Genomic DNA, 230686 nt, shown 5'->3' with positions numbered 1-230686 from the left:
ACAGGAACCATCGAGAGATAGCACGATAAGCTAAATTATAACGCAGGAAATCGGGGTATATGAGACCTGTGTCGCATAGTTTTTGCAGGGTCTGTGTTATGCGCGTTATGCCGACCTTAGCAGACTGGGGGGGCTCCCGCTGCGAATTGACCGACCTCGAACTATCCGACATCGACCCGCTATGCTTTAATGTATTGCCGCGTCGTAGGGTTATTTACCACCAAGGATGCGGCACCCTATCAGCTTAAATTTTTCCTGATTGTTCTTTTCTTCTACCTGCACAGAGCGGGTTTTCTATTTTCCTGGGAGTGTATGAAATGCCTGTTTCATTACTGGCGTTGGCGCTGAGTGCTTTTGCTATCGGCACCACCGAATTTGTCATTATGGGGCTGTTGCCGGAAGTGGCGAACGATCTTCAGGTATCACTACCCTCAGCGGGCTGGCTGATTAGCGGCTACGCGCTCGGCGTGGCCATCGGTGCGCCAATTATGGCACTGCTGACCGCCAGACTGCCGCGTAAGGGCACGCTGATGCTATTGATGGCGATCTTTATCGTCGGCAATATCTTCTGTGCGCTGGCCTACAACTATAACCTGCTGATGCTGGCCCGCGTGGTGACGGCACTGTGCCACGGCGCATTTTTCGGTATCGGCGCAGTGGTGGCGGCCAGCCTGGTGGCGCCGGGCAGGCAGGCATCGGCGGTGGCGCTGATGTTTACCGGCTTAACCCTGGCCAACGTGCTCGGGGTACCGCTGGGTACCTGGTTTGGCCAGATGTTTGGATGGCGTGCCACTTTCTGGGGCGTGGCGGCGATTGGCGTGCTGGCGATTATCGGCCTGATTGCCAGCCTGCCGACCAATCGCAATGAAAAGCCGATTCATCTTGCCTCCGAAGTCGGCGCGCTGAATAACGGCAGGCTGTGGCTGTCGCTGCTGATGACGGTCTTTTTTGCCGCAGCGATGTTCGCCCTGTTCAGCTATATCGCGCCTCTGCTGTTGGAGGTTACCGGGATCAGCAAGCGAGGTGTCAGCTGGACGCTATTTCTGATCGGCGCGGGCCTGACCGTTGGCAATATTCTCGGCGGCAGGCTGGCGGACTGGAAGGTATCGTTCAGCCTGATCCTCTGCTTCTCGCTGATTGCGCTGTTCTCGCTGCTGTTCAGCTGGACCAGCCATTCGCTGTGGCTGGCGGAGATCACCCTGTTCCTGTGGGCAATGGCCACCTTTGCGATGGTGCCGGCGCTGCAAATTAACGTGGTACGCCACGGTAAAGAGGCACCGAATCTGGTCTCTACGCTGAATATTTCGGCATTTAATCTCGGCAATGCTCTGGGTGCCTGGGTTGGCGGCGCGGCGATCGGCGCTGGATATGGCCTGACGGCCGTACCGATATCCGCGGCGTTACTGGCGCTAATCGGTCTGCTGGTCTGTCTGTATACCTTCCGCCGCTCACGCGCACAGCCGCAGACGGTCAATGCCTAATTAAGATGCCGTTGCAGGCGCTGGTTGAACAGGCCGATCTGCTGATGCAGATGCTGGCTGAAAGCATCAACCAGCGCCGATGCCGGCCGGTGGCGCGGTCGGATTAAACTGACGGTGAACGGCACCGCGATGCTGAAACGTCTTATCACCACTCCGCCGTTGGCGTAATCGAGCGCCGTCAGCGGGTTGACAATCGACACGCCGACCCCAGCCCTGACCATCGCGCAGACCGACGCTGCGCTGTGCGTTTCCATCACCATGCGCCGCTGTATTCCCCGTTCATGAAACATCGCGTCCAGCAGCTGCCGGTAGCTGTCGCTACGTGACAGGCTGATATAGTTTTGGCTGGCGAAGTCCTGCGGCGTCAGACAGTCGCGCCCGGCTAACGGATGGCCCTGGGGCAGCACGCAGACTTCATCGCCGGTAAACAGCGCGCAGCGCTCGGTGCCTGCCGGCGTATGCGTAGTTTCAGTCAATCCCATATCATAGCGCTGTGCCGACAGCCACTCTTCCAACAGCGGCGACTCCTGCGGAATAATATTCAGGCTCAGATCGGGATAACGTTGCATAAATGGCTGGCAAAGCAGCGGCAGCAGCGACTGCGCAAAGACAGGCAGACAGGCTATCGACAGCTCCCCTTGGCGAAACTGACGCAATCCTTCGGCCGCGCTGAGAATACGATCCAGCCCGTACCAGGATCGCTGAACCTCTTCAAATAGGTGTAATCCCTGCACCGTTGGCTGCAAACGGCCGCGTATGCGTTCAAATAGCCGCAGGCCGACCAGCTTTTCAAAGCGGGCCAGCTCGCGACTGACGGTAGGCTGTGAGGTATGCAGCAGCGCCGCCGCTTCGGTCAAATTACCCGCGGTGACCACCGCATGAAAAATTTCTATATGGCGTAGCGAAACTCCGGCCATCATTCACTCTCGCTGTTGCGAATTTGTCAGGCTATATCATGGATGAATAGAATTCGATAAAACAGATATTTTTATCCCGGATATTGCTGTGGCGTAATAGCGTCATCAACCTATGGAGAATGTTTATGCCGCGCCTGCTCACCGATACATCCACCGCCCTGACCGGGGAAAATCTGCTGCCGCTGGCACGCCAATATGGCGGCCCGGTATGGGCCTATGACGCCAGCATTATCGGCGAACGCATCAGCCAGCTACAGCAGTTCGACGTCGTGCGTTTCGCGCAGAAAGCCTGTTCGAACATTCATATCCTGCGCCTGATGCAGTCAGCGGGCGTGAAGGTTGATTCGGTATCGCTGGGTGAAGTAGAGCGGGCGCTGGCGGCCGGGTATCAGGCGGGGGGCGATGACATTGTCTTTACCGCCGATCTGCTTGATGAGCCAACGCTTGCCAGGATCGTCGGGCTGAAAGTACCGGTCAACGCCGGTTCTGTCGATATGCTGCATCAGCTGGGCAAGGCTTCTGCCGGGCATCCTGTCTGGCTGCGCGTCAATCCCGGTTTTGGTCACGGCCACAGTCAAAAAACCAACACCGGCGGCGAGAACAGTAAGCACGGGATCTGGCATGGCGACATGGCGCTGGCGCTGGAAGCGATACAGAAATATCAGCTGAAGCTGGTGGGCATTCATATGCATATCGGTTCCGGCGTGGACTACGCGCACTTGGAGCAGGTTTGTGATGCGATGGTGAGCCAGGTCATTGATTTTGGTCAGGACCTGCAGGCGATTTCGGCCGGTGGCGGCCTGTCGATCCCTTATCATTTTGGTGAAGAAACCATTGATACCCAGCACTATTTTGGCCTGTGGGACGCCGCACGTCAGCGTGTGGCACAGCATCTCGGCCACGCGGTGAAGCTGGAAATAGAGCCGGGCCGTTTCCTGGTGGCAGAGTCCGGCGTGCTGGTAAGCCAGGTCAGGGCGGTCAAAAATATGGGAAGTCGTCACTTTGTGTTAGTCGACGCCGGATTTAACGATCTGATGCGCCCGTCAATGTACGGCAGCTACCACCATATTTCTGCGATAGCGGGCGATGGCCGCGCGCTGGATGAGGTGAATACCGTGGAAAGCGTGGTGGCAGGGCCTTTGTGTGAATCCGGCGATGTCTTTACCCAGCGCGAAGGCGGCAAGGTGGAAACACGGGCGCTGCCGGCGGTGCAGGTGGGGGATTATCTGGTATTCCATGATACCGGCGCTTATGGTGCCTCAATGTCGTCCAACTACAACAGCCGCCCGCTGCTGCCGGAAGTCCTGTTTGAAAACGGGCAGCCACGACAGATCCGCCGTGCACAAACCGTGGCGGAACTGCTGGCGCTGGAGCTTTAAGCGCCGCACGGCCGCACCGGAGGTGGCTGGCCCCTTGCGCGCGATTCAGCCCGCCGGCGCGGCCACCGAATGGCGGCGTACCAATGTTGGGCTGAACAGGTTCGTCACTTCCGGCAGCGGCTGGCCGTGGGCCAGCGCCAGCGCTAATGTGGCCGCCTGCTGGGCCATATTGACCAGAGGATAGCGAATGGTGGTCAGGCGCGGGCGGACATAGCGGGAAACCAGCACATCATCAAAGCCCGTTAGCGACATCTCTTCCGGCACCCGCAGGCCGTTATCGCTTAATACCGCCAGCGCCCCGGCCGCCATTGAGTCGTTATAACAGGCCACGGCGCTAAAGGTTTTGCCGTGGCCGAGCAGTTCGGTCATCGCCTGCTCGCCGCCGACTTCATCCGGCTCACCAAAGGCGACCAGCCGATCGTTACACGGCAGGTTGTGCTGCCTGAGCGCATCGTGGTAGCCCTGCAGGCGGTCGCTGGCGTCGGAGATGGCGTGATTTGAACAGATAAAGGCAATATTTTTGTGCCCCTGTTGGATAAGGTAGCGCGTTGCCAGCCAGCCGCCGTAGCGGTCATCCAGCGCAATACAGCGTGTTTCAAACCCCGGCAGCACCCGATTGAGTAGCACCATGCCGGGGATCTGATCCATCAGCGGCTGAAGTTCGCGGTCGGGGATCTTTTTAGCATGAACCACCAGCGCCGCGCAGCGGTGGCGGATCAGCTGTTCTATCGCCTGACGCTCCTTCTGCTCATCGTGGTAGCCATTACCAATCAACAGAAAGTTGCCGGTCTGCCAGGCTATCTCGTCCACCGACTTCACCATCGCGCCAAAAAAGGGATCGGAGACATCACCGACCACCAGCCCGATGGTCTCGGTGGACTGCTGGGCAAGCGCGCGTGCATTAGCGTTGGGGTGATACTGCAAAGATGTCATCGCGCGGGTGACCGCCAGGCGCGAAGTTTCACTGGCTTTAGGCGAGTGATTGATCACGCGGGACACGGTGGCTACCGAAACGCCTGCGAGTCTGGCAACATCCTTTATCGTGGCCATCGGCTAAAAACCTTCCTGGGTAAACGTTTACATTCCACCTAGTGTTGCGGAAAGCACCGGTGACTGCAAGCCTGCAAACACTGCCCCCATCGCAAATCGAGAAGATAAACGGCGCGTGCCGCGACGGCGTTAAAAATGCTACTCTGCCTTCGCCAACAGCCTGTTGAACGGAGCCCGCTATGACGATTAAAAAAGTGCCACATCTCGCCCACTGGGGAGCTTTCAGCGCCGTTGTTGAACACGGAAAACTGCTGCGATGTGAGCCTTTCTTTGCCGACCGCGACCCGTCACCCATGCTTGATTCCATTCCCGAACTGGTCTACTCGGATAAGCGTATCCGTCAGCCGATGGTGCGCCGCTCGTGGCTTAAGTCACGCGAAAAAAGTGACAGAACCCTGCGCGGGCGTGAGGATTTTGTCGCAGTAGACTGGGAAACGGCGCTCGACCTGGTGGCGGATGAAAACAGGCGAGTGCGCGAGCGCTATGGTGCCAGCGGTATCTTCAACGGCTCCTACGGCTGGTCTTCTGCCGGGCGTGTTAATCATGCCCGCACGCTGGTCAGGCGCTTTTATCATCTCGGCGGCGGCGGCATTGACCAGCAGGGCAACTACAGCTGGGGGGCCGCGCAGTTCTTTCTGCCCTATGTGATCGGCACCTATATGCCGCTGACCGGGCGCGTCACCGACTGGCCCAGCGTGGTGGCACACTGTGAGCTGTTTATCGCCTTTGGCGGGCTGGCGCTAAAAAATGGTCAGGTCGCGTCCGGCGGGGCGGGAGAACACAGCCTGAAGCCCGCCTTGCTACAGCTGGCGGCAAAAGGCACGCCGGTGATCAATATCAGCCCGATGCGTGACGACTGCCCGGAATTCGTTAACGCCGAGTGGATCCCCATTCGCCCGAATACCGACGTGGCGCTGATGCTGGCGCTTGGCTACGAAATTGAACGCCTCGGCGCGGTTGATAACGCTTTCCTGCAAACCCACTGCGTAGGGTATCCGCAGCTGCGCGGCTACCTGCTGGGCGAAAGCGACGGTCAGGCGAAAACTCCGCAGTGGGCCAGCCACATTACCGGTATTCCGGCGGCGCGTATTGCCCTGCTGGCGCGCCAGCTGTGCGGCAAACGCAGCTTTATTACCTGCTCCTATGCGGTACAGCGCGCTCACCGTGGCGAGCAGCCTTACTGGATGATGATTGCGCTCTCATCTATGCTCGGGCAGCCGGGCCTGCCGGGTGCAGGCTTCTCCTTTGGCCACGGTTCAATGAACAGCGTGGGTAATCCACGCACCGAAGGCCCGTCCCCGCTGATGTCAGCCGGAGTCAACCCGATTGCTGACCGGGCGATCCCGGTGGCGCGCATCAGCGATATGCTGCTCAATCCCGGCACGGAATATACCTTTCGGGGGGAGAGCCATACCTACCCGGATATCCATCTTATTCACTGGGCTGGCGGCAATCCTTTCCACCATCATCAGCAGCTCAACCGTCTGGTTGCGGGCTGGCAGCGCCCCGATACGGTGGTGGTGCAGGATATTGTCTGGACGCCCGCCGCGCAGATGGCGGATATCGTTCTGCCTGTGACCACGTCGCTGGAGCGCAATGACATTGGCGGCTCGTCGAAGGACCGTTTTGTGCTGGCGATGCACCAGGCGATTGCTCCCCAGCACCAGGCGCGTAACGACTTTGATATTTTTGCCGATCTGGCGGAGCGCCTGGGCTACCGCGATCTCTTCACTGAAAAGCGTGATGAAATGGCGTGGATAGCGCATCTTTACCAGCAGTGTGCGCAGGCACATTCCGGCAAAGGGATTGATTTTCCGGCGTTTGAAACCTTCTGGCAGCAGGGGCACGTTGAGATCCCGCAGCCGGATAAGCCGTGGGTGTTTATGGCGGATTTCCGTCAGGATCCGCTCCAGCACCCGATTAATACCGCCAGCGGTAAAATTGAGCTGTTCAGTGAAACCATCGCCGGATATCAGCTGCCCGATTTCGCGCCGCACCCGGAGTGGCGGCCGCCGCAGGAGTGGCTGGGGGCGGAAATTGGGCAGCGCTTCCCGCTGCATATGATCTCAATTCAGCCGCATGACCGCCTGCACAGTCAGATGGACGCCACGCCCAGCGTGCAGGCTAACAAAACCGCTGGACGTGAAACCCTGTGGATGCATCCGCAGGATGCGGCGCTACGTGGCATCAACGATGGCGATGTGATTGACGTCAGCAACGATCGCGGGCGGATGCAGGCCGGCGTGCGCATTACCGATGGCGTCAGCCCACGGGTGGTGCTGATTGCCACCGGTGCCTGGTTTGACCCCGGCTTTGGCAAAGCGTGGCAGCCTTATGACCGCGCCGGTAACCCCAACGTGCTGACGCTGGATATTGGCACCTCGTCACTCACCCAGGGGCCGAATGCCATGAGCTGCCTGGTAGAGGTCGAAAAGGCGGCATGCGATAGGGGCTGATGCCGCCAGTCGGCGCTATCGGCCAGAAAATATGACCGCCTGGGGGAAAACGGAAACCCTACAGTTCTCATAGCTGGTTACATTTTGCGGGGATATGTTGCGATTAGCGTGTAGCGGCTTAAGGCCGCAGATTGCTACAGTGCATATCCCAGAGGTATTGATGGGTGAACATCAAAAGTATTCACGCTTTATTTCACCAACCTGCGCAGATGCGCAGGTTTTTTTTGCCTGTTATTATCAGGATCAAATTATTTTCAATAGATTAATCCGTCATCAGACTGGGCATAAACCGTTGCCACACACGATCTGAAACACTGTTTACCTGTTAACCTTTTGTCATTTTTTGTATAACTAGCAGCAAGTTATTCTGTCATCTGCAACGGACCCCCATGCCACCGTTAAGAAAATCCCTGGACAAATCCCAGCCTGCTCCTACCTTCAATCCCTTGCGATTCCGGCTAGTTTGTCTGGGCGTGTTGACCTGTCTGGTTTTTTTACTGTTGCGGGTGGCGGATTTACAGCTGATTAATCATCCGATGCTGGAAAAAGAGGCTGACCAGCGATCGCTGCGCACCGTTACTCTCCCCACCAATCGCGGAACCTTGCTGGATCGCAACGGCGAAGCGCTGGCCCTTAGCGTACCGTCGCGCGATATTATCGCCGACCCGCAGCGCGTACTGGAGGCACATCCGGACTTCACCAGCGCCAAATGGCAGTACCTTGCCAATGCGCTGGAGCTGCGCCCGGAACAGATTGCTGCTCAAATAGGCGCCAACCCGGACCGCCGCTTTCTCTATCTCGGCCATAAAATCGAGCTGGGGATCGCGAAAGATATCGCCAAACTGCATCTTGCCGGTATCAGCACCCAGTATAACGACAGCCGTTTTTATCCAATGAGCGAAGCCACCGCACCGCTCATCGGTATTGTTGGTGCGGAGAACGCGGGTCTTAGCGGGTTAGAAAAAGGCTTTGATAAGCTGCTGCGCGGTACGCCGGGCGTGGAAAAATATCGCCAGGATGCCAGCGGCAATATTGTCGCGATGATCAATTATGAGCCACCGCAGCAGCCGCCCACGGTGCAGCTCAGCATCGATAAATTCGACCAGTACACCATGTACAGCAAACTGCGTGACGGCGTGCTGCTTAATAAAGCCGATTCCGGCGCGGCGGTGCTGATCAAGATTGATACCGGCGAGATCCTCGGCATGGCTTCCTATCCGTCATTTAATCCCAATCATTTTGTCGATGTCTCGCCGGCGCAGATGCGCAATGTGGCCATTAACGACAGCTATGAGCCGGGGTCAACGGTCAAACCGCTGGTGGTGATGGAGGGCCTGGTGCGCAAGCTGGTGCGCCCGGATTCCGTACTGGATACCACACCGTACCGGGTCAACGGCCATTTGATCCGGGATGTAGGCCACTGGTCGCGTCTGACCATGACCGGCATCCTGCAAAAATCCAGTGATATCGGCGTATCGCACATTGCGCTGGCGATGCCAGCCGAAGTGCTGGTGAACACCTATCAGGCCTTCGGGCTGGGCAAGCCGACCGGGCTGGGCCTGACCGGAGAGAGCGTTGGCTACTTCCCGCTGCATCGCCAGCGCTGGGCCGATATTGAACGCGCCACCTTCTCTTTTGGCTATGGACTGCGCGTGACGCCGCTACAGATCGCACGCGAATATGCCACGCTCGGTGCCTTTGGCGTTTATCGCCCGCTGTCAATTACCAAAGTCACGCCGCCGGTACTGGGCAATCGCGTGGCCGATGAAGAGACCGTGCGGGCAGTGGTGCGTATGATGGAGAGCGATGCGCTGCCGGGCGGCAGCGGCGTGCGCGCCGCCGTACCGGGCTACCGTCTGGCAATTAAAACCGGTACTGCCGAAAAGATGGGCGACAGTGGTAAATATGACGGTGGCTATATCAACTACACCGCCGGAGTCGCCCCGGCCAGTCATCCGCAGGTGGCGCTGGTGATTATGATTAATCATCCAACGGCGGGCGATCACTTCGGCGGCTCGGTGGCGGCACCGGTATTTGGCAATATTATCGGCCCGGTGTTGAAGCACATGAATATTCCCCCGGACGCGCTCTACGGCCACGGCTGAAAAACGGCATCGCCCTGTTTATCGTCAGCAGGATGTTAAAAGCCACGCGAATGCGTGGTTTTTTTTCAATTTTTTCGGCGAGGACCTCAATGAAATCTCGCATTTCTTACGGAATTCTTACGCTGCAAGAATAGAAAGCCGGCAGACAAGTGAAGATAATATCCGTTTCTACCCACACCTTTGTATGGGTAAAGGGATCAGGCTATGCTCTTTACGCTAAGTTCTTGCGCGCCGGGGAGACTCTGCCTGGTGTTATTTATCACCGCATTCAATTAACCGGGCCTCATGAGCGAAATCTCCCCAAAGAAGCCGTACTCACGGCGTAAGATCATTCTCTGCATTATTGTGCTGGTGCTGGTTGCCGGTTTGGCCTGGCGCTTCTGGCCACATGGCCATACCGCCGTCGGGGGATCCGACGCGATGGGCGGCCCGGGTGGGCATGGCGGCCCTGGGCAATCGGCGGGAATGACCACGCCGGTGCACGGCGGGGAAGTGCGGCTGGCCGATGTTCCCGTTTATCTGACCGCGCTGGGTACGGTTATTCCCAACGCCACCGTGACCGTCACGAGCCAGGTGAGCGGTACGCTGACCCACGTTTATTTCAAAGAGGGGGAAAAGGTGGCCGCCGGGCAGCTGCTGGCGCAGATCGATCCGCGCAGCTATCAGGCCACGCTGGCGCAGTATCAGGGCGATCTGAGTCAGAACCAGGCGCTGCTGAAAAGCGCGCGGCTGACGTTGGCGCGTTATCAAAAACTCTATGCCCAGGACTCGCTGGCGCGTCAGGATCTTGAAACCCAGACTGCCGCCGTAGGACAGTATCTCGGCACGGTCAAAGCCGATGAGGCGCAGGTTGCCGCGGCGAAGCTGAATATTGAATTTGCCCGTATCACCGCGCCGATCTCCGGTCGGGTTGGTCTGCGGCTGGTGGACGCCGGTAACAGGATCCAAAGCTCGGATACCACCGGCTTAGTGGTGATCACCCAGACGCAGCCGGCGGCGGTCACCTTTAGCGTGCCGCAGAGCAATATTCCCACGCTGCTCAAGGCGCTGCACAACGGTCAGGCGCTGCCCGCCACCGCCTTTGATCAGGCAGGCAGTAGCCCACTGGCCGAGGGCGAAGTGCAGTTTATCAGTAATCAGATAGACACCAGCACCGGCAGCGTTGCGCTGAAGGCGCTGTTCGCCAATCGGGACGAAGCCCTGTATGCCAACCAGTTTGTGAATCTGCGGCTGCAAACCGGCACCCTGAAACAGGCCACGGTGATCCCCGCCCAGGCGGTACAGCTGAGCAGCGACGGCAGTTTTGTTTATGTGATTAATCAAGATAATACCGTAACGCGCAGGGCCGTCACTCCCGGCCCGGCGTTTGGCAGCCATCAGCAGGCCATTCTGTCCGGCGTCAGCGCGGGCGAGCAGGTGGTGACTGAAGGTATCGATCGTCTGAGCGACGGCAGCAAAGTGTCGCGGGTGAGTGCAGAAGAAACCCGCGCCGCCGCGGGCAAGAAAGCGCCATGAATCCGTCACGCATTTTTATTCAACGCCCGGTCGCCACGATCCTGCTGATGCTGGCGGTGCTTGCCTCCGGGATTATCGCTTACCGCATGCTTGCCACCTCGGCGCTGCCGCAGGTGGATTATCCGACGATACAGGTCACCACGCTCTATCCCGGCGCCAGCCCGGATGTGATGGCCTCCTCGGTGACCGCGCCGCTTGAGCGCCAGCTGGGGCAGATGTCCGGTCTTAGCCAGATGACCTCCAGCAGTTCCGGCGGATCTTCGGTGATAACGCTTCAGTTCTCGCTGTCGCTGTCGCTGGACGTGGCCGAACAGGAAGTGCAGGCGGCGATAAACGCGGCTAACAGCCTGCTGCCGACCGATCTGCCCAACCCGCCAACCTATAAGAAGGTGAACCCGGCGGACAGTGCCGTTATCACCCTTGCCGCCAGTTCCGCTAAGCAGCCTCTGACCAACGTGCAGGATCTGGTTAATACCCGTATCGCGCTCAAACTGTCACAAATTTCAGGGGTGGGTATGGTGACGCTGGCAGGGGGGCATCAGCCGGCGATCCGCATACGCATCGACCCCAAAGCGCTGGCCGCGCACGGTCTGACGCTGGAAGACGTGAACACCCTGGTCAGTAACAGTAACGTCAATGGATCAAAGGGCGGATTTGACGGGCAGTACCACTCGGTCACCATTGATGCCAACGACCAGCTGCGCAGCGCCGCACAGTATGGCAACCTGATCCTCACTTATCAGAACGGGGCCGCGCTGCGCCTGCATGATATTGCGCAAATTGATGAGGCGGCGGAAAACAGCTATCAGTCGGCATGGGCCAACAGCAGCCCGGCGATTGTTATCAGCGTGCAGCGCCAGCCGGGGGCTAACGTCATCGCGGTGGTGGATGCGATTAAGGCCCAGCTGCCCACGTTGCAGGCCGCCTTACCGGACGGGGTGAAATTAACCGTGCTCTCCGACCGTACCCAGACCATCCGTGCCTCCATCAGCGACGTGCAGTTTGAGCTGATGCTGTCGATTGCGCTGGTGGTGATGGTCACCTTCCTGTTTCTGCGCAACGTGGCGGCCACGCTGATCCCCAGCGTGGCCGTGCCGCTGTCGCTGGTCGGCACCTTTGGCGTGATGTATCTGGCCGGATTCAGCCTGAATAACCTGTCATTGATGGCGCTGACCATCGCCACCGGCTTTGTTATCGATGATGCTATCGTGGTGGTGGAGAATATTTCGCGCCGCCTGGAGCAGGGGGAAACGCCGATGGAAGCGGCGCTGAAGGGATCGGCGCAGATTGGCTTTACCATTATCTCGCTCACCTTTTCCCTGATCGCCGTGCTGATCCCGCTGCTGTTTATGGGCGATGTGGTCGGACGGCTGTTCCGCGAATTTGCCATTACCCTGGCGGTGTCGATTCTGGTCTCGATGCTGATATCTCTGACCCTGACGCCGATGCTGTGCGCATATTTATTGCATCATATTCCGCCGGAACGCCAGTCGCGTTTCTACCGCAAAGGCGGCGCGTTTTTCGACCGTCTGATTGCCGGCTACGACCGCCTGCTGACCATTGTTCTGAATCACCAGCGTTTGACCCTGCTGGTGGCGCTGGCCACGCTGGCGTTGACCGCGTTGCTTTACCTGATGGTGCCGAAAGGCTTCTTTCCGGCGCAGGATACCGGCCTGATCCAGGGGGTGACCGTCGCCTCACAGGACGTTTCTTTCAGCGAGATGTCGCGGCGGCAACGGCAGCTGGCGGCGATAATTCTGCAAAACCCGGCGGTGGAGAACCTCTCCTCCACCGTAGGGATTGATGGCGCTAACACCAGCCTGAACAGCGGGCGTATGCAGATTAACCTGAAGCCCTTCGGCGAGCGCTCCGCGCGGGCCGACGCGGTGATTAGCCAACTGCAACAGGCCACCGCCGCGGTGCCGGGTATTCAGCTCTATCTGCAATCGGCACAGGATCTGACGGTCAACGATCGGGTCAGCCCGGATCGCTACCAGTTCACGCTGGACGATGTGGACAGTGAAAACCTGGTGGCGTGGTCGCCGCAGCTGGTGGCGGCGTTACGGGCGCGGCCGGAATTCAGCTCGGTAGTCAGTGATTTGCAGGATCGGGGGCAGGTGGCCTACGTCGAGCTCAACCGCGACGCGGCGGCGCGCTACGGTATCACCGCCGCCGATGTCGATACCGTGCTGTATAACGCCTTTGGTCAGCGCCTGATCTCGACCATCTTCACCCAGTCGAATCAGTATCGCGTGGTGCTGGAAGTGGCTCCACGGTTCCAGCAGTCACCGGCCTCCTTCGACGATATCTGGCTGGCCAGCTCATCCACAAGCAGTTCTGGCAGCAGCTCGGCCACCACCAGCGGCATGGTGAAACTGACCTCGGTTGCCAGCATCCATCTGCGCACCGGTTCGCTGGTGCATATGCGCCTGAACCAGTTCCCGGCGGTCACCGTCTCATTCAATCTTCATGACGGCTACTCGCTGGAGCAGGCGCAGCGGGCGATCGGTGAAGTCAGCAGCGCGCTGGCCCAGCCTGCGGGTATGACGCTGCGCTGGCAGGGCGAAACGGCGGCGTTCCGGAGTGCCACCGGCAACACCCTGTGGCTGATCCTGGCGGCGCTGCTCACCATGTACGTGGTGCTCGGCATTCTCTATGAAAGTTTTATTCACCCGGTGACCATTCTTTCCACGCTGCCATCGGCGGCGGTCGGGGCGCTGCTGACCCTGCTGCTGTCGAATACCGAGTTTAGCCTGATTGCGCTGATTGGCGTGATCCTGCTGATCGGCATCGTAAAAAAGAATGCGATCATGATGATCGATTTTGCCCTGGAGGCGGAAAACACACAGCATCTTAGCCCGCGTGACGCCATTCACCAGGCCTGCCTGCTGCGCTTCCGCCCGATCCTGATGACCACCATGGCGGCGCTGCTCGGCGCGCTGCCGCTAATGCTGGCCTCTGGATCCGGGGCTGAACTGCGGCAGCCGCTGGGGCTGGTGATCGTCGGCGGGCTGATCTTCAGCCAGCTGCTGACGCTGTTTTCTACGCCGGTCATCTACCTGTGGTTCGATCGCCTGGCACAGCGTTTTAAACGCAACCCACGTCAGTCCGCCGTGCGGGAAGCCGAATGAATATCACCCGGCTATTTATCTTCCGCCCGGTGGCCACGCTGCTGCTGATGCTGGCCCTGCTGCTGTCAGGGGCGCTGGGTTACCGGCTACTGCCGGTCGCCCCGCTGCCGCAGGTGGATTTTCCCACCATCCTGGTGACTGCCAGCCTGCCCGGCGCCAGCCCGGAAACGATGGCGGCAACGGTAGCTACCCCGCTGGAGCGCTCGCTGGGGCAAATTGCCGGTATCAGCGAAATGACCTCGCAGAGTTCGCAAAGCTCCAGCACCATCATTCTGCAATTCTCGCTGGACAGGGATATCAACGGTGCGGCGCGTGACGTCCAGGCGGGGATCAACGCCGCGCGCAGCCTGTTGCCCAGCAGCATGCCGTCACTGCCCACTTACCGTAAGGCTAACCCTTCGGATGCGCCCATCGTGATGCTGGCGCTTTCCAGCAGCACCCGCACCAGCGCCGAGCTGTACGATGTAGCCGAGAGCCAAATCCAGCAGCGTATCTCTCAGGTGAGCGGCGTTGGGCAGGTCTCACTGCGCGGCAGCGCGCTGCCGGGGATACGCATCGACCTGCAGCCGCAGCAGCTGTCTCAGTACGGCGTGGCGCTGGATACGGTGCGCGAGGCGGTGGCTAACAGCACCACCAACAGGCCAAAGGGGATGCTGGAAGGGGATCGCCAGTCGTGGATGGTGGACGGCAACGGGCAGCTGGATCAGGCAAAACAGTATCGCGATCTGGTGGTCAGTTACCAGGATGGCCGGGCGATCCGGCTCAGCGATGTGGCTACGGTGTATGATGCGGTCGAGGATAAGTACAACGTCGGCTATTACAACGGCGTGCCGTCGGTGACGATCGGCGTTACCCGCTCTGCCGGGGCAAACATGCTGGCAACCATCGACGGCATTAAGGCGCAATTGCCGCTGCTTGAAAAAGCCCTGCCCGCCGATATGAAGCTGGCAATCGTGGTTGACCGCGCGCCGAACGTGCGGGCTTCGCTGTACGATACTGAAGAGACGTTACTGATCGCCACGCTGCTGGTGATTGGCGTGGTGTTTATCTTTCTGCGCGATATCAGGGCGGTGGCGATCCCCGCGCTGGCGCTGCCGCTGTCGTTAATCGGCACCTGTGCGGTGATGTATCTCCTGGATTACAGCCTCGATAATCTGTCGCTGATGGCGCTGATTATCGCCACCGGTTTTGTGGTGGATGATGCCATCGTGGTGCTGGAAAATATCACCCGCCACATCGAGGCGGGGTTAAGCCCGGTACGCGCGTCTATTAAAGGGGCGAAGGAAGTCAGCTTTACCGTGCTGTCGATGACCCTGTCGCTGGTGGCGGTGTTTATCCCGATCCTGCTGATGGGCAGCATCGTTGGCCGCCTGTTCCGTGAGTTTGCCGTCACGCTGACCGTATCACTGATTATTTCGATGCTGGTGTCGCTTAGCCTGACGCCGATGCTCTGTGCACGGCTGTTAAAACGCCGATCGCCGACGGAACGCCGCCCGCATCCGCTTAGCCGCTGGATTGAACAGGGCTTAAATCGTCTGCTGACAGGGTACGCGGCGGCGCTGGGCTGGGTGATGCGCCATCAGCGCCTGACGCTGTTCAGCCTGATCCTGACCGTGCTGCTGAATATCTTCCTTTATTCGGTGGTGCAGAAAGGGTTCTTCCCCAATCAGGATACCGGACTGCTGATGGGGATGATGCGCGCCGATCAGAATGTTTCATTCCAGGCGATGGAGCCGAAGATGAAGCAGTTTGCCAGCCTGATCGCGGCCGATCCGGCGGTGGACGGCGTGCTGTCGTCGATGGGCAGCGGGGCGTTCGGATCGCGTAATACCGCGATGTTCTTTGTGCATCTGAAAGACAATAAGCAGCGCAAGGCTAACGCCAGCGAGGTGGCAAACCGCCTGAGTGGAAAAACCCGCAATATCCCCGGCGTGCAGCTGTTTCTGATGGCGGCGCAGGATATCCATATTGGCGGCCGCAGCGCCAACGCCAGTTATCAGTACAGCCTGCAGGCCGACGATCTGGACACGCTGCGTATCTGGACGCCGAAGGTGAAGGCGGCGCTGGAACAAATCCCGCTGCTGACCAGCGTGGACTCTGACGCGGAAACCGGCGGTCAGGAGGTGATGATCGCTATCGATCGTGACCGGGCGACCCGGCTCGGCGTCAATGTGAAAATGCTTGATGAGATGCTGAATAACGCCTTCAGCCAGCGGCAAATCGCCACCCTGTACAAAACCCTTAATCAGTACCATGTGGTGATGTCGGTCAATGATGGATGGACGCGCGATCCCGCCGTGTTGTCACAGATGTTTGTTATTAACGACAGCGGCGATCGCATCCCGATCTCTGCCTTTGCCAGCTTCAGCGGTGCGAATGCTCCGTTAGCGGTCAACCACCAGAGCCAGTCAGCCACCAGCACGGTGGCCTTTAACCTACAGGATGGCGTGTCGCTGGAGCAGGCGCAGGCGGCGGTGAAAAGCGCGATGGTGAAAATCGGCCTGCCGGATAGCGTGCAGGCCGGATTCCAGGGAACGGCGAAGGCATTCAGCGAATTGAGTGCGTCGATGCCGTGGCTGATCCTCGCGGCGCTGCTGGCGGTCTATATCGTGCTGGGAATGCTGTACGAAAGCTATATTCATCCGTTGACCATTTTGTCCACGCTGCCCTCTGCCGGGGTTGGGGCGCTTCTGCTGCTGCTGCTGACCGATACCCAGCTCACGGTGATCGCGCTGATCGGCATCCTGCTGCTGATCGGCATCGTCAAAAAGAACGCCATTATGATGATCGACTTTGCGCTTGCCGCCGAGCGTAAGCAGGGCATGACGCCGCAGCAGGCGATTACCCAGGCCTGTCTGCTGCGTTTTCGCCCGATTATGATGACCACCCTGGCGGCCTTCTTCGGCGCGTTACCGCTGGCGTTGGGCAGCGGCGGCGATGCCGATTTGCGCAGCCCGCTGGGGCTGGCGATTGTCGGCGGCCTGATGCTCAGCCAGCTGTTAACCCTGTTCACTACCCCGGTAGTGTACCTTTATCTTGACCGCGTCAGCCGCGCCACTCAACGTCAGTGGCGGCGTCTGCGCTATGCTGAATAATATGATGAAACTGACCAGGCTCACTCCTCTCGCCCTCGCCCTGCTGCTTAGCGGCTGCGCGGTGGGCCCCGACTACCAGCGCCCTGACGCGCCGATGTCTTTGCACTACAAACAGGCTAAAGGCTGGCATGAAGCGCGGCCGCAGGACGATGTCCTTAAGGGCGAATGGTGGGTGCGATACCAGGATGCCACGCTAAGCGGGCTGCTGCGCCAGGTACAAATCTCTAACCAGAACGTGGCGCAGTATCAGGCGCTGTATCGCCAGGCACTGGCGCTGGCCGCCGCGTCGCGCAGCGATCTGTATCCCTCTGTCAGCGCGACCGGTAGCGCAACGCGCAGCGCGACCGCTGGCAGCGGCCAGGGCGGCATCAGCAACGGCCACCAGTTGCAGGCCAGCGCCAGCTGGGAGCTGGATATCTGGGGCAAGCTGCGCCGGACGCTTGAGGAGGATCGCGCCAGCGCCGATGCCAGCGCCGCCGAGCTGGCAAATATCACCCTTAGCGCCCAGTCGACGCTGGCGCAGAACTATTTCCAGCTACGCATTCTCGATCGGCGTATTGGGCTTTATCAGCGCAGTATTGATGCCTATCAGCGCTACGTAACGGTGATCGATAACCAGTACCATGCGGGCAGCGAATCTCGTGCCGCGCTGGCACAGGCGCAAAACCTGCTGGAAAGCGCCCGCGCCTCGGCGCTGGATCTCAACTGGCAGCGGGCGCAGCTGGAGCACGCGATTGCGGTGCTTATCGGTAAAACGCCGGCGGAATTCAGCCTGGCGGCAGCGCCTCTTAAGGCAACCCTGCCGGACATTCCGTCAGCGCTGCCGGCTGACCTGCTACAGCGCCGTCCGGATATTGCCCAGGCGGAGCGGACCGTGGCGGCAGCCAATGCCGCCGTGGGCGTGGCGATTGCCGGGTACTATCCCGATCTGACCCTCAGCGCCAGCGGCGGCTTTTCAAGTTCGGTGCTGCACAATTTGATCTCACTGCCCAACCGCGTCTGGTCGCTGGGGCCGTCCCTGAGCGGCACGCTGCTGGACTTTGGTGCCACCTCGGCAAAAGTTGAACAGGCGCGTGCCGCCTACGATGCCGACGTCGCCAGCTATCGCCAGACGGTGCTGACCGGCTTGCAGGAGGTGGAGAATTATCTGGTGGAGCTGCATACCTTACGGGATGAAATGCTGGCGCAGCAGCGTGCTACCGCAGCGGCGCAGGAGTCGGCGCGCGTTACCCGCAATCAGTATCAGGCGGGAATGATCGATTATCTTGACGTCGCCACCACCGAAAATACCAGCCTCAGCCAGCAGCAAAACCTGCTACAGCTGCAAAGCACGCAGTGGGTCACCAGCGTTAAGCTGATCGTGGCGCTGGGCGGTGACTGGGGCTCTTGATGCAATGGAATAACCAATGTCACGATCCCCCGGAGGAAGTAAAACCGGGGGGGGGGATGCTGTTAAATATGATGATATGACGTAGAGTGAAAGAGCACGGAAGACTTATTTATCGACAACAGTTTTTAAGAAAAAACTTAGATCCTGTCGTAAATAGTGCTTCAACTCCTTCTTTATCATACCCACGTTTTTTAACGTTATATTTCGAGCGTCATCCGTTCCTTGCTGATATGGACCGGCATTCCACATTAGTAATTTTTCACTCATTCTTTTGTATTTTTCAGTCAGGTCAAATTTTATTTTTCCCCACACTTGTTTATCACTGAGTGGATACTTATTTTTTTTATTCCCGTTAAACTCACGATATATTTTTTCGAACAACCTCCACTCATACTCAATGATTTTTTGAGAGTAAGTAAAACTTCCATCATTAATCATATAAGCAAGAGAGGTCGATTCGTAAACAAAGCTATCTATTTCATGTATTGGTATGCCTGATGATTCTTGTTGTGTTGAGAAAAATGGAATTTCAGATGTAGCTGAAGGCGTATTGTTGACATCTTTCCCCATTAATTTTACTCGGGCACGCTCAGCGAATAAATCTCTGGCTGTTGAAGTTGCGGGGATTTTGAATTTCGATCCTCTCTTTATATTATGACTTTCAACGGCAACGGCAGCCTCTGCCAGTAGTCGTAAGTCCTTTTCAAGGTCTGATGTTGATGTTAATTTTATACTGTTTTCATGAGTTGGAGAATGTGGTCTTTTACTTGCTTTCCTGGTCATTGTGTTTTGAGAATTACTGACATCTATAGCCAACCTGGTCACACTTTCTCGGGAGCGATGGGAGTAGACGTTAACGGTTTTTCCACCGATAGTCTCGTAAGTAGTGGCGATGTGGGGTTGGTGGTCTGAAGTAATACTATTGGGCACTTTTTTTTCCTTATGGGATTGGTTTTATTTTATATTTTTCAATTTTATTACAAGAGAAATAAAAAAATGATGCCTCTTTTTTGTTGCCGTAATTTTTAAAATTTTATTTATTCTTCACTGTGTTAGTTCGGAGTTAGCTAGAGGGTGTCATTTAGAGCGGATTTGTTATTATTTCCAATAGAAAAATTAGTCTTAGTTAATGCTCTGTTTCCTCTATAAATATTGGAATATACCATTATATGGCGCATGTTTATTTACCTTAACATTGGCACCCACCGGTTAGAGTAAATCTGAGACAATGAAAGGCCATGAGATATCAGTGGTAGGGTGATGTTGAAATAATGTAAAAATGTTTATCACATTGAATATCTGAGTTTTTTAGAAATGAATTTTATTTAATCTGTTGATAGTATATTAGCTTGTCTTTTGCAAAATTTATCGACCTTAGGCCTGTGTTCAGAAAATTGGTCTTTTCTTGATTGATGGGATGAATCGTATTTATAATCATCTTATGAAAATTTTTATAGTTGATATTTAGCTCATGAAATTTTTCTCCAGGAGGATTTCTTTATCTGATGTCTGTGACGAGGTTTCATTTGACTTAATTTAGCCTCGTAATCTCACACTACAGGAATTATAAAAATCATCAAGTGCAGCGCGATAACTGGCCCGTTTTTTTTCATGTAAACAGAATAAAGCACTTTGATGAGGAGGAAGTCTATTTTACCTGCTAATTTTGTTAAACACTATTTTTGTGAGGCCGGGCCGTTACAGGCGTAGATGGAGATAATACGCTAAATTTACTATCCTGAACTACGGATGTGGGAGGTCGAGGTGAATGACAGGGCGATACCCCTGATATCAAACTTAGCGTTACATTTTGTACATTGATGGCAACATCTGCCAGCATATGTAAATTGTAGAATCGACATTCTGATTTCAACACCCCTTCTGAATAGTCTGCGTTAGTGGCAACGTCTGCCAACAGATATAAATTATCGTACAATGATGACGTTAATTTTTTTTTACTTTCTGATTTTAAGTCGGTTGCACGTTTGGTTTTTTGTTGAGTTATTTCCGTGCGGGAATTGCTACTGTTTCCAATTTTCTTGATAACACTTTCTCGAATCTGGGAAGGGGCTGACCCCGTGTTTTCGACGCTGAGGGTGTACTCATGGGTACGTAAAGGGATTGGATTGTCTTTCGTGATGTTATTTGGCATTTTATCCTGGTGAGTTTTTTGCGGAAGGTTTTTTTATCAAAAAAGAACAGTTTTATATATCAATAATCGCTCGGTTTAGGGTTTGGATTTTGTATCATTATTAATGAATGTTATATTTTTAAGGAATGAATAAGGTTATATCTGGGAGGTCTCCTTTTCAGTCAATCTGACAGCCTGTTAACGCAGCTGAAGTTTTATAAAGTCACTTTATTATCCTTCTGTAATTATTGAATTATCTCGCTATATCGTGCATCTTTAATAGCAATTTTTAGCTGCGAAGGAGCAGGCAGGCTATGGTCTTAACTTTTCTACGTGCGCTGTTGCGTCTGGCGTTCCGCACCCGTTTAACCGGGGACCTTGCCAGTTTAAACAAGCGGCGTGTGTTGATCACCCCGAATCATATGTCATTTCTCGATGGGATACTGCTGGCGGTATTTCTTCCCGTGAAGCCAGTGTTTGCCGTCTACTCCTCCATCAGCAGCCAGTGGTATATGCGCGCGCTGCGTTCGCTGATCGATTTCGTTCCGCTCGATCCCACCAAACCGATGTCGGTTAAACATTTAGTGAAGCTGATTGGCCAGGGACGTCCGGTGGTGATCTTCCCTGAAGGGCGTATCACCGTGACCGGCTCGTTGATGAAAATATACGATGGCGCGGGGTTCGTCGCGGCAAAATCACAGGCAACCGTGGTGCCACTGCGTATCGAAGGGGCGGAGTACACGCCTTTCGGCCGCCTGGGGGGCGTGGTTAAGCGCCGCCTGTTCCCGCGCATTACGCTAACCGTTTTGCCTGCCACCACTATCCCCATGCCGCAGGCTCCGCGCGCGCGCGACCGTCGTCGCCTCGCCGGGGAGCACCTCCACCATATTATGATGGAGGCGCGTATGGCGGTGCGCCCGCGTGAAACCCTGTACCAGGCATTTCTCGCCGCTCGTACCCGTTACGGCCTGTTTAAGCCCTGTATCGAAGACGTTAATTTTAAGCCAGACAGCTACAGCGGGCTGCTGAAAAAATCGCTTGGCGTTGGGCGTATTCTGGAACGTTACAGCCAGCCCGGTGAATATGTCGGCCTGCTGTTGCCAAACGCTACCGTGACGGCTGCGGCGATCCTTGGCGCTTCAATGCGCGGGCGCGTTCCGGCAATGCTGAACTACACCGCCGGAGTTAAAGGTCTCACCAGTGCCCTGACCGCCGGTGAAATCAAAACCGTATTTACCTCACGCCAGTTTCTCGACAAAGGCAAGCTGTGGCATCTGCCGCAGGGCATCACTCAGGTTAAGTGGATCTACCTGGAAGATTTGAAAGATACCCTGACCACTCAGGATAAACTTTGGATACTGGGCCATCTGCTGCTGCCACGGCGGGCGATGGTGGCCCAGCAGCCGGAAGACGCGGCGATGGTGCTGTTTACCTCCGGTTCTGAAGGTCACCCCAAAGGCGTGGTGCATTCTCATAAGAGCCTGCTGGCAAACGTCGAACAGATCCGCACCGTGGCAGACTTTACCCCGTGCGATCGCTTTATGTCAGCGCTGCCGCTGTTCCACGCATTTGGTCTGACCGTGGGCCTGTTTACCCCGCTAATGACCGGGGCACGGGTGTTCCTGTATCCCAGCCCGCTCCATTACCGCATTGTTCCTGAACTGGTATATGACCGTAACTGTACCGTGCTGTTCGGTACCTCGACTTTTCTCGGTAACTATGCCCGCTTTGCCAATCCGTATGATTTTGCCCGGTTGCGCTACGTGGTTGCCGGGGCGGAAAAACTCCAGGATCACACGCGTGAACTATGGATGGAGAAATACGGCATTCGTATTCTTGAAGGCTACGGCGTGACGGAATGTGCGCCGGTGGTGGCGATCAATGTGCCGATGGCCGCTAAATCTCATACCGTGGGACGCATTCTGCCTGGCATGGATTCACGTCTGGTATCGGTGCCGGGCATTGAGCAGGGCGGCAGATTGCAGCTGCGCGGCCCCAACATCATGAAAGGCTATCTGCGCGTGGAGCATCCGGGCAGGCTTGAGGCACCGCAGGCCGATAACGGCGAAGGGCAGATGGAGCCGGGCTGGTATGACACCGGCGATATCGTCAGCTTCGACGAAGGCGGCTTCTGCCAGATCCAGGGGCGCGTGAAGCGCTTTGCTAAAATTGCTGGCGAGATGGTGTCGCTGGAGATCGTGGAACAGATCGCCCGCAACGCTTCTGACGACAAGCAGCACGCCGCGACGATCAAACCGGACGGCAATCGCGGCGAGGCGCTGGTGCTGTTTACCACCGACGCGCAGCTGACGCGTGAACAATTGATGCACAGCGCCCGTGAGCTGGGCAGCCCGGAACTGGCCGTGCCGCGAGATATCCGCCTGTTATCACAGCTGCCGCTGCTGGGCAGCGGTAAGCCTGACTTTGTTACCCTGCGGGAGATGGCAGAGCAGCCGGAGGATCGCCGTGAATAGTGCACAGACTGACTCAAAGCCGCTGTTGTCAAAGGGGATGATGGCGGTAATTGCAGCTCAATTCTTTTCGGCATTTGGCGACAATGCGCTGCTGTTCGCCACCCTGGCGGTGCTGAAGCAGCTGGTCTACCCGGACTGGAGCCAGCCCGTATTACAGATGGTGTTTGTCGCCACCTATATCATCCTGGCGCCGTTTGTTGGCCAGCTGGCGGACAGCTTCGCCAAAGGGCGGGTAATGATGTTTGCCAACTCGCTTAAGCTGCTGGGCGCGCTGACCATCTGCGTGGGGTTCGATCCCTTCCTCGGCTATAGCCTGGTGGGGATTGGCGCAGCGGCTTATTCCCCGGCGAAGTACGGAATTCTCGGTGAACTTACCGGCGGCGATACGTTGGTGAAAGCCAACGGACTAATGGAGTCATCGACCATTGCCGCTATCCTCCTCGGTTCGGTAGCCGGAGGCTTTCTCGCCGACTGGGATCTGACGGGGGCGCTCCTGACCTGTGTGTTGGTCTACGGACTGGCGGTGGCAGCCAACCTGTTGATACCCACGCTTGCCGTCGCGCGCGCTGGCCTCTCCTGGCATCCTAAGCAGGTCTCTGCCAGCTTTTTCCAGGCCTGCGCTATCCTGTGGCGCGACGGACAAACCCGATTTTCTCTGGTGGGAACCAGCATGTTTTGGGGGGCGGGCGTCACGCTGCGCTTCCTGCTGGTGCTGTGGGTGCCGGTGGCGCTGGGGATCGTCGATAACAAAACGCCAACGCTGCTGAATGGGATGGTGGCGATTGGTATTGTGTTCGGCGCGGTGGCCGCCGCGAAACTGGTGACGTTAAAAACCGTGGCGCGCTGTATGCCCGCCGGCGTGCTAATTGGCGTGGCGGTGCTGCTGTTCTCATTACAGCATCATGCGGTAAATGCTTATATCCTGCTGGTTTGCATCGGCATGCTCGGCGGCTTTTTTGTGGTGCCGCTCAACGCCCTGTTGCAAATGCGTGGTAAAGAGAGCGTTGGGGCCGGTAACGCCATAGCGGTACAGAATCTCGGTGAAAATACCGCGATGCTGCTGATGTTGGGGCTTTACTCGCTGGCGATCAAACTTGGCGTATCGCCGGTGGCCACGGGCGCAGGTTTCGGGGCGCTGTTCGCGCTGGCGATCGCCCTACTGTGGGGCTGGCAAGGTGTACAGATACGCAATAAGCGATGATCCGTGGCAGACCGGGCCAGTCGCGGCCCGGTTTTAAGCGTGACGTTACGCCGGATGGCGGTAAGTATCAGGGGGCTGGGTAGGTATAGCGGCGATGAATCGCTTCCAGCCCGGCAAGAACTTCTTCATTCAGGGTGACATCGTAGCTGTCGATGTTGGTTTTTAGCTGTTCCAGCGTGGTCGCACCCAGCAGGGTGCTGGCGACGAACGGCTGTTGACGCACGAATGCCAGCGCCATTTGCGATGGGTCCAGCCCGTGTTTGCGGGCAAGTTCCACATATTCGGCTATAGCCTGCTGCGACTGCTCGCCGCTGTAGCGGGTAAAGCGGCTGAACAGCGTGTTGCGCGCCCCGGCCGGTTGCGCGCCGTTCAGGTATTTACCGCTCAGCGTGCCGAATGCCAGGCTGGAATAAGCCAGCAGCTCGACGCCTTCATGATGGCTGATTTCTGCCAGGCCCACTTCAAAGCTGCGGTTCAGCAGGCTGTAGGGGTTTTGGATACTAACGATGCGCGGCAGCTCATGTTTTTCGGCCAGCTGCAGATAGCGCATCACCCCCCATGCCGTTTCGTTCGACACGCCGATATAGCGGATTTTACCCGCACGCACCTGTTCGGTCAGGGCTTCCAGCGTTTCCAGCAGCGTAACGGTCGCGGTATCTTCGCTGTACTGATAGTTCAGCTTGCCGAAGAAATTGGTCTGGCGCTGTGGCCAGTGCAGCTGATAGAGATCGAGATAGTCGGTGTTCAGGCGCTTCAGGCTGGCATCCAGCGCGGCGCGAATATTTTTGCGATCGAGGGCCTGATTTGGGCGGATTGCGGCATCCGTACCGCGTATTGGCCCCGCCACTTTTGAGGCCAGCACTATCTTGTCGCGGTTGCCCCGGGCTTTCAGCCAGCTGCCAATATACTGTTCGGTCAGCCCCTGTGTTTCGGGGCGTGGCGGCACCGGGTACATTTCAGCAGTATCAATCAGGTTGATACCGCGACTCACGGCCATGTCCAGCTGGGCATGGGCGTCAGCTTCACTGTTTTGTTCACCAAACGTCATGGTACCCAGCCCTAAAGAACTGACTTCCAGGGTACTGTGGGGAATACGGTGATAATGCATCGCGGGCTTCCTTTTTTCATTAGGCAAGGTCAGGGACTTAAGCTACGTCCGCAACAGGGGGAAATTACCAGAAATTGACGGGTCACGCTGCCAAAACCCCGGAGGCGGATTTTACCGCGCTAAGCGGGTGAGAAAGAAGCGATTGAGCGGGAAGGTCGGTAGCAGCCACCTGTTATCGTGCGGCACCAGGTGGCAAGAAGCAGATTAACGTTCAACCATAGAAGAAACTTCATCACCGTTAATTTGTCGTTCATGACCAGATTCATCAGTATACTTCACCAGCCCGGTCTCTTTGTCAATCTGAGGCTTTCCCTCGGTCATGATCATCTTACCGTCTTTAGTCGCCATCACATAGTCACTGCTACAACCGCTAATCATCATTGCCATGCCCAGCACCGCTGCGCTAAAAATCCACTTCATCCTTATCCCCTGCGTTTTCATCAGCTCGTCTAAGTGTAGTAATAAACGTTTTTTTATGTTGAGTTAACCGTATGATTCCGAAAATAAGCTTAGCAGAACCTGTCATTGGCAGGGCTTTTAACACGGTTCGCGTTACCCCGGCAGAAATCCAGGGTAACGCGATGATATTAAGTATGTTTATTTTTGTTCCGTAGCAGATTCAGGCTTTCCACCGCCATAGAGAAGAACATGGCAAAATAGATGTAGCCCTTCGGAATGTGAATGCGGAAGCTTTCGAGAATTAAGGTGAAGCCGACGAGAATAAGAAACGCCAGAGCCAGCATTTTTACCGACGGATGCCGGTCGACAAAATCACCGATAGCCCGCGCGGCGAACATCATTACCATCACCGCAATGACCACGGCTGCCATCATAATAATCAGGTGATCGGACAGGCCTACCGCCGTTATAACCGAGTCCAGGCTGAAAATGATATCCAACAGCATGATCTGAACGATAGCGCCGGCAAAGGAGTGCACGTTAGTTTTGTGCTCGCTGGCGCCGCCCTCTATGCTTTCATGGATCTCCATGCCTGATTTCCACAGCAGGAATAATCCACCGCCCAGAAGTATCAGGTCGCGCAGGGAGAAGTCGTGCTCCATCAGGGTAAACAGCGGATCGGTCAGGCGAATAACCCAGGCTATCGAAGCAAGCAGACCCAGGCGCATTAGCATCGCGCCGGCCAGACCCAGGCGGCGGGCGGTATTCTGCTGGTGTTTTGGTAACTTAGCTACCACCAACGACAGGAAGATAATATTATCAATACCGAGGACGATTTCGAGGACTGTCAAGGTTCCGAGGGCCAACCAGGCGTTGGGATCGGCTATCCATTCAAACATTATTTCATCACACCCTAAACTTAAACAAAATATAAACGGTGATTATACGCAGGGTTGACCGTAGCGTGAAAAACTTTACCGCATCTTTTTAATGTGTGTTTGATAGCGGCGCTGTTTACAACAAAAAATGGCGTGCCAGCAGTGGGGCGGTAAAGGTTTTCTTCAGATAAAAACCGCGCGGTAAGGTCATAACGGGCTGCCCGTTGCGGCCGATGGCTTCGGTCAGCGCTTTACTGTTGGCGGCCTTAGGGCGTATTTGCAGTACCTCACCGTGACGGGCGGTGATCCGATCTACCTGGCCTAGTACGATCATATCCATCAGCTCCTCCCAGTCGTTCTGCAGCTGCCGCTCTTCGTCTGCATTCGGACTCCATAACAATGCTGCGCCGACACGTCGCTGTTCCAGCGCAATGCTGCGCTCGCCTTCAACCGGTACCCACAGCACTCGTGCCAGCTTATGGCGAACATGGCTGTTAAGCCAGGTGACTCCGCTGTTGCCGGTGAGTGGCGCAACGCAGACAAAGGTGGTTTCCAGCGGACGGCCTGCGGCATCGACCGGGATCGTTTTCAGCTCTACGCCAATTTCGGCAAAGTCCTGCTCCGGTTTGCTGCCAGCGCTGGCGCCGAGATAACGTTCCAGCAGCATGCCGACCCAGCCTTTATCCCGCTGCAAATTACGCGGGACCGGTAAGCCGATACGTAATGCCAGCTCGCCCAGGGTGTACCCTGCCAGGGCGGTAGCGCGAGCCAGCAGTTCAGCTTCATTTTGCGGTGGAGGGACTCGATCGATTACATCATTCATCATCGCTTCCGTATTTGTTCAAAAAATAGACGCAATATTTTTGCGCCGCCACTTTCCGCATTCGCTTTGGGGGTAACGCTAATAATAGCATGATATATCGTGTTTTTTTATGGCGTTTGTGGCGAGTAAACCGGGGATGTACTTTGGTTTTACCCGGCTTGTCACCGACAATGAACAGGTTCACCGGGGTAGTTATCCACAGAAATATGGGATAACTCGCAGGTTAACCGAATACTGTTTCCATTTACAGCCTTGACGTGGGCATGTTTATCAAGTTTTACCCTGATCGAGCCTAACTAATCGACATATTCTGTGGATAACGTGATAAGCGTTCGATCTTTCACCAGTTGTGCATCCGGCTTTTGTGACAGCAGTATGTCAGCGGGTATAAAACCGATCTTTTACGAGGAAGCCCTATGATTTATATAGGCTTAATCTTTTTTTGTGAAATCACTCTTTACGCGACGGGTAAAGTTTTCCCCACCTGTCAACAGAGTTCTGCACAAAGCTATCCACAGAAATCGTGAATAAGATCGCCCTAATATCCGCTTTTCTGTTTATAACTTTACTATTTACCGGCAGTTATCCCAGCCTCATCCGTAGAGTTCACGCAAAAGCAGTGGTTTACCGTCTGTGAGGAGTATGAAACAATCAGAACATCCAGTTTTAGTTTGAGGTAGTCCGGTGATCGATGATGATGGCTACCGCCCGAATGTTGGTATCGTAATCTGTAACAGGCAGGGGCAGGTTTTGTGGGCCAGACGTTTTGGTCAGCACTCCTGGCAGTTTCCTCAGGGGGGCATAAATCCCGGCGAAACCGCAGAGCAGGCCATGTACCGCGAACTTTTCGAGGAAGTCGGCCTGAATCGCAAGGATGTACGCATCCTTGCCGCTACCCGTAACTGGTTACGATATAAGTTGCCGAAACGTTTGGTGCGTTGGGACACAAAGCCGGTTTGTATCGGCCAAAAACAGAAGTGGTATCTTCTGCAGCTGATGTGCAATGACGCTGATATCAATATGCAAACCAGCAGTACGCCAGAGTTCGACGGCTGGCGCTGGGTGAGCTACTGGTATCCGGTGCGCCAGGTGGTCTCGTTTAAACGTGATGTCTATCGTCGCGTCATGAAGGAGTTTGCCAGCGTGGTTATGCCCCTGCAGGAGAGCACCACGCAGAGAAATACGCCAGGTTATCGACGAAAGAGAGGTTAAGCCACGTAGATTATGCTCACACAGCTGCGCGAAATAGTTGAAAAAGTGGCAGCAGCGCCCCGGCTTACCGAGGCGCTGGATATCTTGGTTAACGAAATTTGTCTGGCAATGCAAACTGAGGTCTGCTCGGTTTATCTTGCCGACCACGATCGCCGCTGCTACTACCTGATGGCAACGCGCGGGCTGAAGAAGCCGCGCGGGCGAACGGTGGCTTTGGCTTTTGATGAAGGTATCGTCGGGTTGGTTGGTCGTCTGGCAGAGCCAATTAACCTTGCCGATGCGCAGAAACATCCCAGCTATAAATACATACCCTCCGTAAAAGAAGAGCGTTTTCGTTCTTTTCTCGGCGTGCCGATCATTAGTCGCCGGCAGCTGCTGGGCGTGCTGGTCGTTCAGCAACGTGAGCACCGGCAGTTTGATGAAAGCGAAGAGTCATTTTTGGTGACTTTAGCGACCCAGATGGCCGGCATCCTTTCACAGTCACAGCTTAATACGCTATTTGGTCAGTACCGGCAAACCCGCATCCGTGCGCTGGCGGCGGCTCCCGGCGTGGCTGTCGCCCAGGGCTGGGTAGATTCCAGCCAGCCTTCGCTGGAGAACGTCTTTTCCGCTTCGACGCTGGACACGGTGCGTGAGCGTGAGCGCCTGGCGCTGGCGCTGGCCGAAGCCTCTAATGAATTCCGCCGCTACAGCAAGCGTTTCACCGCCAGCATGCATAAAGAAAGTGCGGCAATTTTCGATCTCTACTCTCATCTTTTAAGCGATGCGCGGCTAAAGCAGGATCTCCAGGCCGAGATCGACGCCGGATCGGTTGCCGAATGGGCGGTAAAAAAAGTCGTAGAGAAGTTTGCCGCCCAGTTTGCCAGCCTGCAGGACAGCTATCTGCGTGAAAGGGCTGGCGATCTGCGCGTACTTGGCCAGCGCCTGCTATTCCACCTTGATGACACCATGCAGGGCACCAACACCTGGCCCGAACGTTTTGTGCTGGTGGCCGATGAGCTGACCGCCACTACGTTAGCCGAATTGCCACACGACCGGCTCGTGGGCGTAGTGGTACGCGACGGGGCTGCAAACTCACACGCGGCAATTATGGTGCGCGCGATGGGCATTCCGACGGTGATGGGGGCCGACATTCAGCCTGAGCTGCTGGATGGGCGGCTGCTGATCGTCGATGGTTATCGCGGAGAGCTGCTGGTCGATCCTGAACCGGTGCTGGTACAGGAGTACCAGCAGCTGATCAGCGAAGAAAACGAACTGAGCCAGCTGGCAGAAGATAACGTCTTTCTGCCCGGCGCGCTGAAAAGCGGCGAGCCGGTCAAAGTGATGCTCAATGCCGGACTGAGCGCAGAGCACGAGCAGGTTTTAGGAAATCGGGTGGACGGCGTGGGGCTGTACCGCACGGAAATTCCGTTTATGCTGCAAAGCGGCTTTCCGTCAGAAGAAGAGCAGGTAGCGCAGTATCAGGGCATGCTACAGCTGTTTCTTGATAAGCCGGTGACGCTGCGTACGCTGGACGTCGGCGCGGACAAGCAGCTGCCCTATATGCCGATCAGTGAGGAAAACCCGTGTCTTGGCTGGCGCGGCATCCGCCTGACGCTCGATCAGCCAGAGATCTTCCTGGTTCAGCTACGTGCAATGCTGCGAGCCAATGTTGCCAGCGACAATCTTAATATTCTGTTGCCGATGGTCAGCAGCCTTGAAGAGATTGACGAAGCCCGCAGGCTGCTTGACCGCGCCGCGCGCGAAGTGGAAGAGATGCTGGGGTACACCATTCCGCTACCTCGCCTCGGTATCATGATTGAAGTGCCGTCGATGATCTTTATGATCGACCAACTCAGGCAGCGGGTTGATTTTGTCTCTGTCGGCACCAACGACCTGACGCAGTATCTGCTGGCCGTCGACCGCAATAACACACACGTAGCAAACCTGTACGACAGCCTGCACCCTGCCATGCTGCGCGCGCTGAAAGCGATAGCCGACGCCACCGGAAATGCGGGTCTTCAGCTCTGCCTGTGTGGTGAAATGGCCGGCGACCCGATGTGCGTGGCGCTGCTGGTCGGCCTGGGTTATCACCATCTCAGCATGAACGGACGCAACGTGGCGCGCGTGAAGTATCTGCTGCGCCATATTGAGCTGGAAGAAGCGAAAGCGTTGGCCCAAAGCGGGCTGCAAGCGCAGCTGGCCAGTGAGGTGCGTCATCAGGTGATCGGCTTTATGGAGCAGCGCGGACTGGGCGGTCTGATCAGGGGAGGGCGTTAAGATGATGCTGCGCAGTGGTAATGCCCGACAAAGTTTACAGTTCCCTGGGCCTGAATAATGTCCTTTATGCTATCATCCGCGCTTTCCTGATATAGCCTTTGGCGCACGATCGATCGTCAAGACTGACTTTAATAATGGTGAAAGATGAATAACGGCTACCTGGCTTTTCCTCAATTTGATCCGGTGATCTTCTCCATCGGACCGGTTTCACTACACTGGTACGGGCTGATGTACCTGGTAGGTTTTGTCTTCGCCATGTGGCTGGCCGTACGCCGTGCCAATAAGCCCGGCAGCGGGTGGAAAAAGGAAGAGGTGGAAAACCTGCTGTACGCGGGCTTCCTGGGGGTTTTCCTTGGCGGACGTATTGGCTACGTGCTGTTTTACAATATGCCGCTGTTTCTCGAAAACCCACTGTATCTGTTCAAAGTTTGGGATGGCGGCATGTCATTCCATGGCGGTTTGATTGGCGTGATCGTGGTGATGCTGGTATTTGCTCACCGTACCAAGCGTCATTTCTTCCAGGTGGCTGATTTTATCGCGCCGCTGATCCCGTTTGGCCTCGGCGCTGGCCGCCTCGGCAACTTTATCAACGGCGAGCTCTGGGGGCGTGTCGATCCTAACCTGCCGTGGGCGATGCTCTTCCCCGGCTCGCGCAGTGAAGATATCGCGCTGGTCGCAGCGCACCCGCAGTGGCAGCAGCTTTTGTCAACCTATGGCGTACTGCCGCGCCATCCTTCGCAGCTGTACGAGCTGATCCTCGAAGGCGTGGTGCTGTTTATCATTCTTAATCTGTTTATCCGTAAATCTCGTCCGATGGGCGCGGTCTCCGGGCTGTTCCTGATTGGCTACGGCGCGTTCCGTATTATCGTCGAGTTCTTCCGTCAGCCCGATCAGCAGCTTGGCCTGTTTGGTGGCATCAGCATGGGGCAAATTCTGTCACTGCCGATGATCCTGGCCGGAGTAATTATGATGATTTGGGCGTATCGTCGCCGCCCGCAGCAACGAATTCGTGAGGCAAAATGAAACAGTATCTGGCGTTAATGCAGCATGTGCTTGAACAGGGCACGCCGAAAGACGATCGTACCGGCACCGGCACGCTGTCCGTTTTTGGTCACCAGATGCGTTTCAATCTGCAACAGGGTTTCCCGCTGGTCACCACCAAAAAGTGCCATCTGCGCTCGATTATTCATGAGCTGCTGTGGTTCCTGAAAGGGGAGACCAATATCGCCTACCTGAAAGAAAACAAGGTGTCGATTTGGGACGAATGGGCAGACGAAAACGGCGATCTCGGCCCGGTGTACGGCAAGCAGTGGCGCAGCTGGGGAGCCGCAGACGGGCATCAGATTGACCAGCTTAGCAAGGTGATTGAGCAGCTAAAAAGCGATCCTGACTCGCGGCGTATTATTGTCTCGGCCTGGAACGTGGGGGAACTGGATCAGATGGCGCTGGCTCCGTGCCACGCCTTTTTCCAGTTCTATGTGGCGCAGGGGAAACTATCCTGCCAGCTTTATCAGCGTTCTTGCGATATTTTCCTCGGCCTGCCTTTCAACATCGCCAGCTATGCTTTGCTGGTGCATATGATCGCCCAGCAGTGCGACCTTGAAGTCGGTGATTTTGTCTGGACCGGCGGTGATACCCACCTTTACAGCAATCACCTCGAACAGGCGCGGCTACAGCTGCAGCGTGAACCGCGGGCGTTGCCAAAACTGGTGATTAAGCGCAAGCCGGACTCGTTGTTCGACTATCGTTTCGACGATTTCGAGATAGAAGGTTACGACCCGCACCCGGCGATTAAAGCCCCGGTGGCTATCTGACGTTACCCCCCCGATGCCGGGGGGTAGCAGTCAAATTGTTCAGGCAGTAGCGCATAGCTCGCCGCCTGAGGCAGCTCAAAGTGCCACCATTCGGTGGCAATGCCACAGAATCCCCCACCAAACATGATCCCATTCAGCAACAGGCGATGACGTTGAGCCTGAGCTGACACGGCCGGATGATACGCATGAGAATGCGGAGCCATCTCGTCAAACCCGGTTCCCATATCAACAATCTGATTTTCATGGTCCACCAGCGTGACATCCACCGCCGTACCGCGACAATGGTTGGAACCCAGGCCAGGCGGCATAACATAGTCCGGGTCCGAACAGGACAGCCATAAATTTTGCTGAGCCTGCTGTGGACGATATGCATCGTAAATCAGCAGGGTAAAACCAGCCAGCTGCGCAATGTGCACGCTACGCGCCAGCGCAGCGGCGGCATCTGGATGTAACAGGCAGCGATCTTCACAATAGATAGCCTGTCCGGTGATATTGTCAGCCGTGGCATACTTCAGATCGATCCCCACCTGTGGCAGCGCAACGCGGATATTCACCAGCGGTGTAAAAGGCATCATTCATTCTCCCTTATGGAAAGGGCATCTTAACGTTAATGAACGCTGATGCAACATCACAATTACGCTGGAAGATAGCTCGCATTCTAATCTGAGTAGGCTGGTAACCGCCGGAGAAAAGCGCAGACTGCCCGCTATGAAAACGAGGGGGATGTACGGCTTTACGCTGCTGGAAATGATGTTGGTCATCACTATTGTCAGCCTGCTTAGCCTGGGGGGATGGCGTAGCTGGCATAGCTGGCAGCAGCGCCAGCAGCTGAATGACAGCGCGCAGCAGATCCAGCGGCTGCTGCAACGACTACGTAGCGATGCGAACTGGCATAACGCGGTGCGGCTACTGTGGCTTAAACCCGGCGCGCGCTGGTGCCTGGGAAGCGGAAACGTTCCTGCACGCTGTGTTAGCGGAATGCGGCATGCTTTGCTGGCACCGTATCCGGGAGTTCGGCTGCGGGAAATCACCAGCGGAATGGGATTTTATGGCAAAAGGAATGTGGCTCACGCGGGGAGGATCGTAATTACCAGTCCGGTGGGTGAGCGACGCGTGATCCTCTCGTCCCGTGGGCGGGTGCGTATCTGTGTGCAGTCGGAGGAGCAATGTCGCTGAACGCAAAGGGATTCACGCTGCTTGAAATAATGGTTGCTATGGCTATTGGCAGCCTGCTGTTAATTGGCGCTGCACGAACGCTGCCGCTACTACAAACACAAAATCTGCGCTTACTGATGCAGGCGCAACTGCACGAAGAGCTACAGCAGATGATGCAAACCTTGGAGAAAGCCTTACGGCGCGCCGGTTACTGTAACGGCAGGTGTCAGGGAAAAGGGCTGCGCATGGGCCGTGCCGATGGCAGCTGTGTGCTGGTGCGTTGGGATGAAAACAGCAACGGTCGCTGGGAGGGCGTGGGGCGCGACGACAGCGATCTTTACGGCTACCGACTGCGGGCAAAAAGCCTTGAGATGCAGCGTGGCGTGGACGGCTGCGAAGGCGGCGGCTGGGAACGGCTTAACGACCCCCGGCTGATCACGATCGGTGTTTTTCAGCTGGAAATTCATCAGCGGCTGATTAAGGTCACGCTCGGCGGGTCTGCTAAAGCCTGGCCTGACATCTCGCTCACCGTTGAGCACTGGCTGAAAGCGGAAAACCTGTGATGCGCCCGGCCTCCCAGCGCGGCGGCAGTACGCTCCTCATGGTCATCATTCTTCTGCTAATGGGAACGCTGATGCTGAACGCCACGCGGCGACAGCTCGGGGATGCCATCAACCTGGTCGGTGATGAGCGGATTTACCTGCAACAATATACCGCCGCAACGTCGGCGCTCGCCTGGGGGCAGCGTCTGCCCTGGAAAGCAGGCGAAGGCTGGCGATGCCAGCAGTTGGGTGAGTACCGCTGGCGTGCCTGTCTGCACGTTGCGCGCATGCTGCTGCGCGCCGATAGCGGGCCAGACACCCTGACGCTGTATCACTGGATGAATAAATCTCGTTCGGATAGATGGAAGTTTCGGCCGCACGGCTGGCTGGACTACTGCCCACTGACGGAAAAAGGAGGCTGCGATGTGGATTAATCTCTCTAATCAGCAGGGGTTCAGTCTGATAGAAACGTTATTTTCCCTGCTGCTATTTAGTCTGAGCCTCTCCGCGCTGATGAAATATCAGCAGGCGCTGGGGCTGGGTTTTCAGCAGCAGTGGCAGCAGCGTGAAGTCTGGCGCCAGGCTTTTCAGCGCCTGCACGGGAATGAGAGCATGGGATGGCCCAGCCAGCTTAGCTCTCACAGTGGACCGGCGGGTTGCCGGCTGCTCCGTGCGCAGGTTACCAGCCCGGCGGGGCGGCAGGCGACGCTCACCCAGCTGAACTGCCATCAGGACGCCAGATAGCATGGCGGCGTTTTCAAGCCGCGCTGAACGGGTTACAGTATCCTTCGCGAGATCATTAAGGGGCAGGGCCGTATGTTTACCGTTTACCACTCAAATCAGCTGGATATACTGAAAACGCTGGCCTGCTGGCAGATAGAAAACCAGCCGCTACGCGATCCGCTGCGTTCTGAAGTGGTGCTGGTGCAAAGCCCCGGTATGGCGCAATGGCTGCAAATGTCGCTGGCAGAAGAGTTTGGCATTGCGGCTAATATAGACTTTCCGCTGCCCGCCAGCTTTATCTGGGACATGTTTGTACGCGTGCTGCCTGAAATCCCTAAAGAGAGCGCGTTTAACAAATCCAGCATGAGCTGGAAGCTGATGGCTATTTTGCCCGATATGCTGCCGGGTGAAGCCTTTACCCCGCTGCGGCACTACCTTAGCGATGACGACGACAAGCGTAAGCTGTTCCAGCTGGCGTCACGCGTGGCGGATCTGTTTGATCAGTATCTCGTTTACCGCCCGCAGTGGCTGAACGGTTGGGAAAAGGGCCAGCTGGCAGATGGGCTGGGAGATGCTCAGCTATGGCAGGCCCCGCTATGGGCGGCGCTGGTGGAATACACCCGGCGGCTGGAGCAGCCGGGATGGCATCGTGCGAATCTTTATCAGCGATTTATCGCCCTGCTGGAGAACAGCAGCACGCGTCCGGAAAATCTGCCCGATCGGGTGTTTATCTGCGGTATTTCTGCGCTGCCACCGGTCTATCTGCAGGCGCTAAGGGCGCTGGGAAAACATATCGATATCCATCTGCTGTTTACCAATCCTTGCCGTCACTACTGGGGGGATATCCAGGACTACGGTTTCCTCGCCAGGCTGCAAAGCCGACACCGCCGCCACTACCAGGATAACCGACAGATCCCGCAGTTTCGCGATGCCGACAACGCCTCCTCGCTGTTTAATGACGCGGGCGAGCAGCAGCTAAGCAACCCGCTGCTGGCTTCCTGGGGGAAGCTGGGGCGCGATAACCTTTATCTGCTGGCGCAGATGGAGCCAAATGAAGTCTTTGCCTTTGTCGATATTGAACCCACCGACCTGCTGCAAACGCTCAAACGCGACCTGCTGGAGCTGGAAGATCACGCGGTCATCGGCCTGAAAACCAGCGAGTGGGAGAACAGCCGCAGCAAGCGCATTCTGGCCGCGGAGGATCGTTCGATAGCGATCCACCAGTGCCACAGCCCACAGCGCGAAGTGGAGGTGCTGCAGGACAGGCTGCTGGCGATGATGGCCGACGATCCAACGCTGACCGCACGCGATATCATCGTCATGGTGGCTGATATCGATGCCTACACGCCGTTTATTCAGGCGGTGTTCGGCAATGCACCTGCCGATCGCGCTCTGCCGTTTGCCATTTCTGACCGGCGAGCCAGCCAGGCGCACCCGGTACTGCAGGCCTTTATCTCCCTGCTCGGCCTGCCGGACAGCCGCTTCACCGCAGAGGACGTGCTTGCCCTGCTGGAGGTGCCCGCCGTCGCCAGCCGCTTTGCCATAGACGAAGAGGGGCTACGCCTGCTGCGTTACTGGGTCGCAGAGTCGGGGATACGCTGGGGGCTGGATGATGATGGCGTGCGCGATCTCGATCTGCCCGCCACCGGCCAGCATACCTGGCACTTTGGCCTGACGCGCATGCTGCTGGGCTATGCAATGAACAGTGAAGCGGGCGACTGGCAGGGAATACTGCCCTTCGACGAGTCCAGCGGGCTGATTGCCGAACTGGCGGGTAACCTGGCCGAGCTGCTGATGCAGCTCAACCGCTGGCAGCGGTGGCTGAGTGAACCGCGTGAGCTACAGAACTGGCTACCGCTGTGTCGCCAGATGCTGGATGACTTTTTTATCAGCGATGCCGACACCGAAGCTGCGCTAACGCTGATCGAAGAGCAGTGGCAGCAGGTGATTAGCTATGGCGTGCAGGCCTCATACCAGCAGGCGGTGCCGCTAACCTTGCTGCGCGATGAACTGTCATCACGCCTTGACCAGCAGCGTATCAGCCAGCGTTTTCTCGCCGGCCCGATCAACTTCTGTACCCTGATGCCAATGCGCTCTATCCCGTTCAAAGTGGTGTGTCTGTTGGGTATGAATGACGGGGTTTATCCACGAACCTTGCCGCCGCTGGGCTTTGACTTAATGAGCCAGCAGATGCAGAAGGGTGACCGCAGCCGTCGTGACGATGACCGCTATCTGTTCCTGGAAGCACTGAACTCGGCGCAGCAGCAGCTGTATATCAGCTATATTGCCCGCTCGATTCAGGATAATACGGAGCGTTACCCCTCGGTGCTGGTCAGTGAGCTGGTGGAATATATCAGCCAGAGCTTCTGCCTGGCCGACGACAGCGGCAGTGATGTTGACAGCAGCGCCAAAGCGGTAGTGAAACACCTGCATCATCTGCACAGCCGCATGCCGTTTGCCGCAGAGAATTTTAGCGCCAGTGCAGAGTTTCGTAGCTTTGCCGCGGAATGGCTCCCCGCTGCCAGCGGGCAGGGAACTGCTCATCCGCCGTTTATGCGGGCGTTGCCGGAAGAGAGCGAAACGGTAATCGCTTTTGACAAGCTGATCCGTTTCTGGCGTCACCCGGTTCGCGCATTTTTCAGTTTGCGGCTCGGCGTCAGCTTTCAGCTGGAGGAGACCGGATTACCGGATGCGGAACCGTTTTCCCTTGATGGGCTGAGCCGCTACCAGGTTAACAGCCTGCTGCTTAACAGCCTGATCGACGGCAAGGAGGGTGACCAGCTGTATGCCCGGCAGCGTGCTGCCGGAGTGCTGCCTTACGGCGCATTCGGTGAACTGTTCTGGCTGGAGCAGGAGTCAGAAATGAGAGAGCTGGCCGGGCGGGTGCGCGAGCAGCGTGCGGCGGCGGAAAGCTGGGAGATTTCTCTTACGCTTGGAGAGACAACACTTAGCGGCTGGCTTCCCCAGGTTCAGGACAGCGGGCTGCTGCGCTGGCGGCCGGGGATACTGAACTTTCACGATGGTCTGACGCTATGGCTGGAACATTTGGTGTACTGCACAATAGGCGGCACCGGCAGCAGCCTGATGCTGGGGCGTAAAGAAAGCCTGTGGTGCTTCCCGGCGCTGGAGGCAGATGCCGCGCAGCAGCAGCTGGCTCACTATATTGATGGCTACCGCCTGGGCATGCGCTCCCCTCTGCTGTTAACCGCTTCCGGCGGCGCGTGGCTGAAAGCGTGCTTTGATGAAAAAGCGGGCGTATTACGGCTTGATGATGCCACGCAGAAACAGGCGCGCGGCAAGTTGTTACAGTGCTGGCAGGGAAATTATCAGGTTGAAGGCGAGGGCAGCGATCCCTATCTGCAAAGATTGCTACGTCGGCTGGATGATGACAGCGTGCAGGAGATGAGCGCTCAGGCAGAACGCTGGCTGTTTCCGCTGCTGCTGAACCATCAGCCCGGCCAGATAGACTGTCTACGGTAAAAAATAATGGCAATGATGCACAGACTATCGCGTTGGCGCAGTGACAACCAAAGAGATCATTTTCCCACCAGAAAGTCCCGAACAGTAAGATATTCAGAACGATGAACGATCTTAGTTCTGGTTTAAGAGGGTTCAGGATGTATATGAACCCTTTTTACACCAGCTATCGGCTTACCCCACCGAACCTTCACTAAATCAGTGATCCTGATATCGCTACGCTTTTACCAGCCCGTATTTGCCACCCGGAAACGGACTGACGGTTTTCATAAAGTGATGCACCTTTTTCAGTAACTGCCACATTGTCCGGCGCTGATGACCCCGGATGATGGTTTCGTGCCGCGCCAGCCACAGCCTTTCAAAACGCGTTTGAGCATCAGTACGGTAGAAATAGCTAGCTCAGAACAACGTTGAGGACGACCACGTGAAGACGTGTTGGGCTTGTCATACCAGGCCTGGATGGTCGACTCATCAGGCCAGAATGTCAGTGTGCCCGATGGATGAGCGACTTGTTGTAGGTAGCCCAGTTGGTGATTTTGAACTTTTGTTTTGCCACGTGATATCGCAGCAGGATCAGGAGTGTGGTGATCTGATCATGGTTACGGCAAAAAGTTAGATTTATTAAACAATGACACGTTAACGTATAATCATTCGTGCGCACTCGCTTTGATAACCAACTTCAATATCCTTGCGTAATTACGCGTCAAAATCGTTTAAACTATTGATATTTAATTATAAATAATTAAATCGCAATCAATGTGGAAATAAGCTTATGCAATAAAATTATATAAATATTATTGTTTGTTCATAGATCAACTGACGAAAAGCTTATTCTTCTTATGGCGTTTAATGCGGTTCGTTCAACTGTAATTTCCCCAAATTAAAACATTAAATTTTTTTAAGCAAATGATTACATTATTGTAAACAATTGACTTAAATTGACATTTTTTGGTAACAATGTTTTCACTTAATTAATCACGGAGTCAATTTATGCAGGTGAAAATCATTTGTTCACAAGGACGCGTTGGGGATAAAACAGACGCTACGCTTAGGGGGGCAAAGCTTACCGCCGATACACTTGGAAGAAAATTTAAAAGAAAAATCAGCTATATAGGTAAGTTCTCGCCCTGTAAGAATGATCAATGGAAGGACTCTCTTCCCGAAGCTGCTCCAACATTAGCTCTCCTGCAAGGAGAACTGCAGCAATGTCTGGAACAAGATAATACCCCTATTCTGGCCTTAAACACTTGTTCAGCTAGCCTGGCCACATTACCCATTGCGGCCGCAAAGTATCCAGACATGAAACTGTTGTGGATAGATGCCCACGGAGATTTTAATACTCCACATACGACTTCAACCGGTTATCTGGGTGGAATGGCCTTAGCTGGCGCCTGTGGCTTATGGGATAGTGGTTATGGTCATGGTATCAGGCCTGAGCAGGTCATTCTGATTGGTGCACATGATATAGATGAAGCAGAGCTTTTATCGCTGAAACAACATTCAGTACGAAATATTATTCCAGAAAAAGTGAATCCAGAAAATGTTATTAAAAATATAGAAGGATCTAAAGTCTGGATACATATTGACTGGGACGTTCTCGACCCCGGCCAGATTAATGCTGATTACAAAGTTAAAGGCGGCCTGCCTCTTTCCACACTGATTGATACACTTAAGGCAATTCCAGCCAGTCAGGTTCTGGGGCTTGAGATTGCAGAGTTTAGTCCTGACGAAAACAGGCCTGAGCAGAATGAAAAAGATTTAATCAATATCTGCGATGTCGTAGATGCTTTGTTCTTAACGTAGAAAACTTATCTGGATAACGATGATGACTAAAATGTTGTCAGAATTTTTGTTCTACAAAGATAGACAGGTGATTTTTTCTCATGCTGAAGTCATTGAGTCATTACATAATTTTAGTGAATGGAAAAGAAAAGCCTGGAGACAATTCAGTATCAAACTTCATGATTCTGAATTCCCTTGTATTTTTAGCAAAAGTGCATGGAAAGCAAAATCAATTAAGTTTGTCTTTTGCGAAAAAAGAAAAGACTCTGAGTATTTGGATTTTTTACATGGTTTAGTTTCTTATAGTGATTATATAAATGATACACCATTAAGTAAACGACTACTGTCTCCTTTGGTCGTATTTTTCTCTCCAGAATATTACATAAATAAAAATCAGCACGAGACTGGATGGGAAGCACTTAACTGGGCACATGCCAGAGATAGTAAACCATGGCCAGAGAATATATCAGTCAGCCCGGAGGATGCAGAATGGACATTTTATTTTAATGGCATTCAATTTTTCATAAATATGAGCACACAGAATCATCGAATTCTCCGTAACAGGAATTTGGGGGCACACTTAACATTTGTCATTAATGCCAGAGAAAATTTTGATGCTGTTGCTAACGGGAATACAAAGGCTGGACGCCAGCTTCGGGAACATATCCGGGAACGGGTCAGAGAGTATAACGGCGGCGTTTTCCCTTCTGAGCTCGGTTTTTATGGTGACGATGCCAATCTGGAATGGAAGCAGTATCAATTAGAGGAAAGTGGGACTGAACGCCCACAACAATGCCCGTTCAGACATAGAAAGACAACCTGAAAACGTTTGAGGAATGAATAATGAATAAGTCAGAAGAAAAAATAGGTATATTACAGCTATTTTGCGCTATGGTCATGATGGGGACAGTAGGACTGTTTGTTATTGAATCAGGACAAAGCGCCTATAATGTGGTGTTTTATCGATGTTTGCTTGGGGTGGTTTTTCTTGTTGCATACTGTTTATATAGTGGGCATTTAAAAGATCATCACCTGACGTTAAAGAGCTTATTGATTATAGTAATAAGTGGGATCTTCCTTGTTTTTAACTGGGTTATGCTTTTTGAATCCTTTAAGATTGCATCAATTTCAACGTCGACAGTTGTATATCATGCTCAACCATTTTTCTTTATGCTCATCTGGGCTGCCAGCTACAAAGAACGAGTTTCCCTGAATAAAATATTATGGATGGTCGTATCTTTTGTCGGTGTAAGTTTAGTTGCAAATATTGATTTTGCTAATTTTACATTATCATCATCATATTTAAAGGGAATAGCTCTTGCTTTATCTGCTGCTGTTTTCTGGGCCATATCGGCTGTCATTGTAAAAGGGTTGAAAGGTATATCTGCTTATATAATAACCTTGGTTCAATTAGGTGTAGGTGTCATCGTTCTGTATCCTTTCAGCGAATTGTCAGGCATTGCTGATATAACAGTAAAGCAATGGGGGTGCTTGTTTATTCTTGGCGCAGTTCATTCATGTTTAACTTATATTATAATGTATTCTGCCTATAAAAAACTTTCAGCCCCTATTATTGCGGTAATGACATTTATTTACCCTGCCGTAGCTATTTTTGTAGATTATTATTTTTACGACGTTGCTTTAAATCACGTCCAAATGATCGGCGTTGTTTTGATAATGTTCAGCAGCTATGCCGTAAGTCAGAATTTCAATTTTTTCTGGCGGAAAAGAGTTGTTAATTTGAATTAATATATATAATTGGGGATGGAATTATGGCACTTTTTAATAATATTTTAGAGACTGTGGGAAGGACTCCCATCGTTAGGCTCAATACTCTTTCACCTGGTAACGTGGAAGTTTATGTAAAAGTTGAGTCCTTCAATCCCGGAGGTTCAGTCAAAGACCGGCTTGCACTTTCCGTCGTCCTGGATGCAGAAAGGCGCGGAGAGCTAAAAAAAGGCGACACTATAATTGAATGCACTTCGGGTAACGTCGGAATTGCTTTTGCTATGGTAGCAGCAGTAAGAGGATATCAGTTTATTGCCGTGATGGGAGAGGGCTATTCTATTGAGCGTAGAAAACTGATCCGTGCTTATGGAGGAAAAGTCATCTTATTTCCTGGCGAGCTTGGTAGCAGCGGCGGTAACAAAATAGCTGACCAGCTAGCCCGGGAGAATGGCTGGTTCAGGCCTCGCCAGTTTGATAATCCAGCAAACCCCAGTTACCACCGTATGACCACAGCATCCGAGATCCTGAGTGATTTTGCAGGTAAACGCCTGGATTATTTTGTCTCTGGATTCGGAACTAGCGGGACGCTGACAGGAACAGGGCAGATGCTAAAAGTGGCGCGTCCGGATGTAAAAATTGTCGTAGCAGAACCAGAAGGTGCACAAATTCTGGCGAAAAATGAATGGAAAGTACATGCAATTCAGGGCTGGACTCCTGACTTTGTTCCTGGTCTTCTGGATCAAAGTATCATTGACTCACTGGTTACCATTGATGAGTATTCAGCACTCGACACTGCACGACAGCTGGCAAAATCAGAGGGCATACTGGTTGGCATTTCTGCAGGAGCCACTATTGCAACAGCATTAGACGTCGCGCGAAATTCTCCCGACGGGACAGTCATTTTAGCGATGGCCCCTGATACTGGAGAACGGTATTTATCTACAGAACTTTTTAATGATCTTGGCACAGAAGATAAAGACTCTGGTATTACCACATGGGTTGATAGTGTTCTTGAGGAAATATAAATTATACTAATTTGTGTTTTTCTTATAACCATATTCATTAAGGTGGTGAGACTCAATGAAATTAGAATTAAATCACAATTCCATTATGGCTATCAGGAAAAATCGTTTCTGGGATTCCATTATGGAAATGGCAAAAATTGGCCCAGGAAAATCTGGTGGCTCAAATCGCCAGGCGCTAACAGATGAAGATAATCAGGGGCGAGAGCTATTTTGCAGATGGTGCAAAGAGGCAGGTTTAGCAATAAGTGTCGATCAAATGGGGACTATTTTTGCTACCCGGGAAGGAACAGAGCCAGATCTCCCCGGCGTTTATATAGGTTCACACCTTGATACACAACCTACCGGCGGTAAATTTGATGGTGTATTAGGTGTAGTAGCCGCTCTCGAGGTAGTCAGAACGCTTAACGAATACCAGGTCAAGACTAAGCGTTCCATCATTGTAACCAACTGGACGAATGAAGAAGGTTCTCGCTTTGTACCCTCTATGTTGGCTTCTGCCGTATTCTCAGGTGTTTACTCACTAGAATATGCCTATGGACTAAAAGACAGAGAAGGTATAACACTACATCATGAACTTAAGCGTACCGGCTGGTTAGGTACGGAGCCAGTAGGGGCACGAAAAATTCATTCATATGTTGAATATCATATTGAGCAAGGCCCAATTCTGGAATCAAAACATAAAAGTGTCGGTGTTGTGACACACTGTCAGGGCCAGTCCTGGCTGGAGGTTACTTTGACTGGCCGATCGGCTCATACGGGATCAACGCCGATGAACATGCGTAAAAATGCTTGCCTGGCAATGGCTCGTATAATTAATATCGTTGACGACATAGCTATGAAGCTCCAGCCAAATGTAGCAGGTTCAGTGGGGCAAATTAATATGCTTCCTAATTCCAGAAATGCTTTACCTGAAACAGCCATATTCACCATCGATTTGCGTGCTGTCGATAAGGATAAATTTATTACACTTTGTGAACTGGTCGAAACAGAAGTACAAAAAATAGCACAAGAACATAATGTATTATGTTCTATCGAAAGAATCGGTCACTATGAACCCATTGAATTCGACAAACAAATCACGGAGGTTGTTAAAAACTCAGCCATTCAGCTAGGTTATGACTTTATGGAAATAACATCTGGTGCAGGACATGATGCTACATGGATTTCAGGAGTAGCGCCGACATCAATGATATTTTGCCCTTGTGTTGACGGGATTTCCCATCACGAGTCAGAGGATATAACTCAAGAATGGGCAGAGTCCGGCGCTAACGTATTACTGCATACGGCAATAACGTTAAGTAACGCTTGATTTAAAACGTCATACTACTTAATTTGATTATTTAGTAATGTATCTACTTAGCATTAAATATATTTCATATGATTCTACTGCACGCGAATAAAATAATATTTTAGATCATATATATCACGGTTAACTTCCTGATTATGGCCTCGTAGGAGTTAATGGAAATTAACTCGGCTACGAGGCTTTCTTCGTAAGCGTACAGCAAGAACCGTATTGACGGGGATGTGTTACTCAGTTGGCAGGGTTACGCGCCAGGGTAAGGGATTCGAAGGCCAGCCGGCCTTGTTGATTAAATCGGGTTTAGATAAAAGCGCCTTCCGTCACTGACTTCCTCAGGCAATCCGCACACTTTCTGGTATCCCTACACACCTCATACGCTGAAAAGACGGCTAAAAGCTAGTGCTCAATCTTTGAGCCAGATCGTATCGGCTAATTTAAAATGTTGATTTGGTTGAAGATTACAGCCTGAATTATCCCTCTTTGCCTGGCGAAGAGTATCAAATTTGCGGACATTGCACGTGACTTACTGTAGTGTTTTTACCTGATAATTGATTACGTTAGCATGCACCATTAGGCTATGCCGATATGTGTAAGCCGATATTCATCTGGCAGGAAGTCAGGTGGTAAACCGTTAGATTGAGGAGTGTCAATGCGTCGTTGTGCAGTCTGGTTAGCTTGTTTTGTTACCGTCACGTTGTTCAGTCCGCTGACCCATGCTCAGGCAGGCTGGCAGCCCCTGACTGAAACCATTCGCAAAAGTGAGAAAGACCCGCGCCAGTATCAGGCGATTAAGCTGGATAACGGCATGACGGTGCTGCTGGTATCCGATGCGAAGGCGACAAAATCGCTGGCGGCGCTGACGCTCCCGGTCGGATCGCTGGAAAACCCTCACGATCAGCTCGGCCTTGCACACTATCTGGAACATATGGTGCTGATGGGATCAAAACGCTACCCGCAGCCGGACAATCTGGCAGAGTTCCTGAAAAAAAATGGCGGTAGTCATAACGCCAGTACCGCGTCTTACCGCACCGCTTTCTATCTGGAGGTCGAAAACAACGCGTTACGGCCGGCGGCAGACAGGCTTGCCGATGCGATTGCCGAGCCGCTGCTCGATCCGGTCAATGCCGATCGTGAACGCCACGCGGTAAACGCTGAACTGACGATGGCGCGTTCGCGGGACGGTTTGCGTATGGCGCAGGTCGATGCGGAAACGCTTAACCCGCTTCATCCCAGCTCCCGGTTTTCCGGTGGGAATCTGGAAACCCTGCGCGATAAGCCCCACAGCAAACTGCATGATGCGCTGAAGGCGTTCTATCATCGCTATTATTCGGCAAATCTGATGAAGGCCGTGATCTACGGTAACCAGCCGCTAAGCGAACTGGAGAATATTGCGGCGGACACTTTTGGTCGTGTCGAAAACCATCACGCAGCCGTGCCGGATATCACCACTCCGGTAGTGACTGAACGGCAGAAAGGCATCATTATTCACTACGTGCCGGCCCAGCCGCGTAAACAGCTGAAAATAGAGTTTCGCATTGATAACAACAGTGACCGGTTCCGTAGCAAAACCGACACGCTTATTGGTTATCTGATCGGTAACCGCAGCAAAAATACCCTCTCTGACTGGTTACAAAATCAGGGTCTGGCAGACTCGATCAATGCCGGGGCAGACCCGATGATCGATCGCAACGGGGGCATATTCACCATCTCGGTGTCCCTGACCGACAAAGGTCAGGCAAAGCGCGATGAAGTGATTGCCGCGGTGTTCAGCTATATCAATACGCTGCGCGCTCAGGGCATCGATAAACGCTACTTTGATGAAGTATCGCATGTGCTGGATCTTGATTTCCGTTACCCCTCCATCACCCGCGATATGGATTACATCGAATGGCTGGCCGATACCATGCTGCGCGTACCGGTAGCCGATACGCTGGTGGCTCCCTATATCGCGGACCGCTACGATCCGCAGGCGATCAAAGCACGGCTGGATGATTTGACGCCGCAAAATGCGCGCATTTGGTTTATCAGCCCGCAGGAGCCACATAACAAGACGGCTTATTTTGTTGATGCACCTTACCAGGTCGATCGTATCAGCGCGCAGCGCTTTAAGGAGTGGCGGATAGCCAGTGACAAACTCACGTTTTCTCTGCCGCAGCTCAATCCCTGGATACCGGACGATTTCAGCCTGATCAAGGCAGATAAAGCCTATTCGCACCCCGAAGAGCTGATGAATCAAAACGGGCTGCGCGTTTTCTATATGCCCAGTCAGTATTACGCCGATGAGCCCAAGGCCAATATTACGCTGGCACTGCGTAATAAGGCCGCCATGAGCACGGCAAAGGATCAGGTCATGTTTGCCGTTAACGATTATCTGGCCGGAGTGGCGCTGGACGAACTCAGTTCGCAGGCGTCCGTCGGGGGCATCAGCTTCACTACCAGCGAAAATGATGGAGTGACCTTCAGCGCAAGCGGTTTCACCCAGCGCCTGCCGAAGCTGATGAACCAGCTAGTGGCGGGCTACGCCAGCTTTACGCCGAGTGAACAGCAGCTGGCGCAGGCAAAGTCCTGGTATCTGGAACAGCTGGATGCGGCAGAGAAAGGCAAGGCGTTTGAGCTGGCTATCCAGCCTGCACAGCTGCTGTCTAACTTGCCTTACACCGAGCGTAGCGAGCGGCGTAAGCTGGTCTCGGGCATCACGCTGCAACAGCTGCTCGACTACCGCAAAATGCTGCTGGAGAAGTCAACGCCGGAACTGATGGTGGTGGGTAATATAACCCCTGACGCGGTGCGTACCCTGGCGGCGGATGTCAAAGGACAGCTGGACTGCACTGGCCATGAATGGTGGCACCGCGAGCAGGTCTCGCTGGATAAACAGGTGCTGGCAAACCTGCAGAAACCGGGCAGCAGCACCGATTCGGCGCTGGCCGCTTTATATGTTCCGCTCGGATTTTCCGAGCATCAGAGCATGGCCAGCAGCTCGCTGCTCAGCCAGATTATTCAGCCGTGGTTCTATAATCAGCTGCGTACCGAGGAGCAGCTCGGCTATGCGGTATTCGCCTTCCAGATGCCGGTTGGACGCCAGTGGGGCGTTGGCTTCCTGCTGCAAAGTAATGTACGGCAGCCGGCCTTTCTGCTGAGTCGTTTCAAGGCGTTCTACCCTACGGCCGAAAAGCGTCTGCGTACCATGAGCAAAGAGGATTTCTCACAGTATCAGGCGGCCATGATTAATGAGCTTAAGCAGCGTCCGCAAACGCTGGATGAAGAAGCAGGGCGCTACGGCAAGGACTTCGATCGCGAGAACTACCGCTTTGATACCCGCGAAAAAGTGATTGCGCAGATCCAGAAGTTAACGCCTCAAGCCCTGGCTGACTTCTTCCACCAGGCGGTGATGGCACCGAGCGGGCTGGCGTTACTGTCGCAGATCTCCGGCAGCCATCACGGCAAGGCCGATTTTGCCCAGGAGAAGGGCTGGACGACCTGGAAAGATATCTCAACGCTGCAACAGTCTCTGCCGGTGAGGCAGGATAAACCATGAGTGAGTGGGCTGCTGAAAGGCTTGAGCCATTAACCCTGCCCCTGCACGGCGAGCGCCTGATTGAGGCGTCTGCCGGAACGGGAAAAACGTTTACCATCGGGCTGCTCTATCTGCGCCTGCTGCTTGGTTTGGGGGGGGGAGCGGCCTTCAGCCGCCCGCTGTCGGTAGAGGAAATTCTGGTAGTGACCTTTACCGAAGCCGCTACCGCCGAGCTGCGCGGGCGTATTCGTGCCAATATTCACCAACTGCGTATTGCCTGCATACGGGGTGAAAGCCAGGATCCGATGCTGGCCGCACTGATGGCCGATATTACCGATTTACCCCAGGCGGCAGCCGATCTGCTGGCTGCCGAGCGCCAAATGGATGAAGCGGGCATCTTTACCATTCACGGCTTCTGCCAGCGTATGCTGAATCTCAACGCCTTTGAATCCGGTATGCTGTTTGAGCAGGAGCTGCTGGAGGACGAAACCCCGCTGCGCCGCCGGGCTACCGCTGATTTCTGGCGTCGTTACTGCTATCCATTGCCGCTGGCGGTAGCACGCGTGGTGCGTCAACTGTGGGCCGGGCCGGAGCAGCTGCTGAAAACGCTGTCGCCGTGGCTGGGCGGGGAGGCACCGATGCTAAAATCGGCGCCGGACGGTGATGAAACGATTGAGCAGCGCCATGAGAAAATCATTGCGCGTATCGACGAGCTGAAACGGGCATGGCTGGCCGCAGATAATTTACAGCAACTGATTGAAGCCTCCGGTATCGACCGTCGCAGTTACAATAGTAAGCACTTACCCAACTGGCTGGAGAAAATCACCCTGTGGGCGCAATCAGAGACGCTGGACTATGAGGTGGTAAAAGAACTGGAGCGCTTCGGCCAGCGCGTGCTGCTGGAAAAAACGAAAAAGGGCGAGCCGCCGCGCCATCCGCTGTTCGATCGGATCGACGACTTTCTTGCCGAACCGCTGTCGCTTCGTGACCTGGTGATCGCGCGCGCGCTGCAGCAGGTTCGTTTTGTCACCCAACAGGAGAAACGCCTGCATGCCCAGCTGGGATTTGACGATCTGCTGGGCCGCTTCGATGCTGCGCTACAGCAGCCTGGCGGTGAGATGCTGGCCTCGGCTATCCGCCAACGTTACCCGGTGGCGCTGATCGACGAGTTCCAGGATACCGACCCTCAGCAGTATCGTATTTTCCGCACGCTCTATCGTCGACAGCCTGGAAGTGCGCTACTGCTGATAGGTGACCCGAAACAGGCGATTTACGCGTTTCGCGGCGCGGATATTTTTACCTATATGAAAGCGCGATCGGAAGTTAGCGCTCACTATACATTGGAAACAAACTGGCGATCGTCACCTGCTATGGTTGATGGGGTTAATCAACTGTTTTTAAAACAAAAAAATCCTTTTCTATTTAGCGAGATCCCCTTTGTCCACATTAAGCCGGCAGCGCCCAACGACAGCCTGAAATTTAATGTCCAGGGGGAAGTTCAGCCCGCTCTGACATTCTGGTTACAGCCCGGCGATGGTGTTGGAGTAAGCGATTACCAACAATTTATGGCGCGACAGTGCGCGGCTGAGATCTGCCGCTGGCTCAGTGCGGGTCAGCGGGGCGAGGCGTTGATAGGAAAAGCCGGTAAACAGCGCCCGGTGCAGGCCTCGGACATTACCGTGCTGGTGCGTAGCCGTAGTGAAGCCGCGGTGATGCGTGAAGCATTCAATGCCCTGACGATCCCTTCCGTTTATCTATCCAACCGCGACAGCGTGTTTACCACCCCGGAAGCACGCGAAATGCTGTGGCTGTTACAGGCGGTGCTGGCCCCGGAGCAGGAGCGTATTTTACGCAGCGCGCTGGCCACCAGCCTGTTTGGCGTTGATGCGTTGGCGCTGGATGCGCTCACCCAGGATGAACGCGCATGGGATGCGCTGGTCGATGAGTTTGTAGACTACCGCCAACGCTGGCTGAAGCGTGGCGTGCTGCCGATGCTGCGCGAGCTGATGATGAAAAGAGCGATCGCTGAAAATCTGCTGGCGTCCGACAGCGGCGAACGTCGACTTACCGACCTGCTGCATCTGGGCGAGCTGTTGCAGGAGGCCTCGGCGACTCTCGACAGCGAACACGCGCTGGTGCGCTGGCTGGCCCAGCAGGTGGAGCAGCCGGATGGCCAGGTGGCGAATCAGCAGCTGCGGCTCGAGAGCGATCGCCATCTGGTTCAGATCGTCACTATTCATAAATCTAAAGGTCTACAGTATCCGTTGGTCTGGCTGCCGTTCGTCGCCAACTTCCGCGAGGCGGATAACGCCGTTTACCACGACCGCCAGACGTTTACCGCGCTGCTGGATTTACAGCAGAGTGAGGAAAGTATCGAGCTGGCAGAACAGGAGCGGCTGGCGGAAGATCTGCGCCTGCTCTACGTTGCACTGACCCGTTCTGTCTTTCACTGTAGCGTGGGCATCGCGCCGCTCATTAAGGGCACGCGAAAGAAAGAGGGCAACAGCGACCTGCACCGCAGCGCGCTGGGTTATCTGGTACAACAGGGCGAACCTGCCGATGCCAGTGGCCTGCTGGCAGCATTACAGGCATTGAACAGTGATGCCACGGCGTTAGTGACGGCGGCAGAAGCCGACGCCGCCCCGTGGCAGGGGCCGCAGGCAGAGAGGCAAATTCTTAGCAGCCGGGCGTTACCCCGGTCGCCGCGTGATAGCTGGCGTGTGACCAGCTATTCAGGTCTACAACAGCACGGCAGTGCGGGCGCGCTGGAACTGTTGCCGCGCCTCGACGTTGACGCCGCCGGGGAAGCCAGCGGTGAGCAGGTCCCGCTGCTGACTCCGCATACCTTTCCACGTGGTGCCGGGCCGGGCACGTTTCTGCACGGGCTGTTTGAAACGCTGGAATTCAGCGCGCCTCTGGATGAGGAGTGGCTGTCGCAGCAGCTCAGCGGTCAGGGCCTGGGCGAGGAGTGGACGCCGGTGATGCGCGACTGGATTGACCGCATCCTGCAAACCCCGCTCAACGAGACGGGCGTCAGTCTCCACCAGCTGCCGGCCCAGGCAAGGCGGGTAGAGCTGCAATTTTATCTGCCGATATCCCGTCTGCTGACGGCAGAGGCGCTGGATCGGGTGGTACGCCAGGACCCGCTTTCAATGGCCTGTCCGCCGCTCGACTTTTATCAGGTGCAGGGCATGCTGAAAGGTTTTATCGACCTGGTATTCTGCTGGCAGGGTAAATATTACCTGCTGGACTATAAATCTAACTGGCTGGGTGAGGACAGCAGCGCCTATACCCAGCAGGCGATGGCTCAGGCGATGCAGGCGCATCGCTATGATTTGCAGTACCAGCTCTATACGCTGGCGCTGCACCGTTACTTGCGTCATCGCCTGGTGGACTATGACTACCAGCATCATTTTGGTGGCGTTATCTACCTTTTCCTGCGCGGCATGGACGGTACAACGGGCGGTAACGGCATCTATTTTACACGGCCACAGCCGGAGTTTATCTCCGCTCTTGACCATCTGTTTGCCCACCAACCGGAGAGTGACGCATGACGCTGGCAGAAGCCTTACAGCTGGCACAGCACCAGCGTTTACTGCGTCCTCTGGACGTGCAGTTTGCCCGCATGGTGGCAACCGAAGGGCAGCCCGCGCTGATGCTGGCAGCGGCGCTGGTCAGCCGGGACGCCGGGGAAGGTCACGTTTGTCTGCCGCTGTCACAGCTGCGCCCCGAATCTTTTTTTGCCGGGCGTCATCCGGAGCTGGCGCAGACACTGTGGCATGCTGCGGGAGCGCCGGAGGACTGGCAGTCGTTGCTGCTGGCGCAGACGGCGGTCAGCAACGGCCAGCAGGCCACGCCGCTGGTGGTGTACAGGCAGCGTCTTTATCTGCACCGAATGTGGCAGAGCGAAGGAGAGGTTGCGCAGTTTATACAGCGCCAGCACTTTTCCCAGAGCCTGGAAGAGAGCCGGGTGCGTCAAACGCTGGACCGTTATTTTGGTCATCAGCCGGATGACTGGCAGAAGATTGCGGCGGCAGTGGCGCTGACGCGTCAGGTTGCGGTGATCTCCGGCGGGCCGGGCACCGGTAAGACCACGACGGTGGCCAAGCTGCTTGCCAGTCTGATTGAGCTGTCGCCGACCCCTCCGCGTATCGAACTGACGGCGCCCACCGGCAAGGCGGCGGCGCGACTGACGGAATCGCTGGGCAATACGTTGCAGCAGCTACATCTGGCAGACGATATTTTGAAAAGTTTCCCGCTGGAAGCCACCACGCTGCATCGCCTGCTGGGGGCGCAGCCGGGCAGTCAGCGCATGCGCTATCACGCCGGAAATCCGTTGCACCTGGACGTGCTGGTGGTGGATGAAGCCTCTATGGTGGATCTTCCGATGCTGGCTAACCTGATTGCCGCACTACCCGTTCAGGCGCGGGTGGTCTTCCTCGGTGACCGCGATCAGCTGGCTTCAGTCGAGGCCGGAGCCGTGCTTGGTGATATTTGCCGCTGTGCGGAAGAGGGCTACAGCCCGCAGCGGGCCGCAGAGCTGACGCGTTTAACCGGCTGTGAGGTGGACGGGCACGAGGATGCCAGCGCGCCTGAAGTGCGCGATACGATCTGCCTGCTGCGCAGGAGCTACCGCTTTGCCGCTACGTCCGGTATCGGGCAGCTGGCGCTGGCGGTCAATGCGGGGGCGGTCAAAACGTCAGAGCAGGTATTAAACAGTGGTTTCAGCGACCTCCGACACCGGTCGTTAAGCAGCAGCGATGATTATCAGCAGCTGCTTAACGACTGCGCGGTGGGTTACCGCGACTACCTGAAGTTGCTGGCGGATGGAGCCCCGCCGGGTGAAGTACTGGCCGCGTTTGGCCGCTTTCAGCTGCTGTGCGCGCTGCGCGAGGGGCCGTTTGGCGTGGCGGGGCTTAACGACCGTATTGAGCAGACGCTACGCCAGATGGGGCTTATCCGACGCAATATCACGCTTAACGGCAAATGGTACGTTGGACGGCCGGTGATGATTGCGCGTAATGACCGGGCGCTTGGGCTGTTTAACGGCGATATCGGCATAGCGATGCCGGATGAAGAGCAGCAGCTGAAGGTCTGGTTCCCGTTACCGGATGGCAGCATCAAGGCGGTGCAGCCCAGCCGCCTGCCGCCACATGACACGGCTTTTGCCATGACGGTACACAAGTCGCAGGGTTCGGAGTTTGACCATACGCTGCTGGTGTTACCGAATAAAATGATGCCGGTATTAACCCGAGAACTGGTGTATACCGCAATTACCCGAGCCAAACGGCAGCTGACGCTTTATGTCGAGAACGCGGTGTTTATCAGCGCGGTGAGAATGCGAACGCAGAGGCGCAGCGGGTTGGTGGAGCGGCTACATAAAGAGACGGCCGCCCAGTAAGAGCAGAGTGCGATATAGAGTAATACGGTGCCCAGGCACCGTATTAACGATTATTCAGGCTGGCTAAACCACTTCCCCTTTATCGGTTTGGCAAATGCAGCCAGTACCGCAATCAGGCTCACTTCAATCGACACCGACCAGGCGATATGGCCCAAGATTTCGCTCCACAGCTCATAACCATTCAGGTTCCAGAGCCAGCCGGGTTGACCGTCCAGGTACGCCGGGTGGCGGAAGCCCAGAGCCGGGATAAGAAAGCCGTGCATGACTAGAGTAATGATCAGACCATAGGCCGCGCCGTACCCTAATCTGACTTTAGGCCAGAATGCGGATAACAGGACGTAAGCAAAAGCGAATGCAAAGCTAAACAGCCAGTGATACAGCATCACCGCGCCGGGGATGGTAATGCCTTGATAAACGTAGTCCATTGAATGGGCGTTGATCCCCAGTGGGCCAAGCCACGCATCAATATGCGCTGCGGGCGGCGATATCTCACCGGCGATGCGCGGAGGCATATTCGCTTCCGTGCCGGATTTCACCAGGGAGCTGATAAATCCTCCAATCAGGGTGCCCCACACAATAATTTTTAGATTTATTTTACTTAATGTCATAACAACGTTTCCTTGCTTCATTTTGAAAAGCAGACAGCAGCTGGCTGTCTTCAACAACGACATTCCTGTTGCACGCTATGTGAGCCAGGCGTCTTATGTCCTTATTGATAACGGTTAAATATCGCTCTCTGCAACATCCACTATGTTAGCAAAAAAAGGCAGTAACATCGTCTGGGCTTTATGATCCCTCAAGGGAAGCGGTCAGCTCTGTCGGGTATGCACACTGGCTTCACGCAGATCAACCATCAATACTTTGGAACGCCGCTGGTAGTTATACATCTGTTTCTTGCTTTCCGGCAGCCTGTCGATATCTACCGGCACAAATCCGCGTTCCTGGAACCAGTGAATGCTGCGCGTCGTCAGCACGAACAGCTTTTTGAGGCCCATCTGGCGTGCCTGTAACGCCACGCGCTCCAGCAAGGCTTCTCCGCGCGACGAGCTGCGATAATCGGGATGTACCGCCACGCAGGCCATTTCACCTATCTGTTCTTCTGGGAAGGGGTAAAGGGCGGCACAGCCGATAGTCAGGTTATCGCGTTCAATGATGGTAAATTTGTCGATCTCCATCTCAAGCTGCTCGCGCGAACGGCGCACCAGGATACCCTGCTGTTCCATCGGGCGGATCAGTTCCAGAATGCCGCCGATGTCATTAATGGTGGCGCGTCGGATCTGCTCTGCACTCTCCATAACAATCTGTGTGCCAATACCGTCGCGCGAAAACAGCTCCTGTAGCAGCGCGCCATCCTCCTGATAGCTGATCAGGTGGCTACGCCGCACGCCGCTGCGGCAGGCTTTTACCGCACCGCGCAAAAAGCGAACCGTGCCGGAGTGGTAATCATCGCGTGTTTCGAGCTCTTCGATGCGCTGCTGTGCCTCATTGGGGAACAGCTCGGAAATAATACGGCCTTCACCGTCAGTTACACCCTGCTCGGAGCAGAAGCCAATCATCTTTTCGGCCTTCAGCCTGATGGCCAGCTGGGTGGCAACCTCTTCAGAGGTGAGGTTAAAGCTTTCTCCGGTGACCGATACCGCAACCGGGCCCATCAGAACAATGGCCCCGCTGTCGAGCTGGCGATGGATCGCCTCTTCATCGATGCGGCGGATACGGCCGCTGTGGCAGTAGTCCACGCCTTCGTCGACGCCCAACGGCTGAGCGATGATAAAGTTACCGCTGACAACATTGATATGCGCACCCTGTAGCGGGGTGTTATTCAGGCTCATTGAAAGGCGGGCGGTGATATCCAGCTGTAAACGCCCGGCGGCCTGCTTCACCAGCTCCAGCGACGGGGCATCCGTTACACGGGTATGCTTATGGTAAAGCGGTTCCAGATTTTGCCCGGCAAGGCTGGCATCGATCTGTGGACGCGCGCCGTACACCACCACCAGACGGATGCCCAGGCTATGCAGCAGGCCAATATCATTGATGATGCTCGAGAAGTTTTCATGCCCGATGGCTTCGCCGCCCAGCATAATGACAAACGTTTTACCACGGTGGGCGTTGATATAGGGAACGGTATGGCGAAATCCCTGAACCAGCTCGGTACTACGTTCCTTCACGATAAACCCTCTTTGCATTATTATTCGTTAAAAGTGTATTTTTATTCTTTTATCGTCGCGGGTGCAAGCGTCATTTATCTTTATTTATCACTTTCAAGGGTATTTTTTCCTTTCTGACGTCATGCATTTATTCATTTTTCTGAGTGACACTGCCGGAGGGATTCGTTAGAGTTTTGCCAAATTTTTTCATTTGGTTTTTTAATAGACAGATCACAGGATTTGGAGTGGCATGACCGATTCAACTTCGCTTAACCGCCGACGGTTTTTACAAGGAGCGGGAGCTCTGTGGCTGTTAAGCGTCAGCCGGACAGGGATGGCCGCCGGTCGACATGTCGTCGCGGTCCGCATCTGGCCTTCATCCACCTATTCACGGCTGACTATCGAGTCCAATACGCCGCTTAAGTATAAGCAGTTTGCGCTGAGCAACCCCGATCGCGTCGTGGTGGATATCGAAAATATTCAGCTTAATCGCGTATTAAATGATGCGGGTAAACTGGTGCGTGAGGACGATCCCTGGATCAAAAATGTTCGCGTGGGGCAGTTTGATGCAAACACCGTGCGGCTGGTGCTGGAAATCAAGCAGAACGTCACGCCGCGCATCTTTACGCTTGACCCGGTGGCCGGGATCAACAATCGTCTGGTGCTGGATCTTTACCCGGTGCGCAGGCAGCAGCACACCGACGATCCGCTACTGGCGTTACTGGAAGATTACAATCAGGGAGATTTGGGGCGCAGCCAGCCGAAGGACGCTCCGTTGCCCGGTAAGGCTGGCAAGGACAGGCCGATAGTGATTATGCTCGACCCCGGCCACGGGGGTGAAGATTCAGGCGCCGTTGGCAAACATAAAACCCGTGAAAAAGACGTGGTGCTGAAAATTGCCCGCCGCCTGAAATCCCTGATCGACAAGCAGCCGAATATGCGTGCTTATATGACGCGTAATGAAGATGTGTTTATTCCGTTGAAGGTGCGGGTGGCAAAAGCGCGCAAACAGCGGGCCGACCTGTTTATTTCCATTCACGCCGATGCGTTTACCAGCCGTGCCGCACGCGGTTCGTCGGTGTTCGCGCTATCGACAAAAGGGGCCACCAGCACCGCAGCACGTTTTTTGGCACAGACCCAGAATGCGTCGGATCTGATTGGCGGCGTTAGCATAAGCGGCGATCGCTATCTCGACCATACCATGTTCGATATGTTACAGAGCCGCACGATCAATGACAGCCTGAGCTTTGGCAAGGAAGTGCTGGCGCGTATGGGCAAAATTAATCATCTGCATAAACGCTCCGTCGATCAGGCGGGATTTGCCGTATTAAAAGCGCCAGATATTCCATCCATCCTGGTAGAAACGGCGTTTATCAGTAATCTGGAAGAAGAACGTAAGCTGCGCACCACGCGTTTTCAGCATCAGGTGGCGGATTCGATTCTGGCAGGGATTAAAGCCTATTTTGCTCACGGCGCTGGTCGTACATAAATGAGGGGGGTGGGCAGAAAAATCCTGCCTGCTGAAACGCCTGGTTGAGTTTCAGATAAAAAAAAACACCCTGAAGGGTGTTTGATTGGTTGCGGGAGCCGGATTTGAACCGACGACCTTCGGGTTATGAGCCCGACGAGCTACCAGGCTGCTCCATCCCGCGTCCGATTGACGCTTTTACTACTTTACACCACGACGGCAAATTGGTTGCGGGAGCCGGATTTGAACCGACGACCTTCGGGTTATGAGCCCGACGAGCTACCAGGCTGCTCCATCCCGCGTCCGCGTGGTTTGTCGCTTCCATCACGACACTGTCTTTTACTGCTTCACTCAAGCTTAACTGACTTCAGTGAATTGGTTGCGGGAGCCGGATTTGAACCGACGACCTTCGGGTTATGAGCCCGACGAGCTACCAGGCTGCTCCATCCCGCGTCCGTGGAAGCGCACTATACGCCTGATGCGTTTTGTTGCAACCCCTTTTTTCAGTTAAGTGGCTAAAAGCGCGCTTAAGCAGCTGATTTTTGACCAAGTGCTGAAAAGTTGTGCAAATAGTTGAGGTCTTTTACGCCGGGCACATTTTCTTATGGCGGAGCCTTTGCTATCTTCGCGCAGGGTTTCCTTATAAAGGTAGCAAGGCATGAAAGCAGGTTGGGTGAAGTATCTGGTGACCGGCGCGCTGCTGGCGCTGCTGGCAGGGTGTAGCTCGAAGCCCACCGATCGTGGGCAGCAGTATAAAGATGGAAAACTGATCCAGCCGCTGGCGCTGGTCAATCAGCCCAACGCGAAAGGCCGCCCGGTCAACGGTAAAGATTTTGCCGACCAGGTGACACAAATACGCTTTGCCTCGGCAGGTATGTATTCACGCCAGTCTGCCACCTACAGCGCGATCCAGAGCTGGCTCATGGCTGGAGGCGATACCCGTCAGCTGCGCCAGTTTGGGCTGGATGCTTTCCAGATGGAAGGCACCGATAACTACGGCAACGTGCAGTTTACCGGCTACTACACGCCGGTTGTCAAAGCGCGCTACAGCCGTCAGGGAGAGTTCCAGTACCCTCTGTATCGCAAGCCGCGCAGTAAACGCAGCAAGCTGCCTAGCCGGGCAGAAATCTACGGCGGAGCATTGAGCGAAAGTTACATCGCCGGTTACAGCAATTCGCTGATGGATAATTTTATTATGGACGTTCAGGGTAGCGGCTACGTTGACTTTGACGACGGCCGCCCGCTCAAGTTCTTCGGCTACGGCGGTAAAAACGGGCATCCTTATCGCAGCATTGGTAAAGTGTTGATCGACCGTGGGGAAGTGAAGCGGGAAGATATGTCGATGCAGGCAATACGCCAGTGGGGAGACCAGCACAGCGCGGCAGAAGTGCGCGAGCTGCTGGAGCAGAATCCGTCCTTCGTGTTCTTTAAGCCGGAGGAGTTTGCCCCGGTGCGCGGTGCCAGCGCGGTGCCGCTGATCGCCAAAGCCTCGGTAGCTGCAGATCGTGCACTGATCCCGGCAGGCACCGCGCTGCTGGCAGAAATCCCCCTGCTGGACAATAACGGTAAATTTACCGGGAAATACGAGATGCGCATGATGGTATCTCTGGATGTCGGCGGGGCGATTAAAGGCCAGCATTTTGATATTTATCAGGGGATTGGCCCGGAAGCAGGCCATATGGCCGGCTGGTTCAACCACTATGGCCGGGTCTGGGTGTTGAAAACGGCTCCCGGAGCCGGAACGCCCGTGTTCTCATCGGCACAAAACGGCTCATCACAGGGGGCTTTACTGCTTAATCAGTAAACCTGTCGCGGGCCGGTATCTCCGGCCCGTTGTTTTCGAGGAAAAGTGAATGACGGTTCTTTCTGACGCCTGGCGGCAACGCTTCGGCGGCATCGCACGTTTATATGGCCAGCCTGCGCTGCAACTGTTTGCTGACGCACATATCTGCGTTGTCGGCATTGGTGGCGTGGGATCCTGGGCTGCGGAAGCGCTGGCCCGCAGTGGGATCGGCGCAATTACGCTGATCGATATGGATGATGTCTGTGTCACCAACACCAACCGACAGATCCATGCGCTGAAAAACAGCGTTGGTCAGGCGAAAACTGAGGTGATGGCAGCACGTATCCGTGAAATTAACCCGGAGTGCCGGGTGACCTGTATCGACGACTTTATCACCACCGACAATACTGCCGTACTGCTCGACCAGGGGTTCAGCTATGTGATCGATGCCATCGATAGCATGCGGCCGAAGGCGGCGATGCTGGCATGGTGCCGGCGTAATAAAATACCGCTGGTCACCACCGGCGGCGCGGGCGGTCAGATTGACCCAACGCAAATTCAGGTCGCTGACCTGGCAAAAACCATTCAGGATCCGCTGGCGGCGAAACTACGAGAGCGGCTGAAAAGTGATTTTAATATCGTGAAAAACAGCAAAGGTAAGCTGGGGATTGACTGCGTGTTCTCGACCGAAGCGCTGATGTACCCTCAGCCGGATGGATCGGTATGCGCCTCCCGCAGCACCGCCGAAGGCCCCAAACGGATGGACTGTGCCTCAGGATTTGGTGCGGTGACGATGGTGACCGCCACCTTTGGCTTTGTTGCTGTTGCGCACGTTTTGAAAAAGATGATGGCAAAAGCCGCCCGATCTTAATCCAGATGCTGGTTAGCCGCCCGTAAAACCGCATCGGACAACGCCTGTAACCCCGCGCTGCGCGATGCGCTAAGCTGGTCTTTCAGACCCAGTTGAGCAAACAGGCTTAACGGATCCTGCTGGCTTAGTTCCTGCGGGGTTTTACCCTCTACGGCGGTCAACAGTACCGCCAACAGCCCGCGCACGATACGCCCTTCGCTGTCGCCGTAAAAATGTAGTCCGCCATTTTCCAGCAGCTGGTGACCCAGCCAAACCCGGTTTTCACAGCCCTGCAGTTCAGTCGCCTCACTTTTCAGCTCGTCAGGCAGCGCCGGTAGCCGTTTACCCAGCAGGATCAGCTGGCGATAGCGCTCCTCCCACTGCCTGAAATGGGAAAATTGGGCTAACAGCGAGTCGGCGGTAATTTGCTCACCAAACGGGTGGGCGGCGAGGGGGGATAAGCGCATATTAATCTGCCAGTATTGTTATTGCTGCCGTCATGGCCGCAACCAGCGCGTCCACATCATCCAGAGAATTATAGGGCGCAAACGAGGCTCTCAAGCAGCCATTGACGCCGAGCGCGGCCAGCAGCGGCTGGGCACAATGCTGGCCAGCCCGAATGGCAACGCCACTTTCAGCCAACAGGGTAACGATATCACTGTGGTGAACGCCGGCGACATTAAATGCCAGCAGGCTGGAGCCGCTGGCGCGATAGCTTTCGAAACCGGGCAGGGCCGCAGCAAGACGGGTTTCAGCCAGGGCGGCGAGATCGCGGCTCCAGCGCTCTGCGGCCACCCCGTCGATATCTTTCAGCCACAGCAGGGCTGCGCTCAGGCCAATGACCCCGGCAACGTTCGGCGTGCCTGCTTCAAAGCACCAGGGAACCGCCTGCGGCGTGAATCCTTCGAAGTTCACCTGGGTTAACATTTTTCCGCCGCCTTGCCACGGCGTCATTTCAGCCAGCCTCTCCGCTTTACCATACAGTACGCCCGTGCCCGTTGGGCCATAAAGTTTGTGTGCAGAAAAAGCATAAAAATCAATATCCAGCGCCTGTACGTCAACAGGACAATGCACAACGCCCTGCGCGCCGTCGATCAGCACTTTGGCACCGCAGGCGTGCGCCAGGGCAACGGCTGCCGGCAGGTCAGGACAACCGCCGGTGACGTTCGACATCTGTCCCAGCGCCAACAGTCGCGTACGGGCGTTCAGCAGTGAAGGTAGCAGGCTGATATCCGGCAGGCGATCGCGGCCAATCGGCCACTTTACGACGGTGGCTCCGGTTTGCCTGGCCACCATCAGCCACGGCACCAGATTCGCATGATGTTCCGCCTCGCTGACCACAATCTCATCCCCCGGCTGTAGGCGCGGGCGCAGCCAGCTTTGGGCCACGAGATTAATCGCTTCGGTAGTGCCTTTGGTCCAGACGATGCTTTGCGCATCCGGGGCATTCAGCCAGCGTGCAACCTGACCGCGTGCGCTTTCATAGCGTTCGGTCAGCTGCTGTGCGGCAGCAAACTGGCTGCGGTGAACGGTGCCGGAGCTCTGGCGATAAAACTGTTCCGTTGCCTCAATCACCGCGAGGGGCTTCAGCGCGGTCGCCGCGCTGTCCAGGTAGCATCCTGCATCAGTCAGCGCGGGAAAATGTTGGCGAAACGGTATGGGATCAAATGACGTCATGCTTTCGTTGTGTTCCTGTCGGGTAGTGCGGTTTCATTTCCGGGTCGGATTAGGATCAGGCTGAAATCACTTTGCGTGGCTGGCAAAGCGCGAAAAGCGCGTTATGCTGGATTATGTCTGCTTTTAGCTATTATGCGCAAATAACAGCCTCTCTACAGGCTATTTTAGCGCATGCCTAATGTCGCCAGGATAGAGCGGCGCAGAAATTTACCTTTTAGTCAGGAGAGAGAAAAATGAAAAAATTAGCTGCATTAATTGCTGCCTGTGCCGTGGCATTTACCCTGGCCGCCTGTTCAAGCAACTACGTTATGCACACCACTGACGGTCGCACAATCGTCGCCAACGGCAAGCCGACCGTTGATGATGAAACAGGGATGATTAGCTATAAAGATGCCAACGGCACTAAACAGCAGATCAACCGCTCTAATGTTAAAGAAATGGCCGAAATGGACCAGGAGTAAAATCCAGGCAAAAAAAAGCACCGCAGTTTGCGGTGCTGTAAAAATCAATATGGACAGACAGGGTAAATCTACAGGAAAAATGGCGGCGTAAGCCACCGGACCCGAAAACCGTCAGGTCAATTGCAAACACAACATCACGACCACAAGCCAAAAGCACCCCAAAATTCCGTGAGTTAACACTCAACTTCGTTGCACTTTTCGTTCCGGCTCTGGAAGTGGCGCAACTATAGGTATTTGCTGGCGGTTCCTCAACGGACAATTTATAATGTCTCGGATAAAAAAAACTAATGCTTGATGCGGGGTTTCAGCATCATTTATCTTCGCGACGAAAAGTGCTCATTTGCCATGTCTAAACGTTTACCTCCTCTGAATGCGCTGCGGGTTTTTGATGCGGCTGCACGCCACCTCAGCTTTACCAAAGCGGCCGAAGAGCTGTATGTGACTCAGGCTGCCGTCAGTCATCAGATTAAGTCGCTGGAGGATTTCCTTGGCCTGAAGCTGTTTCGTCGCCGCAATCGTTCGCTGCTGCTGACAGAAGAAGGGCAGAGCTATTATCTCGATATTAAAGAGATTTTCACCGCAATAAACGACGCCACGCGCAAGCTGCAAGCGCGCAGTGCAAAAGGGGCATTGACCGTCAGTATGCTGCCGAGCTTCGCTATTCAATGGCTGGTGCCGAGGCTCACCAGCTTTAATTCAGCTTATCCGGGGATTGATGTGCGCATCCAGGCCGTTGACCGCGATGAGGAGAAGCTGGCGGACGATGTCGACGTGGCTATTTTTTATGGTCGCGGTAACTGGCCCGGTTTGAGAGTAGAAAAACTGTATGCGGAATATCTGCTGCCGGTGTGCTCACCCCTGCTGTTAGCCGGCGCCTTTCCTCTGATCGCGCCGTCCGAGCTGGTTCACCACACCTTATTGCATGATGCTTCGCGCCGTGACTGGCAGTCATACACTCGCCAGCTCGGTCTGAACACGATAAACGTGCAGCACGGGCCGATTTTCAGCCACAGCGCAATGGTGTTACAGGCTGCCATCCACGGCCAGGGCGTGGCCCTGGCGAACAGCGTGATGGCGCAGAGTGAGATCGAAGCCGGTCGGCTGGTGTGCCCGTTTAACGATGTGCTCGCCAGCAAAAATGCTTTTTATCTTGTTTGTCATGACAGTCAGGCAGAACTGGGTAAAATAGCCGCCTTCCGTCAGTGGGTCCTGGCGAAAGCGGCCAGTGAACAAGAACAATTTCGCTTTCGCTACGAAAGTTAAAGGGATCCCGGCGTGGTGAAACCGTCGGTAACAGAGAGCAACGGCAGGGGAAATATCCCCCTGTACTGACAGAGGATTGCGACATGTCCAGTCGTGCGATGTTTATTTTTTGTTCCCTCAGTGGCTTTTTCTACGTCATGCTGGGGGCTTTTGGTGCTCATGTCTTGAGTCAGTCGCTGGGTAGCGCAGAAATGGCCTGGATCAAAACCGGGCTGGAGTATCAGGCTTTCCACACCCTGGCAATATTGGGCATGGCCGCAGCGATGCTGTGTCGGGCGAATATCTGGTTTTACTGGAGCAGCGCATTGCTTGCGCTCGGCACGGTGCTGTTTAGCGGCAGCCTCTACTGTCTGGCGTTGTCTCACCTGAAAATATGGGTTTATATCACTCCGATCGGCGGCACCTGCTTCCTTATCGGCTGGGTTTTAATGTTGGTTGGCGCACTGCGTCTGAAAAAAAGGGCAGAACGCCATGAATAAAATTTTGTTGTATTGCCGTCAGGGTTTTGAAAAAGAGTGTGCGGCGGAAATTACCGCAAAGGCCGCCGAGCGTGAGATTTTCGGCTTTGCGCGTGTCAAAGATGATTCCGCCTACGTGCTGTTTGAGTGTTATCAACAGGGCGAGGCGGAAAAACTGCTGGCTGAACTCCCCTTCAGCGAGCTGATCTTCTCGCGTCAGATGATTGTCGTGGGCGAACTGCTGCGCGATTTACCACCCACCAATCGCATTACTCCCGTGGTGGGTATGCTCACCGGCGTGGTCGAGAAGGGCGGCGATCTGCGCGTGGAAGTACCCGACACCAATGCCAGTAAGGAACTGCTGAAGTTTTGTCGCAAATTCACCGTGCCGCTGCGCGCCAGCCTGCGAAAAGACGGTATTCTGCTGAACTTTGAAAGCGCTAAGCGCCCGGTGGTACACGTATTCTTTATCGCCTCCGGCTGCTGCTACGTGGGATATTCACTGCCTGCCAACAATTCTCCGCTGTTTATGGGCATCCCGCGGCTTAAGTTCCCCTCGGATGCCCCCAGCCGTTCAACTCTCAAGCTGGAGGAAGCGTTTCACGTATTTATCCCTGCCGACGAGTGGGATGAGCGCCTGGCCAGCGGAATGTGGGCGGTCGATCTGGGTGCCTGCCCCGGCGGCTGGACCTATCAGCTGGTGCAGCGCAGCATGATGGTGAACGCAGTGGATAATGGTCCGATGGCTCCGAGCCTGATGGACACCGGGCAGGTGTTCCACCAGCGCGAAGACGGATTCAAATATCGCCCTACGCGCAACAATAACTACTGGGTGGTCTGCGATATGGTGGAAAAACCGGTCCGCGTGGCGAATCTGATGGCCGACTGGCTGGTAAACGGCTGGTGTCGGGAGGCGATTTTTAACCTCAAGCTGCCAATGAAGAAGCGTTACGAGGAAGTGGCGCAGAATCTGGCGATGATCCATGAAAAGCTGGCGCAAAATGGCATTAATGCTCAGATCCAGGCGCGCCAGCTGTATCACGACCGGGAAGAGGTGACGGTACATATTCGCCGTGTCTGGAGCGCTACGCCGGGCCGTCGCGACGAAAGATAAGCCTGGATTGATTGGGCAAACTTCCGTCAGGGTACGCCCCGTGAATAGCCAGTGCTGACCTCCAGGTCAGCACTGCTCCAGCCGTAACTCTTTCAAATTCCCTTTCAGCACCAGATCCGTTTTTAATGTCGCAACCTGCTTACAGATCGCCGCCATCTTCTGATGTTCACTCAGCTTATTTCGCCATTTTTCCGGCACCTGTTCCAGGTCCTGATAGATTGCCGCCAGGCTACCAAACTGTTGCAACAGCTGCGCGGCACTTTTGCCGCCGATGCCACCCACTCCGGGGATTTTGCTGCTGCTGATACCCGCAAGCCCCCAGTAGTCGGTGAGCTGTGCTGGCTCTACGCCAAACGTATTGCTGATAAACGGCATATCCAGCCAGCGTTTCTGGAAGTAGTCGCGGATTTGGACCCTTGGCGCCAACAGCTGACAGTAGCCTTTATCCGTGGAAACGATCGTCGCCTGATGGCCCGCCGCCGCGACTTTACTGGCAATGGTGGCGGCCAGGTCATCAGCTTCGTCACCCGTGGCGTGCCAGCTTTTTACACCGATACTGGCAAAGGCGCTGCGTAACAGCGGCATTTCCTCGCACAGCGCGTCCGGCATCGGCGAGCGCCCTGCCTTGTAGTCCGGCAGCAGGCGATGCCGCCAGCTATCGCTGCGCTGCTCATCGTCAAATACCGCGACGGCATGGGTCGGGCGGGTATGCAGCAGCAGTTGCTGCACCGCATGTAAGCAGGCTTCCTGACAGGGTGAACCCTGTACGGCATGAATGCGCCGAATCAGATTTAGCGCATCGATAATCAGCAGATGTATCATCAGATAATCCTGGGCGGCCCGTGGGCCGCCCCTCTATTTAATGATCTCGTAGCAGGGAATATAAGCGCTGCCCGGCAGCTTCATACGATGCTGTGCGACAAATCCTTGCAGTAGATCGTCCATACGGCGCATGATTTCCGGGTTACCATGCAGCTTATAAGGCCCTTTCTCTTTGATGGCTCTAATGCCCACATCCTTCACGTTACCTGCGACAATACCTGAAAAGGCACGGCGCAGCGCGGCCGCCAGCTGCTCGGCAGGCTGATCGGGTGACAGGTTGAGGTTTGCCATATTTTCGTGGCTGGGCATAAACGGCATCTGCAGGTCGGGGGCGATACGCAGCGCCCAGTTGAAGCTGTAAGCATCGCCCGTTTCGCGGCGATACTCTTTTACCGCCGGCATCGCTTTTTTCATCAGGCGGGCCACTTCCGGCGCATCATCGATGATAATGCTGTAATGCTGACGTGCTTCATCGCCCAGCGTGCCGACGATAAATTCGTCCAGTACGCGGAAGTAGTCGGCGCTTTCCTTCGGGCCGGTCAGGATCAGCGGCAACACCTGGTCGCGGTTATGGGGATTCATCAGGATCCCCAAGAGATAGAGCAGCTCTTCAGCCGTACCTACGCCGCCGGGGAAGATAATGATACCGTGCGCGATGCGCACGAAGGCTTCCAGGCGTTTTTCAATATCGGGCATGATAATCAGCTCGTTAACCAGCGGGTTAGGCGGCTCAGCGGCGATAATCGAGGGTTCGGTCAGACCAATAAAGCGTCCTTCTTTATAACGCTGCTGGGCGTGGCCCACCGCCGCCCCTTTCATTGGTGCTTCCATCACGCCCGGCCCGCATCCGGTACAAATGTTCAGCTCACGCAGGCCCAGCTGGGACCCAACGTTACGGCAATACTGGTATTCAACGGCGTTAATCGAGTGACCGCCCCAGCACACGACGGTATTAGGCTCTTCGCCAATGTGCAGCGCACGCGCATTACGCAGTATGGAGAACACCAGGTTGGTGATATGCACCGAGTCGGCAACATGCTGATGCTGGAAGCGCCCGGCGTGATCAATCTGCCCGTTAACGAACAAAATATCGCGCAGTACCGCAAAAAGATTAGCCTGTAGAGCACGAATAATGCGCCCGTCGACAAAAGCTTCTTCAGGTGGATTGATCAGCTCAAGCTTGACGCCGCGCTCGCGTCGGAGCACGTTGATATCGAAACTTTCAAAGCGTGACAGAAGCTCCTGGCTACTGTCAGTCTGACTTCCCGAATTCAGTACGGCGAGCGAACAGTTACGGAACAGCTGATAAAGGTCGCTGCTGGCCGTCCGTTTCAGCATGTCGACTTCCAGTTGGGAAAGCAGATCCATTGAGCCGAGTGGGCTGATTTGTGTAATCAAGCGATCTCCGTTACACCCGTCTGGGTGCGTTATAACTCTGTGACTGTGTTATCACAAAGATAATATATATCCCCGGACTGCGTCAGGTTGCCGCCCGTGCTCAGATTAGCTTTTACGGTGGATAAAGAACACCTGGCCGAGCCCTCTTTACTGGCGCACCAGCCGGGAACGGCCGGGGGTGAAGTGCGTATTGCTGCGCCACGGGTTGATATCAAGCCCGCCGCGTCGCGTATAACGGGCGTAGACGCTCAGGCTTTCCGGCTGGCAATAGCGCAGAATGTCGCTGAAAATGCGCTCTACGCACTGTTCGTGAAATTCATTATGCTGACGGAAAGAGACCAGGTAACGCAGCAGCGCTTCGCGCTGTATGCGTGGGCCGCGGTAGCTAATTTGCACCGTTCCCCAGTCCGGCTGGTTGGTTATCAGGCAGTTGGATTTTAGCAGATGGCTAACTAACTGCTCCTCAACGATTTCATTTCCGACCGCGTTGTGCAGATAACCGGCGTCAAACGCATAGCTGTCGATAACTATATCCTGCTCATCAATACAGTAACCGTCAAAATGGCCCACCGGTTGCCCTTCAATTTCATGCAGACGGAACAGCGCAACGCTCACCTTACCTGCTGCGCAGGCGCTCAGATCGCGCTCAAGGATCTGCCGCACCTCACCCCAATTGGCAAATTTTGTCTGGTTAAAACTGTTCAGATACAGCTTGAAGCTTTTGGACTCGATTAGATTGATACTGCTGGCATCCAGTACCACTTCGCCCACGGCAACTTGCGGAACCCCTTTGCTATTGAGCCAGGAGAGTTCGTACAGCGTCCAGATATCAGCCCCGCCGAACGGCAGACTGTCGGGATAAAGGCCCAAAGGTTCACGATTCAGACGACGAGGCACCGCCTGTAACAGAGCCGGCTGGTAAGTATCGTGATATTCTGTCGGCTGCCCCAGGGTCAGCCCTTTCAGAGCATGGTGATTGTCATATGTAGGCATGGCATTCCCTAACGTTGTAGTGCCTGTCGAGGCAGGCGTGGTGACAAATCCGTCAGCCCACGATGAGTTCAGGCTACAATAGAGCATTAGTGTAACCCAGTCAGTTAAGAGTCAAAAAAATGATTGATGAAACGTCTCAGGCGCTCCGCGACTTTAGTCAGCGATATTGCGATCTCTGGCAGCAAAAAAGCGGCCATGCACCTGCCAGTCAGGAACTTTATGGCATTCCGTCACCTTGCGTGATGGCCACAGACGAAGATGAAGTCTGGTGGCAGCCACGGCCGTTTACGCTGGCACCCAATCTTGACGCCGTTGAGCGGGCGCTGGATATTCGCCTGCAGCCAGCGGTCACCGCTTTCTATACTTCACAGTTTGCCGGCGACATGACGGGAACGTTGGACGGCCGCCCGTTGTCTCTGGTTCAGGTCTGGAGTGAAGATGATTTTATCCGCGTCCAGGAAAACCTGATTGGTCACCTGGTGATGAAGCGTCGTCTTAAACAATCCCCAACGCTGTTTATCGCAACCACTGATTCGGAACTGGAGGTGATTTCAGTCTGTAATGTGAGTGGGGAAGTCATTCTTGAGCAGTTAGGCACAAAAAAACGTCAGGTTATCGCTTCATCTATTGAGAACCTTCTTATTGCTTTACAGCCTCTTATCATTAACTGCTCGAATTAAGCCCCGCGCTTTGTGCGATATCACTTACAAATTCTGTAAGAGATCGCTTGTTGTTGTGCAGATATCAGCAGAGATTAACCATTAAATATGACTTATATCATTTACTTAACAGATTGCTTACCCCTATAGATGATTAAATTGATTAAATAACAGTCTCAAGCATCTTGTTTGCTTATGTTATTCAGGCACAATGACCCCCGTTGCGAAAGAGTCGCATGAGATGAGATTAACATCAGGATGATGTGCTCATCGAACCCATCAGGATGATGTATCAGGGACAGGCTTCAAAATGGAGCACGGGATCCCTCAGGAAGAGGTAAAGGATACCTCCAGGATGGAGACGCGCCGGAAAGGATATTCGGCAGTTATGGATGATGCCAGGATCACTATCGGGATGATAGAGCAGGGACAGGCTTCGGGATGAAGCGCAGGAGACCTCAGGAAGAGGTAAAGGACACCTCCAGGACGGAGAATGTGAGCCGTACAGGATTGTAGGCGTTCAGGGATGTCAAAGGATTACCGTCAGGAAGATGTTTGCTCAGGAGAGCGAAAGGAATAGTTTTCAAGGATGAGCAGGGAGCATAAAGGTAGCTGGACCGCTGCGAACGAACCGGGGGCACTGTGTAAACAGTGCCCCTTTTTTTGTTGATACTTTTCCCAGAAACCGGCGCGAATGATATGCTTTGCGCTCTTTTCACCCCAATTGATTTAATGAGGTTGCCCATGAGCCGCGAACAGCAGGTTCAGCAACGATTGCTGGCGATAGGATCGTTACTCAAACAGGCCGGATTATGGCAACACGTCGCCCCTGTCAGCGAAGCCTTCAGCAGTACTGAACCCTTCTGCCTTGATACCATGACGCCTTTACAGTGGCTACAGTGGATACTTTTGCCAAAAATGCAGGCGCTGCTGGACGCGGGCGCCCCGCTGCCGGTGTCGATGGCCATTGCTCCCTACTATGAAGTTGCGCTGGAAGGAGAGGTCACTGAACGCGCACGGCTGCTGCACTTGCTCAATGAGTTTGACCAGCTGTTTGAGTCGCCATAATGCTGGAGATTATCTATCAGGATCGTTGGCTGGTGGCGGTCAATAAACCGTCCGGGATGCTGGTACATCGCAGCTGGCTCGACCGACATGAAACCGTGTTTGCCATGCAGACGGTGCGCGATCAGATTGGCCAGCACGTCTTTACCGTTCACCGCCTCGATCGTCCGACTTCCGGCGTCCTGCTGATGGCGCTGTCCAGCGACGTTGCCCGCCTGCTTTCGCAGCAGTTTGAGCTGCATCAGCTGCAAAAAACCTATCATGCGGTGGTGCGCGGCTGGCTGGCGGGGGCCGAAACGCTTGATTATCCACTGACGGAAGAGCTGGATAAAATCGCGGATAAATTTAGTCAGCCGGAAAAAGCCCCGCAGCCGGCGGTGACACACTGGCGTGGTATCGCGACCGCTGAACTGCCGGTGCCGGTCGGGCGTTACGAAACGTCACGCTATTCATTGGTGGAGATGCTGCCTGAATCCGGACGAAAACATCAGCTGCGTCGCCATATGACCCACTTACGTCATCCCATTATCGGCGACAGTGCTCACGGCGACTTAAAGCAGAACCGCTCTGCGGCAGCAAACTTCGGCATGGATCGCCTGATGCTGCATGCCAGTGAGCTCAGCCTGACGCATCCCGTGACCTCAGAGCCGCTGATATTGCGCGCCGGGCTGGATGAGGTCTGGCAGAAGATAATCAATCAGTTTGGCTGGCGGGCGAGTTTGCCTGAAGTGATGCGCACCGCGCAGGTGACGGAAGTGACACAAAATTAAGCAAGATCGATGGAGAAAATGATGGCTGAAGTAGGCATTTTTGTTGGCACCGTTTATGGAAACGCGCTGTTAGTGGCTGAAGAAGCAGAATCTATACTGGCGCAGTCGGGCCACCAGGTCACGGTTTTTGACGACCCCACGCTGGAAGAGTGGCAACGCTATGCCGGTAAAGTGGTGCTGGTTGTCACCTCAACCACGGGGCATGGCGATCTGCCGGACTGCATTGTACCGCTGTATCAGTCTGTAAAAGATAACCTGGGCCATCAGCCCGATCTGCGCTACGGCATTATCGCTCTTGGCGACAGCAGCTATGACAACTTCTGCGGCGCTGGCAAAAAGTTCGACGCGCTGTTGTCTGAACAGAGCGCGGTGCGTGTGGGCGAAGTTCTGATGGTCGACGCGTGCGACCACCCGGAACCTGAAGAGGTGACCTCGCCGTGGGTTGAGCAGTGGGCTAAACTTTTAGGCTAAAGGGCCGACAGGGGCGGACTTTTTACCGGTTCGCCGCCTGGTATGCGCGCGGTTAAAAAGGGGACTCCTGGGCATCCGATCCACCACTTTGCGCCAGGAAACATCCGATGAAAATTGTTATCGCGCCTGATTCTTACAAAGAAAGCCTCTCTGCCTTACAGGTCGCCACCCAGATTGAACTGGGCTTCCGCGAAATATTTCCCCATGCGCAATATATCAAACTGCCGGTTGCCGACGGCGGCGAAGGGACGGTTGACGCCATGGTCGCCGCAACAGCGGGAAAAATCATCTCTCTGCCCGCTACCGGGCCGTTGGGGAACCCCGTTGATGCATTCTATGGCCTGTCCGGCGACGGGCAGTGCGCCATTATCGAAATGGCGGCTGCCAGCGGCCTGGAGGGCGTACCCTTAGCGCGGCGCAATGCGATGACCGCAACCAGTTGGGGCACAGGAGAACTGATGCGCGATGCGCTGGATAAGGGGGTCAAACGGATGATAATCGGCATTGGCGGCAGTGCGACCAATGACGGCGGGGCGGGGATGATCCAGGCGCTGGGCGCGAAGCTGCTGGATCGGCAGGGCAAATGTATTGGCCACGGCGGTGCAGAGCTGGCGCGGCTGGCTTCTATCGATCTTAGCGGTTTTGACCGACGCATTGCCGATTGCCAGATTGATGTTGCCTGCGACGTGTCCAATACGTTGACCGGAGAGCAGGGCGCATCCGCCGTGTTTGGCCCACAAAAAGGGGCCACGCCCGAGCAGGTGGTGCAGCTGGACCACGCGCTGAAACACTTTGCGGCGCTGATCCAGCGAGAGTTGCACCATGATGTGCTGCCCCTTGCCGGTGGCGGTGCCGCGGGCGGCATGGGCGCCGGGCTTTATGCCTTCTGCGGTGCCACGCTGCGTCCGGGGATTGATATTGTTACCGATGCGCTCGGGCTGGATGCGCTAGTGCGGGATGCTACGCTGGTGATCACCGGAGAAGGGCGCATCGACAGCCAGACCGTTCAGGGTAAAGTGCCCGTGGGGGTGGCGCGGGTGGCGAAACGGTATCACAAGCCGGTGATCGCGATTGCCGGCAGTCTCTCCAGGGATGTGGGCGTGGTGCATCAGCACGGGCTGGATGCGGTTTTCAGCGTGATTTACCGCATCTGTAGCCTGGATGACGCGCTACGTGAGGCCGCTGAAAATGTGCGTATGGCGGCGCGTAACGTTGCCGCTACCCTCAATATCGGACGGCAAATATAGTCATCAGCGACGTTGGGCAGCGGGCGTTACCACGGCGTGGCTCAGCCGGTAGCGTTCAGCCCGCTGATGCTAGCGTTGCAGCCGTTCCTTCGCCAGTCGCGCCACGTTGTGCATTTCGTCCAACAGTTCCAGCAGCTCAGGCTCTGACGCCGTAATGTCGTCGCCGTGGCGTAGATTTTGCTCCAGCTGTAGACATAGCTGTTTCATGCGCGGTACGCCGCTATAGCTGGCGCTGCCGTGAAGTTTATGAATGATTTCGCGCAGGGCGCTGATATTGTTCTCTGCCGTATACTGCTCCACCAGGTTTTGTACCTCCGGCAGGAAGTCGACCAGCATTTGCAAGAGATCGCGTGCCAGGTCGGGCTTATTCGCCGCCTGGCGCAGCGCCATCTCCCAGTCGAGAGAGGCCGAAACCTCCACCACGGGCGGCAGCGCGCGCTGCCCGTTTGACGAATAGCGCGCCAGAAGGTGGCCGAGCTTCTGCTCATCGATAGGCTTGGCAAGATAGTCTTTCATGCCCGCGTTCATCAGCTGCTCACGTTCCCCATCCATGGCATGAGCGGTGACGGCAACAATCGGGGTATTTGCGTGCTGAGGCAGTTTGCGGATCAGCTCACTGGCGCGAATACCATCAATTTCAGGCATTTGGATATCCATCAGAATGATGTCCAGGTGCTGCTGCCGCGCCTGCACAATCGCCGCCTCGCCGCTGTCGCACAGGACGATATCGACCACCAGTTCTTCCAGCAGCGCGCCGATAAGCTTAAGGTTCGCCGGATTATCATCTACCGCCATCACCCGCAGCGGCAGAAGCGTGCGCTCTACCTGTGGCAGCAGGTCGCGTCGATGATGGTGATCGATCAGGACAGGCAGCAGGCGCGTCATGGAAAGCGGTTTAATCAGACAGGCCGTTACGCCACGCGCTTTCAGGTCTTCCGCATATACCTGCATCTGGAAAGGCAGAGCCATTATCACGCTGCCGCCACGTTGTAACATGGGCGCAAGCTGTTCTTCATCAATTTCAAGACTCTGCATTTCCATTACGGGCAGGCCCATTAGCAGCACATCGTAGTGCTCTTCCGTTAACTCATCAAGTGAGGTGCTGTAGCTCACCTTCATTGGGGTGGCGTTAAGCATCTCCAGCACCGCTTTCGCGGCCGCTGGATTGGACTCCACGTAGGCAAGATGTTGGTTTTCAAGACAATCCATGATGTGCGGATCGCTGGCGGCGTTAGGGTTAAGCGCCAGGTTGACGTGGAACCAGAAGGTTGAACCGCGGTGCAGACGGCTGTGGAATGATATCTCCCCCCCCATCTCATTAACCAGCTTTTGGGTGATCACCAACCCCAGCCCGGTGCCGCCGTGACGGCGCGAAATGCTGGCATCAGCCTGGCGGAATGCCTGGAACAGCTGCGACTGTTGTTTGTCGGATATGCCGATGCCCGTATCATGGATCTGTACTTCCAGCTCCATGCGGTTATTGCTCGATGCGCGTTTTTCCACACGAATATCGATATTGCCGGATTCGGTAAACTTAATGGCATTGCCCAGCAGATTAACGATAATTTGCTGCATGCGCATCGGATCGCCAATGATATTATCCGGCACGTCACTTTGAATATTTAGCGTCAGCTCCAGTCCTTTTTCGTGCGCGGATTGAGCCAGCAATACCACCACTTCATCCAGCGTGGCGCGTAGCGGGAACGGAATGGTTTCCAGCACCAGCTTTCCGGCTTCCAGCTTTGAGAAATCCAGCACGTCATTGATAATTCCCAGCAGGTTATTGGCCGAGCGTTCAATCGTATGCAGATAGTCGCGCTGGGTTGAGTTGAGCGCGGTTTTTAGCGTCTGGCGGGTAAAACCGATCACCCCGTTGAGCGGGGTACGTAACTCATGAGACATGTTCGCCAGAAACTCCGATTTGATACGCGCGGCTTCCTGGGCACGCCGCTTCGCCAGATCCAGCTCGACGTTCTGAATTTCCATCTGTTCCAGGGTTTCGCGCAGGTCAGAGGTGGCCTGGTCGATATTCTGCTGCATCTCTTCGTGATAGGCGGTGAGCGACATGGCCATCGAGTTGATGCCGTTTTTCAACACGTCCAGTTCGCCCAGCATGTAACCTTCCACGCGGCTGTCGAGCTGCCCCCGGCGGATACGGTCAACGGCACTGACCATATTGCGGATCGGGCCGGTCACGTCACGCATCAGACGATAGGCGAACAGCATGGCAATACACAGGCACAGCAGCAGCAGCAGCGTGGAGATAAACACCTCTTTATACTGCTGCAATCTTACCGACTGCAGATCCAGCTCAATGGCGACGTAGCCCAGGGTGTTACCGGTAGGTTTGGCATCCTGGTCCGGTGATTCATCCGGGTAGTAGCTTTCAGAGAGAATGGGGGTGCGCAGGATCACTGAGTTTCCGTGACGCTGTTTCATCGAGCGCGTTGTTAACGGCATATGGTCCGGCAGGCGCAGCAGGTCCGGCGACTGATGGTAGTTAGAGGTCACGAACAGCTGATTGTGGTCGTCGAAAACGGAAATTGCCCGCACAATATCCGAATGACGGCGATGCAGCAGGCTGACCAGCTGGCGTACCGATTCACGGCTATGAAACGTCATGCCGTACTCGCTGGATACCGCCAGCGGTTCGATAATATTGATCCCGGCATCCGTCAGCTGACTCTGTAATTCGTTGTAGCGGTTAACAACAAAAAAAGTGGAAAGCAGCAGGCCGATCATCAACGTGGGTGCCAGGATTAAAATCATCATGCGTGCCCGCAGGCTGTATTTAGTCATCATATTCCCTGTATGCGACAGTGCGCGGTGCCGTCCATTTGGCATTATGTCCTGAAGAGGTCGAATTATGACTGACGTTGTGCCAGGCTACGCCCGTTTTTTTACCATCATCATGTCTACTTTTCGAGAACGAAAAAAATAATGGCGCAATTCTACTCTGCAAAAAGGCGCGTGACGACCCGCCAGACAATTACCGTAAAAGTCCATGATCTTGACAGCTTTGGTCAGGGCGTGGCGCACCATAATGGCAAGGCGCTGTTCGTGCAGGGAGCATTGCCCGACGAAGTGGCCGAAGTCAGCATTATTGAAGATAAACGCCATTTTTCACGCGGAGTGGCAACGCGCATTGTGACAGCCAGCCCGCAGCGCGTCGAGCCGCGCTGCCCTCATTATAGCCGCTGTGGCGGCTGCCAGCAGCAGCATGCTTCCCCGACGCTGCAACAGGAGAGTAAAGCCAAAGCGCTAAGTCGACTGCTGTCAAAGCCGCGTGGCGAAACCGTAGAGGTGGACGATATCATCGCCTCCCGGCCGTGGGGCTACCGCAGACGTGCGCGCCTTGGGCTTAGCTTCCAGCCTAAAAGTCAGACATTGCACATGGGGTTTCGCGAAAAATCCTCCAGTGAACTGGTCAATATTTCGCAATGCCCTATATTAAAGCCCGAACTTAATGCGTTGCTCCAGCCTCTCCATGCCGTGTTAAGCAGCCTGCAGGCGGTGCGCCGCCTTGGCCACGTCGAGCTGGTACAGGCAGATAGCGGGTCACTGCTGGTTTTACGTCATCTGGATGCGCTAACGGCAGAAGATCGGCAAAAACTGGAACGGTTTTCGCATCAATACCGGCTGTCACTCTTTCTGGCGGCTGAAAGCGACACGCTGGAGCAGGTGAGCGGTGGGATGCCACATTATCAGTCGCACGATTTGACCCTGACATTCAGCCCGCGTGACTTTATTCAGGTCAATGATGACGTTAACCAGCAAATGGTCGCGCGTGCGCTGGCGTGGCTCGACCTGCAACCGGAGGATCGCGTGCTGGATCTGTTCTGTGGAATGGGAAACTTTACGCTACCCATGGGCAAATTTGCTAAAAATGTTGTGGGAGTGGAGGGCGTTGCAGCTTTAGTCGCCAAGGCTGGGTATAATGCAGAATTAAATTGTCTTAATAATGTGGCGTTCTGGCAGCATAATCTTGAAGAAGATGTCAGCCGTCAGCCGTGGGCGGTAGAGGGATTCAATAAGGTATTACTCGATCCAGCGCGTGCCGGTGCCGCGGGAGTCATGGCGCATATCATCAAGATTGCGCCGCAGCGAGTGGTCTACGTTTCCTGTAATCCCACTACGCTTGCGCGCGACAGTGAGATTCTGCTTACGTCCGGCTACCAATTGGAAAGGGTAACGATGCTTGATATGTTTCCCCATACCGGGCACCTGGAATCTATGGTGCTGTTTAGCCGAAAATAAGTTCCTGAACGGGGACAATGCCTGGAGAGCATATGGTTGCGGTAAGAAGTGCGCATCTTAATACGGCTGGCGAGTTTGCACTCGATCAATGGATCGCCGGGCTGGGGATCTCTAACCCGCAGTCATGTGAGCGACTGGCCGATACCTGGCGCTATTGCGACACGGCGACGAAAAATCATCCCAATGCGCCGCTGCTGCTGTGGCGCGGCGTGGAGATGGTGGAAATCCTCTCCATGCTCAGCATGGATAATGAGACATTAAGCGCGGCCCTGCTCTTCCCGCTGGCCAATGCCAACGTGGTGACTGAAGACGTGCTTGAAGCGCAGTTTGGTCAACCCATCGTCTCGCTGGTGCACGGCGTGCGTGATATGGATGCCATTCGCCAGTTAAAAGCCACGCATAATGACTCGATGGCCTCCGAGCAGGTGGATAACGTGCGCCGTATGCTGCTGGCGATGGTCGAAGATTTTCGCTGTGTGGTGATCAAGCTGGCGGAGCGTATCGCCCACCTGCGCGAAGTGAAAGATGCGCCGGAAGATGAGCGCGTGCTGGCGGCGAAAGAGTGCACCAATATCTATGCCCCGCTGGCGAATCGCCTGGGAATTGGCCAGCTTAAATGGGAGCTGGAGGATTTCTGTTTCCGCTACCTGCACCCGGAAGAGTACAAGCGCATCGCCAAACTGCTGCACGAGCGGCGCATCGATCGCGAAGATTATATCGATACCTTTGTTCAGTCACTGCGCACCGAAATAGTTAAGGAAGGGGTGAAGGCCGAGGTGTATGGCCGCCCGAAACATATCTACAGCATCTGGCGTAAGATGCAGAAAAAGTCGCTGGCATTCGACGAGCTGTTTGACGTGCGTGCGGTACGCATCGTTGCTGAACGTTTGCAGGACTGTTATGGCGCACTGGGTATCGTGCATACGCTTTATCGGCACTTGCCGAGCGAGTTTGATGACTATGTTGCCAATCCCAAACCCAACGGTTATCAGTCTATCCACACCGTGGTGCTGGGGCCGAAAGGCAAAACCGTCGAGATCCAGATCCGCACGCGCCAGATGCATGAAGATGCGGAGCTGGGCGTTGCCGCGCACTGGAAGTATAAGGAAGGGGGCGTTGGCGGCAGCGCACGCGGTGCATCCGGTCACGAAGAGCGCATCGCCTGGCTGCGTAAGCTGATCACCTGGCAGGAAGAGATGGCCGACTCCGGCGAAATGCTTGACGAAGTGCGCAGTCAGGTCTTTGACGATCGGGTTTATGTCTTTACGCCGAAGGGGGATGTGGTCGATCTGCCTGCCGGTTCGACGCCGCTGGACTTCGCCTACCATATCCACAGTGATATCGGTCACCGCTGCATCGGGGCGAAAATTGGCGGGCGTATCGTCCCCTTCACCTATCAGCTGCAAATGGGCGATCAGATCGACATCATCACCCAGAAGCAGCCCAATCCTAGCCGCGACTGGCTGAATCCAAATCTTGGCTATGTCACCACCAGCCGAGGGCGCTCAAAGATCCACGCCTGGTTCCGTAAGCAGGACCGCGACAAAAATATTATTGCCGGCCGACAGATCCTCGACAACGAACTGAGTCATCTGGATATCAGCCTCAAAGAGGCAGAAAAGGTCCTGCTGCCGCGCTATAACTACAATTCGCTGGACGAACTGCTGGCGGCGATTGGCGGCGGCGACGTGCGTCTGAATCAGATGAGTAACTTCCTACAGTCGAAGCTGCATAAGCTGAGCGCCGAAGAAGAAGATCGCGAGGCGCTGCGCCAGCTAACGCAGAAAACCTCCAACAGCGTACCGCGCAGTAAAGAGAGCGGGCGCGTGGTGGTCGAGGGCGTTGGCAACCTGATGCATCATATTGCGCGCTGCTGTCAGCCGATACCCGGTGACGACATCACCGGATTTATCACCCAGGGGCGCGGTATTTCCATTCACCGTTCCGACTGTGACCAGCTGGCCGACCTGATATCACACGCGCCGGAGCGGATCGTCGATGCGGTGTGGGGAGAAACCTATTCCAGCGGCTATTCCCTGGTGGTGCGCGTGACTGCAAACGACCGCAGCGGTCTGCTGCGCGATATCACCACTATCCTTGCCAATGAAAAGGTGAATGTGCTCGGCGTTTCCAGCCATAGCGAGACTAAAAAACAGCTGGCAACCATTGATATGGACATTGAAATTTATAATCAGCAGGTACTGAGCCGGGTATTGGCGCGTCTGAATCAGGTGCCCGATATCATTGACGCCAGGCGTCTGCATTGATCGGTCTGACCCAATAAAACATAAATGGATAAAACGATGAACTCTCTCGATCGCCTGCTGGGCATCATGAAAACCCTGCGCGATCCGGAAAACGGCTGCCCGTGGGATCGCCGGCAGACTTTTGCCTCCATTGCGCCCTATACGCTGGAAGAAGCTTACGAAGTGCTCGATGCCATTAATCGTGCCGATTATGACGATCTGCGCGGCGAACTGGGTGACCTGCTTTTCCAGGTGGTGTTTTACGCCCAGATGGCCCAGGAGCAGGGGCATTTCAACTTTGATGATATCTGCATGGCGATCGGCGATAAGCTGGAGCGCCGCCATCCGCATCTCTTTGCCCGCGCACAGGGCCGCGATGTGGAGCAGATGAACTGGGAACAGATCAAAAGCGCCGAGCGTGCCGAGAAAGCACAGCACTCGGCGCTGGATGATATTCCCCAGGCGCTACCGGCCCTGATGCGCGCCCACAAAATCCAGAAGCGCTGTAGCAGCGTGGGTTTTGACTGGGACACCCTCGGGCCGGTGCTGGATAAAGTGCACGAAGAGATTGATGAAGTGATGCACGAAGCGCAGCAGTCGGTGATAGATCGCGACAAGCTGGAAGAGGAAATTGGCGATCTGCTGTTTGCCACGGTCAATCTGTCGCGTCATCTTGGCAGCAAGGCAGAAACCGCGCTGCAAAAGGCCAACGTCAAGTTTGAGCGCCGTTTCCGTCAGGTAGAGCACATTATTGCCGCACAGGGCCTGGAAATGCAGCAGGCGAGTCTGGAGCAAATGGAGGCCGCATGGCAAACCGTCAAATCGCAGGAATAGTTTGCTGACACGATTCAACAAAAGTGTGACGCACGTCAACCTCTTACGGCCGACATTCAGGTAATCTCATACGGTAAATACGGTGGGAATAACACAACTGGAAACGATTAATTGTCGGCCCATGGGGTTTCGGGTATACTATTTTCCCGTCTTGGTTATCCATTCCATCGTCTTTAAACCTACATTCTCAGGTTCAGCATGACAACGAACTATATATTTGTGACCGGCGGGGTCGTTTCCTCTCTGGGTAAAGGCATTGCCGCAGCCTCCCTGGCTGCCATCCTTGAAGCACGCGGTCTTAAAGTGACCATCATGAAGCTGGACCCGTACATCAACGTGGATCCGGGCACCATGAGCCCGACGCAGCACGGTGAAGTTTTCGTCACCGATGATGGCGCGGAAACCGATCTTGATCTCGGTCACTATGAGCGCTTTATCCGTACCCGGATGAGCCGCCGTAACAACTTCACCACTGGCCGTATCTACTCCGAAGTGCTGCGTAAAGAACGTCGCGGTGACTATCTGGGCGCGACCATTCAGGTGATCCCGCACATTACCAACGCAATCAAAGAGCGCATCATCGAAGGCGGCGAAGGCCATGATGTGGTGCTGGTGGAAATCGGCGGAACCGTGGGTGATATCGAATCCCTGCCGTTCCTTGAAGCTATTCGCCAGATGGCGGTTGACGTGGGCCGCGAGCACACCATGTATATGCACCTGACGCTGGTGCCGTATATGGCGGCAGCGGGCGAGGTCAAAACCAAGCCAACGCAACATTCCGTGAAAGAGCTGCTGTCAATCGGCATTCAGCCGGATGTGCTGATCTGCCGTTCCGATCGTGCGGTGCCGGCCAACGAACGTGCAAAAATCGCGCTGTTCTGCAACGTGCCGGAAAAAGCGGTGATCTCGCTGAAGGATGTCGACTCCATCTATAAAATCCCAGGAATGCTGAAGTCGCAGGGTCTTGATGACTATATCTGCAAGCGCTTCAGCCTGAACGCACCTGAAGCCAATCTGCAAGAGTGGGAACAGGTGATTTATCAGGAAGCCAATCCTGGCGGCGAAGTGAACATCGGCATGGTGGGTAAATATGTCGAACTGCCGGATGCCTATAAGTCGGTGATTGAAGCCCTGAAGCACGGCGGCCTGAAAAATCGCGTGACGGTGAATATTAAACTTATCGACTCACAGGATGTCGAAACCCGTGGTGTGGAACTGCTGAAGGATCTGGACGCGATCCTGATCCCCGGTGGATTCGGCTACCGTGGCGTTGAAGGCAAGCTGATGACGGCGCAGTACGCCCGTGAAAACAACATCCCTTATCTGGGCATTTGCCTGGGGATGCAGGTGGCGCTGATGGAATTCGCCCGTAACGTTGCGCACATGGAAGGGGCTAACTCCACCGAGTTCGTACCGGACTGTAAATACCCGGTGGTGGCGTTGATCACCGAATGGCGTGACGAAGAGGGTAACGTTGAGCAGCGTAGCGAGCAGAGCGATTTGGGCGGCACCATGCGCCTGGGTAGCCAACAGTGCCAGTTGACCGATGGCAGCCTGGTGCGCCAGCTGTACGGCTCTGACACCATCGTTGAGCGCCATCGTCATCGTTATGAAGTCAACAATATGCTATTGAAGCAGATTGAAGCGGCCGGATTACGTGTGGCAGGCCGCTCCGGGGATGACCAGCTGGTTGAGATCGTTGAGATCCCAAACCACCCTTGGTTTGTTGCATGTCAGTTCCATCCGGAATTCACCTCAACACCTCGAGACGGTCACCCGTTGTTTAGCGGCTTTGTTAAGGCCGCCAGCGAGTACCAGAAGCGTTTGGCAAAATAAGTGTTTTCATAACCTCTTGAAATTGAATGGTTTCAGGAGGTATGTCTAAGTTTAAGCTAACTTGTACTGAGGAAAAACTAATGTCCAAAATCGTTAAAGTCATCGGTCGCGAAATTATCGACTCCCGTGGAAACCCGACCGTTGAAGCAGAAGTTCATCTGGAAGGCGGCTTTGTCGGCCTGGCAGCTGCGCCATCAGGTGCTTCTACCGGTTCGCGCGAAGCGCTGGAACTGCGTGACGGTGACAAATCGCGTTTCCTGGGTAAAGGCGTAACCAAAGCGGTTGGCGCGGTTAACGGTCCTATCGCTGAAGCGGTAACCGGTAAAGATGCGAAAGACCAGGCTAACATCGATAAGATCATGATCGATCTGGACGGAACCGAGAACAAATCTAAGTTTGGTGCTAACGCCATTCTGGCCGTTTCTCTGGCCGCGGCTAAGGCTGCTGCCGCCGCGAAAGGCATGCCGCTGTATGAGCACATCGCTGAACTGAACGGGACTCCGGGCAAATTCTCCATGCCGCTGCCAATGATGAACATCATCAACGGTGGTGAGCACGCCGACAACAACGTCGACATTCAGGAATTCATGATCCAGCCTGTTGGCGCGAAAACCCTGAAAGAAGCGGTGCGTATCGGTTCTGAAGTCTTCCACAACCTGGCGAAAGTGCTGAAGTCAAAAGGCATGAGCACCGCCGTGGGTGACGAAGGTGGCTATGCGCCTAACCTGGGTTCTAATGCCGAAGCGCTGGCCGTTATCGCTGAAGCGGTAAAAGCAGCAGGCTACGAGCTGGGTAAAGATATTACCCTGGCGATGGACTGCGCGGCGTCTGAGTTCTACAAAGACGGTAAATACGTGCTGGCTGGCGAAGGCAACAAAGCCTTTACTTCAGAAGAGTTTACTCACTTCCTGGAAGACCTGACCAAGCAGTACCCAATCGTTTCTATCGAAGACGGTCTGGACGAGTCTGACTGGGATGGTTTCGCTTACCAGACTAAAGTGCTGGGCGACAAAATCCAGCTGGTGGGTGACGACCTGTTCGTGACCAACACCAAGATCCTGAAAGAGGGTATCGATAAAGGTATCGCTAACTCTATTCTGATCAAATTCAACCAGATCGGTTCTCTGACCGAAACCCTGGCTGCGATCAAAATGGCGAAAGATGCGGGTTATACTGCGGTTATCTCCCACCGTTCAGGTGAAACCGAAGATGCGACCATCGCTGACCTGGCGGTGGGTACTGCGGCTGGACAGATCAAAACCGGTTCTATGAGCCGTTCTGACCGTGTTGCTAAGTACAACCAGCTGATCCGTATTGAAGAAGCGCTGGGCAACCGTGCGCCATTCAACGGTCTGAAAGAAGTAAAAGGTCAGTAAGATACTGATATCCTGAGTCCTTAGTGGCTGAGGTTTCTCTGAAAAGCCCCGCCTTCGGACGGGGCTTTTTTTTTCTTCTTTTATTATCAACAGATTACCCTGCTAACCTTCTGGATGAGAAAACTCCTGGTTCATGCCAGCGTGACCCTTTCCCACGTATTTTTGTGTAAATTGCCTGTAACTATTTGTTATTGGGACCGGAGAAATGAAATATCGTGCTGATATCGACGGGCTGCGAGCACTCGCCGTGCTGCCTGTTATTGCTTACCATATGGGGATAGGGGGCATTCCCGGGGGATTTACCGGGGTGGACATCTTCTTTGTGATATCGGGCTATCTGATCTGCGGCATCATTCATCAAAGTGCGCTTTCGGGTCATTTCTCCTATCTCGATTTTTATAAACGCCGCTGCCTGCGAATTTTGCCGCCGCTGTTTGTGGTTCTGCTGGCAACGATGCTTTTCGGTTATTACCATCTTCTTCCGGCGCAATTCAGCGATCTGAGCGACAGCGCAACGGCAACGCTGCTTTCCATCTCCAATATTTTTTTCTGGCAAACGACCGGTTACTTTGACGGGCCAGCCGAGCTAAAACCGCTGCTTCACACCTGGTCACTGGCCGTAGAAGAGCAGTTTTATATAATCTTCCCGATTGTCTTGCTGTTTGTGATGCGGATTTTCCGCCGCCGCACCACCCAAGTCATGCTGATTATTATTGCCGCATCGCTGGCGTTAAGTATTTACGGCGTGACGCGCAAACCGACTTTCACCTTCTATATGTTACCGACCCGCGCCTGGGAGCTGGCGCTGGGCGGGATTATTGCGATTGCAGGGCTGGAGGCGAAAACCGCGCGCCTGGGTCATGCTTTCCGGCACGGGATGAGTCTCGTCGGGCTGGCGTTGATCCTTTATGGTTTACTGAGGCTGAACACCGATATGCCATTCCCGGCGTGGAATGCCCTGTGGCCGTGCGTGGGGAGTTTCCTGGTTATTCTGGCCGGGCCGCAGTCTGTGGTCTCGCGCCTGCTGGCCCTAAAGCCGGTCGTGTATATCGGCATGATCTCTTACTGCCTGTATCTGTGGCACTGGCCGATTATCGTTTACGCCCGCATGTTCTTTAACTTTGCACCTGGGGTACGTGAAGCGGTGATTGCCGCCTTAACCCTGGGGCTGGCGATAGCGTCACGTTATCTGATTGAAATTCCGTTTCGTTACAAACTGTCTTTCGTGGCCGCAAATAGAACGGTGAGCGCAGCCGTTATCGCGCTGGTGGTGATGGCCAGCGGCACGCTTTACAAGGGCCATATTGACAACCATTCCGGGCATTTTTCACAACAGGCTCTCGCGCTGGCTCACTACGCGGAATATAGCAAAATGCCGGAATTTGATTATCAGTACCGTCGCGGGCGGTGCTTTGTTGACGGTAAGAACGAGGAAGATAAGCCGTTCGATCGCGCTTTCTGTCTGCAAACCTCGGCGACAGCGAAGAATTATGTGGTGATCGGTGACAGCCATGCGGCTCACCTGTGGCGCGCCATCAGCCTGGCGGCAGGTGAGGGTATTAACGTGATACAGGCCACGTCAGCCGGTTGCAAACCCCTTTCCCGCCAGACGCTGCGCAATCCGTGTACAAAACTGGTGGACTATGTTTATGACGAGTGGATCCCGCAGCATAAGATTGACGGCATTATTATTTCGGCCCGCTGGGCTGCGGAAGATATTGCGCCGCTGCGCGCCACGCTCGACCACCTTAAATTGCGTTCGAACAATATAATTGTGATGGGGCCGACCGTCGAGTACACCGAGGCGCTGCCAAACCTGCTGGCTTATCAGACGGACGGGCGCAAAGACCTCGTCGCGTCGTCGATTAAGCCAGAAATACGTGACACCGATCTGAAGATGGCAGAGGCCATGTCCCAACAGGGAATTCGCTATATTTCGGTGTGGTCAATCGTCTGCCCGGGCGGCTTCTGTCGCGGTTTAGCCTCTGACGGCCGGCCGTTCTCCAACGATTACGGGCATTTTACTTTAAGCGGGTCAAAAGATGTCGCGCAGCGGGCCGTGGCTCAAATGCACGGTGACAATTTTATGTGACGGATGCAGAGAGGCCACGAGTAAAAATGAGGGTATTTCGGGTAAGACCAGGCACAATCCGCACGCTTTGTTTGGCCTTATCCGCGCAATCTGCCATAATTTGCGCCCGTAATTTGCCACCAGTCGAGAAGTTAATGCAGTACCCGATAAATGAGATGTTTCAGACGTTGCAGGGCGAAGGGGTTTATACCGGCGTTCCGGCAATTTTTATCCGCCTGCAGGGATGCCCGGTGGGCTGCAGCTGGTGTGATACTAAACACACCTGGGATAAGCTGGCCAATCGGGAGACATCACTGGGGGATATTCTGCTGAAAACGGTAGAAACCGATGCCTGGGGAGCCGCCGATGCGCCAGCGTTGTTGGAAACGATCCGCCGACATGGCTGGACGGCGAAGCATATCGTCGTCACCGGCGGTGAGCCGTGCATTCACGATCTGGTGCCGCTGACCGCCGCGTTACAGGACGCCGGTTTCAGCTGTCAGATAGAAACCAGCGGCACCCATGAGGTGAGCTGCACGGCGCAAACCTGGGTCACGGTCTCGCCAAAGGTCAATATGCGTGGCGGTTATGATGTGCTTAACCAGGCATTAGTGCGTGCCGATGAGGTCAAGCACCCGGTAGCGCGTCAGCGCGACGTGGAGGCGCTGGATGAACTGCTGGGCACGCTGAATGATAACAAGGCGCGCATTATCGCCCTACAGCCCATCAGCCAGAAGGCCGATGCAACCCAACTTTGTATTGATACCTGCATCGCCCGTAACTGGCGGCTGTCAATGCAGACGCATAAATATCTCAATATTGCCTGATGTGACAGGCTCGCGAAAAGCCTGCCGCCGTCGTTGATTAAAGGGGCTGTACCGCCGCAGCCCGTACCTCATGGAAATATGACCTTACTGTGGCCACTTCATCTCGCCTTTAAGCACCTTTGCGCTTAGCTCAAGAGCAGACCGATCTTTAAGTGCAGGGTAGCGGGTGTTCATCGCCTTAATCAGCTCGTCTGAATGATGGGTTTTTGCCAGCTGAGCTTCCGCCGTTTTCAAGTAATTGAGGGTAAAGTTCACTGAGGCAACCGTCTCCCTGGCTCCCGGCAGGAAGTGCCCCGGCACCACGCGCAACGGTGCCAGCGCTTTAATATCTTCCAGCTTCTGCTGCCATGCAGAACGTTCGGCGGCCGTCTGCGCGTCCGCCATCCAGACGTGCATATTATCACCCGTTACCACAACGCCCCCCAGCACGGTTTTGAGTGCCGGAACCCACAACCAGGTATTTTGCGGCTGCGGGCCGTTCAGGCCTTTGATCTCGATGGGCCCACCATCGACGCGGAAGCTGTCGCCCGGTAACACCTCTGGCACAATCAGCGAGTGGGGGCTGTTAGCGCCCATCTTTGGTCCCCAGAAGGCCAGCTTGCCCTCTTTGGTCTGCTTAATCAGATCGACCGTTGCGGCGGTGGCATAAACTTTCACCTGAGGAAAGGCTTGTTTTATGGTGTCCAGACCGAAATAAAAATCCGGGTCAGACTGGCTGATAAATACCGTCGTTAACCGCTTGCCGGTCGCTTTGATGCGTTTTACCAGCGCTTCTGCGTCATTACGTTGAAACTGAGCGTCAATCAGTACCACCTCATGTGGGCCGGAGATAATCTCGCTGGAAACGGCAAAGAGGCTGGATTCGGCCGGATTATAGACTTCAAGGTGCAGCGATTCAGCCGCATACAGCGGAGTACCGGCAGCCAGTGCCAGCAGTACGGTCAGTTGGAGTTTCATTATGGCAACCTGTTAGTGAGGAAAGCGTTCAGTGTAAGTTGCATAATGCAGTGGATAAACCGACTATTACTCAACAGATTGTTGCATAAAACGGACAAATTATGGATCGCCTGAGCGCAGCCAACGTCTTTATTACCATTGTTCAGCGTGGCAGCCTGACCGCTGCGGCAGAAACGCTGGATATGTCACGGGCAATGGTCACACGCTATCTCACCCAAATGGAAAACTGGTCTGGCGCGCGCTTGCTGCATCGCAGCACCCGCCGTCTTAGCCTGACGCCAGCAGGTGAGCACGCGCTGACTCGCTGCCAGCAGATGATGGCGCTGGCGGCGGAAATCGAGCACAGCAATCAGCCCGAAGGGGAGGCGCTGTCGGGATTACTGCGCGTCTCCTGCTCGCTATCGCTTGGGCAGAGCCTGGTCATGCCGGCAATACATGCTTTCCAGCAGCGGCATCCCGACGTGCGTATCGATCTGCATATCAGTAATCAGCGGGTCAATCTGATTGAGGAACGTATCGATCTGGCATTGCGTATTACCTCACAGCTGGAGCCGAATCTGATCGCCCGGCCCCTGAATACCTGCAGGTCGGTGATCTGCGCGGCCCCGCCGTATCTTGCGCACGCGGGAACGCCGCTGACTCCGCAACAGCTGACGCAGCATAACTGTCTGACCTATTCACACTTCGGCAAAAGCCTGTGGCATTTTACCCGGGGGGAGGAAAAAGAAACGGTGGCGGTAAGCGGTAATCTGAGCGCCAATGATTCGGTGATGCTGCTGGCAGCCACGCAGACAGGAAGCGGGATCTCCATGCAGCCGACTTACAGTGCGGGGCCACTGCTGGCAAACGGCCAGCTGATCGCCCTGTTGCCGGAATATCAGCCGGAGGATCTTGGCATTTATGCGATTTATACCTCGCGTCAGCATCAGTCACCCAGACTGCGTGCGTTGCTCGATTTCCTGGTGATCTGGTTCGTCGGGGAAGAGGCCGAACGGCGATTAAATGGAATATCCTGAATGCACGAGGGCAGCGGACGAAACGGGGGGGCCAGTGCCGTTCATGATGCGGAAAAAGAGGTGCGCGGGGCGCCGAAGCCCCGCGTGGCGGTACTATTTAGACACGTCTTCGCCGAAAAAGCGTTGCGAGATCTGCTGGTAAGTGCCGTCGGTTTTGATATCGCCAATGGCCTTATCAATCGCTGCCTTGAGTTCAGGATTGTTCTTGCGCAGCAGGATACCTTCATCCTCGGCATCGGGCAGCGTGGCGGCAATCTTTACGTCTGCATCCGGCTTATGTTTTTTAAAGTCGAGATAAGAGAGATTGTCGTTGATGGTGGCATCTGCACGACCGCTGGCAACCAGATCGACCGACTGATTAAAGCCGTCAGTGCCGACAACCTGTGCACCGTAGCGCGTTGCCAGCTGGGCAAAGTTGCTGGTGAGGGTATGGGCTGATTTTTTACCCTTCAAATCATCAAACGACGTAATCGCACCGTTATTGCTGCGCACGATCAGAACCGCTCTGGAAGAAATATAGGGGACGGAAAAATCATATTTTTGCTGGCGTGGCGCCGTGATGGCAACCTGGTTGATCACCGCGTCATAGCGGCGGGCATCCAGTCCGGCTATCAGACCATCCCATTTTGCTTCAACAAACTCCGCCTTAACATTCAGACGCTTCGCGACTTCTCGCCCGATTTCGACATCAAAGCCGGTGAGTTTGCCGCTGGTATCGTGGTAGCTGAAAGGGGGATAGGTGCCTTCAGTACCGATTTTTAGCGTGCCCGCCGACTGGACTTTAGCCAGTTCGGTTTCTGCCAGTGCCTGTGATGAAAAGCCGAACTGTACCATGCCTGCTAATAACAGCGTTGCGATAGATTTCATGTCATGACTCCTGAATGCATTCGGTAGTGTGGGTCTTCGGTTTAAATTTCCCAATCGGGTAAGGTTTCGGTCAGCGTAGAGATAAAGGCTTTGGTCCTGGCCTTACTGGCCTGGGTGAAAATACTGCGCGAGCTGCCGCTCTCGACAATCTCTCCCGCTTCAAGAAACACCACCTGATTTGCCATATTCGCGGCGAGGCGCAGGTCGTGCGTGGCCATCAGCATGGTCATACCCTCGCTGGCCAGCTGCTTCAGCACCGCCACCACCTCCTGTGAAAGCTCAGGATCCAGTGCGGAAGTGGGCTCATCGCACAGCAAAACTTTAGGGGAAGGTGCCAGCGCTCTGGCGATGGCCACGCGCTGCTGTTGGCCGCCGGACAACGTGGCAGGCCAGGCATCCCGTTTGTGCAGCATGCCCACCTTTTCCAGCAGCATTTTGGCGCGTTCTTTAGCCTGTTGTCGGTTCTGCTTTTGTACGACGATCAGGCTTTCCATGATGTTTTCAATCACGGTTAAATGGGGAAATAGCTGGAAATTTTGGAAGACCATTCCGGTTTGCTGACAGATACGGCGCGTGTCTTTTTTGCTTACGCGCGCGCTGCCGGTGAATAAAAGCTGCTCTTCACCAATGGTGAGCTCTCCCGCCTGAGGTATTTCCAGCAGGTTAATACAGCGCAGCAGGGTGCTCTTGCCGCTCCCGGAAGGGCCAATCAATGCGGTAACCGTGCCTTCTTCAATGGTCAGGTTGATATTTTTCAACACCGGACTATCGTCAAAACGTTTTTCAACGGCGGATAATTTAATCATTATCTCTTCCTTTTATTGCATCGTTGTTGGCCAGTTTTTTTTCCAGTCGCGCCTGCAAAGCGGATAATACCGAGCTTAGCAGTAAATAAATAATTGCCGCTTCGGTATACAATATCAACGGCTGGTAGGTCACCGCCGCGATGCGCTGCGCGGCAAGAAACAGCTCGGGTACGGTGATCACCGATGCCAGCGAGGTATCCTTGACCAGTGCAATAAAGGTATTGGATAAAGGCGGCACCGCCACGCGTGCCGCCTGAGGCATAATGATGCGGCGCAGCGTCTGGCTCCAGCTCATGCCGATGGAATGCGCGGCCTCCCACTGGCCTTTAGGGACCGACAGCAGCGTGGCGCGGATAATCTCAGAAGTGTAAGCCCCAATATTCAGCGTAAAGCCAATAACCGCCGCGGGGAAAGCGTCGATGGTAATACCGACACCCGGCAGGGCATAAAAGATAAGAAACAGCTGAACCAGCAGCGGCGTGCCGCGAATAAGCCAGACGTAAAAGCGCACCAGGCTTTGTAACGGGCGTGGGCCATACAGCCTGGCAAGGGCGACAACCGCGCCCAGAGATAATCCCAGCGTAAAGGCGATCAGCGTGAGGGGAATGGTGAAGGTCAGACCGGCATACAGCATTGGCCAGAATGATTCGACTGCTAAATTAAACCATGAGGGCATCTGACACCTTCCCTAAAATAGACTTTTAAGCATCTTCGTTTTGTTACGAAAGGTTATCATGTGTGCGCAGGCAGGCTATATAACGTGAAGTTATAGATTATTCTTAATGGCAATATCTATGGGGGCCTGACACAGGCTGTTAAAAGCGCTGACGCGATCGGGCCCGGCCGATCGCCAGCAGTGAGCCAGGCCCGTCCGGCATCAGCCGCGATAGACACATCCGGCGGTGCAGGTTTCTTTTACCATCACCGCGCTGAGCAGGGGAAGGGCAGGCTTCATCTGCTGCCAGATCCATTCTGCCAGCACTTCACTGGTCGGATTTTCCAGGCCAGGGATATCGTTGAGATAGTAGTGATCCAGCCGATCGTAGATGGGCTTAAATGCGCGCTTAATGTCTGAAAAATCCATGACCCAGCCGGTATGCTGATCCACTTCACCCGTAATTTCCAGCCGGACCATAAAGGAGTGTCCGTGCAGGCGGCCGCACTTGTGCCCGGCTGGCACATGCGGTAAAAGGTGCGCGGCTTCAAACTGAAATTCTTTAAATAGCGTGGTGGCCATGGTCCCGGTCTCTGTAAAGGTCTTGAAAAACGTTGCAGGATACCCGAAAACGGCTTTTTCCGCATCCGTTTACGGCCTTAAGGTCGTGACATAAAACGTAGCGAAATGTTTAATTTTTAACGTTTTGAAAAATAAGATAATAATCAATCTGTTTTGTCGCTAATCCTTACCTGAAAAACCGTTTAGTCGTTTTGGTTATGAATTAGTACCAACCCTTATTTAAGGGTTGTTATGCTTACCTTTACCCTGTTGCTATAGATCTTTGACTCTGGAACTTTTGACGCAATGACGACTCAGGCACCTTCAAACATGCTCCCGCTCAATCCGGAGCAGCTCGCCCGCTTACAGGCGGCAACCGGAGATTTTTCCCCCACCCAGCTGGCCTGGCTTTCCGGTTATTTCTGGGGCATGGTCAATCAGGCTCCTGGAGCCCCGGTCGCCAGCGCTCCGGTCGCCGTTGATGTGCCTGCGGTCACCATCCTTTCCGCCTCCCAGACCGGCAACGCCCGCAGACTGTCTGAACAGCTACGCGATGACCTGCTGGGGGCTAAACTCAACGTCAACCTGGTGAATGCCGGTGACTACAAGTTCAAACAGATTGGCCAGGAAAAGCTGCTGGTGGTCGTCACCTCTACCCAGGGCGAGGGGGAACCCCCGGAAGAAGCGGTGGCGCTGCATAAATTCCTGATGTCGAAGAAAGCGCCAAAAATGGACGCCAGCGCCTTTGCGGTATTTGGTCTTGGTGACACCTCCTACGAATTCTTCAGCAAGGCCGGTAAAGACTTTGACGCCCGGCTGGCCGAACTGGGCGCTGAACGTCTGCTGGATCGCGTTGATGCTGACGTTGAATACGCAGCAGAGGCGCAGTCCTGGCGTCAACGGTTAACCGATATTTTGCAGGCGCGCGTGCCGCAGGCGGGTTCTGCCCAGGTGACGGCGGCCGTCACGGGCAGCGTCAACGAAATCCACAGCAGTCCCTACAGCAAAGAAGCGCCGCTTAGCGCCAGCCTGGCGGTCAGTCAAAAAATAACCGGGCGCGATTCCGATAAAGATGTGCGCCATATTGAAATCGATCTGGGTGATTCGGGGCTGCGCTATCAGCCTGGCGATGCCCTGGGGGTGTGGTTTGAGAATGATACGGCGCTGGTGCAGGAGCTGCTGGAACTGCTGTGGCTGAAGGGCGACGAGCCGGTGACGGTGGATGAGCACGCCGTGCCGCTGGCGCAGGCGTTGCAAAAGCATTACGAACTGACGGTCAATACCCCGCAGATCGTCGAAAAGTATGCCGGGCTGTCACGTAATGAGGCGCTGATGTCGCTGATCGGTGATAAGAGCGCGTTACAGCATTACGCACAGACCACGCCAATCGTTGATATGGCGCGTTATGCCCCGACCGAGTTGAATGCTGAACAGCTAACCGGGCTGCTGCGTCCGTTAACCCCGCGCCTGTATTCTATTGCCTCATCGCAGGCGGAAAACGAAAGCGAAGTCCATATTACCGTAGGCGCCGTGCGCTTTGATATTGAAGGCCGTGCCCGCACGGGGGGCGCTTCCAGCTATCTGGCCGACCGCCTGCATGAAGATGACGAAGTGCGCATTTTCATTGAGCATAACGACAACTTCCGCCTGCCTGCCGATCCGCAGACGCCGGTCATTATGATTGGCCCCGGCACCGGGATTGCGCCGTTCCGCGCCTTTATGCAGCAGCGTGACAGCGACGGGGCCGGCGGCAAAAACTGGCTGTTCTTCGGCAATCCGCACTTTACCGAAGATTTTCTTTATCAGGTTGAGTGGCAGCGTTACGTGAAAGACGGCCTGCTGACCCACATTGACTTAGCCTGGTCGCGCGACCAGCAGCATAAGGTTTACGTACAGGACAAAATTCGCGCCAAAGGCGCGGAGCTGTGGCGTTGGATTGAAGAAGGCGCGCATATTTATGTCTGCGGTGATGCCAACCGCATGGCGAAAGACGTTGAGCAGGCATTATTGGAAGTGGTAGCCGAATTTGGTGCAATGGACATCGAGGCGGCAGATGAATTTTTAAGTGAGCTGCGCATTGAGCGCCGTTATCAGCGAGATGTGTACTAATGAGCGATGAAAAATACCCAGGTCCACTGGTGGTTGAAGGCAAGCTGGTCGACGCCGAACGCCTGAAAAAACAGAGCAACTACCTGCGCGGTGGCATTGCTGAAGATCTGCATGACGGGCTGACCGGCGGCTTTAACGGCGACAACTTTTTGCTGATCCGCTTTCACGGCATGTACCAGCAGGACGACCGCGATATCCGCGCCGAACGCGCCGAACAGAAGCTGGATGCGCGCCACGCCATGATGCTGCGCTGCCGCCTGCCGGGCGGCATCATGACGCCGCGGCAGTGGCTGGCCATCGATAAATTTGCCACTGATAACACGATTTACGGCAGTATCCGCCTGACCAACCGTCAGACGTTCCAGTTTCACGGCATTCTGAAAGGCAACGTCAAACCGGCCCATCAGATGCTGCACGAAGTCGGGCTGGACGCGCTGGCTACCGCCAACGACGTCAACCGCAACGTGCTGTGTAGCTCGAACCCGATCGAGTCAGAACTGCACCAGGAAGCCTACGAATGGGCGAAGAAGCTCTCCGAGCATCTCCTGCCGCGCACCCGCGCCTACGCGGAGATCTGGCTTGACCAGGAAAAAGTGGCCACCACCGACGAAGAGCCGATCCTCGGTGAAACCTATCTGCCGCGTAAATTCAAAACTACGGTAGTGGTTCCGCCGCACAATGACGTTGACCTGCATGCTAACGACATGAACTTTGTCGCCATTGCTGAAAACGGCAGGCTGGTTGGCTTCAACCTGCTGGTTGGCGGCGGGCTTTCCATCGATCATGGCAATAAGGCCACTTATGCCCGTACCGCCAGCGAGTTCGGCTATCTGCCGCTCAGTAAAATCCTCGACGTGGCCGAAGCGGTGGTGACCACCCAGCGTGACTGGGGCAACCGTACCGACCGTAAAAACGCTAAAACCAAATATACCCTGGAGCGCGTAGGGCCAGAAGTGTTCAAGGCTGAAGTAGAGCGCCGTGCCGGTATGACCTTCGAGCCGATCCGACCGTATGAATTTACCACCCGTGGCGATCGCTTTGGCTGGGTTAAAGGCATTGATCATAAGTGGCACCTGACGCTGTTTATCGAAAACGGCCGCCTGCTGGATTACCCTGACCGCCCGCTGAAAACCGGCCTGGCGGAAATTGCCAAAATTCACCAGGGCGACTTCCGCCTGACCGCCAATCAGAACCTGATTGTCGCCGGGGTGCCGGAATCAGAAAAAGAGAACATTGAGCGGCTGGCGCTGTCGCATGGCCTGATGGAAAACGTCAGCCACCAGCGTGAAAACTCCATGGCCTGCGTCGCGTTCCCCACCTGCCCGCTGGCGATGGCGGAAGCGGAGCGTTTTCTGCCGCAGTTCGTCACGCGCGTGGAGGCGATTATGAACGCACACGGGGTGGGCGATGAGCATATCGTTCTGCGCGTTACCGGCTGCCCTAACGGCTGCGGCCGCGCGCTGCTGGCGGAAATTGGCCTGGTGGGTAAGGCCCCGGGGCGCTATAACCTGCACCTCGGCGGTAATCGCATCGGGACGCGCATTCCGCGCATGTATCAGGAAAACATTAACGAAGAGCAAATTCTGGCGACCCTCGATGAGCTGATTGGCCGCTGGTCGCAAGAGCGCAATGCGGATGAAGGCTTCGGTGATTTCACCCTCCGTGCCGGGGTAGTGAAACCGGTACTCGATCCGGCCCGTGATTTCTGGCAATGATGGAGGCATAAGATGGCGCTTCTCGAACTCTCTGAACTGAATCAACTCCCTAAGGTTGAGCGCGTGATGGCGCTCGCCGAAATTAACAACAGGCTGGATAAGCTTTCCGCCGAGGATCGGGTTCTCTGGGGGCTGGAAAATTTGCCAGGCCAGGCGGTATTGACCTCCAGCTTTGGTATTCAGGCGGCGGTGAGCCTGCATCTGGTAACGCGCCAGAAGCCAGATATCCCGGTGATCCTCACCGATACAGGCTACCTGTTCCCGGAAACGTACCGGTTTATCGACCAGCTGACGGAAAAGCTCGATCTCAACCTCCAGGTGTTCCGCGCTGAACAAAGCCCGGCGTGGCAGGAAGCGCGCTACGGCAAGCTATGGGAGCAGGGCGTGGAAGGGATTGAGCGCTACAATCAGATCAATAAGGTGGAGCCGATGAACCGCGCGCTGGAAACGTTGCAGGGCCAGACGTGGTTTGCCGGTTTGCGCCGCGACCAGTCCGGTAGCCGCGCGCATCTTCCGGTGCTGGCCGTTAAAAAAGGCATTTTCAAACTGCTGCCGATTATTGACTGGGATAACCGCCAGGTTTACCAGTATTTGCAACAGCATGGTCTGAGCTACCATCCGCTGTGGGAGCAGGGCTATCTGTCGGTCGGCGATACCCATACCACGCGTAAATGGGAGCCGGGCATGGCAGAAGAAGAGACCCGCTTCTTCGGCCTGAAGCGCGAATGCGGCCTGCACGAATAAAGCAACGCCGGCAGGGGGCTGAAATAGCGGCCCGCCTGCCCATTTCCCCACGACCGGCTAGATCCCGGTCAATGCCGAAAACGCATCGGCAGAGCGGGTGATGTTCACTTTAGTGACGTCATACTCCGCCACCGTCTGAAAAGGGTCTTCCGCCAGGATGGCATCCAGCCTTGGGCGATCCATCTCCTTCACCATGATCATGCCGCCCGTGCGCGGATCTTTACGCCCGGCGCTGATAAAGTCTCCGCTGGCGAAATAGCGGTCAATCCACGCGATATGCGGCTCCAACAGGCCGTTAACCTCTTCCATTGGACGGGTATAGCTCAGAAAAACAAGATACATAACGACTCCAGACGTTTACAGGTAGCGGGCGGTCATCGCCGGTGTCATCACCTAGGGATCGTACGCTCCGGCAGACACGACCAGGGCATGGGCTGCGGCCCATCAGGAAAAATTTTCAATCAGCGGCGCTGGTTCCGGGGCGTTATGCCTGCCTGACCGTCGACTAAACGCCAACAATATCATTTGTTAAGCACAATTTGTTCGCTGCTTTACCAATACGTTATTCCATTCGGTAACTACTCATTCCAATTAGTAATTTCATAACCCTTTAGCCGGACACGTATAGTCCCTTTCAAGCTTATGTGATTAAGAAGGTTCGCGTGGATTATCTCCCTCTTTTTGCTGATATCAGACACAAGCCGGTGCTGGTGGTGGGCGGCGGCGACGTGGCTGCACGCAAAATCGAACTCCTGCGCCGTGCCGGAGCACGTGTACAGATCGTTTCACGCGAACTGTGCGAAGAGCTCGCCGCTCTGGCCGCGAGTCACAGCGTTGAATGGCTGGCCACCGCTTACTGTCCAGAGCAGCTCGACCAGGTCTTTCTGGTGATTGCCGCTACCGATAACGCTGAACTCAACGGGCAGGTTTTTCAGGATGCCACCGCTCGGCATCTGCTGGCCAACGTGGTTGATGACCAGCCCAAATGCTCGTTTATCTTCCCTTCTATTGTTGACCGATCTCCGCTGGTGGTGGCGATCTCCTCCAGCGGCACCGCGCCCGTGCTGGCGCGCCTGCTGCGCGAAAAGCTGGAGGCGCTGCTGCCTGCAAATCTCGGCCAGATGGCGCAGATCGCCGGGCAGTGGCGCGACAAGGTCAAAGCTCGCTTCTCAATGATGTCCGATCGCCGCCGCTTCTGGGACAAAGCCTTTAACGGACTGTTCGCCAGTCAGGTGGCCTCAGGCAATGTGGATGGAGCCAAACGCACGCTCGACAGTCAGCTAACCGATGTGGAAGCGCCCCAGGGAGAAATTATCCTTGTCGGTGCCGGTCCAGGAGACAGCGGACTACTCACTCTGCGCGGACTCCAGGTGATGCAGCTGGCGGACGTGGTGCTGTATGACTATCTGGTGAGTGATGAAATTCTGGATTTAGTGCGGCGCGATGCCGACCGTATCTGCGTCGGCAAACGGGCTAACGCCCACAGCGTGCCGCAGGAGGAGATTAACCGCATGCTGGTGGAGCTGGCGCAGCAGGGCAAGCGCGTGGTGCGGCTGAAGGGCGGCGATCCGTTTATCTTTGGCCGTGGCGGTGAAGAGCTACAGGCGGCGGCGGCGGCGGGCATTCCTTTCCAGGTGGTGCCCGGCGTGACGGCGGCTGCCGGTGCCAGTGCTTACGCCGGTATTCCTCTGACCCATCGCGACTATGCCCAAAGCGTGCTGTTTGTCACCGGCCAGTGCCGTACTGATGGTAACGGCACCGACTGGCCATCGCTGGCGCGTGCACGTCAGACGCTGGCGATTTACATGGGGGCGATGGCTGCGGGTGATATCGCCAATAAGTTAATGACGCACGGGCGCGATCCGGCCACCCCCGTAGCGGTGATCGGACGCGGCACGCGTCAGGATCAGCAGGTACTGACCGGCACGCTCGAACAGCTGGGAGAACTGGCAAAAAATGCTCCAACCCCGGCGCTGTTGGTGATTGGCGAAGTGGTCAATCTGCATCAGCAGCTGGCGTGGTATCAACATTCAGCGCAGCAGGACGGACGACAGTCCCCCGTTGTGAATTTGGCTTGAGGAAAAATTATGGATCAACAACGACTCACTCACCTGCGTCAGCTGGAGGCGGAAAGTATCCATATTATCCGCGAAGTGGCGGCAGAGTTCGCCAATCCGGTGATGATGTACTCCATTGGCAAAGATTCATCGGTGATGCTGCACCTGGCGCGTAAAGCCTTCTATCCGGGCACGTTGCCTTTCCCGCTGCTGCATGTTGATACCGGCTGGAAATTCCGCGAAATGTATGAATTCCGCGACCGCATGGTCAAGAACATTGGCGCAGAGCTGTTGGTTCACCGCAACCCGGAAGGCCTGGCAATGGGGATTAACCCCTTCGTGCACGGCAGCGCCAAGCATACCGACATCATGAAAACCGAAGGGCTGAAGCAGGCGCTGGACAAGTACGGCTTTGATGCGGCCTTCGGCGGCGCGCGTCGCGACGAAGAAAAATCCCGTGCCAAAGAGCGCATCTACTCTTTCCGCGACCGTTTCCACCGCTGGGACCCGAAAAACCAGCGCCCGGAGCTGTGGCACAACTACAACGGCCAGGTGAACAAAGGCGAAAGCATCCGCGTATTCCCGCTCTCCAACTGGACCGAGCTGGATATCTGGCAGTACATTTTCCTTGAAAATATCGAGATCGTGCCGCTGTACCTGGCCGCACCGCGCCCGGTGCTGGAGCGTGACGGCATGCTGATGATGATTGATGATGACCGTATCAATCTGCAGCCTGGCGAAGTGATTGAACAACGCATGGTGCGCTTCCGCACCCTCGGCTGCTGGCCGCTCACCGGTGCGGTGGAGTCGGAAGCACAAACGCTGCCGGGCATTATCGAAGAGATGCTGGTCTCCACCACCAGCGAGCGCCAGGGGCGAATGATAGACCGCGATCAGGCCGGCTCGATGGAGCTGAAGAAACGCCAGGGTTATTTCTAAGGAGCCGCCATGAACAACATTATTGCACAACAGATTGCCGATCAGGGCGGGGTTGAAGCCTGGCTGCACGCCCAGCAGCATAAAAGCCTGCTGCGTTTTCTCACCTGTGGCAGCGTCGACGACGGCAAAAGTACTCTGATTGGCCGACTGCTGCACGATACGCGCCAGATTTATGAAGATCAGCTCTCTTCGTTACACAACGACAGCAAGCGCCACGGCACCCAGGGAGAAAAGCTGGACCTGGCGCTGCTGGTCGACGGTTTACAGGCCGAGCGCGAGCAGGGCATTACCATCGACGTGGCGTACCGCTATTTCTCTACCGAAAAGCGCAAATTTATTATCGCCGACACGCCCGGACACGAGCAGTACACGCGCAATATGGCCACCGGGGCCTCAACCTGCGACCTGGCGATCCTGCTGATCGATGCGCGCAAAGGCGTGCTCGATCAAACCCGTCGTCACAGCTTTATCTCAACGCTGCTGGGCATAAAACACCTGGTGGTGGCGATCAACAAAATGGATCTGGTGGACTACAGCCAGGCGACCTTTGAGCAGATCAAACAGGATTATCTCGATTTTGCCACGCAGCTGCCGGGCAATCTGGATATTCGCTTTGTGCCGCTGTCGGCGCTGGAAGGCGAAAACGTTGCCGCACCGAGTGGCCATATGGGCTGGTACAGCGGCCCAACGCTGCTGGACGTGCTGGAAACCGTTGAGGTACAGCGCGTGGTCGAGCAGCAGCCGATGCGCTTCCCGGTACAATATGTTAACCGCCCCAACCTGGATTTCCGTGGCTATGCGGGAACGCTGGCATCCGGCAGCGTGCAGGTTGGGCAGCGGGTGAAAGTGCTGCCGTCTGGCGTTGAGTCGAGCATTGCGCGTATTGTCACCTTTGACGGCGATCTGCAACAGGCTGCCGCCGGGGAAGCGATCACCCTGGTGCTGAAAGATGAGATCGATATCAGCCGTGGTGACCTGCTGGTGGACGCCAGTGCAGAACTGACTCCGGTTCGTGCCGCGACGGTTGACGTGGTATGGATGGCGGAACAACCGCTGGCACCGGGGCAGAGTTTCGATGTGAAAATCGCCGGTAAGAAAACCCGTGCGCGGGTTAAGGGCATCCAGCATCAGGTTGAAATCAACAGCCTGACGCAACATTCCATCGCTGAACTGCCGCTGAACGCGATAGGTCTGGTCGATATCGTCTTTGATGAGCCAATGGTTCTTGACAGCTATCAACAGAACCCCGTCACCGGCGGGATGATCTTTATCGATCGTCTGAGTAACGTCACCGTGGGGGCCGGGATGATCCGCCAGCCGCTGGCAGAAGAGACCGCCGCCGGCAGCACAGATTTCAGTGCTTTTGAACTGGAGCTGAATGCGCTGGTTCGCCGTCATTTCCCACACTGGAACGCGCGCGATCTGTTGGGCGGTAAATAAGATGGCGCAGCATGATGAAAACGTGGTGTGGCACGCGCATCCGGTAACCCGCGAAGCGCGTGAGCATCTACAGGGGCATCGGGGGGCCGTGCTGTGGTTTACCGGGCTGTCAGGGTCCGGTAAGTCTACCGTTGCCGGCGCGCTGGAGCAGGCGCTGCACCAGCTTGGCGTCAGCAGCTATCTGCTTGACGGCGACAACGTGCGCCACGGCCTGTGCCGCGATCTTGGCTTCAGTGATGACGATCGCAAAGAGAATATCCGCCGGGTAGGTGAAGTGGCGCGCCTGATGGTGGACGCTGGACTTGTGGTTCTCACCGCGTTTATCTCCCCCCATCGTGCTGAGCGTCAGATGGTGCGCGATATGCTGGGGGAGGGGCGCTTTATCGAAGTGTTCGTTGATACGCCGCTGGCCATTTGTGAAGCGCGCGACCCAAAGGGGCTGTATAAAAAGGCACGGGCGGGAGAGCTGCGTAACTTTACCGGGATTGATGCGGAATATCAGGTGCCTTTGCACGCCGATATTCACCTTGATGGCGAACAATTGGTAACACATTTGACCCGTCAACTATTAGATCTGTTACGTCAGCAGGATATTATCAAACCCTAAGATAATTTTGGCAAACGCCCGTTAAAGGGCGATGCGCAGGCAGGGCAACGTGAACGTTCCCTGCCTGAGTTTCAACGGGATATCTATGCAAAACGTGACTCCTGTACAGGTCGATAAAAACGAGCGGCAGCGAAAAGAGAACTCATGGTCTCTCCCCGGTGGCGTGATGGGCTTTATTGCCTGGTGGATAGCGCTGGCGATCCCGCTAATGATGTACGGCTCCGGTACGCTTTTCTTCTTTTTTCTCTACACCTGGCCTTTCTTCCTGGCGCTATTACCCATATCGGTCGTGGTGGGTGTGATCACCAGCGCGCTGCTGCACGGGCATGTGATTTGGATTGCGCTGGTCACCACGCTGTTCACGATATCCCTGTTCTGGCTGCTGTTCAGCCTGTTGACGGGCTGGTAATACTCTCTTCTCTGATGTACAAACACGTCGATGAGTGACAAAACTTTGCGTACCCGTCTGCATAACTGGCGACGCTATGCTGCTTTTTAACGCGTTATCTCGACTTTTTTCTTCATTGACGTGCAATTTTATCGTCGGAGTGGAGTAACGTTAAAAGTTATGGGATGATTGGGCCGTTTTGCAGGGGGCGGGGATGGGAAAACTTACGCTGCTGTTACTTGTGCTTCTCGGCTGGCTGCAATATTCGCTCTGGCTGGGCAAGAACGGCATTCATGACTATACGCGTGTTGACGAAGATGTTGCATCGCAGCAGGGCAATAACGCCAAGCTTAAAGCGCGTAACGATCGGCTGTTTGCTGAAATTGATGATTTAAACGGCGGTTCAGAGGCGATCGAAGAGCGCGCGCGCAACGAGCTGGGTATGATTAAACCCGGAGAGACTTTCTATCGCCTTGTGCCGGATCAAAACAGGCGCAACGCGCAGCAGGGACGGCCAGCCAGCCAGTAATCACCACATGAATAATGCCAATTCTTTACCGGACGTGATTGCCGTAGTGCCCGCAGCGGGCATTGGCAGCCGTATGCAGTCCGCCTGCCCTAAGCAGTATCTCACTCTCTGCGGTAAAACCATTCTGGAACACAGTCTGAATGCGCTGCTGGCACATCCGGCGGTTAAGCGGGTGGTGGTGGCCCTTAGCCCACAAGACGCCTGTTTTCATCAGCTGCCGATAGCCGGGGATAAGCGTATCACCACGGTGACCGGCGGTGCCCAGCGTGCCGACTCGGTGCTTGCGGGGCTGCAGGCAGCGCCGTCCGCCCGGTGGGCGTTGGTGCATGATGCCGCCCGTCCCTGCCTCCATCCTGATGACCTGGCCCGCCTGCTGGCTTTGACTGCCAGCAGTGAGGTCGGCGGCATTCTGGCTGCGCCGGTGCGCGATACCATGAAGCGTGCCAATGCCGGACGCTGCGATATCGATCATACCGTTGAACGTGAGGCCCTGTGGCACGCGTTGACGCCCCAGCTGTTTCCGTTAGCCCTGCTGCGCCACTGCCTACAGCGCGCGCTGAGTGAAGGTGCAACCATTACCGATGAGGCCTCGGCGCTGGAATACTGCGGCTATCATCCCGAATTGGTCAACGGACGCAGCGACAACCTGAAGGTCACGCGGCCGGAAGATCTGGCGCTGGCACAATTTTATCTGACCCAAAGACAACGTTAATCAGGAGCGCAGAATGCGTATTGGTCACGGTTTTGATGTACACGCTTTCGGCGGAGAAGGCCCGCTCATTATTGGCGGCGTGCGCATCCCCTATGAAAAAGGTTTACTGGCCCACTCTGATGGCGACGTGGCGCTGCATGCCCTGACCGATGCCCTGCTCGGCGCGGCGGCGTTGGGCGATATCGGCAAACTGTTCCCGGATACCGATGAGGCTTACAAAGGGGCCGACAGCCGCGAACTGCTGCGCGAAGCGTTGCGCCAGATCGCGCAGAAAGGCTACCGCGTGGGCAACGTTGACGTGACGATTATCGCACAGGCACCGAAAATGCTGCCGCATGCGCCGCAGATGCGCATCAATATCGCCGAAGATCTGGGTATTCATATGGACGAGGTCAACGTGAAGGCGACCACCACCGAAAAGCTCGGTTTTACCGGGCGCGGCGAAGGCATCGCCTGTGAAGCCGTAGCGTTATTGATTAAGGCCTGAAGAATGGATCTAACCCGTCAGGGCTGGCTGCACGGCCAACCCACTGCCAGCGGCGTACTCAAAAGTACCCCTGAAGATTTCGTGGTCATTGAAGATCTCGGCTACTCCCCGGATGGCGATGGCGAACAGCTGCTGGTGCGCGTGCGTAAGCAGGGCTGCAACACGCGTTTTGTTGCCGAGGCGCTGGCGAAATTTGCTGGTATTCCGGCGCGTGACGTCAGCTTTGCCGGCATGAAAGACAGACACGCCGTTACCGAGCAGTGGTTCTGTCTGCGTTTGCCGGGCAAAGTGACGCCGGATCTCAACGCCTTTCAGCTGGAAGGCGTTGAGGTGCTGGAAAGCGCCCGCCATCGGCGCAAATTACGCATCGGCGCACTACAGGGTAATGCCTTTACTTTGGTTTTGCGCCAGGTCTCAGATCGTGACGCGGTGGAGCAGCGCCTGCAGCTGATTACCGCTGTCGGGGTGCCGAACTATTTTGGCAGCCAGCGTTTCGGCCATGATGGCAATAACCTGAAGCTGGCGCAGCGCTGGGCGGCGGATGAAATTCGCGTGCGCGAGCGCAGTAAACGCAGTTTTATTCTGTCAGCTGCGCGTAGCGCGATGTTCAATCAGGTGGTGAGCGATCGTCTGGCGCAGCAGGGTTCCCTGTGCCGGGTGTTGGCGGGCGATGCGCTACAGCTCACCGGGCGCGGCAGCTGGTTTGTTGCGGAAACCGCTGAAATGGACAGCCTGCAACAGCGGGTGGACAACAATGAGCTGCGCATCACCGCGCCGCTGCCCGGCAGCGGCGAATGGGGGACGCGTGACGACGCGCTGTCCTTCGAGCAGCAAAGCCTGGCGCATGAAGGTGCGCTTATCGCCTTGATGGAGCGTGAGCGGGTTGATGCTGCCCGCCGTGCGATGCTGGTGATACCGCGTGAGCTGCGCTGGCGCTGGGCGGATGACGCCACGCTGGAGATGAGCTTCTGGCTGCCGGCCGGCAGTTTTGCCACCAGCGTGGTACGAGAGCTGATAGTGACACAGAGCAGTTCCAACGAGGCTGACGAGTAGCCGCCTTTCGGCAGAGACTGGATTCATTAGCAGGCTCTGCCGCCGTTTTCACGTCAATTTGAAAGTCAAACCCCGTCTGTTCTGATGCCGGATCCTGCTTACGTTACGCGGCGTATCTGCGGAAAGTCCGTTGTATTTGCCTCCCGTAGAGGCGGGCAAACCTGATGACGGGTAAGCAAGGCCGGCCCCAGGCTTCTTGCTATCATCCGGATATTTACACCTACCACTCATCTCATCATCCGGCTAAAATATGCCAATCAGACCACGCGACGGAGCGCATAAAGGCGTTCCGTACAGGGTAAACAGGAGATCTATCATGTCAGGACGTTCCTGTGGTTATTACGGTGGTGTACTTAATTTAACAAGTCAGGTATCAGATGCGCATATTGCTGAGTAATGACGACGGTATTCATGCGCCAGGCATACAAACGCTGGCAAAGTCACTGCGAGAATTCGCTGAGGTCCAGGTTGTTGCTCCCGATCGCAACCGCAGCGGAGCCTCAAACTCACTGACGCTGGAAACGCCTCTGCGTACCTTCAATTACCCCAACGGCGACATCGCGGTGCAGATGGGCACCCCCACTGACTGTGTTTATCTTGGCGTCAACGCACTGATGCGCCCGATGCCGGATATCGTGGTCTCCGGAATTAACGCCGGTCCTAATCTTGGTGACGATGTGATCTACTCCGGAACCGTAGCGGCAGCGATGGAAGGTCGACATCTTGGCCTGCCGGCGCTGGCGGTTTCACTCGATGGATATCAGCACTATGACACTGCGGCGGCAGTGACCTGCTCAATCCTGAAGGCGCTACTGCGCGAGCCGTTACGCACCGGCCGTATCCTTAATATCAACGTGCCGGATCTGCCGCTGGATCAGATTAAAGGCATCCGTGTGACCCGCTGCGGCAGCCGCCATCCCAGCAGTCAGGCGATTGCGCAGCAGGACCCGCGCGGGAACACGCTGTACTGGATAGGCCCTCCCGGTGAAAAGCTGGATGCCGGGCCCGATACCGATTTTGCCGCCGTTGATGAAGGTTACGTCTCGGTGACGGCGCTACACGTCGACCTGACCGCCCATGCCGCGCAGCAGGTTGTCTCCTCATGGCTGGCGAGCGCAGAGGTCACCAGAGAATGGTGAGCGGACGGATTGAGACATTGCTGGCGCAGTTGCGCCTGCAGGGTATTGATGACGAGCGTCTGCTAAAAGCGATTGGTGATGTGCCACGTGAGCGCTTTATTGATGAAGCCTTTGAGCATAAAGCCTGGGAAAATACCGCGCTGCCGATCGGCTGCGGGCAAACCATATCCCAGCCTTACATGGTGGCAAAAATGACGTCGCTACTGGCACTGACGCCAACATCGCGCGTGTTGGAAATTGGTACTGGCTCCGGCTATCAAACGGCGATCCTGGCGCACCTGGTCGGGCATGTCTGTTCTGTTGAGCGTATTAAAGGGCTGCAGTGGCAGGCCAAACGCCGGTTGAAACAGCTCGACCTGCACAACGTTTCGACCCGACATGGTGATGGTTGGCTTGGCTGGCCGGCACGCGGGCCATATGACGCTATTATCGTCACCGCCGCGCCGCCGAACATTCCTGATGCGCTGATGTCACAGCTTGATGACGGCGGGGTGATGGTCTTGCCGGTAGGAGAAGATCAGCAGGTATTACAACGTATTCGCCGCACAGCAGATGAATTTATTGTCGATACGATTGAGCCGGTACGTTTTGTACCGCTGGTTAAAGGCGATCTTGCCTGACATCGGCGCTCAGGATTATTTGTACACAACTGTGTCGTGGCACGCGCTTATTGATATTGTTAGTATCTCGTTATGTTGCGCGGCCATGTCGCTGCGGTCAATTTAATCATTATTTATTAAAGTATTGCCGAAATGGGGGAGTAAATAAGCATGGGAAGCCCGGTCTTTAAACTGCGACGTATGGCGGCTGTTTCACTGGTAGGATTCTGGCTGGCAGGTTGTTCCAGCGGTAACGATAACCAGGCCCCTATCAGCTCGGTTGGCGGAAGTGATTCAGGTATGATGAGCGGTAATCCGGCCACCGTCGGCAATACCGGGGACAATAACAATGGCAATATCATTCGCCCGGCGCGGCCACCCGCGTTGAAGAGTGCTACAACTTCCCCCGTATCCAGCCAGCCGCAGAACGTGGCAACTGAAAATGGTCGTATAATTTATAACCGAAGTTATGGGAATATTCCGAAAGGTAGTTACGGTGGAGACACCTATACCGTCAAACGCGGCGATACTTTATTCTACATTGCCTGGATTACCGGGAACGATTTCCGTGATTTGGCACAGCGCAATAATGTCGCTGCGCCCTACGGCCTCAACGTGGGCCAGCAGTTGCAGGTCGCTAACGGCACCGGTACGCCTATCACCGGAGGCAATGCGGTGACGGCAGCTGACGCAACGGCCAGCGGTGTGACCCCCCCTTCATCTGAAATTCAGACTAAAACGGCAACTGTTGCACACCAACCGGTAATTACGTATTCTGAAGATTCAGATACAACAAGTGGAGGCAAAATGCTGCCTTCATCCGGTAAAACTGTTGCAACGACGACAGTTCCGGTTGCCGTTCCGACCGTTAGTAGCACAACTGACAGCGCTACCCCAGTGGGAAGCTGGCGTTGGCCCACCGACGGTAAGGTAATCGATAACTTCTCTGCTACCGAAGGTGGCAATAAAGGTATTGATATCGCAGGATCGCACGGGCAATCCGTTGTTTCCACCGCTTCAGGGCGTGTGGTTTACGCCGGTAACGCTCTACGCGGTTACGGTAATTTGATTATCATCAAACATAATGATGACTATCTGAGTGCTTATGCCCATAACGACACAATGTTGGTCCGTGAACAACAAGAAGTGAAAGCGGGCCAGAAGATCGCCACGATGGGCAGTACCGGCACAAGTTCTGTTAGATTACACTTTGAAATTCGTTACAAGGGGAAATCCGTAAACCCGTTGCGCTATTTGCCGCAACGATAATCCGGCAGAACCTTAGCTGTTCTGCCCTGGGATCACGGGTAGGAGCCGCTTATGAGCCAGAATACGCTGAAAGTTAATGAGTTAAATGAAGACGCGGAATTCGACGAAAACGGAGCTGAGGTTTTTGATGAGAAGGCCCTTGTCGGAAATGAACCCGGTGATAACGATTTAGCTGAAGAAGATCTGTTATCTCAGGGCGCAACGCAGCGCGTACTGGATGCAACACAGCTCTACTTAGGAGAGATTGGTTACTCTCCACTGCTTACGGCGGAGGAAGAAGTCTTCTTCGCCCGCCGTGCACTACGTGGCGACGTGCCTTCACGTCGTCGCATGATCGAAAGCAACTTACGCCTTGTGGTTAAGATCGCCCGTCGTTACAGCAATCGTGGTCTGGCCCTGCTGGATCTGATTGAGGAAGGTAACCTCGGCCTGATCCGTGCGGTAGAGAAGTTTGATCCCGAAAGAGGGTTCCGTTTCTCTACCTACGCCACCTGGTGGATACGTCAGACGATCGAACGGGCAATTATGAATCAAACCCGTACCATCCGTTTGCCTATCCATATCGTAAAAGAGCTGAATGTTTATCTGCGTACCGCGCGTGAACTTTCGCACAAGCTCGATCACGAGCCTAGCGCGGAAGAGATTGCTGAAAAGCTTGATAAGCCAGTTGATGACGTAAGCCGGATGCTGCGCCTCAACGAACGCATTACCTCGGTTGATACGCCACTGGGCGGGGATTCTGAAAAAGCGCTGTTGGATATCCTGGCCGACGAAAAAGATAACGGCCCGGAAGATACCACCCAAGACGATGATATGAAGCAAAGCATCGTTAAATGGCTGTTCGAACTGAACGCCAAGCAGCGCGAAGTACTGGCACGTCGTTTCGGCCTGTTGGGCTATGAAGCGGCCACGCTGGAAGATGTGGGTCGTGAAATTGGCCTGACCCGCGAGCGTGTTCGTCAGATCCAGGTCGAAGGTCTGCGTCGTCTGCGAGAAATATTGCAGGGGCAGGGGCTGAGTATTGAAGCGCTTTTTCGTGAATAACGGCGTGGAAAAATAACGGTCCGCAAGATAAGTAATGCGCAAGGCGGTGACTACGGTCACCGCTTTTTTTATGGTTTTTTCCCGCTGGAAACGCCCGTCATCTGCCGTTTGCGCTCTGTTATGCGACAGACACACCGGCAGGGGGGCTCTGGTGGGTGGGGCCTTATGCTTATCACTGTCGCAGCCGCAACGCTATCAGCAGCTTTTACAAAATATCAGGGGGCGAGATCCCTTACTCGCCCATCGTTAGACCGAACTACGCAATGCATATCACACCAGCGACTTAAGACGATAGATCCACTCCAGCGCCTGGCGGGGAGACAGAGAATCTGGATCCAACGCTTCAAGAGCCTCGACCGCTGGCGATGTCTCCTCAACCAGCAGCGGCAGCTGGGAGCCATCGGCCCTGGTGCTGGCCGCACTACCGGACAGGGCTTCCAGCTCTTTCAGTTTCTGGCGAGCCCGCTTGATCACGTCTTTTGGTACTCCGGCCAGCGCGGCTACGGCCAGTCCGTAGCTCTTACTGGCGGCCCCCTCCTGCACGCTGTGCATAAAGGCGATGGTATCGCCATGCTCAACGGCATCCAGATGCACGTTGGCCACGCCTTCAATCTGCTCCGGCAGAGTGGTGAGTTCAAAATAGTGGGTGGCAAACAGCGTCATGGCTTTGATACGGTTTGCCAGGCTTTCTGCACAGGCCCAGGCCAGCGACAGGCCATCATAGGTGGAGGTGCCACGGCCAATCTCGTCCATCAGCACCAGGCTGTACTCGGTGGCATTGTGCAGGATATTGGCGGTCTCGGTCATTTCCACCATAAAGGTTGAACGGCCGGAGGCAAGATCGTCCGCTGCGCCTACGCGGGTGAAAATCCGGTCGATAGGGCCGATAATTGCCTGCTCAGCGGGAACGAAGCTACCAATATGGGCCATCAGGGTAATCAGGGCGGCCTGACGCATATAGGTGCTTTTTCCGCCCATATTAGGGCCGGTGACCACCAGCATACGGCGTTGCGGTGATAAAGAGAGGGGGTTTGCGATAAACGGATCTTTCAGCACCTGCTCGACCACCGGATGACGGCCACCGGTGAGTTTGATACCGGGTTTATCGCTCAGCGTTGGACAGCTGTAGTTAAGTGTCCATGCACGTTCAGCAAGATTAGTTAAAACGTCCAACTCTGCCAGGGCTGCGGCACTGTCCTGCAACGCGGCCAAATGAGGAAGCAACCTATCAAAGAGCTGTTCGTACAACGCTTTTTCCAGAGAAAGCGCCTTGCCTTTAGACGTCAGGACCTTATCTTCGTACTCTTTCAGCTCGGGAATAATGTAGCGCTCTGCATTTTTCAGCGTCTGACGGCGCACGTAATGAATGGGGACCAGGTGGCTCTGACCGCGGCTGACCTGAATGTAGTAGCCGTGAACACCGTTAAAGCCCACTTTTAGCGTATCCAGCCCCAGTTTTTCTCGTTCGCGGATCTCCAGGCGGTCGAGATAATCAGTGGCCCCGTCGGCCAGCGCTCGCCATTCATCCAGCTCCTGGTTATAGCCGGGGGCGATCACGCCTCCGTCACGAACCAGCACCGGCGGCGTTTCTACAATGGCGTGCTCCAGCAGCTCGCGCAGCTCGGTAAATTCCCCCATCTGGCTACGCAAAGTTTGCAGGTGTGCGTTATCGCTGTCGGCCAGCTCGTTATTCAGCTGCGGCAGCTGCTGGAAGGCGTGACGCATTCGAGCCAGGTCGCGTGGGCGTGCGGTGCGCAACGCAAGACGTGCCAGAATGCGCTCCAAATCGCCGACCTGGCGCAGCAGTGGAGGCAGGCTGTCATTCAAATCCTGGAGCGTCCGGATACTTTGCTGGCGCAGGGCGATCGTTTGCGCATTACGCAACGGCATATGCAGCCAGCGCTTGAGCATACGGCTGCCCATTGGCGTCACGGTTTTGTCCAGCACAGAAGCCAGAGTATTGTCACTGCCTCCGGCGAGGTTCTGCGTAATCTCAAGATTACGGCGGGTGGCGGCATCCATAATGATGCCGTCCTGCTGGCGCTCAATGGTCAGCGAACGGATATGGGGTAACGAGGTGCGTTGCGTATCCTTAACGTACTGCAGCAGACAGCCAGCGGCACGCAGGGCATGATGCGCCTGCTCCACGCCGAAGCCGCTGAGATCGCGCGTGGCGAACTGTAGGTTCAGCTGCTGGCGGGCGGTATCCAGCTCATATTCCCACAGCGCGCGGCGGCGCAGACCACGGCGGTTCTCAATCAGATCCATCGCGGCGAAGTCTTCCGGATAAAGCAGTTCTGCCGGATTGGTGCGTTGCAGTTCGGCAGCCATCGTTTCCCGATCGGTAGGTTCAGCCAGACGGAAGCGCCCAGAGCTGATATCCAGCGTGGCGTAGCCAAAGCCGCGCGTGCTTTGCCAGATTGCTGCCAGCAGATTATCCTGGCGTTCATTCAGTAGCGCTTCATCGCTGATCGTGCCGGGAGTGACGATACGTACGACCTTGCGCTCGACCGGCCCTTTACTCAATGCCGGATCACCAATCTGCTCGCAGATAGCCACCGATTCACCCAGATGCACCAGTTTTGCCAGGTAGTTCTCCACCGCGTGGTAGGGCACCCCTGCCATTGGGATAGGTTCGCCAGCTGAAGATCCGCGTTTGGTTAAGGAGATCTCCAGCAGCTGAGAGGCGCGCTTAGCATCATCATAAAACAGCTCGTAGAAGTCACCCATCCGGTAAAATAGGAGGATCTCAGGGTGTTCTGCCTTAAGGCGCAGGTACTGCTGCATCATTGGGGTGTGTGAACTCAAGTTTGTATTGTCATTCAGCGACATAAATTTTTTATTCCATTGAATTTAAAGTAAATTGTGATTTTTATTGTTCTCATTAAGTATCACGTTGTCTCACGAATAATCACTAAATCCCACTTGTAAATGTAGGTCAAAGTGTAGGTTGTTATGTAGGTTATGGTATAATTTTAATCATTAAACGCACAACCTACACTTGGTAAGAAAGGCTGGATTTTAGCCTAATTAAGTCAAGTGGTTAGCCATAAAACGGATCTTATATGACGGATAAACCAGCAGGAAAACCTTTGTCATCCAAAGCTATCGAAATGATGAAGCCCACGGACAAAAACAAAGCCGATACTGGCGAAAACCGGGGCTTACGTGTCACTTGCGGCGCTTCGGGTATCAAGACCTTTTTCTACCGCTATACTAGCCCAGTGACCAGTAAGCTGTCACAGGTAAAAATTGGAAGCTTCCCGCAAACCTCGCTCGCAATGGCACGCATGAAGTTGCAAGAACTCAAACTAATCAGAAGTGAAGGGCGCTGTCCGGCGTCTGAGCTGAAAGATGAGAAGCAACGATTATTAGAAGAGAGCCAAAAACCGAAAGCAGCAGTGCTGACAGTTGAAGGGTTGGTTGAGCTGTACCTGACTGAACGGATAGAAGACCGTAAAAGTACTGATGGAAAAATCATTCCAGGAGCGCGTAAAAAGAAAGGGCAAAAGGAAGTACGCCGTACTCTGGAGAATGATGCCGTTGCTAAACTAGGGGCGCGTGTTGCAGCGGAAATCACCCGCAAAGATTGAATAGACCCGGGTTTCCTAGACGGTTCCGTGCCTCATGAACCAGGCACTTTCATAAACTGCAGGGGGTTGATCTTCACAGGCGCTATGCCGACGTTTAGCATTATAAAACATCTCTACATAATCGAAGATATCAGCCTTTGCTTCTTCTCTATTTTTATAGATCCGTTTCTTTATGCGTTCTCGTTTTAGCAACTGGAAAAAGCTTTCTGCCACCGCGTTATCATGGCAATTACCACGACGACTCATGCTGCTTTTTAAATTGTGAGCTGTCATAAAGTGCTGACATCTTTCGCTCGTATATTGAGACCCCTGATCCGAATGGATTAGTACTTCTGCCGCTGGTTTGCGTCGCCACACCGCCATCAACAAGGCGTCCATCACCAACTCTGCTGTCATTCGTCCCCCCATACTCCAGCCGATAACCCGGCGCGAGAAGAGGTCGAGAACAACGGCCAGATACAACCAACCCTCATGCGTTCTTATATAGGTCATGTCACTCACCCAATGAGTATTTGGGGTAGGAACAATGAACTGGCGTTCAAGGTAATTAGGGCTGGCAACTGAAGGCTTTCCGCCGCCGCAATAGCGTCGTTTCCGGTATCCGGTTTGAGAAGCCAACTCTGCAAGCCTCATTAGGCGCGCGATCCTGTTACGCCCGGCTCGTTCACCCAAGTCTTTCATATCGAGCCAGATTTTTCGATAACCATAAACCGTACCACTTTCAAGCCACAGTTGCTTAATGAGACCTGTTTGGCGATCATCTTGCCTGGCACGCAAAGATTGAGGTCGCTTTAGCCACTGGTAATAACCGCTGTAATGGAGGCCAAGAACCAGACACAACCGGCGTACAGCATAAAAGGACGACATTTTTTTAATGAAGGCGTACTTCAGCCTGACGTTCTTGCAAAGTACGCGGCGGCCTTTTTTAAAATATCTCGCTCCTCAGTCACCCGCTTAAGTTCTTGCCTGAGGCGCTTTACTTCGTGCTGAAGGGCATCGTCCTGCTTTCGCTGTGGTTCAGGTTTTTGGTAACGCTTAATCCACGCGTAAAGGCTGTTGGTAGAAACACCGAGTCGTGCCGCAACCTCAGAAACAGGGTATCCCTGCTCGTTAATCTGTTTTACGGCTTCAATTTTGAATTCTTCAGTGAAATTTTTGGCTGACATAAACACTCCTTCATTGAGCCTCCATTATGAGGCAAAAAAGTGTCTACGAAATCCGGGTCTATTCAGATGGTCGAGCAAGCTGATATGCAGACTTGCCTGGAAAGTTTGAATGGATGCCTGGCGTAAGGGCCGCGAGTTTGTACGCATGATTGAGCGTAATCAGGAGATCCTCCGTGGCGATATTGTCCGCACAGAGGGGCAGCTAACTAAAATCAGAGCGGAAATCATACGGCTTCAAAATGAAAATGCCTGTATCAACCAAAAGATAAAGCTATTAACCCCTTCTGGATTGCTTCAAAGGGGCGATATTTATAAAGGGATAAGAAAGCAAGGTACTTTATTGACCCAACTGCAGACGATTATTCAGAAAATAACTGAGCTTGAGGGCGATAAAGAGACTCATCAGCAGGAAGTCCAGAATTTGCGTATTGCAAAGAATATGCTGGATAAGAGGCACTGCAAACTCACATTTTATTTACAGCAGTTGCGGCGTGATCGCCTACGTCGTAGAGATAACAATGCCGAAAATGAGATCCAGGAGATAGTCGGTTATGGTAAAAGAAATTTCTGAAGCATCGATAAATATCGTCGCTGACGTTGATCTCTCGCCGGTAGAAGAAGATTTTTTAGATCGTGTTGCTCAAAGCAAAGGAGAAGAAGAGTCACCTGCCGACATTGAAAGTGAGGCAGCGCATTTATCTCATATTCAATATCTGTTGAGTACCAGTAACGTTTATGGTGGAGGAGCCGTCTCGACCGATATGGCGCATAACAAAAACGTTGGCGTGCAGAAGAGTCTGCAAAGCAATGAGCTTCATCAATGGGTATTTAACGATCGGTCGCGTCGGGGATCAATTTTAGCACCTGCCAGTACCGCCGTGTCTTCGATGCACGAGCTGCAACAGGCCATAAGCGCTGAAATAAAAAAAAGGGGGCAACAGGCTGGGGTTAATGAACTGAAATTGACCGATAGCAACAAGGTTGCTTCTCCAAAACAAAGCGGCGAACCGGATACCAATGTAACCGGCCTGGCAGCTAAAGAGAAGGCGATCCTGTCCGATGCCGAACTCGTTATGGCCGGTAATTCGCCGCTGACGTTGCAATCGGATAAGGAACGCCGTCAGTCAGCTAAAACCGCTGAGATGATACCTGTCGATATTGCAATCTCACAGCGAAGTGACACGTCTACGCGTGGAGAAAAAGTTCAGGTTCCCTCTGAAGCATTGCACAAGCATATGCCAGGAAGAACATCAACAATTTCAGTCGGTAAGGCCGATGCCGTAAACCAGTCTATGGATCTCAAATACCGGTTTCAAAGCTGGTCTGGGGATCATTCGGTTAAGGTATCAGTATCTCCAGAAACCAGAGGCGCGGGAAATATTATCCTGCATCCCTCCGATCCACGAGCGGCCGATGCGCTTACCAAACAGGCAGGGAGCCTGGCTGGATATACGCCTGATATTGTTCAACCCCGCCAGGACAGGGAGGAACGTGAGCAGCAAAATCGGAAGCGTGAACCCCAGGAAGATGAACAAGAATGAGTTTATACGGCAATCTACGCCTGAAAGAGCGTGACGATAGGAAGTTGGACTTTTTACAGCGTCGGCATCCGGGGAGCGAGGTAATAGAGGTACTACCTGATACGCGTTACCTGTACGTGCTCTTTATCGATAGCCAGGGGAGAGAAGCAGAAGCCTATCTAAATATCGATATCTGGCTACAAGCCATTGATCATCGTCTACCGGGTATTCCATGGCTGCAGGTTCCACTGAGTTATCTGGTTCGCTGGTTGAACAGCATCCAGCTCAGCTTCGTGGTAGAGGACGTGATGTGGGAGAGTGAGCACATCAGTTTGCCTGCCAAGACGCTGCCGGAAAAATTGCTGTCGCTTTACTCTAAGCCTTGCCCGCTGCTGTGTCTTGATTGGCCTGCCGACGCTTCAGCCATCCTTAAAACGGTGGTGACACCGTCGCAGATACCGTTTGCATTGCATTATGTGCTGGGGCGAAGCCAGTTGCCGCTATCCTCCCTTATCAATATTGCCGTGGGCGATCTTTTACGTATCAGTCACTACGCCCCGCATTTGAGCATCGGGCAACGTCAAATATTTAGTTTAATTTACGATGGAGAAAGTGAGATTACCGTGGAAAATCAGTTGATAAATAATCGTGAAACTTATCGGGAAGAGGAAGAGGTGCTGCTTGACTGGACCAAGCTGCCTGTCGATATAGAGTTTGTGCTGGATAAATATACTGTCACTTTGGCAGAGTTGGAAGAGATCACACCAGGCGTTGCTTTACCGCTGAAACCCGCAGCAGAAAAGAAAATAAAAATTTACCTCAATCGAAAACTATTTGCCTGTGGTGAGCTTGTCGCATTGGAGGACGGCTCATTTGCCGTAGAAATCAATCAGGTTACCCCTGGTTCAGTGGATGAAACGGGCTGTTCCGATGTTGAGCAATGATATTTCTTTAATTGCGCTACTCTCCTTTTTCACATTACTGCCTTTTCTTATCGCAGGTGGAACCTGTTTTATTAAGTTTTCCATCGTAATGGTAATGGTCCGTAATGCCCTAGGGATACAACAAGTTCCATCAACATTAACGCTGAACGGCATTGCGCTCATCTTAACCGCTTTTGTGATGATGCCAGTATGTCAGAAGGTATCGGGCTATATAGAATCTCATCATATTGATTTCAATAACAGCGCCTCCATCAATCAGCTGATGGATCAGGGGTTGGGAAGTTATCGGGATTACCTTGTACATTATTCCGACCATGAACTGATCCGTTTTTTCAATCAGGTACAGCAGCAAAAAACAGGAGAAACAATCCCCGAAGTTGAAGAGCATGAATTACGTTCTCTTTCTCTGATTACGCTTATGCCCGCATACGCGCTTAGTGAAATTCAAAGCGCCTTTAAAATTGCCTTTTACCTTTATGTTCCATTTGTCGTCATTGATATGGTGGTATCCAGCATCTTGCTGGCGTTGGGGATGATGATGATGAGCCCGGTGACCATCTCAATTCCCATTAAACTGATCCTGTTTGTTTCCATGAATGGCTGGAGTCTACTCACTAAGGGAATGATCGCACAATATGCCGATCTGATGACGTCATGAGTAATATTTTATTTATTGGCAACTCTGCTCTTATCCTTGTATTAAAACTAACGGCGGTCCCTATTGCTTGTGCCACCATTGTGGGCATTATTGTCGGACTTTTCCAAACGGTAATGCAAATCCAGGAGCAAACATTACCCTTTGGTTTAAAGATGCTGGCGGTTTTCGCCAGTATATTTATTTTAATTGAATGGTTTTCTGCTGAAATGATGAATTTCGCGACTCATGTTTTCTATATGGCTTTTCGTTAATCCGGGAAATTTATGCTGTCAGTTGCCCTTTACTTAAATTTCCAGCACGGCGTACCGATCTTCGCGATGGCTTATGCGAGGGTGGCAATTGTATTTTATTTGCTGCCCGTGCTGGGAGAGCGGGTCTTGGCTAATTTAATTGTTAAGAACACGATTATTGGGCTGGTCATACTCGGTTTATGGCCCTGTTTCGGTCAGGTGCTTAATCCGGAACAGGGGTGGTTTATCTTACTTGTGAAGGAATGCGTCATAGGATTAATTCTGGCTATGACGTTATGTGTTCCTTTCTGGATTGTCATTAATCTTGGGGAAATACTCGATAACCAACGAGGCGCAACCCTAAGTGACAGTATTGATCCAGTGAATGGCGTGCAAAGCTCGACATTATCGGGTTTTCTAAATTTTGCTTTCGGCGCAATTTTTTTTGCAAGTGGCGGCATGAGTTCCCTTATGGAAGTATTGGTGCAGAGCTATCAGGTTTTTCCAACGGGAGACAACCTGGTCGACTTCCGTTGGGAAGCGGCAGGGCATTTATTGATGGTGCTCGCAGAGGGCAGCATCATGCTGGCAGCTCCGGTAATGATAGTCATGATGGTGGCGGAAATATTACTGGGTGTTTTTGCACGCTTTTGTCCCCAGTTGAACCCTTTCTCCCTCTCTTTGACGATAAAAAGTTTTATTGCCTTCATTGTCTTTCTTTTTTACGGTTTTAAGGCTATTTCGCAAAAACCCTTACAGCTTTTCTCTGTTACGTTTTTTCAGCAATTTTTCCCCTGACAGGAGACTATTTTCATGGCGGAAAAAACAGAAAAGCCCACGGATAAACGGCGTAGGGATTCGGCGAAGAAAGGTCAGACCTTTAAAAGTAAGGATCTGATTACTACGACGACGTTGCTCGCTGGGGTTTGCTATCTTGCGTATGCCATCAACTTCCATCCTTTTATCTCATTTTATTCTTTAGTTTTGCGTGAAGGGGATAAAATAAGTTTGAATGATTTTCTCGTGGAACTCATGCGGGTGTTTTTCACTTTATCACTTCCGTTTATCGCTGTTTGTACGATCGCTGGCGCTGTATTGACGCTACTACAGACCCGATTTTCAATCGCAACAGAAGCCATAAAACTTAATTTCAAAGCGCTTAATCCTGTTCAGGGATTTAAAAAAATATTCAGCATGCGCACGATAAAAGAATTAGTGAAGTCACTGTTATATCTTATCGTCTTTGCCTGTAGCTGTTATAGCCTGATCCGTGTCGACCTGGGACAGGCTATTTCTATTTATAATGGCAGTATCGATGTGCTCATTTCCGTTTGGACAGCGCTAACAATGAAGGCGGTGATGATCTTTATCGCCTGGTCTGTTTTCGTGCTGCTTATAGATTTTATCGCCGAGTATTTCTTACATTCCAAAGATATGAAAATGGATAAGCACGAGGTGAAACAGGAGCGTAAAGAGAGTGATGGGAACCCTGAAATAAAAGGCGCCAGGCGCCGTGCTCACCATGAAATTCTCTCCGGAGAGGAAATGGCGGCTATCAGAAATTCTGAAGTTGTTATGGCAAACCCTACCCATATCGCGATTGCTATCTACTTCAATCCTGACGTCGCTTCATTACCTTTTATTGCACTGCGCAGTACGAATATGAAGGCGAGAGCGGCAATTGCCTATGCGGAAAAAATAGGCATTCCGGTTGTTCGTTATATTCCGCTGGCACGTCGGCTATATCACAACTACAGCCAGTACAGTTTCATCTCAATCAATGATGATGCGCTGATGGAAGTCATGGATATTCTTATTTGGCTACGCAACGTTGAAGCGGCGGGGATGGATATACCCGATAAGCCTGACGTCAGCGTTGTTAATGGTGTGCCGGTGGACTGCACAGAGAAGCAGGGCAAATTGCTCTAACCGCATTTTACGGTTTTATTGTTTCAGGCACCTGGGCTGAACAGTATGATGTGCGCATCTTATCTACTGTTTGCATTCAGGTTAATACGAAGCCAATCCGATTAATTTAATTATGTAACAGGTAAGAATAAATATGAATACTGTTGATGATATGCTCAACGATGAAGAAGATTTGACCAGTGACAGTCAACTGGAGGAATACTCGGGTGCCCTGCTTGATGCTATTCAGAGTGGTGCCATACTAAAAGACCTGCATCAGGTTTCCAATGAGACCATGGATGATGTTTACAAGTTGGCTCATGATTTTTATATCAATGGCAAGTTGAAGGATGCCGAATCGCTTTTTCGCTTCTTGTGCATCTACGATTTTTACAACCCAGAATATGCGATGGGCTTAGCTGCCGTACATCAGCTGAAGAAAAACTATACCAAGGCGATCGACTTTTACGCCCTGGCTTACTCATTGTCTACCGATGATTATCGGCCGATGTTTTATGCCGGCCAGTGCAATTTAATGCTGCGTCGAGCCGTGCAGGCTAGAAAATGTTTTGAAATTGTAGCTAGTAGCTGCAAGGAGCCGCAGCTAAAAGAAAAAGCCAGGAATTATCTGTCGGCGTTAGACGAGGTCGATAACGGTGGGGCAGATAGTTCTGTTGAATAAGTCAAATGGGAAATCAGAATGAATATGCAGGTAGATAACTATGGAGCATTGGATAATCTCAATGGTGGACTTGAAGTCAGTGAATTAGAAATAAAAAAGCAGAGAAACCAGACACAACGTTTTGGTAACCCAGCTTTTAAAGAGCATCCCCAGCTGGGTAATATCAGAAGTGCGCTTAGCATTCTTGAACCAGAGCAATTGTTGAAAGTATTGAAAAACGCGGGCAGCGCGTTGAGCGGAAGGGGTGGGACAACGAACATTGAGCAAGACAGGCCTCAGTTGGCGTTGCCACGTAGTTCAGAACCAGAAACGTCCGTTAAAGGCTCCGCGGAAACACCAGAGAAAGAGTTGAGCGGTTTCGCCAAGGCGACCGCGCTTCTCGGTAAAGTCATGCAGTTGTGTGAGCAGGCTTCACAGCAAAATATTCTGCAAAATGTCAGTTTCATCAACGCGCTGTTCCACGGCCAGGGATTACAATATTTACAGCTGTCCGAGGCTCTTGAAACAGAGGGAGCGCAGTGGGCAAGTGATTTTGATGCTCTACAAGCTGCCCAGCAACAGGCTAACGCGTTGCAGCAAAACGTCAGCTCCGCCCAGGATTCTCTGGGCAAAGCACAGGGGCATTTAAGTGAGCTGGAGATGACGGCCGCACAGCAAGATCCGGTATCCCCGGCGCTGCAAAAGCAGATCGATGAGGCTAAAAATGCCGTTGTATCAGCCCAGACCAATCTGACAACCGCGACATCACAATATAACCACCATGTTACCGCAACGCTGAACCCGGCGATTAAGGCGGAAGGTGATTCCAAAGCGGCGCTGGCCATTACGCAACAGAAAGCTCGGGAACTGGTGGACTCCCTTCCACCGCAACGTTTTCGCGTAATAGAAGCAAAGATCAAGCAGGAAAATCCCAATGCTAAGGGTTTAACTTTCCTGATGGCCCTGATCTCGCAGTTGATTAACCAAAGTTCGAGTGAAGATCTCAATGCAACGGCCGAACTGAAGAAGAAATTATCTGAAGCGGCAGCAAAAGACGCCGAGAAAAAAGCCGCGGAATACGAGGAACAAGTTCGCAAAGCGGAAGAATTGCAGAATACCCTGGGCTGTGTAGGTAAGATCTTTGCCTATGTTGTTACCGCCGCATTAACGGCCGCAGCACTGGTTACCGGCGGAGCTACGCTAATTTTGGTTGCTGGGATTGGTGTTGCAATGCTTGCCGCAGAAGAGATCCAAACCGCGATGACCGGGTCGTCATTTATGTCAGATGGCATGCAGTGGGTGATGGAAAAAGTTCTCCAACCGTTGGTCGACCTATATTCAAAAATATTTACAGCGGTACTTAAAGAGTTCGGCGTTAGTGACGAAAAGGCAGAGATGGTAGGAAAGATACTTGGGGCGATCCAGGCTGTTATTGTCATGATTGGCACACTTGTTGTTGCAGGGAGTGTGGCAAAAAGTTTGGTGAGTCATTTAATGAAGTCTCTCGGAAAAAATATCTCATCACAACTCCTTAAAAATATGATGACAAATGTGAGTCATATTACGAAATCCTTCACACAGGGATTTGGCCGTTCGTTAGGTATGGGGCCAGTTCAGACAGCCCAATTTGCAACGCGTATTCAGAGCGCCGTAACCGTTGGTACTTTTCTCAACTCAATTGCTCAAGCTGGGGGCGGAATTGTTGCTGCTCATATATCGGTTAAGGCTTCAGAAGCAAGAGCACAGATGATGAACGATGCAGCGATGCAGACTATGCTCAACGAGATAATGAGCCGGGCCGTTGACATCTTTACGCTACGCATGGAAACGGTAAATTCAATTGTCAAAAATATTTCTGCCGTGGCTGAAAGTCAAATACAGGCAGGAAAGTATATTACCAGGCGGATGAGTTCTGTTGCCGGTTAAATATAATTTAAGTTTTTTATATATAAAGGAGTTTAAAAAACATGACAACAATAATTGATAGCCAGGCTCGTGGATATATCCATAAATCAGAAACGATAGATACCCGTTCTACCGACGAGAGATCCCACTCCGTTCAAGGCGAGGAAACGCTAAAAGGTTTCGTCTCCCTGGCAACGGGCCCGGTTCCCGTGCATCGTCTTCTGCATGGACAGAGTGTAATAATCGACCACAATACAGGTCCGGTTTTATCCTCACCGCCTAAGGGTGCAGCAAAGACCAGCGTTGAACAAACGGCTGAAATCAAAAAAATGGCTGATAATGTCGATGGCAATGATGCTAAGACATTGGAACGCATGGCGACATTGACATCGACCGTTATGAGCTCTCATGTGAGTCAGACTCAAACCGGTAACAGAACCGCGGAAAGTTATAAAACGTCCGCAGACTCAGCAATTCAGACCCGTTCTTCGACTAACCCTGTTCGGTCTCAGGCGGCCGTAGAGGGGGGCACGGATATCACGGCTGTCGGCGCGTCTGGCTCTCGCTATGTCAACGTCTTTGGTGACATGAGGCTGCTTGAACTCAACAACAAGTTGATTGTTGCATTGAATAGGGCCGAGGCGGAATCAAACAAAAGTGCGTCTAAAGCGGTCATTCGCGTGGTAGAGGCCGCAGGACGAGCCGGTCAAAAGGGCATTGATGCTGAGAAGCAGCGATTGACCGGGGCTATCACATCTGGCGCATTAGGCATAGCCCTTCAGGGTGGCACGACCTTTAAAGCGACGAAAGCGTTGGGTAATGAGTCTGCATCTATTAAAAGTAATCTGAAAGTCGCCACGAATCTGGAAACGGGAGTGCGCAATAATCAGAACAGCATCGCGCGTGCTGCGGACAATATGCTAAGCAAAGGCAGTAAATTGGATCGCGGGGTTGAAGCAGCCATGTCGAAATCACATGCTCCTCAAATGGCAGAAGCTTCAGAACTACGCAATAAACACAACGTTATCCAGAACAAGACCCAGCAGACACGAACGACTACAGAGTTTGCTAACCAGGGTATACGTTCCGGTCAGGGAATGGTTGAAGGCGGCTTCGGCGTTCAGGCTTCTCAAGAATCCAGGCAGGCAGAGCTGGCTCGCGCCGATCAGAGTGTCAACAATGAGCTTTCCAGTACCCACCAGCAAACGGCTAAAAAGTCTGCCGAAGCCAGGGCTGCGGCAGCGCAGCTGCTAGAGAATATATTGAGCAACAATAACAGTGCGGTATCTGCCATCGCCGACCGCATGCGTTAAAAAAATGATAAAAATGGGCGGAGCTCGTCTCCGCCTTTCTATCTCACAGGAAAAATCTCATGTCTTGTATTACTCAAGTCCAGCCACAAAATCCTGCTACCTATTTGCCGCTTGAACAATCAGATCAGAAAAAGGATATTCTTACGCAGGCCCGCGCGAATATAAAAACCAGTAATAACATGGCATCGGGCGAAATAGCTCTTATGGCTTCAAGTGAGGAAGTTAAACCAACCAAATCATTTATAAGTGCGCTATTTTATCTGCTACTGTCACCCGGCTATAACAAGCTTGAGAATATCACTAAGCTTTTCGCCGACAATCAGCTTGATAGCCGTGGTTATACTTATGCACCGTTTGTATTAGAGGTGTCTTTGCAATCTCTAAAAAGCTCGTATGAAGAAAACGAAACTATTTTCGGTGAAACAGCCTCTCAAAGCATAGCCAAACAAAAACTGCTGGTCGAGAAAGGAGGTGATGCTATTGGAAATATTCATTGGGAAGTTAGTAAAAATATTCTGAACACTAAAAGTGCACATGGCAGTTTAGCCGTTAAACTCACCAGGCAAGAAAAGGATAGTGATAACAATACTCGTGAGGAAATAACCACGGGCACCAGTTATGCCGAATTATGGGCAAGGATCAGTATAATGATAGGTAATATTAAAAGCGACTACGTCGATTTTTATGCCGAGCTGATGAAAAAATATACGGATATGTACGAGGCTTTTAATTCAACCGTACAGAAAGCCTCTTCCGATGCTGTTACATCTGGCGAAGATGGTAATTCTGTTACCTTTGATCGTCCTACAATGAAAAAAGGCTATAAAGAATTTTCTGCAGAAATTGAAAAAATTGACTTAGGAACCGTTAAAAATTGGGACAAAATGTCGCAAGAGGAAAAGAATAGTCTGGTGATGACCTTAGAGCCTGCCTTTAAGGTTAATACTAAGGGGAAGATTGAGTTTAACCTTGAGCCATACATGTCTTCTGTAAACAATACGTATCCAGGAACATCATCTGGAAATATTTCAACTGCCAGCTATCAGGCGTGGCTTGCTACCTTTAATTCTGCAGGCAGTTCTCTTCAGAGTAATATGCAGGCATTTTCCCAGCGCTATACCCAGGCAAACAGCACCTTTGATCAACTCAATAAAATGTTAAGTGGCGTCATCAACTCGCTTGGAGACTCTGCTAAAGATGTACTGAAATCATTATCCTAAGAGTAACAGGAGCTGCGTAATAATGAACATGGGACGATCTACCCTGCAGCCGGGATTTTATCATGGTTTTTCCGAGGCAGAGGGTGAGACGTTTAGCCAGTTCAACGCATGGTTTCATGTTTTTTCAACCAATAGTAATATCGAAAAATCATTTCACGTGCATGATCCGTTGAGACGCTCCAGCTCTTGTACTGATTATTCTGTTACCCTGTTGCTATGTAAGATAAACAATGAAATAGATTTAAATCAGATAGATTGGGGGCACTGAGGGTTGACTCAATATCAATGTGCAGGCGGAAAGCTGGGCAGGTGAAGAAAAGTGACTGGCTGAATAATATTTATTCATAGAAACCGACTTTAGATTCCAAAATTATTCCAGAATTTTCTTCTGCCCTGCTTAAGATAATACCTATTATAGAGGAGGTGAGATATGACATATAATATAACATCAAGTAACAGAAGTCAGATTATTGATTTGAATAAGCTGTGTGCCCGCAACGATGAGAATAGGCAAAGTGGAGTTGCCGGTTCTATTACTACTTTAAGTAATGATCCCTCTGTCGTTAGGGTAGTAAAAGATTTCTCGTGCTATCCCTCTCAGGCTGAGACAGTATCTGCATTGCTAGGTGCATTGAGTATGAAAGATCTTCCGCCTGAAGTTGCTAATACCACGATGAGTCAAAATGGTGAATCTGTAAAATCCCTGTTGGGTTTAATCGCAGGTAATATTGAAGACAAGCAGGATAAGAAAACCCTGGAGAAGATTTACAGTCAGCTGATTGACGCTAAGGCTGATACGAAGAAAGAGGCGAAAGTTGGGCCAGACTTGAATCGCCTGCTCGTTAAGTATGGTAAGGACTCACTAAATAACCATGTCGCTACTTGTTTAGATGCGTGCCGTCAGGCGTGGGCATATAACCATACAGTCACGGGGTCTCCTGATAACATAGATGATAATTGCATTTTCTCGACGAGTTTATTGGGTTGTCATAACGTGCTAAATGACGTTATTGAAAAAATTTCGAATCCAGGTTCGGATTTTAATTTGATAGCTCAACAAGCCGTTTTTTTCAAGGATACTTGTGCGTCGATCCCCCTTACCTTAATAAATCATGACAATCAAGATATTGGTCCTAAAGAACACTCGACTGAGCCAAACAGGTCAAAAATGTTAGATCCGCAGGTCTCAGCTCGCGCAAACAATGGCCCCTGGCCTATAAATATCCACGTAGAAGGGGCAACGGCCAACGCCACGATTAATGGCAATTCATCACCGACACCGACAAAGTCCGATCAGGCTCTTATAAATTTCGCGACAAAATTACTTTACGCTCGGCCCGAAGATTTGACTGAAACAAAAGTGAAACTTATCAATAAGGCGCTTGATCTGGCTCGTGAGCATGATAGAAATAATGGAGGAGCGGACGGTATTCTTCAAAATCTGCAACATGTCACTCCAGTACAGGACATTATTTCTTATGAATCGGTATCAGCAAACCAACGGCTGGCTCAGGTCATACACCAGCCAGATACCTCGGCAGCCGAAAAACCTGCCGACAGTGCTGATTCTGAAAGCCTGATAATGAATGCGAAACGCCTGCAACCGCACCCGTTGGCAAATGATATAGCTGAGATTGATGCGGTTGCCGTATCTTCAACCGCGACTCCCTCGGAAATGATCCCCAAAATTCTGCGCCAGGATCTAAACCGAAGTGCAGAACGCACCAGTACAGCTCCCGAGCTTAAGGAAAGGACCAATAAACCCGAACAAAGTGAAATCCCAGAAAAATGGGTCGAAACTATCCAGACTGAGCTGGTAGCTTATTCAGTTGGTAATAAGGTTGGTCTGACTTCACTGGTAGCTGATGCAGTTGATGAAAGCTCTATACGGGAGACCCCACTTTTGCATGCGGCGAAGCAGGTATCTGGGTTATCAGACAATATTCCAGTTGAAGTTACGCAACCCTCGGATTCTCGGACTCATCCGCGTGATGGAGCGGGAATACACTCAGGGGGAAACCCGAATAATCCATTCGACTCTGGTTCCAAAGATAGTCGCTCTGATGAAAGGGACATTTTCGCCGATAATCAACCCGCGTATGGTGGCTCAGGATCGTACGTCCAGCAGACGGTTAACAGGTTTGAAAAAGAGTTTATAAGACTTCGTCCTAAAGCTACTCCTTTTGTCTCGGGGAACAGCATCTTTGGTAACAATAGTGAATCGGGAGCTAAATCTTCTGCGGAGAGAAAATCACATCTGCAGGATACAACTAAATATAACCGATTTGCTATTACGGGAAATTCACCTCGGATCCATACAACTAACCGCTCGTTCGATCCTTTCAACCAGCGCAGTATCCCTTTGATGAATCATGTTCGACAGTTCAGTCCAGGAATTACAGGAATAAATAAAGGGGAATCAAAAAAGGCAGAAAATAACCTCGGAGAAGTTTTCTTAGATAATCAGGAGCTGCAGCATGAGTGATTCAAGCGTAGATAAAAACGCTTTACATATTGTTTATGAGCTTATTTTTAAAGTGAATGGTATGCTTCCGCATAGTATCAGCCCACAGGACAGTTTAATAAAAGATCTTGGGATGGATTCTGTGGAGCTGGTTGACTTTATGATAAGACTTGAAGAACAGGGAGTGGTTATTAAGGACTCACAATTATCCAGTGAATTAACGGTCGGTCAAGTCGCCAGGCTGATATGTAAATAAGGCGTCTTTTTAGCTTTACAGAGTTTCTGTGGCGCTGCTTTTAATAAATGATATTTATCAGGATGAAAAATATCATTTATTATCTAACGGTAATTATCCCTATCATCGTAATATTCACATTCAGATATCTCCCAGCATACTGATTCTGTCAATGAAGGAGGTCACCACGCGCAAAGCCCAATTCACCGAACGCCAGACCATTGCCGCTATGAAGTCTGTCGAAGCAGTACATACCGTCAAAGATGTCTGCCGCTAAGCTTGAGTTTCAAAAGTCAGTGGCTACAATTAAAAGCAAAAAGTCGCGCGGTGAACCGGCTATTAGCGTACTTTAGCAGGCAACTGAATGTTATCCGCGTTACGTCTTTTGCAAACTGTTACAGGGACTGTGCTGTCCAATTCGCGCCTGGGATCTTAACAGCAGGAACGGTTTTCTCTTGAGTTGAAAATTCAGCTTGAGCTGGCAGTCAATCCGGTGCACCTGATTGGGATCCCAGCAATGCCCCTGCCATCCCGAAGTATAAAAGCATTTGCTGTGTGCGTTGGCTGTTTATCTGCTGTGCAACGATGTTAGTGTGCCGGAAGATCTCCACGTAAAGAACGCCGTTGTGTAGGATCGTTGACACCCTAAGTGTAACTAAATATGTTTAGGTAGCACTTATCGGACTAAGGAAAAATACACTTTCTTTAAAGCAAAAAGTTTAGAAAAAAATCTTTTCCATTGCATATAATAAGAAGATCCATACCGACTTTCTTCGAGTGCGATAACTGAAAATCAATAAGTTTAATTTATCAGTCTGTATGCGAGACTTCTTTTTGATGATTGATTTTTTTGATGTGGAATATATAATTATCAACAAATATGTGTTTAGTTAAACGGTATTCTTCTGTTAACGTTATCAGTCGGCTGCTTAAAGTCGGACGAATAAAAAAACACATCCATCCAGGGACTTCCAACAGGCCAGCTTGGTTAGTTAGCGTTGTGTTAGGTTTTCCTGACCCGCTTCTTTTCTTCAGGGAGATAGTTATATGGAGTTAGAAAAGGATATTATTATCGACGGGGTTGAATTTAACCCTTATATACGTCGTGTAAAATGTGACAAAGTGATCAAAACAATCAGAAAAAAAGAGTCCGAGGTTCTGTTCTTGCTATGTTCTACATACCCGGACGCTGTGACGTACACTGATTTATCTGCTAAGATTTGGCCACATTCGCACGTTTCGAAACCATGTATCACACAAATAATTTTCGCTCTGCGAGAAATATTGGGTGATTCAGCCAGAAATAAAATTCAGACTATACCAAAATTAGGGTATCGCCTGACGTACAAACCCCTTACTAAAAATGGTAAAGATTTTATCTTCGCCTATAAAGACCACCCCGAGATCTCAGATATCAAGAGCAAAGACTTTATCTGTCAAAAGATAGTCTCTGTGAATACAGCGCGAGTGACTCTTCAGCGGCGCAGTTCTTTGCGAACTATTGATATGTTATAGGGGGTGGGGAAGCGTTAACGGTCTTCGCGGCATCTCCCCACCGCGGTGGGCATCCATGCGCGGTGGGGATGCCGCCGCCGTAAGGATTTTCACTTTTGGTTCAACTGTACGTCACTTCAAATTCATTGATAATATCCGCAGATTCAGCTCTTTAGTGGAACGGTTTTTACAGATCGGAACTTTATCTCCGCTAACATGCAGGATGTTTTGCCATAGTATTGGTCAGCCTGAAACAAAAAAAGATCCTTGCCAGGTCATCAATTCTGGAGCTGGCTATGCACGGCAATAACGTGATTCGGGTATATCGACATTCAACTGGCGACCCAACCCACTTGCTACCTGATCCAGTGCGCGCCGGTCTCCCTAAGCCCCCAATATCAGCAGCCCAGCCGTTGCCAAGATCGCCTGTTCTCAGCGAGGGGCTGCTGGCCGACTGAAGCGCGGCTAGACTGCCCCCTGAAACGTCGTGTATGGCCTACACTGATTCGACAGATCTCATACATGGCCTGATTCAACTCATTTACTCAGTTAAAACGGAGGGTGCCATCCATCCTGCCGATTTTTTTCTACCACATGTTTTGCAATTGCACATTGTTGTCATTCACCGAATTAAACTTTTATCCTTCAATCGTTACGCCGTGAGGGATCGCTTCCAGCTATTGTTAAGATTACAAGGGAGCAGATATTTGTCTGTGAGGCTAATCATAAGCTTTATTTAAGATGACTAAGATGATTAAGAATTAATTTTGAGAGTTGCGTTTGGCTTTGTGGTAAAAATAATGAATTACAGTTTCGATAACTCCTGTTGAGAAAATTTCTTAAGTTTGATTGAATAGTCGCGCACGTTATTTTTAAGTGGGGGAAAAGAACTGTAAAAAAAATAGCGACGGTTGAATTTTCTTGTAAATATTATCACCGTGGCTGAATAACCACGGTGAAATACTGGCTGTCTCGAGTCCCCTGATAGCCGCACAACCCTTTTATCTATCTGTTTTATTTTTAGAGGCCCTATGTCAACCCGAGCAAATCGTTACACGTTACTGTTTTTTTTCTGCATTTCTGCTCTGTTTTCCTCCCTGACTACCGCGGCTGATTACAAAGAGAATGACCGCTATTTTCTGCAAAAAAGCCCTGTAACCACAGTGCCTGATGTCGTGGAGTTCTTTTCTTTTTACTGCGGACCGTGTTTTCAGTTTTCTCACACTTACAAAGTGACTGACGCCATCGTTAAGAGATTACCTGCGGGTACAAAGTTAACCAAATATCATGTCGGGCTGATGGGGCCTTTAGGACATGAACTGACCGAGGCATGGTCAGTGGCAATGGTTCTGGGCATTGAGAACAAGGTAGAGACGTTGCTGTTTGAGAAAATTCAGCAAGAACACGCTGTCAAAAGTGTTGCTGATATCATGAAGGTGTTTAGCTCGGTTGGCGTTGAGGCTGGACAATATGAAAATACGCGGCGTAGTCTGCCCGTCCAGGCTTTGGTTAAGAAACAGTATGATGCTGTTGAATCGATGAACGTCACGTCAACACCTTCGTTCTACGTACAGGGTAAATACCGCGTCAACAATGCGGCTGTTACCAGCAGCAGCCCCGATGATTATGCGAAAGAATTTGCTGATATCATTCGCTTTTTACTCGATAAAAAACCTTAATCAGTGATGTAAAGCGTACTTTTGTTTAGCTGCTCCTTCCTTTCGCCGGTACTGACTCTGCAAGGAACCATCAGGGAGAGGAGCAGGCTGACTACTCCATTATCATTTTCCTGATTTAACTCCTGACTATCTCGCTGATAACGCATATCATCCTGCACAGCTATGCCGGAACCATCATGCCTTTTTATTCTCTAATGTCTATCGGGGGCGGGTGGGGTGGCCGGTTGTACCGACCTTACACTTGCCTTGACTGTGCGGCTAAATGCTGCCTGACGGCCTAATTTGGAGATAATATGCGTGATTTGAAAGTGGTACTTTGCTCCGCGCTGTTTTCAGCAATAGCATTGTCCAGTGTAGCTTCGGCTTATGCGGATAACGATCCTATAGCTGAAGCCGTTGTTCCTGAGGTACAGGCACCCGCTGTACAAACTCCCGAAAGCCAGAATTCGCTCTCGCAGGCGCCGGGCGAGCAAGGCTCGCAGGCCCAGAGCAACCCCGCCGATCCCTATGATGTAAAAACTTTTTTTGCAGATTTTAAGCGCTTTACCCTCGGTGACGTAGTGCCAGAGCTCTATCGCGGCAAGAAATATGAAATTACCCAATGGAATGTCAGGCATCTGCCCACCCCACAGGCGGACAGTCACTGGACCTATATGGGAGGAAACTATGTGATGATCGCCAATGTTGACGGTAAGATCCTCCAGGCGAAGTCTGGCGAGATCTATTACAAGCATTGATTGCCGATCGTCATCCTGATTCTGATAAGCATCTGAAGCGCCAGTCATCAGGTAAACTCCCTTACCCTGAGCAATCAACTCAGGGTTTCAATATTTACTCACCCGATCCCCCGCTGTTCACACGTTGGTGACGGGCAGCAACAGGCGCCGTGGTTCCGCGATTGAAGCATAGGACGTGCCAACAATCGCCCAACAGCAACCGGCGGAACGGAACAGGATTACGTATCGCGATGAGTAATTCTGCATTAACTTCTGACTGACAATGTTTTACCATCTGTGCCCGACCTCTTCTGAACGATAAATGGACACCTAATGCGTTATTTGGCAGCGCTTATCCCCGTAGTCGCATTACTGGCCGCCTGTAGCAGTCAGCCGAAAGACTCGGCGGCTCAACAGCGGGGTAACCCCTTTAAGGGAGGTAGCACCTTCCAGCTTGAACCTTCGCATAGTGGCACGGTGTTAGGTGGCGACTTTGCCAATAATCAGGCAGCCAACGCGTTTATTGATGATATGGTGCGTAAGCACGGTTTTGACCGCGAGCAGTTGCACAACGTACTGGCTCAGGCCAAAAATCTCGATTGGGTCATACGCCTGATGGATCGCCAGGCACCTGCCACGGCTCAGGGTCCAAGTGGCCCCAACGGGGCATGGATACGCTATCGCAGTAAATTTGTTACGCCAGCAAACGTTCAAAACGGCGTAGCATTCTGGAATCAATACCAGGATGTACTACAGCGCGCCCAGCAAAAATATGGCGTTCCGCCAGAAATTATTGTCGGGATCATTGGCGTAGAAACCCGCTGGGGTCGCGTTATGGGCAAAACGCGTATCCTTGACGCGCTGGCAACGCTTTCATTTAACTATCCGCGACGCGCCCAGTATTTTAGCGGTGAGCTCGAAACCTTCCTTCTGATGGCGCGTGAAGAAGATGACGATCCGCTTGATTTGCGGGGTTCCTTTGCCGGCGCAATGGGATATGGCCAGTTTATGCCGTCGGCGTTTAAACAGTATGCGGTTGATTTTAATGGCGATGGACACATCAACCTGTGGGATCCGGTCGATGCAATCGGCAGCGTGGCGCATTATTTTCAGGCTCACGGATGGCTGACGAACGGTACTGTGGCGGTTGAAGCTGATGGACAGGCACCCGGACTGGAAAGCGGTTTTAAAACCCGCTATACGGTCTCCTCGCTAAATGCAGCCGGACTGTCTTCAAAGATACCCCTGGATAATCATCAACAGGTTAGCCTGCTGAAATTTGATATGGGTAAACGTTATCAATACTGGTATGGCTTGCCCAACTTCTACGTCATCACTCGCTATAATCACAGCAACCACTATGCGATGGCGGTTTGGCAACTGGGGCTGGCGGTGCGTGATGCGCGCTAGCTTCTGACCCCCGTTTACTCATCATTAAAGCAGCCAGACTGATGTTTATGCTGGCTGCACTTTCCTGTCATTCTTCAATCTAATCCGCAGTGGCACCCTGCACATCGGTACTTTCGATCTGGTTCATATGACTCCCGGGTTTTGAAACGACAAGATGTTTTCGATGTGAAAACATCTTCAGCGTATTCCCCCTCGGCGCAAAAAAATGCTGTTATGCAGTTCTGAAGATACGCCGCAAAAATGGTGGTGACCGCGTCGTGTTCAACTGAAAAGTGCTACTCTCTTGTTCTGGATTGATGGGGAGGGCAGAACGCGATGACGGATAATGAATTAACCCAATTAAGCACGCGTATCGGCCAGCTTTTGCTGGCTCGTAACGCGAGTGTGACGACCGCCGAGTCTTGTACCGGGGGCTGGGTTGCCAAGGTGCTGACGGATATTGCCGGGAGCTCTGCCTGGTTCCAGCGTGGCTTTGTCACCTATAGCGATACCGCCAAGCAGCAGATGATCGGCGTAACGGCGCAGTCGCTAGCGCAGTTCGGTGCGGTGAGCAGTCAGGTAGTGAGTGAAATGGCCTTGGGGGCACTACATGAAGCCGGGAGTCAGTATGCCGTGTCGGTGAGCGGCATTGCCGGGCCGGATGGCGGCAGTGAAGAGAAACCCGTTGGTACGGTTTGGTTTGGCTTCGCCTCTGTAAGTGGTGAAGTACTGACGTTAGTACGCTGTTTTAGCGGTGACCGTGAAGCGGTTCGCCGTCAGGCTACGGGCTGGGTTCTTCAAACTTTGCATGACCATTTTCTTAGAAATTAAACTTGATACTGTATGACTATACAGTATAATCAGTGCATATCTTATCGACCAAGCAACGTTCGCGTGTGCTTTACCCGCATGATTAGGAGTAGAAATGGCTATTGACGACAACAAGCAAAAAGCACTGGCAGCAGCGCTGGGCCAGATTGAAAAGCAGTTTGGCAAGGGCTCCATCATGCGCCTGGGTGAAGACCGCACGATGGACGTAGAGACCATCTCTACCGGCTCTTTATCACTGGATATCGCGCTGGGCGCTGGCGGCCTGCCAATGGGGCGCATTGTCGAAATCTACGGGCCGGAATCTTCAGGGAAAACGACGCTAACTCTGCAGGTTATCGCCGCTGCGCAACGTAAGGGTAAAACCTGTGCGTTTATCGATGCCGAGCACGCGCTGGATCCCGTCTATGCTAAAAAACTGGGCGTCGATATCGATAATCTGCTGTGTTCTCAGCCTGACACCGGCGAACAGGCGCTGGAAATCTGCGATGCGTTGGCGCGTTCTGGTGCCGTTGATGTCATTATTGTTGACTCCGTTGCGGCGCTGACGCCGAAGGCTGAAATTGAAGGCGAAATTGGCGATTCTCATATGGGCCTTGCGGCACGTATGATGAGTCAGGCAATGCGTAAGCTGGCCGGTAACTTGAAGAATTCAGGTACTCTGCTGATCTTTATCAACCAGATCCGTATGAAAATCGGCGTGATGTTCGGCAATCCGGAAACCACCACCGGCGGTAACGCGCTGAAGTTCTACGCTTCCGTTCGTCTTGATATTCGCCGTATCGGTGCGATTAAAGAGGGCGATGAAGTGGTCGGCAGCGAAACTCGCGTTAAAGTGGTGAAGAACAAAGTTGCAGCCCCATTCAAGCAGGCTGAATTCCAGATTATGTATGGCGAAGGGATCAACATTTTCGGTGAACTTGTTGACCTGGGCGTGAAGCATAAGCTGATTGAAAAAGCAGGCGCCTGGTATAGCTACAACGGCGATAAAATTGGTCAGGGTAAAGCGAATGCGGGTAACTTCCTCAAGGAAAACTCGGCTATTGCCAATGAAATTGATGCTAAGCTGCGTGAAATGCTGCTGGGCAATCAGGACGATAAGCCTGATTTCACCCCGGCTGCGCATGAAGTGGATGAAGGCAGCGAAGCTAAAGAAAACTTCTGATACCTGCTGGGGCGTCCTTAGTTTTGGGCGCTCCGTCCTGCCATTCACTACAGAATGACCCATGTCGAAAGGGGGCTGACAGAGAGCCCCTTCTTACCATTGTTAAAATCAGCCCCCCTCGTACTATCGATAAATTAGACTATCGTCATCAACCTAATACGATTTTTACTCGCAAGCATCGCCATCAAACGCTACCCTGAACTTTTCAGCCTGTTTCATTAACATTCGTGGGTGCCGCTATGTCAGATACCACTGAACGAACCCGCCATGCGAAACTGCTGGAGCGGGCAACGCGCATCCTTGCGATGCGCGATCACAGTGAGGCAGAGTTTCGCCGTAAGTTGGTGCAATCCAGCGAGCGTGCCGCGCGATTCGCGAAAAGCGAAACCCCACCGGAACCGCCGAGCGCGGAAGAGCTCGATAAGGTCGTTGACTGGTGTTATCAGCACGGCTGGCTGGATGATGCGCATTTTGCCGAACGTTATCTGGCTGGGCGCAGCCGCAAAGGCTACGGGCCGCAGCGCATCCGTCAGGAGCTTGGGCAGAAGGGGGTGGAAAAAAGTTTGATTGATGAGGCGCTGTCTGCCGCCGAAATAGACTGGCAGAGCCAGGCTTTTAACCTGGCCGAACGTAAATTCGGGCATCCTCTTCCCACTGCGTGGGAGCAGAAAGTAAAAGTGCAGCGCTATCTGATGACTAAAGGCTTCTATATGGAAGATATCCGCGCTATTTACGAGAATTTTGGTCATTGAACATCAATCCGATTTTACTTCCCCCTGAAGAAAATTTATCTTATCCCTCACTTTTTGTTCGTGCGTCGCCGCAGTCGAAGCAGTAGCGGCATAGTAAGACCCACGAAATATTCGTTAGCGTGATTCAGGACAAATATGAGCAAGAGCACTGCGGAGATCCGTCAATCGTTTCTCGACTTTTTCCAGAGCAAGGGACATCAGGTTGTAGCCAGTAGCTCCCTCGTTCCTAATAACGACCCGACGCTGCTATTCACCAACGCGGGGATGAACCAGTTCAAAGACGTTTTTCTTGGCCAGGATAAGCGCAGCTATTCCCGTGCTACCAGTTCCCAGCGTTGCGTACGTGCCGGTGGGAAACACAATGACCTGGAAAATGTCGGTTATACCGCGCGCCATCACACCTTCTTCGAGATGCTAGGCAACTTTAGCTTTGGTGATTACTTCAAGCAGGAGGCCATTGCCTTTGCCTGGGAGCTGCTGACCAGCGACCAGTGGTTTGGTCTGCCGAAAGAAAAACTTTGGGTAACAGTCTACGAGACTGACGACGAAGCCTTTGAAATTTGGGAAAAAGAGATTGGTGTACCGCGCGAACGCATCATTCGTATTGGTGACAATAAAGGCAGTGCTTACGCCTCGGACAATTTCTGGCAAATGGGGGATACCGGTCCCTGCGGCCCGTGTTCGGAGATTTTCTTTGACCACGGTGATCATATTTGGGGCGGCCCGCCGGGAAGTCCAGAAGAAGATGGTGACCGTTATATAGAAATCTGGAATATCGTCTTTATGCAGTTTAACCGTCAGTCTGACGGGACCATGCTGCCGCTGCCGAAGCCTTCAGTTGATACCGGGATGGGCCTTGAGCGTATCACTGCCGTGCTGCAACACGTTAATTCTAACTATGAAATTGATCTGTTCGCTCAATTGATTAAATCAGTGGCGCAGGTGACGGGGGCGGAGGACCTTAGCAATAAATCGCTGCGTGTTATTGCCGACCATATTCGTTCCTGTGCATTCCTGATTGCGGATGGTGTTATTCCATCCAATGAAAACCGTGGCTATGTGTTGCGCCGTATTATTCGTCGTGCGGTGCGTCATGGCAATATGCTGGGCGCAGAGGGAACCTTCTTCTTCAAACTGGTGGCCCCGCTGATTGCCGTTATGGGGACGGCCGGTGAAGATTTGAAACGCCAGCAGTCGCAGGTTGAGCAGGTGCTGAAAACCGAAGAGGAGCAGTTCGCAAAAACGCTGGAACGCGGGCTTGCACTTCTGGACGAAGAGCTTGAAAACCTGCAGGGCGATACGCTGGATGGAGAAACTGTATTCCGTCTGTACGACACCTTTGGTTTCCCTGTCGACCTGACCGCAGATGTTTGTCGTGAGCGTAATCTGAAAATTGATGAGGCAGGTTTCGAGCGTGCCATGGAGCAACAGCGCCAGCGTGCGCGTAAAGCCAGTGGCTTCGGTGCCGATTACAATAATGTGATCCACATCGATCAGGCGTCAGAATTCAAAGGCTATCAACAGTTGCAACTCAACGCTGCAATTACTGCTATCTTTGTTGATGGAGAGTCGGCTGATACGATTAGCGCCGGTCAGGAAGGGGTTATCGTGCTGGATTCCACGCCTTTCTACGCCGAGTCTGGTGGGCAGGTTGGCGACACCGGGGAACTGCGAGGCAATAGTGCGAGCTTCATGGTCAGCGATACCCACAAATATGCTCAGGCGATTGGGCATAGCGGTAAGCTGGCTGCCGGTAAGCTGCGCGTGGGCGACTCTGTGTCGGCACAGGTTGACGAGGCGCGCCGTGAGCGTATTCGTCTTAATCACTCTGCCACCCATTTGCTGCATGCTGCATTGCGTCAGGTTCTCGGTCATCATGTGGCGCAGAAAGGTTCATTGGTTAACGATAAATATCTGCGTTTCGATTTTTCTCATTTCGAAGCCATGACGGCACAAGAAATTCGCCAGGTGGAAGAAATCGTCAATGCCCAGGTGCGCCGCAATCTGTCGATTGAAACCAACATTATGGAGTTGGAAGCGGCGAAAGCGCATGGTGCCATGGCGCTGTTCGGTGAGAAGTATGATGACCACGTGCGTGTACTCAGCATGGGCGACTTTTCGACCGAACTGTGCGGCGGCACGCATGCCAACCGCACCGGTGACATCGGCCTGTTCCGTATCACGTCGGAATCGGGGACCGCAGCGGGTGTGCGCCGCATCGAAGCCGTTACGGGTGAAGGTGCGCTGGCGCTGTTGTATAGCCAGAACGAGCAGCTGGTCGATATCGCTCATCTGGTGAAGGCCAATAACAGCAATCTGAATGAAAAAGTGCGTGCGCTGCTTGACCACACGCGGGCGCTTGAAAAGCAGCTACAGCAGCTTAGAGATCAGCAGGCTGCGCAAGAAAGTGCATCACTAAGCAGCAAAGCGGTGACGTTAAAAGGAACCAAACTGCTGGTTAGCGAATTAAGTGATGTCGAGCCGAAAATGCTACGTACGATGGTAGACGATCTGAAAAATCAGCTTGGATCTGCAATTATCGTGCTGGCGACTGTCGTCGATGGAAAAGTTTCCCTGATTACCGGGGTGACTAAAGATTTGACCGATCGCATCAAAGCAGGAGAGCTGGTGGGCGAACTGGCCCTACAGGTTGGCGGTAAAGGTGGTGGCCGTCCCGATATGGCTCAGGCAGGTGGCGCGGATGCACTGGCTTTGCCAGCGGCGCTGGCCGGCGTTGAGTCATGGGTGGCAGCAAAGCTGTAATACGCTATCCCAAATGATTAGGGGTTTAGGAAGGTGGCAAGGCCGTTAACCAGGATAAGCTGGCTGGAGCCAGCAAATTGGGGTAACACAGCTCTGCCACAGCTGCCTGAATGACCAGGGCCTGGAAATGGCTGGTAACTCGGCCATAACGTCTGCAGGGTGAAGTAGAAGGGTACAGAAACGTATCGCAATGAGTGTGCCAGAGGCTAAAAATTCTGGTGTTTATTCCTGACGACGCGCTTCTGCAACATAAAGTCGGGTTGATGATGTTGTTTTCGGCTAAACTAAGTAGCAGCGGAATGTAATGGTAGTCATGTGCACTTTGCGTGTATTTGCTCTATCCAGCGTTTAGCGTTATGTGATGGATAATGCCGGGACGCAGCGAACCCGACTCTTTTAATCTTTCAAGGAGCAAAGAATGCTTATTCTAACTCGTCGAGTTGGTGAAACCCTCATGATCGGTGATGAGGTGACTGTAACTGTGCTGGGAGTCAAAGGTAACCAGGTGCGTATTGGTGTGAACGCCCCTAAAGAAGTTTCGGTGCATCGCGAAGAGATCTATCAGCGCATTCAGGCCGAAAAGACGCAGCAAACGAGTTACTAACGTATCCAGCGTCTCGCTTTTCATAGCGAGGCGCTAACGTTCCTTTGTTTTATCTTATTCTCCTCTTTTGATTTGCCCTTTCCTCTGCCAGCTTCATAGCTAAGACTCTTTTTTATCCCACTTCAACGTTTATGTGTGGCTTATTCAACGGGCGGACCGCTTGATTCTCTGTTGATAAATCACTCTTTTTGCCGTGAAAGTGGGCATATTGCGTGGCATTTGTGCAATCAGTTGCGGCTAACGAAAAAAGCGGGAGAAATTGTTTGACTTACAACGCCCAGAAAGTAATATGTGCGCCACGCAGTGCCGATGAGCAGTTAGAAAGCTTTGAAGCACAACTCGAAAGAGTGCTAGTGGTGAGGTGGCCGAGAGGCTGAAGGCGCTCCCCTGCTAAGGGAGTATGCGGTCAAAAGCTGCATCCGGGGTTCGAATCCCCGCCTCACCGCCATTTTGCATCCATAGCTCAGCTGGATAGAGTACTCGGCTACGAACCGAGCGGTCGGAGGTTCGAATCCTCCTGGATGCACCATATTCTGCAAGATAGGAAGCAACCTTGGGTTGGCATTTTTGAGAAGTTGTCACAGCCAGCGCAGAGGAGAATAACGTAGATTTAGCCACTTCCCGTAAGGGTAAAGCAAATCTAAACAATCTTCTTGGTAGCCCTATATGCTAAAGCTGCTTTTGCGGCTTTAATTTTGAGTAGTAACAGATGCTGACCTGATAGTCTGCATCTTGTGAGTTATTAGCACACTGCGTTATACAAGAATTTAATATGCATCCATAGCTCAGCTGGATAGAGTACTCGGCTACGAACCGAGCGGTCGGAGGTTCGAATCCTCCTGGATGCACCATTCTTAAGTATTCCATCAGTTTTATGCTTTATATCCCACTTGTCATTCCCCAATGCATCCATAGCTCAGCTGGATAGAGTACTCGGCTACGAACCGAGCGGTCGGAGGTTCGAATCCTCCTGGATGCACCATATTTTGTAATATTGGAAGTAACCTTAGGTTGGCATAATTGTGAATATTTCACAGCAAGCACTAAGGGTGATAACGTTGCTTTAGCAACGGCCCGTCAGGGTGAGGCGCAGCCGAATAATCCTCCTGGATGCACCATATTTTGCAAGACAGGAAGCAACCCTGGGTTGGCATGAATGTGAACTGTTCACAGCCAGTACTGAGGATGATAACGTTGCTTTAGCAACGACTCGTCAGGGTAAAGTAAAGCCGAACAATCCTCCTTCTTATGCTCTCGCTAGTCTCATTGAACCAACCCTGTTTCCTTTTCCCCGTTTATCTTTATGTTGTTCTCCTTGTCAGACTTCTTGTTCTGCACCTATCTAATGATATTCTTTTCGTCACTGACATAATTTTTGCCACTTCACGGTCAGAGCGACATTCACGCTGCTTTTAAGCTAAAGTATTCATTCCGCTCTCAGGATGGACATAAGAATGTACGATGATTACGAGGGTTTGATCTTCGATATGGATGGCACCATCCTTGACACAGAGCCAACGCACCGTGAAGCCTGGCGTCAGGTGCTTTTGCAATATGGGCTTAGCTTTGACGAAAAGATCCTGACCGGCCTGAATGGTTCTCCCACCTGGCGTATTGCGCAGGCAATCGTTAGCGCCCACCAGAGCGATCTCGATCCTTACCGGCTGGCTGCTGAAAAAACACAGCTGCTGAAGACCATGCTGTTTGATGTCGTGCAGCCGTTACCGCTGATTGAAGTGGTGAAAGCGTATAAAGGACGCCGTCCGATGGCGGTAGGAACCGGTAGTGAGCGGGCCATGGCGGTGGCCCTGTTACAGCATATTGGTGTGTACCATCATTTCGATGCCGTTGTTGGAGCAGATGATGTTAAACGTCATAAGCCAGAACCTGATACCTTTCTGCGCTGCGCCGAATTAATGGGCGTACCCGCAGCACGCTGTGTCGTATTTGAGGACGCAGAATTTGGCCTGCAGGCAGCGCGGGCAGCGGGAATGGATGCGGTGGATGTCAGAGAACTGTGAATGAGTGGTTGTCTTACGGTTCGATGTTGACCAGCAGCTTTCTGAGTGCCACGCTGTTGCCCGGTAGTTCGGAAGCTTTACTGGTCGGGTTGGTGGTGGCAGAACGAGTTTCTGTCAGTGCACTGGTGGTATTTGCCGCGCTGGGAAATACCCTGGGGGGGTTAACCAACATTGTTATAGGCCGTTTTATACCGTTAAAAAATCAGGGGCGATGGCATGGTACGGCGGCGGAATGGCTAAGGCGTCTGGGACCTGCTGCACTGCTTTTCAGCTGGTTGCCGATAATAGGCGATCTGCTGTGCGTGGTTGCCGGCTGGCTACGTTTTCCCTGGCTGCCGATGGTGGTTTTTCTTGCCGTTGGGAAGACCTTGCGTTATATCGTGCTGGCAGCCGCAACACTTCAGGGCATGGAATGGTGGCATTGATTCGCTTTCAGGCGGCGCTGCGATTAACATTATGCTTAACAATAATATATTTTCTCTCTGCGGGAGGTCAATTTGATCCCGGATGTATCACAGGCGCTTTCCTGGCTGGAAGCTCATCCAGATGCACTTAACGGTATTGGTCGCGGTATTGAGCGCGAAACGTTGCGCGTCAGGCCCGATGGATATCTGGCTACCACCGCCCACCCGACTTCTCTTGGAGCGGCCTTAACGCATAAGTGGATTACTACGGATTTCGCGGAGGCGCTGCTAGAGTTTATTACGCCGGTCGATCGGGATATCGATCGCCTGCTGGCCTTTTTGCGTGACATCCATCGCCATACTGCCCGTGAGCTAGGTGAAGAGCGCATGTGGCCAATGAGCATGCCGTGCAGGGTTGAGCGCGACGGAGATATTGAGCTGGCGCAGTACGGTTCTTCCAACATCGGACAGATGAAGACGCTGTATCGTCAGGGGTTGAAAAACAGATATGGCGCGCTGATGCAGGTCATCTCCGGCGTACACTACAACTTCTCGCTGCCGCTCTCCTTCTGGCAGGCATGGGCTGGCGTTAACGATGCGGAAAGTGGCAAAGAGGCGATCTCCGCAGGCTATCTGCGCTTAATACGTAACTATTATCGCTTCGGATGGGTGATCCCGTATCTTTTCGGGGCATCTCCGGCTATCTGCTCTTCTTTCCTGCAGGGCAAAGAAAGCAAGCTGCCGTTCGAGCACGGCGATAACGGCATGCTGTCGCTGCCCTATGCGACCTCGCTGCGCCTGAGCGATCTCGGCTACACCAATAAATCGCAGAGCAGTCTGGGTATCGCTTTCAACAATTTGCCTGACTATATTTCAGGCCTGAAGGCGGCGATTAAAACCCCTTCAGAAGAGTTTGCGGCGATGGGGGTGAAAGATAAAAACGGCGACTGGCTGCAGCTCAATACGAACGTGCTCCAGATTGAAAACGAACTTTATGCCCCTATCCGCCCTAAGCGCGTGACGCGCTCGGGGGAAGCGCCCTCCGACGCGTTGCAACGCGGTGGCATCGAATATATCGAGGTGCGTTCGCTGGATATTAATCCCTTCTCGCCAATCGGCGTGGATGCGGATCAGGTACGTTTTCTCGATCTTTTCCTTATCTGGTGCGCGCTGGCCGATGCCCCGGATATGGACAGTGCTGAGCTGGCCTGCACACGTAAAAATTGGAACCGGGTGATCCTCGAAGGGCGTAAGCCGGGGCAAACCATCGGTATAGGATGTGGCAAAACAGAGCGTCCGCTGGTGGATGTAGGCAAAGCGTTGTTCAGAGATTTGCTGCGCGTTGCGAAAACGCTCGATAGCCAGGGTGGCGAGTGCCAATATCAGGAGGTGTGTGAGCGGCTGGCTGCATCTTTCGACGATCCGGATTTGACCTACTCCGCCCGTTTCCTGCGGACTCTCCAGGATAACGGCATTGAAAAAACCGGGATGGCGCTGGCAGAGCAGTATCGTGCCCAGCTGCGTGAAGAGCCGCTGCAGGTGCTGACAGAACAACGCTTCCACGACGAGGCGCAGCGTTCAAGGCAGAGCCAGAGCGAGATTGAAGAAAGTGACACCCTTAGCCTGGAAGCCTTCTTGCAAGGTAAAAGCTAGGGGCAAAAAGAAAAGGCCACATCAATGTGGCCTAAATTAACATCTCTGTTGTCAGGGATGAGATGATGATAACGAATACGCGTCTTTCATATATTCAGACGTCTGGCGATCGAGAAAGTTTCATCGCATCAAAAATAAATTAAATTGCTGAGGTAACCATATGCCATTGCTGGATAGTTTTACCGTCGATCACACCATCATGGCGGCACCTGCCGTACGCGTAGCCAAGACCATGCAGACCCCGCATGGTGACACTATTACGGTGTTCGACCTGCGTTTCTGCCGTCCTAATAAAGAAGTGTTACCCGAGCGCGGCATTCACACGCTGGAGCACCTGTTCGCGGGCTTTATGCGTGACCACCTGAACGGTAACGGCGTAGAAATCATCGATATCTCACCTATGGGATGTCGCACCGGCTTTTATATGAGCCTGATTGGCGTTCCGGACGAGCAGCGTGTGGCCCAGGCATGGAAAGCGGCGATGAACGACGTTCTGAAAGTCGCTGACCAGCGTCAGATCCCTGAACTGAACGAGTATCAGTGCGGCACGTTTGAAATGCACTCGCTCGACGAGGCACAGGATATCGCTCGCCATATCATTGAGAACGACATTCGCGTTAACCGGAACGATGAACTTGCGCTGCCAAAAGAGAAGCTGAAAGAGCTCCATATTTAGTCAGTTGCGAGAAGAGAAAAGGCGACCTGATGGGGTCGCCTTTTTTTTCGGCAGGGAGCGGGCTATGAGCCGATTGACTCCTTCAGCGGCTTTTGTGGCGTAATGCGCACCTGCTTAATCATATTCTCCTGAACATCAAGAATATCCACCGCATAATGAGAAATATGCACGGTGGCACCCGATAACGGAATATCCTGAATTTCCTCGAGGATCATGCCATTAATTGTGCGGGCATCCGCTTCCGGCAGCGTCCAGTTAAACACTTTATTTATTTCACGGACGTTGGCACCGCCTTCGATCAGCACCGAGCCGTCGTTCTGCGGCATCACCTCTTCCGCCAGCGTAGGCGACATGGACGTGGTAAAGTCACCCACGATCTCTTCCAGAATATCTTCGATGGTGACCAGCCCTTTGACATCGCCGTATTCATCAACCACCAGCCCGACTTTTTCTTTATTACGCTGAAATTTCACCAGCTGGACATTAAGCGGGGTGCCTTCCGGCACGTAATAGATTTCGTCCGCCGCGCGCAGCATCACCTCTTTGGTAAACTCTTTTTTCTCCGTCATCAAACGATAGGCTTCGCGCACGCGCAACATACTGATGGTGTCGTCGAGCGAATCCCGATACAGCACGATACGACCATGTGGTGAATGCGTCAGCTGGCGCACGATCGATTTCCAGTCGTCGTTAATGTTGATCCCGACGATTTCATTACGCGGCACCATAATGTCATCAACATTGACCTTCTCCAGATCCAGCACGGACAACAGCATATCCTGATTGCGGCGCGACATTAACGAGCGTGATTCGTAGACAATGGTGCGCAGCTCTTCCTTGCTCAAAGCCCCACTGATAACAGCATCACTGCTGATGCCAACCAGGCGCATCAGTATGCGCGTAATGGTGTTCAGCAGCCACACCAGCGGCATCATCACCACCTGAAGTGGCCCCAGCAGAACGCTGCTGGGAAAAGCAACCTTTTCCGGGTAGAGCGCCGCAACGGTTTTCGGCAGGACCTCAGAAAAAACCAACACCAGGAAGGTCAGTATGCCGGTCGCTATCGCAACGCCGGCATCGCCGTACAGGCGCATACCAACAATAGTGGCCAGCGCCGAGGCCAGAATATTGACCAGATTGTTGCCAATCAGCACCAGGCTGATCAGGCGGTCAGGACGGCGCAGAAGTTTCTCGACCCGGCGTGCGGCGCGATTGCCGTTTTTAGCCTGATGACGCAGCTTATAGCGATTCAGCGTCATCATGCCGGTTTCGGAACCGGAAAAGTACGCTGAAACCAGGATCATAACGATCAGCGTAATAATCAGGGTAGTGGTTGAAACGTGTTCCACGAGCGGTCCTTGTGGTAAATCAGGAGGTTAAAAAGTGCTGCAGCATGCGGCTACCAAAGTAGGACATGGTGAGCAAAAAAGCGCCGCCGCAGTTGAACCACACCACGCGGCGACCGCGCCAGCCTTCATGGTAATGGCCCCACAGCAGCACGATATAGAGGAACCAGGCGACAATAGACAGTACCGCTTTATCAATATTTTCGCGGCTGAACAGATCGTGCATAAAAAATAATCCGGTGCATAACACCAGCGTCAGCAGCACAACGCCGATTTGAGTGATATGGAACATCTTACGTTCGATCGTCATCAGCGGGGGGATATCGGTGCTAAAAGCCAGCTTCTTATTTTTCAGCAGCCAGTCGATCCATGCAAGCTGTAGCGCGTACAGTGCGGCAATAATCAGCGTGGCATAAGCAAACAGCGCCAGACCGATGTGCACCATCATGCCCGGCGTGGTTTCCAGATGAGTAATAAAGGCATTGGGAACAAAGGTAGCAAACGCCAGGTTAATCAACGCAAAGCTGTAAACTATCGGCAGCAGGATCCAGCCCCTGTCACGTGAGGCGACGATGGTCATAATGATGCAGATTAGCAGGCTAACCAGCGAGGCAATGTTCAGCAGGCTGAGGTTTTGACCGCCATCTTGGGCAAAGATACGCTGTTCCAGCGCCACGGCATGGCATACCAGGGCAACGATAGCAGAGAGCACCGCCAGACGCCGCCATGTGCTGTTTTTACGCAGCAGGCTGGGGATGATTAGAGCAAGGCTGAATGAGTAGGCGAATAGCGCCAGAATCGCAATTACGGACATAGCTTTCGTCAGGTACCGGCCGGATAAGGAAAAATTCAGTATAGCGCCAGCGGCTGCTGGCTCCAAACGATCTCATCGTATATGGCTGAGATCCCGGCGGGATCATGTTATAATCCGCGCAATTGTGTCGCCACGGCGGCCTCTCATTACGTTGAGCGAGAGACGATGTTTGATAATTTAACCGATAGACTATCGCAGACCCTGCGCAATATCAGCGGCCGTGGACGGCTGACAGAAGACAATATTAAAGACACGCTGCGCGAAGTGCGCATGGCATTATTGGAAGCAGACGTTGCGCTGCCGGTAGTGCGTGACTTTATCGGACGCGTTAAAGAACGTGCCGTTGGTCAGGAAGTAAACAAAAGCCTGACGCCGGGTCAGGAGTTCGTCAAGATCGTGAAAAACGAGCTGGTGGCGGCGATGGGGGAGGAGAACAACACGCTGAACCTGGCGGCACAGCCTCCGGCGGTGATCCTGATGGCGGGTCTGCAGGGGGCGGGTAAAACCACCAGCGTCGGCAAACTCGGTAAATTTCTGCGTGAAAAGCACAAGAAAAAAGTGCTGGTGGTCTCTGCCGACGTCTACCGCCCGGCGGCAATCAAACAGCTGGAGACGCTGGCAGAACAGGTTGGCGTAGATTTCTGCCCGTCCGACCTTAGCCAGCAGCCGGTAGACATCGTTAAAAACGCCTTACAGCAGGCCAGGCTGAAGTTCTACGATGTGCTGCTGGTGGATACCGCCGGTCGTCTGCACGTCGATGAAGCGATGATGGACGAGATCAAGCAGGTTCACGCCGCGATTAATCCGGTCGAAACGCTGTTTGTTGTCGATGCCATGACCGGTCAGGATGCGGCCAATACCGCTAAGGCGTTCAACGAAGCGCTGCCGTTAACCGGTGTGGTACTGACGAAAGTGGATGGTGATGCCCGTGGCGGTGCTGCGCTGTCGATTCGCCATATCACCGGGAAGCCGATTAAGTTTATGGGGGTCGGTGAGAAGACCGAGGCCCTGGAACCTTTCTATCCTGACCGTATTGCCTCGCGTATTCTGGGCATGGGCGATATGCTGTCGCTGATCGAAGATATTGAAAGTAAGGTCGATCGCGCCCAGGCAGAGAAGCTGGCCAGCAAGCTGAAGAAAGGCGATGGTTTTGACCTGAACGACTTCCTCGACCAGCTCAAGCAGATGCGCAATATGGGCGGTATGGCCAGCCTGATGGGTAAACTGCCGGGCATGGGGCAGCTGCCGGATAACGTTAAGTCACAGATGGACGATAAGGTGTTGGTGCGCATGGAAGCGATGATCAACTCCATGACGCGCAAAGAGCGCCAAAAGCCGGAGATCATCAAAGGCTCGCGCAAGCGCCGCATTGCCACCGGTTCGGGTATGCAGGTGCAGGACGTTAACCGCTTACTTAAGCAGTTCGACGACATGCAGCGCATGATGAAAAAGATGAAGAAGGGCGGTATGGCGAAAATGATGCGCGGCATGAAAGGTATGATGCCGCCTGGTTTCCCAGGCCGTTAAGCCGTCCGGAAAATGGCGCAGGCGAATTAGATTGCTTTTTGCGCCAAAATGAGTAAAATTTTCGGGCTTTTTATATTGCATCCGGGCCCCGTTCCCTCAATGGGGCCCGGTTGTTTTATTAACTAAAGAGGATGTTATGGTAACAATTCGTTTGGCACGTCACGGCGCTAAAAAGCGTCCGTTTTATCAGGTAGTCGTCACCGACAGCCGCAATGCTCGTAACGGCCGCTTCATCGAGCGCGTTGGTTTCTTCAACCCGATCGCTTCAGGTCAGGCTGAGGCACTGCGTCTGGATCTGGACCGCATTGAGCACTGGGTTGGCCAGGGCGCTACTCTGTCCGATCGCGTTAACGCGCTGATCAAGCAAGCTAAGAAAGCAGCTTAATCTGTCACGGTGGTCAACATGAGCAAGCAACTCACCTCGCAGCCTCCCGCTACCCCGTTAATTCTGGGAAAGATGGGCTCTGCCTATGGTATTCGTGGTTGGCTCAAAGTGTTTTCCTCCACCGAAGACGCCGAAAGCATTTTTGACTATCAGCCGTGGTTTATTCAGCGTGCGGGTCAATGGCAGCTTGTCGAGCTGGAAGGCTGGAAGCGCCACAATCAGGACATGATCATCAAAGTCAAAGGCATTGACGATCGTGATGCCGCGGGTCTGCTGACCAATTGCGAAATTGTCGTGGATTCAGAGCAACTGCCGGAGCTGGATAACGGCGACTATTACTGGAAAGACCTGATGGGCTGCCAGGTAGTCACTGTTGAAGGTTATGAGCTGGGTAAAGTCATCGATATGATGGAAACCGGTTCAAACGACGTTCTCGTCGTCAAGGCTAACCTGAAGGATGCGTTTGGTGCGCAGGAGCGGTTGATCCCGTTCCTCGATGAACAGGTTATCAAGAATGTCGATCTCACTACCCGCACCATCAAAGTAGATTGGGATCCTGGTTTTTGAGCTCCGAACAAAACGGTAATACTCCGGCGCAGAGTCTGTGGATTGGCATAATCAGCCTGTTCCCAGAGATGTTTCGCGCAATTACCGATTACGGAGTAACTGGCCGGGCAGTAAAAAATGGCCTGCTCAGCATTCAGAGCTGGAGTCCACGTGACTTCACTCATGACCGGCACCGTACCGTGGATGAACGTCCTTACGGCGGCGGACCGGGAATGCTAATGATGGTTCAACCCTTGCGGGATGCCATTCACGCAGCAAAAGCGGCGGCAGGGGAAGGCGCTAAGGTGATTTATCTGTCACCTCAGGGGCGTAAACTCGATCAGGACGGGGTTTGCGAACTGGCGACCAACCAGAAGTTAATTCTGGTTTGCGGTCGCTACGAAGGGATTGACGAGCGCGTAATCAAAACCGAAATCGATGAAGAGTGGTCGATTGGCGATTACGTACTCAGTGGTGGCGAGCTGCCAGCAATGACGCTGATTGACTCGGTTTCCCGGTTTATACCGGGGGTACTGGGAAAACAGGCGTCGGCCGAGGAAGACTCTTTTTCTGACGGTTTGCTGGATTGCCCACACTATACCCGCCCTGAAGTGTTGGAAGAGATGGAGGTTCCGCCGGTTTTACTGTCGGGCAACCATGCTGATATTCGCCAATGGCGCCTGAAACAGTCGTTGGGCCGTACCTGGCTTAGAAGACCTGAACTTCTGGAAAACCTGGCTCTGACTGAAGAGCAAGCAAAGTTGCTGGCTGAGTTCCAACGCGAACACACCCAGGCAACAAAACGATGATACGGCTGGATTAATCCGCCTTAACTATCAGTTTACCCAGGATAAGAGATTTTATTATGAGCAACATTATTAAGCAGATTGAACAAGAACAGCTGAAACAGGACGTACCTTCATTCCGTCCGGGTGATTCCGTGGAAGTGAAAGTATGGGTCGTTGAAGGGGCTAAAAAGCGTCTGCAGGCATTCGAGGGCGTGGTTATCGCTATTCGTAACCGCGGTCTGCACTCTGCATTCACTGTTCGCAAAATTTCCAACGGCGAAGGTGTTGAGCGTGTCTTCCAGACTCACTCACCGGTAATCGACAGCATCACCGTTAAACGTCGTGGTGCCGTGCGTCAAGCCAAACTGTACTACCTGCGTGAGCGTACTGGTAAGTCTGCACGTATCAAAGAGCGTCTGGGCTAAGGTATCGCTAACGCGACATCGACTAGTTAATAGCAAACAAGGGGCTGACCGAAAGGTTGGCCCCTTTTTTTGTCTGATGTCATCCTCTCTACACGGCTCAGTCACTTAGAATAGAGCATCGGACAGACTAACTTGAGTCACTTTGTCTCAACTTACTGGTAAAGTTTTACCCGGATTATCTTGCCTATAGCGTTTAGAAACGGCCTCAATACATGATGTGCTATCGTCAAGCAGGTGAGAGTTGGCTTTTTTTGCTTTTTCAAAGGCGTCACTGATGCCCTTATCCAGCATATTGGGATTTTTAAAGGCAGGGACCTGTGTAAGCGGGTTGCCATTTTTTTGTGAGTCAGTCTGGCAAAGTCGGCTAATCTGACTATATAAAGATCCCACCCCGTCAGCGCTTGCCACCATTGGCAGAGTACTCAGTGACAAAACAAACATCATTTTTTTCATCGTTAACCTCTTTCAGTGTCGGTGTGTTGTTTTGCAGGCGATGCTTCCATCGCTCCGCTGGCCGCGCGCAGCAGTGCTACCACCAGCGGTGACAGCGCGTTACGCAGCGCGGCACGTTCAGACTGGAACAGCGTGGCGGCGTAAAAGCGGTGGCCCGGCAGCTCCATTGCCCGCACCTCGCCCTCACGATCGTGTGCGCTCAGGCGCAGCGGATAGGATTTAAGGTCGGCGACAAAATCAGGATTAACGCCAAAGTTGCAGTGATAGCCTTCCGTGATCTCCGTCTTGCCGTATGCCTGTGCCAGCAGCGTGCCCGGCTCAATCAATATATCCCCGGTTTTTTCCACCAGAGAACAGCTTAATGGCGCGATCACCAGTCGCCCACCGCTGTCAGTTTCGGCATGGCCGGCGTCGCTCCAGCCCATGACGTTGCGCGCATATTCCACGATAGCGTACTGGAACCCGCCGCAGGAACCGAGGAACGGCACGTTGTTTTCACGCGCCCAGGTAATAGCCAGAAAAGCGCCGTCATCATTGATATAGGGGCTGCCGGGTACCAGCCAGATGGCATCATACTCACGTAGCTGGCCACGATCGGTGACGCTGGCAGTGGGCAGCCAGCATGGGCTGACGTCAAGGTTCAGGAATTGTGCGGCAAGCCTTATCGCCTGCGGTATGGCCTGATGCGCAACGGCATCGGCACGGTAATCACCAACCAGAGCTAAACGAACAGGGGGCATTTGCGTGTTCCATTCAGGTAAAAAAATATCCTATTAGAGGATTCAGGTGCTGGCAAGCGGGCCGGGGCCTTCATATGATGGCAACCCGTCTTTTACCAGGAGAAGAACATGACACAGCGCATGAATGAATTTGGCCAGCCTGTTGGTGCAGCGTTGCCTGACTGGAAGCCTGCCTCTCTGCCAGCAGCAGCAACAATGAACGGACGCTACTGCCGGCTGGAGCCGTTAGACTGCGTGCGGCACGGCAACGATCTTTTTGCGGCTTATGCCGCTGCGCCCGATAACAGTGACTGGACGTACCTGACGGAAGATCGCCCTTCTTCATTGGCGGCTTTTCATCTCTGGCTGCGCCAGCGGGCGGCGGAAAAAAGCTTTATTACCTTCACCGTTGTTTGCGCGCGGCGCAATAAGCCGCTTGGGCTGGTATCTTATTTACGTATCGACCCGGCTAACGGTTCGCTTGAGATTGGCGGAGTGACCTGGTCGCCATTGATGAAGCGCACGGCGATCGGGACTGAATCCTTATGGCTGATGATAGCGAACGCCTTTGCGCTGGGCTATCGGCGCTGTGAGTGGAAGTGTGATTCACTGAATGCCCCATCGCGCAACGCGGCGCTGCGTCTGGGCTTTACCTATGAAGGAACCTTCCGCCAGATGATGACACGTAAAAATCGTTCGCGTGATTCTGACTGGTTCTCGATTATTGATGGCGAGTGGCCAGTGCTGGATAAGGTTTTGCGTCACTGGCTGTCGCCAGCAAATATTGATGAGCAGGGACAGCAGCGGGTAGCGTTAAGCCACCTGATGCGGTCGATGCAGGTGGTAGATAGCGGTATCGATCGGCCCGCTGGCTAAGACAATCAGGCCGAAGCGAACATCAATCAGTTTGGCTCCGACCCGGGTCGCCACCGCGCGGCTGGCGTGATTGCTCTCTGCAATAAGAATTTCGATCGTCTCCGCTTTTCGCTGCATAAATGCTTTCGCAGCCAGCATGCGCACCGCCGTGCTGGCAATCCCCTTACGCTGTTCGCCGCAGCGTACCCAGTAACCGAGTGCAGGCTTGCTACCCTGCTCGTCAGCATAGCGTATTCCTACACCACCCAGCAGCTGCCCATCATTGCTGAAGATCCCTGACTCATCAGCCTGCTCCCGCTGGCGTTGAAGATGAGTATAGTGAAACCACTTCAGCGCATCTTCCGGCGTATAGTTCTCATGCGCCCAGCCCATCCACGGAAGCAGAGTGCCCAGTGACTCATTAACGGCATGAGCAAAAGCATCGGCATGGCTATCTTCAAAAGGGCGTAACACTAAGTTCATCAGATCTCCAAATGTTGGACAACGCGGCTGAGCACGGTGGTGGACAGAGGATATACCACATCAGCCCTAATGGTTTGAGCGGACACGAAAAACCAGTAATTTATGAATAGTTCAATCGTATTGTGTAAAGATAATATTACAGTATCATCATTGTTGTATTTTATATAACTTACTGTTTTTATGTATTTTATATCTGATGGATAGAGTTTTTTGTGCAGGAGTTAAATTTAATGTACATATAATTTTGCGACATGTACGTCTTATGGTACATTTTATTTCAATCTTCTAAGGGCCCGACTACACGAATCACCAGGATAACGATCATGCAAAAAGATGCGCTCAATAACGTCCATATCGCTGATGAACAGATTTTGATAACCCCGGAATTACTGAAAAATCAGTACCCGCTTAACAATGCGCTGGAAGGGCAAGTTACCGCTTCACGCCGGATTATCTCCGACATTATCAGCGGTAAAGATCATCGTTTACTGGTGGTGTGCGGCCCTTGCTCTATACACGATCCTGAGGCCGCGCTGGCTTATGCCCGCGATCTCAAAAAGCTGGCCGATAAGGTAAACGACAGGCTGTATATTGTGATGCGCGTCTACTTCGAAAAGCCGCGTACTACCGTAGGCTGGAAAGGACTGATCAACGATCCGCATATGGATAACACCTTCGACATGGAAACCGGGCTGCATATTGCCCGTAAACTCCTGCTGAATTTGGTAGAGATCGGCCTGCCGCTGGCGACAGAAGCGCTTGACCCCAACAGCCCGCAATACCTCGGCGATCTGTTCAGCTGGTCTGCCATCGGTGCGCGTACTACCGAGTCGCAAACACACCGTGAAATGGCGTCGGGCTTGTCAATGCCGGTTGGATTCAAAAACGGGACGGATGGCAGTCTCGCAACGGCGATCAATGCCATGCGCGCAGCGGCACAGCCGCATCGTTTTGTCGGTATCAACCAGGCAGGGCAGGTCTGCCTGCTGCAAACCCAGGGCAACCCGGACGGGCATGTGATCCTTCGCGGGGGTAAACAGCCTAACTATGGGCCGCAGGATGTGGCGCAGTGTGAAAAAGAGATGCAGCAGGCAGGACTCCGCCCCTCCTTGATGATAGATTGCAGTCATGGAAATTCGAATAAAGACTTTCGTCGCCAGTCGGGTGTCGCCGAGTCTGCGGTCGCGCAGATCAAAGATGGCAACCGCTCCATTATCGGCCTGATGCTGGAAAGCAACATTCATGAAGGCAATCAGTCTTCCGAACAGCCGCGTAGTGAAATGCGCTATGGCGTTTCCGTAACCGATGCCTGCATCAACTGGGAAACGACCGAAAAATTGTTGCAGGACATTTATCAGGATCTGGATGGGGCACTGGCGGCGCGTCTGTCGCAAGAGGATTAACGAGTTATGGTGTCTGAACTGAGCGCGCTACGCGATCAAATTGATGAAGTGGATAAAGCGCTGCTGGATCTCCTGTCCAGAAGGCTGTCGCTGGTGGCGGAAGTCGGTGAGGTAAAAAGCCGCCACGGGCTGCCGATTTACGTGCCTGAACGCGAAGCGACTATGCTGGCCTCGCGTCGCAAAGAAGCTGAAAATTTGGGAGTGCCGCCTGACCTTATCGAGGACATTCTGCGCCGGGTGATGCGTGAGTCGTATACCAGTGAAAACGATAAAGGCTTTAAAACGTTATGCCCCGAACTGCGCCCGGTGGTGATTGTTGGCGGGAAAGGGCAGATGGGGCGGCTGTTTGAAAAGATGCTAACCCTGTCCGGCTATCGGGTGAAAATTCTGGACAAAGACGACTGGGATAATGCAGAAAGCCTGCTTGCTGACGCCGGTATGGTGATCATTAGCGTGCCTATCCATTTAACTGAAAAGGTGATTGGCGAGCTGCCGCCGCTGGCACAGGACTGCATTCTGGTTGATCTCGCCTCCGTGAAGAATAAACCGCTGCAGGCTATGCTGGCTGCGCATTCGGGCCCGGTATTGGGTTTACACCCGATGTTTGGCCCGGACAGCGGAAGCCTGGCGAAGCAGCTGGTGGTGTGGTGCGATGGTCGGCAGCCGGAAGCCTACCGCTGGTTCCTTGACCAGATTCAGGTTTGGGGAGCCCGCCTGCATCGCATTGGTGCGGTGGAGCACGATCAGAATATGGAGTTTATCCAGGCGCTGCGCCACTTCGCTACCTTTGCCTATGGTCTGCACCTGGCTGAAGAAAATGTCAATCTGGAGGAGCTGCTGGCGCTCTCATCGCCCATTTACCGTCTGGAGTTGGCCATGGTTGGTCGACTGTTCGCTCAGGATCCGCAGCTCTATGCGGATATCATCATGTCCTCGGAAAACAACCTGGCGCTGATTAAGCGCTACTATCAGCGTTTTGGTGAGGCGATTAAGCTATTGGAACAGGGTGATAAGCAGGCGTTTATCGGCAGCTTCCGTCAGGTGGCGCAGTGGTTCGGCGACTACGCAAGCCGTTTTCAGGCGGAAAGCCGCACGCTGTTACGCCAGGCCAACGACAGCCGGGCTTAAGCGAGCATACTAAAAGAGGTTGCACCAGGCTTTGGCTTTTTCCCATACCGGCAACGTTTTATCCGCCGTCGGCTCGACAGTGTCTGCCGTAGAAACGCAGACGCCAGCCAGTCTGCCTGTAATTTTGCTGATGTCATCAGGTGCGGCATGACGTTACCGGCTTAACGATCTTGCGAACGTGGGCCTGAATAATCAGGATGAAGAAAAAACGCCAGCCTGATAAGGCTGGCGCAAGCTTAGCGATTACTGTGGATCGATGGCGACAATATTCTCACTCGGGTAGCAGCCCAGCACCTTCAGAGAGCGGGTGATCGGTGTCAGTTCTTGCAGCGCCTGCTGCACCTCTTCGCTACGCAAATTCCCCTGGAAATCGATGTAAAACATCTCCTGCCACGGATTGCCGTTGATGGGGCGTGATTCCAACTTGCTCATGGTCAGATGGTGTTTACGCAGCACCAACAGGGCTTCTACCAGCGCACCGGCCTGCTGACCGGTAGCCATGATCAGCGTAGTCTTTGCCGGCACCTGAAGCGATACTTCCACCGGTTTGCGCGCCAGCACGATAAAGCGGGTGATGTTTTGGCGCTGGTTGGCAAGATTACGCTCCAACACCTGCAATCCATATAGCGCACCGCCGGCTTCACTGCCCAGTGCGGCAACTTTTGGCGAGTTCATGGCGGCGACTTTTTCCATGGCGGCGGCGGTGCTTTCCGTATACTCAATTTTCCAATGTGGGTAGCGGTTAACAAACTGGCTGCATTGCTGGAACGGCTGCGGGTGACTGTAGACCGTCTCAACCTGCTGTAGGTCTGTGCTGCCGGAAACCAGCACGCAGTGATCGATGGGGATGGTGATCTCCCCGACAATAGACAGGCTGGTTTGCTGTAGCAGATCGTAAACGTCGGTAATAGAGCCGGAGGTGGTGTTTTCAACCGGCAGTACAGCGTAGTCAGCCTGACCGGTTTCTACCTGATTAAATATATCGTGGAACTTCAGGCAGCCACACTCAATAAAATTATCAAAGTGACGTGCGGCATAATGGCGTGAGGCCAGGTGTGAGTAAGATCCTTTGGGGCCAAGAAATGCGATACGTGCCGAATGCGCGTTGGTATTGTTCAGATGCTTTTGCAGTAGAGCCTGCTGGGTGAGCACTGAATCTTCGATAATCTGTTGGAACAGGCGCGTAATATAGTGGGCATCGAGTTTGTGGCTTTTCCCTAATGCGACCAAATGCTCAAGAAGGTCGCGTTCACGGTCAATATCGCGTACCGGACGATGGGTGGCCATCTTGGCTTCGGCAACTTCTACGGCCAGCGCACGGCGCTGTGCCAGCAGCGTTAGCAGTTGTTCATCCAGTGCGCTGATTTTACCGCGCAGAGCCAGCAACGGGTTTTCGGGGTTCATATTTGCTACCTGTCAGTGTCGCTAAAAAAAAAGCCTCCCGGGGGGAGGCTTTATTGTTCGTCTTCGCATGACTTCTTACACGACGAATCGCCTCCCTGATCAGGGGAAGGTAAAGAAGGTAAAAAAGAATGCGAAGAAAAACGATACGGGTTTCATCAGGGTGTCCATAAATTGCGTAACGGTAAAGTAACCGCTGCAATTTCATTCTGTCAACAAAAAACGCGCCCGCAGGCGCGTTATCAGCGTTTTGACATCTTACTCTTCTTCAGCTTCGACTACGCTAAGATCTTTCACGCTAGCGGAGGCGCGGCGCGCTTCTCCCTTGTGCTGAACTTTGTTCAGCTGGCGCTCCAGTTTGTTGATCAGATCGTTGATAGCCGTATACATATCTTCATGCTTGGCGCTGGCGACCAGCGGACCGTTAGGCGTATTGATGTTGGCATCAGCGACAAATTCTTTTGGCTCTTTTGACAGAACAATGTGGGGGTTAATCAGGTGGGTTTGCCACTTCTCAAGCTTGGCCAGACGGTCTTCAACATGCTGACGAATGGCCGCAGTAATATCCATTTGCTTACTGGTAATGTTCAGAACCATAGTGCTTACCTCTCTGTCATTTCCGTCTTGGTACTTAAGCATAGCGTGAAAAAATCTAAAATGCGTGATGTATGTCACATTTTATTGTCACTTTTTGTCAGGAAATAAAAACTGTGTTGCTGGTAAATCATGGCGACGGCAGAGATGAGAGGAGGAGGGCGGCGGCGAGTGGAAATGAGGTGAACAGGGTTATGTTAGTCTGTTGACGCGGAGAATGTATCGGAAAAGCCATTCAAAAAGGGCCACGCTAAACTCAACATGACCCCTTTATTGGGCTATAGGAGCAATCGAATCGCTCCCATATACTTACGGCCCACCCGCAGCCGTTGTCTGGCGTAAGACTCAGGCTTGATTAGCGGCAATAATTTTAGCTACACGCTCGGCTTGTGAATTCAGCTGCAGTTGGCGGTATGCATTTTCCATGAGTGGCAGAGCTTTGTGAGTCGCCTGGGTATCCGGGTAATCTTTCAGCATCTGTTCTACGCGATTAACCACTGCAACATAAGCCCCGCGTTTAGTGTAGAATTCAACCACGGAGAGCTCATATTTTGCCAGGCGGTCTTTCAGGAACACCAGGCGCTTATGTGCATCGGTTGCGTACTGACTGTTTGGATAGCCGCGCAGCAGCTGCGAGAAGTCTTTGAAAGCATCACGCGCATGGGTCGGGTCTCGATCGGAGCGGTCGATACCAAAGAAGCCCTGCAGTGCGCTGTCGTCCAGCGCCATATCCGTCAGACCACGCATATAAATGACGTAATCAATGTTCGGATGGGTCGGGTTCAGGCGCATAAAGCGGTCAATAGCGGCCTGTGCCAGCGGCAAATCGGCATTTTTGTAATAAGCGTAGATCAGATCAAGCTGAACTTGCTGGGAGTATGGGCCGAACGGATAGCGGTTATCGAGCGCTTCCAGTTGCGTTATTGCTCCTTTAAAGTTACCGTCCTGCAGTTTTTGCTGGGCAGTGGCATAAATCTCGGAAGGTGGGCTGTCAGGCACCACATCCTTGGAGCCGGAACATCCAGCTAATGCCAGGCTCAACGTGGCTGCAGCCACCAGATATTTCATACGCGTCATGACGATTTGCTTATCCTCAGAGTGTTATTCAGGAAGCTGTCCGTTAAGCTTCATGTAGTGACCAGGTACGATAGCACATTATATTAAACGGCATCGCCGTGAAAACCCAACGTTAACAAAGAAGCTGCTTATTTATGGCACAACAAGTAAAACTCAATGCAACGGTATCCGAATCGCAACTCGGACAACGCTTAGATCAGGCTTTGGCCGAATTGTTCCCTGATTATTCACGTTCTCGCATAAAAGAGTGGATTCTCGACCGGCGCATTACCGTCAACGATACAATAATCGATAAACCGAAGGAAAAAGTCCTCGGCGGCGAGCAAATTAGCATCGATGCAGAAATCGAAGAAGAGGCCCGCTGGGAAGCACAGGATATCCCTCTGAACATCGTTTATGAAGACGACGATATTCTGGTGATCAATAAACCGCGTGATTTGGTGGTGCATCCCGGTGCAGGGAACCCTGATGGCACCGTGCTTAACGCCTTGTTATACCATTTCCCCGCCATTGCCGACGTTCCTCGTGCAGGTATTGTGCACCGTCTGGACAAAGATACCACCGGTCTGATGGTGGTAGCGAAAACCGTTCCGGCACAAACACATCTGGTCGATGCCTTACAACGCCGTGAAATCACCCGTGAATATGAAGCGGTAGCGATCGGGCGGATGACGGCAGGCGGCACGGTCGATCAGCCGATCAGCCGTCATTCGACCAAGCGTACGCATATGGCAGTGCACCCAATGGGTAAACCTGCCACGACCCACTACCGCATCATGGAGCATTTTCGTGCACATACGCGGCTGCGGCTGCGTCTGGAAACCGGTCGTACTCACCAGATCCGCGTTCATATGTCGCATATCAGCCATCCGCTGGTAGGCGATCCGCTGTACGGTGGTCGTCCTCGTCCACCAAAGGGGGCATCGGAGGCTTTTATTACCACCCTGCGGGCTTTCGATCGTCAGGCGCTTCACGCGACGATGCTGCGTCTTTACCACCCGATTTCCGGAATTGAGATGGAATGGCATGCGCCGCTGCCGCAGGATATGGTCGATCTGATCGATGCCCTGAAAGCGGATACCGAAATGTTTAAAGAGCAGCTGGACTGGTAATGGATCTCATCGTACCGCAGTGGTCCGCTCCTGCTAACGTCCGTGCGGTAAACAGCACGCGCCGGGGCGGCATCAGTCAGGCCCCCTGGGATAGCCTGAACCTGGGCGCTCATGTTGGTGATGAGTTGCAGCATGTGCAGATGAATCGTCAGCGCCTGTTGGAGTTTGCCGATTTGCCCTCAATGCCACAATGGCTTGAGCAGGTACACGGCACCGATGTCTTAACGCTCGACTGGAAGGTTCCTTCCTCACTGCGTGCTGATGCCGCCTATACCTGCACGCCTGGCGTAGTCTGTGCGGTGATGACAGCGGACTGCTTGCCGGTCTTGTTCTGTTCGCTGGATGGTCGGGAAGTGGCTGCGGCTCATGCCGGCTGGCGCGGCCTGTGTGACGGCGTGTTAGAAGCCACGATAAGTGCGTTTTCTGCCCCGCCATCGCAAATTGTTGCGTGGTTAGGCCCGGCGATTGGTCCGGGAGCATTTGAGGTTGGGCGCGAAGTTCGCGAGGCATTTTTGGCTAAGGATCGGGCAGCTACGGCCGCTTTTCGTCCCCAGGGAGAAAAGTTTTATGCCGATCTCGGACTCCTTGCAAAACAACGTCTGGAAGCCTGCGGAGTGCGCCAGGTCTGGGATAGTGGCCAATGCACCCTGACGCTTCGTGAGCAATTTTTCTCCTACAGACGCGATGGTGTTACCGGGCGTATGGCAAGTTTGATCTGGCTGATATAACCTAGCGCCATAAGACGGTCTGGAATGGTGTTTTTTTCTCCAAAATATCCGGTCATTTAACTTGAAAATTTGAGGATTGACCTCATTTAATCTCCAGTAGCAATTTGACCTGATAGGGGGAAATTATGCGTCTGGATCGTCTTACTAACAAATTCCAACTGGCCCTTGCCGATGCCCAGTCTTTGGCTCTTGGTCGCGATAATCAATTCATCGAACCTCTGCACCTGATGAGCGCGCTTCTCACTCAGGAAGGAGGATCCGTTGGCCCTTTACTGACCGCCGCAGGCATCGATCTTTCTTCACTGCGTCGCGCCATCGAACAGGCCATCAGCCGTCTGCCACAGGTAGAAGGCGCTGGTGGTGACGTTCAACCCTCTGCCGACCTGGTCAGGGTACTTAACCTGTGCGACAAACTGGCGCAGAAGCGCAAAGATAATTTCATTTCATCAGAGCTTTTCATCCTGGCGGCGCTTGACTCCCGCGGATCGCTGGCGGATTTGCTGAAATCCCACGGTGCGACCAGCGATAAGCTGTCCAAATCCATTGACCAGATGCGCGGAGGAGAAAACGTGAACGATCAGGGTTCAGAAGATCAACGTCAGGCATTGAAGAAATATACGGTCGATCTGACCGAGCGTGCCGAACAGGGCAAGCTCGACCCGGTGATTGGTCGCGATGAAGAGATCCGCCGCACCATTCAGGTGCTACAGCGCCGTACTAAAAACAACCCGGTGCTGATCGGTGAGCCGGGCGTAGGTAAAACCGCCATTGTTGAAGGCCTTGCCCAGCGGATCATTAACGGCGAAGTTCCTGAAGGACTGAAGGGGCGCCGGGTGCTGTCCCTGGATATGGGGGCGCTGGTGGCCGGGGCAAAATACCGTGGTGAATTTGAAGAACGGTTGAAAGGCGTGCTTAACGACCTGTCCAAGCAGGAAGGTAACGTCATACTGTTTATTGACGAGCTGCATACCATGGTAGGCGCAGGAAAAGCCGATGGCGCAATGGATGCTGGCAATATGCTGAAACCCGCGCTGGCGCGTGGCGAGCTGCATTGCGTTGGGGCAACCACGCTCGATGAGTACCGTCAGTATATTGAAAAAGATGCTGCGCTTGAACGCCGTTTCCAGAAAGTCTTCGTTGCCGAGCCCAGCGTGGAAGATACCATCGCCATTTTGCGTGGACTGAAAGAACGCTATGAGCTGCATCATCATGTGCAGATCACCGATCCGGCTATCGTGGCGGCGGCGACGCTGTCGCACCGCTATATTGCCGATCGTCAGCTGCCGGATAAGGCGATTGACCTGATTGACGAAGCGGCATCGAGTATCCGCATGCAGATCGACTCGAAGCCGGAGTCGTTGGACCGCCTGGAGCGGCGCATCATCCAGCTTAAGCTGGAGCAGCAGGCGCTGAAGAAAGAATCCGACGATGCCAGTATCAAGCGTCTTGAGATGCTCGAAGGCGAACTGAACCAGAAAGAACGTGAATACTCCGAGCTGGAAGAAGAGTGGAAGGCAGAAAAAGCATCGCTTTCCGGTACCCAGCATATTAAAGCTGAGCTGGAGCAGGCGAAACTGAACATGGAACAGGCTCGCCGCCAGGGCGATCTGGGCCAGATGTCTGAACTCCAGTACGGCAAAATTCCAGAGCTGGAAAAACAGCTGGCGGCAGCAACCCAGTCCGAAGGCAAAACCATGCGTTTGCTGCGAAATCGTGTCACGGACGTTGAGATTGCCGATGTGCTGGCCCGCTGGACCGGTATTCCGGTGGCGCGCATGATGGAAGGTGAACGCGACAAGCTGCTGCGTATGGAGCAGGAGCTGCATACGCGGGTTATCGGGCAGCAGGAAGCGGTGGAAGCCGTATCGAACGCCATTCGTCGTAGCCGCGCCGGGCTGGCCGACCCTAACCGACCGATTGGCTCATTTCTGTTCCTCGGCCCGACAGGGGTAGGTAAAACTGAGCTGTGTAAGGCGCTGGCTAACTTTATGTTCGACAGTGACGATGCCATGGTACGTATTGATATGTCGGAGTTTATGGAAAAACATTCGGTATCGCGCCTGGTGGGGGCTCCTCCGGGGTACGTTGGCTATGAAGAGGGGGGCTATCTGACCGAAGCAGTACGCCGCCGCCCGTATTCAGTGATCCTGCTGGATGAAGTTGAGAAGGCACACCCCGATGTATTCAATATCCTGTTGCAGGTGCTGGATGACGGACGCCTGACGGACGGGCAGGGCAGAACGGTCGACTTCCGTAATACGGTGGTCATCATGACCTCTAACCTGGGTTCCGATCTGATTCAGGAACGTTTTGGCGCGTTAAGCTATGGCGAAATGAAAGAGCTGGTGATGTCGGTGGTTAGCCACAGCTTCCGTCCGGAGTTTATTAACCGTATCGATGAGCTGGTGGTATTTCATCCGCTGGGTGAACAGCATATTGCTTCTATTGCGCGGATTCAGCTGCAACGACTTTATCAGCGCCTGGAAGAGCGTGGCTACACGCTGCATATTTCAGATGCCGCCCTTCAGCAGTTGGCAGAAAACGGCTACGACCCAGTATATGGTGCAAGGCCTTTGAAGCGAGCAATCCAACAGCAGATTGAAAACCCGTTGGCACAGCAGATCCTTTCCGGGGCGTTACAGCCTGGTAAAATCATCGAAATGGATGTGAAGGATGGGGTTATCGTGGCCCATCAGTCATCATGATAAGCAACAAAAATGGGCCACAGGCCCATTTTTGTTTATTAAAGCGGCAAAAAAACGTCTAATAATGGTTTTTTGGCTGGAATTTGAACGGTTGGAAAGTTTTTTGCGATTAACCCTTGTCAGCCTTCAGAAACTCCCTATAATGCGCCTCCATCGACACGGAACAACGGCTTACAGGCCAGCGTGTTGAGAGGTTCAGGAAGTTCTGAATCGCCGGAAAAACTTCTCAAAAAGAGGTTGACTCCGAAGGAGGAAAGCGTAGTATACGCCACCTCGCGACAGGAAGCTCCGGCACTGTTCGCACCGCTCTTTAACAATTTATCAGACAATCTGTGTGGGCACTCGCAGGATTGATATCAGACACTTCCGGGTGTCAAAAAAATATCAAGCCTCATGAGTGAACACATAATGACATTCATTATGACGTTTTACGATTGAGCATCGCTGAACTTGTTTCAGCAAATCGAACTTTTAATTGAAGAGTTTGATCATGGCTCAGATTGAACGCTGGCGGCAGGCCTAACACATGCAAGTCGAACGGTAGCACAGAGAGCTTGCTCTTGGGTGACGAGTGGCGGACGGGTGAGTAATGTCTGGGAAACTGCCCGATGGAGGGGGATAACTACTGGAAACGGTAGCTAATACCGCATAACGTCTACGGACCAAAGTGGGGGACCTTCGGGCCTCACGCCATCGGATGTGCCCAGATGGGATTAGCTAGTAGGTGGGGTAACGGCTCACCTAGGCGACGATCCCTAGCTGGTCTGAGAGGATGACCAGCCACACTGGAACTGAGACACGGTCCAGACTCCTACGGGAGGCAGCAGTGGGGAATATTGCACAATGGGCGCAAGCCTGATGCAGCCATGCCGCGTGTATGAAGAAGGCCTTCGGGTTGTAAAGTACTTTCAGCGGGGAGGAAGGCGATGGGGTTAATAACCCCGTCGATTGACGTTACCCGCAGAAGAAGCACCGGCTAACTCCGTGCCAGCAGCCGCGGTAATACGGAGGGTGCAAGCGTTAATCGGAATTACTGGGCGTAAAGCGCACGCAGGCGGTCTGTCAAGTCGGATGTGAAATCCCCGGGCTCAACCCGGGAACTGCATTCGAAACTGGCAGGCTAGAGTCTTGTAGAGGGGGGTAGAATTCCAGGTGTAGCGGTGAAATGCGTAGAGATCTGGAGGAATACCGGTGGCGAAGGCGGCCCCCTGGACAAAGACTGACGCTCAGGTGCGAAAGCGTGGGGAGCAAACAGGATTAGATACCCTGGTAGTCCACGCCGTAAACGATGTCGACTTGGAGGCTGTTCCCTTGAGGAGTGGCTTCCGGAGCTAACGCGTTAAGTCGACCGCCTGGGGAGTACGGCCGCAAGGTTAAAACTCAAATGAATTGACGGGGGCCCGCACAAGCGGTGGAGCATGTGGTTTAATTCGATGCAACGCGAAGAACCTTACCTGGCCTTGACATCCACGGAATTCGGCAGAGATGCCTTAGTGCCTTCGGGAACCGTGAGACAGGTGCTGCATGGCTGTCGTCAGCTCGTGTTGTGAAATGTTGGGTTAAGTCCCGCAACGAGCGCAACCCTTATCCTTTGTTGCCAGCGATTCGGTCGGGAACTCAAAGGAGACTGCCGGTGATAAACCGGAGGAAGGTGGGGATGACGTCAAGTCATCATGGCCCTTACGGCCAGGGCTACACACGTGCTACAATGGCGCATACAAAGAGAAGCGACCTCGCGAGAGCAAGCGGACCTCATAAAGTGCGTCGTAGTCCGGATCGGAGTCTGCAACTCGACTCCGTGAAGTCGGAATCGCTAGTAATCGTAGATCAGAATGCTACGGTGAATACGTTCCCGGGCCTTGTACACACCGCCCGTCACACCATGGGAGTGGGTTGCAAAAGAAGTAGGTAGCTTAACCTTCGGGAGGGCGCTTACCACTTTGTGATTCATGACTGGGGTGAAGTCGTAACAAGGTAACCGTAGGGGAACCTGCGGTTGGATCACCTCCTTACCTGAAGATACCTTCCGGCGCAGTGTCCACACAGATTGTCTGATGAAAAAGTAACGAGCAGAAAAACCTCTACAGGCTTGTAGCTCAGGTGGTTAGAGCGCACCCCTGATAAGGGTGAGGTCGGTGGTTCAAGTCCACTCAGGCCTACCAAATTCGCACTCATGCGGCGTTATGTACTCGGTCGTTTACTCTAAGTAAACTTCCCTCATACATGCCTTGCCTGAGCACGAATTACATTGTTTTTATTAACGAAAAACAATGTGACTCCTGGTAGAAAAAGGTTTCTGTAAGACCGTATGGGGCTATAGCTCAGCTGGGAGAGCGCCTGCCTTGCACGCAGGAGGTCAGCGGTTCGATCCCGCTTAGCTCCACCATATGGTTTTTCTATTTCAATACTTCAGAGCATACTGTCTAACAGTATGCTGCGAAGTATTATGCTCTTTAATAATCCGGAACAAGCTGAAAATTGAAACGACGTGTCGTATTCATTCTCCGTAATAAGAATGAAATCAACGATACGTTCGAGTCTCTCAAATGCTTACGACCGACACACGTCTTTCGGGACGCTTGTGGGTTGTGAGGTTAAGCGACTAAGCGTACACGGTGGATGCCTAGGCAGTCAGAGGCGATGAAGGGCGTGCTAATCTGCGATAAGCGTCGGTAAGGTGATATGAACCGCAACAACCGACGATACCCGAATGGGGAAACCCAGTGCAATCCGTTGCACTATCATGTCATGAATACATAGTGGCATGAGGCGAACCGGGGGAACTGAAACATCTAAGTACCCCGAGGAAAAGAAATCAACCGAGATTCCCCCAGTAGCGGCGAGCGAACGGGGAACAGCCCAGAACCTGAATCAGTTTGTGCATTAGTGGAAGCGTCTGGAAAGTCGCGCAGTAAAGGGTGACAGCCCCGTACACAAAAATGCACTTGCTGTGAGTTCGATGAGTAGGGCGGGACACGTGACATCCTGTCTGAATATGGGGGGACCATCCTCCAAGGCTAAATACTCCTGACTGACCGATAGTGAACCAGTACCGTGAGGGAAAGGCGAAAAGAACCCCGGCGAGGGGAGTGAAACAGAACCTGAAACCGTGTACGTACAAGCAGTGGGAGCACCTTCGTGGTGTGACTGCGTACCTTTTGTATAATGGGTCAGCGACTTATATTCTGTAGCAAGGTTAACCGTATAGGGGAGCCGCAGGGAAACCGAGTCTTAACTGGGCGTTAAGTTGCAGGGTATAGACCCGAAACCCGGTGATCTAGCCATGGGCAGGTTGAAGGTTGGGTAACACTAACTGGAGGACCGAACCGACTAATGTTGAAAAATTAGCGGATGACCTGTGGCTGGGGGTGAAAGGCCAATCAAACCGGGAGATAGCTGGTTCTCCCCGAAAGCTATTTAGGTAGCGCCTCGTGAACTCATCTCCGGGGGTAGAGCACTGTTTCGGCTAGGGGGCCATCCCGGCTTACCAACCCGATGCAAACTGCGAATACCGGAGAATGTTATCACGGGAGACACACGGCGGGTGCTAACGTCCGTCGTGAAGAGGGAAACAACCCAGACCGCCAGCTAAGGTCCCAAAGTCATGGTTAAGTGGGAAACGATGTGGGAAGGCACAGACAGCCAGGATGTTGGCTTAGAAGCAGCCATCATTTAAAGAAAGCGTAATAGCTCACTGGTCGAGTCGGCCTGCGCGGAAGATGTAACGGGGCTAAACCATGCACCGAAGCTGCGGCAGCGACGCTTATGCGTTGTTGGGTAGGGGAGCGTTCTGTAAGCCGTCGAAGGTGTGCTGTGAGGCATGCTGGAGGTATCAGAAGTGCGAATGCTGACATAAGTAACGATAAAGCGGGTGAAAAGCCCGCTCGCCGGAAGACCAAGGGTTCCTGTCCAACGTTAATCGGGGCAGGGTGAGTCGACCCCTAAGGCGAGGCCGAAAGGCGTAGTCGATGGGAAACGGGTTAATATTCCCGTACTGGGCGTTACTGCGAAGGGGGGACGGAGAAGGCTATGTTAGCCGGGCGACGGTTGTCCCGGTTTAAGCGTGTAGGCTTGAGTTCCAGGCAAATCCGGAACTCTTTAAGGCTGAGGCGTGATGACGAGGCACTACGGTGCTGAAGTAACAAATGCCCTGCTTCCAGGAAAAGCCTCTAAGCATCAGGTAACGACCAATCGTACCCCAAACCGACACAGGTGGTCAGGTAGAGAATACCAAGGCGCTTGAGAGAACTCGGGTGAAGGAACTAGGCAAAATGGTGCCGTAACTTCGGGAGAAGGCACGCTGGCGCGTAGGTGAAGCGACAAGCTCGTGGAGCCGAAGCCAGTCGAAGATACCAGCTGGCTGCAACTGTTTATTAAAAACACAGCACTGTGCAAACACGAAAGTGGACGTATACGGTGTGACGCCTGCCCGGTGCCGGAAGGTTAATTGATGGGGTTATCCGCAAGGAGAAGCTCTTGATCGAAGCCCCGGTAAACGGCGGCCGTAACTATAACGGTCCTAAGGTAGCGAAATTCCTTGTCGGGTAAGTTCCGACCTGCACGAATGGCGTAATGATGGCCAGGCTGTCTCCACCCGAGACTCAGTGAAATTGAACTCGCTGTGAAGATGCAGTGTACCCGCGGCAAGACGGAAAGACCCCGTGAACCTTTACTACAGCTTGACACTGAACATTGAGCCTTGATGTGTAGGATAGGTGGGAGGCTTCGAAGCGTGGACGCCAGTCTGCGTGGAGCCAACCTTGAAATACCACCCTTTAACGTTTGATGTTCTAACCTGGCGCCGTGATCCGGCGTGGGGACAGTGTCTGGTGGGTAGTTTGACTGGGGCGGTCTCCTCCTAAAGAGTAACGGAGGAGCACGAAGGTCAGCTAATCACGGTCGGACATCGTGAGGTTAGTGCAATGGCATAAGCTGGCTTGACTGCGAGAGTGACGGCTCGAGCAGGTGCGAAAGCAGGTCATAGTGATCCGGTGGTTCTGAATGGAAGGGCCATCGCTCAACGGATAAAAGGTACTCCGGGGATAACAGGCTGATACCGCCCAAGAGTTCATATCGACGGCGGTGTTTGGCACCTCGATGTCGGCTCATCACATCCTGGGGCTGAAGTAGGTCCCAAGGGTACGGCTGTTCGCCGTTTAAAGTGGTACGCGAGCTGGGTTTAGAACGTCGTGAGACAGTTCGGTCCCTATCTGCCGTGGGCGCTGGAAGATTGAGAGGGGTTGCTCCTAGTACGAGAGGACCGGAGTGAACGCACCGCTGGTGTTCGGGTTGTCATGCCAATGGCATTGCCCGGTAGCTAAGTGCGGAAAAGATAAGCGCTGAAAGCATCTAAGCGCGAAACTTGCCTCGAGATGAATCTTCCCTGACTCCTTGAGAGTCCTGAAGGGACGTTGAAGACTACGACGTTGATAGGCCGGGTGTGTAAGCGCAGCGATGCGTTGAGCTAACCGGTACTAATGACCCGTGAGGCTTAACCTTACAACGCCAGAAGCGTTCTGGGTTGTGTTGAGAGACGTAAAGATATTTTCAGCTTGTTCACCGGAATCGAGTCCGAAGGATTTTGCGCTGAGGCAAGGCGGCAACCGAGACGGCATGAAGGAGCATACATCAGTATGTGACAGAGTGACGCGAGGGCGGCCAACGCGGCATCAGCGCAAAAGACACAGGACAGAGCACAAAGAATTTGCCTGGCGGCTTTAGCGCGGTGGTCCCACCTGACCCCATGCCGAACTCAGAAGTGAAACGCCGTAGCGCCGATGGTAGTGTGGGGTCTCCCCATGCGAGAGTAGGGAACTGCCAGGCATCAAATCAAGACCAGTTATCTGGTCGTGACTTTACCCCTGACAAGGTAAAGGTGATACACCTGAAATCAGACGTTTTCTGATATCAGTACAGAATCGGTGGAGCGGTAGTTCAGTTGGTTAGAATACCTGCCTGTCACGCAGGGGGTCGCGGGTTCGAGCCCCGTCCGTTCCGCCACTAAAAAAAGAAACCCTGACTCATAAGAGTCAGGGTTTTTTTACATTCGAAATCCGTAATTTGCCCGCTTTACGTACTATCCCATCTCAATCGACAGCCACTGATTGAAACCCGGGCATAAAGCCCCTATAACAGAAGAATAGTCAGCCCATTCAGTTGCAACAGTGCAGGCGGTAACGTGCGGAAAAAAACCTATGCCATGAGATATGTAGCAGGTCAGCCAGCGGAGCGTATATTTCCTCCTGAGGCGCTGCTGCATGTTGGGGCGGAATTAGAGCCGTGCGTGCCGTTAATCCACGGCTCCCGTCTGAAAGTATTGGTTTGGAATATCTTCAAGCAGCAACGTGCAGAGTGGCTGTCGGTATTACAAAATTTCGGCAAAGATGCGCATCTCGTTCTGTTACAGGAAGCGCAAACCACACCGGAGCTGGTGCGTTTTGCCACCACACATTATCTGGTTGCCGACCAGGTTCCTGCCTATGTACTGCCACAGCATCCTTCAGGAGTGATGACGCTGGCTTCAGCGCATGCGGTTTACTGTTGCCCTTTACGCGAGCGCGAGCCGCTGTTACGCCTCTCTAAGTCAGCGCTTGTCACCGCCTATCCACTTCCAAACGAGCAGGTATTGATGGTGGTTAACATTCATGCGGTGAATTTTAGTCTGGGTATTGACGTGTACAGTAAGCAGCTGGGGCCGATAGGTGAACAAATTATTCATCACAAGGGCCCGGTGATCATAGCCGGCGATTTTAACGCGTGGAGCCGTCAGCGGATCAATGCGCTTTATCGTTTCGCACGGGAAATGGGATTGCGTGAGGTACGCTTTACTGACGATCATCGACGTAAAGCTTTTGGTCGCCCGCTGGACTTCATTTTCTATCGCGGAATGGGGGTGGCAGAAGCATCTGTACTGGTCACTCGCGCATCCGACCATAATCCCCTGCTGGTTGAATTTGACGTCCATACATCGAAGAGTTTGAGCTAAGCGACTATTGTCACCTCGGCACATCGCGGCATCGAAAAGCAAAGTGGGCAGGCCGCACGATGCGCCTGAAGCAGGCGTGCTGGATATCTGCATTTGCAACGCGCTTCGTGGCGAGAGCTCAACGTCGGCGGGTAGCCGTTTTTACCAGTGACTAGTCCTGGTTTAAGCTGACACCTTCAGCCAGCCATCAGGCGTTTTGTATTATAGCGCCAGATGCGGATGCTCTCCGTTGTAAATCGCGATCGACTCTACCGCCATTTTATTTGTCTCATGCAGATCTGCCGGGCAGTGCAGGAGAATTCCGTTTTCAGTCTCCTGTTGACTCTTTCAGCCAGCGCATTCTGATAACAATCGTCACCACCGATCATTGAACGAGTTATTCCCTGTTTTTGATGCATAGCCTGATACTTTGTCGAGCCCCCCTGTCTGAATGATGTATCAGTTTCAGTTGACCTCGCCTGTGCCGTAAGGCACAGCGAAGCGCCGCATAACCAAGGCTTTCATAAACGTGGTAGCCCATGATTTTACGTGAGTAGGCGTCAGTTATCAGACTCAGATAAACCACATCACTCCGGGTTGGAAGATAAGTAATATCTGCAACCCACGCCTGTTCAGGACGGCTAATCACCACCTGGTCTGGCCCCTTTTTTAGCAGGTTTGGATGCCTGCGGAAGCGGTGATGACTGTGAATTGTTTTGTGATATGCACGCTTGCAGGGAACCTGCGTCCGGTGTTCAGACAGCAGTCTGAACAGCCTGTCGCGTCACCTTTTCCGGGCTGCCTGCATCTGGCTATGAAGCAGGTATTCAGGACGGGTCACGGCCATAAAAAAAGCCCGCTTGAGCGGGCTTTTTAACAACATATGTACACAAGAGTCAGAATGACTAGCTGTCAGGCGTGGGATTGTCCTTAACGAACAGTGTCAGCTTGTCTCCGGGCCGGATATTTTGCGCATTACGGGTGTCACCATTCCAGCGCACAACATCTTTAATGTTTACGCCGTGACGTTTTGCAATACTGGCCAGAGAATCACCCTTACGTACCTGATAGGTGATGCTGTCGCCGTTATCTGCCAGCTGCGTACCGGCATTGTTGCCTAAGGTTAAAGTCTGACCCGGTTTAATATTGCTACCGCGTAAGTTATTTGTACGCTGCAACTGGTTGACCGGAACGCCAAGGCGTTTGGCAATGCCTGAAAGCGTATCGCCGTTACGCACCTTATAAGATGCCGGAGAAACGCTGTTCTTAGCCAGAGAGGTTGGCTGCACTGCGGCGATATCTCCGGTTGCCAGCGAATCACGCAATTTAGCAACGTTAGACTTCGGAACCATAATGTAGTGAGGACCATTAGGTGCCGTTGTTCCTCGGCGATAGCCGGTATTAAAGCTTTGCAGCTTGCTTAACGACATACCCGCCATATCGGCTGCCTGCGTCAGTTCAATCTGCTGGCCAACGTCAACTCGCGCCAGAGCACGCGTTCTGTTAGGGGTTGGCAGACTCACACCGTAACGCTTGCTGTTTTTGAGGATCTGCCCCAACGCCAGCATTTTCGGCACATAAACCGTCGTTTCTTTAGGAAGAGCAAGTGACCAGAAGTCCGTAGGTCGCCCTTTCGCCTTATTGCTCTTCATGGCTTTGAGCACGCGCCCTTCACCGCTGTTGTAGGCGGCAACGGTCAGCAGCCAGTCACCATCAAACATATCGTTAAGGCGTTGCATCATGTCGAGAGCGACCTTGGTCGATGCAACGACGTCACGCCGTCCATCGTACCATTGAGTCTGCTTCAGGCCATAATTTCGTCCCGTTTGCGGCACAATCTGCCAGATGCCGGCGGCATTTGCAGATGAGGTCGCATGTGGGTTAAAAGCGCTCTCCACTATGGGTAGTAGTACCAGTTCCATCGGCATTTTACGTTGCTTAATCTGCTCGACTATCCAGTACATATACGGCTCTGCCCGTAATGTTACATCGTGGAGATAGCTCTTATTACTCAGGTACTTCTGTTTCTGTTCGCGTATCCGGTAATTATCCGGAACCTTCATCTTCAGCTCGTCGCTAATGAAATTCCACAAATCTTTGTCTTGCGCAAGGGAGGTTCCATCATCCTGCCAGCGCGGCGACAACATATTATCTGTGTACTGTCCATTTTCACTTTGACTTGCCGAAGACAAACTCTGTGCATGCTGTTCCGGGATATGGGCATCGTGCCGTGACGCCTGACACCCGACCAGCAAGACCGAGGCGAGTAAGATCGCTTTAGCCTTCATGTTTGTGTCAATAGTTCGCTTAAAAGACGAGCAATAATACGTGGTCGACCCCGACAACACAACCTTAAATCTCAAAAACTGTCTTTCTTCTCGCGTAGAGTCGCAAAAATCTCCCACTCGTCAAGATGATCGGGCTCTGTGCTAATTAACCGTTGTAATTCAACATCTTTGGTGCGTAAAAAAACATTTATTTTACGTTCGAGCTCCAGTTTTGTCGGCAATGTTATGCCATTTTTCGAGCGTAACTCCTTAATTTCATGGTAATAGCGAGCTATCTCAGTATCTTGCGGATAAAAAGTATGGGAAAAGGTCAGGTTCGATAAGGTATATTCATGCGCACAGCAGACCAGCGTATCGTCAGGAAGCTGATTAAGTTTCTGAAATGATTCAAACATTTGCTTAGCCGTGCCTTCGAAAAGTCTGCCGCAGCCTGCTGAAAAAAGCGTATCCCCACAAAAAAGGTAAGGATGGCTGAAATATGAGATATGTCCTAAAGTGTGGCCAGGTGTGGCAATGATGGTAAAGTCGAGGCCCAATACATGGATACGATCGCCATCGCCGACAAGTGAATTAGCACCTTTGTGACTCGTTTCCTGTGGGCCATAGACGGTTAAATCAGGGTAGTGAGACAAGAGTTCGGCGACGCCGCCCACATGATCATGATGGTGATGGGTCAGCAAAATCGCCTGCGGTTGCCACTGATTTTCTGTTATCGCACGCAGTACCGGCGCCGCTTCTCCGGGATCGACAATCAGACAGCGGCCAGAATCATCATTTAAGGTCCAGATGTAGTTATCCTGCAGGGCTGGAATGCTGGTAAGATTCATATTCACCTCTTTATATGCGCACGATGGAAAAGAAGATGGTAAAGCATGAAGCCTGCTAAAACACGCCAAATCCGCCATGTGCCTGAATCCTGGTCGCAGATCCCCTGTGGCGAATATTACCGAGATGCACTCTCGCATCAGCTCCGCCCTTGTCTTGCCAAGATTTTTGGCTTTCATCTGTTGAAGATAGGCGGGCTCAGTGCAGAAATTGATACTGAATGCTGCGCGATAGCCCATCAGGTCAACGTGGGTATGACCGGGGAGCCGATGCAGGTTCTCGCCGATCCGATAAGTCTGCCATTTGAGTCAAAATCGGTGGATGCCTGCCTGTTAGCACATACCCTGGCATGGAGCAGTGACCCCCATCGTCTTCTGCGCGAGGTGGATCGCGTGTTGGTTGATGATGGCTGGATTATTCTCAGCGGTTTTAACCTTTTCAGCGTATTGGGGATAGGCAAACTGATACCGGGCCTCCACCGTCGTGTTCCCTGGAATAGCAAAATGTACAGTCAGATGCGCCTACTGGACTGGCTTAGCCTGCTAAATTATGAGGTGATACAGCGCACGCGATTGCAAGTGTTGCCCTGGAGTCGTCAGGGCGGAAAGATGATCAGCACGCATCTCCCCGCACTGGGCTGCATCAATCTGATCGTGGCACGCAAGCGCACTTTCCCACTGACTAAGAACCCGGCGAAAAACATGGCGAGAAAACGGCAGCTGCACGCCGTGGGCGTCACCAGCCAATAGCGCGCCCTTGCCGCCGCGCCATATCGTTCGGCTGCGATCCACAAAAATCATGCCTCAGACGTGTAGCCAACATCATCTAAGGTCGGGTTCCCAGCTGCGTTTCGCGCCAGCTCATCACAGCGCTCGTTTTCAACATGGCCAGCATGTCCTTTTACCCATTTCCAGGTGATATCGTGATGGCTGAGCGCGGCATCTAATCGTTTCCACAGGTCGACATTTTTGACCGGCTTTTTGTCGGTCGTTTTCCAGCCGCGTTTTTTCCAGTTATGGATCCAGCTGGTGATCCCCTGGCGGACATACTGGCTGTCGGTGCTCAGCACTACGGCACAGGGCTGCGTCAGCGCTTCCAGCGCCACGATCGCCGCCATCATTTCCATGCGGTTATTGGTCGTCAGGCGAAAACCGGCGCTGAAGATTTTTTCATGTTTACCATAACGCATAATCGCGCCGTAACCACCGGGACCCGGATTGCCCAGACACGAACCGTCGGTGAAAATTTCTACCTGCTTAAGCATCTCTGGTAGACTCCCTGTAGAAAAAACGCCAAGTCTGACATAAACGGGTCCTATGAGCACAGTAAATACAACGCGTCAGATCGTACTTGATACCGAAACCACCGGTATGAATATGATCGGTGTCCACTATGAGGGGCATCGCATTATCGAAATCGGTGCTGTTGAGGTGATCAACCGCCGTCTGACCGGCAATAACTTCCATGTTTATCTCAAACCCGACCGGCTGGTCGATCCGGAAGCGTTCGGCGTACACGGTATTGCCGACGAGTTCCTGCTGGATAAACCGACCTTCGCGCAGATCGCCGATGACTTCCTCGCCTATATAAACGGTGCGGAGCTGGTCATCCATAATGCCTCGTTTGATATCGGCTTTATGGATTATGAGTTTGCCAAATTACAGCGTGGGATTGCGAAAACCGACACCTTCTGCAAAATCACCGACAGCCTGGCGATGGCGCGCAGGCTGTTTCCCGGCAAGCGCAACAGCCTGGATGCGCTCTGCTCACGTTACGAGATAGATAACAGCAAACGTACCCTGCACGGCGCGTTGCTTGACTCCGAAATTCTGGCGGAAGTCTTCCTGACGATGACCGGCGGGCAGACCTCGCTGGCATTCTCAATGGAAGGGGAGCGGGGAAAGCAGCAAGACGGTGAAACGGTTCATCGGATCGCACGTCCGTCTTCCGGCCTGCGCGTGGTGCGCGCCAGCGAAGAGGAACTGTTCGCCCATGAGGCACGGCTTGATCTGGTGGAGAAAAAAGGCGGCAGCTGCCTGTGGCGTCCACGGGAAATTGAAGGCTGATCCCGCTTCACCGCGTGTTACGTTGAAAAAAAGAACAGTTGACCGTATATAAACGAAAAATCGTTGACGAAGTTCACCTGGCCCCGTAATATCCGCCTCGTTCCCGACGGGGAACACAGCGCGGAGCGGTAGTTCAGTTGGTTAGAATACCTGCCTGTCACGCAGGGGGTCGCGGGTTCGAGCCCCGTCCGTTCCGCCAAGTATCCAGAAAGGCCGATTCTCACGAATCGGCCTTTCGTCGTTTTATTCTTCCTGCAACGCAGTGCTGCGGGCATAACCCTGCGTTCCGCGCCTGGCCACCTCATCACGCGCCACCCAGCGGTAGATACCGGCACCGAGCGCCGCGCCGATAAACCAGCTGAAGTTGGCGACCATATGCAGGGAAGGGGTAAAGCTGATTGCGAGACCCACGGCTACCGCAGGCAACAGCGCCGCAATGGCTTTCGGATTAAAGCCACCGTGATACCAGTATTTACCCTGAGGCGTATCGTTAAACAGATCGTCGACGGAAATTTGGCTGCGTTTGATCAGATAAAAGTCCGCCAGCAGGATGCCAAACAGCGGCCCGATACAGGCTCCCAGCACATCCAGCGTATAGTGGATCAGCTCCGGCGACTGGAACAGGTTCCACGGCGTCAGCAGCACAGAACCCACCGCGGCGATCATGCCACCGGTACGGAAGCTAATTTTCTGCGGCGAGCAGTTGGAGAAGTCAAACGCCGGAGAAACGAAGTTGGCGACGATATTGATGCCGATGGTCGCGGTGATCATCGTCAGCAGGCCCAGCGCCACCGCCAGATCGTTGCCGACCATGCTGGCTGTCTCAATCGGATCGGTGATCATGCGGCCAAACAGCGACTGCGTACCGGAAACGATAACCACGGTCACGATGGCAAACAGCAGGAAGTTAAACGGCAGTCCCCAGCGGTTACCCCGGCGCACCTCTCCCATACTTTTAGCGTAGCGCGAGAAGTCACCGAAGTTCAGCAGCGGGCCGGAGAAGTACGAAACGACCAGCGCCGTGGCGGTAATCATCTGCCATACCTGCTCACTGCCGGACAATGCCTTACTTGCCAGCGTAAACGAAATGCCGTCAAAACCGGTTTTGTATACAATCCAACCGGCCAGCGCCCCCATCACCACGTAGACGGCCGGACCAGCCACATCAATAAAGCGTTTGATCGCATTCATGCCATGCCAGAACACCATCGCCTGTAACAGCCACATCGTTGCGAAGCAGATCCAGCCAAGTTGCGACAATCCAAACCATGATGTGTGCGTCAGTGCAGCCAGCCCCGGCCAGAACTTCAGGGAAACCAGCATCAGCGCATTAGACGCCAGCCAGGTCTGAATACCGTACCAGGCAAAGGCGATCAGGCCACGGATCACCGCCGGGATATTCGCACCAAACACGCCGAATGCCTGGCGACAGACCACGGCATAAGGCACTCCGGTCATCTGGCTTGGTTTCGCCACCAGGTTAGCGCACAGCTGAACAATACAGATACCGGCCAGCAGGCACAGCAGCACCTGCCAGCTGGCGAGCCCGAGGGTAAAGAAGCTGGCGGCAACCACATAGCCGCCCATACTGTGTACGTCGGACATCCAGAAAGAGAAAATATTGTACCAACTCCAGTTCTGGTCACGGGTCGGTGCCAGATCCTCATTACACAGGCGTGGACTGTAGTTAGCAGCGGTGCCGGGTGCCGCTGGTGTGGAAGAATGTGGACTGTTTGGCATGAAACCTGCTCCTCTGTTTGAGCTATCTGTAAACTGGCTTGAAAGAGACATTGCAGGAACCGGGCCAGATCGAAATTTCATGTATACAAAAATAATAATTACTGTGTACGATTCTGGCGGTCAATCAGGTTGAGTGAGGTCGGGCATGAAGAGTGAAAGCGGGCTGAAAATAGCCTCAGAGCTGGGCGGCAGTGATGAACCCATCTATCAGGCGCTGATGACGGCTATCGTAGAACATCAGCTGCCGCCGGGCAGCAAACTGCCGGAAGAGGCGTTGTGCGAAGTATTTGGCGTCAGTCGTACCGGCATTCGCAAGGTGCTACAGCGCCTTGCGGCGGTGCAGATGGTCACCCTGACGCCCAAACGTGGTGCACAGGTTGCCACGCCAACGGTTGAAGAGGCGCAGGATATTTTTCACACGCGCAGTCTGATTGAATGTGCGAATTTGCCGCAGGTGTTGGCTCACTGTCAAAGTCCGCACCTGGCCGCGCTGGAGAAGCTTAACCAGCAGGAGCAGCAGGCGCATGATAACCATAATGGTGCTGCGGCCATTCGTCTGTCTGCCGCTTTTCATATTCAGCTACAGGCGATAGCGGGTAATCAGGTGCTGGCCGACATCGTCACGCGCCTCACCCGGCGATCCTCGCTGGTGGTTGCCGCCTACGGCGCGCCCTGGCAGCAGGGTTGCCGCTGTGACGATCACGATCGCCTGGTGGTACTGCTGCGGGAAAGATCCCTGGCTAAACTCACTGACGCACTACGGCAACATTTCGATCATATCATCGCCAGTCTGCGTTTTGAGCGCGGGGGTGAAACGCTGCCGGACTTTGCCCGGCTGTTCGCAGTCAAAGGAGTAAGATGATGGGTAACAAACGGATCATTCAGGTCATCAACCCGAACACCAGCAGGGCGATGACGGCAACCATCGGCGCGGCAGCGCGGGCGGTGGCGGCGGCAGATACCGAGATACTGGCGGTATGCCCAGGTCAGGGCGTGCCCTCCATAGAAGGGCATTTTGATGAAGCGATAGCCGCTATCGGCGTGTTGGAACAGGTTAAAGCCGGGCGTGCGCAGGGAGTTTGTGGGCATGTGATCGCCTGTTTCGGCGATCCCGGCCTGCTGGCGGCGCGTGAGCTGGCACAGGGGCCGGTGGTCGGCATTGCCGAGGCCGCGATGCACATGGCAACCCTGGTCGCCACGCGCTTTTCTATCGTCACGACCTTGCCGCGCACGCTGATCATCGCGCGCCACCTGCTGCAACAGTATGGGTTTGAACATCACTGTGCGGCGCTGCACGCCATCGACCTGCCGGTACTGGCGCTCGAGGATGGCAGCGGGCTGGCGCAGGAAAAAGTGCGTCAACGTTGTATACAGGCAATGCGTGAAGACGGCAGCGGGGCTATTGTTCTCGGCTGCGGCGGCATGGCCGACCTGGCGCAGGATCTGACGCGTGAGCTGGGCCTGCCGGTGATTGATGGCGTCACGGCCGCGGTCAAAATGGTGGAGTCGCTGGTCGCATTAGGCCTCGGCACCAGCAAGCATGGCGATCTCGCCTTTCCACTGAAAAAAAACCTGTCGGGTCAGTTTGAATCTCTGAGCTGAAAGTTCGTACCCGTTTGCTTTTCCGCCGCTAAGGACCGTTATTATGAGTAGTTCCCCGGAAAAAAAAGAGTACAGCTTCAATAAAAACTACCCGCGCGATCTGCGCGGCTACGCGAATGAACCGCCGCACGCCGCCTGGCCCGCTAAGGCAAAAATTGCGGTCCAGTTTGTTCTGAATTATGAAGAGGGCGCAGAGAACAGCGTGCTGCACGGCGATGCCGGCAGTGAGCAGTTCCTCTCAGATATCATCGGCGCGGCCAGCTACCCTGAGCGGCATATGTCGATGGAGTCGCTGTATGAATACGGCTCGCGCGCCGGTTTCTGGCGCATCCACAATGAATTTCAGCGGCGCGGTCTGCCGCTCACGGTGTTTGGCGTGGCGATGGCGCTGGCGCGTCACCCGGAGATTGTCGCGGCGATCAAAGAAGCGGATTACGATGTGGTCAGCCACGGCTGGCGCTGGATCCACTATCAGGGGCTGGATGCGAAAACCGAACGCCAGCATATGCAGCTGGCGCTGGATACCCTGACCGATCTGTTTGGCAAAACGCCGACCGGCTGGTACACCGGGCGCGACAGCCCCAATACCCGACGGCTGGTGGTGGAACAGGGCGGCTTAACCTATGACAGCGACTACTACGGCGACGACCTGCCGTTCTGGACGCGGGTCACCTGTCAGGACGGCACGGTTAAGCCGCATTTGATTATCCCCTACACCCTGGAAACCAACGATATGCGCTTTGCCACGGCGCAGGGATTCAATACCGCCGAGCAGTTTTATACCTATCTGAAGGACAGTTTTGACGTGCTGTATGAGGAAGGGGAACATGCGCCGAAGATGTTATCAATAGGGATGCACTGCCGCCTGCTGGGGCGTCCAGGGCGTTTCCGCGCGTTGCAGCGTTTCCTCGATCATATCCAGAAGCACGATCGGGTCTGGATCTGTACCCGTCAGCAGATTGCCGAGCACTGGATGGAAACGCATCCGCCTGAAGTGTGATCATGAGTAAAAGTGCCTGCCGGATCGTCAGCAGGCAATGCGTGATTAATGGATCTGCGTACTGCCATCATAGTGCTTAAGAGCGGACTGGATATTGCAAGGCGGATCGACAAAAATACATTTCACCTGGCCCGCATACAGCGCCAGCAGGTTATCCCCTTGTATTATCATATTGTCTTTGGACGGCGTACCCAATCCGGCCTCTTTTTGCAGCAGAGGGTAAGGCACGGCTGTACTGACGGCTTTAGCCTGATTTCTATTGACCCAATCCAGAAATGGCATAGCGGTATCTTGTCCCTCGGTTAAACTTGCGTAACATGATACCTTAAAAGCGGTTTTTTTCAGGCCGCAGCCTGCTGGTTATCCGGGATAAGTTCATCGTATCCGGGCAAGAATTGATACAGTAGGGCTAACGGAAAATCACCTAAATACATCATTATAATTAATGGGATAAGGAACCTATGGAAAGCAAAATGTGGATGGTTCGTGGTGATGCAGGCAGGCTCTATGATCATTTTCGTGACGAAAGCGTTGTCGCCATTGGCTGGTCACCGCTTGCCCCTTACGTCAAACCCGGACTTTCCCGCGATCGGCTGCTGGCCATTTACCTCGAGCATGAACCGCAGGTTAAACTGGGTACGGCGCGTTCCGGCAGATCGCAAATCTGGCGCTTTATCAATGAAATCCGCCAGGGCGACTGGGTTATCACCTATTCGCCAGCCAACCGTACCTATCTGTCAGGTCAGGTCATTTCAGATTTTGAGTATCACTCGGAGTGGCTTGAACGGGGAATGAGCATGACCCGCCGGGTAAAGTGGAATACTGAAGAGATCAATCGCGACGACTTAAGCACCGCGACGAAAAACCCGCTTGGTTCTACGCTAACGGTCTTCCAGCTGCCTGAATATGCCGTAAAAGAACTGTTATATGGCGATCGGGCCGCGGCGGTTATTCCCCCACAGCCCCCTGAAGTGATTGATGATGAAGAGGTTATTTCCGATCCGTTACGCGATATGGAAATGGTCGCTTTTGAAGGAATTAAGGATCGTATCAATCGCCTGGACTGGGATGAAATGCAGCACCTGGTCGCGGGCGTTTTACGCAGCATGGGCTACAAAACCCAGGTTTCACCCGCAGGAGCCGATCGCGGCAAGGATATCATCGCTTCCCCGGATGGATTCGGTTTTGAAAATCCCCGAATTATTGTTGAAGTCAAACACCGCCGTGAGCAAATGAGCAGTCATCAGATCCGCAGCTTTATTGGCGGCCGCCATAAAGACGATCGCGGGCTGTATGTCAGCACCGGCGGTTTTTCCAAAGATGCGCGCTATGAAGCCGATCGTTCAACGATCCCGCTAACGCTGTGGACGCTGGACGACCTGGTACGTGCTCTACTGGAAAACTATGAACTGGTCGATATCGAAACTAAACTACTGGTTCCGCTAAAACGAACCTATTTACCCGCATAAGTTTCTTTGCCGCCCGGATGTCGCCCTGTAACGAAAAGTGCGACATCCGGGCGTTTTTGCCCGCCGCAACCTCACCCCATCAAGCTCACCTGTGCCGCGACAATGCGCCAGCCGACGGGCAGTTTGACCCAGGTCTGCTGCTGGCGGCCGATCTTCTCGCTACCCACACGGGTAAACTCGGTGCTACAGACGGCGAAATCATCGCCGAAGGTGGTGATGACCGTATTCTGTAAACGGCGGTTTAACCCGGCTGACGGGCGGGCGGCACGAAAGGCGCGTATTGCCTCAATGCCGTACAGATTTTCTCCGGCCCCGAGGCGCACGGTACGCTCATCGTGCCAGAACAGTTCATCCAGAACGGCAATATCGTTACTGACCAGCGCCTGTTCATAGCGATAAAACGCCGCTGTGACCTCGGCCACGGTCGCCGGCTGGTTAATGGCTTCATTTTTCATCTTTTATTCTCCCCTGTTTACCGGCAAGGCCTGGGCAATACCCAGCTGCTCCAGTACGCCCGCCACGCGAAGACAGGCTTCTTCTTTAAACGGCGCGGCGATCAGCTGTAAACCGATGGGCATACCACTTGCGGTGCGCAGCGGCACGGTAGTGACCGGCAGGCCAAGGAAGGAGATGGGCTGCGTCAGCATACCCATGCTGGCGCGTACCGGCAGGTCGCAGCCGTTAATGCGCATAGTTTCCTGGCCAATCAGCGTGGCGCTGGTGGGGGTGGCCGGGGCGATCAGCACATCCACATCCTTAAATAAAGGCAGCACCTGCTGCTGGAAATGGCGGCGGAAGCGCTGTGCCTGCACGTACCAGGCGGCGGGGATCATCGCTCCGGCCAGCAGGCGCTCACGTGACAGCGGCTCAAAGCGTTCCGCCGCGTGACGCAGTTCGGGCAGATAGTGGTTGCCGCCTTCTGACGCGGTGATAATAAACGCGGCGGATCGTGCCAGCTCCGCCTGCGGCAGCACGATCTCTTCGCAGGCGTCCAGCGCCCGTGCCGCGCTGGCCACCGCCGCGCGGGCATCGTCATCGCACCACTGCTGAAACCAGCCGCCGAGCACCCCGCAGCGTAATCCTTCCAGCCCGGCATCCAGCAGCGGCGTGACCGGCTGCACCGCCTTATCGGCCTGGAAGCTGTCGCTGGCATCGCGCCCCTGCAACACATCATAAACCTGAGCAAGATCGCTAACGCGGCGGGCAAACGGGCCGATATGGTCAAGGCTGGCGACAAACGGATGGGTGCCGGAGCGCGACAGGCGGCCAAAGGTCGGCTTCAGGCCGAAGATGCCGCACAGCGAGGCCGGCACGCGGATCGAGCCGTTGGTATCCGATCCGAGGGAGAAATGCACCAGCCCGGCGGCAACGGCGGCGGCCGAACCGCCGGATGATCCACCGGCAATACGTGCCGTATCGTGCGGGTTGCGCGTGGCGCCATAATGACTGTTTTCGGTGGTAAAACCGTAGGCGTAGGCATCCATATTCAGCATGCCGGACAGCAGGCCACCGCTGGCGGCCAGCTTATCTATTGCCCAGGCATCATGCGCCGCCGCCGGACGATCGCTGAACAGGCTGGCCCCCGCCAGGGTGCTATGCCCGGCGACATCAAACAGATTTTTCACCGCGTAGGGCACCGCCGCCAGCGCCGGTAACGGCTGGCCTTGACGTTGACGCTCATCCAGGCGATCGGCCTCGCGCAGCATGCGATCTTCAGTGATCCCGGTCCAGGCGTTAAGCCGTGGGTTAGCCTGCTCAATGGCGGCCAGCGTCTGACTTGCTATTTCGCGTGCGCTCAGTTCGCCCGCCGCCAGCGCGCGTTTTAGCTCGCTAATCGATAATGATGCCAGATTCATGCTTTATACACTCCCGCCACTTCCAGCCTGGCGTCCAGCGGGAACGCCATCAGCGGCCCGGCCATCGCGGCAATACGGCTAAACTGGATCAGCAGTTCGGCGCGGCGCGTGTCATCCAGTTCCAGCGCCAGGATCTGCTCCATCTGTGCCACATACACTGCCCAGTCGGGTTTCGTTTGTTTCATCATCTTCTCCCGTTAAAAACCGGCCGCGCTGCCGTTGCTGCGCGGATCGAAAGCGCCTTCGAGCATGCCGTTGTTATGGCGAACGATGGCACCGGCATGGCCAACCGCCTCGCTGAAGTCGGGCAGTATCTCCGTTTCGTGCCCCAGCGCCCGCAGCGCGGCGACGGTTTGGGGTGAAAAACGGCCTTCCAGCTTCAGTGAGTCCGAGGACTGTCCCCAGGTACGCCCCAGCAGCCAGCGCGGGGCGCTAACCGCCTGCTGCAACGGCATGCCCTGCACAACGTGACGGGTAAACAGCGCGGCCTGGGTTTGCGGCTGACCGTCGCCCCCCATCGAACCGTACACCATGGTGCGGCCATCGTTGAGACGTGCCGCCGCCGGATTGAGCGTGTGGAAAGGCTGTTTGCCCGGAGCCAGCGCTAACAGGCTGTCAGGGTCGAGGCTGAACGCCGCGCCGCGATTTTGCCAGGTGATCCCGCTGCCGGGAACCACTACGCCGCTGCCGAACTCATGATAGATGCTCTGAATAAAGGAAACCGCCAGTCCGCTGCTGTCCATCACCCCCATCCAGACCGTATCGCCCGGCCCCTTGCCGCTGCCCCACGGGGCGGCCTGTTCGACGTTAATCTGGGATGCCAGCCGGGCTAAACTCTCGTCATCGAGCAGATCCTGCATCTCTGCGCGCATATGGCGCGGATCGGTGATGTAGCGGTCGCGCAGACCAAACGCCAGCTTGGTGGCCTCGACGATGCGATGAATGGTTTGCGCCTCATCGGCCTCGGCCATATCCAGCCGATCGGTAATGCCGAGTATAGCCAGCGACACCAGGCCCTGGGTCGGCGGGGGCATATTGTAAATATCACCGTGCTGATGGCGAACGTGCAGCGGCTTAACGCGTTTCGCCCGCTGTGCGTTGAGGTCTTGCAGGGTTATCGGCATGCCAAGCCGGGATAGTTCATCCGCCAGCCTGTGTGCCAGCGGGCCTCGATAGAAGCTCTCCAGCCCGGCTTCCGCCAGATGGATCAAGGTGCTGGCCAGTTCGGGCTGGATGAAGCGGCTACCGGGAGAGGGAACGCCGCCATGCGGAAGAAAGGTGGCGGCAAAACCGGGCTGTTGGCACAGCTCGGCGTATTTGCTGGCGGTGGCGGCGGACTGGGATGCGGTGACCGGAATACCGTCGGCGGCATAGCGGATAGCATCGGCCAGCAGGCGCGGCAGCGGTTGCCGTGGGCCGCCCAGCTCGCGGGAAATCTCCAGCGCCAGCGACCAGCCGCTCACCGTGCCGGGTACGGTCAGCGCCGCCCGTGGGCCGCGGTGGGGAATGGTTTTACTGCCCCGGTAGAATGCGGGGGTAGCCAGGGAGCCCGCCGCGCCGCTGGCATCAATGGCGATGGGATCGGCACCCGGCGGCACAATCAGCCAGAAGCCATCCCCGCCCAGCCCGTTCATATGCGGATAGACCACGGCGATGCTGGCCGCAGCGGCGACCATCGCTTCAATGGCGTTGCCGCCTTCACGTAAAATCCCCAGCGCCGTTTCGCTGGCAAGGTGGTGGGGCGTGACGGCCATCCCCAGCGGAGCCATATTGCTTTGATTCATGCCATTACTCGTCAATCGGATAACTGATTGGCTTATTCAAGCAAGAGTTGTTCCAGTTTGTCGTACGATGGGGCATTACCGGCATAAACAGGTGAGCTCATTGCCGTTTTGATAAAAAAGCGTTGAGTGACAAGCAGGTATAGGGGCTGTTTTCATCGCTATATAGGTAGCTGCCTGCAAGAAAACCGCTCTGGTAAGTCCCTATCCCTCAACAGGTTTAAACTTTACCCGGTTGCCGCGGGTTGAAATCGGTTTATGCGTCGGTACATCTGGCAATTTAATAACCTCATTGTCGACTGCTGTATTTCCATTGCTGACTTCAGGATGACTTGATATTTTTTCGGCTATCTCCTCCCTTCTTTTATTCTCTGATTTCATTATATGTTCTATTTTATCATTCATTTTCTTATTTATTTCCTCATTCAATTTATCATTATGATGATAGACTTCTTTTAGCACTGAGTTTGTATCCCGAACAACAGCGTTTGCGGCATTTAATAAAATTAAGCCATCAATTTCCTCCATTTGTTGCTGGTTTTCACTTTTTAGTTTTGTCAGTTTTTCTATGTTATTCTCCACCTGTTTACTGATGTGAGGCGTTGCCAGATACTTGTTAATCTCATCTTCTATTTTTGTCATGCAGGATCCCATTTTAGTTGATAACAGATGTGGATTCGCCTCGGCCGCAGAGATGATGGTTTTAGTTAAAGTGTATTTATCTTCTAAATATTTCTTCTCAAGAACGAACACCTTCTGCGTGAGTCTTTCGATTATGGCCGTCATTTTTTTAGGACTGTATCCATTTTGCTCACATGTATTGTTGGAGAGCATTCGCTTCGCTGATGACAACTCGCTCCTGGCATGACATAAAAATTCTTTTGTTTTATTCGGAGTTGAATGGTCAAAACCCCGTTCAAACATAAATAAAACCTTTTTCCTGAAATCAAGTGAGCTATGACTAAACATTTCTTTTGAAAGTTTATACAACTTTTCTTCGGAATCATCTGTGTTAGTTGTTTCTTTTTTTAATATTTCATTCTGTTTTTCGATCCCGGCGCTGTATATGCTATCGGCTCTATTATGGTAGGCGTATGAAATTTTCGACTTTAACTCATGATGTTTCTCCGCTTTTTTGCTCAGAACTTTTTCAAAAGACTTCGGTATGTTATCGACGTTTTTTATTTTATCGAGAATACTATGGAATGTTTTACTTGAAATATTACCCCTTGTGAGACTTTTGAGGTGAATGTTAATAATGTCTTTATTAATAAAATTTACTTGCATTTCAATTCCCCTTGTTGAGGGGGGCAAGTTTAGATAAAAGTATTTTTTTTTGTATCAAAAAACGATAAAAAAGAAGGCAGTATTCAGCTGCTGTCATTGGCACATCGCCCCCCAAAACGGTCTTAGCGGACAAAATTTACGTTTTCCAAACTCCCCGATACAGGCAGGCACATAATTTGTATATCATCGCTATGATGAAACAAACGTTACAGGACAAACCTGATGAAGCAGCTTGATGAACGCCTGCGCAGCCATTACCCACAGCTTTCGCCACAGGAGCAGCGCGTTGCCGATTTTGCCTTCGACCATTTTGACGATTTGATCGGCTACAACAGCGCCGAGCTGGCACGTCTGAGCGGGGTTTCTAAAGCAACGGTCAGCCGCCTGTTTAAACGCTTAGGCTATGAAAAATATAAGGATATGCGTGACGAGTTGCGGACTCTACGCCAGAGCGGCATGCCCCTGACCGATAACCGCGATGCGGTACAGGGCAATACCCTGCTGGCGCGTCACTATAAGCAGGAGATGGCTAACCTCACGCAGTGGGTGAACGGGCTGGACAGCGCTCAGTTTGCTGAGGTGGTGCAGGCGTTGGCAGACAGCAAACGCATATTTATCATTGGCATGCGCAATGCCTATCCGGTGGCACTCCATCTGCGGCAGCAGCTGTTACAGGCGCGCCAGCAGGTGCAGGTGCTACCACAGCCGGGGCAAACGCTGTCTGAAGAGCTGGTGGATCTGACGCCGGAGGACATGGTGGTGGTGATGGCCTTCCGCCGCCGTCCGCGTATTATCCGCCCGCTGCTGCAACAGCTGCAACAGCAGGGCATTCCTACGCTGGCGCTGTGCGAGCCGCAGGCGCGGGCGGTGATTGCCCTCGCGCGCTGGCAGCTGTGTGCGCCGCTCGACAGCGTATCCGCCTTTGACAGCTATGCCGCCGCTAACAGCCTGACTAACCTGTTAGCCAATGCGTTACTGCATCATCTGCTCAGCGACGGGCGGCAGCGCATTCATCGTATCGCCGATCTTTACGGCCAGCTGGACGAGCTGGAACAACGCTGATGGGGCACCAGCGTGGTGCTTTGCATTGTTTTGGTGCGTGAGCGTCCGCATTTTTTCGGGCTATTTTCCTGCTTTCAGCGCTGACATTACGGCGCGTCACGGGTGCTATCTCCTTCTGTTATCGTCAGGAATGCTATTGAATCACCAGGTTAGGTTCCGCCTGATGAAAATAACGCAGCGCATATCGTGATGGCACATTAGTTGCAATTAAGTTCTTTAAGAATCTTTCGTTTCATGGTTTATTTATCGGGGAAGAAAAATGAAAAAAGGCTTAATGGCATTACTGACCGCCGCGCTGCTGCTCTCTCAAATGACGATGGTGCACGCCGACCAGCTACAGGACATTGAAAAACGCGGCGTTCTTCGCGTTGCCGTGCCGCAGGACTTCCCGCCGTTTGGCTCTGTGGGTACCGATTTGCAGCCGCAGGGCTATGACATTGATATGGCAAACTACCTGGCGCGCCAGATGAAACTAAAATTGCAGCTGGTGCCGGTTACCAGCGCCAACCGCGTGCCTTACCTGCAAACCGATAAGGTCGATCTGGTGATCTCCAGCCTCGGCAAGAACCCGGAGCGCGAGAAAGTGATTGATTTCAGCCGGGCCTATGCGCCGTTCTTCCTCGGCGTGTTTGGCCCGCAGCAGGGAACGCTGAAAAACGCCGCCGAACTCAGCGGCAAATCCGTCGGCGTGACCCGCGGTGCGGTGGAAGATATGGTACTGACCAGCGTGGCGCCAAAAGACGCGCAGGTAAAACGTTACGAAGACAATAACACCACGCTTTCCGCCTACCTTTCCGGCCAGGTGCAGTATATTGCCACCGGTAACCTGGTCGTCGCGGCGATGGCGCGCCAGAACGCGGCTAAAGCGCCGCTGTCGCAGTTTACGCTGAAAGATTCGCCGTGCTTTATCGGCCTGAAGAAAGGCGAGCCGGCGCTGAAAGCCAAAGTGGACGCGCTGATTGATCGGGCGATAAAAGACAAAACCCTGAACCGCCTTGCCGAACAGTGGTTGAAGGCACCGCTGCCGAACGACCTCGGCGCGTAGGGGTAAACCGATGATGGGGCAACTGAATTTTCCGGCGCTGTGGCCTTACTGGCCGGAGCTGGTTTCCGGACTGTGGGTCACCATTCAGCTGACGGTGATGGTGACGACGGGCGGCGTGGCGCTGGGGATACTTGGCGCGGCGTTGCGCAGCGGCAGACCTTCGCTACTCAGTCGCGCCTGGGGCGTCTATGTCGAGCTGATCCGCAATACGCCGTTTGTGGTGCAGCTGTTCTTTATCGTCTTCGGCTTGCCCAATCTGGGGCTGAAGCTGACGGCGGGGGAGGCGGCGCTGCTGGCGATGCTGATTAACCTGGGGGCCTACAGCACCGAAATTATCCGTGCGGGCATTCAGGTCACGCCGAAAGGGCAGTGGGAAGCCGGCAGGGTGCTCGGACTGACGCGCCGACAGACCTTTATGCGCGTGGTGCTGCCTCCGGCGCTGAAACGTATTTATCCGGCGCTGGTCAGTCAGTGCATTATCGTGATGCTCGGCTCATCGGTGGTGTCACAGGTCTCTTATGAAGAGCTGACCTTTGCCGCTAACCTGATCCAGTCTCGCACCTTTTTGAGTTTTGAAGTCTACCTGGTGACCACGCTGATGTATCTGGCGCTGTCGATTGCCATGCGCCAGCTGCTGCTGGCGGCAGGCCGTAAATGGTTTGGAGAGCAGCCCTGATGAACACCTTTACCGACTGGGACATTCTGCGCAACCTGCTGTTGGCTGCCCGCTGGACCGTCGCACTGTCCGTGACGGCGTTTTTTGGCGGCACGCTGGTGGCCTTGCCGCTGGTGAGACTGCGTCTGGCAGGCCGCGTGTGGCCGAACCGCATTATCCGTGCTTACGTCGAGCTGTTTCAGGGGACGCCGCTGCTGATGCAGCTGTTTCTCGCCTTCTTTGGCGTGGCGCTGTTCGGCATCGATCTCTCGCCCTGGGCCGCCGCCGCGCTGGCGCTAACCTGCTACACCAGCGCTTTTCTGGTGGATATCTGGTTCGGCAGCATCAGGGCGTTGCCAAAAGGGCAGTGGGAAGCCTGTCGCTGTCTCGGTCTTAGCACCGGCCAGACGCTGTTTCGCGTGGTGCTGCCGCAGGCGCTGCGTATTGGCATCGCCCCAACCGTTGGCTTTGCCGTACAGGTGGTGAAAGGCACGGCGCTGGCCTCGATTATCGGTTTTATTGAACTGACGAAAGCGGGCACCATCCTCAATAACGTGACCTACCAGCCATTTAAGGTTTTCGGGTTAGTCGCTCTCGGCTATTTCCTGATGTGTTATCCGCTGTCGCGCTACAGCCAGTATCTGGAGAAGAAATTCAATGCCGCTCATCACCATTAATCAGGTGCAGAAATACTATGGCGATAACCACGTACTGAAGGGCGTGGATCTTGATGTCGACATGGGTGAGGTGATCTCAATCATTGGCCGCAGCGGTTCGGGAAAGAGTACCCTGCTGCGCTGTATTAACGGCCTGGAAGGCTATCAGGAAGGCAGCATCAAACTCGGCGGCATGACCATTACCGACCGCGACAGCCAGGCGCGGGAAATCAGCCGCTCGGTAGGAATGGTGTTCCAGAACTTCAATCTGTTCCCGCATATGACCGCGCTGGAAAACGTGATGCTGGCGCCACGCCGGGTGCTGAAAAAAAGCGAGAAGGCCTGTCGCGAGCTGGCCATCGCCATGCTGGAAAAGGTCGGCCTTGGCGACCGTATCGACTACTATCCGGCCAGCCTGTCGGGCGGCCAGCAGCAGCGCGTGGCCATCGCCCGTGCGCTGGCGATGTCACCTAAGGTGCTGCTGTGTGATGAGATCACCTCCGCTCTTGACCCGGAGCTGGTCGGTGAAGTGCTGAAGGTGCTGGAACAGCTGGCCCAGGAAGGCATGACGCTGATCCTCGTCACCCACGAAATGAATTTCGCGCGCGAAGTGGGCGACCGCGTGGTGTTTATGCACCAGGGGCGCGTATGGGAGCAGGGCGACAGCCGAACGGTATTTGCTTCGCCTCAAACCACTGAACTGAAACAATTTATCTCCTCGGTGCGCGGTCTGAACTAAGCGCGCCGCGACTGACAAGAAGGACTGAACGCATGGACTTATCAAACTATTCGCCAATCAATCCGCCGCAGCGCCTGCTGATGGGGCCGGGGCCGATTAACGCCGATCCGCGCGTGCTGCGCGCCATGTCGAGCCAGCTGCTTGGCCAGTACGATCCGGCGATGACCCAGTATATGAATGAGGTGATGGCGCTGTATCGTGCGGTATTCCGCACTGAAAACCGCTGGACGCTGCTTGTCGACGGCACCTCACGCGCCGGCATTGAGTCTATTCTGCTCTCCGCCATCCGCCCCGGCGATAAGGTGCTGGTGCCGGTATTCGGCCGTTTCGGCCATCTGCTGTGCGAAATTGCCCGCCGCTGCCGTGCCGAGGTGCACACCATTGAGGTGCCCTGGGGTGAAGTGTTTACCCCGGACCGCATCGAGGATGCGATTAAGCGCGTGAAGCCGCGCCTGCTGTTGACGGTGCAGGGCGACACCTCCACGACCATGCTGCAACCGCTGGAAGAACTGGGGGCGATCTGTCGCCAATATGGCGTGCTGTTCTATACCGATGCCACCGCCTCGCTGGCCGGTAACGTGCTGGAAACCGATGGCTGGGGGCTGGATGCGGTGTCGGTCGGGATGCAGAAATGCCTCGGCGGCCCGTCCGGGACATCCCCGATCACGCTCAGCCCGGCAATGGAAGCGGCCATCCGCCAGCGCAAATGTGTGGAGGCCGGGATCCGCACTGCGGCTCACCAGGACGGTGAGGACGAAATGATCTACTCCAACTATTTCGATCTCGGCATGATCATGGATTACTGGGGGCCGGAACGCCTTAATCATCATACCGAAGCCACCAGCGCGCTGTACGGCGCGCGCGAATGCGCCCGCCTGATCCTGGAAGAAGGGCTGGATAACGGCATCGCCCGCCATAAGCTGCACGGTGACGCCATGCTGAAAGGCATACAGGGCATGGGGCTGGAAACCTTCGGCGACCTGAAACATAAAATGAATAACGTGCTTGGCGTGATGATCCCGGCCGGTATTGATGGCGAGCAGGTGCGCCAGCTGATGCTGGAAGATTTCGGCATTGAAATCGGCACCTCATTCGGCCCGCTGGTTGGCAAGGTCTGGCGTATTGGCACCATGGGCTACAACGCGCGCAAAGACTGCGTGATGCTGACGCTAAGCGCGCTGGAGTCGGTGCTGACCCATCTTGGTTTCCGCACCATGCAGGGGGCTGCGCTACAGGCCGCCTGGGACCACTATCGCGGGAGCTGCTGATGAGCGACTGCCTGATGAATGCCCCGATGGCGGCGGCGGCGGCCGATCGCGTGATGGCCCGCTGCGATGCGCTGGCAGAAATCAGTGAAACTCCGCAATACCTGACCCGCGTTTATCTGTCGCCGGAGCATCTGCGCGCCAATGCGCTGGTCGCTAAGTGGATGCAGGCGGCGGGGATGCAGGTGTGGCAGGACGGCGTGGGCAATATCTGTGGCCGCTATGAAGGGCAGCGGCCGGATGCGAAGGCGCTGCTGCTGGGCTCTCATCTCGATACCGTGCGCAACGCCGGGCGCTACGACGGCATGCTTGGCGTGCTGGCGGCGATTGAAGCCGTGCAGTTTCTGCACGATCGCGGTGAACGGCTGCCGCTGGCGATTGAGATTATCGGTTTTGCCGACGAAGAGGGCACGCGTTTTGGCATTACCCTGCTCGGCAGCCGGGGTCTGACCGGAACCTGGCCGGAAAGCTGGGTGACGCACCCGGACGGTAACAGCATTACCGTGGCGCAGGCGATGAAGGATTGCGGGCTAAATGCCGGGCGCATCTGGCAGGCGGCGCGTGACGTCGAGGATTTTGTCGCCTACCTTGAGCTGCATATTGAGCAGGGCCCGGTGCTGGAGCAGGAGCAGCTGGCGCTGGGCGTGGTGACGGCGATCAACGGCGCGCGTCGCCTCAACTGCCGCTTTGTCGGCGAGGCCGGGCATGCCGGTACGGTACCGATGAGCCACCGTAAAGACGCGCTGGCCGCCGCCGCCGAGTGGATGATGTTTATTGAACGGCGCACCCCGCAGCACGACCCGCAGCTGGTGGCAACGGTCGGCACGTTGCAGTGCCAGCCCGGCGCGGTCAACGTGATCCCCGGAGAGGTCGCTCTGACCCTCGACGTGCGTGGCCCACAGGATCAGGCGCTGGGGGAACTGCTTTCCGAGCTGCTTTCCCACGCTGAGGCCATTGCCCAACGGCGCGGCCTCAGTTTCAGCGCGGACGAATACTACCAGATCCCGGCCACGCGCTGCGATGAGGCGCTGCAAAGCGCCCTGACGCGCGCGGTGACGGCGGTGCAGGGGCGCAGCCTGTCGCTGCCGAGCGGCGCGGGGCACGATGCGATTGCCATTGCGGAGCGCTGGCCGGTGGGCATGCTGTTTGTGCGCTGCGATCGCGGTATCAGCCATCATCCGGCCGAGTCGGTGGCGGTGGCGGATGTGGCAAAAGCACTCCAGGCCTGGGTGCAGGTGGTGAGTGAGGTGGCGGGAAAATGAATCTGGACGAGTTTAATCAGGCCAGCGCCGCCGAAGCGCAGCAGGCGATTGCCCACTGTGTCGCTCTGCCGGACTGGATCGCCTCGCTGGTGGCGGCGCGCCCCTGGCGTTCGCTGGATGCGCTGCTGGTCGTTGCTGACGGCCTGGCGCAAAGGTGGGACGGTGTGGCGCTTTCCCGGGCGCTATCCGCGCATCCGCGTATTGGCGAACGTGCGGCGGGTGCTGGCAAAGAGGCGCAGCTGTCTCGCCAGGAACAGGGCGAGGTGAATGAAGCGGATGCATTGCTGACGCAGGCGCTGGCGGCGTGCAATGCCGCCTACGAACGGCGTTTTGGCCGGGTGTTTTTGATCCGCGCCAAAGGGCGCAGCGGCGAGCAAATGCTGGCTGAGCTGCAACGTCGTCTGCAAAACGAGGCGCCGCAGGAGCAGCGGGAAGCTCTCCATCAGCTGCGCGAAATCACCTTATTACGCCTGAAGGAGACTTTTCTGTGAGCACCATCAGTACGCATATTCTTGATACCGCGCTGGGAAAACCGGCCGCCGGGGTCGCCATCCGGCTTGAGCAGAAGAACGCTGACGACTGGCTGCCGCTGGCACAGGGCGTGACCAACGCCGACGGCCGTCTGGGCGATCTGACGCCGCAGGCGCTGGCCGCCGGGCACTACCGTCTGACGGCGGCGATTGGCGATTACTTTGCCGCCGGAGGGCGTGATGCACTGTATGTCACGGCGCAAATTGATTTCGCTATCGCGGCACACGGCGGCCATTACCACTTACCTTTTTTGATCTCCCCCTGGTCCTGGTCAACCTACCGCGGCAGCTGATCGGGCGATAAACCAACAGAAGGCAGCAACCTATGAGCGTCAGGCCAGAAGATACGCGTTATCCGGCAGGCAAAGCTTTTGCCTGGGGTTTGCAACATGTACTGACTATGTACGGCGGCATTATTGCCCCGCCGTTGATTATTGGCGCCGCCGCCGGGCTGAATGCCAGCCAGCTGGGCATGCTGGTGACCGCCGCGCTGTTTGTCAGCGGCTGCGCCACGCTGCTCCAGGCGCTGGGCCTGCCGGGATTCGGTGCGCGCCTGCCGCTGGTGCAGGGCGTCTCTTTTGCCGGTGTGGCCACCATGGTCACGCTGGTGACCGGCGGCGGCGGTTTGCCGGTGGTGTTTGGCGCGATTATCGCCTCGTCGCTGATCGGCCTGCTGATCGCGCCGCTGTTTGCCCATATTATTCGCTTCTTCCCGCCGCTGGTGACCGGCACGGTGATCGCCGTGATCGGCCTGTCGCTGATGCCGGTCGCGGCACGCTGGGCGATGGGGGGCAGCCCGCAGTTACCCGGCTGGGGATCGCCTCATCATATTGGCCTGGCGGCGCTGACGCTGGCGCTGGTGCTGCTATTTAACCGCGTGGGCAGTGCGGCAATTAAACGGCTGGCAGTACTGCTGGCGATGGCGGTAGGAACGGTGATTGCGCTGTTCACCGGCCAGGCCGACTTTAGTGCGGTGGCACAGGGGCAATGGCTGGCGCTGCCGGGCATGCTGAACTTTGGCATGCCGGTATTTGACGTGGCGGCGATTGTGTCGATGACGCTGATCGTACTGGTGCTGCTGACGGAAACCACCGCAGGCCTGCTCGCCGTTAGCGACATTATTGGCAGCGAGGTGGACGGCAAGCGCATTACCCGTGGGCTGCGTGCCGATATGTTGACCAGCGCGCTGGCCCCGTTGTTTAACTCCTTCCCGCAGAGTGCGTTTGCCCAGAATATCGGGCTGGTGGCGATGACCGGGGTAAAAAGCCGTTTTGTCGTGGCGGCGGGGGGCGTGATCCTGGTGCTGCTCGGCTTTTTCCCGCTACTCGGACGCGTGGTGGCCGCAATCCCGATGCCGGTGCTCGGCGGGGCTGGCGTGGTGCTGTTTGGCACCGTGGCGGCCAGCGGTATCCGCACGCTGGCGAAGGTCGACTATAAGGACAATATGAATCTGGTGATTGTCGCCACGTCGATTGCTTTCGGCATGATCCCGATCGTGATGCCGTCGTTCTACGATCAGTTCCCCGGCTGGGTTCGCACCATCTTCCATTCCGGTATCAGCGCGGCCTGCCTGGTGTCGGTGACGCTGAACCTGCTGTTTAATCGGGTAAAAGCCCCGCATGCCGAAAAGGTGATTACTCCGGCAGGCTAAAGCGGTCGGCATCGCGCCATGCCGGGAAGCGCGTGCGGTAGTCGCGCAACGCGTCCAGCGAGAGGTCGGCGTCGAGGCGCGCGGGCTGATGGGCTTCTCCGGCCGCCAGCATCTCACCCTGTGGGCTGATAATGCGGCTGTCGCCGCTGTACTGATGCCCGTTACCGTCGCTGCCGACGCGGTTGCATCCGGCGATGTACGCCTGGTTCTCAATCGCCCGCGCCTGCAACAATACCTGCCAGTGCAGCGCGCGTGCGGCCGGCCAGTTGGCCACGTACAGCGCTAAGTCGTAGTCATTCTGATTACGCGAGAACACCGGAAAGCGCAGGTCGTAACACACCTGGGGTAAAATTCGCCAGCCGCGCCAGGTGACGATCTCACGGCGGCTGCCCGCCAGATAGTGCTGATGCTCACCCGCCATGCGGAACAGGTGGCGCTTGTCGTAGTGATGCACAGTACCCGCAGGCTCCACCAGAAAGAAACGGTTCACCGCGCCGTGTTCTGTGCGGATGGCCGCGCTGCCGGCGATCATGGCATCCGCCGCCCGTGCCTTTTCCCGTAACCAGGCAACCACCTCTGGCTGTGGCAGCGAACGTTCAGCGGCTTCCATCGCAAAACCGCTGGTAAACATCTCCGGCAGCACGATCAGGTCACGCCGGTGGATATCCGCCAGCAGCCCGTCGAAAAAGCGCAGATTCGCCGCGCCGTCCATCCATACCAGCGGCTGCTGTAATACGCTCAGTTTTAAAGTTGACACAGGCGCTCCGCGGCGGCATCCAGCGTGGCTTCCCGTTTGGCGAAGCACAGGCGGATAAGTTTATGCGGGAAGGCGTCAGCGCAGAAGACCGACAGCGGAATGGCCGCCACGCCGGCTTCTTTCGTCAGCCACTGGCAGAACGCCACGTCGTCCAGGCTGGAGATGGCGCTGTAGTCCGCCAACAGGAAATAGGTGCCTTCACAGGGCAGCAGCTTGAAACGGCTGCGCGCCAGCGCCTGCACGAAGCGGTCACGGCGCGCGCGGTAGAATTCCGGCAGTTGGCGGTAGTGCGCCGGTTCCTGCTCCAGCATATCGGCAATCGCCAGCTGTGCCGGGGTATTCACCGAAAAGGTCAGGTATTGATGCACCTTACGCACTTCGCTGCTTATCGCGGCAGGCGCCACGCAGTAACCCACTTTCCAGCCGGTCATATGAAAGGTTTTGCCGAAAGAGGAAACGGCGACAGCGCGCTGGCGCAGCTGTTGATGCGCCAGTACGCTGGCGTGGCCGTTGGCGTCAAAGCAGATATGTTCATACACTTCGTCGCTAAGCACGTAGATCTGCTGGTCGGCAATCGCCTGCCACAGGGCGTTAAAATCGCTCTGCTGCCAGACGGTGGCCGAAGGATTGTGCGGCGTATTGAGGATAACCAGCCGGGTGCGCGGTGACAGCAGCGCCTTAAAGGCCTGCCAGTCGACGCGGAATGCCGGCGGTTGCAACGCGATGCGCTTCAGCACGCCGCCTGCCAGCGTCACGGCTGGCGCATAGCTGTCGTAGCTCGGGTCAAAACAGATCACCTCGTCGCCCGCGCGAACCAGCGCGGTAATGGCGGCGAACAGCGCTTCGGTTGCCCCGGCGGTCACGGTGATCTCGCTGTTGGCATCCGGCTTATAGCCATACAGTTCGGCGGTTTTTTTCGCTATGGCTTCACGCAGAGCGGGCACGCCGGTCATCGGCGCGTACTGGTTAGCCCCCTGGCCAACATGATGCGCCAGACGCTGTTGCAGGTAGTGCGGGCCGTCAAAGTCCGGAAAGCCCTGCGACAGGTTAATGGCGTTATGCTGCTGCGCGAGCGCGCTCATCTGGCTGAAAATAGTGGTTCCCAGCGCGGGCAGTTTGCTCTCTGGGGTGAACGACGTCTGGCTCATCTGTAGTAACCCTTGTGCAATGCGGTAATTGGGGGAAGGTCGGTGTTGCTGGCAATATAACACGGTGGCAGTAAACAGGCTTAAATCTATGAGGTATATGGATATTACTGGATTAAATATTTTCTGGTCTTACCCATACTGCACTATTTACCAGGCCGATGCAGACAAGAGCCAGGGAGACAGGCTCTTCTCAATATGATGTTGAATGGATATGACCGTGGTTATATACTGAACAAGTGAATCACAATACGTGATAAGGAGCAACGTATGACACAGAAGCACGAAGCGGGAACAGGCGAAAAACCTCGCCAGACACTGCGCCGCAATGCTGACCACAAGGCTCGGCTCACTGCAGCTTCGGCCATTCTTGCAGCCAAAATGGAAGAGAAGCGACAACAATGGGATGCAAAATAAGCCGATCGCAAGCGCTGGCAGAAGTGATAAGTCAGTTCGCTTTTACCGCTCTCCCCATTGAAGAATTTGAGCAGTACAAACGGGAATGCCTTGATTATTATGATATTCCCGCTCCTCCTATCCATATTCAGTTGCAGCACCCTGCGCATATCGACACTATAGGTCGCGACAAGCTTATGGAGCGCCCCCCGACGGCCAGAGCCGAAGATTTGCACCATGTACATATCTGGCAGGAGGGCTGCTGTTGGGAAGATGAACATGGACTCAAGGTTCAATGGGCCTCAACAAGCGACAGCTACGTGGTTTATTCCTACTTTATTGATCGCGACAAAGACCATCACTTCTATGTCATTGACTACTGTCAGGATGCAGCTCACGCCCTGATTGAGGACAGATGTCAAATTTTAGCCTGGATAGAGCAGGCTAAAAAATTCAGATTACAAAACATTTAAATTGTCATTCGCCAGCCGTTTATTTTTGCTTTCCGGGCCAGGCTATCTCTTATCTGTAACAAACCCCCGCTGGCGGTAAGCGTTGTTCTACCTGCTCTCCCTTATCCCAACTCAATAATTCTCCCTTCATTTCACCACCACAGGGTGATAGTATTTGGCAATCAAGACGCTTAGACGTCTATATCTGTTGGGGTTCGCGCTGCTGCGAACGCTTTAGCCTGAATCGAAGGGAACGGCATGACGCAATGCGCACAGCTAGATCAATTGGTTGCCGCCTGTCACTGGATTGGTGAACGCGGCTGGGCCCCGGCGACCGGCGGCAATATGTCGCTGCGCCAGGATGAGCAAACCTGCCTGCTAAGCACCTCCGGCAAAGACAAAGGCAGCCTGACGCCCGATGACTTTATTCAGGTGGAGATTGCCACTCATCGCGTGCCGTCCGGTCGTAAACCCTCGGCGGAAACCGGCCTGCATACCTTAATCTATCGTCTGTTCCCTGACGCCGGAGCGGTGCTGCATACCCATACGGTGAACTCGACCGTGCTGTCGCGGGTAGAGCAGGGCGCGGCGCTGGTTCTACAGGGTTACGAAATGCAGAAGACGCTGTCCGGGCAACATTCGCACCTTGACCGCGTAGCCATAGCCCTGTTCGATAACGACCAGGATATTGACGCGCTGGCACGGCGTATTGAGCGGTTTGCCGCCGCACAGCCACTGCGCTACGGCTTTCTGCTGCGCGGTCACGGGCTGACCTGCTGGGGCAAAGACGTGAATGAAGCACGCCGCCACCTTGAAGGGCTGGAGTTTCTGTTCCAGTGTGAATTACAACGCCGTCTGTTGGAGAAACTATGATCCGCGCCATCGTCACCGATATTGAAGGCACCACCAGCGATATCCGCTTTGTACATAATGTGCTGTTCCCTTACGCCCGCGAAAATTTGCCGTCCTTTATCATCGGTAACCAGCAGCAGCCCGCGGTGGCGCAGGCTCTCGACCAGCTGCGGGCGGAGGTTGAGCGCCCGGAGGCAACGGTGCAGGAGCTTATCGACGTGCTGTTTGGCTTTATGGATGAAGATCGTAAGTCCACCGCGCTGAAGGCGTTACAAGGGATGGTCTGGCGTGACGGCTATCTCAACGGCAGTTTTACCGGCCATCTTTATCCGGATGTGCTGCCCGCCTTACGGCGCTGGCAGCAGCAGGGGCTGGCGCTGTATGTTTATTCCTCCGGCTCGGTGGCGGCGCAGAAATTACTGTTTGGCTACAGCGATGCCGGTGATATCACCGGGCTGTTCAGCGGCTACTTTGATACCCATATGGGTGCCAAACGTGAGGTGGATGCCTATCGCAATATCGCCAGCCAGATTGGCCTGCCCGCAGAGCAGCTGCTGTTTTTGTCCGATATCCACGAGGAGCTGGACGCCGCACGCGATGCGGGTTGGCATACCGTGCAGTTAATACGCGGCGCGGCGGATAACGCAAGCCGTCATCGTCAGGTCACCGATTTTGATCGGATTAACCAGGAGCTGTTGAACTCATGAGTGCACTGACTATTTTTACCGAGAGTGAAGCGACTACCCCGGTGTGGTACAGCATGGATGCGGCGGAAATGGCTGAAAAGCTGGGCAGCAAAGGGGTGCGCTTTGAACGCTGGCAGGCCGACCGCGACCTGGGGGATAACCCTGATCCAGAAACGGTGATCGGCGCTTATCAGCATGCTATCGATCGTCTGGTGGCGGAGAAAGGCTACCAGAGCTGGGATGTGATCAGCATGCGTGCCGACAATCCGCAGAAAGAGGCGCTGCGCAGCAAGTTTCTCTCTGAACATACTCATGGAGAAGACGAAGTGCGCTTCTTTGTTGAAGGGGCAGGGCTGTTCTGCCTGCATCTCGACGGGCATATTTTTCAGGTATTGTGTGAAAAAAATGACCTGATCTCGGTTCCGGCAGGCACGCCGCACTGGTTTGATATGGGATCCTCACCGCACTTCACCGCCATCCGCATCTTCGACAATCAGGAGGGTTGGATCGCCAAATTTACCGGTGACCCGATTGCAGACGGCTATCCGCGCCTGCCTTAAACGGGATAAAACGCGGGGCAGCCGCGATCTATACGCTTGCCCCGGTTGATTACCCCTGATGAAGCGGTAAAAACTCACCCGCCGTCACCTGTTCTGGCGTCACCACGCCGCTATCCAATACCCAGCCGCTAATCAGCGAGGCGGGCGTAACGTCAAACGCCGGGTTGTATACCGCCGCGTTTTCCGGTGCCCAGTGTACGCTGCCAAAACTGCCGCTGACGCCGGTCACCTCAGCGGCTGTCCGCTGCTCAATCGGGATGGCGTCACCGTTCGGACAGGCCCGATCCAGCGTGGTATGCGGGGCCGCCACATAGAATGGAATGTTGTGATAATGCGCCAGCACCGCCAGGCTGTAGGTGCCGATTTTATTCGCCACGTCGCCGTTCGCCGCGATCCGATCCGCGCCCATCCAGACTGCGTCCACCTCACCGCGCGCCATCAGGCTGGCGGCCATCGAGTCGCAGATTAACCGGTAGGGTACGCCCAGTTCGCCCAGTTCCCAGGCCGTCAGGCGGCCGCCCTGCAACAGCGGACGGGTTTCATCGACCCAAACGCTGGCAACGTTGCCCTGCTGCCAGCCGCGTGCAATGACGCCCAGCGCCGTGCCAACGCCCGCCGTGGCGAGCCCTCCGGTATTGCAGTGGGTCAGCAGGCGGCTGCCTGGGGCGATCAGCGCGCTGCCCGCGGCGGCGATGCGCTCACACAGCGCCTTATCTTCGTCGATCAGGCGCAGCGCCTCTGTGCTCATGGCGCTGACAACGTCGTTTTGCGCCAGCGCCAGCTTCATGCGGTCAAGGTTATTCATCAGATTCACCGCCGTTGGGCGCGCGGCGCGCAGCACTTCCAGCGCGTCGGCCAGCGCGGCTTTTGCCATGCCGTTTTCCGCCAGCAGCGCCAGCAGCAGGCTGGCAGACAGGCCGATCAGCGGCGCTCCGCGCACGCGCAGTGCCTTAATATGGCCGACCAGTTCATTGACATCGGGCGTTGGGCACCAGATTTTCTGCTGCGGCAGCGCCTGCTGGTCGAGGATCCAAAGCTGGTTGTCACGTATCCGTAAGCTGGTGGTGCTGAGTGTTTGCATCGATAAAATCCTGGTTGATTTCCTGCGGGTTATTGTGCCAACATGGCTAACGGATGTATAGACGTCTGAACGGCTTATTATAACGAATCACCGTTTATTTTTGAGGAACAGGTTATGTCGCAATACCGTACGTTTGCCGCAGCTGATGCCGTGGAATATGCTCGCCAGTTTGGCGGCGTGGATAATCCCAACAGTCTGGTCGACGCGCTGGAAGTGGGCGACGGTAACCTGAATCTGGTGTTCAGGATTTTCGATACGGCGGGCGTCAGTCGGGTGATTGTGAAGCAGGCGCTGCCCTGGGTGCGCTGCGTGGGGGAATCCTGGCCGCTGACCCTCGATCGCGCCCGTCTGGAGGCCGAAGTGCTGATTGAGCATGGCAAATTCTGCCCGCAGCATACGGTTAACATTCTGCATTACGACCCGCTGCTGGCGGTGACGGTGATGGAGGATCTCTCCGATCATGCTATCTGGCGCGCCGACTTGGTAAAAGGCATCGACTGGCCGCAGGCAGCAGGGCAGCTGGGAGATTATCTGGCGCAGACGCTGTTCCATACTTCTGATTTCTTCCAGCATCCCCATCAGAAAAAAGCGGACGTCATCCGCTTCACTAACCCGGAACTGTGCGACATTACCGAAGAGCTTTTCTTTAATGAGCCTTATGAAGTCCATGCGCGTAATGCCTACCCGCGTGCGCTGGAGCCGCTGGCGGAGTCGCTGCGTGAAGACCACGAGCTGCGCGTGGCCGTGGCCGGATTAAAACATCGTTTCTATAGCAATGCCGAAGCGCTGCTGCACGGCGATGTGCACAGCGGATCAATCTTTGTCGCAGAGGGCAGCCTGAAGGTTATCGATGCCGAATTTGGTTTCTACGGCCCGATAGGCTTTGATATTGGCAGCGCGCTGGGCAACCTGCTGATTAGCTACTGCGCCGCACCGGGGCTGCTGCCTCCGCGTGAGGCGGCCGATGCCCGTGAGAAACGCCTGAACGACGTACGCCAACTGTGGCAGAGCTTTGCAGAAGGTTTCCTGGCGCTGGCAGCAGAGAAAAGCCGCGACCGTGCGCTGGCCGTACCGGGTTATGCCAGCACTTTCCTGGCTAAGATATGGCGCGATAGCGTTGGCTACAGCGGCACCGAGCTTATTCGTCGCACCGTGGGCATGTCGCAGGTGGCGGATATTAAAGGCATTCAGGATGATGCGATGCGCGTTGAGTGCGTGCGCCAGGCGATAACGCTGGGCCGCAGCCTGATCCTGCTGGCCGACCACGTTGCGGATATTGACGCGCTGATTGCGCGTATTCGCCAGAACGGCTAAGGAAAGCGCGGGGGGATATGTCCCCCCGTGCGGTTATGCTGCGGCAATCTTCGGCGCTGCCCTGGCCTCTTTCACCGGCCTGGTGGCCAGCGCATCCGGCGCAAACTCATCAACGTTAATCGAACGCAGGCGGCTGGCTTCAGCCTGAATCAAAATATCGGCCTCCTGCTGGGTGATCCACTGTTCCTGCAACCCTCTGGCCGCTAACGCATCAAGGCGGGTGAACGGCAGGTGCTTTTTCTGCTGTTGACAAAGGCGGTCGTGGATCGCTTCTGCCGCTATCACATCCTGTAACGCCGCTTCCAGCTGCCCTGCCGGATTATTCTCGCCCGGCGTCAGGTACTGACCGCGCCCCAGACGGCTGCGGGTCGCCGACGGCACTTGCAGGATCTGCGCCAGCTGATGATCGAGGCGGTCGGAGGGAGCAGGGCAGCGCAGTCCGGTCGGGAAAATCAGCACGCGCATCATCCCTGCAAGCAGGCGATGGGGGAAGTTGCGTAGCAAATCGTCCATCGCCGTTTCTGCCTGATGCAGGGCGTCCTGTACGCCCCAGTGCAGCAGCGGCAGATCCGCCTCATTGCGCCCTTCATCCTCATAGCGTTTGAGCGCCGCCGAGGCCAGATAGAGCTGGCTCAGGACATCCCCCAGCCGGGCTGAAATACGCTCACGCCGTTTCAGGCTACCGCCGAGGATCGTCATCGACATATCCGAAAGCAACGCAAGGTTGGCGCTGATGCGGTTCAGGTGCTGATAGTAGCGGCGCGTGGCGTCACGGGTTGGCGTGGCGCTGGTGCGCCCGCCGGTTAAGCCCAGCCACAGGCTGCGCATCTTGTTGCAGCCGATATGGCCAATATGGCTGAACAGGGCTTTATCGAACGCCGCCACGTCGTTATTCTGCGCGGCCGCCATCTCATCCAGCACATACGGATGGCAGCGGATCGCGCCCTGGCCAAAGATAATCATGCTGCGGGTGAGGATATTGGCTCCCTCCACGGTAATGGCAATCGGCGCGCCCTGATAAGCGCGGGCGAGAAAATTCCCGTTACCCAGCATAATGCCTTTGCCGCCGGCGATATCCATCGCGTCAATAATCGCCCGCTGGCCGCGATGGGTGCAGTGGTATTTCACGATAGCTGACAGCACGGCGGGCTTCTCACCGAGCATAATGCCGCTGGTGATCAGCGAAGCGGCGGCATCCATGACGTAAGCATTACCGGCAATGCGTGCCAACGGCTCCTCGATCCCCTCCATTTTGCCAATGGAAACGCGGAACTGGCGGCGGATATGGGCGTAGGCCCCCGTTGCCAGGGCAATACTTTTCAAACTGCCGGTAGAGTTTGACGGCAGGGTGATGCCACGCCCGACAGACAGGCATTCGACCAGCATGCGCCAGCCCTGACCGGCCATCGCCGGGCCGCCGATAATAAAATCGATGGGCACAAAAATATCGTTGCCGCGCGTCGGCCCGTTCTGGAAGGGCACGTTGAGCGGGAAGTGGCGCTGGCCGATCTCGACGCCGGGGGTTTGCGTGGGGATCAGGGCACAGGTAATGCCGGGCTCTTCATTTTCCCCTAACAAATGTTGTGGATCGGACAGTTTAAACGCCAGGCCGAGTACCGTGGCTATCGGGGCCAGGGTGATATAGCGCTTGTTCCAGGTCAGACGCATGCCAAGAACCTGTTCACCCTGCCATTCTCCCATACATACCACGCCGGTATCCGGAATGGCACCGGCATCGGAACCGGCTTCCGGACTGGTCAACGCAAAGCAGGGGATCTCCTCGCCGCGCGCCAGACGTGGCAGATAGCGATCCTTTTGTTCCTCGGTGCCGTAATGCTGTAACAGTTCTCCCGGTCCCAGGGAGTTGGGTACGCCAACGGTAATGGCCAAAATGCCGGAAACGCCCGCCAGCTTTTGCAGTACCTGAGCCTGGGCATAAGCGGAGAACTCCAGCCCGCCGTACTGCTTTTTGATAATCATTGCGAAGAAGCGCTGCTGTTTCAGATACGCCCACAGTTCCGGCGGCAGGTCGGCCATTTCGTGAGTTATCTGGAAATCATTCGCCATGCGGCAGGCTTCTTCCACCGGGCCATCGATAAATGCCTGTTCTTCCGTGGTCAGGCGCGGCTGCGGATAGTTATGCAGCTTTTCCCAGTCCGGCTTACCACGAAACAGATCGCCTTCCCACCAGGTGGTGCCAGCATCAATCGCTTCTTTTTCAGTGCGTGACATCGGCGGCATCACTTTCTGAAAGGCCGCCAGCGCTGGCTTTGTCAGCAGCGGGCGGCGTATTGAAGGCAGATTTAGCGCCAGCAGCACCGCCGCCAGGGGCAGCAACAGCCATAACGTCCATAGCCCGGCAAAGCCGAGAGCAGCGGTCCAAACCAGTAGAATTGCGCTGGCAGCGAAAAGGTTGACGCGATGATAAAACAGGAAGCCGAGCGCGATAAACGTCGCCATAATGCTGAGAACCATCATAACCTGTGCTCCGTAAGTAGTAAGTGGTCTGACCTGTTAGTTACATGTTTAGTTGACCCTCTCGCGGGCTGCAATCTGTTTACCTGATAATTACAACCTGGCTCACAAAGCGGTGAGATCCCCGCGTCCGTCAGGCTTATTACTTTCCGCCTCTGCGCCAACTTGATAAACTCTGGCGAGAATTTTTCCTTAAGAGGACATCCCCCCTATGTACCAGGACATAATCCGTAGCGAACTGAACGAAGCGGCAGATACGCTGAATAAATTTCTCAGTGATGAGGCGAATATCGCGGCCATTCAACGTGCGGCGGTGTTGCTGGCTGATGCTTTCAAGGCCGGCGGCAAAGTTCTCTCCTGCGGCAACGGCGGATCGCATTGCGACGCCATGCACTTTGCGGAAGAGCTTACCGGCCGTTACCGTGAAAACCGTCCTGGCTACCCGGCGATCGCCATCTCTGACGTGAGTCATCTCTCCTGCGTCAGTAATGACTTTGGCTATGATTATGTTTTCTCGCGCTATGTTGAAGCGGTGGGGAAAGCCGGAGATGTTCTGCTGGGGCTGTCGACCTCGGGCAACTCAGCGAACATTATCAAGGCGGTTGAGGCCGCGCGCGCTCAGGGCATGAAGGTAATCGCCCTGACCGGGAAAGACGGCGGGAAAATGGACGGCCTGGCGGATGTGGAAATTCGCGTGCCGCACTTCGGCTATGCCGACCGTATTCAGGAAATTCACATTAAAGTGATCCATATCCTGATGCTGCTGATTGAAAAAGAGATGGTGAAATAATCTTTTTCCATTGCGGGCAGGCAGCAATGGGGAAGCTTCCCGAACGGGTCCATTCGTGGGCCGAAAGCCTGTTCTTAAAGGCATTTTAATCTCACCTCAACAAATTTATTGCCAACCGCCGTGAAGACTAAGGTAAGCTGATAGATACGGTCGGGTCGCCGTTTTATATCGGGTGACATCGACCGTAAAAGTCCATTTTTTCACGCTATTGGCGTATTGGTTATGAGGTATTCCTATGTGCGAACTGCTCGGGATGAGCGCCAATGTCCCGACGGACATCTGTTTTAGCTTTACCGGGCTGGTGCAGCGCGGTGGCGGAACCGGTCCGCATAAAGATGGCTGGGGCATTACCTTTTATGAAGGGAAAGGCTGTCGCACGTTCAAAGATCCGCAGCCCAGTTTCCAGTCGCCCATTGCCCGGCTGGTACAGGACTATCCCATTAAATCACGCTCGGTGGTGGCGCATATCCGCCAGGCTAACCGTGGTGAGGTGTCGCTGGAGAATACCCACCCGTTTACCCGTGAGCTGTGGGGGCGCAACTGGACCTATGCGCATAACGGCCAGTTGAGAGGGTACAAAAATCTTGATACCGGCCCGTATCGCCCGGTGGGGGAAACCGACAGCGAGCTGGCATTCTGCTGGCTGTTGCACAAGCTGACCACGCGCTATCCGCGCACGCCCGGCAACTGGCCGGCGGTGTTCCGCTATATTGCCGAGCTGGCGCAGGAGATGCGTGAAAAAGGCGTATTCAATATGCTGTTGTCGGACGGCCGCTACCTGATGGCCTTCTGCTCGACCAACCTGTTCTGGATAACCCGGCGTGCGCCGTTCGGTAAGGCCAAGCTGCTGGATCAGGATGTAGAAATTGATTTTCAACGGCAGACCACGCCGAATGACGTGGTTACCGTGGTGGCCACCCAGCCGCTGACGGCGAATGAAACCTGGCACAAGATTGCGCCAGGGGAATGGGCGCTATTTTACCTGGGAGAGCGCGAGGGCTGATGTCGGCGCTGCCGGGCCGTTGGTCAGCGGGCGGTCCAGCACATATTTACCGGCGTTCACGGCCATGGCCGGAGGTTGCTTAGTCTGCACAAATTGCGCATAGCCAGGCTGTAGCTGCTTCCAGAAGTTAATATAGGTCGAGTAGCGGTGGCGCTGCATGTTGCTCTCGGTCATCCGGAACGGATAGATACTGACGTCGATACGTGGCTGACCATTGCGCAGCGCGGCCTCCACATAGTGATAAATTTCGTCCATATAGGCATCGGTCATGGCATAGCAGCCGATCGATACGCAGCTGCCGTGGATCATCAGATAGTTACCCTGATAGCCCTGCTGGCGATCGTACTCATTGGGAAAGCCGACGTTTATCGCCCGGTAGAAGCGACTATTCGGCTTCAGCTGGGACAAACTCACGTTGTAAAAACCTTCCGGGCTTTTGAAATCGCCCTGCACGCGTTTCGGCCCCAGCCCGCCGGAAAACTTGCAAATGGGGTAACTGTTAAGTAAACGGTATTCATTGCCAATTTTGCCGTAGAGTTCCAGCGTACGCTCTTCCTTAAAGATTTGCAGATACACGGGAACACCAATTAACTGTTTTCTTAACTCTTTGCTTACCGGTGCCAGAGGCGTAGCCGTTTCGGTTACGCTGGCGAAGACCACGGCTGGCAGAAAAATCATCGCAAATAGCAGTGCGATTTTGCCCATTCTGTTTCTCTTGAAGGTAGGGGGGAAAATCAGCGCCGAAAAGCGCCTGTTAAATGACAATATCGGACAATTCTTGTGTTGCCGCGTCACATTAGCATTGTCTATTTTTTTATCAAGATCGTTGGCATAAAAATCTGCTTCTGCCGCTTCCTCTCACGGTTGTTGAACTCTGTTAACTTGACTGTATACTTATCCAGTATTGTCGGAGGGGATATGCGCAAAATCATTCATGTGGATATGGACTGCTTTTTTGCTGCGGTAGAAATGCGTGATAATCCCAGCCTGCGCGACATTCCTGTTGCTATTGGCGGCAGCGAAACCCAGCGCGGCGTGATCAGTACCGCCAACTATCCGGCACGTGAATATGGCGTACGCAGCGCGATGTCGACGGCAATGGCGCTGAAACTCTGCCCCCATTTGACGGTGATCCGCGGGCGCTATGAAGCCTATAAAGAGGCGAGTGCGCAAATTCGCGATATTTTCTCGCGTTATACCCCCCTGATTGAACCACTCTCGCTGGATGAAGCCTATCTTGACGTCACCGACAGTCAACACTGCCAGGGCTCTGCCACGCTAATTGCCCGTCAGATCCGCGATACCATCAGCCGGGAGCTAAACCTGACGGCTTCCGCCGGGGTGGCACCGATTAAATTTTTGGCAAAAATTGCCTCTGATATTAATAAGCCCAACGGCCAGTTTGTGATCACCCCAGAGGAAGTGCCTGACTTCCTGCAACGCCTGCCGCTGGCGAAAATTCCCGGCGTGGGAAAGGTCACCGCGCGAAAACTTGAGGAGCTGGGGCTCACCACCTGTGCCGACGTGCAGAAAACCGATCTGGCGACGTTGCTGAAGCGCTTTGGCAAATTTGGCCGCGTGCTGTGGGAGCGCTGCAACGGCATTGACGATCGCGAGGTGATCGTCGAGCGGGAGCGCAAGTCTCTCGGCGTGGAGCGCACGCTGTCACAGGATATCCACAGCTGGGAAGCCTGCCTGGAGATTATCGATCTGCTGTACGACGAGCTGGAGAGGCGGTTATGTAAAATCAAACCGGACAGGCTGATTGCTCGCCAGGGGGTTAAGCTTAAGTTCACCGATTTTCAGCAGACCACGCAGGAACATGTCTGGCCAGAGCTGAATAAGGCGGACTTGATTGAGGTGGCACGTAAAAGCTGGAATGAGCGGCGGGCAGGGCGCGGAGTCAGGCTGGTGGGGCTGCACGTCACGCTGCTGGATCCGCAGCTGGAACGGCAGCTGCTGTTAGGATTGTAGGGCAGACCGGGTCGGTCCCGGGCCACCCCTGATGGTTTATTTCGCCGGGATCGCCTTCAGCAGCGCGGTCAGTAACTGCCAGTAAAGCCCTACGCTGGCGATGTGCGCCTGCTCATCGGGAGAGTGGGCTCCGGTAATGGTCGGCCCAATGGAGACCATATCCATCTGCGGATATGGCTCCTTGAACAGCCCACACTCCAGGCCGGCATGGATCACCTGAATGCTGGGGGTTTTGTCGAACAGCTGCTCGTAGGTTGTGCGTACTAACGCCATCACCGGCGAACTGCCGTCTGGCTGCCAGCCAGGATAGCTGCCCTTAGCGAGAGTATGCGCCCCGGCCAGCTGGCCCAGTGCGGTCAACGTCTCGACGACTGACTGCTTACCGCTGTCGAGCAGCGAGCGGATCAGGCAGTTGATTTTTGCCTGATTATCTTCCAGTTTTACCACGCCAACGTTCAGCGAGGTTTCCACCACGCCTTTCATGACGTCCGAATGACGGATCACCCCGTTTGGGGTGCTGTTCAGCAGCGCGATAAAGGCATCACGACTGCGAACATCCAGCGCCTGCGGCGCGTGGGTAATATCTTCCACCACGAATGCGATATTTTTTTCTACCAGGCCCAGCTCGTTTTGCAGCGTCAGCAGATAATCTGCCGCCACAGACTTCAGCCTGTCGGCCTGCTGTGAGGGGACCGCCAGCGTGGCATAAGCCTCACGAGGGATAGCATTGCGCAGCGTACCGCCGTTGAAGTCCACCAAACGCAGATCCAGCCGTTGCGCATGGGCAAACAGGAAGCGGGCCAGCAATTTATTGGCGTTGCCGAGACCAAGATGAATATCACAGCCGGAATGACCGCCTTTCAGGCCTTTCAGCGTCAGTTTCATCGTCTGGTAGTCAGACGGAATCGCTTCATAATTCAGTTCAAGGCTGCTGGTAAAATCGACGCCGCCCGCACAGCCCATGTAGATTTCACCTTCCTCTTCGGAATCGGTATTAATCAGAATATCCGCCTGCAGCCAGCCGGGCTGTAAGCCGAATGCTCCTGCCATGCCGGTTTCTTCGGTCATGGTGAGCAGCACTTCCAGCGGGCCGTGTTGCAGGCTGTTATCGGCCAGCACCGCCAGCGCTGAAGCCATACCAATACCATTATCTGCGCCCAGCGTGGTGCCACGCGCTTTTACCCACTCGCCGTCAACCCAGGGTTGGATAGGATCTTGCGTAAAGTCGTGCAGCGTATCGTTATTTTTCTGTGGCACCATATCCAGATGCGCCTGTAACGCCACCGGCTTACGGTTTTCATAACCGGGCGTGGCCGGTTTACGGATCAAAATGTTGCCGACTTCATCACGCTCGTTCCAGAAACCCTGTTCCGTCGCCCAGGCGGTAATATAAGATGCCAGCTGCTCTTCATGATATGAAGGGTGGGGAATGGAGCAGATTTTTGCAAAAATGTCCCACAGCGGCTGCGGGGATAATTGAGACAATTCAGACACGTTAACTCTCCTGTGTCGGCATCACCGGCCTGTCTGACCGGCAGGGGGCGTGCCTGGATAGCGGTTAGAAAATTGCGCCAGCGCATCGGGCGCGGTTGCCAAAGAATATCACCGTTTGTGGGCGCATGCTCCCTTCACCCAGGGAAAAATAACGGCGCCGGGCGTGGCGGGCTGGTGTTTAGCGGCCCATATCTCTATAATTCCGCGCAACCGCTGCTACTGCACATTTTTTGAGCCAATTTTCTTGGTTGGGATTTCTTTTATGAGTGAAAAATACGTCGTCACCTGGGACATGCTGCAAATCCATGCCCGTAAACTGGCCGCGCGCCTGCTGCCTGCTGAACAGTGGAAAGGGATTATTGCCGTCAGCCGCGGTGGTTTGGTGCCGGCTGCGCTGCTGGCGCGCGAGCTGTGTATCCGTCATGTTGATACGGTTTGTATCTCCAGCTACGACCATGATAATCAGCGTGAAATGAGCGTGTTGAAGCGTGCTGAAGGGGACGGTGAAGGTTTTATCGTGATTGACGATCTGGTGGATACCGGCGGTACTGCACAGGCTATTCGCGATATGTATCCGAAAGCGCACTTTGTCACCATTTTTGCCAAACCGGCAGGTCGTCCACTGGTCGATGATTATATTATCGATATTCCGCAGAATACCTGGATCGAACAGCCCTGGGATATGGGAATTGCCTATATCCCCCCACTGGTCAAAAGCTGATTGATATCGATCAAAGCGCGCCCGGTTATGCCGGGCGCGTCCGTTTTACCCTTCGCGTGGAGTCGCGGGCTACGCTAAACTTAGTAGCCGACTGTACCCCGGAGGACCCGCCCGTTATGCCACCGAAAAATCTCAGCGAAGAACTGTTCAAGCCGCGTTTCAAGCACCCGGAAACCTCTTCACTGGTTCGCCGCGTGCGTCACCATCATCCGTTTTTAATCCATGCTGCGTTGGGCGGCGAGCATTCGGTCGGCTGGTATCGCACCATCGATCGCCTGCTCTGGGCCTGGCGAGGCCTTTCTCCTCAGGAGATCGTTGAGGTTTTGTCGCGTATTGCGGCAAGCACCAGTGAGCACACCGACGAACGGCTGCTGGATACGGTGATGGGTTATCGTGGGGGGAACTGGATTTATGAATGGTCAAAGCAGGGAGCACTGTGGCAGCAGAAAGCCAGCCAGAACCACGATGAACAGCAGGCGGGTCACTGCTGGCTTCAGGCCGCTAACCTCTACAGCGTGGCGAGCTATCCGCACCTGAAAGAGGACCCGTTGGCTGAACAGGCCCAGTTGCTGGCCAGCCGCGCCTATCAGCAGGCCACTCTGCTTTTGCCCGGTGAACTGAAAGAGTTGGAGTTTGCTATTCCTGGCGGCAGCCCGGTGAGCGGATTTCTTCACATGCCGCCTGATGCACGGCCGCCTTATCCTACGGTGTTGATGTGCGGCAGCTTAGACTCGCTGCAAAGCGATCACTACCGGCTTTTCCATGACTACCTCGCGCCACGCGGCATTGCGTTGTTGACGTTGGATATGCCTTCGGTGGGCTTTTCTGCCAAGTGGAAACTCACCCAGGATACCAGCTTTTTGCACCAGCAGGTGCTGCGCCAGCTGGAAAACGTCGCATGGGTCGATCATACCCGCGTGGCGGCCTTTGGCTACCGCTTCGGCGCGAATATCGCGGTCAGGCTCGCCTCGCTGGAGACGCATCGCCTGCGTGCGGTGGCCTGCCTCGGCCCGGTCGTGCATCGTTTGCTGACCGATACGGATTTACAGGACAGAGTACCGGATATGTATATGGATATGCTGGCCAGCAGGCTGGGGATGTCCGGGACATCTGACGGCACCTTGCGAACTGAACTGAGTTGTTTTTCGTTGAAAATGCAGGGCCTGCTGGGCCGCCGTTTGCCCACTCCGATGCTTTCTGCCTGCTGGGCGAATGACCCCTTCAGCCCGGAAGAGGAGTCGCGGCTCATCGTTAATTCATCCAGCGCAGGGCGTCTGTTAAAGATCCCCACTTCTCCGGCGCGGATCGGTTTTGACACGGCTTTACGCGATATGTCTGACTGGCTTCTGGCGAAACTAACGCTATAAGTTGCTAAAACTCATGTTTTTGCTACAACTATAGGCTCAACAAAGGAGGTTAAACGATGACGTTACCGAGTGGACATCCTAAGGGTCGAATAATTAAGCGCTTTCACTCTTTAGGCCCTTACATCCGTGAAAGTAAGTGCGAAGGCGACCGTTTCTTCTTCGACTGTCTGGCAGTTTGCGTCAATGTGAAACCGCAACCGGAACTGCGTGAATTCTGGGGATGGTGGATGGAGCTTGAAGCCCACACGGACCATTTTACCTACGAGTATCACTTTGGCCTGTTCGATAAAGAAGGCAACTGGAAGCCGACGGCAGTGAAGGGTAAGGATAATAATGCCCGTCTTGAAGAGACGTTACGCAACTTCCATGTACGCCTAAAGGCGCTGCTGGCGGAGCTGGAACTGGAACTGATCCCGGCAACCGATTTCGCAGACCAGCCGGTGAAACTCACCGCCTGACAGCGTAAACAATCCGGGCTGGAGTTGCTCCAGCCCGGATTATCTTTTGTTAAGGCCGAGACAGGCCGTGTCACTCAATTCACGCCGTTGTGCCAACGTTCCGCTGGTGCATCAGGCCAATCAGAACTGGTACATCAGGCCGACCGCAACGATATCGTCAGTATTCAGGTTCAGCTTATTGTTTTTGTTCAGCAGGTTGACCTTGTAGTCTACAAAGGTCGACATGTTTTTGTTGAAGTAGTAGGTGGCACCGATATCAACGAATTTGACCAGATCGGCATCACCAATACCGTTTTCAATGTCTTTTGCCTTGGTCTGTACATAGGCCAGCGATGGGCGCAGGCCGGAATCAAACTGATACTGGGCAACCAGTTCAGTATTCTGCACTTTGTTCACATAGCCGGAAATGGCGGTTGGACTCTTGTTACCGGCAAAGGTATAAGAAGCGCCGCTCAGCGGATTGGTGTTACGCGTTTCGGCGTAAGTACCCGCCAGATAGACGCCGTTGTTGTCATATTTTAAGCCCGTTGCCCAGGCTTCGGCCTTTTCGCCTGACCCGTATGCAGCCAATTTCTGGCTACTGGTTGACGTGGCGCTGTTGGCATTCAGGCGGTTAGCTGAAGACACGGCCCCGTTAATGGTCAGGCCATCAATGATTTTATAAGACAACGAAGCGCCGTAGCCGTCACCGTTTGACACGTTGGTGGCTCGGGAGCCTGAACCTTCGTTTTTACCCTGATACTGCAAGGCAAATTTCAGGCCATCAACCAGACCAAAGAAATCGTTGTTACGGTAGGTTAGCATGCCGTTACCACGGGTCAGCATGTAGGTGTCAGTGCGGGTATAACCGGTTCCGCCAAATTCCGGCATCATATCGGTGAAGGCTTCAACGTCGTAAATCACGCCATAGTTACGGCCGTAGTCAATGGAGCCAAAATCTTTCAGTTTTAGGCCGGCAAAGCCCAGACGGGTTTTGTTACCCGACTGCGCATCGCTGCTGCCTTCAGAATTGCTCAGGCTGAAGTTGTATTCCCACTGACCATAGCCGGTCAGCTGGTCGTTGATCTGGGTCTGTCCCTTGAAGCCGATACGAGTATAAGATTTATCTGCATTGTTGCTGGCATTGGTATCCGCATCGCTCAAGTAGCGCATCGCTTTGATTTTGCCGTAGAAATCTAGTTTGTTACTGTCTTTATTGTAAATTTCCGCGGCCTGAGCTGCGCTGGTGATGGTCAGGGCTGCGGTTAAAATTGCCAGTGTGCGTTTCTTCATCATTTTGCTATCAATCCCAAAAAGTAAAAAAAATAAATTGCCGCCATATTTCTGGTCACCGGAGCGACTAACCTGAATTTCTGGCTGATGTTGGCCCGAAGGCTCTTCTCAAAGCACCGACTTTTTACCCTTTTACTATTAAAGTTTTATTACAATTCCAAACATTTCTTCGTTATTGTGAACTTTTGCATGGGTAAAGGGTCTGGCTTTTTCACCCTTTTCCCCTGCTGGCTGTTGGCTTCAGCCACAACAACTGCTAAAACGTTTCTTTGTACTCTTTTTTACGAAACGGCAGGAAATAATGAGCAGCAGCCAGACCCTGGTGGTGAAACTGGGGACCAGCGTATTGACCGGTGGTTCACGTCGGCTCAATCGGGCACATATCGTCGAATTGGTGCGTCAGTGCGCCCAGCAGCACGCGGCGGGACACCGGATTGTGATTGTCACTTCAGGCGCAATGGCGGCCGGGCGTGAGCATCTTGGCTACCCTGAACTGCCACCCACCATCGCCTCGAAGCAGCTGCTGGCTGCGGTGGGGCAGAGCCGTCTGATCCAGCTCTGGGAACAGATGTTCTCCATTTACGGGATCCATATCGGTCAGATGCTGCTGACACGCGCCGATTTGGAAGATCGGGAGCGCTTTCTTAACGCCCGCGATACGTTGCGCGCCCTGCTTGATAACCATATCGTTCCGGTGATTAATGAAAATGACGCGGTGGCCACTGCGGAGATCAAAGTGGGTGATAACGATAATCTTTCGGCGCTGGCCGCGATTCTCGCCGGGGCCGATAAGCTGCTGTTGCTCACCGATCAGCAGGGATTATTCACCGCCGATCCGCGCAATAATCCGCAGGCGGAGCTGATCCGCGATGTCAGGGGTATTGATGACGATCTGCGTGCGCTGGCCGGTGACAGCGTTTCCGGCCTCGGCACCGGAGGGATGGCGACGAAATTACAGGCGGCGGATATTGCCTGCCGCGCCGGGATCGATACCATTATTGCGGCGGGTAGTCGTCCTGGCGTCATCGGGGATGTGATTGCGTCTCACCCGGTAGGGACGTGTTTCCACGCGCTGGAAACCCCGCTGGAAAACCGCAAGCGTTGGATTTTCGGCGCGCCTCCTGCCGGTGAGCTGGTGGTGGACGATGGCGCATTGTCGGCGATCCTCGAACGCGGCAGCTCGCTGTTGCCAAAGGGCATCCGTGAAATTAGCGGTAACTTCTCACGTGGTGAAGTGATCCGCATTCGCAGCCTGCAGGGGCGCGATGTGGCTCACGGCGTATCGCGCTATAACAGCGACGCTATGCGCATGATTGCCGGGCACCATTCCCAGCAGATCGGCGAAATTTTAGGTTATGAATATGGTCCGGTGGCTATTCATCGCGACGATATGATTGTCAGCTAAGGAACGTTGATGCTTGAACAAATGGGCCAGGCCGCAAAGGCCGCCTCTTATCAGCTGTCGGTGCTCTCCACCGCAGAAAAAAATCAGCTATTGATGACGATCGCCGATCGTCTGGAAGCGCAGAGCGCGGAGATCCTTGCGGCTAACCAGCAGGATCTTGCCGATGCGCGACAAAACGGTATGAGCGCGGCGCTGCTGGATCGCCTGATGCTCGATCGGCAACGCCTGAAAGGGATTGCCGATGACGTGCGTCAGGTGTGCCGCCTGGCCGATCCGGTTGGGGTAGTGATTGACGGCGGTAAGCTCGATAGCGGGCTGCGCATTGAACGCCGTCGCGTGCCGCTCGGCGTGGTCGGGGTGATTTATGAAGCGCGCCCGAACGTCACCGTGGATGTCGCCAGCCTGTGCCTGAAAACCGGTAATGCGGTGATCCTGCGCGGCGGCAAAGAGACTTACCGTACTAATGCCGCCACCGTGCGCGTCATTCAGGATGCGCTGAAACGGCATGGCGTGCCGGCCGCTGCGGTGCAGGCGATTGAAAGCCCGGATCGCGAGCTGGTCAATCAGCTGCTGAAGCTCGATCGTTATGTCGATATGCTGATCCCACGCGGCGGGGCCGGACTGCACAAGCTGTGCCGCGAGCAGTCGACCATCCCGGTGATCACCGGCGGGATCGGCGTTTGCCATATTTACGTCGATCGCAGTATTGAACAGGAAGCGGCGCTGAAGGTGATCGTCAATGCCAAGAAGCAGCGGCCGAGCGCCTGTAACTCGGTAGAAACTCTGCTGATTGATGCGGCGATAGCCGACAGCTTCCTGCCTGCGCTCAGCGCGCGTATGGCGCAGGAGGGGATTAGCCTGCACGCCGATGCGCGTTCGTTGCCGCTGTTGCAGCAGGGCCCGGCTTGCGTCAGTGCGGTAACCGATGCCCAGTATCGGGACGAGTGGCTGGCGCTGGATCTGAACGTTAAGCTGGTGGACGATCTTAGCGAGGGGATTGCGCATATCCGCGAATACGGCACCCAGCACTCTGACGCTATCCTGACGCGCACCATTAAGCATGCGGATCGCTTCGTCAATGAGGTGGACTCTTCCGCGGTTTACGTCAACGCCAGCACCCGTTTCACCGACGGCGGCCAGTTCGGTTTAGGGGCTGAAGTGGCGGTCAGTACGCAGAAGCTGCACGCCCGCGGCCCGATGGGTCTGGAAGCGCTGACGACCTACAAATGGGTCGCGTTCGGTGACGATACCGTGCGTGATTAACGGATAAAAAAAGGGGGGGGGACAGGGTGACACTTTCACAGCTTTTGCCGTTTTGCGGTATCGCTCTGGGCATGGTGCTGACCCCCGGCCCCAACATGATCTACCTTATTTCGCGCTCAATATGCCAGGGGCGCAGGGCCGGGTATATCTCGCTATGCGGCGTGGCGCTGGGCTTTATGTTTTATATGCTCTGCGCGGCGCTGGGTCTTACCGCGCTGCTGATGACGATACCACTGGCTTACGATGCGCTACGTTTCGCCGGCGCGGTTTATCTGCTGTGGATGGCCTGGCAGGCGATATTTGGCGGTAAATCGCCGTTTCAACTGCGCGACCTGCCGCCGGACAGCGCCGGAAAACTGTTCAGCATGGGGCTGTTTACCAATCTGCTCAACCCGAAAGCGGCCGTTATCTATCTGACCTTACTGCCGCAGTTTATCCATCCGGCGCAGGGTAACGTGCTGGGGCAGTCTCTGACGCTCGGCTTCAGTCAAATCGTTATCAGTATGCTGGTGAACGGCGGGATTATTTTTACCGCCGGCACCATCGCCAGCTTCCTCGCCAATCGGCCCGGCTGGCAGAAAGTTCAACGCTGGCTGATGGGCACGGTGCTGGCCGGACTGGCGCTGAAAATGCTGGTGGATAAAAGATAGTGACCGGGATTGTTCAGACATCAGCCCAGGGATTGAGCAAAGGGATATCCATATGGGTAAAATCTGCAATGTTTCGGGTGACGACCGTCATGCCGTTGATAAAAGCGGTGGCGGCAATCAGTGAATCGTTAAGTGAACGTTTGTCCGGCACGTGCAGCCGGGCGCAATGACGGGCCACCTGTCTGTCGACAGCCAGAACCCGCCCCTGATATTCACTTAGCACATATTCCTCAAACCACTGGCGCAGAATTTTCCCCTGACGGCTGGTATAGGTTTTGCTGGTCATATTCCTCTCCTGCACCCAATGTAGAGATGTTGCTACTTTTAAAATTAGCACAATTTTTGAACGCATGGAGGCGGCGGACGCCGGCGGCTAGTACGATAAATCGCCGGCATCCTGACGCAGAGGGTCAACGTAGCCGCTTAAGCCTTCGACCCGCGTGCATATTCAGCCGCTTCCCTGAACAGCGACTCATTCGGGCGCATGCCGGTATACAGCACAAACTGTTCCACCGCCTGAATAGCAAATACCTGTGCGCCGGTAATGACGACTTTCCCGAGGCTGTGCGCCATACGTACCAGCGGCGTCAGCTCCGGTAATGCCACGACTTCAAAGATGACGCTGGCGGCAGCAATGTTTTCCTGGCTGAAAGAGAGTGTCTCAGCATCGATCCCCCCCGCCATTCCGGTTGGCGTGGCGTTGATCAACAGCCCCGGCTGTAGATCGGTGAGATCGGGGCGCCACGTCAGTCCATACAGCGCCGCCAGTTCACGTCCACGGGTTTCGTTGCGTGCAATAATATAGCCCTGGTTGAACCCGCTGTCTTTTAACGCACAGGCCACCGCTTTTGCCATGCCGCCGCTGCCGCGTAGCGCAAAGGTCAGTTCGCCTGAGACCCGGTACTGTTTCAGCAGCGTTGTGATGGCGATATAGTCGGTGTTATATCCCTTCAGCCAGCCGTTGCTATTCACGATGGTGTTGACTGAATCGATGGCTTTGGCAGAGTCATCCAGCGCATCCAGCAGGGGAATGCAGGCCTCTTTAAACGGCATTGAAATGGCACAGCCGCGGATCGCCAGAGCGCGTACGCCACCGATGGCGGCGGTCAGATCCTGCGTGGTAAAGGCTTTGTACAGATAATCAAGGTCGAGGGCGTTATACAAATAGTTATGAAAACGGGTGCCGAAATTGCCAGGGCGTGCTGCCAGCGACATGCAGACCTGGGTATCCTTGTTAAGATTTTTGGTCATCTGGGTTTCTCTGATTGGGGGGCAGACCAGCATGTACCAAATGGACGCGATTAAAAACGGCTGGATAAGATAAAAATGTTCCTCTTTTATGCAGGCGGTGCGGGCAGCTTTTCCGGGCGACGCCACAACCAAACCAGCACCGCCGCCATGCAGCAGATTGAAATCACCACGCTGGGCTTATGCGTGACGCAGATGACCATCATCAGCGCGGTCACGCTCATAGCCAGCGTGGCAGCCCATTTGGCACGGCGCGGCAAGATACCCTGCTGCCAGTTTTTCAGCAGCGGCCCAAATAGCCTGTGGCACATAATCCAGCGGTGCAAAGACGGTGAGCTACGCGAAGCGAACCAGGCCGCCAGCAGTACAAACTCGGTGCAGGGCAGGCCGGGCAGAATAAATCCTGCGACCGCCAGTGCCAGGCTGATGATGGCAAGCAGCTGATATAAATAGCGTACCGGCTTCGTTATTTTGCGCGTCGGCAGGGTGGTGGAGGGCGGTGGATTTTTGCGAACGCTCATTTTACCTGCTCCTGCGGTAGCCACGTTTGAATTATCTTACCCCTTGAGTGACGGCTTGCAAAATCAATGTCGGCTGATTATCTTAAGTATCACAAGGTGATGGTGCTCCACCTTTCCCAACCGCCCTGATTTTTTCGGGCTGATGACGCCTGATAAAACCGACTCTTTTAACCGGAGGTCGGGGTATCAGGCGATTTTTTTGCCTGCTGACGGCCTCCTCAATAACCACTGAGAATTTTATGATAAAACCGTTATTAGCCGTGATGATCGGCGGCTGTGCTGGCTGTGTTATTCGCTGGCTGTTGGCCGTGCGCCTGAATGCCTGGTTTCCAAATTTACCGCCCGGCACCCTGCTGGTGAATTTGGTGGGGGGGTTGATTATTGGCGCGACCGTGGCGTGGTTTGCCCGTTATCCGGGCATCGATCCAAACTGGAAGTTGCTCATTACTACCGGGCTGTGTGGCGGGATGACGACCTTTTCTACGTTTTCACTGGAGGTAGTGACGTTGCTTCAGGCCGGAAACTATCTGTGGGCCGTCATCTCGGTACTGACCCATGTGACAGGTTCACTGCTGATGACAATTGCCGGTTTCTGGCTGGTATCACTGCTTTTCTGAGCCGATTTCGGCTGTTCTGCCGAACGGCAACGCGCTGGCGCTGGCGGCATCGAAGAGTGACAGGCTCTCAATTTGACTCAGCATAATCACTTTACGGAAGGCTAAGGCCGATGTGGGTTGCGATACCAGGGTAATGCCATGTTCGGCGTACCAGCGGCTATAGTTGTGTTCAATATTTAAATTTTGCGACTGACTATCGCGATAGCCGCTCAACATTGGGATCAGTACGACGTTAGCGGTGGTCAGGTTATCGTATGCCGCCGCATGCACCATCCCGATGTAGATATGGCGCGATACCAGCGTGATCATAACCAGCTCGCCTTCCTCCATACATTGAAACAGCAGCCCCTCCACGCCGTTGGATCGGGACAGCTCTTTATACAATTTTTTCCTGCCGGTGCTGTCGAGGCGGGCGCTGCCCGACCAGCTGGAGCGATAAAGGCAAAAGATTACGGCAAACGCCAGCATAATCACCACCGGGGCCTGAATGCCCAAGAAACTCCAGTTCATAAATTCAATCTGCCACTGATGGTACAGACCATCGGCAAGCTGCGGAATGGCGTTAAATATTGCCGATATGGCCAGCAGCAGTAGCCAGATAATGGCAGTGGCGAACACCCCTTGTAAGACGAAAATACAGCCATACAGGGCGACGAGGAAATAGACGTCCCAGCCAAAGGAGCGCTTGATTTTAAATCGTGTGGAAAGGTCGCGGCTGGTATACCAGTAGCCACAGACCATCAATACCATAAAAATTGCCGTACCCATCTCAGACCCTCTTTAGTGTCGCGACATGACGGGCAAAATCTTGCCGAACTTCCGGGCTGCAAGTGTTGACGCTTGCGCTGCCGTCTTCATCAATCAGGATGCGCTCGCCTTCCTCTATCGACTCGGCAATGTCGCGCTTACTCATCACCTGGAGTAGCGATTCAGGACTTGAAAACAGAGCAAGAAAAAACCGAAACATAGTAAGTCCTCAATAGGTTTGCGCCAAGCCTGGCAGCAAAATGGCGTTCCCGCTATCAGACTGGCGCTAAACAGGCCGTCTGGCGTGAGGGTGAACGTCAGGAAAACGGTTGCTGTTTTAGCCGTAAAATGGCGGACATTGACGGATGTCGGGGGCAGAGGGGCAGGGTAAATCGTTTTTATAAACAGACGGATGCAGGTATTCTCTGCCGGTAGCGCAGGATAGCAGACAAAAGAAGAAACCCTGTTTACCCGCCTCAGGCGGAATGGTAGTTTCACAAAAAATAATTTGATGAGGAAATCTTGATATGAAGCAGCTGGTTATCGATATTTTAATGAAGCTCGCCAGGATGGATGTCGACACAAAAGAGCTGACGGCCCAGGTCGAGGCGCAATCGCTGGTGATTGCCGCGCTGTTACTGACCGTTGATAAAGAGGGTTCTTCATCCATTGCGGAAAATATCCAGAATGCCATTCTTTCCGTCACGCGCGGGGGCGAGGATTTTCTGCAAACCGACGTGGATTTACTGCTTACCCATGTCAACCGTCTGCTGGCGGTAACACGGTATGTTGATGAGGCTGCTCCCGCGGGAGGTATTTAAGGAGAGTCGTCAACTTCACGGTAGACCTCACCGCACAGCAGCACTGCCTTTGGACGGCGTTGATGGATACGCTCGGCCATTTGCTCACAGGCGTGCTGGGTGGGATAGATATGTTCTGAAACAGGAAGTGCGTCGCAGGCATCATATCCACAGGCACTGACGAGTAGCACGAAGCCAATTAACATCATTCACTCCTTGGGTCGAACGGTGTTTTTTACAGTATAGGCGACAGGGCGGGTGACAATGTGCCCGGCTTTGCTCGTCCGGTGGTTCTGACCGTCAGCCCGGTCCATGTCAGGTATCAGGGCTGACGATGGTGAACTGAAATTATCAGGATTAATCCTGGTTATTACTGCTACGGACAGATTTACAGAACTTGTCGAGCGAGTCGGGGCCTGATTAGGTATGACGTCGTAACCGGGAGATGAGCATTGTGTTATCAGCACTGTCGTATCTAAAAAACAAAGTCGGCTATATCCAGGAGTTTATTGCCGATCCGCGTAATACTGGCACTATCGCCCCTTCGTCAAAGGCGCTATGCAGGGCCATGTCGGAAGCGGCGGACTGGCAACGCTGTCTGCACATTGCCGAATTGGGTGCGGGGGAGGGAGTGCTAACCCGCCATCTGTTGAGCCTTATGCGCGAGGACGCGAATTTACAGACGTTCGAAACTAACCCGCGTTTTTATTCTTCCCTCAACGCTATGCAGGAGCGCGACCCGCGTTTGCAGGTAATGGCAAGGTCAGCCGAAAAGCTGCACGGCCAGTTCGACGCCATTTTTTCCTGTCTCCCCTTGCTGTCTATGCCGTATATGCTCCGCCATCGTATTCTGAAGCGTGCCGCTGGGCAGCTTGCTCCGGGCGGCATCTTTGTACAATTCCAGTACACCTCACTCAGTGAACCGCTACTCTCCTCTTACTTTTCGTGGAGCCGTAGGCGCGTGCTGGCCAATCTGCCTCCGGCATGGGTGTATCAGGGAAATGCACTGACGCAGTTACCCCAGGTCAGCACCGGTCGTTAATACGCTGTTACTCTCTTGCCGCGATGAGCGGCACAGGTCTGCTATGCTTAAATTTTGGGTACAGAGGAGGAGAAGATGAGTTGTTATGCAGACATTCCGGTTTCTAGTGATGAAGAGGTATGCAGCATTATCGGCAAAGCGGTGGTTGATCTCAGTATTACCGGGCAGCCGGTTAACAAAGCGACGCTGGGTTTAAAGCTTCTGGCCATGGCCGATCAGGATCAGGATGACGAACGTATTTTACTTTACTGGATTGCCCGCCGTGCGATCAGTCAACCGCACAAATTCGCAGACGCAAGGTTCTGAACCACGGTCTCTTAACCCCTGTTTCTGCGGGCAGAAGTTAACGGTCGTTCGGAATATTACTGAACGACCGTTACGATTATACCAGGCGTTTAATCGCCGGAACCTGGCGCAGCACCACGATCAGCAAGGCTGATACGGCGTAACTTAACAACGCCACCGCCGGAATACTCAAGATGGCGTAGTAGTTTTCGAAATTCACCGGCCACAGCCGTAGCAACGTTTCCAATACCAGCATATGAATAAAGAAAATCCCCGTGCTCAGCTTGGACAGTGCGCGTATGGCCAAATTAACGCGACGGCTTAAGCGCAGCGGCGCATTGAGCAACATAAAGAAACAGGTCAGCGCGAGCGTGACGATGGTCGGAGCCGAATAGAACAGGAAGATATCATTTGGCTGGTTGATGCTGATTGATAGCGAATAGCACATCACTGCGGTGAGCACCGCACTCAATATAAAGATAATAGCGGCAATAGGAACTTTAGGTGCCAGCTTATAGCGTCGAGCAATGCCGCCAATGATATAGAACCCGGAAAGATAAACCACCATATCAATATTACTGGGCGTTGACGTGGGCTGGTGCTCCAGCACGCTATCTTTGAAATTATCAAACAACATATAAACTGAGGCCAGAGCGAACCAGATAGCAAGTATGTAATTGATCCTCTGCTTGCTACCGTTCTGAATAAAGGTATTCAGCAGGGGCGTCACCAGGTACAGCAGGATTAACGTATAAATAAACCACAAATGCTGGTAAGCAGGGGTACTGAGCGTTTCCAGCAGACTGAATGAGGCGGTACTACCATGAATCATGCGATTATAAATAAAATAGATCACCGTCCATGCAATCAGCGGTATCAGCAGGTTTAGCACGCGTGTTTTCAGCGTACTGAGTAACGATTCGTTTTTATTAAGCGAGATATAGCCAGCAATCAGCAAATAGAGTGGAAACGAAATTCGACCCAGTGCGTCATACATTACCGCGACTGACCAGGCATTGTGAAAAGTGTTAAACGGCCCTGATGCGGTATGTAGCAGGATCACCAGATAGGTGGCGACGGGCATTAACAACTTAATATTAAGGGTTTTCAAGGACGGATTCCTTTGCCTTAGGGCAGCACTGCAAGGGTTCTGCAGGTATACAATGCTTATAAAGTAACATATCTCTGTGCCTGCCAGCTGTTTTACCGTCAAATATTATCGTCTGTGCTGCTTTTTTTTGCGCTATCGATAGTGATCTCGGATGCGCATGATTCATCGACTTTGACCACGCGATATTGTGCCGAACCGTGCCAGATATAAATACACGCCCGGCCCGCCTCCCCACCGTCCTGTTCCTGTGAAAGGGGAACGGTAATCGTATCTGCCTGCGAAAAAGGGGTAAAGCTGAAAAGGCCTACCAGGAGCAGGCAGGGTAAAAGCGTTGAAGAGCGTTGCGATAGCGACATAACGTGCACTCCATAATGACTTGGCGCCGAGGAACGGAGAATATTGATGGCCATCAGCCGCGGCTAACAGCCAGTATTCCAGATTAACGCCGGGCAATATCGACGCTAACTGGCGATTTGCTCCATCGGAATGCTCTTTGTTTTACCCTACTTATACAAAATCGTTTACGTGAGCATGCTTTTAACAGATAAACGGACAGGGGCTGCTCATCATAACTGTTAATGCGCTGCCCGTAGAAACAGCATCCGGACGGCGCGGCCATCAAGACAGTGCAAACGGTGAAAGTAGCGCCGTTCAGATATCGGACGTTGAGCAGGTACCGCTGCTGATTAATTTGCACGCTTCAGAGCATTGTAACCGGCACGATCGATAGCGGATGAAGCAGCGGGCTACCGTCTTGTGCTCTGTACAATTTATTGGAGCTTAGCTTTAAAATCTAACCTGGAAGTTCCCGTGTTACCTTATTATAAAACAATTTATTTGCGCTGTAGCACAAAAAGTCAATGGTAGCAGGAGAGGGATGTGACGTGGATAAAAAATAGCCTCGGGAAGTGGGAAACCCAGCAACACTTCCAGAGGCCATGCAAATGCATAATTCGTTACGGCAGTGACTATATCTGCTTTGATAAAACTGTACAAGTATATTTTTTTGTACAGGTTTGAGGCGGTTACCGTCCGTTGGCAAAAAGCGTGACGGCGGCTAGAAAAACTTGCTAGAGTGCGGCTTTAGCCGTTAACGGAATTTGATATGTCGAACGAAATTGCACATCCTTCTAACAGCCCGAAGCAGGCCGCCCTACAGCTGGTGATTGAACTGGTTCGTGCAGGAAAACTCAGCCCGCTACAGGGTGACGCTGCGAATATGATCTCCATCTATGAGCAGTTTAAAACGCACTTCGAAGCTGAAAAGCATAAGCATGCCTCCGAGTCGGCAATTTCCTGACTTGCTAATTGGAAGCATCAGCTGCACGTCCGGCGCGCAGCTGATGCTTTGCTAAATTTTACTCACCCGGTCGAAATACAGCAGGCTGATCCCAATCCCCCCGTATGCCCCCTGTACATGATTGCTCAAAGCGACCTGCTGCTGCCCCTGTAGCATCACCACAAACGGTGAGTTTTGCTGGATCTCGCCCTGCAACTGCTGATAAAGCGCGCCGCGTTTTTTAACATCGCTTTCGGCAGCGGCGGCGCGGGTCTGCGCGCTCAGCGAGGGAATGTTCCAGCCAACGCGCCAGGCGAGGGTCTTAGGCCCGCCGTCAACATTCGAGGCAAAGGTGCTGGCATTACTGTTGGCATCGACGTAGTCCGCTCCCCAGTAGATAAATACCGACTGGAAATCGCGTCCGCGCATTTTACCCCAGAGTTCAGACTCCGCCACCGGATGAATGTCAATTTGAATATCCGCTTTAGCAAAGCTGGCCTGTAGTGCCTGTGCCACTTCACCGTACGGCGGCTGGTTGACGATCGTCAGAGCGAAGCGCGTGCCCGGCTTAATCCCGGCTCCGGCCAGAATCGCTTTAGCTTTGGCGACATCGTAATGGAACGGTTGCGTGTTTAGCGCGCCGTCGAAGCCGTCGGGCAGGAAGGCTTGATGTACCGAATATTGCCCTCTCAACAGCTGTTGAGAAAGACTGTTATAGTCAATCAACCAGCGTGCTGCCTGCCAAAAGGCCGGATTGCCCAGCGCGGGCTGCTGCTTGTCCTGAGTATTAAAGCCGAGGTAATAAATCAGGCCGGAGGGGAAGCTGGCAACGGTAACGTTGGGCTGTTTTTTCAGCGCGGCGAACTGATCGGCGCCGAGAGCGTAGGCGACATCGGCATCCCCCTGTTGCAACAGCAGGCGGCGTGAACCGGCATCGGCGACATTTTTCAGAATAATCCGTTTAAGATGCGGTGCGGGCCTGGCCTGGGGATTCTGTTCAAGGACCAGCGCCTGCTGTGGCACATAGTGGCTAATTTTATAGGCGGCACTGCCGGCCGAATGAGTACGCAACCAGCCGTTTCCAAAGTCGCCCGTGCTGGCGTGCTGTTGTGCCAACTTACCGTCGATAATTGAGGCGACAGGGGAGGTCAGCAGGCGCAGCGCCAGGTCGCGCCCAATATTGGAGGTCCAGCGAATTTCGATCTGACTGTCGCCGTGTTTAATCAGCTGGGCATCAATATTTTCTGGCGTCCAGCCGAATTCACCGAGAATAAATACCGGCGTTTTATTCAGCTTTACCGCACGCGTCAGTGAATAAATCACGTCGTCACTGGTCACCGGATTACCGCTGGCAAACTTCGCTCCCGGTTTCAGGCTAAACAGCAGGCTGTGTTCGTTATCGCCCGGCTGCCAGCTGCTGGCCAGTTCAGGCGCCAGCTGACGCGGGTCGTCGATATCTGCGGAGACCAGCGTCTGGTAGACGTTGCGCAGGCTGCTGGTACTGACAGTTTCAAAACTTTCCGCCGGATCGAAGCTGATAATGCCGTCGAGGGAAATCGCGACGATAAGCGTATCGGCGGGCGTTGCGGCCTGAACACCCGCAGAGAATAGCAGGGTACTGCCCAGCAATAAGGTAAAAATTTTTCGCATAATAAACCCCGATCTGGTTGAGATATCAGGACTATAAGAGCGATATGCGGAAATCAAAAATGCCGGATCTGACTATCCTTAGCTGTTTAAAACATAGTCTGCCGCGGGATTGAGAAATTATGCTGAAGGGGAGCTCACTCAAGCGCCCCTCAGGCTGTGCGCGCTAGCTCACCAGCTTTCCCCCATCCATATGCACGGCACGATCGCACATATGGTCGATAACATCGGGATCGTGGCTCACCAGCACCATCGTCAGGTTATCCTGCTGTTTCAGCCGGGTGAGCAAATTGAGGATCTCGGCCTGCACCGACATATCCAGGGCGGAGGTCGGTTCATCCAGCAGCAGAATTTTTGGCTCCAGCAGCAGGGCACGCACGATCGCCACGCGCTGGCGCTGACCACCGGAAAGCTGGTGTGGATAACGATCCGCCAGCGCCGGATCCAGTCCGGCATGTTCGAAACCGCGATCGATTCGCTCATCGATCCGATCGCGGCCGATAAGCTTCAGCGGTTCGGCAAGCGTGCGGCGCAGACGGTGGCGCGGGTGCAGTGAGGCATAAGGATCCTGAAACACCATTTGCACATCGCGCCTCAGCTGCCCGGTAAAAGGCTTGCCGGGCAAAGCCTGATGCCCTGCCAGCCGCATGCCGCCCTGCCAGTGCGCATTGAGACCGGCCATCACCCACAGCAGCGATGACTTGCCGCAGCCGGAAGGCCCGACCAGGCCAAAGCATTCGCCGGGATCGATCGCCAGCGTCACATCATGCACCACGCTGCGCAGCTCGTAGCCCTGCCTGTGGGCCACGCTCAGTTGGGATAGTTCAATCATGGCGGTCTTCTCCTCTTACCAGCGCGGCGCGATCCAGCACCGGCAGCAGCCTGCCGTGGGTTGCCTTACCTGGACGGCACGACCAAAGCGTACGTGTATAAGGATGGGTGGCGCGGGGTAGCTCATCTGCGGGCAGGCGGTCCAGCACTTCGCCCTGATACATCACCATCACCCGTTCACAGTGTTCGGAAACCTGTTGCAGGTCGTGGCTGATCAGCAACAGGCCCATATTGCGCCGATCCACCAGATTGCGGATCAGCGCCAGCACCTGGTCGCGCATCGCGTGATCCAGGGCCGAAGTGGGCTCGTCGGCAATCAGAAAGCGCGGTTCGGCGATCAGCGCGATTGCCAGCATCACGCGCTGTCCCATCCCGCCAGAAAGCTGGTGGGGATAGTGCTGCATCAGCCGTGCTGGCTGCGGCAATCCGACCGCGTCGAGCATCTCGCACACTTTTTCCCTGATTTCAGCGCGGGAAAAACGGCCGTGCAGCTTCAGCGGCTCGGCAACCTGCCAGCCGATGGTGCGTAGCGGATTAAGGGCATATTTCGGGTCCTGCATGACCATGCCGAGCTGGCCGCCGCGCAGCTGGCTCCAGCGGCGCTCGCTGAGCGTTAGCGCATTTTCTCCGGCGATATCCAGCGTATTGGCCTCTACCCGCAGCGAAGGGGCCAGCAGGCCCATCAAGGTGCGTGCGGTAAGTGACTTACCGGAACCGGATTCGCCGACCAGCGCGACGCGTTCACGACCGAGCGTAAAGCTGATATTTTTCACCAGCGGCGTGCCGTCGGCCGTGTGGATAGTCAGGCCATCCGCCACTATTTTTGCAGAAGGATCAGTTGTCATTTCGGGTGTCCAGTCGGTCACGCAGGCCATCGCCCGTGAGATTAAATGCCAGGCTGGCAAACAGGATCGCGCCGCCGGGAACGGCCGCCACCCACCATTGGTCGAATATGACCTTGCTGCCTTCCGCCACCATGGATCCCCATTCGGCGGTCGGCGGTTGGATCCCCATGCCGAGGAAGCCCAGACCCGCGGCAGAGAGGATAATTCCGCCAAGGCTGAGGGCGGCACGGACGACCGCCGTCGGCAGACAGAGCGGCAAAATATGGCCGAACATCAGGCGCAGACCGTTGATACCCTGCATGCGGGCGGCGGCGAGATAGTCGCTGCGGCGTAGGGCGAGAGTTTCAGCGCGCGCCTGGCGGGCAAACGGCGGCCAGCTGGTTAGCGCCAGCGCCAGCGCGCCATTCATCAGCCCCGGCCCCATCATTGCCACCAGCGCCAGCGCAATCACCAGATTGGGCAGAGACAGGAAAATATCGGTTATGCGCATCAGGACGCGCTCGGCCCAGCCGCCGAGATAGCCAGCGCTGATGCCAATCAGCATGCCTACCGGTATGGTCAGTACCAGGATCAACGACACCAGCAGCAGCGTGGGCCGCGCGCCGTAAATCACTCTGGAGAGCAGATCGCGGCCAAAGCCATCGGTTCCCAGCCAGTGATCGGCGGAAGGGGGCATCAGCCGCACCGCCATCTGCTGCGCGTTCGGATCGGCTGGTGCCAGCAGGGGGGCAAACAGGGCGGCGAAAATCAGCAGTCCAACCAGGCCCAGGCCAATAGTCAGCGTGAGGTTACGGCGTACGCGCGGTTTAACACTTTCCGCATTGGGGAGAGAGGGCGTCATCGGGTTCTCGGGTCAGTCAGGTAGGTTAACGCATCCGCCAGCGCGTTGATGGCAATAAAACAGCCGCCAATCAGCAGGGTGGAGCCGAGGATAGCCGGGGTGTCCGAGGCGAACAGCGCGGTGGTCATATAACGGCCTACGCCCGGCCAGGCGAACACGGTTTCCGTCAGCACCGAGCCTTCCAGCAGCGTGGCGTAGGAGAGCGCCAGCACGGTGATCAGCGTGCCGCGCACGTTAGGGAAGATGTGTAGCAGCAGGATACGCCCTCGGCTGGCCCCTTTGGCGCGGGCAAGCGTGACATACTCTTTACCGCTTTCCTCCAGTAATGCTGCGCGCAGTAGCCTGGTGATGGTCGCCATGGACAGCAGTCCCAGCACCATCACCGGTAGCCACAGATGGGCGATGGCGTTACGCAACATTTCCTTGTCGCCGGACAGCCAGCTGTCGATCAGCACCAGTCCGGTTTTCGGCTCCAGCGTATAGATCCAGATATCGTCCAGCCGCCCCGGCCCGGCGGACCAGTGCAATACGGCGTAGAACAGCAACAGCCCAAGCAGTCCAAGCCAGAATACCGGCACCGAATAGCCGAGCAGTGAGATTATCCTGGCCAAATTATCCAGCAGGCTGCCCGGCTTCCACGCCGCCACTAACGCCAGCAAAATACCAAACAGCGCGCCGAAGATCATGGCGCAGGTGGCCAGCTCAATGGTGGCAGGGAAGGTGCGTGCCAGGTCGCTGACGACCGGTTGACTAGTGATACTTGAAGTGCCGAGATCGCCGTGAATAAGGTTCTGCACATAGTGCAAAAACTGTAGCGGTAGCGGCTGGTCCAGTCCAAGACTGGCGCGCGCCTGGGCATAGGTCGATTCACTGGCGTGATCGCCGGCAATTTGCAGCGCCGGGTCAATTGGTGAAAGACGAGAAAGCGCGAAGGTAAAGAGCAGTAGCCCCAGCAGGGTGACCAGCAGAGAGAGCAGCGCGCTCAGTACCCCGCCGCTTCGGCGCCAGAAGAGCCGGGCGGATGGCCCGGCATGGCGTAAAGATGCGGCCATTACTTGGTGACCTGGCTGTAATAGACCATGTCCGGGTTAATGCCCTGCACGTAGCCCTTCAGATTGTCGCGCAGCGCCACCAGATTACGCGCCTGCATACCGATCACGTACGGTGAGCTTTGCAGCACTTCGCGCTGCATTTTCTGGTATAGCTCAACGCGCTTCGCTTTGTCGCTTTCTGCCGTGGCGGCCAGCGTCTGCTTGTTCAGTTCAGGAATATGCCAGTTGGAGCGCCACGCCAGGGTTTTACTGCCATCTTCCGGGTTATAGGCAAAGGCTGCGGCATTGGTATTCGGGTCGAAGTAATCCGCCCCCCAGGCATTCAGGGTGGCCTGGTATTGGTGTGCTTTCACCCGCGTTGCCACTTCGGAACTGATACCCGGCTCAACCTCGACTTTGATGCCGCCTTTAGCGAAGCTGGCCTGCAGGGCCTGAGCAATATCCAGGTAGGGGGGCTGGTTGCTGGTGGACAGCTTAAAGCTGACGTGAGTCAGGCCCGCCTTCTTCAGGATTGCCTTGGCTTTTTCCGGATCGTAGGTGAACGGATTGTCGTTCAGCGCGCCGAGGAAGCCCTCCGGCAGGAACGACTGATGGACCTGGAACTGCCCCTTCAACAGGTCATTGGCGATGCCTTTGTAGTCAAACAGGTAGCGCGAAGCCTCCCACAACGCCGGGTTTTTCAGCTCCGGATTGGCGTCGATATTAAACTGGATGTAATAGAGCGAGGCCATCGGGACCGCCAGCGTTTTCACTCCGGCTTTATCCTTCAGCGAGGCCATCTGGTCAGCCCCCAGGTTACGCGCGATATCAGCATCGCCCTGCTCCAGCAGCAGACGGCGCGCGGCAGGTTCCGGCACATTTTTGATCAACACATTTTTCAGTTTTGGTGCGCCGCCCGGAGAGCTGGGGTTAGCGCTGAACAGCACCACCTCATGCGGAATATATTTGCGGATCTGATAAGGGCCGCTGCCTGCCGAGTGCTGGGCCAGCCACTTATTGCCAAAATCGCCCTGTTTTTCATTTGCCATCACCGTTTTTTCATCGACGATGGATGAAACGGGGGCGGCCAACAGGCTGAGAACATAAGTCGGGCTGACGTTGGCGCTCCAGCTAATTTGCACATGCTGGTCGTCGATTTTTTTCAGCTGGGCATCGACGTTATCTTTTGTCCAGCCGAGCTGGGACAGGATAAACGAGGGATCGAGGTTCAGTTTAATCACGCGTGAGAGTGAGAAGATCACATCTTCAGGGCGCAGCGGGTTGCCGGAGGCGAATTTTGCCCCTTCGCGCAGGGTAAAGGTCATGCTGCGGTTGTCGCTGCCCGGCTGCCATTGGGTCGCCAGCGTGGGTTGCAGGTCGGTCGGATTTTGCGGATCGGACTGAACCAGGCGCTGATAAAGGTTGGTGAAAGCCTGAACCGAGGTCAGTTCAAAGCCGTCTGCCGGGTCGAAACTGTTCGCGTCATCGATTGACTGGGCAATGACCAGCGTATCCGCAGGCGTTGCGGCAGAGGCAATAAAAGGTGCCGCCAAAGTCAGAGCGAAAACAGAGGGGATTGTATTTTTCATGACGTTTCCTTGCCTTAGGATTTTTCGCGAGTGTAAGTGAACAGCCAATAAGAATAATAGTAGATTATTCGCTATCGTTATGCGCAAAGGTTATAAGCCTGGCGAAGTCGTTATAAAGTGAACGCCGGGGCAGCATGGCTAGCGGACAACGTTTTGCCAAAGAAGCGGGGCAACGCCGAAAAAATTGTTCAGCATATGCAGGTAAATCGGGAGTTTCAGGCCGCCAGATATCAAACGGGCGGCACACAGCAACAGTGACAAGACGGTAAGCGAAATCAGGGTTTGCAGGTGCGCATACTGAGTATGGAGCAGGGCAAAAAAGAGTGAAGTGACTATTGAGCAGGTCAGGCGCTGGGCCGGTGCCCACAGCAGAAAAGCGTGCAGGATAAAACCCCGGAAGAGGATTTCTTCAAAGACCGGTGCCAGTATCACCACCGCCAGACAGAAGCTAATCAGCCCTAGCTGCGAGTAGCCTGTCTGGCTGAGTGTCCAGCTTTCCGGGCGTAAATACCACGACTGGCTACCGATGGTCGCCAGCAGCAGCACGCTGAACAGCAGTACCTGGCGCGTGCGCAATGTGCCCAAAGCGATATCCGTAAAGCGCAGACTGTACCCGCGATAAAACGCCACCAGGGCAATAAACTCCAGCAGGCAGGTCAACGGCATCAGCAATCCCTGGCTCTTTAACGTATCGATATAGGGAAGGTGATTGACCAGGACCGCAATCGAATACCATATGATAAACGCGCCGCTGCAAAACAGGGTTTGGCTAACGTTGTCAGAGGCTGATGTCATGGCAAGGATCTTAAGCAGCAGAAAGACGGCGATGTTAACAAGCTATCGGCCCCTCCGGCAAATTGCAGGGCATGCGGGCTGCGCAAGAGGGGGGGAATCTGCTAACCTTTGCACGCATTAGCGTTTATCAAGCCAGAGAGGAGCAGTAAAAGTGAAATTTTATGGGAAAGTTGCCGCGATGCTGGCGTTAATGGCCTTAGCGGGCTGCCAGTCAGCGGATAAAAAAAGCCTGTCGTCTGCGGCGGTCGACCCGGAAATGGACCGCTGCGGCGCATCGGAATATCAGCAGTACGTCGGTAAACCGCTGACGGCCATTGAATCTCTTCGTTTTGACCATGCGGTGCGTGCCATACCTTACCACTCCGCCGTGACGATGGATTTCAATCTGAATCGCATCAACTTTATGGGCGATAAGCAGGGCAATATCAGCCTGGTTTACTGCGGGTAAATGCTCTGCCTGAAACGGTCAGTGACCTGCCGTTCGGGCTTTCAGGCATGGCGAGAACTCCATCCGATCGCAGCCGGTTTATCACCGCGCTGCGGTCAGCCTCATCTATTCCTGAACTTTCAGTACCTCTGCCAGCAGCCTACGGCAGTCGAGCAGTACCGACGGCTCCTGTTCCTGACCCAGCCTTGTCATAACGTTGGCGATAATCGCTGAATTACTGACCGGCGTGCCTGACTGCATCAGTTCCACCATAATCGCCTCCAGTAGCCCGCTCTCTTTTACTGCGTGAAAAGAGGGGCTGTTAAAATAGTCGGTGATGGCGCGCCCGGCGCCCTGCAAATGATGATCCATGACAAACCTCCTTATTAGACGCGCCGTTTACGGTCGTAAAGCCACAACATCGATTCAGGCCGATAGCATGACAAGCGGGATCTCTGAACAATCCGTAGGGGCATTTTTATTACTCTAGGTGCCGTACACGGGAATGCCAGTTACCAATAGAAATATATTTTTATATGCCGTCGGCGGACGGTGATCGATTATCTGGACACATTGTGACCTCTCAGGTCTGGCTGTTGCCGTTTGTCCGCCGCTAATGGCAGGATTTAGGGCGCAGGAGAAACGGCGGTGAAATTATTTAATCAAATTAATCATGGGGTTAATATATATTCCTGCATTTTATTCAATCCCCCCTTGTACTGAAAGCCAAGTTATGAGTAAATGTGCCTGTCGGTTTTGATACAGACCCACGTATGCGAGCAATTTTAGTAAAGCAGTCTTCAGTTCAAGCGTTAGCCTAAGCTTCTTCCTGACTTCCTTCTTGAGTGCCTCATAGTAATCCCTGTTGACGAACCCTGTGCCCCCGTGGCTTACTACAATATTGAAGGAAAGACTTATGTCTAACAAAATGACTGGTTTGGTAAAATGGTTCAACGCTGAGAAAGGTTTCGGCTTCATCTCCCCAACCGACGGTAGCAAAGACGTTTTCGTACACTTCTCTGCAATTCAGAACGGCGGCTTCAAGACGCTGGAAGAAGGCCAGAAAGTTGAGTTCACTATCGAAAACGGCCAGAAAGGCCCAGCAGCAGCTAACGTAACTGCGCTGTAAGATAGAAACTCCTTCGTTGTTACCGTCATGAGTTAATCTCTGACGGTATGATACGAAAACGAAAAGCCCGCCTTATGGCGGGCTTTTTGCGTTTCTGATACGGGGCAATCCCATCCCCGCTTCCGCGGTCCAGGCGTCAGGGCGAAATCGTTTAGCCGCGCGTCAGGATCAGTCGGTAACGATACTGGCGGGCGCGGAGTAAAAATTCCTCGTCAACGCTCGGGCTCCAGGAGTCATCGCCGCCCACGCCCATATGGAAACCGTCAAGCGTCAGCCAGCAGCCTGCCTCGTCGCGCAGCAAATGACGATGCGAAGTCTTGCGCAACTGCTCCACGCTATGGC

207 protein-coding genes, 11 tRNA genes, 3 rRNA genes, 4 pseudogenes, 1 riboswitch and 1 other annotated feature (1 of these 227 cut by a window edge) are annotated in these 230686 nt (G+C 54.2%); of the genes and pseudogenes, 152 read left to right on the top strand and 73 right to left on the bottom strand.

Annotated elements, in window-relative coordinates:
• Positions 1–317 precede the first annotated feature (317 nt).
• A complete protein-coding gene (locus ETA_RS15110) occupies positions 318–1481 on the top strand; it encodes an MFS transporter (RefSeq protein ID WP_012442483.1) in 1164 nt (387 codons plus the stop codon).
• Here the strand turns inward: ETA_RS15110 and ETA_RS15105 are convergent.
• Positions 1478–2398, bottom strand: a complete 921-nt coding sequence (locus ETA_RS15105; protein ID WP_012442482.1) for a LysR family transcriptional regulator — start codon at positions 2396–2398, stop codon at positions 1478–1480. The genes ETA_RS15110 and ETA_RS15105 overlap by 4 nt on opposite strands.
• Positions 2399–2523: 125 nt before the next feature.
• Here ETA_RS15105 and lysA point away from each other — a divergent pair, with 125 nt between their 5' ends.
• On the top strand, positions 2524–3777 hold the full coding sequence (gene lysA, locus ETA_RS15100; RefSeq protein WP_012442481.1) for a diaminopimelate decarboxylase: 1254 nt from the start codon (positions 2524–2526) through the stop codon (positions 3775–3777).
• Positions 3778–3822: 45 nt separating this feature from the next.
• On the opposite strand, the gene galR is transcribed toward lysA, so the two are convergent.
• The gene (galR, locus tag ETA_RS15095) at positions 3823–4827 is read right to left on the bottom strand and encodes an HTH-type transcriptional regulator GalR (protein WP_012442480.1); all 1005 of its coding nucleotides are present in this window, start codon (positions 4825–4827) and stop codon (positions 3823–3825) included.
• A 179-nt stretch (positions 4828–5006) separates the two neighbouring features.
• Here galR and ETA_RS15090 point away from each other — a divergent pair, with 179 nt between their 5' ends.
• The 6 genes from ETA_RS15090 to ETA_RS15065 all read left to right on the top strand — a co-directional run bounded on the left by ETA_RS15090 (position 5007) and on the right by ETA_RS15065 (position 18519).
• A complete protein-coding gene (locus tag ETA_RS15090) occupies positions 5007–7283 on the top strand; it encodes a molybdopterin guanine dinucleotide-containing S/N-oxide reductase (protein WP_012442479.1) in 2277 nt (758 codons plus the stop codon).
• A gap of 389 nt (positions 7284–7672) precedes the next feature.
• Complete coding sequence (locus ETA_RS15085) at positions 7673–9388, top strand: penicillin-binding transpeptidase domain-containing protein (protein ID WP_012442478.1); 1716 nt, start codon at positions 7673–7675, stop codon at positions 9386–9388.
• A 285-nt stretch (positions 9389–9673) separates the two neighbouring features.
• A complete protein-coding gene (locus ETA_RS15080) occupies positions 9674–10903 on the top strand; it encodes an MdtA/MuxA family multidrug efflux RND transporter periplasmic adaptor subunit (protein WP_012442477.1) in 1230 nt (409 codons plus the stop codon).
• Positions 10900–14034: a multidrug efflux RND transporter permease subunit gene (locus ETA_RS15075; RefSeq protein WP_012442476.1), complete on the top strand. Its 3135-nt coding sequence runs from the start codon at positions 10900–10902 to the stop codon at positions 14032–14034. The genes ETA_RS15080 and ETA_RS15075 overlap by 4 nt, the downstream gene beginning before the upstream one ends.
• Positions 14031–17129, top strand: coding sequence for an efflux RND transporter permease subunit (locus ETA_RS15070; protein WP_012442475.1), 3099 nt, complete (start codon positions 14031–14033; stop codon positions 17127–17129). The genes ETA_RS15075 and ETA_RS15070 overlap by 4 nt, the downstream gene beginning before the upstream one ends.
• 4 nt (positions 17130–17133) lie before the next feature.
• Positions 17134–18519: an efflux transporter outer membrane subunit gene (locus tag ETA_RS15065; RefSeq protein ID WP_012442474.1), complete on the top strand. Its 1386-nt coding sequence runs from the start codon at positions 17134–17136 to the stop codon at positions 18517–18519.
• Positions 18520–18624: 105 nt separating this feature from the next.
• Here ETA_RS15065 and ETA_RS15060 read toward each other — a convergent pair whose 3' ends face one another.
• Together ETA_RS15060 and ETA_RS20040 are read right to left on the bottom strand one after the other, a co-directional pair.
• Positions 18625–19449, bottom strand: a complete 825-nt coding sequence (locus ETA_RS15060; RefSeq protein WP_012442473.1) for a hypothetical protein — start codon at positions 19447–19449, stop codon at positions 18625–18627.
• A gap of 739 nt (positions 19450–20188) precedes the next feature.
• Positions 20189–20671: a hypothetical protein gene (locus tag ETA_RS20040; protein ID WP_012442472.1), complete on the bottom strand. Its 483-nt coding sequence runs from the start codon at positions 20669–20671 to the stop codon at positions 20189–20191.
• 293 nt (positions 20672–20964) lie between these two features.
• On the opposite strand from ETA_RS20040, the gene aas reads away from it, so the two are divergent.
• Both aas and lplT read left to right on the top strand, forming a co-directional pair.
• Positions 20965–23124, top strand: a complete 2160-nt coding sequence (aas, locus tag ETA_RS15055) for a bifunctional acyl-ACP--phospholipid O-acyltransferase/long-chain-fatty-acid--ACP ligase (RefSeq protein ID WP_012442471.1) — start codon at positions 20965–20967, stop codon at positions 23122–23124.
• Between the two features lie 40 nt (positions 23125–23164).
• A complete protein-coding gene (lplT, locus tag ETA_RS15050; protein ID WP_012442470.1) occupies positions 23165–24325 on the top strand; it encodes a lysophospholipid transporter LplT in 1161 nt (386 codons plus the stop codon).
• Positions 24326–24392: 67 nt separating this feature from the next.
• Here the strand turns inward: lplT and ETA_RS15045 are convergent, their stop codons facing one another.
• The 4 genes from ETA_RS15045 to mutH all read right to left on the bottom strand — a co-directional run bounded on the left by ETA_RS15045 (position 24393) and on the right by mutH (position 27536).
• Positions 24393–25433 (bottom strand): NADP(H)-dependent aldo-keto reductase, encoded by a 1041-nt coding sequence (locus ETA_RS15045; protein WP_012442469.1) that lies wholly within the window; start codon positions 25431–25433, stop codon positions 24393–24395.
• Positions 25434–25637: 204 nt separating this feature from the next.
• Positions 25638–25853, bottom strand: coding sequence for a YgdI/YgdR family lipoprotein (locus ETA_RS15040; protein ID WP_012442468.1), 216 nt, complete (start codon positions 25851–25853; stop codon positions 25638–25640).
• Between the two features lie 167 nt (positions 25854–26020).
• The gene (locus tag ETA_RS15035; RefSeq protein WP_012442467.1) at positions 26021–26731 is read right to left on the bottom strand and encodes a TerC family protein; all 711 of its coding nucleotides are present in this window, start codon (positions 26729–26731) and stop codon (positions 26021–26023) included.
• A gap of 115 nt (positions 26732–26846) precedes the next feature.
• The gene (gene mutH, locus ETA_RS15030; RefSeq protein ID WP_012442466.1) at positions 26847–27536 is read right to left on the bottom strand and encodes a DNA mismatch repair endonuclease MutH; all 690 of its coding nucleotides are present in this window, start codon (positions 27534–27536) and stop codon (positions 26847–26849) included.
• 681 nt (positions 27537–28217) lie between these two features.
• Between mutH and rppH the strand changes: the two genes are divergently transcribed.
• From rppH to thyA, 4 genes are all read left to right on the top strand, one after another.
• Complete coding sequence (gene rppH / locus ETA_RS15025; protein WP_012442465.1) at positions 28218–28745, top strand: RNA pyrophosphohydrolase; 528 nt, start codon at positions 28218–28220, stop codon at positions 28743–28745.
• A gap of 12 nt (positions 28746–28757) precedes the next feature.
• On the top strand, positions 28758–31004 hold the full coding sequence (gene ptsP, locus ETA_RS15020; protein WP_012442464.1) for a phosphoenolpyruvate--protein phosphotransferase: 2247 nt from the start codon (positions 28758–28760) through the stop codon (positions 31002–31004).
• Positions 31005–31148: 144 nt separating this feature from the next.
• Positions 31149–32027: a prolipoprotein diacylglyceryl transferase gene (gene lgt / locus ETA_RS15015; protein WP_012442463.1), complete on the top strand. Its 879-nt coding sequence runs from the start codon at positions 31149–31151 to the stop codon at positions 32025–32027.
• Positions 32024–32818, top strand: coding sequence for a thymidylate synthase (gene thyA / locus ETA_RS15010; protein WP_012442462.1), 795 nt, complete (start codon positions 32024–32026; stop codon positions 32816–32818). The genes lgt and thyA overlap by 4 nt, the downstream gene beginning before the upstream one ends.
• A gap of 2 nt (positions 32819–32820) precedes the next feature.
• Here thyA and ddpX read toward each other — a convergent pair whose 3' ends face one another.
• Complete coding sequence (gene ddpX / locus ETA_RS15005; RefSeq protein ID WP_012442461.1) at positions 32821–33393, bottom strand: D-alanyl-D-alanine dipeptidase; 573 nt, start codon at positions 33391–33393, stop codon at positions 32821–32823.
• Between the two features lie 133 nt (positions 33394–33526).
• Between ddpX and ETA_RS15000 the strand changes: the two genes are divergently transcribed.
• The 5 genes from ETA_RS15000 (at position 33527) to recC (ending at position 38718) form a co-directional block, all read left to right on the top strand.
• On the top strand, positions 33527–33994 hold the full coding sequence (locus tag ETA_RS15000; protein ID WP_012442460.1) for a prepilin peptidase-dependent protein: 468 nt from the start codon (positions 33527–33529) through the stop codon (positions 33992–33994).
• Positions 33985–34536, top strand: coding sequence for a prepilin peptidase-dependent protein (locus ETA_RS14995; RefSeq protein WP_012442459.1), 552 nt, complete (start codon positions 33985–33987; stop codon positions 34534–34536). Before ETA_RS15000 ends, ETA_RS14995 begins: the two co-directional genes overlap by 10 nt.
• Positions 34536–34949: a DUF2509 family protein gene (locus tag ETA_RS14990; protein WP_012442458.1), complete on the top strand. Its 414-nt coding sequence runs from the start codon at positions 34536–34538 to the stop codon at positions 34947–34949. Before ETA_RS14995 ends, ETA_RS14990 begins: the two co-directional genes overlap by 1 nt.
• On the top strand, positions 34939–35259 hold the full coding sequence (locus ETA_RS14985; RefSeq protein WP_012442457.1) for a prepilin-type N-terminal cleavage/methylation domain-containing protein: 321 nt from the start codon (positions 34939–34941) through the stop codon (positions 35257–35259). The genes ETA_RS14990 and ETA_RS14985 overlap by 11 nt, the downstream gene beginning before the upstream one ends.
• Positions 35260–35331: 72 nt before the next feature.
• Entirely contained in the window at positions 35332–38718 is a 3387-nt protein-coding gene (gene recC / locus ETA_RS14980; protein WP_012442456.1) for an exodeoxyribonuclease V subunit gamma, read from the top strand.
• A 213-nt stretch (positions 38719–38931) separates the two neighbouring features.
• Here recC and ETA_RS20035 read toward each other — a convergent pair.
• Positions 38932–39075 (bottom strand): annotated as a pseudogene (locus ETA_RS20035) (IS630 family transposase); the annotation flags it as partial.
• Between the two features lie 2 nt (positions 39076–39077).
• A pseudogene (locus tag ETA_RS19390) lies at positions 39078–39271 on the bottom strand (transposase); the annotation flags it as partial.
• 434 nt (positions 39272–39705) lie between these two features.
• Between ETA_RS19390 and ETA_RS14970 the strand changes: the two are divergent.
• From ETA_RS14970 to recD, 8 genes are all read left to right on the top strand, one after another.
• Complete coding sequence (locus ETA_RS14970) at positions 39706–40518, top strand: arginase family protein (RefSeq protein WP_012442455.1); 813 nt, start codon at positions 39706–39708, stop codon at positions 40516–40518.
• A 19-nt stretch (positions 40519–40537) separates the two neighbouring features.
• A complete protein-coding gene (locus ETA_RS14965) occupies positions 40538–41320 on the top strand; it encodes a YqcI/YcgG family protein (protein WP_157861813.1) in 783 nt (260 codons plus the stop codon).
• Between the two features lie 20 nt (positions 41321–41340).
• Entirely contained in the window at positions 41341–42246 is a 906-nt protein-coding gene (locus ETA_RS14960; RefSeq protein WP_012442453.1) for a DMT family transporter, read from the top strand.
• A gap of 23 nt (positions 42247–42269) precedes the next feature.
• Complete coding sequence (gene cysK, locus ETA_RS14955; RefSeq protein WP_012442452.1) at positions 42270–43250, top strand: cysteine synthase A; 981 nt, start codon at positions 42270–42272, stop codon at positions 43248–43250.
• A gap of 55 nt (positions 43251–43305) precedes the next feature.
• Entirely contained in the window at positions 43306–44559 is a 1254-nt protein-coding gene (locus tag ETA_RS14950; protein ID WP_197531934.1) for a Zn-dependent hydrolase, read from the top strand.
• 643 nt (positions 44560–45202) lie between these two features.
• Entirely contained in the window at positions 45203–48088 is a 2886-nt protein-coding gene (ptrA, locus tag ETA_RS14945) for a pitrilysin (RefSeq protein ID WP_042959111.1), read from the top strand.
• On the top strand, positions 48085–51621 hold the full coding sequence (gene recB, locus ETA_RS14940; protein ID WP_012442449.1) for an exodeoxyribonuclease V subunit beta: 3537 nt from the start codon (positions 48085–48087) through the stop codon (positions 51619–51621). Before ptrA ends, recB begins: the two co-directional genes overlap by 4 nt.
• On the top strand, positions 51618–53468 hold the full coding sequence (gene recD, locus ETA_RS14935; protein ID WP_012442448.1) for an exodeoxyribonuclease V subunit alpha: 1851 nt from the start codon (positions 51618–51620) through the stop codon (positions 53466–53468). The genes recB and recD overlap by 4 nt, the downstream gene beginning before the upstream one ends.
• 50 nt (positions 53469–53518) lie before the next feature.
• Here recD and ETA_RS14930 read toward each other — a convergent pair whose 3' ends face one another.
• Both ETA_RS14930 and argA read right to left on the bottom strand, forming a co-directional pair.
• Positions 53519–54076, bottom strand: coding sequence for a YagU family protein (locus tag ETA_RS14930; protein WP_012442447.1), 558 nt, complete (start codon positions 54074–54076; stop codon positions 53519–53521).
• A gap of 201 nt (positions 54077–54277) precedes the next feature.
• Entirely contained in the window at positions 54278–55636 is a 1359-nt protein-coding gene (gene argA, locus ETA_RS14925) for an amino-acid N-acetyltransferase (RefSeq protein ID WP_193345541.1), read from the bottom strand.
• A 226-nt stretch (positions 55637–55862) separates the two neighbouring features.
• Here argA and amiC point away from each other — a divergent pair, with 226 nt between their 5' ends.
• Complete coding sequence (gene amiC, locus ETA_RS14920; protein WP_012442445.1) at positions 55863–57101, top strand: N-acetylmuramoyl-L-alanine amidase AmiC; 1239 nt, start codon at positions 55863–55865, stop codon at positions 57099–57101.
• Between the two features lie 86 nt (positions 57102–57187).
• Here the strand turns inward: amiC and ETA_RS14915 are convergent.
• The 3 genes from ETA_RS14915 to ETA_RS14905 all read right to left on the bottom strand — a co-directional run bounded on the left by ETA_RS14915 (position 57188) and on the right by ETA_RS14905 (position 57533).
• A tRNA-Met gene (locus ETA_RS14915) sits at positions 57188–57264 on the bottom strand.
• A gap of 41 nt (positions 57265–57305) precedes the next feature.
• A tRNA-Met gene (locus ETA_RS14910) sits at positions 57306–57382 on the bottom strand.
• A 74-nt stretch (positions 57383–57456) separates the two neighbouring features.
• Positions 57457–57533: transfer RNA gene (locus ETA_RS14905), tRNA-Met, on the bottom strand.
• A gap of 205 nt (positions 57534–57738) precedes the next feature.
• Between ETA_RS14905 and mltA the strand changes: the two genes are divergently transcribed.
• Complete coding sequence (mltA, locus tag ETA_RS14900) at positions 57739–58884, top strand: murein transglycosylase A (protein ID WP_012442444.1); 1146 nt, start codon at positions 57739–57741, stop codon at positions 58882–58884.
• A 49-nt stretch (positions 58885–58933) separates the two neighbouring features.
• Entirely contained in the window at positions 58934–59734 is an 801-nt protein-coding gene (gene tcdA / locus ETA_RS14895; RefSeq protein ID WP_012442443.1) for a tRNA cyclic N6-threonylcarbamoyladenosine(37) synthase TcdA, read from the top strand.
• Here the strand turns inward: tcdA and csdE are convergent.
• The gene (csdE, locus tag ETA_RS14890) at positions 59731–60180 is read right to left on the bottom strand and encodes a cysteine desulfurase sulfur acceptor subunit CsdE (RefSeq protein WP_012442442.1); all 450 of its coding nucleotides are present in this window, start codon (positions 60178–60180) and stop codon (positions 59731–59733) included. The genes tcdA and csdE overlap by 4 nt on opposite strands.
• 1 nt (position 60181) lies before the next feature.
• The gene (csdA, locus tag ETA_RS14885; RefSeq protein WP_012442441.1) at positions 60182–61390 is read right to left on the bottom strand and encodes a cysteine desulfurase CsdA; all 1209 of its coding nucleotides are present in this window, start codon (positions 61388–61390) and stop codon (positions 60182–60184) included.
• Between the two features lie 233 nt (positions 61391–61623).
• On the opposite strand from csdA, the gene ETA_RS14880 reads away from it, so the two are divergent.
• From ETA_RS14880 to rlmM, 4 genes are all read left to right on the top strand, one after another.
• On the top strand, positions 61624–61851 hold the full coding sequence (locus ETA_RS14880) for a YgdI/YgdR family lipoprotein (protein ID WP_012442440.1): 228 nt from the start codon (positions 61624–61626) through the stop codon (positions 61849–61851).
• 345 nt (positions 61852–62196) lie between these two features.
• The gene (locus ETA_RS14875) at positions 62197–63114 is read left to right on the top strand and encodes a transcriptional regulator GcvA (protein WP_012442439.1); all 918 of its coding nucleotides are present in this window, start codon (positions 62197–62199) and stop codon (positions 63112–63114) included.
• A gap of 83 nt (positions 63115–63197) precedes the next feature.
• Positions 63198–63593 carry a DUF423 domain-containing protein gene (locus tag ETA_RS14870; RefSeq protein ID WP_012442438.1) on the top strand — a complete coding sequence of 132 codons (396 nt, stop codon included), beginning with the start codon at positions 63198–63200 and terminating at the stop codon, positions 63591–63593.
• The gene (gene rlmM, locus ETA_RS14865) at positions 63586–64686 is read left to right on the top strand and encodes a 23S rRNA (cytidine(2498)-2'-O)-methyltransferase RlmM (protein ID WP_012442437.1); all 1101 of its coding nucleotides are present in this window, start codon (positions 63586–63588) and stop codon (positions 64684–64686) included. Before ETA_RS14870 ends, rlmM begins: the two co-directional genes overlap by 8 nt.
• Before the next feature lie 66 nt (positions 64687–64752).
• Here rlmM and xni read toward each other — a convergent pair whose 3' ends face one another.
• The 3 genes from xni to queF all read right to left on the bottom strand — a co-directional run bounded on the left by xni (position 64753) and on the right by queF (position 67899).
• The gene (gene xni / locus ETA_RS14860) at positions 64753–65508 is read right to left on the bottom strand and encodes a flap endonuclease Xni (RefSeq protein WP_012442436.1); all 756 of its coding nucleotides are present in this window, start codon (positions 65506–65508) and stop codon (positions 64753–64755) included.
• Positions 65509–65541: 33 nt separating this feature from the next.
• Positions 65542–66906, bottom strand: a complete 1365-nt coding sequence (ppnN, locus tag ETA_RS14855) for a nucleotide 5'-monophosphate nucleosidase PpnN (protein WP_012442435.1) — start codon at positions 66904–66906, stop codon at positions 65542–65544.
• Positions 66907–67053: 147 nt separating this feature from the next.
• The gene (gene queF / locus ETA_RS14850) at positions 67054–67899 is read right to left on the bottom strand and encodes an NADPH-dependent 7-cyano-7-deazaguanine reductase QueF (RefSeq protein ID WP_012442434.1); all 846 of its coding nucleotides are present in this window, start codon (positions 67897–67899) and stop codon (positions 67054–67056) included.
• Positions 67900–68018: 119 nt separating this feature from the next.
• Here queF and syd point away from each other — a divergent pair, with 119 nt between their 5' ends.
• The 5 genes from syd to ETA_RS14825 all read left to right on the top strand — a co-directional run bounded on the left by syd (position 68019) and on the right by ETA_RS14825 (position 72111).
• Entirely contained in the window at positions 68019–68579 is a 561-nt protein-coding gene (syd, locus tag ETA_RS14845) for a SecY-interacting protein (protein ID WP_012442433.1), read from the top strand.
• Positions 68580–69302: 723 nt separating this feature from the next.
• The gene (locus tag ETA_RS14840; RefSeq protein WP_012442432.1) at positions 69303–69626 is read left to right on the top strand and encodes a YqcC family protein; all 324 of its coding nucleotides are present in this window, start codon (positions 69303–69305) and stop codon (positions 69624–69626) included.
• Entirely contained in the window at positions 69626–70393 is a 768-nt protein-coding gene (gene truC / locus ETA_RS14835; protein ID WP_012442431.1) for a tRNA pseudouridine(65) synthase TruC, read from the top strand. Before ETA_RS14840 ends, truC begins: the two co-directional genes overlap by 1 nt.
• A 21-nt stretch (positions 70394–70414) precedes the next feature.
• A complete protein-coding gene (locus tag ETA_RS14830) occupies positions 70415–70864 on the top strand; it encodes a flavodoxin (RefSeq protein ID WP_012442430.1) in 450 nt (149 codons plus the stop codon).
• Positions 70865–70971: 107 nt separating this feature from the next.
• Positions 70972–72111 carry a glycerate kinase gene (locus ETA_RS14825; protein WP_012442429.1) on the top strand — a complete coding sequence of 380 codons (1140 nt, stop codon included), beginning with the start codon at positions 70972–70974 and terminating at the stop codon, positions 72109–72111.
• 69 nt (positions 72112–72180) lie between these two features.
• On the opposite strand, the gene barA is transcribed toward ETA_RS14825, so the two are convergent.
• Positions 72181–74910, bottom strand: a complete 2730-nt coding sequence (gene barA / locus ETA_RS14820; RefSeq protein WP_012442428.1) for a two-component sensor histidine kinase BarA — start codon at positions 74908–74910, stop codon at positions 72181–72183.
• Positions 74911–75051: 141 nt separating this feature from the next.
• Here barA and rlmD point away from each other — a divergent pair, with 141 nt between their 5' ends.
• The 7 genes from rlmD to queE all read left to right on the top strand — a co-directional run bounded on the left by rlmD (position 75052) and on the right by queE (position 85558).
• Positions 75052–76368, top strand: a complete 1317-nt coding sequence (gene rlmD, locus ETA_RS14815) for a 23S rRNA (uracil(1939)-C(5))-methyltransferase RlmD (protein ID WP_012442427.1) — start codon at positions 75052–75054, stop codon at positions 76366–76368.
• 32 nt (positions 76369–76400) lie between these two features.
• The gene (gene relA / locus ETA_RS14810) at positions 76401–78635 is read left to right on the top strand and encodes a GTP diphosphokinase (RefSeq protein ID WP_012442426.1); all 2235 of its coding nucleotides are present in this window, start codon (positions 76401–76403) and stop codon (positions 78633–78635) included.
• 36 nt (positions 78636–78671) lie between these two features.
• Positions 78672–79448 carry a nucleoside triphosphate pyrophosphohydrolase gene (gene mazG / locus ETA_RS14805; protein WP_012442425.1) on the top strand — a complete coding sequence of 259 codons (777 nt, stop codon included), beginning with the start codon at positions 78672–78674 and terminating at the stop codon, positions 79446–79448.
• 198 nt (positions 79449–79646) lie between these two features.
• Positions 79647–81284 (top strand): glutamine hydrolyzing CTP synthase, encoded by a 1638-nt coding sequence (gene pyrG, locus ETA_RS14800; protein WP_012442424.1) that lies wholly within the window; start codon positions 79647–79649, stop codon positions 81282–81284.
• Positions 81285–81364: 80 nt separating this feature from the next.
• Positions 81365–82660, top strand: a complete 1296-nt coding sequence (eno, locus tag ETA_RS14795) for a phosphopyruvate hydratase (RefSeq protein WP_012442423.1) — start codon at positions 81365–81367, stop codon at positions 82658–82660.
• A gap of 205 nt (positions 82661–82865) precedes the next feature.
• Positions 82866–84752: an acyltransferase family protein gene (locus ETA_RS14790; RefSeq protein ID WP_012442422.1), complete on the top strand. Its 1887-nt coding sequence runs from the start codon at positions 82866–82868 to the stop codon at positions 84750–84752.
• Positions 84753–84886: 134 nt separating this feature from the next.
• Positions 84887–85558 carry a 7-carboxy-7-deazaguanine synthase QueE gene (queE, locus tag ETA_RS14785; protein WP_012442421.1) on the top strand — a complete coding sequence of 224 codons (672 nt, stop codon included), beginning with the start codon at positions 84887–84889 and terminating at the stop codon, positions 85556–85558.
• An 84-nt stretch (positions 85559–85642) separates the two neighbouring features.
• Here the strand turns inward: queE and ETA_RS14780 are convergent, their stop codons facing one another.
• Positions 85643–86515, bottom strand: coding sequence for an MBL fold metallo-hydrolase (locus ETA_RS14780; RefSeq protein WP_012442420.1), 873 nt, complete (start codon positions 86513–86515; stop codon positions 85643–85645).
• A 101-nt stretch (positions 86516–86616) separates the two neighbouring features.
• Here ETA_RS14780 and ETA_RS14775 point away from each other — a divergent pair, with 101 nt between their 5' ends.
• Positions 86617–87531 carry a LysR family transcriptional regulator gene (locus ETA_RS14775; protein WP_012442419.1) on the top strand — a complete coding sequence of 305 codons (915 nt, stop codon included), beginning with the start codon at positions 86617–86619 and terminating at the stop codon, positions 87529–87531.
• 93 nt (positions 87532–87624) lie between these two features.
• On the opposite strand, the gene ETA_RS14770 is transcribed toward ETA_RS14775, so the two are convergent.
• From ETA_RS14770 to queD, 4 genes are all read right to left on the bottom strand, one after another.
• Positions 87625–88398, bottom strand: coding sequence for an amino acid ABC transporter substrate-binding protein (locus ETA_RS14770; RefSeq protein ID WP_012442418.1), 774 nt, complete (start codon positions 88396–88398; stop codon positions 87625–87627).
• A 41-nt stretch (positions 88399–88439) separates the two neighbouring features.
• Positions 88440–89204 (bottom strand): amino acid ABC transporter ATP-binding protein, encoded by a 765-nt coding sequence (locus tag ETA_RS14765; RefSeq protein ID WP_012442417.1) that lies wholly within the window; start codon positions 89202–89204, stop codon positions 88440–88442.
• The gene (locus ETA_RS14760; RefSeq protein WP_012442416.1) at positions 89197–89880 is read right to left on the bottom strand and encodes an amino acid ABC transporter permease; all 684 of its coding nucleotides are present in this window, start codon (positions 89878–89880) and stop codon (positions 89197–89199) included. Before ETA_RS14760 ends, ETA_RS14765 begins: the two co-directional genes overlap by 8 nt.
• A gap of 201 nt (positions 89881–90081) precedes the next feature.
• Positions 90082–90441, bottom strand: coding sequence for a 6-carboxytetrahydropterin synthase QueD (queD, locus tag ETA_RS14755; RefSeq protein ID WP_012442415.1), 360 nt, complete (start codon positions 90439–90441; stop codon positions 90082–90084).
• Between the two features lie 285 nt (positions 90442–90726).
• Here queD and cysJ point away from each other — a divergent pair, with 285 nt between their 5' ends.
• The 3 genes from cysJ to ETA_RS14740 are packed head-to-tail and all read left to right on the top strand — an operon-like array spanning position 90727 to position 94988.
• Positions 90727–92529, top strand: a complete 1803-nt coding sequence (gene cysJ / locus ETA_RS14750; RefSeq protein ID WP_012442414.1) for an NADPH-dependent assimilatory sulfite reductase flavoprotein subunit — start codon at positions 90727–90729, stop codon at positions 92527–92529.
• The gene (gene cysI, locus ETA_RS14745) at positions 92529–94244 is read left to right on the top strand and encodes an assimilatory sulfite reductase (NADPH) hemoprotein subunit (RefSeq protein ID WP_012442413.1); all 1716 of its coding nucleotides are present in this window, start codon (positions 92529–92531) and stop codon (positions 94242–94244) included. The genes cysJ and cysI overlap by 1 nt, the downstream gene beginning before the upstream one ends.
• A gap of 12 nt (positions 94245–94256) precedes the next feature.
• A complete protein-coding gene (locus ETA_RS14740) occupies positions 94257–94988 on the top strand; it encodes a phosphoadenylyl-sulfate reductase (RefSeq protein ID WP_012442412.1) in 732 nt (243 codons plus the stop codon).
• 57 nt (positions 94989–95045) lie between these two features.
• Here the strand turns inward: ETA_RS14740 and ETA_RS14735 are convergent, their stop codons facing one another.
• The gene (locus ETA_RS14735; protein WP_012442411.1) at positions 95046–95330 is read right to left on the bottom strand and encodes a YciI family protein; all 285 of its coding nucleotides are present in this window, start codon (positions 95328–95330) and stop codon (positions 95046–95048) included.
• Between the two features lie 320 nt (positions 95331–95650).
• Between ETA_RS14735 and cysG the strand changes: the two genes are divergently transcribed.
• From cysG to rpoS, 13 genes are all read left to right on the top strand, one after another.
• Complete coding sequence (gene cysG, locus ETA_RS14730) at positions 95651–97066, top strand: siroheme synthase CysG (RefSeq protein ID WP_012442410.1); 1416 nt, start codon at positions 95651–95653, stop codon at positions 97064–97066.
• Positions 97067–97075: 9 nt separating this feature from the next.
• Positions 97076–97984 (top strand): sulfate adenylyltransferase subunit CysD, encoded by a 909-nt coding sequence (cysD, locus tag ETA_RS14725; RefSeq protein ID WP_012442409.1) that lies wholly within the window; start codon positions 97076–97078, stop codon positions 97982–97984.
• 9 nt (positions 97985–97993) lie between these two features.
• Entirely contained in the window at positions 97994–99424 is a 1431-nt protein-coding gene (cysN, locus tag ETA_RS14720; protein WP_012442408.1) for a sulfate adenylyltransferase subunit CysN, read from the top strand.
• A 1-nt stretch (position 99425) separates the two neighbouring features.
• Positions 99426–100031, top strand: coding sequence for an adenylyl-sulfate kinase (gene cysC / locus ETA_RS14715; RefSeq protein ID WP_012442407.1), 606 nt, complete (start codon positions 99426–99428; stop codon positions 100029–100031).
• An 85-nt stretch (positions 100032–100116) separates the two neighbouring features.
• Positions 100117–100440 carry a DUF3561 family protein gene (locus tag ETA_RS14710; RefSeq protein WP_012442406.1) on the top strand — a complete coding sequence of 108 codons (324 nt, stop codon included), beginning with the start codon at positions 100117–100119 and terminating at the stop codon, positions 100438–100440.
• A 193-nt stretch (positions 100441–100633) separates the two neighbouring features.
• Positions 100634–100948, top strand: coding sequence for a cell division protein FtsB (gene ftsB, locus ETA_RS14705; protein ID WP_012442405.1), 315 nt, complete (start codon positions 100634–100636; stop codon positions 100946–100948).
• Between the two features lie 7 nt (positions 100949–100955).
• Positions 100956–101660: a 2-C-methyl-D-erythritol 4-phosphate cytidylyltransferase gene (gene ispD / locus ETA_RS14700; protein ID WP_012442404.1), complete on the top strand. Its 705-nt coding sequence runs from the start codon at positions 100956–100958 to the stop codon at positions 101658–101660.
• A 13-nt stretch (positions 101661–101673) separates the two neighbouring features.
• Entirely contained in the window at positions 101674–102147 is a 474-nt protein-coding gene (gene ispF, locus ETA_RS14695; protein ID WP_004155832.1) for a 2-C-methyl-D-erythritol 2,4-cyclodiphosphate synthase, read from the top strand.
• Positions 102148–102150: 3 nt separating this feature from the next.
• The gene (truD, locus tag ETA_RS14690) at positions 102151–103200 is read left to right on the top strand and encodes a tRNA pseudouridine(13) synthase TruD (RefSeq protein ID WP_012442403.1); all 1050 of its coding nucleotides are present in this window, start codon (positions 102151–102153) and stop codon (positions 103198–103200) included.
• 377 nt (positions 103201–103577) lie between these two features.
• Positions 103578–104339: a 5'/3'-nucleotidase SurE gene (gene surE / locus ETA_RS14685; RefSeq protein WP_012442402.1), complete on the top strand. Its 762-nt coding sequence runs from the start codon at positions 103578–103580 to the stop codon at positions 104337–104339.
• A complete protein-coding gene (locus ETA_RS14680) occupies positions 104333–104959 on the top strand; it encodes a protein-L-isoaspartate(D-aspartate) O-methyltransferase (RefSeq protein WP_012442401.1) in 627 nt (208 codons plus the stop codon). Before surE ends, ETA_RS14680 begins: the two co-directional genes overlap by 7 nt.
• A gap of 150 nt (positions 104960–105109) precedes the next feature.
• Positions 105110–106207 (top strand): murein hydrolase activator NlpD, encoded by a 1098-nt coding sequence (gene nlpD / locus ETA_RS14675; RefSeq protein WP_012442400.1) that lies wholly within the window; start codon positions 105110–105112, stop codon positions 106205–106207.
• 51 nt (positions 106208–106258) lie between these two features.
• Positions 106259–107251 carry an RNA polymerase sigma factor RpoS gene (gene rpoS, locus ETA_RS14670; RefSeq protein ID WP_012442399.1) on the top strand — a complete coding sequence of 331 codons (993 nt, stop codon included), beginning with the start codon at positions 106259–106261 and terminating at the stop codon, positions 107249–107251.
• A gap of 270 nt (positions 107252–107521) precedes the next feature.
• Here the strand turns inward: rpoS and mutS are convergent, their stop codons facing one another.
• Entirely contained in the window at positions 107522–110083 is a 2562-nt protein-coding gene (gene mutS / locus ETA_RS14665) for a DNA mismatch repair protein MutS (protein WP_012442398.1), read from the bottom strand.
• A gap of 233 nt (positions 110084–110316) precedes the next feature.
• Here mutS and ETA_RS14660 point away from each other — a divergent pair.
• Positions 110317–110841, top strand: a pseudogene (locus tag ETA_RS14660) (integrase arm-type DNA-binding domain-containing protein); the annotation flags it as partial.
• Between the two features lie 18 nt (positions 110842–110859).
• On the opposite strand, the gene ETA_RS14655 reads toward ETA_RS14660, so the two are convergent.
• Positions 110860–112010, bottom strand: a protein-coding gene (locus ETA_RS14655; protein ID WP_157861812.1) for an IS3 family transposase whose coding sequence is annotated in 2 segments (ribosomal slippage) — positions 110860–111773 and positions 111773–112010 — 1152 coding nt in all. Because the reading frame shifts where the segments join, the coding sequence is not laid out codon by codon here.
• 109 nt (positions 112011–112119) lie between these two features.
• Between ETA_RS14655 and ETA_RS14645 the strand changes: the two genes are divergently transcribed.
• From ETA_RS14645 to luxS, 31 genes are all read left to right on the top strand, one after another.
• Positions 112120–112581 (top strand): hypothetical protein, encoded by a 462-nt coding sequence (locus tag ETA_RS14645; RefSeq protein ID WP_042959102.1) that lies wholly within the window; start codon positions 112120–112122, stop codon positions 112579–112581.
• Complete coding sequence (locus ETA_RS14640; RefSeq protein WP_042959099.1) at positions 112562–113551, top strand: SpaN/EivJ family type III secretion system needle length determinant; 990 nt, start codon at positions 112562–112564, stop codon at positions 113549–113551. Before ETA_RS14645 ends, ETA_RS14640 begins: the two co-directional genes overlap by 20 nt.
• The gene (locus ETA_RS14635; RefSeq protein WP_012442395.1) at positions 113548–114474 is read left to right on the top strand and encodes a FliM/FliN family flagellar motor switch protein; all 927 of its coding nucleotides are present in this window, start codon (positions 113548–113550) and stop codon (positions 114472–114474) included. The genes ETA_RS14640 and ETA_RS14635 overlap by 4 nt, the downstream gene beginning before the upstream one ends.
• Positions 114464–115132: an EscR/YscR/HrcR family type III secretion system export apparatus protein gene (locus ETA_RS14630; RefSeq protein WP_407919834.1), complete on the top strand. Its 669-nt coding sequence runs from the start codon at positions 114464–114466 to the stop codon at positions 115130–115132. The genes ETA_RS14635 and ETA_RS14630 overlap by 11 nt, the downstream gene beginning before the upstream one ends.
• Entirely contained in the window at positions 115129–115383 is a 255-nt protein-coding gene (gene sctS, locus ETA_RS14625; protein WP_012442393.1) for a type III secretion system export apparatus subunit SctS, read from the top strand. The genes ETA_RS14630 and sctS overlap by 4 nt, the downstream gene beginning before the upstream one ends.
• Positions 115384–115395: 12 nt before the next feature.
• A complete protein-coding gene (gene sctT, locus ETA_RS14620) occupies positions 115396–116160 on the top strand; it encodes a type III secretion system export apparatus subunit SctT (RefSeq protein WP_012442392.1) in 765 nt (254 codons plus the stop codon).
• 15 nt (positions 116161–116175) lie between these two features.
• The gene (locus tag ETA_RS14615; RefSeq protein WP_012442391.1) at positions 116176–117291 is read left to right on the top strand and encodes an EscU/YscU/HrcU family type III secretion system export apparatus switch protein; all 1116 of its coding nucleotides are present in this window, start codon (positions 116176–116178) and stop codon (positions 117289–117291) included.
• Positions 117292–117424: 133 nt separating this feature from the next.
• Positions 117425–117952, top strand: a complete 528-nt coding sequence (locus ETA_RS14610; protein ID WP_012442390.1) for a SycD/LcrH family type III secretion system chaperone — start codon at positions 117425–117427, stop codon at positions 117950–117952.
• A gap of 18 nt (positions 117953–117970) precedes the next feature.
• Positions 117971–119857 (top strand): type III secretion system translocon subunit SctE, encoded by a 1887-nt coding sequence (gene sctE / locus ETA_RS14605; protein WP_012442389.1) that lies wholly within the window; start codon positions 117971–117973, stop codon positions 119855–119857.
• Positions 119858–119898: 41 nt separating this feature from the next.
• Positions 119899–121149: a type III secretion system protein gene (locus tag ETA_RS14600; protein ID WP_012442388.1), complete on the top strand. Its 1251-nt coding sequence runs from the start codon at positions 119899–119901 to the stop codon at positions 121147–121149.
• A 59-nt stretch (positions 121150–121208) separates the two neighbouring features.
• The gene (locus tag ETA_RS14595; protein ID WP_012442387.1) at positions 121209–122369 is read left to right on the top strand and encodes an IpaD/SipD/SspD family type III secretion system needle tip protein; all 1161 of its coding nucleotides are present in this window, start codon (positions 121209–121211) and stop codon (positions 122367–122369) included.
• Between the two features lie 430 nt (positions 122370–122799).
• On the top strand, positions 122800–124854 hold the full coding sequence (locus ETA_RS14590; protein WP_012442385.1) for a hypothetical protein: 2055 nt from the start codon (positions 122800–122802) through the stop codon (positions 124852–124854).
• A complete protein-coding gene (locus tag ETA_RS14585; RefSeq protein ID WP_012442384.1) occupies positions 124847–125089 on the top strand; it encodes an acyl carrier protein in 243 nt (80 codons plus the stop codon). The genes ETA_RS14590 and ETA_RS14585 overlap by 8 nt, the downstream gene beginning before the upstream one ends.
• 28 nt (positions 125090–125117) lie before the next feature.
• On the top strand, positions 125118–125345 hold the full coding sequence (locus ETA_RS19385) for a hypothetical protein (RefSeq protein WP_012442383.1): 228 nt from the start codon (positions 125118–125120) through the stop codon (positions 125343–125345).
• Between the two features lie 770 nt (positions 125346–126115).
• A complete protein-coding gene (locus tag ETA_RS14575; RefSeq protein ID WP_012442382.1) occupies positions 126116–126583 on the top strand; it encodes a winged helix-turn-helix domain-containing protein in 468 nt (155 codons plus the stop codon).
• Between the two features lie 1010 nt (positions 126584–127593).
• A complete protein-coding gene (locus ETA_RS14565) occupies positions 127594–128241 on the top strand; it encodes a protein disulfide oxidoreductase DsbA (protein WP_012442379.1) in 648 nt (215 codons plus the stop codon).
• Positions 128242–128534: 293 nt separating this feature from the next.
• Entirely contained in the window at positions 128535–128978 is a 444-nt protein-coding gene (locus ETA_RS14560) for an RcnB family protein (protein ID WP_012442378.1), read from the top strand.
• 312 nt (positions 128979–129290) lie between these two features.
• Positions 129291–130367 carry a lytic murein transglycosylase B gene (mltB, locus tag ETA_RS14555; RefSeq protein WP_012442377.1) on the top strand — a complete coding sequence of 359 codons (1077 nt, stop codon included), beginning with the start codon at positions 129291–129293 and terminating at the stop codon, positions 130365–130367.
• Between the two features lie 315 nt (positions 130368–130682).
• The gene (gene pncC, locus ETA_RS14550) at positions 130683–131177 is read left to right on the top strand and encodes a nicotinamide-nucleotide amidase (protein ID WP_012442376.1); all 495 of its coding nucleotides are present in this window, start codon (positions 130683–130685) and stop codon (positions 131175–131177) included.
• A 94-nt stretch (positions 131178–131271) separates the two neighbouring features.
• A complete protein-coding gene (recA, locus tag ETA_RS14545; RefSeq protein ID WP_012442375.1) occupies positions 131272–132339 on the top strand; it encodes a recombinase RecA in 1068 nt (355 codons plus the stop codon).
• Between the two features lie 239 nt (positions 132340–132578).
• Positions 132579–133091: a regulatory protein RecX gene (locus ETA_RS14540; protein WP_012442374.1), complete on the top strand. Its 513-nt coding sequence runs from the start codon at positions 132579–132581 to the stop codon at positions 133089–133091.
• A gap of 135 nt (positions 133092–133226) precedes the next feature.
• Positions 133227–135854: an alanine--tRNA ligase gene (gene alaS, locus ETA_RS14535; protein ID WP_012442373.1), complete on the top strand. Its 2628-nt coding sequence runs from the start codon at positions 133227–133229 to the stop codon at positions 135852–135854.
• Positions 135855–136272: 418 nt separating this feature from the next.
• The gene (csrA, locus tag ETA_RS14530; RefSeq protein WP_004155916.1) at positions 136273–136458 is read left to right on the top strand and encodes a carbon storage regulator CsrA; all 186 of its coding nucleotides are present in this window, start codon (positions 136273–136275) and stop codon (positions 136456–136458) included.
• A 355-nt stretch (positions 136459–136813) separates the two neighbouring features.
• A tRNA-Ser gene (locus ETA_RS14525) sits at positions 136814–136906 on the top strand.
• 4 nt (positions 136907–136910) lie between these two features.
• A tRNA-Arg gene (locus tag ETA_RS14520) sits at positions 136911–136987 on the top strand.
• Between the two features lie 245 nt (positions 136988–137232).
• Positions 137233–137309: transfer RNA gene (locus ETA_RS14515), tRNA-Arg, on the top strand.
• Positions 137310–137363: 54 nt separating this feature from the next.
• Positions 137364–137440, top strand: a tRNA-Arg gene (locus tag ETA_RS14510).
• 472 nt (positions 137441–137912) lie between these two features.
• Entirely contained in the window at positions 137913–138479 is a 567-nt protein-coding gene (yqaB, locus tag ETA_RS14505) for a fructose-1-phosphate/6-phosphogluconate phosphatase (RefSeq protein WP_012442372.1), read from the top strand.
• A gap of 23 nt (positions 138480–138502) precedes the next feature.
• Positions 138503–138904, top strand: coding sequence for a YqaA family protein (locus ETA_RS14500; protein WP_083772850.1), 402 nt, complete (start codon positions 138503–138505; stop codon positions 138902–138904).
• Positions 138905–138976: 72 nt separating this feature from the next.
• Positions 138977–140536: a glutamate--cysteine ligase gene (gene gshA, locus ETA_RS14495; RefSeq protein ID WP_012442370.1), complete on the top strand. Its 1560-nt coding sequence runs from the start codon at positions 138977–138979 to the stop codon at positions 140534–140536.
• 160 nt (positions 140537–140696) lie between these two features.
• Complete coding sequence (gene luxS / locus ETA_RS14490; RefSeq protein ID WP_012442369.1) at positions 140697–141212, top strand: S-ribosylhomocysteine lyase; 516 nt, start codon at positions 140697–140699, stop codon at positions 141210–141212.
• Positions 141213–141274: 62 nt separating this feature from the next.
• On the opposite strand, the gene ETA_RS14485 is transcribed toward luxS, so the two are convergent.
• A complete protein-coding gene (locus ETA_RS14485; protein ID WP_042959096.1) occupies positions 141275–142561 on the bottom strand; it encodes an HlyC/CorC family transporter in 1287 nt (428 codons plus the stop codon).
• A gap of 19 nt (positions 142562–142580) precedes the next feature.
• Positions 142581–143372, bottom strand: coding sequence for a cytochrome C assembly family protein (locus ETA_RS14480; RefSeq protein WP_012442367.1), 792 nt, complete (start codon positions 143370–143372; stop codon positions 142581–142583).
• A 165-nt stretch (positions 143373–143537) separates the two neighbouring features.
• On the opposite strand from ETA_RS14480, the gene ffh reads away from it, so the two are divergent.
• The 5 genes from ffh (at position 143538) to rplS (ending at position 147043) form a co-directional block, all read left to right on the top strand.
• A complete protein-coding gene (gene ffh / locus ETA_RS14475; RefSeq protein ID WP_012442366.1) occupies positions 143538–144899 on the top strand; it encodes a signal recognition particle protein in 1362 nt (453 codons plus the stop codon).
• Positions 144900–145035: 136 nt separating this feature from the next.
• The gene (gene rpsP / locus ETA_RS14470; RefSeq protein ID WP_012442365.1) at positions 145036–145284 is read left to right on the top strand and encodes a 30S ribosomal protein S16; all 249 of its coding nucleotides are present in this window, start codon (positions 145036–145038) and stop codon (positions 145282–145284) included.
• Positions 145285–145302: 18 nt separating this feature from the next.
• Positions 145303–145851, top strand: coding sequence for a ribosome maturation factor RimM (gene rimM, locus ETA_RS14465; RefSeq protein WP_042959093.1), 549 nt, complete (start codon positions 145303–145305; stop codon positions 145849–145851).
• Positions 145852–145886: 35 nt separating this feature from the next.
• Positions 145887–146639, top strand: coding sequence for a tRNA (guanosine(37)-N1)-methyltransferase TrmD (gene trmD / locus ETA_RS14460; protein WP_083772863.1), 753 nt, complete (start codon positions 145887–145889; stop codon positions 146637–146639).
• A gap of 56 nt (positions 146640–146695) precedes the next feature.
• Entirely contained in the window at positions 146696–147043 is a 348-nt protein-coding gene (gene rplS, locus ETA_RS14455) for a 50S ribosomal protein L19 (RefSeq protein ID WP_012442362.1), read from the top strand.
• 147 nt (positions 147044–147190) lie between these two features.
• On the opposite strand, the gene ETA_RS14450 is transcribed toward rplS, so the two are convergent.
• Positions 147191–147496: a hypothetical protein gene (locus tag ETA_RS14450; protein ID WP_042959091.1), complete on the bottom strand. Its 306-nt coding sequence runs from the start codon at positions 147494–147496 to the stop codon at positions 147191–147193.
• A 2-nt stretch (positions 147497–147498) separates the two neighbouring features.
• Entirely contained in the window at positions 147499–148236 is a 738-nt protein-coding gene (locus ETA_RS14445; protein ID WP_012442360.1) for a CTP synthase C-terminal region-related (seleno)protein, read from the bottom strand.
• Between the two features lie 108 nt (positions 148237–148344).
• On the opposite strand from ETA_RS14445, the gene ETA_RS14440 reads away from it, so the two are divergent.
• Positions 148345–149091 carry a GNAT family N-acetyltransferase gene (locus tag ETA_RS14440; RefSeq protein WP_012442359.1) on the top strand — a complete coding sequence of 249 codons (747 nt, stop codon included), beginning with the start codon at positions 148345–148347 and terminating at the stop codon, positions 149089–149091.
• On the opposite strand, the gene ETA_RS14435 is transcribed toward ETA_RS14440, so the two are convergent.
• Complete coding sequence (locus ETA_RS14435; protein WP_012442358.1) at positions 149029–149553, bottom strand: GNAT family N-acetyltransferase; 525 nt, start codon at positions 149551–149553, stop codon at positions 149029–149031. The genes ETA_RS14440 and ETA_RS14435 overlap by 63 nt on opposite strands.
• A 323-nt stretch (positions 149554–149876) precedes the next feature.
• Here ETA_RS14435 and ETA_RS14430 point away from each other — a divergent pair, with 323 nt between their 5' ends.
• Together ETA_RS14430 and tyrA are read left to right on the top strand one after the other, a co-directional pair.
• Positions 149877–150956, top strand: coding sequence for a 3-deoxy-7-phosphoheptulonate synthase (locus ETA_RS14430; protein WP_042959090.1), 1080 nt, complete (start codon positions 149877–149879; stop codon positions 150954–150956).
• A gap of 6 nt (positions 150957–150962) precedes the next feature.
• Entirely contained in the window at positions 150963–152084 is a 1122-nt protein-coding gene (tyrA, locus tag ETA_RS14425) for a bifunctional chorismate mutase/prephenate dehydrogenase (protein WP_012442356.1), read from the top strand.
• Between the two features lie 243 nt (positions 152085–152327).
• On the opposite strand, the gene pheA is transcribed toward tyrA, so the two are convergent.
• From pheA to bamD, 3 genes are all read right to left on the bottom strand, one after another.
• Positions 152328–153488 (bottom strand): bifunctional chorismate mutase/prephenate dehydratase, encoded by a 1161-nt coding sequence (gene pheA / locus ETA_RS14420; protein WP_012442355.1) that lies wholly within the window; start codon positions 153486–153488, stop codon positions 152328–152330.
• 23 nt (positions 153489–153511) lie between these two features.
• Positions 153512–153645: a sequence feature (Phe leader region), on the bottom strand.
• A 98-nt stretch (positions 153646–153743) separates the two neighbouring features.
• Positions 153744–154082: a ribosome-associated translation inhibitor RaiA gene (gene raiA, locus ETA_RS14415; protein ID WP_004155959.1), complete on the bottom strand. Its 339-nt coding sequence runs from the start codon at positions 154080–154082 to the stop codon at positions 153744–153746.
• A 342-nt stretch (positions 154083–154424) separates the two neighbouring features.
• Positions 154425–155156, bottom strand: a complete 732-nt coding sequence (gene bamD / locus ETA_RS14410) for an outer membrane protein assembly factor BamD (protein ID WP_012442354.1) — start codon at positions 155154–155156, stop codon at positions 154425–154427.
• 134 nt (positions 155157–155290) lie between these two features.
• On the opposite strand from bamD, the gene rluD reads away from it, so the two are divergent.
• From rluD to ETA_RS14360, 10 genes are all read left to right on the top strand, one after another.
• Complete coding sequence (rluD, locus tag ETA_RS14405) at positions 155291–156268, top strand: 23S rRNA pseudouridine(1911/1915/1917) synthase RluD (RefSeq protein WP_012442353.1); 978 nt, start codon at positions 155291–155293, stop codon at positions 156266–156268.
• Complete coding sequence (gene yfiH, locus ETA_RS14400; RefSeq protein WP_012442352.1) at positions 156268–156996, top strand: purine nucleoside phosphorylase YfiH; 729 nt, start codon at positions 156268–156270, stop codon at positions 156994–156996. The genes rluD and yfiH overlap by 1 nt, the downstream gene beginning before the upstream one ends.
• A 125-nt stretch (positions 156997–157121) precedes the next feature.
• The gene (clpB, locus tag ETA_RS14395) at positions 157122–159701 is read left to right on the top strand and encodes an ATP-dependent chaperone ClpB (RefSeq protein WP_012442351.1); all 2580 of its coding nucleotides are present in this window, start codon (positions 157122–157124) and stop codon (positions 159699–159701) included.
• A 472-nt stretch (positions 159702–160173) separates the two neighbouring features.
• Positions 160174–161713: ribosomal RNA gene (locus ETA_RS14390) — 16S ribosomal RNA — on the top strand.
• Positions 161714–161786: 73 nt separating this feature from the next.
• Positions 161787–161863: transfer RNA gene (locus tag ETA_RS14385), tRNA-Ile, on the top strand.
• 148 nt (positions 161864–162011) lie between these two features.
• Positions 162012–162087 (top strand) — tRNA-Ala (locus ETA_RS14380).
• 206 nt (positions 162088–162293) lie between these two features.
• Positions 162294–165200: ribosomal RNA gene (locus tag ETA_RS14375) — 23S ribosomal RNA — on the top strand.
• Positions 165201–165408: 208 nt separating this feature from the next.
• Positions 165409–165524 (top strand): 5S ribosomal RNA (gene rrf, locus ETA_RS14370).
• Together the 16S, 23S and 5S rRNA genes with 3 tRNA genes alongside form the textbook arrangement of a ribosomal RNA operon.
• 100 nt (positions 165525–165624) lie before the next feature.
• Positions 165625–165701, top strand: a tRNA-Asp gene (locus ETA_RS14365).
• Positions 165702–165879: 178 nt separating this feature from the next.
• A complete protein-coding gene (locus ETA_RS14360) occupies positions 165880–166686 on the top strand; it encodes an endonuclease/exonuclease/phosphatase family protein (RefSeq protein WP_012442350.1) in 807 nt (268 codons plus the stop codon).
• 201 nt (positions 166687–166887) lie between these two features.
• Here ETA_RS14360 and ETA_RS20470 read toward each other — a convergent pair.
• The 3 genes and pseudogenes from ETA_RS20470 to gloB form a co-directional block, all read right to left on the bottom strand.
• Positions 166888–167449, bottom strand: a pseudogene (locus tag ETA_RS20470) (DDE-type integrase/transposase/recombinase); the annotation flags it as partial.
• Positions 167450–167570: 121 nt separating this feature from the next.
• Positions 167571–168953, bottom strand: a complete 1383-nt coding sequence (gene mltD / locus ETA_RS14350; protein WP_042959087.1) for a murein transglycosylase D — start codon at positions 168951–168953, stop codon at positions 167571–167573.
• 71 nt (positions 168954–169024) lie between these two features.
• Positions 169025–169780, bottom strand: a complete 756-nt coding sequence (gloB, locus tag ETA_RS14345) for a hydroxyacylglutathione hydrolase (RefSeq protein ID WP_012442347.1) — start codon at positions 169778–169780, stop codon at positions 169025–169027.
• A gap of 45 nt (positions 169781–169825) precedes the next feature.
• Between gloB and ETA_RS14340 the strand changes: the two genes are divergently transcribed.
• Positions 169826–170527 carry a methyltransferase domain-containing protein gene (locus ETA_RS14340; RefSeq protein WP_012442346.1) on the top strand — a complete coding sequence of 234 codons (702 nt, stop codon included), beginning with the start codon at positions 169826–169828 and terminating at the stop codon, positions 170525–170527.
• A gap of 47 nt (positions 170528–170574) precedes the next feature.
• Here ETA_RS14340 and rnhA read toward each other — a convergent pair whose 3' ends face one another.
• Positions 170575–171102: a ribonuclease HI gene (rnhA, locus tag ETA_RS14335; RefSeq protein ID WP_162012983.1), complete on the bottom strand. Its 528-nt coding sequence runs from the start codon at positions 171100–171102 to the stop codon at positions 170575–170577.
• Here rnhA and dnaQ point away from each other — a divergent pair.
• Positions 171095–171844, top strand: coding sequence for a DNA polymerase III subunit epsilon (dnaQ, locus tag ETA_RS14330; protein WP_012442344.1), 750 nt, complete (start codon positions 171095–171097; stop codon positions 171842–171844). The genes rnhA and dnaQ overlap by 8 nt on opposite strands.
• A gap of 122 nt (positions 171845–171966) precedes the next feature.
• Positions 171967–172043, top strand: a tRNA-Asp gene (locus tag ETA_RS14325).
• Between the two features lie 44 nt (positions 172044–172087).
• On the opposite strand, the gene ETA_RS14320 is transcribed toward ETA_RS14325, so the two are convergent.
• Positions 172088–173584, bottom strand: a complete 1497-nt coding sequence (locus ETA_RS14320; protein ID WP_042959085.1) for an NCS1 family nucleobase:cation symporter-1 — start codon at positions 173582–173584, stop codon at positions 172088–172090.
• A 145-nt stretch (positions 173585–173729) separates the two neighbouring features.
• Between ETA_RS14320 and ETA_RS14315 the strand changes: the two genes are divergently transcribed.
• The 3 genes from ETA_RS14315 to puuE are packed head-to-tail and all read left to right on the top strand — an operon-like array spanning position 173730 to position 176186.
• Positions 173730–174446: a GntR family transcriptional regulator gene (locus ETA_RS14315; RefSeq protein ID WP_012442342.1), complete on the top strand. Its 717-nt coding sequence runs from the start codon at positions 173730–173732 to the stop codon at positions 174444–174446.
• Complete coding sequence (hpxA, locus tag ETA_RS14310; RefSeq protein ID WP_042959082.1) at positions 174443–175186, top strand: allantoin racemase; 744 nt, start codon at positions 174443–174445, stop codon at positions 175184–175186. Before ETA_RS14315 ends, hpxA begins: the two co-directional genes overlap by 4 nt.
• Before the next feature lie 43 nt (positions 175187–175229).
• A complete protein-coding gene (puuE, locus tag ETA_RS14305) occupies positions 175230–176186 on the top strand; it encodes an allantoinase PuuE (RefSeq protein ID WP_012442340.1) in 957 nt (318 codons plus the stop codon).
• 45 nt (positions 176187–176231) lie between these two features.
• On the opposite strand, the gene ETA_RS14300 is transcribed toward puuE, so the two are convergent.
• The gene (locus tag ETA_RS14300) at positions 176232–176468 is read right to left on the bottom strand and encodes a restriction endonuclease StyLTI (RefSeq protein WP_042959080.1); all 237 of its coding nucleotides are present in this window, start codon (positions 176466–176468) and stop codon (positions 176232–176234) included.
• Positions 176469–176647: 179 nt separating this feature from the next.
• On the opposite strand from ETA_RS14300, the gene ETA_RS14295 reads away from it, so the two are divergent.
• A complete protein-coding gene (locus ETA_RS14295; protein ID WP_193345517.1) occupies positions 176648–177655 on the top strand; it encodes a restriction endonuclease in 1008 nt (335 codons plus the stop codon).
• 71 nt (positions 177656–177726) lie between these two features.
• Here the strand turns inward: ETA_RS14295 and hpxZ are convergent, their stop codons facing one another.
• From hpxZ to ETA_RS14270, 5 genes are all read right to left on the bottom strand, one after another.
• On the bottom strand, positions 177727–178110 hold the full coding sequence (gene hpxZ / locus ETA_RS14290) for an oxalurate catabolism protein HpxZ (RefSeq protein ID WP_012442338.1): 384 nt from the start codon (positions 178108–178110) through the stop codon (positions 177727–177729).
• A 3-nt stretch (positions 178111–178113) separates the two neighbouring features.
• Entirely contained in the window at positions 178114–179511 is a 1398-nt protein-coding gene (locus tag ETA_RS14285) for an AtzE family amidohydrolase (RefSeq protein WP_012442337.1), read from the bottom strand.
• Positions 179508–179696: an oxalurate catabolism protein HpxX gene (gene hpxX, locus ETA_RS14280; protein WP_012442336.1), complete on the bottom strand. Its 189-nt coding sequence runs from the start codon at positions 179694–179696 to the stop codon at positions 179508–179510. The genes ETA_RS14285 and hpxX overlap by 4 nt, the downstream gene beginning before the upstream one ends.
• 12 nt (positions 179697–179708) lie before the next feature.
• Positions 179709–181295, bottom strand: a complete 1587-nt coding sequence (locus ETA_RS14275) for a gamma-glutamyltransferase family protein (RefSeq protein ID WP_012442335.1) — start codon at positions 181293–181295, stop codon at positions 179709–179711.
• Positions 181296–181496: 201 nt separating this feature from the next.
• Entirely contained in the window at positions 181497–182579 is a 1083-nt protein-coding gene (locus ETA_RS14270; RefSeq protein ID WP_042959078.1) for a hypothetical protein, read from the bottom strand.
• A 222-nt stretch (positions 182580–182801) separates the two neighbouring features.
• Here ETA_RS14270 and hpxU point away from each other — a divergent pair, with 222 nt between their 5' ends.
• The 10 genes from hpxU to ETA_RS14220 all read left to right on the top strand — a co-directional run bounded on the left by hpxU (position 182802) and on the right by ETA_RS14220 (position 191444).
• Positions 182802–183641, top strand: a complete 840-nt coding sequence (hpxU, locus tag ETA_RS14265) for a MurR/RpiR family transcriptional regulator HpxU (RefSeq protein WP_012442333.1) — start codon at positions 182802–182804, stop codon at positions 183639–183641.
• Positions 183642–183900: 259 nt separating this feature from the next.
• Positions 183901–184686 (top strand): transporter substrate-binding domain-containing protein, encoded by a 786-nt coding sequence (locus ETA_RS14260; RefSeq protein WP_012442332.1) that lies wholly within the window; start codon positions 183901–183903, stop codon positions 184684–184686.
• 10 nt (positions 184687–184696) lie between these two features.
• On the top strand, positions 184697–185362 hold the full coding sequence (locus ETA_RS14255) for an amino acid ABC transporter permease (RefSeq protein ID WP_012442331.1): 666 nt from the start codon (positions 184697–184699) through the stop codon (positions 185360–185362).
• Positions 185362–186018, top strand: coding sequence for an amino acid ABC transporter permease (locus ETA_RS14250; RefSeq protein ID WP_012442330.1), 657 nt, complete (start codon positions 185362–185364; stop codon positions 186016–186018). Before ETA_RS14255 ends, ETA_RS14250 begins: the two co-directional genes overlap by 1 nt.
• The gene (locus tag ETA_RS14245) at positions 185999–186736 is read left to right on the top strand and encodes an amino acid ABC transporter ATP-binding protein (RefSeq protein ID WP_012442329.1); all 738 of its coding nucleotides are present in this window, start codon (positions 185999–186001) and stop codon (positions 186734–186736) included. The genes ETA_RS14250 and ETA_RS14245 overlap by 20 nt, the downstream gene beginning before the upstream one ends.
• Before the next feature lie 32 nt (positions 186737–186768).
• Positions 186769–188004 (top strand): pyridoxal-phosphate-dependent aminotransferase family protein, encoded by a 1236-nt coding sequence (locus ETA_RS14240; protein ID WP_012442328.1) that lies wholly within the window; start codon positions 186769–186771, stop codon positions 188002–188004.
• The gene (gene hpxK / locus ETA_RS14235; RefSeq protein ID WP_012442327.1) at positions 188004–189263 is read left to right on the top strand and encodes an allantoate amidohydrolase; all 1260 of its coding nucleotides are present in this window, start codon (positions 188004–188006) and stop codon (positions 189261–189263) included. The genes ETA_RS14240 and hpxK overlap by 1 nt, the downstream gene beginning before the upstream one ends.
• A complete protein-coding gene (gene uraD / locus ETA_RS14230; protein ID WP_012442326.1) occupies positions 189260–189754 on the top strand; it encodes a 2-oxo-4-hydroxy-4-carboxy-5-ureidoimidazoline decarboxylase in 495 nt (164 codons plus the stop codon). Before hpxK ends, uraD begins: the two co-directional genes overlap by 4 nt.
• Entirely contained in the window at positions 189751–190086 is a 336-nt protein-coding gene (gene uraH, locus ETA_RS14225) for a hydroxyisourate hydrolase (protein WP_012442325.1), read from the top strand. Before uraD ends, uraH begins: the two co-directional genes overlap by 4 nt.
• Positions 190087–190118: 32 nt before the next feature.
• The gene (locus tag ETA_RS14220; RefSeq protein ID WP_012442324.1) at positions 190119–191444 is read left to right on the top strand and encodes a nucleobase:cation symporter-2 family protein; all 1326 of its coding nucleotides are present in this window, start codon (positions 190119–190121) and stop codon (positions 191442–191444) included.
• On the opposite strand, the gene ETA_RS14215 is transcribed toward ETA_RS14220, so the two are convergent.
• Both ETA_RS14215 and ETA_RS14210 read right to left on the bottom strand, forming a co-directional pair.
• A complete protein-coding gene (locus ETA_RS14215) occupies positions 191428–192201 on the bottom strand; it encodes an amidohydrolase (RefSeq protein ID WP_012442323.1) in 774 nt (257 codons plus the stop codon). The genes ETA_RS14220 and ETA_RS14215 overlap by 17 nt on opposite strands.
• Positions 192189–193349: a pyridoxal phosphate-dependent aminotransferase gene (locus ETA_RS14210; RefSeq protein ID WP_012442322.1), complete on the bottom strand. Its 1161-nt coding sequence runs from the start codon at positions 193347–193349 to the stop codon at positions 192189–192191. Before ETA_RS14210 ends, ETA_RS14215 begins: the two co-directional genes overlap by 13 nt.
• Before the next feature lie 267 nt (positions 193350–193616).
• Between ETA_RS14210 and ETA_RS20185 the strand changes: the two genes are divergently transcribed.
• The 5 genes from ETA_RS20185 (at position 193617) to ETA_RS14190 (ending at position 196292) form a co-directional block, all read left to right on the top strand.
• Positions 193617–193763, top strand: coding sequence for a hypothetical protein (locus tag ETA_RS20185; RefSeq protein ID WP_167310306.1), 147 nt, complete (start codon positions 193617–193619; stop codon positions 193761–193763).
• The gene (locus ETA_RS14205; RefSeq protein ID WP_012442321.1) at positions 193748–194215 is read left to right on the top strand and encodes a type II toxin-antitoxin system YafO family toxin; all 468 of its coding nucleotides are present in this window, start codon (positions 193748–193750) and stop codon (positions 194213–194215) included. The genes ETA_RS20185 and ETA_RS14205 overlap by 16 nt, the downstream gene beginning before the upstream one ends.
• A gap of 237 nt (positions 194216–194452) precedes the next feature.
• Entirely contained in the window at positions 194453–195067 is a 615-nt protein-coding gene (locus tag ETA_RS14200; RefSeq protein WP_012442320.1) for a methylthioribulose 1-phosphate dehydratase, read from the top strand.
• Positions 195064–195753 (top strand): acireductone synthase, encoded by a 690-nt coding sequence (gene mtnC, locus ETA_RS14195; protein ID WP_012442319.1) that lies wholly within the window; start codon positions 195064–195066, stop codon positions 195751–195753. Before ETA_RS14200 ends, mtnC begins: the two co-directional genes overlap by 4 nt.
• On the top strand, positions 195750–196292 hold the full coding sequence (locus tag ETA_RS14190; protein WP_012442318.1) for a 1,2-dihydroxy-3-keto-5-methylthiopentene dioxygenase: 543 nt from the start codon (positions 195750–195752) through the stop codon (positions 196290–196292). The genes mtnC and ETA_RS14190 overlap by 4 nt, the downstream gene beginning before the upstream one ends.
• Before the next feature lie 49 nt (positions 196293–196341).
• Here ETA_RS14190 and mtnA read toward each other — a convergent pair whose 3' ends face one another.
• Positions 196342–197373 (bottom strand): S-methyl-5-thioribose-1-phosphate isomerase, encoded by a 1032-nt coding sequence (mtnA, locus tag ETA_RS14185; protein WP_012442317.1) that lies wholly within the window; start codon positions 197371–197373, stop codon positions 196342–196344.
• 114 nt (positions 197374–197487) lie between these two features.
• On the opposite strand from mtnA, the gene mtnK reads away from it, so the two are divergent.
• Entirely contained in the window at positions 197488–198687 is a 1200-nt protein-coding gene (mtnK, locus tag ETA_RS14180) for an S-methyl-5-thioribose kinase (protein ID WP_012442316.1), read from the top strand.
• Between the two features lie 33 nt (positions 198688–198720).
• On the opposite strand, the gene fadE is transcribed toward mtnK, so the two are convergent.
• Positions 198721–201165: an acyl-CoA dehydrogenase FadE gene (gene fadE / locus ETA_RS14175; RefSeq protein ID WP_012442315.1), complete on the bottom strand. Its 2445-nt coding sequence runs from the start codon at positions 201163–201165 to the stop codon at positions 198721–198723.
• A 208-nt stretch (positions 201166–201373) separates the two neighbouring features.
• On the opposite strand from fadE, the gene lpcA reads away from it, so the two are divergent.
• Positions 201374–201952 carry a D-sedoheptulose 7-phosphate isomerase gene (gene lpcA / locus ETA_RS14170; protein ID WP_012442314.1) on the top strand — a complete coding sequence of 193 codons (579 nt, stop codon included), beginning with the start codon at positions 201374–201376 and terminating at the stop codon, positions 201950–201952.
• Positions 201953–202187: 235 nt separating this feature from the next.
• Complete coding sequence (locus tag ETA_RS14165; RefSeq protein ID WP_012442313.1) at positions 202188–202955, top strand: class II glutamine amidotransferase; 768 nt, start codon at positions 202188–202190, stop codon at positions 202953–202955.
• Here ETA_RS14165 and dpaA read toward each other — a convergent pair.
• A complete protein-coding gene (gene dpaA, locus ETA_RS14160) occupies positions 202926–203660 on the bottom strand; it encodes a peptidoglycan meso-diaminopimelic acid protein amidase (protein ID WP_012442312.1) in 735 nt (244 codons plus the stop codon). The two genes, ETA_RS14165 and dpaA, sit on opposite strands and share 30 nt — an antisense overlap.
• A 213-nt stretch (positions 203661–203873) precedes the next feature.
• On the opposite strand from dpaA, the gene dinB reads away from it, so the two are divergent.
• Positions 203874–204929: a DNA polymerase IV gene (gene dinB / locus ETA_RS14155; RefSeq protein ID WP_012442311.1), complete on the top strand. Its 1056-nt coding sequence runs from the start codon at positions 203874–203876 to the stop codon at positions 204927–204929.
• A 36-nt stretch (positions 204930–204965) separates the two neighbouring features.
• Here dinB and pepD read toward each other — a convergent pair whose 3' ends face one another.
• Positions 204966–206423: a beta-Ala-His dipeptidase gene (pepD, locus tag ETA_RS14150; RefSeq protein ID WP_012442310.1), complete on the bottom strand. Its 1458-nt coding sequence runs from the start codon at positions 206421–206423 to the stop codon at positions 204966–204968.
• A 262-nt stretch (positions 206424–206685) separates the two neighbouring features.
• Between pepD and gpt the strand changes: the two genes are divergently transcribed.
• The 3 genes from gpt (at position 206686) to crl (ending at position 208969) form a co-directional block, all read left to right on the top strand.
• Positions 206686–207144 (top strand): xanthine phosphoribosyltransferase, encoded by a 459-nt coding sequence (gene gpt / locus ETA_RS14145; RefSeq protein WP_012442309.1) that lies wholly within the window; start codon positions 206686–206688, stop codon positions 207142–207144.
• Positions 207145–207260: 116 nt separating this feature from the next.
• Entirely contained in the window at positions 207261–208511 is a 1251-nt protein-coding gene (frsA, locus tag ETA_RS14140) for an esterase FrsA (protein WP_012442308.1), read from the top strand.
• A gap of 56 nt (positions 208512–208567) precedes the next feature.
• On the top strand, positions 208568–208969 hold the full coding sequence (crl, locus tag ETA_RS14135; protein WP_012442307.1) for a sigma factor-binding protein Crl: 402 nt from the start codon (positions 208568–208570) through the stop codon (positions 208967–208969).
• Between the two features lie 120 nt (positions 208970–209089).
• On the opposite strand, the gene ETA_RS14130 is transcribed toward crl, so the two are convergent.
• Positions 209090–210244 (bottom strand): porin, encoded by a 1155-nt coding sequence (locus ETA_RS14130; RefSeq protein WP_042959076.1) that lies wholly within the window; start codon positions 210242–210244, stop codon positions 209090–209092.
• A 298-nt stretch (positions 210245–210542) separates the two neighbouring features.
• Between ETA_RS14130 and proB the strand changes: the two genes are divergently transcribed.
• The 3 genes from proB to ETA_RS14115 all read left to right on the top strand — a co-directional run bounded on the left by proB (position 210543) and on the right by ETA_RS14115 (position 213559).
• Entirely contained in the window at positions 210543–211646 is a 1104-nt protein-coding gene (gene proB, locus ETA_RS14125) for a glutamate 5-kinase (protein WP_012442305.1), read from the top strand.
• 9 nt (positions 211647–211655) lie between these two features.
• Positions 211656–212909 (top strand): glutamate-5-semialdehyde dehydrogenase, encoded by a 1254-nt coding sequence (proA, locus tag ETA_RS14120; protein ID WP_012442304.1) that lies wholly within the window; start codon positions 211656–211658, stop codon positions 212907–212909.
• Positions 212910–212980: 71 nt separating this feature from the next.
• Positions 212981–213559: a LysE family translocator gene (locus tag ETA_RS14115; RefSeq protein ID WP_049778782.1), complete on the top strand. Its 579-nt coding sequence runs from the start codon at positions 212981–212983 to the stop codon at positions 213557–213559.
• A 13-nt stretch (positions 213560–213572) separates the two neighbouring features.
• On the opposite strand, the gene ETA_RS14110 is transcribed toward ETA_RS14115, so the two are convergent.
• The 3 genes from ETA_RS14110 to ETA_RS14100 all read right to left on the bottom strand — a co-directional run bounded on the left by ETA_RS14110 (position 213573) and on the right by ETA_RS14100 (position 215328).
• Positions 213573–213845, bottom strand: a complete 273-nt coding sequence (locus ETA_RS14110; protein WP_231853284.1) for a PIN domain-containing protein — start codon at positions 213843–213845, stop codon at positions 213573–213575.
• 137 nt (positions 213846–213982) lie between these two features.
• Positions 213983–214810: a shikimate 5-dehydrogenase gene (locus ETA_RS14105; protein WP_012442301.1), complete on the bottom strand. Its 828-nt coding sequence runs from the start codon at positions 214808–214810 to the stop codon at positions 213983–213985.
• Between the two features lie 86 nt (positions 214811–214896).
• Entirely contained in the window at positions 214897–215328 is a 432-nt protein-coding gene (locus ETA_RS14100; protein ID WP_042959075.1) for a YbaN family protein, read from the bottom strand.
• 86 nt (positions 215329–215414) lie between these two features.
• Positions 215415–215487: riboswitch (Fluoride riboswitch) on the top strand.
• An 80-nt stretch (positions 215488–215567) separates the two neighbouring features.
• Here ETA_RS14100 and crcB point away from each other — a divergent pair.
• Positions 215568–215945, top strand: a complete 378-nt coding sequence (crcB, locus tag ETA_RS14095; protein WP_012442299.1) for a fluoride efflux transporter CrcB — start codon at positions 215568–215570, stop codon at positions 215943–215945.
• On the opposite strand, the gene ETA_RS14090 is transcribed toward crcB, so the two are convergent.
• Both ETA_RS14090 and ETA_RS14085 read right to left on the bottom strand, forming a co-directional pair.
• Positions 215931–216713, bottom strand: coding sequence for a hypothetical protein (locus ETA_RS14090; RefSeq protein ID WP_012442298.1), 783 nt, complete (start codon positions 216711–216713; stop codon positions 215931–215933). The two genes, crcB and ETA_RS14090, sit on opposite strands and share 15 nt — an antisense overlap.
• A 1-nt stretch (position 216714) precedes the next feature.
• Complete coding sequence (locus tag ETA_RS14085) at positions 216715–216912, bottom strand: hypothetical protein (protein WP_012442297.1); 198 nt, start codon at positions 216910–216912, stop codon at positions 216715–216717.
• A gap of 307 nt (positions 216913–217219) precedes the next feature.
• Here ETA_RS14085 and iraP point away from each other — a divergent pair, with 307 nt between their 5' ends.
• Positions 217220–217513, top strand: a complete 294-nt coding sequence (gene iraP / locus ETA_RS14080; RefSeq protein ID WP_012442296.1) for an anti-adapter protein IraP — start codon at positions 217220–217222, stop codon at positions 217511–217513.
• Here iraP and ETA_RS14075 read toward each other — a convergent pair.
• Complete coding sequence (locus ETA_RS14075) at positions 217510–217698, bottom strand: hypothetical protein (RefSeq protein ID WP_012442295.1); 189 nt, start codon at positions 217696–217698, stop codon at positions 217510–217512. The genes iraP and ETA_RS14075 overlap by 4 nt on opposite strands.
• Positions 217699–217946: 248 nt before the next feature.
• On the opposite strand from ETA_RS14075, the gene ETA_RS14070 reads away from it, so the two are divergent.
• Together ETA_RS14070 and ETA_RS14065 are read left to right on the top strand one after the other, a co-directional pair.
• Entirely contained in the window at positions 217947–218534 is a 588-nt protein-coding gene (locus ETA_RS14070; protein WP_042959343.1) for a class I SAM-dependent methyltransferase, read from the top strand.
• A 75-nt stretch (positions 218535–218609) separates the two neighbouring features.
• The gene (locus ETA_RS14065; protein ID WP_042959074.1) at positions 218610–218840 is read left to right on the top strand and encodes a hypothetical protein; all 231 of its coding nucleotides are present in this window, start codon (positions 218610–218612) and stop codon (positions 218838–218840) included.
• A 76-nt stretch (positions 218841–218916) separates the two neighbouring features.
• Here the strand turns inward: ETA_RS14065 and ETA_RS14060 are convergent, their stop codons facing one another.
• On the bottom strand, positions 218917–219903 hold the full coding sequence (locus ETA_RS14060) for an acyltransferase (protein WP_012442292.1): 987 nt from the start codon (positions 219901–219903) through the stop codon (positions 218917–218919).
• Between the two features lie 125 nt (positions 219904–220028).
• On the bottom strand, positions 220029–220286 hold the full coding sequence (locus ETA_RS14055) for a hypothetical protein (protein ID WP_049778761.1): 258 nt from the start codon (positions 220284–220286) through the stop codon (positions 220029–220031).
• A 749-nt stretch (positions 220287–221035) separates the two neighbouring features.
• Here ETA_RS14055 and ETA_RS14050 point away from each other — a divergent pair.
• The gene (locus ETA_RS14050) at positions 221036–221230 is read left to right on the top strand and encodes a hypothetical protein (RefSeq protein WP_012442290.1); all 195 of its coding nucleotides are present in this window, start codon (positions 221036–221038) and stop codon (positions 221228–221230) included.
• A gap of 51 nt (positions 221231–221281) precedes the next feature.
• Here ETA_RS14050 and ETA_RS14045 read toward each other — a convergent pair whose 3' ends face one another.
• From ETA_RS14045 to ETA_RS14015, 7 genes are all read right to left on the bottom strand, one after another.
• Complete coding sequence (locus ETA_RS14045; RefSeq protein ID WP_012442289.1) at positions 221282–222859, bottom strand: ABC transporter substrate-binding protein; 1578 nt, start codon at positions 222857–222859, stop codon at positions 221282–221284.
• A 163-nt stretch (positions 222860–223022) separates the two neighbouring features.
• Positions 223023–223688, bottom strand: a complete 666-nt coding sequence (locus tag ETA_RS14040; protein WP_012442288.1) for an ABC transporter ATP-binding protein — start codon at positions 223686–223688, stop codon at positions 223023–223025.
• The gene (locus ETA_RS14035) at positions 223681–224532 is read right to left on the bottom strand and encodes an ABC transporter ATP-binding protein (protein ID WP_012442287.1); all 852 of its coding nucleotides are present in this window, start codon (positions 224530–224532) and stop codon (positions 223681–223683) included. Before ETA_RS14035 ends, ETA_RS14040 begins: the two co-directional genes overlap by 8 nt.
• Complete coding sequence (locus ETA_RS14030) at positions 224522–225373, bottom strand: ABC transporter permease (protein WP_012442286.1); 852 nt, start codon at positions 225371–225373, stop codon at positions 224522–224524. The genes ETA_RS14035 and ETA_RS14030 overlap by 11 nt, the downstream gene beginning before the upstream one ends.
• A complete protein-coding gene (locus tag ETA_RS14025) occupies positions 225370–226425 on the bottom strand; it encodes an ABC transporter permease (protein ID WP_012442285.1) in 1056 nt (351 codons plus the stop codon). The genes ETA_RS14030 and ETA_RS14025 overlap by 4 nt, the downstream gene beginning before the upstream one ends.
• Entirely contained in the window at positions 226425–227993 is a 1569-nt protein-coding gene (locus ETA_RS14020; RefSeq protein WP_012442284.1) for an ABC transporter substrate-binding protein, read from the bottom strand. The genes ETA_RS14025 and ETA_RS14020 overlap by 1 nt, the downstream gene beginning before the upstream one ends.
• A 138-nt stretch (positions 227994–228131) precedes the next feature.
• Positions 228132–228788 carry a CPBP family intramembrane glutamic endopeptidase gene (locus ETA_RS14015; protein ID WP_012442283.1) on the bottom strand — a complete coding sequence of 219 codons (657 nt, stop codon included), beginning with the start codon at positions 228786–228788 and terminating at the stop codon, positions 228132–228134.
• A gap of 151 nt (positions 228789–228939) precedes the next feature.
• Between ETA_RS14015 and ETA_RS14010 the strand changes: the two genes are divergently transcribed.
• A complete protein-coding gene (locus ETA_RS14010) occupies positions 228940–229236 on the top strand; it encodes an I78 family peptidase inhibitor (protein ID WP_012442282.1) in 297 nt (98 codons plus the stop codon).
• 105 nt (positions 229237–229341) lie between these two features.
• On the opposite strand, the gene ETA_RS14005 is transcribed toward ETA_RS14010, so the two are convergent.
• Entirely contained in the window at positions 229342–229587 is a 246-nt protein-coding gene (locus ETA_RS14005) for a biofilm development regulator YmgB/AriR family protein (RefSeq protein WP_012442281.1), read from the bottom strand.
• A gap of 544 nt (positions 229588–230131) precedes the next feature.
• On the opposite strand from ETA_RS14005, the gene cspE reads away from it, so the two are divergent.
• Positions 230132–230344 (top strand): transcription antiterminator/RNA stability regulator CspE, encoded by a 213-nt coding sequence (gene cspE / locus ETA_RS14000; protein ID WP_012442280.1) that lies wholly within the window; start codon positions 230132–230134, stop codon positions 230342–230344.
• A 151-nt stretch (positions 230345–230495) separates the two neighbouring features.
• On the opposite strand, the gene ETA_RS13995 is transcribed toward cspE, so the two are convergent.
• Positions 230496–230686 carry the 3' portion of a beta-galactosidase gene (locus tag ETA_RS13995; RefSeq protein WP_012442279.1) on the bottom strand. It continues 2890 nt past the right edge of the window, so only the last 191 of its 3081 coding nucleotides appear in the window; its start codon lies beyond the right edge, outside the window; the stop codon is at positions 230496–230498.

This window comes from Erwinia tasmaniensis Et1/99, from assembly GCF_000026185.1.
In the GTDB taxonomy this organism is placed as follows: Bacteria; Pseudomonadota; Gammaproteobacteria; order Enterobacterales; family Enterobacteriaceae; genus Erwinia; species Erwinia tasmaniensis.
The sequence above is the reverse complement of the archived record's forward strand: the minus strand, read 5'-3'. Positions and strand labels throughout refer to the sequence as shown.

What these genes read in the sequence shown, in the direction of transcription:
- ETA_RS15105 (WP_012442482.1), bottom strand. Translation starts at nt 2,398, where the DNA reads ATGGCCGGAGTTTCGCTACGCCATATAGAAATTTTTCATGCGGTGGTC.
- proA (WP_012442304.1), top strand. Translation starts at nt 211,656, where the DNA reads ATGCTTGAACAAATGGGCCAGGCCGCAAAGGCCGCCTCTTATCAGCTG.
- ETA_RS14430 (WP_042959090.1), top strand. Translation starts at nt 149,877, where the DNA reads ATGCAAAAAGATGCGCTCAATAACGTCCATATCGCTGATGAACAGATT.
- ETA_RS15085 (WP_012442478.1), top strand. Translation starts at nt 7,673, where the DNA reads ATGCCACCGTTAAGAAAATCCCTGGACAAATCCCAGCCTGCTCCTACC.
- ETA_RS14035 (WP_012442287.1), bottom strand. Translation starts at nt 224,532, where the DNA reads ATGACAACTGATCCTTCTGCAAAAATAGTGGCGGATGGCCTGACTATC.
- ETA_RS14825 (WP_012442429.1), top strand. Translation starts at nt 70,972, where the DNA reads ATGAAAATTGTTATCGCGCCTGATTCTTACAAAGAAAGCCTCTCTGCC.
- sctE (WP_012442389.1), top strand. Translation starts at nt 117,971, where the DNA reads ATGAATATGCAGGTAGATAACTATGGAGCATTGGATAATCTCAATGGT.
- ETA_RS14050 (WP_012442290.1), top strand. Translation starts at nt 221,036, where the DNA reads ATGTCGAACGAAATTGCACATCCTTCTAACAGCCCGAAGCAGGCCGCC.
- ETA_RS15070 (WP_012442475.1), top strand. Translation starts at nt 14,031, where the DNA reads ATGAATATCACCCGGCTATTTATCTTCCGCCCGGTGGCCACGCTGCTG.
- rimM (WP_042959093.1), top strand. Translation starts at nt 145,303, where the DNA reads ATGAGCAAGCAACTCACCTCGCAGCCTCCCGCTACCCCGTTAATTCTG.
- recA (WP_012442375.1), top strand. Translation starts at nt 131,272, where the DNA reads ATGGCTATTGACGACAACAAGCAAAAAGCACTGGCAGCAGCGCTGGGC.
- ETA_RS14210 (WP_012442322.1), bottom strand. Translation starts at nt 193,349, where the DNA reads ATGAGCCAGACGTCGTTCACCCCAGAGAGCAAACTGCCCGCGCTGGGA.
- ETA_RS15035 (WP_012442467.1), bottom strand. Translation starts at nt 26,731, where the DNA reads ATGTTTGAATGGATAGCCGATCCCAACGCCTGGTTGGCCCTCGGAACC.
- ETA_RS14635 (WP_012442395.1), top strand. Translation starts at nt 113,548, where the DNA reads ATGAGTTTATACGGCAATCTACGCCTGAAAGAGCGTGACGATAGGAAG.
- ETA_RS14990 (WP_012442458.1), top strand. Translation starts at nt 34,536, where the DNA reads ATGCGCCCGGCCTCCCAGCGCGGCGGCAGTACGCTCCTCATGGTCATC.
- lysA (WP_012442481.1), top strand. Translation starts at nt 2,524, where the DNA reads ATGCCGCGCCTGCTCACCGATACATCCACCGCCCTGACCGGGGAAAAT.
- rlmD (WP_012442427.1), top strand. Translation starts at nt 75,052, where the DNA reads ATGGCGCAATTCTACTCTGCAAAAAGGCGCGTGACGACCCGCCAGACA.
- raiA (WP_004155959.1), bottom strand. Translation starts at nt 154,082, where the DNA reads ATGGTTCTGAACATTACCAGTAAGCAAATGGATATTACTGCGGCCATT.
- mazG (WP_012442425.1), top strand. Translation starts at nt 78,672, where the DNA reads ATGAACTCTCTCGATCGCCTGCTGGGCATCATGAAAACCCTGCGCGAT.
- mltA (WP_012442444.1), top strand. Translation starts at nt 57,739, where the DNA reads ATGAAAGCAGGTTGGGTGAAGTATCTGGTGACCGGCGCGCTGCTGGCG.
- ETA_RS14110 (WP_231853284.1), bottom strand. Translation starts at nt 213,845, where the DNA reads ATGACCAGCAAAACCTATACCAGCCGTCAGGGGAAAATTCTGCGCCAG.
- dpaA (WP_012442312.1), bottom strand. Translation starts at nt 203,660, where the DNA reads ATGGGCAAAATCGCACTGCTATTTGCGATGATTTTTCTGCCAGCCGTG.
- crl (WP_012442307.1), top strand. Translation starts at nt 208,568, where the DNA reads ATGACGTTACCGAGTGGACATCCTAAGGGTCGAATAATTAAGCGCTTT.
- nlpD (WP_012442400.1), top strand. Translation starts at nt 105,110, where the DNA reads ATGGGAAGCCCGGTCTTTAAACTGCGACGTATGGCGGCTGTTTCACTG.
- fadE (WP_012442315.1), bottom strand. Translation starts at nt 201,165, where the DNA reads ATGATGGTTCTCAGCATTATGGCGACGTTTATCGCGCTCGGCTTCCTG.
- mutS (WP_012442398.1), bottom strand. Translation starts at nt 110,083, where the DNA reads ATGTCGCTGAATGACAATACAAACTTGAGTTCACACACCCCAATGATG.
- mltD (WP_042959087.1), bottom strand. Translation starts at nt 168,953, where the DNA reads ATGAAGGCTAAAGCGATCTTACTCGCCTCGGTCTTGCTGGTCGGGTGT.
- ETA_RS14595 (WP_012442387.1), top strand. Translation starts at nt 121,209, where the DNA reads ATGTCTTGTATTACTCAAGTCCAGCCACAAAATCCTGCTACCTATTTG.
- truD (WP_012442403.1), top strand. Translation starts at nt 102,151, where the DNA reads ATGGATCTAACCCGTCAGGGCTGGCTGCACGGCCAACCCACTGCCAGC.
- ETA_RS14840 (WP_012442432.1), top strand. Translation starts at nt 69,303, where the DNA reads ATGAGCCGCGAACAGCAGGTTCAGCAACGATTGCTGGCGATAGGATCG.
- ETA_RS14610 (WP_012442390.1), top strand. Translation starts at nt 117,425, where the DNA reads ATGAATACTGTTGATGATATGCTCAACGATGAAGAAGATTTGACCAGT.
- rluD (WP_012442353.1), top strand. Translation starts at nt 155,291, where the DNA reads ATGGCACAACAAGTAAAACTCAATGCAACGGTATCCGAATCGCAACTC.
- ETA_RS15000 (WP_012442460.1), top strand. Translation starts at nt 33,527, where the DNA reads ATGAAAACGAGGGGGATGTACGGCTTTACGCTGCTGGAAATGATGTTG.
- relA (WP_012442426.1), top strand. Translation starts at nt 76,401, where the DNA reads ATGGTTGCGGTAAGAAGTGCGCATCTTAATACGGCTGGCGAGTTTGCA.
- ETA_RS15045 (WP_012442469.1), bottom strand. Translation starts at nt 25,433, where the DNA reads ATGCATTATCACCGTATTCCCCACAGTACCCTGGAAGTCAGTTCTTTA.
- puuE (WP_012442340.1), top strand. Translation starts at nt 175,230, where the DNA reads ATGAGTAGTTCCCCGGAAAAAAAAGAGTACAGCTTCAATAAAAACTAC.
- alaS (WP_012442373.1), top strand. Translation starts at nt 133,227, where the DNA reads ATGAGCAAGAGCACTGCGGAGATCCGTCAATCGTTTCTCGACTTTTTC.
- ETA_RS14870 (WP_012442438.1), top strand. Translation starts at nt 63,198, where the DNA reads ATGTCCAGTCGTGCGATGTTTATTTTTTGTTCCCTCAGTGGCTTTTTC.
- ETA_RS14435 (WP_012442358.1), bottom strand. Translation starts at nt 149,553, where the DNA reads ATGAACTTAGTGTTACGCCCTTTTGAAGATAGCCATGCCGATGCTTTT.
- ETA_RS14260 (WP_012442332.1), top strand. Translation starts at nt 183,901, where the DNA reads ATGAAAAAAGGCTTAATGGCATTACTGACCGCCGCGCTGCTGCTCTCT.
- ETA_RS15110 (WP_012442483.1), top strand. Translation starts at nt 318, where the DNA reads ATGCCTGTTTCATTACTGGCGTTGGCGCTGAGTGCTTTTGCTATCGGC.
- yfiH (WP_012442352.1), top strand. Translation starts at nt 156,268, where the DNA reads ATGGATCTCATCGTACCGCAGTGGTCCGCTCCTGCTAACGTCCGTGCG.
- aas (WP_012442471.1), top strand. Translation starts at nt 20,965, where the DNA reads ATGGTCTTAACTTTTCTACGTGCGCTGTTGCGTCTGGCGTTCCGCACC.
- ETA_RS14500 (WP_083772850.1), top strand. Translation starts at nt 138,503, where the DNA reads ATGTTGACCAGCAGCTTTCTGAGTGCCACGCTGTTGCCCGGTAGTTCG.
- ETA_RS14440 (WP_012442359.1), top strand. Translation starts at nt 148,345, where the DNA reads ATGACACAGCGCATGAATGAATTTGGCCAGCCTGTTGGTGCAGCGTTG.
- hpxK (WP_012442327.1), top strand. Translation starts at nt 188,004, where the DNA reads ATGAGCGACTGCCTGATGAATGCCCCGATGGCGGCGGCGGCGGCCGAT.
- ETA_RS14315 (WP_012442342.1), top strand. Translation starts at nt 173,730, where the DNA reads ATGAAGAGTGAAAGCGGGCTGAAAATAGCCTCAGAGCTGGGCGGCAGT.
- ETA_RS14615 (WP_012442391.1), top strand. Translation starts at nt 116,176, where the DNA reads ATGGCGGAAAAAACAGAAAAGCCCACGGATAAACGGCGTAGGGATTCG.
- ETA_RS14590 (WP_012442385.1), top strand. Translation starts at nt 122,800, where the DNA reads ATGACATATAATATAACATCAAGTAACAGAAGTCAGATTATTGATTTG.
- ETA_RS14540 (WP_012442374.1), top strand. Translation starts at nt 132,579, where the DNA reads ATGTCAGATACCACTGAACGAACCCGCCATGCGAAACTGCTGGAGCGG.
- ETA_RS14760 (WP_012442416.1), bottom strand. Translation starts at nt 89,880, where the DNA reads ATGCCCTCATGGTTTAATTTAGCAGTCGAATCATTCTGGCCAATGCTG.
- csrA (WP_004155916.1), top strand. Translation starts at nt 136,273, where the DNA reads ATGCTTATTCTAACTCGTCGAGTTGGTGAAACCCTCATGATCGGTGAT.
- ETA_RS14585 (WP_012442384.1), top strand. Translation starts at nt 124,847, where the DNA reads ATGAGTGATTCAAGCGTAGATAAAAACGCTTTACATATTGTTTATGAG.
- hpxA (WP_042959082.1), top strand. Translation starts at nt 174,443, where the DNA reads ATGATGGGTAACAAACGGATCATTCAGGTCATCAACCCGAACACCAGC.
- ETA_RS14255 (WP_012442331.1), top strand. Translation starts at nt 184,697, where the DNA reads ATGATGGGGCAACTGAATTTTCCGGCGCTGTGGCCTTACTGGCCGGAG.
- tcdA (WP_012442443.1), top strand. Translation starts at nt 58,934, where the DNA reads ATGACGGTTCTTTCTGACGCCTGGCGGCAACGCTTCGGCGGCATCGCA.
- uraD (WP_012442326.1), top strand. Translation starts at nt 189,260, where the DNA reads ATGAATCTGGACGAGTTTAATCAGGCCAGCGCCGCCGAAGCGCAGCAG.
- ETA_RS14060 (WP_012442292.1), bottom strand. Translation starts at nt 219,903, where the DNA reads ATGCCCGTCGCCACCTATCTGGTGATCCTGCTACATACCGCATCAGGG.
- mtnC (WP_012442319.1), top strand. Translation starts at nt 195,064, where the DNA reads ATGATCCGCGCCATCGTCACCGATATTGAAGGCACCACCAGCGATATC.
- ispF (WP_004155832.1), top strand. Translation starts at nt 101,674, where the DNA reads ATGCGTATTGGTCACGGTTTTGATGTACACGCTTTCGGCGGAGAAGGC.
- mtnA (WP_012442317.1), bottom strand. Translation starts at nt 197,373, where the DNA reads ATGCAAACACTCAGCACCACCAGCTTACGGATACGTGACAACCAGCTT.
- recC (WP_012442456.1), top strand. Translation starts at nt 35,332, where the DNA reads ATGTTTACCGTTTACCACTCAAATCAGCTGGATATACTGAAAACGCTG.
- ETA_RS14205 (WP_012442321.1), top strand. Translation starts at nt 193,748, where the DNA reads ATGGGATGCAAAATAAGCCGATCGCAAGCGCTGGCAGAAGTGATAAGT.
- ETA_RS14740 (WP_012442412.1), top strand. Translation starts at nt 94,257, where the DNA reads ATGGCGCTTCTCGAACTCTCTGAACTGAATCAACTCCCTAAGGTTGAG.
- ptsP (WP_012442464.1), top strand. Translation starts at nt 28,758, where the DNA reads ATGCTCACACAGCTGCGCGAAATAGTTGAAAAAGTGGCAGCAGCGCCC.
- ETA_RS14320 (WP_042959085.1), bottom strand. Translation starts at nt 173,584, where the DNA reads ATGCCAAACAGTCCACATTCTTCCACACCAGCGGCACCCGGCACCGCT.
- ETA_RS15065 (WP_012442474.1), top strand. Translation starts at nt 17,134, where the DNA reads ATGAAACTGACCAGGCTCACTCCTCTCGCCCTCGCCCTGCTGCTTAGC.
- ETA_RS14970 (WP_012442455.1), top strand. Translation starts at nt 39,706, where the DNA reads ATGCAGGTGAAAATCATTTGTTCACAAGGACGCGTTGGGGATAAAACA.
- ETA_RS14130 (WP_042959076.1), bottom strand. Translation starts at nt 210,244, where the DNA reads ATGATGAAGAAACGCACACTGGCAATTTTAACCGCAGCCCTGACCATC.
- ffh (WP_012442366.1), top strand. Translation starts at nt 143,538, where the DNA reads ATGTTTGATAATTTAACCGATAGACTATCGCAGACCCTGCGCAATATC.
- lplT (WP_012442470.1), top strand. Translation starts at nt 23,165, where the DNA reads ATGGCGGTAATTGCAGCTCAATTCTTTTCGGCATTTGGCGACAATGCG.
- ETA_RS14240 (WP_012442328.1), top strand. Translation starts at nt 186,769, where the DNA reads ATGGACTTATCAAACTATTCGCCAATCAATCCGCCGCAGCGCCTGCTG.
- ETA_RS14045 (WP_012442289.1), bottom strand. Translation starts at nt 222,859, where the DNA reads ATGCGAAAAATTTTTACCTTATTGCTGGGCAGTACCCTGCTATTCTCT.
- queE (WP_012442421.1), top strand. Translation starts at nt 84,887, where the DNA reads ATGCAGTACCCGATAAATGAGATGTTTCAGACGTTGCAGGGCGAAGGG.
- ETA_RS14030 (WP_012442286.1), bottom strand. Translation starts at nt 225,373, where the DNA reads ATGACGCCCTCTCTCCCCAATGCGGAAAGTGTTAAACCGCGCGTACGC.
- ETA_RS14285 (WP_012442337.1), bottom strand. Translation starts at nt 179,511, where the DNA reads ATGAATCTGGCATCATTATCGATTAGCGAGCTAAAACGCGCGCTGGCG.
- ETA_RS15080 (WP_012442477.1), top strand. Translation starts at nt 9,674, where the DNA reads ATGAGCGAAATCTCCCCAAAGAAGCCGTACTCACGGCGTAAGATCATT.
- ETA_RS14930 (WP_012442447.1), bottom strand. Translation starts at nt 54,076, where the DNA reads ATGACATTAAGTAAAATAAATCTAAAAATTATTGTGTGGGGCACCCTG.
- hpxX (WP_012442336.1), bottom strand. Translation starts at nt 179,696, where the DNA reads ATGAAACAAACGAAACCCGACTGGGCAGTGTATGTGGCACAGATGGAG.
- ETA_RS14105 (WP_012442301.1), bottom strand. Translation starts at nt 214,810, where the DNA reads ATGACCAAAAATCTTAACAAGGATACCCAGGTCTGCATGTCGCTGGCA.
- yqaB (WP_012442372.1), top strand. Translation starts at nt 137,913, where the DNA reads ATGTACGATGATTACGAGGGTTTGATCTTCGATATGGATGGCACCATC.
- pyrG (WP_012442424.1), top strand. Translation starts at nt 79,647, where the DNA reads ATGACAACGAACTATATATTTGTGACCGGCGGGGTCGTTTCCTCTCTG.
- ETA_RS14880 (WP_012442440.1), top strand. Translation starts at nt 61,624, where the DNA reads ATGAAAAAATTAGCTGCATTAATTGCTGCCTGTGCCGTGGCATTTACC.
- ETA_RS14600 (WP_012442388.1), top strand. Translation starts at nt 119,899, where the DNA reads ATGACAACAATAATTGATAGCCAGGCTCGTGGATATATCCATAAATCA.
- ptrA (WP_042959111.1), top strand. Translation starts at nt 45,203, where the DNA reads ATGCGTCGTTGTGCAGTCTGGTTAGCTTGTTTTGTTACCGTCACGTTG.
- ETA_RS14040 (WP_012442288.1), bottom strand. Translation starts at nt 223,688, where the DNA reads ATGATTGAACTATCCCAACTGAGCGTGGCCCACAGGCAGGGCTACGAG.
- ETA_RS14450 (WP_042959091.1), bottom strand. Translation starts at nt 147,496, where the DNA reads ATGAAAAAAATGATGTTTGTTTTGTCACTGAGTACTCTGCCAATGGTG.
- recD (WP_012442448.1), top strand. Translation starts at nt 51,618, where the DNA reads ATGACGCTGGCAGAAGCCTTACAGCTGGCACAGCACCAGCGTTTACTG.
- dinB (WP_012442311.1), top strand. Translation starts at nt 203,874, where the DNA reads ATGCGCAAAATCATTCATGTGGATATGGACTGCTTTTTTGCTGCGGTA.
- ETA_RS14735 (WP_012442411.1), bottom strand. Translation starts at nt 95,330, where the DNA reads ATGTATCTTGTTTTTCTGAGCTATACCCGTCCAATGGAAGAGGTTAAC.
- ETA_RS14100 (WP_042959075.1), bottom strand. Translation starts at nt 215,328, where the DNA reads ATGAGCGTTCGCAAAAATCCACCGCCCTCCACCACCCTGCCGACGCGC.
- ETA_RS14775 (WP_012442419.1), top strand. Translation starts at nt 86,617, where the DNA reads ATGGATCGCCTGAGCGCAGCCAACGTCTTTATTACCATTGTTCAGCGT.
- ETA_RS14790 (WP_012442422.1), top strand. Translation starts at nt 82,866, where the DNA reads ATGAAATATCGTGCTGATATCGACGGGCTGCGAGCACTCGCCGTGCTG.
- ETA_RS14875 (WP_012442439.1), top strand. Translation starts at nt 62,197, where the DNA reads ATGTCTAAACGTTTACCTCCTCTGAATGCGCTGCGGGTTTTTGATGCG.
- pheA (WP_012442355.1), bottom strand. Translation starts at nt 153,488, where the DNA reads ATGAACCCCGAAAACCCGTTGCTGGCTCTGCGCGGTAAAATCAGCGCA.
- ETA_RS14020 (WP_012442284.1), bottom strand. Translation starts at nt 227,993, where the DNA reads ATGAAAAATACAATCCCCTCTGTTTTCGCTCTGACTTTGGCGGCACCT.
- sctT (WP_012442392.1), top strand. Translation starts at nt 115,396, where the DNA reads ATGCTGTCAGTTGCCCTTTACTTAAATTTCCAGCACGGCGTACCGATC.
- ETA_RS20185 (WP_167310306.1), top strand. Translation starts at nt 193,617, where the DNA reads ATGACACAGAAGCACGAAGCGGGAACAGGCGAAAAACCTCGCCAGACA.
- luxS (WP_012442369.1), top strand. Translation starts at nt 140,697, where the DNA reads ATGCCATTGCTGGATAGTTTTACCGTCGATCACACCATCATGGCGGCA.
- ETA_RS14085 (WP_012442297.1), bottom strand. Translation starts at nt 216,912, where the DNA reads ATGTTTCGGTTTTTTCTTGCTCTGTTTTCAAGTCCTGAATCGCTACTC.
- gloB (WP_012442347.1), bottom strand. Translation starts at nt 169,780, where the DNA reads ATGAATCTTACCAGCATTCCAGCCCTGCAGGATAACTACATCTGGACC.
- mltB (WP_012442377.1), top strand. Translation starts at nt 129,291, where the DNA reads ATGCGTTATTTGGCAGCGCTTATCCCCGTAGTCGCATTACTGGCCGCC.
- rplS (WP_012442362.1), top strand. Translation starts at nt 146,696, where the DNA reads ATGAGCAACATTATTAAGCAGATTGAACAAGAACAGCTGAAACAGGAC.
- hpxZ (WP_012442338.1), bottom strand. Translation starts at nt 178,110, where the DNA reads ATGAAAAATGAAGCCATTAACCAGCCGGCGACCGTGGCCGAGGTCACA.
- ETA_RS14275 (WP_012442335.1), bottom strand. Translation starts at nt 181,295, where the DNA reads ATGAATCAAAGCAATATGGCTCCGCTGGGGATGGCCGTCACGCCCCAC.
- xni (WP_012442436.1), bottom strand. Translation starts at nt 65,508, where the DNA reads ATGATACATCTGCTGATTATCGATGCGCTAAATCTGATTCGGCGCATT.
- syd (WP_012442433.1), top strand. Translation starts at nt 68,019, where the DNA reads ATGATTGATGAAACGTCTCAGGCGCTCCGCGACTTTAGTCAGCGATAT.
- ETA_RS14985 (WP_012442457.1), top strand. Translation starts at nt 34,939, where the DNA reads ATGTGGATTAATCTCTCTAATCAGCAGGGGTTCAGTCTGATAGAAACG.
- ETA_RS14995 (WP_012442459.1), top strand. Translation starts at nt 33,985, where the DNA reads ATGTCGCTGAACGCAAAGGGATTCACGCTGCTTGAAATAATGGTTGCT.
- ETA_RS14575 (WP_012442382.1), top strand. Translation starts at nt 126,116, where the DNA reads ATGGAGTTAGAAAAGGATATTATTATCGACGGGGTTGAATTTAACCCT.
- ETA_RS14445 (WP_012442360.1), bottom strand. Translation starts at nt 148,236, where the DNA reads ATGCCCCCTGTTCGTTTAGCTCTGGTTGGTGATTACCGTGCCGATGCC.
- ETA_RS14680 (WP_012442401.1), top strand. Translation starts at nt 104,333, where the DNA reads ATGGTGAGCGGACGGATTGAGACATTGCTGGCGCAGTTGCGCCTGCAG.
- rpsP (WP_012442365.1), top strand. Translation starts at nt 145,036, where the DNA reads ATGGTAACAATTCGTTTGGCACGTCACGGCGCTAAAAAGCGTCCGTTT.
- mtnK (WP_012442316.1), top strand. Translation starts at nt 197,488, where the DNA reads ATGTCGCAATACCGTACGTTTGCCGCAGCTGATGCCGTGGAATATGCT.
- ETA_RS14015 (WP_012442283.1), bottom strand. Translation starts at nt 228,788, where the DNA reads ATGACATCAGCCTCTGACAACGTTAGCCAAACCCTGTTTTGCAGCGGC.
- hpxU (WP_012442333.1), top strand. Translation starts at nt 182,802, where the DNA reads ATGAAGCAGCTTGATGAACGCCTGCGCAGCCATTACCCACAGCTTTCG.
- cysI (WP_012442413.1), top strand. Translation starts at nt 92,529, where the DNA reads ATGAGCGATGAAAAATACCCAGGTCCACTGGTGGTTGAAGGCAAGCTG.
- ETA_RS14770 (WP_012442418.1), bottom strand. Translation starts at nt 88,398, where the DNA reads ATGAAATCTATCGCAACGCTGTTATTAGCAGGCATGGTACAGTTCGGC.
- cysK (WP_012442452.1), top strand. Translation starts at nt 42,270, where the DNA reads ATGGCACTTTTTAATAATATTTTAGAGACTGTGGGAAGGACTCCCATC.
- pncC (WP_012442376.1), top strand. Translation starts at nt 130,683, where the DNA reads ATGACGGATAATGAATTAACCCAATTAAGCACGCGTATCGGCCAGCTT.
- ETA_RS14245 (WP_012442329.1), top strand. Translation starts at nt 185,999, where the DNA reads ATGCCGCTCATCACCATTAATCAGGTGCAGAAATACTATGGCGATAAC.
- ETA_RS14300 (WP_042959080.1), bottom strand. Translation starts at nt 176,468, where the DNA reads ATGCCATTTCTGGATTGGGTCAATAGAAATCAGGCTAAAGCCGTCAGT.
- ETA_RS14950 (WP_197531934.1), top strand. Translation starts at nt 43,306, where the DNA reads ATGAAATTAGAATTAAATCACAATTCCATTATGGCTATCAGGAAAAAT.
- ETA_RS14830 (WP_012442430.1), top strand. Translation starts at nt 70,415, where the DNA reads ATGGCTGAAGTAGGCATTTTTGTTGGCACCGTTTATGGAAACGCGCTG.
- ETA_RS14565 (WP_012442379.1), top strand. Translation starts at nt 127,594, where the DNA reads ATGTCAACCCGAGCAAATCGTTACACGTTACTGTTTTTTTTCTGCATT.
- ETA_RS14005 (WP_012442281.1), bottom strand. Translation starts at nt 229,587, where the DNA reads ATGGATCATCATTTGCAGGGCGCCGGGCGCGCCATCACCGACTATTTT.
- ETA_RS14960 (WP_012442453.1), top strand. Translation starts at nt 41,341, where the DNA reads ATGAATAAGTCAGAAGAAAAAATAGGTATATTACAGCTATTTTGCGCT.
- ETA_RS15075 (WP_012442476.1), top strand. Translation starts at nt 10,900, where the DNA reads ATGAATCCGTCACGCATTTTTATTCAACGCCCGGTCGCCACGATCCTG.
- ETA_RS14065 (WP_042959074.1), top strand. Translation starts at nt 218,610, where the DNA reads ATGAGTTGTTATGCAGACATTCCGGTTTCTAGTGATGAAGAGGTATGC.
- eno (WP_012442423.1), top strand. Translation starts at nt 81,365, where the DNA reads ATGTCCAAAATCGTTAAAGTCATCGGTCGCGAAATTATCGACTCCCGT.
- recB (WP_012442449.1), top strand. Translation starts at nt 48,085, where the DNA reads ATGAGTGAGTGGGCTGCTGAAAGGCTTGAGCCATTAACCCTGCCCCTG.
- ETA_RS14190 (WP_012442318.1), top strand. Translation starts at nt 195,750, where the DNA reads ATGAGTGCACTGACTATTTTTACCGAGAGTGAAGCGACTACCCCGGTG.
- cspE (WP_012442280.1), top strand. Translation starts at nt 230,132, where the DNA reads ATGTCTAACAAAATGACTGGTTTGGTAAAATGGTTCAACGCTGAGAAA.
- lpcA (WP_012442314.1), top strand. Translation starts at nt 201,374, where the DNA reads ATGTACCAGGACATAATCCGTAGCGAACTGAACGAAGCGGCAGATACG.
- cysC (WP_012442407.1), top strand. Translation starts at nt 99,426, where the DNA reads ATGGCGCAGCATGATGAAAACGTGGTGTGGCACGCGCATCCGGTAACC.
- tyrA (WP_012442356.1), top strand. Translation starts at nt 150,963, where the DNA reads ATGGTGTCTGAACTGAGCGCGCTACGCGATCAAATTGATGAAGTGGAT.
- ETA_RS14075 (WP_012442295.1), bottom strand. Translation starts at nt 217,698, where the DNA reads ATGTTAATTGGCTTCGTGCTACTCGTCAGTGCCTGTGGATATGATGCC.
- ETA_RS14220 (WP_012442324.1), top strand. Translation starts at nt 190,119, where the DNA reads ATGAGCGTCAGGCCAGAAGATACGCGTTATCCGGCAGGCAAAGCTTTT.
- ETA_RS14480 (WP_012442367.1), bottom strand. Translation starts at nt 143,372, where the DNA reads ATGTCCGTAATTGCGATTCTGGCGCTATTCGCCTACTCATTCAGCCTT.
- queD (WP_012442415.1), bottom strand. Translation starts at nt 90,441, where the DNA reads ATGGCCACCACGCTATTTAAAGAATTTCAGTTTGAAGCCGCGCACCTT.
- ETA_RS15090 (WP_012442479.1), top strand. Translation starts at nt 5,007, where the DNA reads ATGACGATTAAAAAAGTGCCACATCTCGCCCACTGGGGAGCTTTCAGC.
- gpt (WP_012442309.1), top strand. Translation starts at nt 206,686, where the DNA reads ATGAGTGAAAAATACGTCGTCACCTGGGACATGCTGCAAATCCATGCC.
- ddpX (WP_012442461.1), bottom strand. Translation starts at nt 33,393, where the DNA reads ATGATGCCTTTTACACCGCTGGTGAATATCCGCGTTGCGCTGCCACAG.
- ETA_RS14270 (WP_042959078.1), bottom strand. Translation starts at nt 182,579, where the DNA reads ATGCAAGTAAATTTTATTAATAAAGACATTATTAACATTCACCTCAAA.
- sctS (WP_012442393.1), top strand. Translation starts at nt 115,129, where the DNA reads ATGAGTAATATTTTATTTATTGGCAACTCTGCTCTTATCCTTGTATTA.
- iraP (WP_012442296.1), top strand. Translation starts at nt 217,220, where the DNA reads ATGAAGCAGCTGGTTATCGATATTTTAATGAAGCTCGCCAGGATGGAT.
- barA (WP_012442428.1), bottom strand. Translation starts at nt 74,910, where the DNA reads ATGACTAAATACAGCCTGCGGGCACGCATGATGATTTTAATCCTGGCA.
- amiC (WP_012442445.1), top strand. Translation starts at nt 55,863, where the DNA reads ATGACCGATTCAACTTCGCTTAACCGCCGACGGTTTTTACAAGGAGCG.
- dnaQ (WP_012442344.1), top strand. Translation starts at nt 171,095, where the DNA reads ATGAGCACAGTAAATACAACGCGTCAGATCGTACTTGATACCGAAACC.
- galR (WP_012442480.1), bottom strand. Translation starts at nt 4,827, where the DNA reads ATGGCCACGATAAAGGATGTTGCCAGACTCGCAGGCGTTTCGGTAGCC.
- mutH (WP_012442466.1), bottom strand. Translation starts at nt 27,536, where the DNA reads ATGATGAATGATGTAATCGATCGAGTCCCTCCACCGCAAAATGAAGCT.
- cysJ (WP_012442414.1), top strand. Translation starts at nt 90,727, where the DNA reads ATGACGACTCAGGCACCTTCAAACATGCTCCCGCTCAATCCGGAGCAG.
- ETA_RS14090 (WP_012442298.1), bottom strand. Translation starts at nt 216,713, where the DNA reads ATGGGTACGGCAATTTTTATGGTATTGATGGTCTGTGGCTACTGGTAT.
- ETA_RS14200 (WP_012442320.1), top strand. Translation starts at nt 194,453, where the DNA reads ATGACGCAATGCGCACAGCTAGATCAATTGGTTGCCGCCTGTCACTGG.
- crcB (WP_012442299.1), top strand. Translation starts at nt 215,568, where the DNA reads ATGATAAAACCGTTATTAGCCGTGATGATCGGCGGCTGTGCTGGCTGT.
- bamD (WP_012442354.1), bottom strand. Translation starts at nt 155,156, where the DNA reads ATGACGCGTATGAAATATCTGGTGGCTGCAGCCACGTTGAGCCTGGCA.
- frsA (WP_012442308.1), top strand. Translation starts at nt 207,261, where the DNA reads ATGCCACCGAAAAATCTCAGCGAAGAACTGTTCAAGCCGCGTTTCAAG.
- truC (WP_012442431.1), top strand. Translation starts at nt 69,626, where the DNA reads ATGCTGGAGATTATCTATCAGGATCGTTGGCTGGTGGCGGTCAATAAA.
- ETA_RS14560 (WP_012442378.1), top strand. Translation starts at nt 128,535, where the DNA reads ATGCGTGATTTGAAAGTGGTACTTTGCTCCGCGCTGTTTTCAGCAATA.
- ETA_RS15040 (WP_012442468.1), bottom strand. Translation starts at nt 25,853, where the DNA reads ATGAAGTGGATTTTTAGCGCAGCGGTGCTGGGCATGGCAATGATGATT.
- ETA_RS20040 (WP_012442472.1), bottom strand. Translation starts at nt 20,671, where the DNA reads ATGCCAAATAACATCACGAAAGACAATCCAATCCCTTTACGTACCCAT.
- ETA_RS14780 (WP_012442420.1), bottom strand. Translation starts at nt 86,515, where the DNA reads ATGAAACTCCAACTGACCGTACTGCTGGCACTGGCTGCCGGTACTCCG.
- ETA_RS14965 (WP_157861813.1), top strand. Translation starts at nt 40,538, where the DNA reads ATGATGACTAAAATGTTGTCAGAATTTTTGTTCTACAAAGATAGACAG.
- lgt (WP_012442463.1), top strand. Translation starts at nt 31,149, where the DNA reads ATGAATAACGGCTACCTGGCTTTTCCTCAATTTGATCCGGTGATCTTC.
- ftsB (WP_012442405.1), top strand. Translation starts at nt 100,634, where the DNA reads ATGGGAAAACTTACGCTGCTGTTACTTGTGCTTCTCGGCTGGCTGCAA.
- ispD (WP_012442404.1), top strand. Translation starts at nt 100,956, where the DNA reads ATGAATAATGCCAATTCTTTACCGGACGTGATTGCCGTAGTGCCCGCA.
- ETA_RS14250 (WP_012442330.1), top strand. Translation starts at nt 185,362, where the DNA reads ATGAACACCTTTACCGACTGGGACATTCTGCGCAACCTGCTGTTGGCT.
- ETA_RS14340 (WP_012442346.1), top strand. Translation starts at nt 169,826, where the DNA reads ATGAAGCCTGCTAAAACACGCCAAATCCGCCATGTGCCTGAATCCTGG.
- proB (WP_012442305.1), top strand. Translation starts at nt 210,543, where the DNA reads ATGAGCAGCAGCCAGACCCTGGTGGTGAAACTGGGGACCAGCGTATTG.
- surE (WP_012442402.1), top strand. Translation starts at nt 103,578, where the DNA reads ATGCGCATATTGCTGAGTAATGACGACGGTATTCATGCGCCAGGCATA.
- ETA_RS14055 (WP_049778761.1), bottom strand. Translation starts at nt 220,286, where the DNA reads ATGTCGCTATCGCAACGCTCTTCAACGCTTTTACCCTGCCTGCTCCTG.
- clpB (WP_012442351.1), top strand. Translation starts at nt 157,122, where the DNA reads ATGCGTCTGGATCGTCTTACTAACAAATTCCAACTGGCCCTTGCCGAT.
- rpoS (WP_012442399.1), top strand. Translation starts at nt 106,259, where the DNA reads ATGAGCCAGAATACGCTGAAAGTTAATGAGTTAAATGAAGACGCGGAA.
- ETA_RS14295 (WP_193345517.1), top strand. Translation starts at nt 176,648, where the DNA reads ATGGAAAGCAAAATGTGGATGGTTCGTGGTGATGCAGGCAGGCTCTAT.
- ETA_RS14710 (WP_012442406.1), top strand. Translation starts at nt 100,117, where the DNA reads ATGCAAAACGTGACTCCTGTACAGGTCGATAAAAACGAGCGGCAGCGA.
- ETA_RS14025 (WP_012442285.1), bottom strand. Translation starts at nt 226,425, where the DNA reads ATGGCCGCATCTTTACGCCATGCCGGGCCATCCGCCCGGCTCTTCTGG.
- cysD (WP_012442409.1), top strand. Translation starts at nt 97,076, where the DNA reads ATGGATCAACAACGACTCACTCACCTGCGTCAGCTGGAGGCGGAAAGT.
- rlmM (WP_012442437.1), top strand. Translation starts at nt 63,586, where the DNA reads ATGAATAAAATTTTGTTGTATTGCCGTCAGGGTTTTGAAAAAGAGTGT.
- ETA_RS14640 (WP_042959099.1), top strand. Translation starts at nt 112,562, where the DNA reads ATGGTAAAAGAAATTTCTGAAGCATCGATAAATATCGTCGCTGACGTT.
- csdA (WP_012442441.1), bottom strand. Translation starts at nt 61,390, where the DNA reads ATGACGTCATTTGATCCCATACCGTTTCGCCAACATTTTCCCGCGCTG.
- ETA_RS14165 (WP_012442313.1), top strand. Translation starts at nt 202,188, where the DNA reads ATGTGCGAACTGCTCGGGATGAGCGCCAATGTCCCGACGGACATCTGT.
- ETA_RS14115 (WP_049778782.1), top strand. Translation starts at nt 212,981, where the DNA reads ATGGTGCTGACCCCCGGCCCCAACATGATCTACCTTATTTCGCGCTCA.
- ETA_RS14765 (WP_012442417.1), bottom strand. Translation starts at nt 89,204, where the DNA reads ATGATTAAATTATCCGCCGTTGAAAAACGTTTTGACGATAGTCCGGTG.
- thyA (WP_012442462.1), top strand. Translation starts at nt 32,024, where the DNA reads ATGAAACAGTATCTGGCGTTAATGCAGCATGTGCTTGAACAGGGCACG.
- csdE (WP_012442442.1), bottom strand. Translation starts at nt 60,180, where the DNA reads ATGCGCTTATCCCCCCTCGCCGCCCACCCGTTTGGTGAGCAAATTACC.
- ETA_RS14645 (WP_042959102.1), top strand. Translation starts at nt 112,120, where the DNA reads ATGGATGCCTGGCGTAAGGGCCGCGAGTTTGTACGCATGATTGAGCGT.
- queF (WP_012442434.1), bottom strand. Translation starts at nt 67,899, where the DNA reads ATGCCTACATATGACAATCACCATGCTCTGAAAGGGCTGACCCTGGGG.
- cysN (WP_012442408.1), top strand. Translation starts at nt 97,994, where the DNA reads ATGAACAACATTATTGCACAACAGATTGCCGATCAGGGCGGGGTTGAA.